The following is a 224,994-nucleotide window of genomic DNA, read 5'->3' on the forward strand; positions in this document are numbered from 1 at the left end:
CGCGGCGGCCCGTGAGGACGTACGCCACGACCGCCTGTACGCCGATCGCCGCCAGAAGGAGCAGCAGCACCCACCACCGCTCGTCGGCGTAGGCGCGTACGTTCTCCGCCCAGCCGATCGGTGACAGCCACGTCAGCACGGACGAGCCGTCCGCGGCCGACGCGTCGCCCGCCGCCTTCAGGACGAACGCCGCGCCGATGACCGCGACCGAAAGGCCGCGCGCCAGCCGCGCGTTCTCGGTGATCTGCGCGACGATCGCCGCCGTGCAGGCGAACAGCATGCCCACGGCGCCGGTCGCGAGCCCCAGCGCGAGTGAACCGGCCGTCTCCTCACCGTTCTTGGCGAGTGCCGCTGTAATCACCAGCGCCAGCCCGACGTTGGCGACCAGCGCGCTGAGCAGCGCGGCCGTGAGCGGTGCCCGCCGCCCCACCATCGCCGACGACAGCAGTTCCTGACGGCCCGTCTCCTCCTCCTCGCGGGTGTGCCGTACGACCACGAGCACGCTCATCACGGCCGCCAGCGCCGTACCGAAGCTGGTGATCCGCCAGGCGGTGAGGCCGCCGATCGAGTCGTCGAACACCGGTCCGTACAGGGCGCGTAGGGAGCTGTTGGTGGCCATCGAGCGCGTGATGTCCGCGCGTTCGGCGGCCGTGTCGTACAGCGCGGTGAACGACTGCGCGACCGACGAGTACGAACCGGCCAGCACCACGATCCAGACCGGGATCATGATCCGGTCGCGGCGCAGCGCGAGCCGCAGGAGCGGTCGCGTACCGGCGAGTTGGCGCGATCCGCCGGTGCGGTGTGCCTGCGGCAGCGCGGCGGTAGGGGCCGTGGTCGCGGTCATCGCGCCATCGCCTCGCGGTCCGCGTAGTGGCGCAGGAACAGCTCCTCCAGCGTCGGCGGCGTGCTCGTCAGCGAGCGGATCCCCGACGCGGACAGCGAGCGGATCACCGCGTCCAACTCCTCCGTGTCGACCTGGAGTTTGACCCGCCGGCCCGCGACGTCCAAGTCATGCACGCCCGGCAGCTCGCCCAGCGCGCCCGGCGCACCCGCCAGTTCCGCGCTCACGCTCGTACGGGTCAGATGGCGCAGCTCGGACAGCGTGCCCGACTCGACGGTGCGGCCGAGCCTGATGATGCTGACCCGGTCGCACAGCGCCTCGACCTCGCTCAGTACATGGCTGGAGAGCAGCACGGTCCTGCCCCGGTCGCGCTCCTCGGCCACGCAGCTCTGGAAGACCTCCTCCATCAACGGGTCGAGCCCTGACGTCGGTTCGTCCAGGATGAGCAGATCGACGTCGGAGGCGAAGGCGGCGACCAGCGCCACCTTCTGCCGGTTGCCCTTGGAGTACGTACGGCCCTTCTTCGTCGGGTCCAGCTCGAACCGCTCGACGAGCCGCGCCCGCCGCGCCTTGTCGAGTCCGCCCCGGAGCCGGCCGTAGAGGTCGATGACCTCGCCGCCGGAGAGGTTGCGCCACAGCGTCACGTCCCCCGGTACGTAGGCCACTCGCCGGTGCAGGTCGACCGCGTCCTTCCAGGGGTCCCCGCCGAGGAGCTGCGCGGCGCCGGAGTCCGCGCGCAGCAGGCCGAGCAGCACCCTGATGGCGGTGGACTTCCCGGCCCCGTTGGGCCCGAGGAACCCATGGACCTCGCCGGTCTCGACGGCCAGGTCGAGGCCGTCCAGCGCGTGTGTCCTGCCGAACGACTTGTGCAGTCCGGCGACCGTGATTGCCTTCGTCATGCTTCGGAACGTACGCTACTTTCACAAACTTGTGAAGTTAAGGAAGTGTAAAAAGAGGTCGGTTAGGATGGCGTGATGAGCAGCAGCGTGGGCAGCAGCAGCGTGAGCAGCGACGGGGTCGCGGCGGAGCGCGACGAGGTGGCCGTGTCGCGCTTCATCGAACGCTTCGCGGCCGAGCTGACGGCGAGCGGGATGCAGCGCACGGCGTCCCGCGTCTTCGCCGCGCTCCTCGCCTCCGACGACGCGAGCCTGACCTCGGCCGAGTTGAGCGACCGCCTGCAGATCAGCCCGGCCGCGGTCTCGGGCGCGATCAGCTATCTCACGCAGGCCGGCATGGTCGGCCGCGAACGCGAACCGGGCTCACGCCGCGACCGCTACCACCTCCACAACGAGCTGTGGTACGCGACGTTCGCCGACCGCGGCTCGGTCCTGGTCCGCTGGCAGCACACCCTCGCCGACGGCGCGGACTCGCTGGGCAGGGACACGGCGGCGGGGGAGCGGATCGCGGAGACGCAGGCGTTCTTCAAGTTCCTGCACGGCGAGTTGGGCGGGCTGATGGAGCGGTGGCGGGAGAACAGGGACGAGCTGATCGCGAAAGAGCGGTAGGCGCCGTCCGGCGGGGTTGCGTTTCTTGGCTGCGCCGCGTCTGCGTGTGCCGGGTCTTGGTTGCGGTGTCGCCGTCCGGCGCGGGTCGGTTGTGCGGTTTGGGTTGCGGTTGTCGTTGCCCGTGCTGGGGTCCGGGGTGCGGGTTTTGGTTGCGGTGCGTTCGGCTGGTTCCGGGGTCCGGGGCCTCCGGAGGGGGGTGTTCGGACTGCGGTGTCGCCGTCCGGCGCGGGTCGGTTGTGCGGTTTGGGTTGCGGTTGTCGTTGCCCGTGCTGGGGTTCGGGGTGCGGGTTTTGGTTGCGGTGCGTTCGGCTGGTTCCGGGGTCCGGGGTCTCCGGAGGGGGGTGTCCGGACTGCGGTGTCGCCGTCCGGCGCGGTTGGGGGTGCGGGTTTTGGTTGCGGTGCGTTCGGCTGGTTCCGGGTTCCGGGGTCTCCGGAGGGGGGTGTCCGGACTGCTCGATCGCTAGCGCTCCCACGCTTTACGTCCGGACACCCCCCTCCTGCGGCCCCGGCCCCCTCCCGCCGGCGGGTCCCGGCGCCGGCCGCGCCGTCCACCTCGTGCGCGTCGCGGGGTCGCTCGCGTCGAGTTCTTCGTACGGCTCCAGCGGCCACACCGCGCGGCCTTCGATCCACGGGACGACCGTGGGCCGGTCGTCCAGCCAGCCGTGCAGCTCCGCCTCGCCTGTCGGGGGCAATGTCAGCCCGGTCCCAGGCCGTCTGTTCGCTTCCGTCCTCGCTACGAGCAGCGCGCCCTCCGGCGGATCCTCGTCGCCGGCGTCCGGTGCGAAGAAGAGGAGCAGCGGCTCGGTCGTGTACGGATCGCTGAGCAGGACGTATCGCTTGGGTACGGGCCGCGGCGCGCGGGCGGCCCTGGTCAGCCGCCGGGCGGTGGCCAGGCCCGAGCGGAGGAATCTGTACAGCGACCACACGCCGATGACGGCGCAGGCCACCCCCATCACCGGGATGTCGTGCACATCGTCCTCGCCCCACATCCAGGCCGGGTACACCAGTGCGATACCGCCGAGCGTCGTCAACGTCCGGTTCAGGAAGGACAGTTCGCGCAGCGACCGCACACGCCACCACGGCACTTCTCTGATGTCCCGCTCAGGGACCCGCTGCGGTGGCCGCCGGTGCGCCACCTCAGGCAAGTACTGGTGCTCCGCCTCGGCGGCCAGCGCGGCGAACGTGAACGGGACGCTCGGCGGCTGGTAGGGCTGCTAGGGCTGGTCGGGCGTGGCGGCCTCGCGCCTCGCGCGTTGTCGGCGTACCACCCGGGTGATCCCGCCGCCCGCGCCGATCACCGTCACCGCCAGGCCGCCGAGCGCCAGGCCGTCGTTCACGTCGTCGGCCACCGACCCGCGCCACCGGGAGTCGTACAGGTCGCCCTTCCACGGTCCGTACGAGACCACCCACCCGGTCTCCCAGTCGGCCAGCAGGGGGTCGCGGTCCGGGTCGCAGTGGTAGGGGCCCCGGTGCTTGGTGCCGGTCCAGGGGTCCTTCCACGTCACGACGCAGGTGCCGTCGGGCGCTTCCTTGACCACCGTGAGGTCGATCTGCGGATCGTCGTTGTACGCCGCCACGGAACCGGCGATGCCCAGGCCCAGCGCGGCCAGCCCGACCAGCAGCACCCAGCGGAAGACCCACCGGCGGCGGATCCGGACCGGGGCCGGGGTCGCGGGCCGTGGCGGGGTCGACTTCGCCAGGCTCACCCGCGGCGGCGCCGACGGCGCGGGTTCCGGCGCCGGCCGGGTCGGCAGGCCGCGTCTCTCCGCGTCCCGTACCGCCCGCCACCGTCGCAGCGGGTCCCGTATCGGCCCCGCCCAGACCAGTTCGCCGCCGCCCGGCGGTGAAATGACCCCACCGGTGCGCGGGTCGCCGCACCACCAGAGCACTCCGTCCGACCCCGGGCCCGACGGGTCGACCAGCGCGTAGCGCCGTACGGTCGCCATCGGGGCCACCGGCATCAGGGCCCCGGTCGCCGGGTCCTTCAGCACGATCGACGCCCCGTACAGCCCGCGCGGCGTCGACACGGCGGCGCAGGCCGTCCAGGGCCGCGAGGCGAGCTGCTGCCGCATCCGGCGGGACAGCCACAGCGCGCCGAGGTTGACGGTGAGCGGTACCAGCCCGGCGAGCGTTCGCCGCGACGCCTGCCCTCGGTAGCGGGACAGTGCCTCCGCCGTGGCTTCCTCATCCAGCGCTGATGTGCCGTGTCCATTCATCGAACGGCCCCCCCGGGCGTACGTAGCGATCTTTGACGTTATCCCTGTCTCCGCCTGCCGTCACCGGACGCGGTCGAATACGCCGCCGGGAGCGTCAGGCCCCATGCCTCCGGGCGTAGCGTCCAGGTCCGCCGGCGTACGGGCCCGGTGACCCGGGCGTCGGCGCGGTAGCGGAAGTCCGCGCCCGACACCGTCACCGACAGGGCGCTCGCCCGCAGCGGCTCGGGCGATCCCGCCGTGCGGATCACGACCTCGGCGCGGCCTCCGTACGAGCGGACCGTCACCGCCTCGACCGGCGCGTCCAGGTCGCTGAGCACGACACCGTCCGCTTCCACGCGGAGCTGATACGTGTGCGCCGCGGCGCTGTGCGGATGCGGGGCCGGCCGCACCAGCGTGCGGACCAGGGAGCGGCAGGCGTGCCAGACCGACGGGCCCTGCGGCCCCGCGCCGTCCCCGTCGGTGCCACCGCCGCGCGCGGGCAGCGCCGGGATGCGCAGGTCGCCGAGCACCACCCCGTCGCTGTCGTCCACCAGCAGATCGAGCCGGCGCACCGCCCCGTACAGCACGGCCCGCGCCGCCGCCACCGCGCCCGCCGGGACGCCGAGCGAGGAGGCGAGCGCGAGATCGACGGCGCTGCCGATCGGGACGAGGGACAGCGCGCCCGTGGCCAGTTCTCGCTCCTTGTGGAGCAGGGCGACCGTACGCAGCAGCGCCCGGTCGTCGCCGATCACCACCGGCCGCCGGTGGCCGCGTCTGGCGAGCGCGCGGGCGAACTCCTCGGGGGTGTCCGGCAGGCAGATCTTGACGGCCGCACCCGCGCTCAGCACGTCTTTCGCGATGCGCACTGATTCGCCGTCGGTGCGGCGCGCTGCCGCGTCGATGACCACCAGAAGGGGCTGCGCGCCGTTTTCGGCGGGCTCCGGAGCCGACACCTCGGTCCTTCCTCGGGTAGCATCTTTGTGCAAGAGCCCCTTGCGCTATTGCGCCAGGGGCTTCGTCTATTCCGGGGCAACCGGGTCGACGGTTAGGGCTGTCTCGTACAACGTTGTGCGACGGCATGTCGTGCCTTACGGCGCACTCGCGCCGAACGTACGGCGTATGTGCGCCCCCCGACCTTGGACATGCCCCGCCCGGAAGGGGTGTACGCCTGTGCCCGCACTTGTGCTGCTCGGTGCTCAGTGGGGTGACGAAGGCAAGGGAAAGGCCACCGACCTGCTCGGTGGGTCCGTGGATTATGTCGTGCGCTATCAGGGCGGCAACAACGCCGGCCATACGGTCGTCGTGGGCGACCAGAAATACGCACTGCATCTCCTCCCTTCCGGAATCCTCTCCCCGAGCTGTGTTCCCGTGATCGCCAACGGGGTGGTGGTCGACCCGGCCGTCCTGCTCTCCGAGCTGAGCGGACTCAACGAGCGCGGTGTCGACACGTCGAAGCTGCTGATCAGCGGTAACGCTCATCTGATCACCTCGTACCACACGACGATGGACAAGGTGACGGAACGCTTCCTCGGCTCGCGGAAGATCGGTACGACGGGGCGCGGCATCGGCCCGTCGTACGCCGACAAGATCAACCGGGTCGGCATCCGGATCCAGGACCTGTACGACGAGTCGATCCTGCTCCAGAAGGTCGAGGCCGCGCTGGACTTCAAGAACCAGGTCCTCGCCAAGCTCTACAACCGGCGCGCGGTCGAGGCTAGCCAGATCGTGGAGGAGCTGCTCGGGTACGCGGATCAGCTCAAGCCGTACGTGACCGACACGGTGCTGGTCCTCAACAAGGCCATCGAGGACGACAAGGTCGTCCTCTTCGAGGGCGGCCAGGGCACGCTCCTCGACGTGGACCACGGCACGTACCCCTTCGTCACCTCCTCCAACCCGACGGCGGGCGGCGCGTGTACGGGTTCGGGCGTGGGCCCGACGAAGATCAGCCGCGTCATCGGCATCCTCAAGGCGTACACGACACGTGTCGGCGCGGGGCCGTTCCCGACGGAGCTGTTCGACGAGGACGGCGAGGCGCTGCGCCGCATCGGCGCCGAGCGCGGGGTCACGACGGGCCGCGACCGGCGGTGCGGCTGGTTCGACGCGGTGATCGCGCGGTACGCGACGCGGGTCAACGGACTGACGGACTTCTTCCTCACGAAGCTGGACGTGCTGACCGGCTGGGAGCAGATCCCGGTGTGCGTGGCGTACGAGATCGACGGCCGGCGGGTGGAGGAACTCCCGTACAGCCAGTCGGACTTCCACCACGCGAAGCCGATCTACGAGTACCTGCCCGGCTGGTCGGAGGACATCACGAAGGCGAAGACGTTCGCGGATCTGCCGAAGAACGCGCAGCGGTACGTGAAGTCGCTGGAGGAGATGTCGGGGGCGCCGATCTCGGCGATCGGGGTGGGGCCTGGGCGTACGGAGACGATCCAGATCAACTCGTTCCTGTAGCGGGGTGGTTGGGCGCGTAGGCGCCTGGGTGTTTCGGGGTCGGACGCGCGGTGGTGCGTCCGGCCCCTTCGTCTTGCGCTGCGGGTGCTTGCGGGGTGTTCGTCGCGGAGCGTACATTCAAAGTGTTCGTTTTGCGTTGAACACTTTGACCGGGGACGACGGGGGAGACAGCTATGCGTGCGATCGAGTTCGCGGAAATCGGTGGACCCGAGGTCCTCAGGGTGGTGGAGGTCCCCGTACCGGAGCCCGGCCCCGGCGAGGTGACCGTCGAGGTGGCCTACGCCGGGGTGAACTTCGCCGACACCAAGGCGCGGGCGACCGGTTACCGGGTGCCGTCGCTCCCTTTCCGGCCGGGACTTGAGGTCGCCGGGCGGATCCGCGCGGTCGGCGCGGGTGTGGCCGGATTCGCGCCGGGCGAGCAGGTCGCGGCCCTCACCCCGCAGGGCGGTTACGCGGAAGTCGTCGCCACCTCGGCGTCCTCCGTCTTCGCGCTGCCCGACGGCGTCCCGCTGCGGGTCGGCGCCACGCTGCTGGCCGTACTGCCCACGGCGCACGCGCTGTTGCACGAGGTGGGGCGGCTGCGGGCGGGCGAGACCGTACTGATCCAGGGCGCGGCCGGCGGAGTCGGCCTGGTCGCCGGGCAGTTGGCCCGACTGGGCGGCGCGGGCGGGGTGTACGGGGTGGTCTCCCGCGAGGAGAAGGCCGCGGAAGCGCTCAAGTACGGCTACGACGAGGTGTTCGTCGGCGACGGATTCGTCGAGGGCGTCCGGGCCGCGACGGGTGGCCGGGGCGTGGACCTGGCGCTCGACCCGGTCGGCGGCGACACGCTGCGCCGCAGCCTGGAGTCGCTGGCGCTCTTCGGCCGCCTGGTCTCGTTCGGCAACGCGAGCGGCGCGGCGGCCTGGCAGGCGGGCCAGCCCGAGCTGTATCCGCGCGGGCTCTCGGTGGCGGGCTTCTCGATCCTGACCCTGGCCCAGACGGAGCCCGAGGCGCTGCGGGCGCTGGCGGAACGGTCGTTCGGGCTGGTGGCGGGGGGACAGGTCGTCCTCCCGATCACGGCGGAATTCCCGCTGGGGGAAGCGCATGAGGCGCACCGGCTGATGGAAACGCGTACGACTACGGGCAAGTTGCTGCTGGGCGTGGGGTGACAATTCACCTCGCCGTGCGGTAGCGGCCGGGGGTCGTGCCGATGATGTGGGTGAACGCGGCGATGAAGCTGCTGGGGTTGGCCCAGCCGCAGGCGTAGCCGGTCTGCGTGGTGTCGTGGCCGTCGGCGAGGAGTACGAGGGCGTGGTAGACGCGTAGTTGGGTGCGCCACTCGTAGAAGGTCATGCCGAGTTCGTCGCGGAACAGCCGGCTGAGGGTGCGGGTGCTGGCTCCGGTGGTCCGGCCGAGTTCGGTCAGCGTGGCGTTGTCCGCCGGATTCTCGTGCAGCAGCCGGGAGATGGCCCGCAGCCGGTCGTCCCGTGGCTCGGGGAGATGCAGCGGCTGCTCGTGCGCTTCGCGGAGTTCGTCGACGAGGACGCGGTGGAGGCGGGAGCGGGCGGGGCGGGTGTAGGGGGGTGCGGTGTCGGCGTAGTTGCGGGGGCCGGTGAGGGCGAGCAGGACCTCGCGGGCGAGGTCGGAGGCCAGGAACACGACGGGACGGTCGGGTACGAGCCGGGCGAGGGACGGCGCGAGGAAGACGATCCGCATGTCGGTGTCGCCGTGGGCGCGGTGCTGGTGCGTGAACCCGGCGGGGGTCCAGGCGACGCGATTGGCGGGCACGATCGATGTGCCGCGCTCGCTGTGCACGGCCAGGACGCCGCGGGCCGCGTACACGAGGTGTCCCCGTGCGTGCGACTGCACGGCGCTCGTTCCACCGGAGGGCCAGAGGTGCCGGCCGCCGGACGGCCAGACGTGGGAGGTCACGCCGGGGGGAGGTTGGCGGGGAACGGGCATCGGTTGGCATTCTACCGGTGGCACGCCAGGGCTGGGTGGGATGAGGCTGGTCTCCGTGCGGCGATGCCGCGGCTTGAGAGAAGGAGGCGACACCATGGCGACGTTCGTACTCGTGCCCGGGGCTTGGAAAGGGTCCTGGGCGTTCGAGACGGTGGTTCCGCTGCTGGAGCGGGCGGGGCACACCGTGCACGCCCTGACCCTGACCGGTCTGGGGCCGGACGACGACAACGCGACGGTCGCGACGGCCAACCTGGACACGCACGCCGACGACGTGGTGCGGGTCCTGGATCGCCACCACATCACAGACGCGACGCTGGTCGGGCACAGCTACGCGGGGATGGTGATCGCGGCGGCGGCCGACCGTGCGGCCGGCCGGGTCTCACGGCTGGTGCATCTCGACGCGTATGTACCGCGCGACGGCGAGTCGTGCTGGTCGGCGACGAACGATCACTTCCGGGGCGTGTTCGCCGCCGGCGCGACGGCCACGGGCTACGCCGTCAGCCCCCCGCCAGGCGGCGACCCCCGCCGCCGCCCCCACCCCCTGGCCGCGTTCCTCCAGACGATCCGGCTCACGGGCGCATTCGCGAAGGTCCCGCGCAGGGAGTTCGTCTACTGCGCGGGCTGGGAAGACCGAACGCCGTTCAAGGACCTCCGCACCCGCCTCAAGGCCGACCCCGCATGGCAGACCCACGACCTCCCCACGGCCCACGACGCGATGCACGAGGCACCGGAGGCGGTGGCGAAGATCCTGCTGGGAGGGTGAGGGTGAGGGTGAGGTCGGGGAGTTGGGGCGCGGCTCCGGTCCGGGCGTCAGGGGGGAGTTGGGCTCGTGGTGGCGGGTGCTTGGCCGGGTGCGGGTGCCGCGCGGCAGTTGCATGGGGGGACTCGGGCGGTCTCGGCGTCCGCCCCGGTGGGTGGCGGGCTGGGGCGCATGCCCCGCTGGTCACTCTCGGATGACGGGTGCGGGTGAGTGCGCATGGGCCGGGTCCTGTGTGGGCCGGAGGGTTTAGCCGCCCGTGGGGCCGCCCCCTGAGGTGTGAGTGTCGCGGTTGCGGTCCGGGCGTCAAGGGCGCTCCTGCGTCGCGTCGCTTCGCGATGACCTGCGGTCACCCTTGACTCCCGGCCCTCCACCGCAAGTACCTCTTTTTTGGGGGGGCGGCCGGGAGGACCACGGGCAGGCTGGGTTCGCGGTGGCGGCTGCTTGGCCGACTGCGGGTGCCACGCACCAGTTGCATGGGGCGACTCGGCCCGTCTCGGCGTCCACCCCCACCGGGTAGTAGCTGAGACTCATGCCCCGCTGGTCACTGGGGGCGGGTGGTGTGACGGGTGAGACGGGGGATGGCTTGTGGGGCGGCCGTCGGGTGCCTTTTGCGTGGGGTGTTGCGTTAGGCGCGCCGCAGGGCGCATCAGGCGGGTGGAGGACCTGGGCGGCGGGGCGGGTGTGACTCTTGGGGCGGGGATGGATCCGTGGGATGCCGGTCTGGGGTCTTATGCGTGGGGAGTTGCATTCCGTGCGCTGCAAAGCCTCCCTTCGTGACGATCAGCACCGGCGGCCCTCGGTTCCGGGGCCGGGGGCGTGGAAGGCCACCACCCGCGCGAACTGGTCGCCGCGCTTCCCGTGCACTCACCCCTGCCCCGCCAGTCACACCCGCCCCATCGCCGGGAGCTTCGCACCGGCCTGATGCGTCCCGCAGCGCATCTAACGCAACCACCCACGCATAAGGCTCCCGACGGCCGCCCCGCCGGAGTCCAGATCCATGGGGGCTGATGGGCATCTGCCGCCTTATGGCGCGTCTAATGCAACCCCCCACGCAAAAGGCGCCCGATCGCCGCCCCAGGAGCCGTCCCCCGTCACCCCAGTCACACCCGCCCCGCCCACCGGCCCGTTGCCCGGCCCAACCGCCCCCGCCAGCAAGCCCTCCCGTCCCGCCCCCACTCAGAGCGACCAGCGGGGCATGAGTCGCAACCACTACCCGGTGGCGGCGGACGCCGAGACGGGCCGAGTCACCCCACGCAACTGCCGCGTGGCACCCGCACCCGGCCAAGCAGCCGCCACCGCGATCCCAGCCTGCCCGTGGTCCCCCCGGCCGCCCCCCCAAAAGAGGTACTTGCGGTGGAGGTTCGGGGGTCAAGGGTGACCGTAGGTCATCGCGGAGCGACGCGACGTAGGAGCGCCCTTGACGCCCGGACCGGAGCCGCGACACTCAAACCTCAGGGGGCGGCCCTACGGGCGGCTAATCCCTCCGGCCCACACAGGACCCGGCCCATGCGCACTGACCCGCACCCGGCCACCCCCGGTGACCAGCGGGGCATGAGTCGCAACCACTACCCGACCGGGGCGGACGCCGAGACGGGCCGAGTCGCCCCATGCAACTGGTGCGTGGCACCCGCACTCGGGCAAGCACCAGCCACCACGAGCCCTGCTCGCCCGTGGAGCCCCCCGGCCGCCCCCCCTCAAAGAAGCACTTGCGGTGGAGGGCCGGGGGTCAAGGGTGGAGCGGAGCACAATCGGCGTAGCCGACGCGACGTAGGAGCGCCCTTGACGCCCGGACCGGAGCCGCGACACTCAAACCTCAGGGGCGGCCCTACAGCAGCCTAATCTCGGCGGTCGCCCAGGTCCCGGCCCATGCGCACTGACCCGCACCCACCAACCCCCGAGTGACCAGCGGGGCATGAGTCGCAACCGCTCCCCGGTGGGGGTGGACGCCGAGACGGCCGAGTCACCCCATGCAACCTCCGCGCGGCACCCGAGCTCGGGGAGTAACCGTCACCACGAGCCCCGGCCGGCCGTCGGCCGCCGTTGGCAGCCGCCCCTCCCCGGTCCGCGTAGCTCCCGGCTCATGTGCCCTCGCCCGGTGACGGCGGGCCGTAGTTCAGCCAGTCAATTCTCGGAAGACACCGCCGGGATCATCCCTGGCCGCGTCCGCGAAATCGCCGAAGTCCAGGTTGGCGATCGTCAGGTTCGCGTTCATCTCGCGGATTCCGGACGGCACCACCCGGAACGCGCCGCCGTACGCCTCGAACTCCTCGTCACTTTCGCACTGTTCGCGGGTTCGCAGAGCCTGAGCGGGCGTGATTCCCGTCCACTGAGGATCGTCCACGACATGGACGTACGGTCCGAAGCCGTCGTCCTCGGCCCCAGGTCGTCGTCAGAGCGGCCCTGACGGCCGAACACGGCTCATCGTCGTGGGGTGCGCGTACGACCCGACGGCGGACGTCGTCAGGCCGAGCGTGGTGTGCGGTCCTCCGGGCGTACTCCTCTTTCTTCCAGGGCCGATCTCAGGCAGCGAAGGGCGTAGTACACCCGGGACTTGACCGTGCCCTGCGGGACGCCCAGGGTGTCGGCCGCCTCTTGGGTGCTGCGGTCTGCGAAGAATGTCTCTCTGAGTACTTCGCGGTGTGCCGGTGTCAGCGCCTGCAAGGCGTCGTGTACCACTATCGATGACAGGATCTGCTCGTTGTCGTCCGCCTTGGTGCCCAGCTCGCTCAGCCAGGTGGCGCCGCTCACCTCCAACGGCCTTGCCATGCGCGTCCGATGCGCGTCGATGACGAGGTTGCGGGCGACCCGGAACATCCAGGGGCGTACCGCCATGCCCTCCGTGTCGACCAGGTTTCGCTTGTTCCAGCAGCGCATCAGCGTCTCCTGGATGACGTCCTCCGTGCGGTGTGTGTCTCCGCCCAGCATCCGCAGCACGTATGAGTAGAGCGCGGGACCGTGTTCCAAGTAGAGGTCGCGCAGGGCTCGTTCCTCGGGGGAGACGGCGCTGGCCGATCCGATGACCGTCACGTTCATGGTGTGCTCCTGCTCCTTGGGAGGGCCGGTCGCAGTCCTGGGGCGACTGGGAGCCTTGGCCTCCTGGGGGAACGGAGTGTTCCGAGGTGCGTTCCACGTTCGTTTGACGTTGGTTGTACGAGGCGGTCGACCGGTGTGTAACGGCCCGGGTTCCGGGGCAGGGAGCGGGCCCCCGCGACGGATCAGACGTACGCCGCGAGCGCGTCGACGTGTCTGCGGACCTGTTCGGCGAGTTCCAGGTCGCCGGGCGAGAGCAAGCCGCGCGCCTCCAACGCCTTCCACATGTGCAGGAGTTCGCGCCCGTGGGCGACGGCGGCCCGGTCGTCGTCAAGCTGCTGCCAAGCAGCCGCCGCGCGTGCCACCTCCACCGGCGCCTGGCTGTCGCCCGCGCCGCACCGGATGCGGGCCACCGCCAGCGCCAGCACAATGGCCTCGCGGTGGTCGCCGCAGAGGTGTGCGAGATACGCCTCGACGGACCGCGCCTCCAGGGCGTGCGGATGGTCAGCGCCGACCGTACTGGTCAGCCGCTCGCGCAGCTCGGTCGCCTCGTCGAGCGCCTCGTCGAGCCGGCCCACGGACGCCAACGCGTTGATGTGGCCGATCTCGGCGGCGTGCTCGGTGGGCACGACGACCGGTGCGGGCGCCGCGACGGGCGCGGCATGGGCGGCATGAGCGACGGGGGCCGGCCCCGAGCGGGCCGCCGCCGTGGCGCGGGCGCGGGCCACCGCGGTGGCGAGTGCGCCGACCCCGGCCCTCGCCCCGGCCCTCGCCACGGCCCCCGCCTTGGCGACCGCCCCGCCACCCGGCCCCGCCCCCGCCACCGCATCGGCGTCCGCCCTCGCATGCGCCGGCTCCGGTTCTGGTGCCAACTCAGCCATCGGCTCGGGTTCCAGCACCAGCACCGGCTCAGGTTCCAGCACCCGCTCCGGTTCCGGCTCCACCTCCGGCGTCTCCTCCGCCCCGAGTACCTGGCTCGACCCGTCCGGCAGCACCCGCAGGAAGAACTCCGCCCCGCCGGGGCTGTCGTGCACCGTCGCGTCCACAGCGACGCCGCGCTCCTGCGCGTACCGGTGCAACTGGTCCAGTACCGCCTCGTGCACGGACTGTTCGGGCGCCGGGACGAGCGGGTCTCCGTCGATCTCGGCGAGCCCGTTGTCGGAGATGTACACGGTGAAGGTGGCCATGGCTGCCGTCCTTATGCGGTGGAGGTGGCGGTGGGAGCGACGGGAGTGTCGGTGGACAGGCGGGGCGGCAGGTCCGTTTCGCTGGGGTCGGGGGTGACGCCGGGAGTGGCGCCCTCCGGCGGGGCCGCGATGCCCTGGTACTTGGCGAACTGGGCGCGGATGGCCAGGACATACCCCTGGGCCTCACTCGTCTGCGGCACCCCTTTCGCATCGCGTACGGCGTCCATCCCGACGTGGTAGCCGGCCAGGGCGAGGTCCATGGCGGTGTTGGAGTTGAAGGTGTCCTCGCCGTCCTCCGGCTGCCGGACCTCGCCGTTGTCGATCATCTGCTGGCCCTGCTTGGCCAGGTCGCACATGTAGCGACCCTGGGCCATGATCGAGTCCTCCGCGTCCAGGGCCGACGTCTTGTCGTTCTCGTCGTCGTCCTTGCCGTACTGCTTGAAGATGTCGGGCGGCAACTGCGAGAGGCCCAGTTCGCCGTTGGGGCCGGTCAGCGCAGCGTTGAAGCCGGACTCCTTCTCGATCTGGGCGGCGATGACGATGGGGCCGATGGCCGGGCACTGCTGGCCGGCCCGCTTGATGGGGTCCACCAGGTCGGCGGGGACGGTGGTCTCGTCGAGCTGGCCCTTGCCGTCGCCCTGAAGGACGTCGATCATCTGGTCCGCCGTGTCCTGGTTCGAGCTGTCGCTCCCGCCGCCTCCGCCGAACAGCAGGATCAGTGCGATGAGCGGCGCGAGCAGCACCCCGAAACCGCCGATGATCAGCACCACCACGAGCGTGCCGACCAGGGCGAGCGGGGACAGCAGGCAGCCGCAGCCGGTACCGGCGATGATGCCGTTCCTGACGACGTTCGAGCCGCCGCTCTCGTCGCCCGCTCCCGTGCCTGCACTCATGCGCGCGTGCCTTCTTCCCTTCGCCTTGAACCGTCATGGCCACACAGCCCGTTGTGCTGTCCGACGGGCTCGACAGATCCAAACGGGCCCCGCGGCAAATAAGTTCAAACCAGTGGAAAACCAGATGATCCGCAGCAGCGGAAGCACGAGCGAAGAGGGGGGCGGGACACATATGGGCACTCCTTCGGCAACGCCGCCGGGCCCACAGTCGTGGGTACGGGGGCCGAAGTCCCCACAGCAGACGCCCCCCGGCGGGGGTACGCCACCACCCGCAGCGGCGCCCGTGCCGCCCCGAGCGACGGCGCCCGCACCGACGGCGCCCGTACCACCACCGCCGCCCGCAGTGACACAACCGGTGACACAACCGGTGGCGCAACCGGTGGCACAAGCACCCGTACGGACCGCGCCACGCCCCGCCGCTCGACAGCCGGCCCCGGTCGCCCAGCGTCCCGCCGCCCCCGTCGCCCCGCGTCAGCAGGCCGTCCCGCAGGCGGCCCCGCGCCCCGCCCCCGCTCGTCGCGCGGCCCCCGCGCCCGCCGCCGAGGCGGGCTGGGGCCAGTCGCGGCGGCCGAAGGCGCCGCGCGGGCGTTCGCGTGACGAGGTCGGCTGGGTCAAGGCGCACGGCGGGGCAGGGGTGACGTCGCTGGTCGAGGTGCTCGGCGGGGTGGACGTAGGAGCCCGCTGGCCGGAGCCCGCGCGCGGTGAGCCGCGCCGGATCGTCCTGGTCGGCCGGACCAGTGCGGGCGGACTCCGGTCCGTCTCGCAGGCGTTGGGCGCGCTCAAGGACGGGAAGGCCCCGCAGGGGCTGGAGTTGCTGGGCGTCGTGCTCGTCGCCGACGCTCCCGGCCGGCTGCCGCTCGTCCTGCTGCGCCGCATCCGGGTGCTGCGTTCGGTCGCCCGGGTGCACCGGGTGCCGTGGATTCCGGCCTGGCGTACGGGCGGCCGTCCGAAGCACGAACCCAGGCAACTCGTCAGCCTCGCCAAGCTGGTGGGCAGCGAGTTCTACGGTGAGGGGGCCGCCTCGTGACCCTCCCGGTGACCGGTGCGCTGTTCCTCGCCGACTACCGGCCGCCCACGGACGCCGACACGATCCTCGGCCTTCTCTCCTGGTGTGCGTCGGCGTGTGGTGTCGGCGGGCTGATCATCGTCGGCATGCAGATGGCGCTCCAGTTGCGCCGCGGTGAGCCGGGTGAGGGCGGCGTGCACTTCCGCGGTGTTTTCTACGTCGTCCTGAGCTGCCTCATCGCCACGACGGCGGGACCGCTCGTCACGGCCCTCGGCAACCTCACGCTGCTTGGCCCCTAGTGCCTGACCCGCACCACCCCGGAACCCGCACCCCGGAACCCGCACCCCGTGAAACCCGCACCACCCCGAACCACCCGTTCAACAGACCGTTACGCACTGACAGTTACCCTCCCGCCCACCGCTCATGCCGGGCGCCGACTCCTCGGAGAGATCCCCATGTCACTGCTCCTCGCAGTCTCCAACATCCTGGCCGACGGCACCGTGCCGAAGCCGGTGAGCAACGCCCCCGACGAACTCACCGGCAAGGTCAACACCGTGCTCGGCATAGCCGCCTGGGCCGGTACCGCCGCCGGTGTCGCCGGTGTGCTGATCACCGGCGCGATGATGGCCGTCTCGGTCAAGCGCGGTGAGAGTTCGGAGCACATGAGCCGGCTGGGCATGGTGCTCGGCGGCTGTGTCCTCGTGGCCACTGCGGGCCCGCTGATCAGCTTCGTCTTCGCGTAGGCCGGGCGGACGGACGTGTTGTTCAGACGCAGGGAGCGGCGGGTCGAGGAATCCGGGCCGTACTACAAGCAGCGGAGCTGGCAGCTTTCGGCGGGATTCATCGGCGTCGTGGTCGTGGTGGGCGTGATCGTCACACTGACGTCAGGCCACAGCGGCACCGCCGACCGTGCGAACGCGGCCGCGTCCGTCGGTCCGCTCTCCGGTACCTCGATCCCGAAGGGCGGCCGGCCGCAGGGCTGCCGTACCGACGACAGCGCGGGCGAAGCGCTGCCCAAGGCCGCCCCGAAGGACATCAGTTGGCAGACGCTCGGGGTTTCGCGCGTGCCCGTCTCGGCGTCGGCCGGACCCACCCGGATCGAGGGCGACCTGTGGTGGTGCTACGCGCACACAGCCACCGGGGCCGTACTGGCCGCCCACATCATCCCGTCCCAGATGAGCGGCTCCGGCTGGCGCACCGTCACCAAGCAGCAGGTCGTGGACGGGATCGGGCGCGACATGTTCGAGTTCCAGCGCGCCACCGTCCAGGACACCGACAGTACGAGCAGTACGCCGGTCGCCTCGTACGTCGGCTTCAGGGTGACCTCGTACCGGAGCACGGGTGCGACGGTGAAGCTGCTCCTCAAGGGCGACCAGGGCTATGCGGCGACCACCATCGTGCTGCGCTGGAGCGGCGGCGACTGGAAGGTCGTGCCTGACGACAACGGTGCGCTGCACTCGCCGGTCGCGGCCGTTCAGAGCACCACCGGCTATACGCTTTGGGGGGTTTGAGGTGAACTGCACGTCCGGGAATCCGGTCATCGACCTGGTGAAGGGGTTCTTCAGCTTTCTCGGCGACCCCATCGGGACCATCATCGACCTGGTCGCCAAGACCATCCTCGCCGGTGCCGTAGCGGTGTTCGGGGCGCTGGCGACCAGCGTCCCGACGCTGGAGCAGAGCCAGACGTCGAAGAACATCAGCGGCGACACCCAGTGGATCGTGGTCTACCTCGCGGTCGGTTCGCTGCTGTTCGCCGCCGCCCGGATGGCCATCGAGCGCAAGGGCGACGCGGGCACGACCGCCCTGAAGGGCATCATGCGGGTGGTGGTGGTCTCGGGCGCCGCCACCACGGTCTGCCTGGCCGCCGCAGCCGTCGCCGACGACTACTCCAGCTACTTGTTCAACGACGCCGTGCAGGAGTCGCTGCAGAACGTCGGCGCCTGCTCGGACGGCGGCGGGATCCAGTCCTTCCTGCTGCTGGTCCTCGCCTTCCTGCTGCTGATCTCCGGGATCATCCACACGGTCCTGATGTACATCAGGCTCGGGGTGATGATGCTGCTGCTCGGCACGCTGCCGATGGCGGCGGCCGCCTCGATGACGGACTGGGGCGCCGGCTGGTGGCGCAAGCACCTCGGCTGGATGATCGCCTGGCTGCTCTACAAACCGGCGGTCGCGCTCGTGCTCAACGCCGGTATGGCGATGATCAATACGGGCAAGAACAGCGGCAGCGGTGACAACAGCACCATCAACACCCGGATCGCCGGTATCGGCGTGATGCTCCTGTCCGCGATCGCCCTGCCCGCCCTGCTGAAGCTCATCGTGCCGGCGACGGCCGCCATGGGCACGGGCAACCCCATGTCCAGCATGGGGCAGGCCGGCAGCAGTCTCGCGAGCGGCGCCGTCATGCTCGGCGGCCGCGGCGGCGGTTCCGGCGGCGGTACGCAGGCGGGTCCGAGCGGTGCTTCGGGCGCGAACGGATCGGGCGGTTCGTCCGGTGCGGGCGGCTCGTCCGGCGCCGGTGGCGAATCGGGTTCGGCCGGCGGACCTGGATCAGGCGGCGCGAACGGCGCCGGCGGGGCCGCGGGAGCGGGCCGGGCCGGTGCGGCGGGTGCGGGAGCAGGTGGCGCCGGTGCGGGTGCCGCGGCTGCGGCCGGACCTGCGGGTGTCGCGGTGCTCGCCGCGGTGGCCGCGGCGCAGGTCGCCAGTTCCAGCGTGTCGGGTGCTGTCGAAGGCGCCGACGGCGAGTTGGGCAACAACAAGTGACCGCCGGGGGAGTGTTGACGGCCGGCCGGTCCCTTCGTACGTCCTGCCGCCACCTCCCCTGACCGACGGCCGCCGAACTCCCCTCCCCCCGGCGGGAGCTCGGCGGCTCTCCGCGGTCCACCCCGCCACCGCCGTACCGCGCCGCTCCAACCGCCGCCGTACTCCGACCACTTCATGAAGGGAAACCGGATCCTATGTCCGCGGAAGCTGTCACCCATCCGACCTACGGAAACTGGCGCAGGCCAAGGCGGCCGGGGCTCGGACCACTCGGACTCGTCGGCACCTTCGGGGCGTTCGGCGGCCTCATCGCCACGCTGCTGGCGTCACTGATCTCGCTGTACGCGGCGCTCGTCGTCCTCGTACCCGTCGTGCTGTTCCTGGTTCCGCTCACCATCCGCACCCAGGACGGCCGCAACATCTACCAGCTCATCACGCTGCGCATCGGCTGGTCGCGCCGGAAGGCGAAGGGCGCGCACCTGTACGTATCGGGGCCGCTGTCCGCCCGCCCCGGCGGCCGGTTCCGCCCGCCGGGCCTGCTGAACAAGGTCACGGCGACCGAGGGCAGGGACGCCTACGACCGGCCCTTCGGCGTCCTGCACCACCCGGTCCGCAACCTGTACACGATCGTCCTCGGCTGCGACCCGGACGGCGGTTCGCTCATCGACCCCGACCAGGTCGACGTGTGGGTGGCGCTGTGGGGCGAGTGGCTGGCCCGGCTGTCGCACGAACCCGGGCTGCGCGGCGCCTCCGTGATCGTGGAGACGGCCCCCGACCCGGGTACCCGGCTCGCCCACGAGGTGCTGCCCCGGATCCGCTCCGACGCCCCTCCGGCCGCGCGCGCGGTGATGGAGGAGGTCGTCGACCGCTATCCCAGCGCCTCCTCCGAGATGCACACCTACATCACGCTGACCTACGGCATCCCGGGCGGCCAGAGCCGCAAGAAGGACGACATCATCACGGATCTCGCGATCCGGATTCCCGGTCTGCTCAGCGGACTTGTCGCTGCGGGCGGCGGCGCCGCCTACCCGCTGTCGGCCGAGCGGATCGCCGAGGTCGTCCGGGTCGCCTACGATCCGGCCGTCGCCGCCGACGTACTCAACGCCCGTGCCACGCACGGCGGTACGGGTCTGGAGTGGGAGGACGCGGGACCTGCCGCGGCCGTCGAGACCGTGAACAGCTACCAGCACGACTCCGGTGTCTCCAGGACCTGGATGCTGACGCTGGCACCGCGCGGCACCATCCGCTCCTCGGTGATGCGGGGCATGCTGGAGGCGGCTCCCGGCACCCGCCGCAAGCGGGTCGCGCTGGTCTACCGGCCCATCGACCCGGCCACTTCGGCGCGGATCGTCGAAGCCGACCGGCGCAGCGCCCAGTTCATGGCGACGTCGGGCAAGGGCATGGTGCAGGCGCGCGCGGCCTCCGAGGTGCGCGCGGCCGAACAGACCGCGAACGAGGAGGCGTCGGGCGCGGGGCTCGTGGAGTTCTCGCTGATGCTCACCGTCACCGTCGACAACGCGGAGGAGCTGGCCGACGCGAGCGTCACCATCCGCAACCTGACGGCGGCCTCCCGGGTGCAGATGCGGCCCGCCGACCGGATGCAGGCGGCGGCGTTCACCTGCACCCTGCCCGCCGGGATCCTGCCGTGGGAGCAGACCCTCGTACCGCACGAACTGCAGGAGGCGTTGTGAGCCGGCGCGAACAGAAGCTGGCCGAGCGGGCGGACCGGCTGGCCGAGGAGCGGGCGAGCGAACTGCCGCCGGGGGTACTGCTCGAACCGGAGTCGCCCTGGGCGGAGAAGCCGGGACGGAAGAAGCCGGCATGGGCGCCGGCCGTCACGGGGCAGAGCCTCGATCAGGGCGGTGCGAAGAACGCAGCACAGGGCGGCAAGAAGGGCGGCAGGCAGAAGACACCGCCGCGCCCCAAGGAGCTGTACGTCCCGCCGCGCGGCTGGTACGGCGCGGGCGGCGGGCGCGTCGGCTACATGGACCCGCCCACGATGTGGCGCGCCACCACCGTGCAGGCCTGCGGCATGTGGCCGTTCGCCGCGGGCTCCGGCTCGCCGATGACCGGAGTGCCGCTGGGGCAGCACCTGTTCACCGGCGCGACCGTCTGCGGCGACCCGCTGAGCTGGTTCACCCGGGCCCGCTACATCTCCAACCCGTCGCTGTTCATGCTCGGCATGCCGGGCCTCGGCAAGTCGACGCTCATCAACCGGATGCTGATCGGGCTCGCGGCAACGGGCGTCGTACCGCTGGTCCTTGGCGACCTCAAGCCGGACTACGCCGACACCGTACGGGCGCTCGGCGGCCAGGTGATCTCCATCGGCCGCGGCCGGGGCGGCATCAACGTCCTCGACCCGGGCGCCATGGGCTCGGCGGCGGCGAAGATCGGCGGCGAGGCCGGCGAGGTGCTGAAGGCCGAGGCACACGGCCGGGTGCTGAACATGGTCGCGGCGCTCATCACCATCGTGCGCGGCCGGCCCATGGACGACCACGAGCAGTCCGTACTCTCCGCCGTTCTGCACCACTTGCGCGAACGCACCCTGCCAGGACACACCGTACTGCTGCCCGACGTGCTGCGGGTCCTCACCGAGGGTCCGCCCCGGGTGCGCGCCGTGACGCTCGACCGGGGGGACGACGCCCGCTACCGGGACGCTGTGGACCCGCTGCACCGCTCGCTGCTCGGCATCCTCGACGGCCCGCTCGGCGACACCTTCGCCTCCGAGACGTCGACCCATATCGACCCCGACGCGCCCGCCGTGTGCATCGACATCTCCGGAATCGGCGAGGCCGACACCCAGTTGACGGCGGCGGCGATGCTCGCCGCCTGGTCCGACGGGCTCGGTACGGTCGCGGCCTGCCACGCGCTGGCCGACGCCGGACTCGCGCCACGGCGCTGGTTCTTCACCGTGCTGGACGAGTTGTGGCGCCCGCTGCGCGCGGCCTCCGGCATCGTCGACCGTATCGACGCGCTCACCCGCCTCAACCGCTCGCTCGGTCTCGGCGACGCGAAGATCACCCACACCCTCAAGGACGCCGAGGCGCTCGGCACGGACGCCGACCGCGCCAAGGCGCGCGGCTTCGTCGAGCGCGCCGGGATGGTGGTGTGCGCGGGGCTGCCGAAGACCGAGATGGAGGATCTCGGCAAGGTCGTCGGGCTGTCCCGGCGCGAGATCGAACTCGTCTCGTCCTGGTCCTCGCCCCCCGGCTGGGGTGTCAACGGCGAGGACGAGGAACCGCCGGGCCGTGGCCGCTTCCTCATCAAGGTCGGTGGCCGCCCCGGCATCCCGATCAAGGTCGCCATCACCGACGCGGAGCGCCGGCTGCACAACACCAACACCCGCTGGACGCCCAACGAGCAGACGCTCGAAGAGGCCGTGGCCAAGGCCACCGGGCAGGTCCAGCGGGCCGCGCAGGAAGGGCCCCCGCCCTTCCCCGGCGGACCCGGCGCCCCCGGCGTCGAAGCGCCCGGGAGGTGGACCGCGTGAGCGGACAGCGCGGCGGCGATCTGCACGACCTGCTGCCCTGGGCCATCGTCGCGGTCGCCGGCACGGGCCTGCTGATGTTCACCGTCGCCTGGTCGGGCGGCACCATCGGGTCCGGGTTCTCCGGACACGGCTGGGACGCACCGCCGTTCGCCATGTCGACCATCTCCAGCCTGGTCTCCGACGGGCCGGCCGCGCTGTGGCCGACCACCCCGACCACCGCCGTCTACGCGGGCATCTTCGGCCTGCTGGCGGTCGTCGCGATCCCGATCGTGCTCGCCGTGATCCTGATCCTGGGCCGCAGCAACCGCCCCAAGGGCCTGGCGAACAGCCGCGATCTCGCGGCGATGTGCCCCAAGGGCATCGAGGCGCGCGCCCGCGAACTGCGGCCGACCCTCAAGGGCAGGCAGCGGCTCCACCCGGACGAGACGGGCAACCTCCTCGGCGAACTCGACCCCAAGGGGCCCGAGCTGCGCAGCAGTTACGAGGACGTGGAGCTGGACCTCATGGCGCCGCGCGCCGGCAAGTCGACCGGCATCGCCGTCCCGCGCGTGCTGCGCGCGCAGGGCGCCGTGCTGCTGACCTCCAACAAGTCCGACGTGTACGCCGTGACGCGCGCGGCGCGTGAAGAGGTGGGCGACGTCTGGACGTTCGACCCGCAGGGCATCGCGCACAGCCCGCGCGCCATGTGGTGGAACATGCTCGCCGAGTGCCACACCACCGAAGGTGCGCGCAGGCTCGCCGGGCACTTCGTGGCCTCCGTCAACGACGACACGGCGAAGAAGGACTTCTGGATCTCGGCCGCCCAGAACACCCTCACCGCGCTCTTTCTCGCGGCTGCGCGCAGCAACACCTCCGTCCAGGAACTCCTCGGCTGGCTCGCCGACCCCGCCGACCGCACCCCGGTCGACCTGCTCCGTGACAACGGACTCGTCGCGATGGCCGAGCAGTTGCAGGGCACGGTGCGGGGCGCCGTGGAGACCAGGGACGGCATTTTCGAGACGGCCCGGCAGACCGTCTCCTGCCTCCTCGACCCGGAGATCCTGGCCTGGGTCACGCCCGACCCCTCGCTGCCCGAGTTCCGCCCCGACCTGCATGTCCTGAGCGCGGACACGCTGTATCTGCTGTCCAAGGACGGCGGTGGCTCGGCGGCCGGTGTCATCGCGGGCCTCGCCGACACGACGATGCGGGCGGGTGTGGTCGCCGCCGAGCGCATGGGCGGCCGGCTCGACCCGCCGCTGACCGCGGTCCTCGACGAGGCGGCGAACGTGTGCCGCATCTCCGACCTGCCGGACCTGTACTCGCACTTCGGCTCGCGCGGCATCAACGTCGTGACGCTGCTGCAGAGTTACCGGCAGGGCGCCCGGGTCTGGGGCGACGTGGGCATGGACGCGCTGTGGAGCGCGGCGACCATCAAGCTGCTCGGCGCGGGCCTGGACGACGCCGACTTCGTACAGAAGATCTCCACGCTCGTGGGCCAGTACGACGTACGCACACCGACCATCTCGCGCAGCAAGGACGGCACGTCGCGCTCGTACTCGTACCGCCAGGAGTCCGTCCTGCCGCCCGACAAGATCCGGGCCCTGCCCAAGGGCACGGCGCTGCTCCTCGCGACCGGCGTCAAGCCGGCCCTGATCCGGCTGCGCCCCTGGTACAAGGAGCCCGGCGCGGGCGCGATCTCGGCGGCGGCGAAGGCGGAGACGGCGGCGATCACGGCGCGCGCGGCGGCGCGGTTGACGGGCGTGAGCCTCGGCAAACAGGCCCCTGGCCGGGTGTGACTCCCGGGCCGGGGGGTCCGTCGCGGGTCACGGTCACGCCGTCATGAGCACCCCGGCGCCGAACGCCAGCGTCGAGGACAGGAACCAGCCGAAGGCGGGCGACAGCAGATACCGCGCCGTCCACAGCCCGGCGGACGTCGGCTGGTTGCGCGCGTAGACGACCGGCACGCTGCGGCCCAGGCGCGGCAGCCCGCACCACGGGCCGCGCCTGCCCGGGTCGAAGACGAGGCTGCGCCCGAGGTGGTCGGCGAACATCACGAGCCCGCCGCGCCGCCGGTCGGCGGTGCCGCGCGCCGTCACGACACCCATCGCGCGCAGGCCCCGCAGCCACAGTCTCAGGGCCGAGATCACCGACCGTACGGCGAGCAGCAGAAAGCCGAGGCCGAACCCCGTGCACAGCGCCAGCAGCAGCAACTCCACTCCCACAACGACCCTTTCGTCCGCCGTACGGCCCTCTCGCGCACAACGGATGCCGTGCGCGCCCGGTTCACGCCGCCTTGAACCGCCCAACCCCACCGCCCGTTGTGCGTACGGGCCCCTCGGGCCCCTACCCCGATCGACGCGGACGAAGGGAGCTTCGGCCCAGATGAGACGGCCCCTGCGCGCGCACAGCTACCGGACGGCGGCTGCCGTCGTCCTGGCCTGCGCCTTGACCGTGACGACCCAGCAGGTCGCCCGTGCCGACCCCGCGACTCTCACCCAGGTACGTGCCCAACTGGACAGCCTTTATCACCAAGCGGAAGTCGCCACGGACAAGTTCAACGCCGCCGATGTGAAGGTGGCCAAGCAGAAGAAGCGGATCGACAAGCTCAACGCCCAGGTCAAGACGACCGAGGCGAAGCTGTCCGTGCTCAACGCGCAGGCGGCGGCGGTGGCCAGGGCCCAGTACCGGGGCGGCGGCCTGCCCGCGGAGATGCAGTTCGTGCTCGACGACGACCCCGCGACGGCCCTGGACAACGCGTCCTTGAACCGCAAGGCGCAGCAGGCCAGGCACAGCGTGCTGACCGCGCTCGGCACCACGCGCGAGGACCTGCGCCACCGCACCGACGACGCCTCCGACGAGCTGAAGGACCTGGAGGCGACCCGCCGCACGCAGAAGAACCAGCAGCACAAGATCGAGCAGCACATCAAGGCGGCGAAGAAGCTGGAGTCGCAGCTCGCGGCGGAGCAACTCCAGCGGCTCGCGGCGCTGGAGCGGCAGGACGAGGCCGACGCCCAGGCGAAGTGGGTGTCCACGGGCGTCCTCAAGAAGGTCGGCAAGAAGGGGACTTCGGCGGGTCGCAAGGCCGTCGCCTACGCCGCCCGGCAGATCGGCAAGCCGTACGTGTGGGGCGCCGAAGGCCCCAGTTCCTTCGACTGCTCGGGGCTCACCTCGCAGGCCTGGCTGGCGGCGGGCCACCCCATCCCCCGCACGTCGGAGGAGCAGTGGCGCCGGCTCAAGCACATCCCGGTCGACGAGATGCGTCCGGGGGACCTCATCATCTACTTCGCGGACGCCAGCCACGTCGCCATCTACGTGGGCGACGGCCAGATCATCCAGGCCCCGCGGCCGGGCCGTTGGGTGTACGAGTCGCCGGCCGCTTCGATGCCGATCCTGGGAGCGGTACGCCCGGACGCGTGACGCACGACGCTGCCGCCTGAGTCCCGTACGCCCGAAGTCGCCACCGACAGGAGGTCCCATGTCCACCCAGCCGCCGGAGCAGCCTCCCGAGCAGCCCGCGGTCCCCGGAGCGGAGGGGGGTGCGACGGCGAAGAAGCCTCTCTCCGCACCGCATTTCATCCTCTACATGGAAGGGCCCGCGTACGCGCATACGCTGCGTCAGCTCACGCTGTGGACCCATCATGTGCTGTTGCCGGTGTACGGCAGGGAGGTCACGTCCTCGGCCAGTTGGTGCTCCCGCTGGTGGGAACACGCCGAAGCCGTGGCCCAGTTGCACGGCCTGTGGCTCGCCTGGGGTCATCTGACCGGTCCTGGCTCCGACATGTCAGGACCTGCCAGTTGGCATCGCGACCATCTGTCACCGGTCATGAACACACTGCGGGACCCGCAAGGCCCCTTCGCCGGATGCAAGCCGGGTGCCCACCGGGCGAAGGAGGTTCCTCCCGTCGACGCGATGGATCCGTTCGCGCCGCCGCCGCCGCCACCACCGCCGCAGGAGCAGAAGCAGCCGAATTGGGAAAGACCGGCGACCGCGCAGCCGTCGAACTGACCTGTCCGCCCAGGGTGGAGGGGCGATGAACCGATGTCCCGGCGTACGCGTTGTGCTCGGTGAGCGGAGCCTTATCCGGTCGGCAGCGCCCGGATACGGCGCCGCCACAGGCTCCGTAGGGAGTAACCATCCAGCCCTAAGGAAGGGTGAAAATGGCAGGCTCAGAACACTCAGACGACAGTGGCAATTCCGCCGCGTCCACCATGTCCGTCATGTCGGTCCATATCGACCGCAACGGGAACATGCGCACCTCGTCCAGGCCCATACCTGACGACGCGCCCGAGCTTCCGGCCGGCACGCAGCAGGGAACGGCCGTGTACGACCAGAGCAGTCGTACGTACTTCGCGGGCGTGGGCGGCAAACTCAAGGCTTTCGCCGCGAACACGAGGGCCTGGGTCAGCAGGCACGACAAGAGGATCAAGAAGGCCGTGATCGACGTCGCTCCCCAGTTGGCGACGACGATCGGCGAGTCCGTCGGCGGGAAAGTGGGCGTCGGCTTCAAGGTGGTGGGAATCGCAGGTCAAGCCTATATGGGTGCCTCGGAACTCAACGCGGAGCGGAAGCGTGTCCAGGGCGGCGGCGTGCGCGACACGGCCCAGGAGGCGTTGAGCACCGGCCGGATCGTCTCCGCGGCAGCGAACGCCGCGGGCGCCATCGGCACCAATACGGCATCCGAATGGGCAGGCAAGGCAGGGAACTGGGTCGGCGGTGGTGTCACTGTCGGCGAGGCGACGCACCACTTCCACACGGAGGAACGGGAGCGGACGGCTGACGACCCCTCGTACGAGTTGCCGGTGTACGAGGGGATGGCTCACAACAACACGAACATCGGATACGGGCCGGGCGAGATGGTACCCGGATCGTTCCCGTCCTCACACGGCTCGACCAGCAACATGGGCTCGCAGGAGGACTGGCAGGAGCAGCCCACTTACGGCGCCGGTGCCGCCGCGCACGACCCGCGCTATGCGCAGCAGTCGCCGTACAGCGGTGGCTTCCAGGCACAGCAGTCGCCGTACGGTGGTGGCTTCCAGGCGCAGCAGTCGCCGTACGCCGGCTACAACTCGTCGCCGAATCCCTCGGTGTCGTCGTACGGGCCGGTCAGCTACTCGCCGGCCGGCGGTAACTCGGCCGCGAACTACCTTCCGCAGGGCAGTTACGCCCAAAGTACGCACAGCAGCGCGAGCATTCCGGCGGAAACCAGCGGACAGGGCGCGCAGCGGGAGAAGGCGAAGGGGAAGAAGGTCGTCCGCCGCTAGTCGGCGGCATCCGGCCGATGCACATCGCACCGGCCGGCTTGACCCCCAACGGCCGCGTCCCCCGGGCGCGGCCGTTGGGCCGGGACCATCGCCGACCGGTCGGGGAGGTACGCACATGTCCGCCATTCGTGCGTGGCGCTTGGCGCCGCACGGTCTGCTGGAGCGGCGCCGGTTCGCGTCGGACGCCGGCGGGTACGAGCCGCGTGCGGCGGCGTCCTGGCCGTACGTGAAGGAGGGGCGTCGTGGCGAACGCTGATTCGGTGGCGCTGGCGCGCAATCTGATCAGGACCGAGTACGGGCTGCGCGGCCGGCGGTTCGGCCGCCGGTCGCCCGCCAAGGAGGAGACCGCCTGGGCGCAGCTCGCAAGCGAGTTGAGCCGTCTGGTGGACCGGCTCAGGGGCCGATCGCGACCGCAGTCGGCGTCGATGTCGACGCCGTCGTCGGCGCAGGGCATGTCGGCCGAGCCGCAGCAGCCGCGGTTCGCCGACGGGCAGCCGGCGCTCGGCGGCAGGGCGGGTTTCGAGGAGGGGATCAGCCGGCTGCCGAAGCCGGAGCGCGAAGCCTTCGAGGACGCGGTCCTCGCGCAGATGAGGTCCGAGAAGCAGTGGCGCACGGCGTACGACAAGCGGCCGGCGAGCATGCCGTCCGTCGCGGAGTACGCCAACAACGCGTTCATGAGGGAGCTGCGGCGCGGCGCCCCCGAGGAGCCGCGGACCGGCCGGACCCGGGACGCCTCGACGCAGGCTTTCCAGAGCCCCGGGCAGGACGAGTTCATCGACGGCCGGAACTTCGTGGCGGCCGAGGACAGCAGCCGCCGGGCGAGAACAGCGCACGCCACCTCGATGCCGCGCAGGGACGAGCTGACCGACGGCCACACCTTCGTCGCGTCCGAGTACCGGCACTTGGACGGGGACCTGCTGGGAAGCGGCGCATCGGAATCCGAGTCCGTCTTCTCTCCGCTGAGTCCCGTATCGCCGCCCACCTCCCCCCAACCGCACACCAGGTCGATCGAGATCCCGCAGTCCCTGCTCGGCGGCGAGGGCCGGGCGATCGTCCGCGACGTGTACAACAGCGGCCCGCCCAGTCCCACGACGCGGCAAACCGACACACCGTCACCGGCCTTCCAGCCCAAGGCCGTTCGCACCAACTCCCAGGGCAGAGTGCGGAAGTGAGCACGACATCCGGCATCGGATGAACCAACCACCCCGCCCATCCGTCGTGCCTGCGCAAGCGAAATCTGATCAACCAACCCGCGTAAGCCCGATGGAGAGGCACGCTCTATGCGCAGACGCACATCATTTCTGCTGGCGCTGCTGCTGGTCATCGTCGGTGTGACAGGCACCGCCGTAGCGATCCAGACGCACCGCTCCGACAGCGGGAGCATCGCAGCGGCCGGTGCCGTCGCCGACCACACCATCACCCTGCAGAACAAGACAGACAGCCGTATCTGGGTCGGCAGCAGGGTCAACGCCGACGGCTCGGCCGAGCTGACCGGACTGCCGACGCTCGACCCCGGCCAGGCCGCCACCATCACCATCCCCGAGCGTGAGGGCGCCGGACACTGGCGCGGCACGTTCTTCGCCCGGCAGGGCTGCTCCGGTGACAACGGCAGCACGTTCCACTGCGCCGTCGGTGACTGCGGACCCTTCGTGGACCACTGCTCGCTCGGTGAACAGCCCGCGAGCCTCGCCGAGTTCAACTTCGACCCGGCCGACTCCCTGGCGCCCTGGTACGACGTCAGCTACGTCAACGCCGTATCGGCGCCCGTCACCATCACGCCCAACGACGTGGCACCACCCGCGAGCGGCGAGTGCGCCGTGGCGGGCTGCGCCGAGGACCTGCTGTCCGCCTGCCCGGCGGACAACCTGCAGAAGGACCCGGCCACGGGCAAGTCGCTGGTGTGCGTCAACCCGAACCGGGACGCCAAGACGCCGTACAGCGACATGATCAACCAGAAGTGCCCCACCGCGTACGCCTGGTCGAAGCAGGACGCCGAGCCGGGCAACAAGGTGATGTACCAGTGCACCAAGTGCAGTGGTCTGACCGTCTCGTTCGGGACCGGCAGCGCCCCGGCGCCCGCGCCCGTCGTCACCAACCCGCCGCCGCCAGGACCCGCCGCGCCCGTTTCGAACCGCAAGGGTGTCAGCCTCAACCCGGTCGACGGTGCCTCCCAGGCACTCGCCGACTCCGGTGCGTCCTGGTACTTCAACTGGGCCTCGTCCAGCGGCGCCGTCGCGAAGCCGAACGGTGTCGAGTTCGTCCCGATGATCTGGGGCCCCGGCTCGGTCACCGACGACGAACTGAACCACGCCCGCCAGGAGGGCACGGAGCTGCTCGGCTTCAACGAGCCCGACTCGGGCACGCAGGCCAACATGAGCCCCGAGCAGGCTCTGGACCTGTGGCCCCGGCTGCAGTCCACCGGTCTGCGCATGGGCGCTCCGGCGGTCGCCACCGGCGCCGATGTACCCGGCGGCTGGCTCGACCGCTTCATGACGGGAGCCGCGCAGCGCAATCTGCGCGTCGACTTCATTCCGGTGCACTGGTACGGGTCCGACTTCGGCCCGGACGCCGCCAACCAACTGCGCGGCTATCTCCAGGCCGTTCACGACCGCTACCACAAGCCGGTCTGGCTGACCGAATACGGTCTGATCGACTGGTCCCAGGGCGCGCCTCGCTATCCCAGCGAGCAGGAGCAGACCGACTTCATCAGGTCATCGACGGCGATGATGAACGGCCTTGACTTCATGGAGCGTTACGCGTGGTTCACGCTCTCCACCGTGACCAGCCCGACGGGTCTCTACAACGGCACCACACCCAACGCCAGCGGCCGCGCCTACCACGACGCGGGCTGACCTGGCCGTTGAACCGTTCCCACCTGCGATCCGTTGTTCGGGTGCAAGCTCGCCGTGGCCCGTTCCGGGGCCACGGCGAGCCGTGATCGGGGGAGATCCATGTCAGGCGGCCGGCTGAGGCGATGCGCCGCGTGCGCACGCTTCGGCGGGCCGGGCCACCGGTTCGGTGACCGGTTCGGCGGGCCCGGTGACCGGTTCGGTGACCGGTTCGGCCGGTCTCTCCGGCGTTCCGGCGTCCAGCCGGCCGAGCCGTTCGCGGACCTGTTCGGCGTCCGGATGGTTGAAGTCGACGAAGATCGCGAGGGCTTGGCGCCAGCTCACCCGGGCCGCCTCGGGCTGGTCGGCCTCCAGATGGACATCGCCGAGATGCCCCAGCGTATGGCCCTCGCCCCACCTGTTGCCGACGTCCCGGTGGGTGGCGAGCGCCTGCTGGTAGAACGCGACGGACTCGTCGTACCGGCCGAGCTTGCGGTGGATCGTGCCGAGGATGTCGAGCGCGACGCCCTCCACCCAGCGGTTGCCGCTGTCGCGCAGGATGGCCAGCGACTGCTCCATGCACTCCAGGGCCTCGTCGAACCTGCCGAGCCCCTGATAGGCGTCGCCCAGGTTGCTCAGCAGGATCCCCTCGCCCCACACGGTGCCCACGGCCCGCTCGACGACCAGTCCGCGACGGGTGTATTCGAGGGCCTTGGCGAGCTGCCCGGTCTGCAGGTAGACATCGCCCAGATTGGCCACGGCAGACCCGCGGCCGTCCGCGTCCCCCAGCTCCCGGTAGGCGATCATCGCCTGCCACAGATGGTCGATGGCCTCGTCGGGCCGGCCCGCGCTGCGCAGCGCCGCCGCCATGTCGGCGAGGGCCTGCGCCTCGCCCCAGCGGTGCTGGGCGGCGCGCGCGGCGGCGAGTCCGACGGCCGCGGTGTCGACCCAGTCGTGCAGATGGCTGCGGAGGTAGAAGAACCCCCACAGGACGGCGGGCAGCCGCCACGCGATGCCCGGATGCCCCGACGTGGCGGCCTGGTTGACCGCGGTGACCAGATTGGCCCGCTCGGTCTCGCACCAGTCCAGCGCCTGCTCGTGCGTGGTGAACTCCAGCGGGCGGCACGAGTCGGGCAGGGGTTCGAGGCGGATCCGGCGGCGGCGCGGTGTGATGTACGTGTACGCCGCGTCGGCGGTGTGCAGATACCAGGAGAGCAGCCGCTCGACGGCCCGCTCCCGCTCCCGCTGCTCCTCCTCCGCACCGACCCGCTCGGTGGCGTAGACCCGGAGCAGGTCGTGGAGTGTGTAGCGGCCGGGGAAGTGTTCCGTGAGCAGATGGGCCCGGGTCAACTCGCCCAGCAGGGCGCGCGTTTCGCGCAGGGTGAGCCCGGCGAGGGCGGCTGCGGCAGGCGAGGAGATGTCGGGTCCGGAGTGCAGGCCCAGCAGCCGGAACAGGCGCGCCGCCGGGTCCGACAGCGCCTTGTACGACCAGGAGAAGACGGCCCGTACGTCGGTGGTGAGGTCGTCGCCGCCCGCGAAGGCGTCGAGACTGCCGTTGCTGTCGCGCAGCTCCTCGGCGATGGCACTGAGCGGGAAGCCGGGGTACGCGGCGGCGTGGGCGGCGACGATGGCGAGCGCCAGCGGCAGCCGGGCGCAGTGCGAGATGATCTCGTCGGCCGCCTGCGGCTCGGCCGCCAGCCGTCCGGTGCCGAGGCGGCGGGCCAGCAGGTCGTGCGCCTCGCCGGGCGTCAGTTGGTCCAGCGTCAGCGGATGCGCGCCCTCACCGGCGATCAGTCCGGTGAGCTGGTTGCGGCTGGTGACGATGACCACGCAGCCGGGGGAGCCCGGCAGCAGCGGGCGTACCTGATCGGTGTCGCGCGCGTTGTCGAGGAGGACCAGCACCCGCCGCTGCGCGAGCATGCTGCGGTACAGCGCCGCCTGGGCCGCGAGACCCGCGGGGATGCGCATCGGGGGCACACCGAGCGCGTCGAGGAACGTACGGATGGCCTCTTCCGGTGTCACGACCGAGCCGGTGGGGTCGAAGCCACGGAGGTTGATGTAGAGCTGTCCGTCGGGGAAGCGGTCGGCGATCTCATGGGCCCAGTGCACGGCCAGGGTGGTTTTGCCGATGCCCGCCATGCCGCCGATCGCACTGATCACCACCGTCGCCGGTGCGTGCCCGTTCCTCGGCAACAGTGCCCGGGTCCTGTCGAGTTCGGTGTGTCTGCCCGCGAAGGTCGGCAGGTCCGCGGGGAGTTGTGCGGGTATGGCCTGCTGCGGGGCCGGCGGGGCGGCCGGCTCGTCCGGCGGGTTCGAGCGCTGCGGCGGACCGGGTACGAGAGAGGCGTCAGCGGCGAGTATGCGGTCGTGCATCTCCCGCAGCGCGGTGCCGGGTTCGATGCCCAGCTCGGCTATCAGGGTGCGCCGGGTGCTGCGGTACACGGCCAGAGCCTCCGCCTGTCTGCCGGACCGGTACAGCGCCAGCATCAGCAGTTGGCACTGCTGCTCCCGCAGGGGGTACTGGCCGGTCAGCGAGATCAGCTCGGCGATCACCTCTTCGTGGCGGCCGAGTTCGACGTCGACGTCCAGCCGGGCCTCCAGAGCGGTCAGCCGCTCCTCGCTCAGCCAGGAGCGCTCCGACTCGGCCATCGGGCCCGGCACTCCGGCGAGCGCGGGGCCCTGCCATCCGGCGAGCGCGGTGTGCAGCAGCTCCCCGGCCTCGGCCAGTTCACCGGCGGCGCGGAGCTTCTTCGCCTCCGTCACCTGCTGCTCGAACACGGCCAGATCCAGGACTTCTTCGGGGAACCTGGCGAGATATCCGTCGCCGACGGAGACGATCAGCCGCGGCGCGTCGGTCGCTTCCCTGCCGGCCTCCAGGACCTTGCGCAGTCGCGACACATACGTGCGCAGAACGGATACGGCCGCCGCCGGGCGCTCCTCGCCCCAGACGGCGTCGAGGAGTTCTTCGAGAGTGGCGGGTCGCCCTCTGCGTAACAGCAGTGCCACCAGCACCGCTCGCTGCTGGGGCGAGCCGAGGTCGAGTTCTCGTTCACCGCGCCACGCCCGGACCGGCCCCAGCACGGCGAAGCGTACGGAATTCGTATAGGCGTTCACATCGTGGACTCTACTGAGCAGGGAGAGCCTGTCGCACGGCCTTGACGGAATGTCTAGTTCCGTCCCTGATCACTGTTACCGGGCTGCCATGCTCCCGACATCTTCGGGTTCAACTGGCCTGGAATTGAACCGTCCTTGCGCGGTGTGCGTTGCGGTACGCAGGGTTCGCCGTGTGCGCACCCACCCGGAACGAGAGGGCCTCGCGGCCCTAGTCCCAAGGAAAGGGGTGCGTATGAGCGAGGGTGAAGAGACGGACGAGCCGAGCACAGGAGGCGACCGCTCCGTACCCGCGGCACCACAGCCGTTGCCCCACTTCGCCGTGGTCATCACCGGCGACGGCTCCGCCGCGATCGACGGCGAACCTGTGGAGGCGGCGGAGGGCGAGGCGGTCGACGCCGCGATCCTCGACACACTGCACCGCAACGCACGCGACCGGAACACGCCCGTGACGGCGGCCATCTCCGATCCCTCCGCGGGGTACGTGGCGTACGTCGAGGTCACCCCCGACGGTTCGAGCAGGCTGCTGGACCAGCAGGAGCCGCCGCAGGAGCCGCAGCAGGAGGAGCAGCCGGCACCCGCGGCGGCACCCGAAGTGGCATCTGCCGTGGCACCGGTACCGGCGCCGTTGCCCGTCGAGGACGACCTCGCGGACGACGATTTCGCCCCTGCCGACGATTTCGACCACGACCACGACCGCGATCACGCGCATGAGCGTGAGCATGAGGAAGAGGAGGACGAGGAGGAGGACGACCGGCACGAACTACCCCTGGCCGCCGGGGCAGGGGCCGCGTCGGCCGCCGGGCCGCCGCCGCAGATCATCCGCAGGAACGACTCCCGCCAGTCGGACGACGAGTACAAGTCGCCCGGCCTGCTCAACCGGCCCTTCTTCGTCGGGCCCGTGGCACTCCTCGTGGCCGCCCTCGTCATCATTCCGCTGGTGATGCTGGGCAGTGGCGGCGGGGACGAGAAGCAGAGCGCCCGGTCCAGCAGCGCGACGAGCGACATCCCCAGCAAGAAGCCGGCACCGACCCACTCCGTCAGCCCGGTCATCGTGTCGCCGCTGCCCAGCACTTCGGCCTCGCCTTCGGCCAAGCCGAAGCCGAAGCCCAAGCCCAAGCACAAGAAGACGGTCACGGAGAACGCGGGCGCCGGCGTCGTCACCATCACGGCGCGGCCCCCGCAGGCCACGGCGACCGTCACGGCGAAGCCGAAGCAGGACACCGCCGCCACGGCCGTGAACCGCCTTGCCAAGAACGACCCTTCGGGCCGGCACATCTGCTACCGCGCCTACGTGTCAGGACAGGGCTGGCAGAAGCCGGTGTGCGACGGCACCATGGCGGGCACCTCCGGCCGGAACCTGGCGATCAAGGCCATCAACATCGCGGTGCACGGCGTCGGTGGCTCGGCCGCCAACGCCTTTGTCCACAACCCCAAGTCGACCGACGGCAACGGCCAGTGGAAGACGCCCTGGGCGCCCGTCAGCGAGGGCAAGGACTTCTACATCGGCAGTTCGAAGCGGGGCGCGCCGAACATGTCGGGCTTCGCCATCAACGTCGGCAGTGGCCAGATCTGCCAGGTGGTTCGCCTCCACAACGCCGATTGGGGCGGCTTCGGTTGCGCCGACCCTCGGCCCAACTACATCTTCGGCGGCACGCTGCGCAACGACACGTACCTGGAAGCTGTGAAGTTCTCGGTCTAGTCCGCGGTGTGAGTGAAGGCCCTGTCCGGCGCGGAAGCCGGACAGGGCCTATGTCGTCCCGTCCGCCAACGCGACGACCTGAGCGCACAGTTCGGTCAGTGCCGGCTCGCGCAGCGCCGCCGCCCTCGCCAGACGGCTGATGTCCGCCGCCCAGTCCCCGGTGGCCCTGTCGTCCTCGCCGATCCGGGCGAAGCCCCGGTCCAGCAGGCCGCGCGCGTCGTCGGGCCTGCGGCGGCCCACCGCCTTGACCGCGCCGAGCGCGTTCGCGAGCGCGCTCGCCGGCCGGGACCACTCGCCCGCACCGGCCCGCGCCGCCGGGTTGTCCGCGTCGTAGTCCGCCTCGTCCGCGATCGACTCGGCCCGTACGGACAGGTCGAGCCGCCAGAACAGCGACACGTCGGCGAAGCGGACGAACAACAGGCGCCTGCGGTCCGAGTGGTGGAACTCCGGGTCGCTGCGTACGGCGGCGACCGGCTGTACGCGCGCCAGTGTCTCCGGCGCCGCGGTCACACTCGCCAGGAAGCGCGCGTCGGGCACGACCCACTCGACGTCGATGTCGCTGAACGCGTCGGCGGTGCCCGCCGCGAGCGAGCCGACCAGGGTCGCGCGCGAGCCGGGGCAGGCCGCCTCCAGCGCGCTCCGCACCGCCGCCGCCAGGGCCGCACGGTCCCTCCACACCACCATATCGATCCTCCCACCAGCCGTTCCCTGGCGCCGTGGCGGGATGTGGCCACGGCGCAAACCCGCCATCGACATCATCCCCGTGCCTCCCGCCGCTCTGGGAGTGTGGCGCCACCGCAGCACCAACAGCGCCCGGCCGTACGGCCTCTGTGCCGTTTTGCCGATTCACTTGGGGAGCAACATCGATGCGCCTGATATCGCGAACGGCCCTGGGGGCGGCGGCTGCCGCTGTTCTGGCCGTCACCGCGGTCGCGCCGTCCGTGGCCACACCACGGGCCGCGGCGAGCGGAGAGACCGGAAAGAGCAGCGGGACCGGAAAGGGCAGAGAGGCCGGCCGGACGGGCGAGAGACCCGTCGTCGGCAGTGCGGCGGCACAGCGCACGAGCGGGCAGACCCACACCGTCACCCTCATCACCGGCGACAAGGTACGGGTCAGCAAGGACAGTTCGGGCCGCGGCAGCGCCACGGTACTGCCGCGCGAGGACGGCACCCAGCCGCTCGTGCAGACCCGGCAGAGCGGTGACGACCTCTACGTCTACCCGGAGGGCGCCGCGGCCGCCATCGCGGCCGGCACGGTGGACGACGAACTCTTCAACGTCACCGGGCTGATCAGCCAGGGCTACGACGACGCGCACGCCACGTCGATCCCGCTGATCGCCACGTACGACACGACCGCCGGGTCCGTCGCACGTGAGCTGCCCGCGACCCCGCGTGGCGCCCGGCGCGGGGTCGTCCTCGACGCGATCGGCGGGGTGGCGCTCAAGGCCGACAAGACCAAGGCGGCCGACTTCTGGGCCGATGTCACCTCGCCCCGCGACCGGGCCGCCTCGCAGCTCAAGAAGGTGTGGCTGGACGGCCACGTCACCTCGCTGATGGATCAGTCGGCCAAGCAGATCAATGCCCCGCAGGCGTGGGCGGCCGGTTACGACGGCAAGGGAACGAAGGTCGCCGTGCTCGACACCGGCGCCGACCTCGAACACCCCGACCTTCAGGGCCGGGTCGCCGCGACCGAGAACTTCACCGACTCGGACACCGTCGAGGACCGGCAGGGCCACGGCACCCACACCGCCTCCACCGTGGGCGGCTCGGGCGCCGCAAGCAAGGGCAAGGAGAAGGGTGTCGCGCCCGGTACCGACCTGCTGATCGGCAAGGTGCTGAACGACAGCGGCTCGGGCCTCGAATCGTGGATCATCGCCGGTATGCAGTGGGCCGTCGACCAGAAGGCCGACGTCGTCTCCATGAGCCTCGGTGACCCCGGACTGCTCGACTGCACCGACCCGATGAGCCAGGCGACCGAGGAACTCGCCCACAGCAAGGACACGTTGTTCGTCATCGCGGCGGGCAACGCGGGCCCTGGCAACAACACCGTCTCCTCACCCGGCTGCGCCCCCAGCGTGCTGACCGTGGGCGCCGTCGACAGCGCCGACGCCACCGCCTCGTTCTCCAGCAGGGGCCCGGTCCTGGGCGCGCACACCCTCAAGCCCGAGATCGCGGCGCCGGGCGTCGACATCCTGGCCGCCAACATGGGCGGGCGCGGGGTGTACGCGTACCAGACCATGTCCGGTACGTCGATGGCCACCCCGCATGTCGCGGGCGCCGCGGCGATCCTCAAGGAGCGGCACCCCGACTGGAGTGCCCAGCAGCTCAAGGCGGCCCTGGTGTCGTCGGCGCGGACCGACATCCCCGGCGACGTACGGCAGACCGGCGGCGGCCGGCTCGACGTCAAGGCGGCGATCGGCCAGAGCGTCGTCGGGGCGCCCGCGATCCAGGGCGGCAGCTTCAACTGGCCGCAGGACAAGAGCGATCGGACCAGCGTCGACGTCCCGTACACCAACTTCACGCGTAAGCCAGTGAAGTTGACGCTCTCCGTCGAGCGGGTCACCGGCAACGACGGCACCACCGTCCGGTCCGCCGTCGCCAAGTTCGGCAAGAGCAGCGTCACCGTCCCGGCAGGCGCCACCGTCAAGGTGCCGCTCGCCGTCGACCCGGTGGCGCGGCTGGCGAACGGGCAGTACGGCGATGTCACCGGCCGGGTTCTGGCCACGGCCCCGGGCGGCGTCAGCGTCTCGACGCCGTTCGCGCTGTACGTGCAGCCGACGACCGTCACGCTGCGGGTCAAGCTCGTCGACCGCACCGGCAAGCCGGCCGCCGCCTCTTCGTCGCTCGACGTGATCGGCACGGACACCGCGACCGGGGAGAGCCGCTTCAACGAGGGCGCCACCGACCAGGTGTTCCACCTGCGCCCCGGCGCCTACTTCCTGTCCTCGTTCGTCGTCTCGCCCGACACCACCGACGCGACCGGGCAGCAGGTCGGCTCGGTCAGCTACCTCGGCCGCCCGCAGTTCGACCTGAAGCGGGACACCACGCTCGTCCTGGACGCCAGGAAGGCGCACCGGATCTCGGTGCGTACGGACCAGCCGAGCGAGGTGCGCACGACCACCCTCAACTTCGCCCGCAGTTGGGACAACCAGTGGCTGCACGCCGGCTCTGTGTCCGGCGGCCGGCTCGTCAAGGACTACTACGCGGACGTCCAGGACCCCACCGAGGACGGCGAGTTCGAGTTCGGCAGCTACTGGCGCGCGTACGCGCCGCAGTTCCAGAAGCTGGCGGCGGTCGGCGGCCCCGAGCTGCACCCGGTGACCGCGAGCGTCGGCTCGGACAACCTCGACGGTACGGGCCAGGCCCAGCTCGTGGACGCGGGCAAGGGCACCCCGGCCGAGCTGACCGCCGCCGGGGTACGGGGCAAGATCGCGCTCGTCGAGGTGCCGGACGACGGCACCGTCGGCGACGTGGGCACGGACGCACTGGCCGCCGGGGCGAAGGCGGTCGTCATGCACCGCCCCTCGGCCGGGCGCTGGCAGCCCGCGTACGGCTTCGCGGGCGGCCCGCTGCCGACCGTCGCCGTCGAGGCGGCGGAAGCGAAGGCGCTCGAAGCGAAGCTGGCCGCAGGCCCGGTGACGCTGCGCTGGAAGGCGACGGCCGTGAGCCCGTACGTCTACAACCTGGGCTTCCCCGAGGACGGCACGATCGGCTCCGACCGTACGTACCACGTACGCGACGGCCAGCTCGGCCGCAACGACTCCACCTACCACTCCATGGGCGTGGCGGCCGACTTCATCGACGGCGTCGGCGCGTACCGTCCGTCCGGCAGCGGACCGATCAGCATCTCGGGCATCGACCTGGTCGCCATGCCGTCGACCCGCGCCGAGTACTACACGGGCTCCGGCACCACCTGGGACCACTTCGTCTCGTCCAGCTTCCCGTTCGGCGAGTACATGATGTCCCCGGCCAGGGCCTACCAGCCCGGCAAGACGGTCAAGGAGAGCTGGTACGACGGCGTGGTCGGTCCGGGCGCGGGTGTCGACGCGACCGGTGCGCCCGCGCTCGCCGCCGAACGCCAGGGAAACCAGCTCGGGTTCGCCCCCGCCATGTGGTCCGACACCGAACACACCGCCCAGCCGGGCGCGTTCGGCGACGTGGGATCGCTGCTGCTGCGCCGCAACGGCGAGGACTTCGACAGCAGCAGTTTCCCGTACGGGGTGTTCACCGTCCCTGCGGACGACGCCTCGTACGAACTCATCAGCAGCAACACCAAGTTCGCCTCGTCGTCGCCCAGTTGGCAGCGGTCGACCGATGTGGTCACCCGCTGGACGTTCCGCTCGCACCTGGACGACAACGCCTTCTCGCAGGGGATCCCGCTGCTCTTCCCGCAGTACGACCTCCCCGCCGACCCGGCGAAGACGCTCCCGGCCAAGGACGGCCTGCGGATCGGCCTCTCGGTCACCGGGCACGCGGGCTACACGCCGGCCGCCGTGGTGTCGGCCGAGCTGTCGTACTCGTACGACGGCGGTACGACCTGGACGGCCGCCGAGGTCGACCGGCGGAAGGGTGCCTGGACGGCGACGGTGAACCACGCCGGAGCCGACAGCAAGGCGAAGGTCACGCTGCGGACCACCCTGGCCGACGCCAACGGCAACAAGGTCAGCCAGACGGTCACCGACGCGTACGGCCTGCGGTAGCCGCGTACGGCCTCCGGTAGGGGCTGTCGCGCCACCTACGCCGCCCCGCTCCCGGGACTCCGCGATGTCTCCGGGACCGGGGCGGTCCCCTGCCCTCGGAACCGTCCGGTGGAAGCGTCCGACGGAACCGCCCGGCCCTCCGGCTCAGTTGCCCTTCGTGTACGTCAGCGCCTCTCCCGTGGCCGTCACGCGCTGGAGGTCGCCGTTGCCGAGGATCGTCAGCGTCGTGGGCGTACCGGGCGTGCACGACGACATCGGCTCGCCCTTGGTGACCGTCGAAGGGCCGATCTGGAGGGGAGCGTCCGAGGCCGGGGCGGCGGAGAGCGGCGCCTGGAAGACGCAGTGGTACGAACCGCCGCCCTCCGTCGGCCCGTCCGCCGTGAGGGTGAGCACGGTGTCGCCCACCTTGCCCTGCTCGATGGTGAGTTGACGGGTGCTGAAGCCGGTCGGGGTGTTGACCCCACCCTTCCAGCTCCCCACGAACTCCGTCGGTACGTCACCGTCCTTGGGAGACGCCGAGTCCGAGGGGGACGGCGAGGACGCCGAAGGGGCGGGGGAGTCCTCCGCCGACTGCTTCGGGTCGGCCGAAGCGGCCACGGTGGTGTCCTTGTCGTCCTTCGCGCTGCCGCTGCCCATGAACGCGTACACGGACCCGCCGGCCCCGAGCGCGACGACGAGGGCAACGGCGATCAGCACGACGGTACTTCGGGTGCTGCGCCGCTCCGGCTCGGGCTCGGGCAGCGGCGCCTGCGTCTGGCCGTACGGCGGCGGTGGCGGGATCGTGCCGTACGCGGGCGGCGGAGGCGTCTGCCCGTAGCCCGACTGCGGGTAGCCGTAGGCGGGGCCAGGACCCGGGCCCGCCTGGGGGTAGCCGTAGCCGTACGGCGGGGGAGGGGCGATCGGCCCGAACTCCGCTGCGGGAGCGGGCTTCTGCGCGGGCGCGGGCGTGGATGCGGATGCGGGCGCGGGTGCCGGCGCCTGTACGGGGATGACCGTCGTGGAGTCGTCCTCCGCCGGTCCCGCCGCCGAAGGCGACGACGCGGCGGCCGAGGGGGAGCCGGGGGACGCGGGAGGCGCGGGAAGCACGGGGACGGGCACCTCGTCCGCCCGGGGACCCGGCGGGGTCGCCGCTGCCTCGATCGCGCCGAGCGCGAGCGCGGGCGCGGGCGCGGACGCCTGCGCCGGCCCGGCCAGGCTCTTCGGCCGGCGCGCGTACGACGTCGGGTCCTCGTACTCCAGCAACTCCACCGCGTGCTGGCCCAGTTGGGCCAGGAGCGCGCCCGGCAGCCACGGTTCGCCGCCGGGCCCCGATCCGGAGTCCTCGGCCTCGCCCACCCGGGCCAGGATGTCCCGCGTGGTCGGCCGCGCCGCCGGGTCCTTCTGGAGGCAGGCCCTGACCACCGCCCCGAGGCCCTCGGGGAGTTGGGACGTCTCCGGCTCCTCCTGGGCGATCCGGAACATCAGCGCGTGCGGGCTGCTGTCGGCGGCGCCGAACGCGAGGCGGCCCGTGGCCGCGTAGGCGAGGACGGAGCCGAGCGAGAACACGTCGCTGGCGGCCGTCAGCCGGTCCCCGCGCACCTGTTCGGGCGACATGAAGCCGGGAGAGCCCACCGTCGCGCCCGTCAGGGTCAGCCCGGTCGTCGTGGTGGACTCCAGGGCCCTGGCTATCCCGAAGTCGATGACGCGCGGCCCGTCGATCGTCACCATCACGTTGGACGGCTTCAGATCGCGGTGGATGAGCCCGGCCGCGTGGATGTCCTGGAGGGCGTGCGCGAGACCTGAGGCGAGTATGCGCACGGACCGCTCGGGCAGCGGCCCGTGGGTGCCGGCCCCGGGGCCCAGCGCACCCGGCCTGCGCGTACCGACGACCGACTGGAGCGAGGGCCCGGCGACGTACCCCGTCGCGAGCCACGGCACCTCGGCCTCCGTGTCGGCGTCCAGCACGGGAGCCGTCCAGGACCCGCCGACCCGCCGCGCCGACGCCACTTCCTGCCGGAACCGGGCGCGGAACGTCTCCTGTTCGGCCAGCTCCCGCCGTACGAGCTTGACGGCGGCCGTCCGGCCCCTGTCGGAGCGCGCCAGGAAGACCTGGCCCATGCCGCCGGCGCCCAGCCGTGCCAGCAGCGTGTAGGCGCCGATGGTCTGTGGATCTTCCGCTGCCAGCTTCTCCATGGCCGAGTGGCCCTCCCGTACCCCGATGTGTCCGACCCGCGAACCCGTAACCGACCCGCGAATCCGTACCGATCCGCGAACCCGCAACCGACCCGCGAACCCGCAACCGACCCGCGGATCCGAACCGGCTTTGTTAGCGAGGAGACTGCCATGTCCCGGGCGCCGGTTCCCCAGGGGCCGTACCGCAAGCCCCGGACCAGCGGTCCTGCGCCCCGCCGCACGCTACCCGGGCCGGGGCGGAGTTCTCGCGCACTCGACGAAATCCGTACGACACCCTGCCCAGGAAAGTGGCGCAGTCCATACAGGTTGGCTGTACCGCCCCCGCCTGCGCGTTCCTACCCTTGGCGGCCATGACCCCTCATGTCGCCCGTGACCCGCAGACCGGCGCTCCCGACCCGCAGACCGGCGCCGCCGTCAAGGCCGCCGACCGCGCGCACGTGTTCCACTCCTGGTCGGCGCAGGAGCTGATCGATCCGCTCGCTGTCGCAGGCGCCGAGGGGTCGTACTTCTGGGACTACGACGGCAACCGCTACCTCGACTTCGCCAGCGGTCTCGTCTTCACCAACATCGGCTACCAGCACCCGAAGGTCGTCGCCGCGATCCAGCGGCAGGCGGCCGAGCTGGTCACCTTCGCGCCCGCCTTCGCCGTCGAGGCGCGCTCCGAGGCGGCCCGGCTCATCGCCGCGCACACCCCCGGCGACCTCGACAAGATCTTCTTCACCAACGGCGGCGCCGAGGCCGTCGAGAACGCCGTCCGGATGGCGCGGGTGCACACAGGACGCCCCAAGGTGCTCTCCGCGTACCGCTCGTACCACGGCTCGACGTCCACCGCGATCAATCTGACCGGCGACCCGCGCCGCTGGGCGTCCGACACCGGCTCGGCGGGCGTGGTGCGCTTCTGGGCGCCGTTCCTCTACCGCTCGCCCTTCTACGCCTCGACGGAGGCGGAGGAGTGCGCACGCGCGCTGGAGCACCTGGAGTCGACCATCGCGTACGAGGGCCCGGCCACCGTCGCGGCGATCGTCCTGGAGACGATCCCCGGCACGGCCGGTGTCATGACCCCGCCGCCCGGCTATCTCGCGGGCGTACGGGAGCTGTGCGACCGGTACGGGATCGTCTTCGTCCTGGACGAGGTGATGGCCGGGTTCGGCCGTACGGGCAAGTGGTTCGCCGCCGACCACTTCGACGTCGTACCGGATCTGCTGACCTTCGCCAAGGGCGTCAACTCCGGCTATGTGCCGCTGGGCGGAGTCGCGATCTCCGCCGAGATCGCCGACACCTTCGCGACCCGCCCGTACCCCGGCGGACTGACGTATTCCGGCCATCCGCTGGCCTGCGCCGCCGCCGTCGCCACGATCCGGGTGATGGAGGACGAGAAGATCGTCGAGAACGCGGCGCACATCGGCGAGACCGTGCTCGGCCCCGGCCTGCGCGAGCTGGCCGAGCGCCATCCCTCGGTGGGCGAGGTGCGCGGTACGGGCGTGTTCTGGGCGCTGGACCTGGTGCGCGACCGGGAGACGCGCGAGCCGCTGGTGCCGTACAACGCGACGGGCGAGGCGAACGCGCCGATGGCCGCCTTCGCCGCCGCGTGCAAGAAGGGCGGTCTGTGGCCCTTCGTGAACATGAACCGTACGCACGCCGTGCCGCCCTGCAACATCACCGAGGCGGAGGTGAAGGAGGGCCTCGCGGTCCTGGACGCGGCGCTGACGGTGGCCGAAGGACACACCGCGTGACGGCCCGAACGCGTCCGGTGCCGGGGGCCGTCCCGCGGCTCGTACCGCCGTGTCCTGGGGAGCCCGGTCATGCGGCTACCAGGTCGTAAGGTGTGCGGAGCCGGGTGCCCGGAGCCGTTACGAGGGGACGCACACACCATGCCCGCCAACGGAGCTGTGACCCGCCATACCCTGCGGCAGCAGATCGCGGACGCGCTGCGTGACGAGGTGCTGGCGGGCCGTCTGCTCCCCGGGCAGGACTTCACGGTCAAGCACATCGCCGAGCAGTACGGCGTGTCGGCGACGCCCGTCAGGGAGGCGCTGGTCGACCTCTCGGCGCAGGGTTTACTCGACTCGGACCAGCATCGCGGCTTCAGCGTGCACCAGTTCTCCGTCGAGGACTTCCGGGGCATGGTCGAGGCGCGCTCGCTGATAGAGGACGGCGTCTTCCGCAAGCTGCGCGGCGACGGCCTCGCGGCCCGCGCGCACGGCGAGCCGCTGGTGGCGGTACGCCGGCGGGGCGAGGAGGCGGCGCGGGCGGCCAGGGCCGGCGATCTGAACGTCCTCATCGGCTACGACCTGCGGTTCTGGCGCGAACTGAGCGCGCTGGTCGCCAACCGGTACGTCTCCGACTTCCTGCACCGGATGCGCGTGCAGGCGTGGGTGTTCTCGGTGCCGTTCCTGCGCACGGACCCGGACGGCGGCAGTTGGCTGTGGGGCGGGCACGGCGAGCTGGTCGAGGCGGTGACGCTGGGGGACGCGGCGGAGGTACGGGTGGTGCTGGGCCGGTACACCGACCACCTGCTGAGCTGGGCGGACCGGCTGGACGGCGGGGCGACGGGGGGCGGGGACGCGGGCCCGGACGCGGACCGAGCGGCTGACGGACCTTGATCGCATCCCCGCCCGTGGGGTGCACGCGGCGGGGGTGAACGCCGCGGGGCCTGGGTACCCGCTGTACGGGGCGGTCCGCGGGGCCGGTGCCCGTGACTCGCCCGATGCGGGCGACCGGGACTCTTCGCTGAACGTGCCCGTCGCATTACGCTGTCCCGACCATCGCGCGCACGCGTACGAACCCGTTGGAGAGCGAGCCTCCCTTGGCCTGTGACCTGTGGTTGGTCCCCCTCGTCGATGTGCTGTGCCACAGCCCCGACAACCCCTTCGCCGAAGAGATCGCCGTCTACGACAAGGCCCTGAGCGACGCCGGGCTGCCGTCCGTCCCTGTTTTCGCCTATATGCCGGGCCTGTCGGGGGACGTTGCCCCCGTGGCCGGATTCGACTACGACGCCCTGCATTTCCTGCGGCGCGCGTACTTGCTGCAGGTCTGCGGCCTCGCCGTGACCCCCGTGGGCGAACTGGGCGGTGACTACGAGCAGTTGCTGGAGATGTTCGAGTCGACGGCCCAGCAGTCGCATCTCGTCTGGCACTACGACCACGCGGGGGCGTACGTCCCCGTGGACTTTCCCGCGCCCCTGTCCAACGACCAACTGCTTGAGGGCGGCGGTCCGCTGGGTTCGACCCAGGGCCTGCTGCGCGAGCTCGAAACCGTGGCCGCGTCGATCGGCATCGACGCGGCGAACCCTCCGACGCCCCCCGCCCCGCCGGAACGCCCCACCTCGCTGGAGGAACCGGCGTCCTCGACCCCGTACGACGACAGTCCGTTCGCCCGTGAACGGCACGTGTGGCTGGGGCTGCACGCGGCTGCCACCAGGAGCCTGGGCCAGGGCTCGATGATCATATTCAGCTAACGGAAAGAGCAGGCTGCGGTGGGCGGGGTCGGACCCCGCCCACGGCCGCCACCGGCCCCCGGGGAGCCCTGCCACCGGGGCTCGGTACTGGACTACCGGGGCTCGGGACCGGGCTACCAGCGCTCGGGACCGGGCTACCGGGGCTCGGGGGGCCGCTGGCGCGGCATGTTGGGCCGGGTGCCGGGCGGCAGCGGGAACCGGCCGCCGGGGAAGGGCGAACCGGCGTCCTGACGGGTCGCCGTGCTCATCGGCATCGACTGGAGCACCAGCGGGGTGGGCCCCGAGCGGAACTCGACCATCCAGTCCGCCGTCTCCGCCCGTACCAGCTCCGTCACGTCCTCCGAGAACCTCCGCAGCACGCTCAGGCAGCGCTCCGTCGCCTCGGCTGCCGTGCCCTCGGTCGGGCCGAGGATCTCCCGTACGCACTCCGACGCCCAGTCGAACTGGAGCGTCTGCAGCCGCCGCTGCACCGCCTGCGCCGTCGCGACATGCCGCATCCAGCCCGCGGTGAAGCCGAAGTACCGGTCGCAGGCCAGGCAGGCGCCGCCGAGCAGCAGCGCGACGTACCCCCAGCCCGCCGCGCCCGCCAGGGTGCCGGTGAGATCCAGCAGGGGCAGGGTCGCGCCGACGATGACCAGGGCGGCCGTCGCGGTCCGCAGGGCGCGGGCGGCGCGCCGTTTGCGGGAGCGGTCGGCGAGATACCAGCCGGCGGTGCGCAGCGCCCCGGCCTCGACCCAGCGGTACAGCTCGTCGAGCCGCTCGGCGGGCTCGGCCCAGTCGCCGAGCGGGAACGGACCGCCGGTGAGATCGCCGCCCGCGCTTGCGCCGTCCCCGTCGGCGGCACCGCCCTCGGCCGCTGCCTCGTCGCCGTGCCCGTGCCCGTGCGCGTACCCGTGTGGCCCGTCGCCGCGCCCGTCCCCGTTGACGGCACCGGACGAGGCGCTTTCCTCCCGGCCGTGGCCGCCGGGCTCCCGGCCGGGGCCTCCGGGCTGCATCTCCGGCTGGCTCACCGGGGCACTCCTCTGCGATCTGCTGTGACTCTGCGTGACGGGCGGTGGGCGCGAATGAACTGCGCGTGAACACTGATACGTACTGATCCGTGCCGGGGCGCATGCACTTCCTACCGCCGAATGGCGGCCTCCGCGCCCGGAAAACCGCGCAATCCCCCCAAACGTGGGCCTTGATCAGGTGGAGGAGCCCGCAGGCCCTCACTCGAAAGAGTTGGTCCCGGTGGGGTGGGGCGAGCCGGTCGGGGAACACGTAGGCTCGCCTTACAGGAAAATCGTCGTCGAATGCCAGGAGTGACCGTGATTCCCGGTGGTGGTCAGCCGAACATGCAGCAGCTACTCCAGCAGGCCCAGCAGATGCAGCAGGATCTCGCCCGCGCACAGGAGGAGTTGGCAGCGACCGAGGTCGAGGGCCAGTCGGGCGGCGGCCTGGTGAAGGCCACCGTCAACGGCTCGGGCGAGCTCCGCGGCCTGGTGATCGACCCGAAAGCCGTCGACCCCGAGGACACCGAGACCCTCGCCGACCTCGTCGTCGCTGCCGTACAGGCCGCGAACGAGAACGCGCAGCAGCTCCAGCAGGAGAAGCTGGGCCCGCTGACGCAGGGCCTGGGCGGTATGCCGGGCATGCCGTTCTGACGTCCTTCTTACGGGACGCCAGCCAGTCTGAAGCTTGTCTTACGCATGCACCCGCACAGCAACTACCGTACGAGCGCATACGAAGACAGCCCCGAAGCCAGACAGCGCAACCGCAGCACTCGCAACCGCAGCACTCGCAACCGCAGCACTGAGGAAGGCATCCGTTGTACGAAGGCGTGGTTCAGGACCTCATCGACGAACTGGGCAGGCTGCCAGGCGTCGGTCCCAAGAGCGCGCAGCGGATCGCCTTCCACATCCTCCAGGCGGAGCCGACCGACGTACGCCGCCTTGCCCAGACGCTCCTCGAGGTCAAGGACAAGGTCCGGTTCTGCGCCGTGTGCGGCAATGTCGCGCAGGAGGAGCGGTGCGGGATCTGCAGGGACGCGCGCCGGGACACCACGGTGATCTGCGTGGTGGAGGAGCCGAAGGATGTCGTCGCCATCGAGCGCACCCGTGAGTTCCGCGGGAAGTACCACGTGCTCGGCGGCGCCATCAGCCCCATCGAGGGCGTCGGCCCCGACGACCTGCGGATCAGGGAGCTGCTGACCCGCCTCGCCGACGGCACGGTCACGGAGCTGATTCTGGCGACCGACCCGAATCTGGAGGGCGAGGCCACAGCGACGTACCTCGCCCGCATGATCAAGCCCATGGGTCTGCGGGTCACCCGCCTGGCCAGTGGTCTCCCCGTGGGGGGCGACCTGGAATATGCCGACGAGGTCACGCTCGGGCGTGCCTTCGAGGGGAGACGACTTCTCGATGTCTGACGCAACGCTGCATGACGCCACGCAAGATCCGGACGACTTCTCGGTCCAGATCGCCGACCAGATCGAGAGCTTCATCGTCGCGGTCACCGAGGTGGCGAAGGGCGACGAGCCGGACAGCGCCGTACCGTTCCTGCTGCTCGAATTCTCCCAGCTCATGCTGGCGGGCGGCAGACTGGGCGCGCACGAGGACATCCTTCCCGACGAGCGGTACGAGCGGGATCTGGGCCCCGAGCCGGACGTGGACGACCTGCGCGAGCGGTTCGCCGTGATACTGGAGCCGATCGACGTCTACTCCGAGGTCTTCGACCCGTACGAGCCCCGCAAGGCGCCCGTCCCGTCCCGTATCTCGGACGACATCGCCGGCGTCGTCGCCGAGCTGCGCCACGGCCTGGAGCACTACCGCGCGGGCCGCGTTACCGAGGCGCTGTGGTGGTGGCAGTTCTCGTACTTCTCAAGCTGGGGCTCCACGGCCTCGGCCACCCTCCGCGCCCTCCAGTCCCTGGTGGCCCACGTCCGCCTGGACCAGCCCCTCCCGGCCCTCGACGGCCTGGACACGGACCAGGACCTGACGGAAGACGCGGAAGACCTCCTGGCGGAGGAGGCGGGCCGCGTCATGGCGGCGGAGATCGCCGGCCCCCTGGGCCTGCGCACGGTACGCCCGGTCCGCTGACGCCGGTCCCGCAGCCCGGCAGCCCCGCGGGCGGAGCGAGTCGTGCTCGATGAGGCTCCCGGCGCAGTCGAGCACGGCCGCGCGCGCCGGCCGGGGCCGCCGGTCCAGGATCCGGGCGGCCTTGTCCGTGCTGTGCCGGTTGCGTCGGCCCAGCGCCGGGGTGATCTCGCGGAGCGACGGGTCCCGGAAGCGGGCGACGAGTCGTACGGCGAAGCCAGGGAGCTGCCGGGCGGAGACCCGCGTTCCGTCGGCGGCGCCGGGTCGGCCGGGTCGGTCCACAGCGTCTCGTCCGTTACGCCGGGGTGATGAGCGCGTCGGGGTTCTTCGGATCGGCGCCGCCGAGCGGGGACGCGCAGCGCCTGAGTCAGGCTCCCGTGGTGGAGCCTGGGCGGACGATCATCAGGACCGTGACCGTCGCCCACAGCAGGTTGAAGACGCCCGTGAGCATGCCCAGGCGGCCGGCGACTCCCGCGACGGGCGCGGGGTTTGGGCCCTGCGCCGTCTCTAGGGCGGTTTCCTGGGTCGGCAGGATCAGTGCGGCAAGGATGACGGCGGCCGCGGCCGTCAGCGCGATGGACGCGATCAGCCAGCCGCTGCCTAGGACGCCGAGGCTGCCCGCCGTGGCCGCGCCGAAGAGCGGGACGGCTATGCCGATGATCGCGTAGACATGGCAGATGCGGTGGAGCAGCCGCAGGTTCGTCAGGGCCCCGTCGTCGCCCGGGGCGCTGTGGGCGCGGCGCAGTGCCGGGGGGAACATGCTCGCCGCTACGGCGACAGGGCCGATGGCCAGGACGGCGGCCAGGACATGCAGGGACAGGAGAAGTTTCGTCACGTTCAGGCTTCCGAGGTGGTGGGACGGCGGAACAGTTCGGTCAGCGGGCGCCCGCCGGACAGGCACCACACCGCGATGACGGGATCGCAGATGGCGCAGCCCGTCGAGGAGTGCGCGGCGAAGGGCAGGATGGGTGTGCCACGGACCGCGTGGACGACGTCCCAGCCGGTGTGCAGCAGCCAACCCACGCCGATCCAGCGGTAGTCGGACAGTCCGCGCCAGGCGCAGTACGTCACCACGGCGGTGAACGCGACCTCCCAGCCCCCGACGCCGCCGCTGCTCAGATACGCGGCGCCGGCGCCCGCGAGCATCAGCGCGTTGAGCTGGCGGCGGTGCGGCTCGCGCAGCGGCGACATCGCCGCCACGTACGCGAGGCCGATCACGATCGGCGCGACGACGAGCATCAGTGCGTTCCTGTCTGCGGGGGAGTCCGGCAAGCGTCGGCCGGTGCCGGGTTCGCTCCCGACGCTATGCGGCTGCCGGTCCGTCTCCCAGTGGCATTAGTGACACCTTCCAACGGGATATCGCCAACTCGAACAATGGGGCTCTGAGCTGGCAAAACCATGGGCCGTAGCGCCATACGCCCGGGACCACCCACCCGCGCAGAGGTATGTTCTCGCCATGCACACCATCGCCGTCCTCGCCCTGGACCAGGTGGTCCCGTTCGACCTGTCCACCCCGATCGAGGTCTTCACCCGCCCCCGTCTCCCGGACGGCCGCCCCGGCTACCAGATGCGGGTGTGCGCCGAGCGGCCGGAGATCGACGCCGGGGCCTTCCAACTGCGCGCGCCCTGGGGGATCGACGGGCTCAAGGGGGCGGACACGATCATCGTGCCCGGCACGAACGACCCGATGGCCCCGCTCGCGCCGGCCGTCCACGACGCACTGCGGGCCGCCGCCGCTGACGGGACGCGTATCGCGTCCATCTGCACCGGTACGTTCCCGCTGGCCGCGACCGGGCTGCTGGACGGGCTGCGGGCGACCACCCACTGGCTCGTGACCGACCTGCTGGCCGCCACGTATCCCCGTATCGACGTCGACCCGGACGTCCTGTACGTCGACAACGGGCAGTTCCTCACCTCGGCGGGCGCCGCCGCCGGGCTGGACCTCTGTCTGCACATGATCCGCGGCGACTACGGCTCGGCCGTCGCCGCCGACGCGGCGCGGCTGTCCGTGATGCCCCTGGAACGCGAGGGCGGCCAGGCGCAGTTCATCGTGCACGACCACGCGCCGACACCGCAGGGCTCCGCCCTGGAATCCCTGCTGAGCTGGTTGCAGGACAACCTGGGCTCCGCGCTCACCCTCGCCGACATCGCCGCCCAGGCGGGCACCAGCACCCGCACCCTGATCCGCCGCTTCCGCGAACAGACCGGCAGCACCCCGCTCCAGTGGCTGCACCGCGCCCGCATCCGCCAGGCCCAGCACCTCCTGGAGACCACGGCCCACTCCGTGGAACGCATCGGCGCCCAGGTCGGCTTCGGCTCCCCGACCGCGTTCCGCGACCGCTTCAAAAAGACGACAGGAGTAACCCCGAACACCTACCGCCGCACCTTCAGCTAGCGCCTTCGGGCAGCGCGGCGCGGCTGGTCGTAACTTCTGTGACATCCCGCCGTAGGTGAACTCTGTGCAGGCCGGGGCGTGTTCCGGGGCCCGCGGCGCGATGCTGAGGGGGCGTCAGGCGTTCACGAAGTATTGACACGCTCTTGTCAGGAGCGGAACACTCCGAGTTGGGAGAGCGCTCTCCCAGCAAGCTGGCCGGCCGCCGCGGCGAGCGCCTGTCGTGGTGGCCGTCCGGTTCCGGGAATCCGCAATGACGCAGTAGGAGGTCTCCATGGCACGGAGGTCCAGAGTCTTCTCCGGACTGCTCTTGTTCACCGCGATGAGCCTGACCACGGTTGGCGTGGGCGGTCTCGCGGTGATGGGGAGCGCATCCGCAGAGACGCCGGCAGCCACGCACGCGGCTGCGCCGGCGAAGAAATCGGACGGGCACTCGGGCATGCAGATGGCCGGGATGAAGATGCCCGCGTCCACGCAGGCTTCGGGCGACGACCCGGACGGCGACGGATACATCATGGCCAACCCGCCGGTCACCGGTGTCACCCCGTCGACGTACGAGCCGCCGCACGCGTACTTCCACGAGTTCCAGGCCAAGTGCGCGCCGAGCCACACCCTGCCCGACGACCCGATCGTCTACCCGGGTCAGCCCGGGAAGTCCCATGACCACACCTTCATGGGCAACAGCCTCACCAACGCCAACACCACGACCTCGTCGATCGAGACCGGCACCACCGCGTGCCTGGCTCCCGGCGACAAGTCCGGGTACTGGATGCCGAGCCTGTTCAACGGGGACCAGAAGGTCCTGCCGGTCGGCGCCCAGACCATCTACTACAAGTCCAGCGTCAACGACTACACCAGCGTCCGCCCGTTCCCCAAGGGACTGCGGTTCGTGGTCGGCAGCCCCATGCAGACCAAGGACGAGTTCAAGAACCTCAAGGGCACGGTCGAAGGCTGGGAGTGCGGGACGTCGTACAAGAACTTCGACTTCCCCGCCAGTTGCCCGACGACCCCGGACACGCAGCTCAACCTGCGTCTCCAGGCGCCGAGTTGCTGGGACGGCATTCACCTCGACACCCCGGACCACAAGGCGCACATGGCCTACCCGGTCGCTTCGGGCAACAACCAGAACGTCTGCCCGGCCGACCACCCCGTGGCGCTGCCGATGATCGAGTTCAAGATGGCCTGGCCGGTCAACGGTGACACGTCGAAGCTCCGGCTGGCCAGCGGTGCCGGGTTCTCGTTCCACTACGACTTCTTCAACGGCTGGGACAACGCGACACTCAGCGCGATGGTCGCCCACTGCATCAACGGCGGCCTGCAGTGTGACGCGCACGGCTACGACGAAGCCCACCCCGAGAAGGGCGCGGTGCTCAACGCCAACTACCAGTTGCCGTAACCCCCGCCGCCCCCTCACGGCGCTCTTCGGCCAAGCACCATCCCCGACCAGTCGATAGAGCGCTCTCCCAACCCGGGCGCGGCGCGCCGGACCCACCCGACCCGCCGCGCCCGACTCCATGTCCCCCCATGAAGGAGCACGGAACCATGCACCGTCCCCCCACCCGGGCCTCCTTGGCCCGCAGCGCCAAACGCGTGGTCGCCCCCGCCGCGACCGCCGCGATGCTCGCCGGAGCCCTCATCGGGCTCCAGGCCCCGGCCGCGCAGGCCGCCGGCAGCGTCGTCAAGGTGACCGGATCGCAGGGCAATTGGCAGCTCACCGTCGACGGAGCGCCGTACCAGATCAAGGGTCTCACCTGGGGCCCCTCGGTCGCCGACGCGGCCAAGTACATGCCGGACGTGGCGTCGATGGGCGTCAACACCATACGTACCTGGGGCACCGACGCCACGAGCGCGCCGCTGCTGGACGCGGCCGCCGCCAACGGCGTCAAGGTCATCGCGGGCTTCTGGCTGCAGCCGGGCGGTGGCCCCGGTGCCGGCGGCTGTGTCAACTACCTGACGGACACCACGTACAAGAACGACATGCTCGCCGAGTTCCCCAAGTGGGTCGACACCTACAAGGACAACCCCGGCGTGCTGATGTGGAACGTCGGCAACGAGTCCGTACTCGGCCTGCAGAACTGCTACAGCGGCGACGAGTTGGAGCGGCAGCGCGACGCGTACACCACCTTCGTCAACGACGTCGCGAAGAAGATCCACTCCGTCGACCCCAACCACCCGGTGACCTCGACCGACGCGTGGACCGGCGCCTGGCCTTACTACAAGAAGAACGCGCCCGACCTCGACCTGTACGCGGTCAACTCCTACAACGCCGTCTGCGACATCAAGAACACCTGGGAGCAGGGCGGTTACACCAAGCCGTACATCGTCACCGAGACGGGCCCGGCCGGTGAGTGGGAGGTGCCGGACGACGCGAACGGCGTGCCCGACGAGCCCACCGACGTGCAGAAGGCCGAGGGGTACACCAAGGCGTGGGGCTGCATCACCGGACACCAGGGCGTCGCGCTGGGCGCGACGATGTTCCACTACGGCACGGAAAACGACTTCGGCGGAGTGTGGTTCAACCTGCTGCCCGACGGTCTGAAGCGGCTGTCGTACTACACCGTGAAGCAGGCGTACGGCGGCAACACGGCCGGTGACAACACCCCGCCGCGCATCACGGACATGGTCGTCAACGGTGCCACCGAGGGGGTGGCGGCGGGATCCGACGTGACGGTCAGCACGAAGACGACCGACCCGGACGGTGACCAGATCACCTACCAACTCCTCTTCAGCAGCAACTACATCGACGGCGACAAGGGACTCGTCCCCGCAGCGACCACCGACCACGGCAACGGCACCCTGACCGCGAAGGTGCCCGAGAAGATCGGTGTCTACAAGGTCTACGTGAAGGCCACCGACGGCAAGGGCAACGTCGGCATCGAGACCAAGTCCCTGAAGGTCGTGGCCCCGAAGCCGGCCGGTACGAACGTCGCGCAGGGCAAGCCCGCCACCGCCTCGACCTTCCAGACCGACCCGACGGGCGGCTGCCCGTGCACGGCGGCCGACGCCGTGGACGGAAACCTCAGCACGCGCTGGTCGAGCGAGTGGGCCGACCCGCAGTGGCTCCAGGTCGACCTGGGCACCTCGACGAGCTTCAACCACGTGCAGCTCGCGTGGGAGTCGGCGTACGCGAAGGGGTACGACATCCAGACGTCCGACGACGGGCAGAACTGGACGACGGTGAAGTCGGTGACGGACGGCAACGGCAACGTGGACGACATCGACGTCAACGGCACGGGACGGTACGTCCGGCTGCTGGGCACGGCGCGCGGTACGGGCTACGGGTACTCGCTGTACGAGTTCGGTGTCTACCACTGACGGGCGGCGAGCGTGCTGCCGACGATCTCAGCGAGCTTTCCGATGAGGGGAGTTGAACTCTCATGAACACACGCCTCGACCAGGCTCAGCCCTACACGCTCAGCCTGTTCCGTATCGTCGTCGCCCTGCTCTTCGTCTGCCATGGTGCGTCGTCGCTCTTCGGGATCCTGGGCAGGGGCTCGCTGCCTGCGGGTGAGTGGCCGGGCTGGTACGCGGCCGTCATCCAACTCGTCGGCGGCACGCTGGTGTTGTTCGGGCTCGGGACCAGGGCCGCGGCCCTGGTGAACTCGGGGTCGATGGCGTTCGCCTACTTCGACGTCCATCAGGCGCGCGGGCTGTTCCCGCTGGAGAACGGCGGCGAGCTGCCGGTGTTCTTCTGCTGGGCGTTCCTGCTCATCGTGTTCACCGGGCCGGGGGCGCTGGCGCTGGACCGGGTGCTCACGGCCCGCCGCAGAGCGGCGCTGACGGCGGCGGCTGCCTGAGCCGTACGCGCGAGTCGGCTGCCTGAGCCGTACGCGCGAGTCGGCCGCCTGAGCCGTACGCGTGAGTGCGCTGTACGCCGTTACGCCGGTGCCCGGGACCACCTCGGTCCCGGGCACCGGCGTATCCGCGTCCGTAGCGTGCCTCAGGCCGACTCCCGCACCACCAGCTCCGGTTCGAAGATGACCGACGTCACCGCCCGGTCCTGGCGCTCGATGTGCTCCTGGAGCAGCCGGGCCATGTCGGCGGCCATGTCCTCGACCGGCTGCCGCACGGTGGTCAGCGCGGGCCGGGCGGCGGCGGCCACCGAGCTGTCGTCGAAGCCGACGACCGCGACGTCCTCGGGGACCCGTCGGCCGTGCTCGCGCAGCACCACGCAAGCGCCCTGCGCCATCAGGTCGTTGGCGGCGAACACGCCGTCCAGGTCGGGCTCCTGCGCGAGCAGCGCGGCCATCGCCTCCTCGCCGCCGCGCAGGGTGAAGTCCGCCTCGGCCACCGGGGTGTACGGGTAGCCGTGCCGGGCCATCGCGTCCTGGAAGCCGGTCAGCCGGTCGTGGCCCGCCGCGACGTCCTGCGGCCCCGCGATCGTCACGAGCCGCCGGCAGCCGCGCGCCAGCAGATGTTCCGTGGCCAGCCGCGCGCCGTCCTGGTGCGCGAGGTCCACGTAACTGATCGGTACGCGCCCGGCGGGGCGGGCGAACAGCACGGCGGGCAGGCCCGCTTCGGCGACCATCGCGGGCAGCGGGTCCTCGGCGTGCGTGGAGACGATCAGCGCGCCGTCGGCGCTGCCCTGCCGCAGGAAGTTGACGACCTGCTCGCGGGCGGCCGAGGTCTCGGCGAACATCAGCACCGGATGCATGGAGCGTGGCCGCAGATAGCCGATGACGCCGCTGGCCACCCGGCCGAAGAAGGGGTCGGCGAACACCCTTGAGGCGAAGGCGTTCTGGCCGGCCTCCGAGGCGTCGCCCGCCCCTGACACCACCAGGGCGATGATCTCGGCGCGCCGGGTCACGAGCGATCTGGCGGCGCGGTTCGGCGCGTAACCGGTGGCGGCGACGGCCTGGCGCACGGTCTGCTGGATCGCGGGGTCGACGTTGCGGATGCCGTTGATGACCCGCGAGACGGTCGCCCGCGACACGCCTGCGGCCCGCGCCACATCCTCCAGCGTGGGCCCGCCGGCCTGCGCGTCCGACTCTCTTTTCATGGCTGCACTTTACAGCGGACGGAGAGCGCTCTCCGGTCCGCCGACGGGTCCGTCGGCGGGTCCGCCGGCCGGTCCGCCGGCCGGTCCGCGGGCCGGTCCACCGGCGGGTCCGCCGGCCGGTCCGCGGGCCGGTCCACCGGCGGGTCCACTGGCCGGTCTCCCAACCGGTCCGACAGTCGACCCACGAGCCGACGCGCCGCCCCGTCCCTCGGCCCTCACGCGAGCCGCTCGTGCCGCAGCAGTACGACTCCGTTGCCGAAGGTCCGCGTCTCGGCCAGCCGCAGCTCGGTCACGGCGGCGTCGGACGGCTGGAACAGCGGGGTGCCGCGGCCGATGAGGACCGGGTGCACATAGATGCGGTACTCGTCGATCAGGTCGTACTGCCGGAACGTCTCCGCCAGCCGCGCCCCGCCGACGGCCAGGTCACCGCCGGGCTGCGCCTTGAGGGCCCGGATCGCGTCCGGATCGACCTCCCGTTCGACGGTGGTGTTCCAGTCGGCATGGTCCAGCGTCGTGGAGTAGACGACCTTCGGCATCTCCCGCCAGATCCGCGCGAACTCGGCCGTCGCCGGGCTGCTGCCTGGGTCGGCGTCGGCGGTGGGCCAGTAGGACGCCATCAGCTCCCACGTGATCCGCCCGTCCAGGAAGCCGCCCATGCTCCGCAACTCGTCGTTGAAATGAGCCGCCAGCTCCTCGTCGACCATGTGCCAGTCGATCTGCCGCTCGGGCCCCTCGAAGAACCCGTCGAGCGACACCGACATCTGCAGGACGATTTTCCGCATCACAATCCTCACCGGCGGGCCGGCCGCCCTTGTCGGGCCCCGGCCGCCCAGGTCCGAGCTGTGGGATCCCGAGGTCTCGTTCCGGACACCTTCCATTGTGCCCGGCCCGGCTGTGACGTGGCTTACGTTTCGTGTGTGTGACGCGTGCCGGGGCATGGATCCCCTCCGAGCGGCCGCATGCGGCGTCGGTGATCACGGAGTGAGCGGGACATCTCATCATGTGGTACACCAGGGGCGTCGTGCGGCCGCTCGTTAAACTGAGACGACCGCATCACATGGATCGAGCGAGGAGCGCACGTGGGCCTTGTCGTGCAGAAGTACGGAGGCTCCTCCGTAGCCGATGCCGAGGGCATCAAGCGGGTCGCCAAGCGGATCGTCGACGCCAAGAAGACCGGCCATCAGGTGGTCGTCGTGGTGTCGGCGATGGGTGACACGACGGACGAGTTGATCGATCTCGCCGAGCAGGTATCGCCGATCCCTGCCGGGCGTGAGTTCGACATGCTGCTGACCGCGGGAGAGCGTATCTCCATGGCGCTGCTGGCCATGGCGATCGCCAATCTGGGCCATGAGGCCCAGTCCTTCACCGGCAGCCAGGCGGGTGTCATCACCGACTCGGTCCACAACAAAGCGCGCATCATCGATGTCACGCCGGGCCGGATCCGTACGGCGCTCGACGAGGGCAACATCGCCATCGTCGCGGGCTTCCAGGGCGTGTCCCAGGACAAGAAGGACATCACCACGCTGGGCCGCGGCGGCTCGGACACCACGGCCGTCGCCCTCGCCGCGGCCCTGGACGCCGAGGTCTGCGAGATCTATACAGATGTGGACGGCGTCTTCACCGCCGACCCCCGGGTCGTCAAGAAGGCCCAGAAGATCGACTGGATCTCCTTCGAGGACATGCTGGAGCTCGCCAGCTCCGGCTCCAAGGTGCTGCTGCACCGGTGCGTGGAGTACGCACGCCGCTACAACATCCCGATCCATGTCCGCTCGTCCTTCTCGGGACTGCAGGGCACGTGGGTCAGCAACGAGCCACAAGGGGACCGCACGGTGGAGCAGGCCATCATCTCCGGTGTCGCCCATGACACCTCCGAGGCGAAGATCACGGTCGTCGGTGTCCCCGACAAGCCGGGCGAGGCCGCGAAGATCTTCCGCGCCATCGCCGACAACCAGATCAACATCGACATGGTCGTGCAGAACGTCTCGGCGGCGTCCACAGGGCTGACCGACATCTCGTTCACGCTCCCCAAGACCGAGGGCCGCAAGGCCGTCGACGCGCTGGAGCGCACGAAGTCGGCCGTCGGCTTCACGTCGCTGCGCTACGACGACCAGATCGCCAAGATCTCGCTCGTCGGGGCCGGTATGAAGACCAACCCGGGCGTCACGGCCGGCTTCTTCGAGGCGCTGTCCGACGCGGGCGTCAACATCGAGCTGATCTCGACGTCCGAGATCCGGATCTCCGTGGTCACGCGTGCCGACGAGGTGAGTGAGGCCGTACGCGCCGTGCACACCGCCTTCGGGCTCGACAGCGACTCCGACGAGGCCGTGGTCTACGGGGGCAGCGGACGATGACCGGCAGGCCGGCACTCGCGGTCGTCGGTGCGACCGGGGCTGTCGGCGCCGTCATGCTCCAGATCCTGTCCCAGCACGCCGACGTCTGGGGCGACATCCGGCTGATCGCCTCACCCCGTACGGACGGCCGAAAACTGTCCGTACGGGGCGAGCAGACCGAGGTGCTCGGGCTCACGGAAGAGGCGCTGGAGGGCGTCGACGTCGCCCTCTTCCTCGTACCGGACGCGGTGGCGGCCCACTGGGCACCGATCGCCGCCGCCAAGGGCGCCGTCGTCGTGGACAACTCGGCGGCCTTCCGGGCGCACCCCGAGGTCCCGCTGGTCGTGCCGGAGCTGAACCCGCACGCCGTCAGGTCCCGGCCGCGCGGCATCATCGCCAGCCCCGGGTGCACGACGCTCGCCATGATCGTGTCCGTGGGCGCGCTGCACGCCGAGTTCGGCCTGCGCGAGCTGGTCGTCTCCTCGTACCAGGCGGTCAGTGCGGCAGGACAGGACGGCGTGGACGCGCTGCGCGGCCAGCTCTCGGTCGTGGCCGGTACGAAGCTGGGCACGAACCCCGGCGACGTGCGGCGCGCCGTCGGCGACACCACGGGCCCCTTCTCCGGGCCGCTCGCGCTCAACGTCGTGCCGTGGTCCGGCACGCTCCAGGACGGCGGCTGGTCGTCCGAGGAGGCGGGCATCCGCCAGGAGACCCGCAAGGTGCTGGACCTGCCCGAGCTGGCGGTGACGGCCACCTGCGTCCAGGTGCCGGTGATCACGACGCACTCGGTCGCCGTGCACGCCCGTTTCGAGCACGAGGTGACGGTGGACAGGGCGCACGAGATCCTGGCGACCTCACCGGGCGTCGTGCTCTTCGACAACCCGGCGGCGGGCGACTTCCCGACCCCGGCCGACGTGGTGGGTACGGACCCGACGTGGGTGGGCCGGGTCCGCCGAAGTCTGGACGACCCGAGGGCACTTGAGCTGTTCGTCTGCGGCGACAACCTCCGCAAGGGCGCCGCGCTGAACATCGCGCAGATCGCCGAGGCGGTGGCGGCGGAACGGGCCACCAGGAGCGCGGGGTAGGGCTACCGGGGCTGCTGGGGCTACCGGGGCTGCTGGGGCTGCTGGGCAGGGCCGGCAGGGCTGCTGGGCAGGGGCATCGGGAGTGCGGCGCAGGGCCACCAGGGCTGCCGGGCAATAGCTTTCGGAACTCTTCGTGGGATCTGTGCACGCCCTGTGAGTAAATCGCCGGTCTGGACCACTTGAACTGGGACGTCGTCGTGTCCGACGATGCAGACCGGCCTTTCTGTGTAAACGCTGCAACCGCCGGGCGGCGGCAACGCGTCTATGCGGTCACCCCGTTCGGTGACGCAAATATGGGGCATTGGGGGAGATCGGGTGCACATGGGGCCAAAGGGTGCAGCGTCAAATGCCGCGACGTGCGCGTACAACCCTGACGGGGGGAAGTGTGTCAAACAGGCGTGGCAGCAGAGGTTCTCGACATCACGGCGATCAGCCCCGTACGCGGCGCGATCGGCCCGGTACGCGGCGCGATCGGCCCCGTGCTCAGCCCGGTGCTCAGTCCGGTGCTCAGTCCGGTGCTCAGCCCCGTACGCGGTGCTGCGGTGCGCCCGCTACGGCGGCCCCGCGCGGCCGGCGGTATGCCGGTGATCGCTCCTGTCCCCGCCGCCCGGCCCACGCACCTACCGTCCCAACGCGACGGTGCTGACGAGACGATGGCCGCCGGCACCACTGTTGATCACCTCACCGAGACCTACCGCGCCCACTACCGGTCGTTGCTGGGTCTCGCCGCGCTGCTGCTCGACGACACGGCCTCCTGCGAGGACGTGGTCCAAGAGGCCTTCATCCGGGTGCACTCCGCGCGCAACCGCGTGCGCGAGCCCGAGAAGACGCTCGCGTATCTGCGCCAGACGGTGGTGAACCTCTCCCGCTCGGCGCTGCGCCGCCGCATCCTCGGACTCAAGCTGCTGTCCAAGCCGATGCCGGACATGGCGAGCGCCGAGGAGGGCGCGTACGACCAGTTGGAGCGGGACGCGCTGATCAAGGCGATGCGCGGGCTGCAGCGCAGGCAGCGAGAGGTGCTGGTGCTGCGGTACTTCGCGGACATGACCGAGGCGCAGGTCGCCAAGACGCTGGGGATATCCCTGGGTTCCGTGAAGGCGTACGGCTCGCGGGGCATAGCGGCGCTCCGCGTCGCCATGGAGGCCACGACATGAGTGGCCACAGCAGGAACGGGCCCGAGGGTCCTGACAGGCCGCTGGATGACGCGAGTAGGAACGGAACAGTGGACAACGGGCCGGAGAAAGAGCCGAGCGGCCTTGACGGGCGTGTGGGCGCGGGAGCCGATGCGGCTGCCGCCGCCGAAGATGCTGCCGCCGAGGGTGACGGTGGCGACGCTGCTGACGCAGACCGCGCGGACGCGACCAACGTCCGGAGCGTGAGCGGCGCCAGCGCGAGTGGCGCCAGCGCGAGTGGCGCCAACGCGAGTGGCGTCAGTGCGATCGGGCTCGGGGGGCTCGGGGGGCTCGGCGGGCTCGGCGGGACGGAAGCCGACGAGTCGGCGCTGCGCCTGCTGTTCCACACCGCCGTACAGGACCTGGAGCCGTCCGAGGACGCGCTGCAACACCTGCGTACGGCCGTACCCAACCGGCGGGCCAGGAAGCGCCAGGCCGTCGTCGGCGCTGTCGCCGCCGTCCTCCTGTGCGGCACCGCGATCCCCGCGTTCATCCATGTCGCCCACTCGGGCGGCACGTCGAGCGGCCGTTCCGTCAACGCGGGACATGACGAGACGCAGAGCGGCGCGGGCCCCGGCACCGACTCCGCAGGAGCCGAGAAGCAGTCCGGGCAGCCGACGGACGACGACCCCACCGGTAGCGGCGGCCCCTCCAGCACCAGCTTCCCGGGCGACGAGGCCGCCTCGGGCGCGGCGAGCGACGGTACGGACGACAGCGCGGGCCCCGCGAACAGCTACACCGCCGACTCCCCGATCTGTGAGCCGAGCCAGCTCGCCGTCACGCTGGCCGAGGCGGGCCCGCCCGACGCGAACGGCACGGTCTACGGCACCTTCCGCGTCTCCAACGTCTCCAGCAGCGACTGCGCGGTCAGCGGCGCGGGTGCGATCGGCTTCAAGGCGGGCGGCGCGGCCGACGCCAGCAAGATCAATGTCGTGGAGCACGCGTCGGGCGACGCGGCGACCCAACTGCCCGCACCCTCCGAGCAGGCCACATCGCTCCTGCTGGCCCCCGCCACGGCGTACGAGGTGCAGTTCGCCTGGGTGCCGTCCGACACCTGTCCCACGCAGAACGAGTCCCCCGACCCCTCCCAGACGTCCGAGGGCCCCGCGGGCGGCGGCGGCGAGAACAGCGGCTCGGTCGGCGGCTCCGACGGCGGCACGGGCCCCGGTCCGATCACCGACCCGGGTGCCGGTACGGGCGGCGGCTCCGGCGGCGGTACGGCGAACACCGCCGCGCTGACGGCCCAGCTCGGCGGCAGGGACGACGGCGGTACGGAGCCGGGCACGGTGATGGTGGAGCACTCGGCGGCGCCGGGCGAGCCGATCGCCGAGGCGAAGATCCCTAACGCGTGTGCGGGGACGATCTACAAGACGGGTGTGCTGGACGCTTCGTGACGGTCGGGGCCGACTGCGTCCGCGTCCGTGTCCGTATCGGTGCCGGCGTCAGGACCAGTCCCCGTACCAGTACCCAGACCCGGACCCGGAGCTGGACCTGGACCCGGACCTGCATCCGGATCCGGCCCGGCGCCGAGGTCCAGACCCAGCGCGTGGTCCTTCGCCGCCTCCGCCTCACGGCGCAGCAGCCGGAACCACATGAAGAGCACGAAGCCCGCGAAGACGAACCACTCGCCGGTGTACCCGAGGTTCTGGAACGCCTTGAGGTCGAGCCCGGTGTTCTGCGGCGCGGTGGCGGGCACGGCACGCAGCCCGTCGGCCGACCGGGTCACGGTGATCCACGCGTCGTAGACGTCGTACGGCACGACGTTGACCAGTGAGGCCGCGCTGATCATGCCGAGCTGCCCGGCGGGCAGCCCGCCGCTCGACCGTACCCCGTCGCTGCCGGTGGTCTCGGACGCCTGGAGCGCGCCCGTCACGGTCACCTCGCCCTGCGGGGGCGCGGGCGGGCGCTTGCCGTCGGGCAGCCAGCCGCGTACGACGGGCAGGGCCTTGCCGCCGTCGGTGCGCAGCATCGTCAGGACGTACGAGCCGTCCTTGCCGTCCAGTTGCCGGCCGGGCACCAGGAACTGCTGCGCGTAGCGGCCCCTTGCCTCGGCGTGCCGCCCAGAGGTGTTCTGGTCGACGGGCAGCAGCGAGGCCAGCGGCGCGGCGGCGCGGCTCGCCGGGTCCGGGCGGTTCTCGGCGGCGTCGTGGCTGGCGACGCGGTCCTCGAACCGGCTGAGCTGCCAGGTCCCCATGAAGATACAGACGGGGATCGCCAGCAGCGTGAAGACATTGATCCCCCACCAACGGGGGGTCAGCAGGAACCGGTACACACCTCCACGGTACGCAGCGCCCGCCCGTGGTCCTGGCCCGGGTCCCTTTCCCGACGCCGCGTCGGCCGCTCGTGTCACATTCTCCGACCGGGATCCGTCATGTGTATGTGGAAGAGGACGAGGACGTGGGTGTGGACGTGGACGAGGATTTCCTGGCGGAGCGCTTCGAGGCGGACCGCGCGCATCTGCGGGCCGTGGCCTACCGGATGCTGGGCTCGCTGAGCGAGGCCGACGACGCCGTGCAGGAGGCGTGGCTACGGCTCAGCCGGAGCGACACCCGGGAGGTCGAGAACCTGACCGGCTGGCTGACGACGGTCGTCGGGCGGGTGTGCCTGGACATGCTCCGTACGCGCAGGTCCCGCCGGGAGGATCCGCTGGACGTGTACGTTCCGGATCCGATCGTCAGCGGTACGGAGGGCGCGGATCCCGAGCACGAGGCGCTGCTGGCGGACTCGGTCGGTCTCGCGCTGCTGGTGGTGCTCGAATCGCTGCCGCCCGCCGAGCGGCTCGCGTTCGTGCTGCACGACATGTTCGGCATGCCGTTCGACGAGATCGCGCCCATCGTGGACCGTACCCCTGCGGCGGCGCGCCAACTCGCGAGCCGGGGCCGCCGCCGGGTGCGGGGCGCGGGGAACGAACCGGCCCCCGCGACGGAGTCGGACCCGGCGCGCGGCCGCGCGGTGGTGGACGCGTTCCTGGCCGCCTCACGCGGCGGCGACTTCGAAGCGCTGCTCGCGCTCCTCGACCCGGAGGTGGTGCTGCGCGTCGACGTCGGCGAGTCGGTTGTGGGTGCCGCGGCGGCAGGCGCATGGGCGTCGAAGGTGGTGCGCGGGGCGCACGCGGTGGTGGACCAGGCACTCACCTTCCGCCCCCTCGCCCAGGTCACCCGACGGGTACTGGTCAACGGCGCCCCGGGCCTGATCGCGCTCGACGCGGACCAGCGCCCACTGTCGTTGGCGGCGTTCGTCATCAGAGACGAAAAGATCACCGAAATCGACATCCTGGCGGACCCGGCACGCCTGGGACGGCTGGACCTGAGGGGGCTGCCGACTGACACGTAACCCGGTAGCCGGTAACGAACAGCGGGCAGTCGGCGGCGGGCGCCGGGTAGCCGATACCGGGCGGCGGGCGGCGGGCGCCCGGTAGCCGGGTAGCCAGCACCAGGCACTCGACACCAGGCCCGAGGTAGCCGATGCCTGGCACCCGATAGCCGGTCCGCCGGTCGCCGATAGCCGGCTCGCGGAGCCGAAGGGGCGGACGGTCGGGGGGCCGCCCGCCCCTTCTCTGTACGTGTCAGGTCTGGCACCCGACACCAGGTAGCCGGCACTCGGCGCCTGGCACCCGGTAGCGAGCAGTCGGCCCGACAGCCGGTAGCCGACCCCGCTGGCCGGCGGTAGCGAGCAGTCGGCAGCCGGTAGTCGGCAGTCAGGGGCCGATCCCCGTCACTCGTTACCGACGCTGGGCAGGGGGCAGCGGCCGGTAGCCGATGCCCGGCACCCGGTCTCGATAGCCGATAGCCGAAAGCCGGTAGTCGGCACCTGGTAACGAGCAGCCGGTAGTCGGCAGTCAGGGGCCGCCCCCCCGGCACTCGGTAGCCGAGACCGGGCGCGGTCAGCGGGCGGCCGGTAGCCGCGACCAGGTCCCCGACGCCAGGTAGCCAGCAGCCGGTACTCGGCACCCGGCACCTGGCACCTAGCAGCCGGCAGCCAGCACCCGGTAGCTGGCAATTGGCAGACGCAGCCGGACACTTGGCACCTGGCCCCAGGTAGCCCCAGGTAGCGCCAGGCGCCAGGCACCCGTTAGCCGGACAGTCAGCGCCCAGCGCCCAGCAGCCGGTACTCGGCGCCTGGCACCCCGGTAGCCAGCAGCCGGTGGTCGGCTCGCGGAGCCGAAGGGGCGGACGGTCGGGGGGCCGCCCGCCCCTTCTTTGCACGCGTCAGGTCTCCGCTGCACCCGGGCAGGCCGGTAGCCGAGACCAGGCACCAGGCACTCGACGGCCGGTAGCCGGCGCCTGGCCTCCAGCAGCCGGGCATTCGGCAGGCGGCTCGCCAAGCCGAAGGGGCGGACGGTCGAGGGCCCGCCCGCGCGCCCCCGACCGTCCGCCCCTCCTCCGCAACCCCCAGGCTGCTTACCGCAGGTGCCGCCCGGCGAAGTCCAGTTCCAGCCGGACCTGCTTGATCCGCTCCTCCACCACCAGCGAGCCGTGCCCCGCGTCGTACCGGTACACCTCGTGCACCGCGCCGCGCGCGGCCAGGCGGTCCACGTAGTTCTCCACCTGCTGGATCGGGCAGCGCGGGTCGTTGAGGCCGGCCGAGATGTAGACCGGGGCGCGTACCGCGTCCACGTACGTCAGCGGCGACGACGCCGCGAACCGCTCCGGGACCTCCTCGGGCGTACCGCCGAGCAGCGTGCGGTCCATCGCCTTCAGGGCCTCCATCTCGTCGTGGTACGCCGTCACGTAGTCGGCGACCGGTACGGCGGCCAGGCCCACCGCCCAGGCGTCCGGCTGGGTGCCGACGCCCAGCAGCGTCAGATAGCCGCCCCACGAGCCGCCGGCCAGGACCAGCTTCGCCGGGTCGGCGAGGCCCGAGGAGACCGCCCATTCCCGTACCGCCGCGATGTCTTCCAGCTCGATCAGGCCGACCCGGTGCTTGAGCGCGTCGGTCCACTCGCGCCCGTAGCCGGTCGAGCCGCGGTAGTTGACCCGGACGACCGCGTATCCGTGGTCGACCCAGGCGGCGGGACCGGCGGCGAACGCGTCGCTGTCGTGCCAGGTGGGACCGCCGTGGATCTCGAAGACCGTCGGGAAGGGCCCCTCGCCGGACGGGCGCTGCACCAGCGCGTGCACCCGGCCGCCGGGCCCCTCGACCCAGGCGTCCTCGACCGGCACGGACGGCGGCGCAGCGAAGCCGGGGGCGTCCAGCACGACACCACCTGCCGTCGAGCGGACCTCGGAGGGGCGGGCTGCCGACGACCACAGGTACTCGACGGTCCCGTCCGGCCTGGCCGTCGCGCCGGACACGGACCCCGCGGGGGTCTCGATCTGTACGAGGGCGCTCTTCGCGAAGTCGTACCGCCACAGCTCGCCCCGCGCCTCGAAGCTGTGCACGATCAGCAGCCCGGAGCCGTCCGGATACCACTCGGCGCTGACATCCCCCGGCAGGTCGATGGCGAGTTCCGTCTCCTCCCCGGTCAGCGGGTTCCAGACGACCGGCTCCCAGCGGCCGCGCCGCTGATGGCCGACGAGCAGCCGGCTGTCGCCCTCGACCGGCGCGAACCCGAGCACCTCAAGACCCAGCTCGCGGGTGCCGCCCGCCGTGTCGTCGAGTTCGGCGACGACGGAGCCGTCCAGCCGCAGCACGCGCAGCGCCGAGTGCATGGCGTCGCCGTGCTCGGTGTGCTCGATCGCGAGCAGCGAGCCGTCGTACGACAGGTCCCCGACACCGGCGGACTCCCGGTGCCGGTAGATCTCCTGGGGCGCCGCGCCGGGCCGTACGACGTGCAGCGTCGACCCGTCCTCGTCGGTGGACCGGCCGACGACCGCCGTACCGTCCCGGCCGAGGGCAAGTCCGGCGGGGTACGACGGGTCGAGGCCGGGGGCGGCCGGTTCGTCGGCGGACTGCTGGCCGCCGAACGGCTGCCGCATCCAGACCCCGAACTCGTCCCCGTCGGTGTCGGAGAACCACCAGATCCACTCACCGTCGAGCGACAGCACCCCGTCCGTCGTCCCGGTCGGCCGGTCGGTCGCCTGTCGCTGCTCCCCGGTGGCACGGTCCCAGGCGTACAGCTCGTACGTCCCGGTCGCGTTCGACACGAACAGCGCCCGGTCGGGTGCGTCCTCGGCCCAGTCGGGCAGCGATACGCGAGGCGCCCTGAAGCGCTTCTCCCAATCCGGCATCGAACCGTTGGTCTCAGTCATGCCCTCCATTCTGCGCCTGCGGGCAGTGGTGGGTGCGGGGGTCCGCACTCTCGGTCCGGGGTGGATACGGAGGGACACACTGCCGCAGACGCCCTAAAGTGTCCGATATCCGGATATGGTGCGCTGGATTGCGGAACCGGTGCGGGATCGTACGGACAGCCGGATCCACTGGACAGCGGGATCCGACGGACAGCCGGGATCCGACAGGCAGCCGGATCCGACAGGCAGCCGGATCCGACCGACAGCGGATCTGACCGACAGCGGATCTGACGGACAGCCGGATCCGACGGACAGCCGGGTCGACGGTCAGCCGGGATCCGGCAGGCAGCCGGGTCGACGGACGGCCGGGATCCGGCGGACAAGGGACAGACGATGGCGGCCACAACAGCGCCCGAGCCCCAGGGCTCACGTATGTACGACGAGCTGATCGCGGTGCACGCGATCATGCGCCGGGGCACCGCCCTGGTGACCGGGGCTCTCGACCGGCTCGCCCGCGAGAAGTCGGTGGACGTCAAGGCCCTGGTGGGGACGGCGCGTTGGCTGATCCGGTTCGTCCGCCATCACCACACGAGCGAGGACGACCTGTTCTGGCCGGTGCTGCGCGAACTGTGCCCGACGGCGGCCGGCGAACTGGCGCCGCTGAGCCGGGAGCATCTGGCGCTCGACATCGAACTACGCAGGCTGAGCAAGGAAGTTGACGCACTCGCCGCGCTGGACGGCAGCAGGGACCGCGCTGACCGCGCCGACCGGGCCGCGGCGGCGCAGGCGGCACTGCCGCCGGCCCGCAGGGTCGACGAACTGCTCATCGGCCACCTGGCGGACGAGGAGCCGGTCCTGCGGAAGCTGCTGCCGTACGTGCCGGACGCGGACGTCGCGCGGCTGCGCAAGGCCGTCGTGCACGGCGGGCCACGCACCGGCCCGCATCTGGTCATCGGCCTGCTGGAAGACCCGGACCCGGTCCAGGGCTGCCCGGACATGCTGGCCCACTTCCCACCGCCGATCCGCTGGGCGCGCCCGCTGCTGCTGAACCGGTACCACGCCACGACGAAGGCGCTGGGCGCGGCGCGTTAGCGAACGGGGTGGGGACGACGGCGCGGACGGCGGTGCGGACGGCGGTGCGGACGCGGCGTAACGCTTGAGCGCTCAGCCCATCCCCGGCTGCATGACCAGCAGGGCGAGGAGGATGGCGCCGACGCCGGCGCAGGTGGAGTTCTTGGCCTTGAGTCCGACGCTGAGCAGGATGAGTGCGACTGCTCCGACGGTTCCGTACTTCCAGCTTATGAACTGCTCTAGTGCGAAGGCGATCACTGGCATGGTGGCCACTCCTTCGTGGGTGACGGTGCTGACTCCGTACAACCCATACAAATCTAACTAGTTGTTAGGGTAGCGGCATGACAACTCCTTGGCAACGGAGTTGACTTGACAGAAGTCAACCTGCCGGCCTGGCTACTGTGGGTGGAAGTTGACTGGTTGTAGGGCGCCGATGGTTGGCTGTCCCTGCATGTCTGCGAGTTGTATGTTTGCTCGGTGACAAGTGACGAGCCGGGCCGGGAAGACGTAAGGCACGCCCATTACCGCCGTGTGGCCGACGAGCTGAGGGCGAAGATCAACAGCGGTGCCTACAGGCCGGGCGACAAGCTGCCTACGCAGATCGAACTGGCCGAAGAGTCGCGGGTGTCCCGGCCCACGGTGGTGGAGGCCATCAACTTGCTCCGCAGGGATGGCCTCATCGTCACGCGACGCGGCCAGGGGATGTTCGTCGCGTCCGACCCTTCGGCTTCCTCGGGTTCTTCGGCTTCCTCGGGTTCTTCGGTTAGGTCTGCCCCTTCAGAGGCGGAAGGCGAGAACTTCGTCTCCGAGCTGGTTCCTAGCGTGCGCCTGCAGCCTTATATCCAGGAGGCGTTCGAGGCATCGGAAGTGACACTGGACGTTTTCTCGATGACGACGGAATCCCTGGCGAAACGCGTCTCGGATCAGAAGGATCTGATCCTTGACAACACCAACAAGCCCCCGCAGAGCATCAAAGCGCGGCTCATGCTTCCTGATACGGATTCGCCGTTCCTCTCCATACCTCGTCCGACCGATGAAGCCGCGGGCGAGGAGGAACGCGTCAAGATCCGTCACCGGCTGGGAGGGATTCTGCGAAGTCATGCCTCCATGTTGCGAGAATCCCTGTTCGAGTTGCAGCGGAGCGGCGCGGTGGCCGAGGTGGAAGTCAAGATCCGACTGGTGCCTTTCTCGCCGCAGATGAAGTTGTACATCATCAACAAGCATCTTGTGCTGCAAGCTCCTTACGTGGTCCAGGAGAACGCGGTCTTCCTCTCGCGCGACGCGGCGAACGTGCCCATTTTCGACTCCTACGGCACCACCGGATCGCCGCTGTATCCGTACCGCTCGTCTGTCGACTCCGCCGAGGCGGGGGCGCCGGAAGCCGACGGCATTGTGCAGCAGTACCAGGCGTTCTTCGACTCGAACTGGAAGAACCTAGCCAAGAAAGCGAATTTCTGATCTTGTTCCAAGTCAACGACAGTGGTCTGCGGCACGCGCCTGCGCCTGCGCCTGCACCTGCGCCCGAGCCCGAGCCCGAGCCCGCGCACCCGCACCCGCACCCGCACGCGGACCCGATCAGCTCCGCGCTCGACGCGGCCGAATGTATCGTGCTCGACTTCGACGGCCCGATCGCCAGTCTCTTCGCCGACGGAACTCCCGAGGGGAGCACGGCGCCTCTTATCGCCGAAAGCCTGCTCGCCATTGCGGGATCCTACGGCCTTGAACTGGACGACATGAAGTCCTGCCAGGACCCGCACCGTATCTACCGGCGATTCGGTGAGGAGGCGAAGGGAAGAGTTGCGGAGACGAGGTGGCAGGACCTCCACCTGGCGATGCGGGACGAACTCGCGATGCGGGAAGCGAAGTCGGTGCACAGTGCCACTTTGACGCCGGGAGTTGCGGAATTCATCAAGGGCTGGCGAGCGACCGGGCGTCATCTGTCCGTAGCTTCGAATAACGACGCCGAATGTGTGAAGCTCTTTCTGGAGCGGGTCGCTCTGCTGGATTACTTCGACGGTCCGATCGTCGGCAGGGACGACGACGTGGCGCTCATGAAGCCGCACCCGCACGCCCTGCGTAAGGCGATGCTGGAGGAAGTGCGCGATGCGGACCGTTATCTTCTGATCGGCGACGCGCCGTCCGATTTTGTCGCGGCGCGCGCGGCGGGAATGGGATTCATCGGATATCACCGCGCCGCCGAAGAACGAAAGCTGCTGGTCGACGCGGGTGCGGATATGGAGCTGGTGGTGGCCACGATGGGGGAGTTGGCCGAACGTTGAGGTCGCCCAACGACGCCGGGGAGGGACATCATGGCGGACCTAGTGGCCCTTCTTGAGTCGGCGACCTGCGTGATGTTCGACTTCGACGGCCCGGTCTGCCGTCTCTTCGCGGGCCACCCGGCAGCGGCGGTGACGAACGACCTCGTCGAACGGGTCCGCCTGCGCGACCGGTCCCACCTGCTGTCCCCGGCCGACGCGGCCAGTCAGGACCCCCACGCGGTGCTGCGAGCGCTCGACCGGCAGGCCGCTCGGGAGGCACAACTCGTCGCCGAACTCGAAGCGCTGCTCACGGACCACGAACTACGGGCAGCGAGAAGCGCGACCCCGACCGAAGGCGCCGAGGAGCTGATCCACGCCCTCTACGCGACCGGCCGCACGCTGGCGATCACGACCAACAACTCGGCTTCTTCGGTGTCCAGTTACCTGAATATCCATGGCCTGCTCGCCTGCTTCGAGCCGCACATCCACGGCCGCGGACAGGACCTGCGGCTCATGAAGCCACATCCCGACTCTCTGGTCCGGGCCCTGAAATCAACAGGAGCGAGCGCCGCCGAGTCGCTGATGATCGGAGACGCCCCGGCGGATCACGCGGCGGCCCGCCAGGCAGGAGTCGCCTTCATCGGCTACGCACGCAACGAGGCGAAGGAACGCAAGCTGCTGGACGCGGGGGCGACCATGATCGTCACGTCCATGAAGCAACTCCTCGTTACGGATTACTAGAATGGATGTCGATCACGGACGGACGTACAGGCGGACCTACGGATGTACGGCACAGGGAACGGAGGTGAGCTGGTGACGTACGAGAACGGCACCCCCGCCCCCGCCCCTGCCTCTGCCTCTGCCTCCGCCCCCGGTCTGCGCGAGCGCAAGAAGCAGCAGCGCTACGAGGCGATCTCGGAGGTGGCTGTCGCGCTCTTCCTGGAGCGCGGCTTCGACGACGTTTCGGTCGCCGAGATCGCCGCCGCCGCCGACATCTCCAAGCCGACCCTCTTCCGGTACTTCCCCGCGAAGGAAGACCTCGTACTGCATCGCGTCGCCGACCATGAGGACGAGGCCGCCAGGGTCGTCGCCGGCCGGCCCGAGGACGTACCGCCGCTCGAAGCGCTGCGGCGCCACTTCCGCGCTGGGCTCGACCGGCGCGATCCGGTGACCGGGCTCAACGACCACGAGCAGGTGCTCGCGTACCACCGGCTGCTGTACGGCACGCCGAGCCTGGTCGCGCGGGCGTACGCGTACCAGCAGCGCTCCGAGGACGCGCTGGCCGCCGCGCTCGGCGGCGGGATCGAGGGGCGGCTCGACGCGGGCCAGATCGTCGCGGTCCAGCGGGTGCTCGCGATGGAGAACTGGCGGCGGATCGCGGCGGGGGAGGCGGCGGGGCAGGTGTATCCGGACGCGGTGGCGGCGACGGAGGTGGCGTTCGAGCGGCTGCGTACGGGACTGGGCACGCGGCTGGGCGAATAGCGTAACCGAGTTAAATCTTTAACTCGGTTACGCGTTATTCTCGGCGGAATGACCGCACCTGACCTTGGCGCTGCCCATACCCATGCCCATACCCATGCCCATGCCCATGCCCCGGACCCGGACCCGGACCCGGACCGAGACCGAGACCCGGACCGAGACCGAGACCCGGACCGAGACCGAGACCCGGACCGAGACCGAGACCGGGACCGGGACCGAGACCCGGACCGGGACCATGCCTCGCCCCCGGATCTCGCCCGCGCTCTCGACCGTGAGCGGACCTACCACGAGACCTGTCGCGCCGCCTATCTCGGCATGGTGAGTGACGCCGACGAGCAGGTCGTCACCGGCGAGAACGCCTTCGCCTCCGGGGCCGACGCCGAAGTCCTGGGCCGCCATCTGCGCAGCTACGCAAAGGAGTTGAACCTCGAACCCGACAGCCCGCTGTTCTTCGGCCGACTCGACTTCGCGCAGACCGCCACGGGGAGCGCTGCGCACACCGCCAACGGGGACAGCGCCCAGGCCATCGCGGAAACCACCACCGGCAACCACCGCGGTCAGAGCTACCACATCGGCCGTCGCCGCATCACCGAACACCCCTCGGCCCCACCGCTGGTGGTGGACTGGCGCGCCCCCGTAGCCCGCGCCTTCTACCGGGCGAGCCCCACCGACCCGCAAGGCGTGGCCGTCCGGCGCAGATTCGGCTGGGCGCCGTGGAGCAAGGGGGAGCCGGAGGATCTGACCAGCCTGGAAGACGAACGGCTGCTCCCGGGCGGCGGGTTGGACATCACGTCGGACGACGGCGGATCCGCAGCCGCCGGCGCCATCCTCACCGGCGAGATCGAGCGGCCCCGCGTCGGCCCGATGCGCGACATCGCGGCCACCATCCAGCCCGAGCAGGACGAACTCGTACGGTCCGAACTGACCGAATCCGTCTGCGTCCAGGGCGCTCCTGGCACCGGTAAGACCGCCGTCGGTCTGCACCGCGCCGCGTACCTCCTCTACACCTACCCGCAGCGGATCCGCCGCAGCGGCCTGCTGATCCTCGGTCCGAACCGCACGTTCCTGTCGTACATCGCCGAGGTGCTGCCCGCCCTCGGCGAGATCGGGATCCGGCAGTCCACCGTCGCCGACGAGATCGCCCGCCACCCCGTCGACACGACGGACACACCGGCCGCCGCCGTCGTCAAACACGACGCCCGCATGGCCGAGGTGCTGCAACGGGCCCTGTACGGGTGGGTGTCCGCGCCCACCGAACCCGTGACCGTCCCCGACGGCTCGTACCGCTGGCGCATCGGCCTGGACGAACTGGCCAGGATCGTGGCCGAGGTGCGTGCGGAGGCACCGCCGTACGCCGTCGGCCGTGACCGCGTGCGCAGCCGCGTCGTACGGGTGATCCAGCTCCAGGCGGAACGGCGGTCGGGGCCGAGACCGGCGAAGTGGACCCAGCGGGTGGGCAGTTCGCGCGCCGTCACCGCGTACCTGGACACCGCGTGGCCGAAGACGACGCCGGAGGAGGTACTGGCCGAGGTGCTCGCCGACCCGGCGCGCTGGTCCGACGGGCTCCTCACGCCCGACGAGCAGCGCGCGATCCACCGGCCGGGGTCGGGGCGCGGCGGCGCCGCGCGTGCCACGCGCACCACCCGCGCCGCCAGGTCGCGCGGTTGGTCCGCAGCCGACCTCGTCCTCTTGGACGAACTCGCCGGTCTCGCCGAACACCCCGAGGGCTACGGCCACATCGTCATCGACGAGGCGCAGGACCTCTCGCCGATGGAGTGCCGCGCCATCGCCCGCCGCGCGCGGTTCGGCTCACTGACCGTGCTGGGCGACCTCGCGCAGGGCACCACCCCGTGGGCCGCCACCTCCTGGCCGCAGCTCCTCGCGCATCTCGGCAAACCGGACGCCGCCGTGGTCCCCCTGACCGTCGGCTTCCGGGTGCCCGCAGCGGTACTCGAACTCGCGAACCGCCTGCTCGGCACGCTGGACGTCGACGTACCGCCGGCACGGTCGTTGCGCCGAGACGGTGAGTTGACGATCCGTCATGTCGCTTCATTGACGGCCGGGGTGACCGACGCCATACGGGACGCCCTCACCCACGAGGGCTCGATCGGCGTCATCGCGGACGCCCCCGAGGCGGACCGACTGCGCGCGGCCCTCGCCGCCGCCGGCATCCGTACAGCCACAGCGGCCGAACTCGGCGCCGACGCCGCGAGGGTGACGGTGCTGCCCGCCGCCGCGGCGAAGGGGCTGGAGTACGACCACGTCGTACTCGCCGAACCGGCGGCCATCGCGGAGGCGGAGACCCGCGGCGCGCACCGGCTCTACGTGGCACTCACCCGCGCGGTGTCCCGCCTGGACGTGGTCCACCGTCGCCCGCTGCCGGCGGCCCTGCGGCCGACGCCAAACGGCTGATCTGGCGGGCCACTTGGGCGGGCGCAACGCCGGTCGTGTCGAGGACGGTGGCCGCCGCCCGCAGCCAGGGCAGGGCCTCCTCGTACGGGGTGAGGTGGTTGCGCCGCCACGGCCCGGCGTTCCGGCTCTCCTCCGCAGTGTCGGTGTCGATCCGGTGGACGAGGGTGTCGCGGTCGGTGTGCAGCACGAAGTGACGCACGGGAATCGACCGCTCCTCCAGGCCGGTTCGGATCTCCGTCCAGTACCGCTCGACGAGCACCGTCTGCGGGACGACGAGGGTGCCGCCGACGTAGTCGAGCAACTGCGCTGCCGTCTCGACGACCAGGCCGCGCCAGGGCGTCCAGTCCTGGAAGTCGTCGTGGGGAACGGTGTCCAGCACGTGCTGGAGCATGTATCCGACGTACTCGGAGTCGAAGATCCGCGACTCGGGGATGAGCGGGACGAGTTCACGGGCGGTGGTGGTCTTTCCGGCGCCGAAGGTGCCGTTCAGCCAGATGATCACGCGCTCTGTACTCCGTCCGCCGTATCCAGCGCCCCGTGCTCCAAGGGCCCGTGCTCCAGCGGGCCATAGACGGCGTGGTCGGCGCCGGTGGCGAGGGCCCAGTAACGGTCGCCGTAGGACCAGTGCCACCACTCGGTGGGGTAGTTGACGAGCCCGGCCGAGTTCAGCGCGGCGCAAAGGATCTCGCGGTTGGCCCGCGCCTCGGGCGTGATGCCGTCCGCCGCGGTGTAACAGGCGCCCGCACTGACCTCGGGGTTGGCGTTCACGGCGGTCCCCATGTCCACCTCCCGCCCGTCGGCGGTGGCGAGGGTGAGATCAACGGCGGCGCCGGCGCTGTGGGGTGCGATCTCCGGCGGCGATACGAACCGACTGGCGGCGTCGCGCACTTGCTGCGCGGACAACTCCGGCCCAGCGGCCCGCAACTGCGCGGCGTATCCGTCGAAATACCGCCGCTGCAACGCGGGAGGCCGGTACCCCTCGATGAACAACAGCCGAAACCCGGCGGGCAGCAGCCCCTGAGCCCGGACAAGCCGGTCGTGAACGCCTTCGCGCAGATACAGAGCATCCACCCCGCCCCCCTCGGTCGCCCGCAAATCGACAAGCAACGCGCCACGCGCCCGCACGTCAACGAGCGGTTCGCGGCACTCGGCGATGGAGATGGCGGCGATCTGTGGATCGGACATGAGGACGATCTGGTTCATGCCCAGATGACGCGGGGGAAGGGGACGCTGGTTGCGAGCGGGGGGGGCGGTAACGGGCGCCGCGCGGCGGTCGCGTGGGGGCACGCGGGGCGGGTGCGGGCGGGTGCGGGTCAGGTCGGCATGGGCCAGGAACTGAACGCACTGGCTGGAGAAGCTCCGGCTTCTTGTCGTAAGAGGCCCGGGAGGGCTGGCCGCTCAACGCGGCGAATGCGCAGAGGAGGAAGGCCCGTTTGAACTGCTGGTTTCTCCGCCGGGACGGATGTTCACCACAAATCGAGGAGCCGGGCTCCGGTCTGACGCAAAGAGGGTGGGCCACCAGCAGTTCCGCGATCCGCCCGGTCAGCGGTAGGTGCTTGGCCTGGAATTTCGCGAACAGTTCGCGGAGCTTGGGTTCGGTGTTGGCCGGTGTGACGGCGGTGGCGTGGTGTTCGCCCTTGCTTGGACATCGAGTTGCCACATCCACATGCCGGAGAGGGAGACTCGGGCCGTCTCGGCGTCCGTCCCCGCCGGGTATGGGCTGAGATTCATGCCCCGCAGGTCCGGGTGAGTGCGCATGGGCCGGGGGTTGGGTGGGCCGGAGGGATTAGCCGCCCGTGGGGCCGCCCCCTGGGGGTTGAGTGTCGCGGTTCCGGTCCGGGCGTCAAGGGCGCTCCTGCGTCGCGTCGGCTACGCCGATTCCGCTGCGCTCCACCCTTGACCCCCGGTCCTCCACCGCAAGTACCTCTTTTTGGGGGGGCGGCCGGGGGGACCACGGGCAGGCTGGGATCGCGGTGACGGGTGCTTGCCCGGGTGCGGGTGCCGCGCACCAGTTGCATGGGGCGACTCGGCCCGTCTCGGCGTCCGCCCCCACCGGGTAGTAGCTGAGTCTCATGCCCCGCTGGTCACTCGGGGTGGGTGGTGGGACGGGTGGGACGAGGGATTGCTTGTGGGGCAGCCGTCGGGCGCCTTTTGCGTGGGCGGTTGCGTTAGACGCGCCACGGGACGCATCAGGGCGGTGCAAGCACCGGGCGGTGAGTCGGATGTGACGGGTGTGATGGAAGATGCCCCGTGGGGCGGCCATGTGGAGCCTTATGCGTGGGTGGTTGCGTTAAGCGCGCGTCGGGGCGCATCAGGCCGGTGGAGTGTCCGAGCGGTGGGGCGGGTGTGACCTGTGTGCCCAGGGAGGCACCCGGCAGGGGCTGCGGGTACCCGCCCGCGCAACAGGCCCCGGCGGCCGCCCACTTCCACCCCGCCATCAGGCCCATCTGGGGGCTGGGTGACCTCGACAGCGCCCCTAACGCAACGCCCGACGCATAAGGCGCCCGACGGTCGCCCCACGGGCCATCCCGCGTCCCTTCCGTCACACCCGCCCCACCGTCGGGGTCGCTCCAACGGCCGGGGGCGCCCGATGGCGCCCCTAACGCAACCACCCACGCAAAAGGCTCCGGGCCACCGCCCCAGGAGCTATCCCTCGTCACCCCAGTCACACCCGTCCCACCCGCCGGTCCGTTGCCCCGGCCCCGCTTCCTCCGCCAGGGCACCCTCCCGTCCCCCACCCACCCCGAGTGACCAGCGGGGCATGAGTCGCAACCGCTACCCGGTGGGGGTGGACGCCGAGACGGCCCGAGTCGCCCCATGCAACGGGTGCGTGGCACCCGCACCCGGGCAAGCAGCCGTCACCGCGAGCACAGCTTGCCCGTGGTCCCCCCGGCCGCCCCCCCAAAAAAAGAGGTACTTGCGGTGGAGGTTCGGGGGGCAAGGGTGGAGCGCAGCGCAATCGGCGAAGCCGACGCGACGCAGGAGCGCCCTTGACGCCCGGGCCGGAGCCGCGACACTGAAACCTCAGGGGCGGCCCTACGGGCGGCTAATCCCTCCGGCCCACACAATCCCCGGCCCATGCGCCGTGACCCGCACCCGCAGTCGGCCAAGCACCCCCCGCCCCCGACCTACAGGCGGCCCTCCGCCAAGCTCAGCCACGATGGCACCTGCTCAGGCGGGAAGTGTCTGATCGCCCAGTCCGTCATCCGGAGGCTCATGTGCGCCCACGACGGGCGTAGGACCTCCGGTGGGAAGGCGTCCAGGAGCGCGTCCAGGCGGGGTGTTACCCCCGTGGCCGGGCGGGTGCCGTGGAGGCCGAAGCGTAGGGTTACCAGGTCGAAGCGGCGGTCGCCGCGGGCCGCGCCGTCCCAGTCGATGATGCCCGTGATCTCGCCGTTCTCGGCCAGGAAGTTGCCCGGGTGGAAGTCGTTGTGCACCGCGTCGGACCCCGTCAGGTGGTCGGGGTACTCGTCTCCCACCTCCACGATGCGGCGCTCCAGCGCCGCGCCGCGCGCGCTGTGCCGGCGTAGTGGTTCGTGCAGGCAGTAACCCGGGCCGTCGGACCGTAGGTACAGGGGCAGTTGGGGGATCTCGGGGTGGTCGGCGAGGCGGTCGGTCAGTGCCGCGTTGAGTGACAGGGCCTGGTCCAGGCCGTCGTGGTCGAGGCGGTCCATCGTCGTACCGGGCAGCAATTCCTGCACCGTCACCACCGCGTGGCCGACCTGCGCGACCAACTCCGTCCCCGGGCAGGGGAATCCGTCCGCCCGCAGGATCTCGCTGACCGCGAGCGGGCCGGACCGTACCTCCGCGACCGTCGTGTGCGGCCGCCACTTCAGTACGGACCGGTGGCCGTCCGGCCGGCGTACGTACGCGGCGCCGACCTGCCCTCCCGGGCAGGGGCCCTCCACGGTGAGGCGTACACCCGTCTCGTCGTACAGGGCCGCGACCAAGGTGTCGGCGTCGAGGCGCTCCGCGCGCCCCCAGCTCGGAGGGGAAGTCATCCGGCCGATTATTCGGCATCGGCGGCCACCTCGTCGGCCACCACGGGGGCCACATGGGCGGCTACGTCCAGCGCTGTTCCGTACAGGCGCGACACGCGGATCCGTATCACCGTCCGACGGTCCGTCACCATCTGCTCAAGGAAGCGCCGATCGTCCGCCGGATCGGCGAAGCCCGCCGTCAGGGACAGCAGTTCCCTGCCGACCTCGTCGCCCGCCACGGCCGACGCCTCCGCCTCGCCCTCCGCCACCGCGAACGACATGACGTCCGGGCCTCGCACATGCAGTGCGGTGTGCGGATCATGCCGCAGTTGGCGGACCTTGAGCCGGTCGGCCGTCGTGGAGATACGGACGACGCGTTCCACCGCGTCCCAGTGGTAGGCGACGGTGGACAGGTGCGGATGACCCGTGCGTCTGACGCTCGCGAGTACGCCGAACTGCTGCCCGCCCAGGAGTGCGCACAACTCGTCGTCCGTGAGAGCACGCGGCCCCGGCCCGGTGCCCGGCCTGCGTCTCCGCGCCAGATCTTCCGTCATCACGCGACGTCCTTGCGTTCCGACGTCCGCAACTCCGATGTCCGCAGCACCGCCGCCGCCACCCCGAACGCCGTCACCAGCAGCCCCGTCCCCACCCCGAACGCCAGATGATAACCGCTGGTCAACGCCTCGCGGCGGCTGTCGCCCGCCGCCAGTAGGCCCTCCGTGCGCGATGCCGCCAGCGTGGAGAGGACGGCGATGCCCACCGCCATACCGACCTGCTGGGTGGTGTTGAACACCCCCGAGACGAGCCCCGCGTCGCTTTCCTTCGCCCCGGACATGCCGAGCGTCGTCAGGGCCGGCAGCGCCAGCCCGAAGCCCGCTGCCAGCAGCATGAGCGGGAGGACGTCGGTGACGTAGTTCGCGTGCACCGGTACGCGGGTGAGCAGTGCGAGGAGCGCGATCAGCAGCAGCAAACCCGTGAGCAGGACGTTCCGTTCGCCGAACCGCGCGTTGAGTCGGGCCGAAACACCCAGCGAGACCGCCCCGATGACAACGGCCGCCGGGAGCATCGCGAGGCCGGTCTCCGCCGCGTCGTAGCCGAGCACGTTCTGGAGATACAGCGCGACCATGATCTGGAACGAGAACAGCGCTGCGAGCATGAGTAGTTGGACGACATTGGCGCCCGTGACATTGCGCGAGCGGAAGATCCGCAGAGGCATGAGCGGGGTGCGTGCCTTGGCCTGGCGTACGACGAACGCGCCCAACAAGCCGATACCCAACGCGCCCAGGCCCACCGTATGGGCGGAGAGCCACCCGTGGTCCTCGACCTTGATGACCGTGTAGATGGTCAACACCAGCCCGGCCGTGGCGAGTAGCGCGCCGGTGACGTCCGCCCCGGCCGCCAGGCCGAGGCCGCGGTCGGTGGGCAGGACGGGGATGGCGATCAGCACTGCGGCGATCCCGATCGGCAGGTTGATCATGAAGATCCAGTGCCAGCTCAGCGTGTCGGTGAGGACGCCGCCGAGCACCTGCCCGATCGAGGCCCCGGCCGAGCCGGTGAAGCTGAAGACCGCTATGGCCTTTGCCCGTTCGCGCGGATCGGTGAACATCGTGATGAGGATGCCGAGCGCCACGGCGGACGCCATCGCGCTGCCCACGCCCTGGAGGAAGCGCGCCGCGATCAGGGCCGCCGGGCTGGTGGCCACGCCCGCCAGCAGTGAGGCGGCGGTGAATACGGCGGTGCCGGCGACGAACATGCGCTTGCGGCCGACGAGATCGCCGAGGCGTCCCGCGAGCAGCAGCAGTGCGCCGAACGAGATCAGGTAGGCGTTGACGACCCAACTCAGGCCGGCCGGGGTGAAGCCCAGGTCGTCCTGGATGGCGGGCATGGCCACGGTGACGATGCTGCCGTCCAAGATGATCATCAGCATCGAGGAAGCGATCACCGCGAGGGCGAGCAGGCGCGAGCGGGTTGGTGGTGGGGCTGGTGACGGGGGTGGCGGTGGTGACAGGGGTGGCGCGGCGGGTGCGCGAGGGGTGGAGGGAGTGGCGGAAGGGTTGCCGGGCGCAGACATGCGAAATCTCCTGTCCGAAATGGCGACAGGAGTGACCGTAGCAGATAGTTCCGTAATGGACGATCCTTATTGGATCGACCTAGGCGCGCTGCCGCGCCCGCCTCACCTGCTGCGGGTTCTCGGCGGGAGTCGCCAGATATCCGCTGGTCAGCCGTTCCAGGACACTCAGGAAGACGGCACGCTCCCGCTCGGGGATCGCGTCGAGCGCCGCCGCGTGCACACCGTCGACGATCGCCTGGCTCCGCTGCGCGACCCGCGCGCCTTCCTCCGTGACGGCGATGATCCGGGCCCGCCGGTCGGTGGTCGACGGGCGGCGCTCGGCGAGACCGGCCTTCTCCAGCGCGTCGACCGTGACGACCATCGTGGTCTTGTCCATGTCACCGATCTCGGCGAGCTGGATCTGGGTGCGTTCGCCCTCCAGGGCGTGCACCAGTACGCAGTGCATGCGTGCGGTGAGCCCGATCTCGGCGAGCGCGGCGGACATCTGGGTGCGCAGGACATGACTCGTGTGGTCCAGCAGGAACGAGAGGTCGGGTTCGGTGCGGGCGGGCGTCATGGCGGTCATGTTCACCAGCGTAACAATTCGATCCGTCGCGGATTATCCCGCAGAGGATGGATGGTTTTGACGTGTGCGGGCTGCTGTCCGCCTGGGCCGAGCTGAGCCGAGCTGGGCCGAGCTGAGCCGAGCCGCCTCGGTGTACGTCGGCTGACGCGCCTCGCCGGGGGTGTACCCAGCCACACCCCCGATTCGGGTTGTACGCCCAATGTGCGCGCCGCTCACTGTCCGTAGCTTCGTGAGTGAGGCGCAGGGAGTGCCCGAAGGGAAGCGATGACAATGTTTCGTCGAACCAGCAGGACCCGGCCCACCAGGAGCTCCGAGGCCCTGCGGCTGGTGGATGTCAGCAAGGTCTACGGGTCCGTCGACAACGCGGTGACCGCGCTGGACCGGGTGTCCCTGAGCCTGCCGGCCGGGACGTTCACCGCGGTCATGGGGCCCTCAGGATCCGGCAAGTCCACGCTCTTGCAGTGTGCCGCCGGACTCGACCGTCCCGACAGCGGGACCGTCGTGGTCGACGGCGAGGAGATGACGGGCGGCAGCGAGGCCGAGTTGACGAAGTTCCGCAGGCGGCGGATCGGATTCGTCTTCCAGCAGTACAACTTGCTGCCTTCGCTGACCGTCATCCAGAACACCACCCTCCCGCTCAAGCTCGCGGGGCGCAGCATCGACACCGGGCGTGCGGCGGAGATCCTGTCCCAAGTCGGCCTCGGGGACCGGCTGTCGCACCGGCCCGACGCGCTCTCCGGCGGTCAGCGGCAGCGCGTCGCCATCGCCCGCGCGCTGGTCACCCAGCCGGCCGTGATCTTCGCCGACGAGCCGACCGGTGCGCTGGACATGCGCAGCGCGCGTGACGTGCTGGGACTGTTGCAGGAGACCGTACGGATTCACGGCGGGACCGTGGTGATGGTGACGCACGACCCGGTCGCCGCGTCCTACGCGGACTCCGTGGTGTTCCTGGCGGACGGCAGGCTGGCCGGGCAGTTGGCGTCGCCCACCGTGGACGCGGTCGCCGAGCGCCTCGCGCATCTGGGCGATGCCGTGGCCGCCCGGCAGGGCTCCCGGCGGCACGACGGGTCTCCGTACGAGGGAGCCAACTCCCCGTACGACGGAGCCAACGCCCCGTACGACGGAGCCAACTCCCCGTACGACGCGGGCGACTCCCCGTACAACACAGGCGGCTCGCGCCATGACCGGTCCCACCACGTCACCCGCCCCACCACCCACCACTCCGACCGTCAGACGGAGGTGTGAATCATGTTCGCACTGGCCATGCGCTCCGTACGGCAGCGCCCCGGGCGCTTCGTCGCCACCCTCATCGCCGCCCTCCTGGGCGCCGTGATCACCATGATGTTCAGCTCTCTGCTCGATACGGGCGGGGCGGCCGGCGTCGACAGCAAGAGCGCCGAGGTGCTCAACACCTCCGGCGGTGTGGTCGGCGGATACAGCAGCCTGTTGGTGTTCTTCGCCGTCGCCTCCACCCTGACCGTGAACGTGCGGCAGCGTGACGAGGAGATGAAGCTGCTGCGCTCGACCGGCGCGACCCCCGCGCAGATCAAGCGGATGGTCGTCGGTGAAGCGGCCGTGATCGCCGTCGTGGCAGTGGTGTTGGCGGTCGGTCCCGCGATGCTGGCCGGCCGGGCGCTGCTGAGGATGTTCCAGGACAGCGGTCAGGTCGTCGACAGCGTCGACTACGTATTCGGACCGATGGCGTTGACGAGCGGTATCGCCATCACCCTCGTCGCGTCGATGGGTGCCGCGTTCCTCGCGGTGCGCCGGGCGACAAAGGCCATGGCAGGCGGCGGCTCCGGTGCAGAAGGCAAGCGGCGGGGCAACCGGCTGCGTCACGTCGGTGGCGCCCTGGCGCTGCTGGTCGGCGCGGGTGCCCTCTCCACCACCTTCGCGATGGACGCGACGGACCCCGCACTGATGGCGGCACCGGCGGCGGGCGCGATCATGCTGTCCGTCGGCTTCGCCTGCTTCGCCCCGGCGCTGCTCCGCGCGCTGCTGGGGGTGTTGGGCGGTGCGATCACGGCGGTGGGCGGCGCGAGCGGCTATCTCACCGTGCACAACATGCGGCAGCGCGCCGAGCAGTTGTCCGGGATGCTGATGCCGCTGATCTCCTTCACCGGCGTCGCGACGGCCACGTTCTACATGCAGTTGGTGGAGAACGACGCGATCAAGGCGTCCGGGCTGACGAAGTCGATCGACGACAAGAATCTGGAGACGCTGAACCTCGTGGTCGTCGGCGTCATCTCGGCGTTCTGCTGCATCATGCTGGTCAACAGCCTTTACGCGGCGACGACTTACCGCAGCAAGGAGTTCGGCGGTCAGCGGCTCGCCGGAGCAACCCCCGGGCAGGTTCTTCGAATGGTCGGCATGGAGGGCGTCGTGCTCACGGTGGCCGGGGTGTTCTTCGGCACGGTGGCCGGGATCGCCGGGATCCTTCCCTTCACGATCGTGCGCACCGACTCGGTCCTGCCGGACCAGGGGTTGGGCGTCTGGCTGGGTGTGGTGGCGGTCGCCGCGGTGGCGACGCTGCTGACCAGCCTGCTGACCGCGGTCCGTACGCTGCGCACCCCGGCGGTCACGGCGGTGGGGCTTGCCGCCTGAGCGCCATTCACCATCGCCGTCTCAAGAAAAGTGAAAGGCAGCCGCTCGAAGGCCGGAGCGGCTGCCTCTGTGCCGTCCTGCTTCTATCTCTCGTACGTCCCGTATGCCCCGTACAGGGAAGCCAGTTCGGCCGCGAGTCCGGCCATCCGGCGCCTCGCCTCCGGTGGCGCCAGCACTTCCACGCGCGCCCCGAGTCCTGCCAACTGCTGGGCCACCACTTCCGGCGAAGGCCCATCGATTTCGATGGCCAGCCACCCGTCGGCCGCCGGCTGCCCGACCCGCAGCCGACCGCCGAACAGCCCTTCCAGGACGGGCTCGGCGCTCGGCTCCGCCCGCGCCCGTACCGTCGCGGCGAGTATCCGGTCCTCCATCCGGCCGGCGAGGGCGCGCCAGGCCGTGGTCAGGTCGAAGTCGTCCGGCCGTACGACGAGTTCGCCGGTCTGCTCGACGGAGGTGACGCGGCTCAGCCGGAACGTACGCAGTCCCTTGGCGGTGTTGGCCAGCAGGTACGGAACGCCGGCCTTCGACGCCAGGCCGAGCGGGTCGACCGTCCGTACGCCGGGCGGGCGGCCGGGGCGGCCGTAGCCGAGTCTGACCTGTACGCCGTCCACCACCGCGGTCCGCAGCGCGTCGAGTTGCGGCGCGGCGGCGAGGGTGGAGCCGGACCAGTCCGTGTCGTCGGTGACGGCTGCCCGCGCCGCCGCCTCCGCGCCCGCGCGTAGCGTCGAGGGCAGGGCCCGCACCAACTTCCGCAGGGCCAAGCGCAGTTCGGGCGTGACGGCCGAGGGCCCCGCGACGAGGAACAGGGCGCGGATCTCGCCGGCCGTCAGCCCTGTGAGGTCCGTACGCGCGCCACCGACCAGCGCCCAGCCGCCGCCGCGCCCGCGCTGCGCGTAGACGGGGACCCCGGCGCTCGCAAGCGCCTCCAGGTCGCGGCGTGCCGTCCGCTCGGACACCTCAAGCTCTGCCGCCACTTCGGCGGCGGTGACGCGTCCGCGCGTCTGCAGGTACAGCAGGGTTGCCACCAGACGATCGGCTTTCATGGCGGCGGTTCCTCCTTCGGAAGGTCCTGCGGAAAGTCCTGCGGAAAGTCCTGCGGAAAGTCCTGCGGAAAGTGTGGGCAGAAAAGTGGCCAGAAGGTGGCCTGTTCACTCTCCAGGATGGTGTTCGCCCATTGAATTCGCAGGATTTCGCACGCTTTCCGAACGGGAGAACATCATGATCGTGGTCACAGGAGCGACCGGTAACGTCGGCCGGCCGCTGCTCCAGGCGCTGGCGGCCGCCGGTGAGCGGGTCACGGCCGTCTCACGCACCGCTGTCCCTGCCGCCCAACTGCCCGACGGGGTAAGGCACCAGGCAGCCGACCTCGCCGACCCGTCGTCCCTCGCTCCCGCCCTGGCGGGGGCCGACGCGCTGTACGTCCTCGTCGCCGCCGACGGTGCGCGGCTGAGCCCGCGCGACATCGTGGACACGGCGAAGGCCGCCGGGGTCGGCCGGATCGTTCTGCAGTCCTCGCAGGGCGCCGAAACGCGCCCGCAGAACGCCTCGCACGACCACCTCCGCGCGTTCGAGGACGCCGTGCGGCAGGGCGGTACGGAGTGGACGATCCTGCGCCCCGGCGGCTTCGCCTCCAACGCGTACCAGTGGGCGGAGCCGGTCCGTACGGGGCGTACGGCGGCGGCGCCGTTCGCCGATGTCGCGCTCCCGGTCGTGGACCCGGCCGACATCGCCGACGTAGCGGCTGCCGCGCTGCGCGACGGAAGCCACGCCGGCCGTACGTACACACTGACCGGGCCTGCGGCGCTGACCCCTCGGGAGCAAGTGCGAGCGATCGGGGCGGCGTTGGGCGAGGCCGTACGGTTCGTAGAGCTGAGCCGGGAGGAGGCGCGGGTCAATCTGCTGCGCTTCATGCCAGAGCCGGTCGTGGACGGCACGCTCGCCATCATCGGCGCGCCTTCGCCGGCCGAGCAGCGGGTGAGCCCGGACGTCGAACTGGTCACCGGACGCGCGGCCCGCACGTTCGCGGGCTGGGCGGTGCGGAACGCGGCGGCGTTCAAGTAACCGTCATGCGGTCCGTCGTTAGCGCCGTACCGCGCGTACCCCGGCCGCTCCACCAGCACGGCGAACGCGGCGGCCACCAGCCGGAACTCCCAACCGGCCTCCCGGGTGGGCCCGGACAGCCCGAATCCGGGGATGTTCGGCAGCACCAGATGGAGCGCGTCGGCCGGATCGTCGGTGACGAGTCCGTACGCCTGGAGCGGGCGTACGGTCACACCGTCGCGCTCGACGTGCACCGCTTCCCGCCCGACCGGGTGGCCGGGTGGCCGGGTGCCGGGTGGCCGGGATGCTCGGTCGCGCTCGGGGGAGTGAGCCGGGGCCCGCCTATGCTGGAAGCATCACATTCATGTGAAGGGGGCCCATGCGGATAGGCGAGCTGTCGGAACGAACCGGCACCCCGCGGCGGTTGCTGCGTTACTACGAGGAGCAGCAACTGATCGTCGCCGACCGCGCCCCGAACGGTTATCGCGATTACGACGAGGCTTTCGTGGACCGGGTCATGCAGATCAGGGGGCTGCTCGACGCCGGGTTGCCGACTCGGATCATCAAGCAGATCCTGCCGTGTCTCGACAAGCCGCGGGTCATCCATTTCCCCGACGCGACACCGGAGATGCTCGCCACGCTGGAGCGTGAGCGCGACCGGATGACCGAGCGGATCCGGTGTCTGGTCCGCAACCGGGACGCCGTCGCCGAATACCTCGAAGTGGTACGGGATCCCGACGCGGCCCGGGACCCCGACGCGGTGTGCGAGCGCGCCCACCCCGCCTCGTAGCCTCCCAGGGCGCTCCCGACGCCGGAAAACCATTGGTGTGCGGGCGGGTGCGGCGCATAGCTTGTCAGCTCGTGACCGACGATCCGCAAGCGCCGGCCGATCCCGACCGTGCGCGGGTACGGTCCGCCGAGGCCGCCGAACAGGGCCTGTTCTCGCGGACGTACGCCTCCACGACCGCCAGTTTCGCCGCCGTGATGTTCCTGACCGGGCTCGCCGCGCTGGCCGTCGTACCCACCTTGCCGACCGCCGCGCGGGACCTGGACGGGGTGGCGCTCTACCCGCTCGTGGCGGGCTGTTTCGTCGCCGCGAGTCTGCTCGGCGGGGTGCTCGGCGGGCACTGGGCCGACCGGTCCGGGGCGCACCGGCCGCTTGCCGCCGGGCTGGTGCTCGCCGTCGTCACGCTGCTCGTCTCCGGCGCCAGCGTGTCCGTATGGCAGTTGGCAGCCGGGCGCTTCCTGGACGGGCTGGCGGGCGGGATGGTCGCGGTGTCGATCAACACCGCCATCGGACAGGCGTACCCCGATCAACTACGTCCGCGCGTGCTCGCGTTGATGAGCGCCTGCTGGATCGTGCCGTCGCTGGTCGGACCACCGCTGGCCGGGCTCGTCGCCGAATGGTGGTCCTGGCGTGCGGTGTTCCTCGCCCTGGCCGCGCTGACGCTGCTGCCTGCGTTGGTGGTGCTGACCATGCTGCGCCGCAGCCCCTGGTCGCCGACGAATGCGCCCCAGGCGACCGCGCCCCAGGCGAATGCGCCCCAGGTGACCGCACCGCCGGTGACCCCGCCCACGGACCACCCACCACGCCGCCCCGCCCTCGCGGTCGCGGCTGCGGTGAGTCTGGGCGCGGCGCTCGGGCAGTACGGCGTCTCCGGCTGGGACGTACGCCATCTGCTCTTCACGGCAGGCGGGTTGGGCCTCCTCGTAGCGTTCGCGCCGCGACTGCTCCCGCCCGGCACCCGCCATGCCGCGCGCGGACTGCCGGCCACGGTGCTGCTGTGCGGGATGGGTTCGGGGGTCTTCTTCACGCTGGAGGCGTTCGTACCGCTGCTGCTCGTGACCGACCGCGACGTACCGCCCGTGGCGATCGGCCTCGTCTTCACGGGCGCCGCCGTCGCCTGGGCGGCATCGTCCTGGGTGCAGAGCCGACTGCTGGACGGCCGGCCCCGGCACCAACTGGTCGTGGCCGGCGCGCTCGTACTGGCGGCGGCTGTCCTGATCGCCGGTATCGGCACGCTGCCCGCGATGCCCGCGGCCACCGCCGCCTCGTCGATGGTCGTCGCGGCCGTCGGCATGGGCCTGCTCGCCCCGTCCCTGACCGTACTGTCGCTACGGCACAGCCCGCCCGGCCGGCAGGGCTACGCCAGCAGCGCCATGCAGACCACCCAGAACCTGGGCCAGACAACGGTACTTGGCGCCGCATCGGCCCTCTTCAACGCATGCCTGGGCGTCGGCTCCTCCCACGCGACGGGCTACGGCGCGGCCTTCGGCCTGCTGCTCGTCCCGTGCGTCGCGGCCACCCTGCTGGCGGGCCGAGCCAGAGCCACCCGTCCGAGCAGGCTGCCGGGATGAACCACGCCCTGCTGGGACTGGCGGCCAATACGGCCCTGCCACCCGACCTGCTTGACCGGCTGATCGCGGTCGCCGACGACGAGACCGCCGATGCCCTCGCGGGCCGGGCGGACCTCAGCCACGCCCAGGCGGTCGAGCTGGCGGGCGCGGGCGCGGGCGCGGGGGCGCGGGCGTGCGTGGAGGCGGGGCTGCGGGTGGAGGCGGGGCCGCGGGTGGAGGCGGGCCTGGCCGGACAGGCGTCGGGCCCGGCGCGCGGCGAGCAGGCCGCCGTGCGGCTCGCGTACCGAGGCCTGCTGACGGCCGCCGACATCGATCCCGCGAGCCAGCCGTACGCGGCTCTCGCGCTGCTCGACGAGGGAGTCGGCCGGCCCGAGTGGGCATGCCTCTTCGCCGCCGATCCGGACACCGGGCGGCGGCAGAGGCTGGCCGCCTGTCCGGCGCTCCCGCCCGACGTGGCGGAGACGCTGGCCGCCGACCCGGACGTACAGGTCGTTGCGGAACTGGCGTTGTGGACTACGGCCGCCGTGGCCGCCCGGCTCGCGCACCATCCGCGCGCCGAGGTCCGCCGCGCGGTGGCCGCCAACGAGGAAACGCCGCCCGACGTGCTGGCGGCGCTGATCACCGGTGACGGGCTGGCTCCAGCACGGGGGTGCCAGGTGGGCGGCGAGCGATGCGAACCGCCGCGCGAGCAGGCGACGTGGCTGGCGGCGGCGGGCAATCCGGCCACACCGCCCGAGGCCGTCGTCGGCTTCGCCAACCACGCCTCGGACCTGTTGCGTTGGGCGCTCGCCGCCCGTCCCGACCTGCCGGCGGAGGTGTACGAACGACTGGCCGCCGATCCTGTTCCCGGTGTCCGGGCCGATCTCGCCCGGAACCCCGCGATCGGCGAGGCGCTGATCCGTAAGCTGGCGGCCGGCCCCGGCCCCGATTCTGACGCCGGGCACGGTCTTGACCCAGGCCACGATGTGCGACGCGCGGTCGCGCACAACCCGCACGTGCCACTCGACGTACTGAGCGACCTGGCGGGTATCACCAAGATCGGTCCCACCCTGCTGCCACGGATCGCCACCGCATCACCTGCCGAGGTGCAGGAGTTGGCGGGTTCGGCCAACCCCGCCGTACGCATGCTGCTGGCCGAACGGCGGGACCTGCCAGCCCGGGTCCGCGACGCGCTGGCCGCTGACCCTGACGCGAAGGTGGTCAAGTCGATCGCCCCGCACCCGGGCCTTTCGGAAGCGCGGCTCCGTACGATGGTCGACCGGCACGGAGCACAGGTCCACGCACGGGTCGCAGCCAATCCCGACGCTTCGCCGCAGTTGTTGCTGGACTTGACGATGCGTCAGCCGTCAGTGCGGAAGGCTCTGCGCGAGATCGCCGCACATCCCAACGCATCCGCGCAGGCACTGCTCGCCTGCCTGGCGGACGGGCGGGCGAGAGCGGTCGCGGCGGGTCATCCCACGCTGCCCGCGCCAGTTGTGGTCGCACTGCTCGCCGACGACGACTGGCAGGTGGTGGAAGCGGCTGCGGCCAACCCGTCGTTGCCGGTGGCCGTGATGGCGGAGCTGGTGGCCGGCCTGCGGCCCGGCGTGGTGCCCGGCGTGGTGCCTGGCGTGGAGCCGTAGGCGTACGTACGAAGCACGCTCAGGAGGAGGTTCGCGTCGCTACGACCGCCACCGTCGTGTACCGCATCGTGAAGCTGCCGCCCGCCGCGTCGATGGCCGCGCCGACCTCCGTCAGCACCTCGGCGAGCTTGTCCTGCGGGAGCCGGGTGAAGGCACCCTGGGTGGGCATCTGGTCCAGCCAGGTATCCCGGGTGTAGGTCCAACTCCACTCGTACTCCCACTGCTCCGGTTCGCTGAACCCGCCCGCCTCACGGATCCCGGCGACGGTCTTGGGCAGCAGCGCCCGATACCCGTCCACCGGCGGTCTCGTCATCGCCCCGAGGTCGAACGGCGAGTCAGGCATGACCCGTTGGCAGACCGCGACGACGGCCTCCGCCACGTCCGGCGGCAGTTGGAAGGCGTTCCAGAACGCGGCCAGCAGGCCGCCGGTGCGTAGCACCGCCGCTGCCTTGGCCGCACCGGCGAGCGGATCTATCCAGTGCCAGGCCTGTCCCGCGACGGCCGCGTCGAACGTCCGGCCGGCCGGGTCCCAGCCCTCGAACCTGGCCACCTCGACCTCGATCCCGCTACCCCGCGCCAGGTCCGCCATCCGCGCGTCGGGTTCGACGCCGAGTACGCGACAGCCCGCCGCCTGGAACTGCCGGGCGGCGATACCCGTCCCGCAGCCGACGTCCAGGACGTCGGACCCTGGACCGGCGGCGGCGATCCTGGCCACCATGGCGTCGGGATAGCGGGGCCGGGTGCGGTCGTAGCGTGCCGGGTCCGAGCCGAAGGACTCCGCCGTCCGGCGGAGGCGATGAGGCATAGTGGGCATGCGCCCACTATGGTGGGCACGTGCCCACTCGTCAACCAGGGCAGCCAAGGACCGACGGTCGGAGGATGGACGGCCGGTGGCCGAAGGTCGAAAGCTCGAAGGAACGAGAGGGATCGCACGGTGCCGACGGGGGTAGCCATTCGTGACGTACGCGAGCAGCTTTTCGACGCCGCGGAGCGCGTCCTGCTGCGCGCCGGGCCCAACGCGCTGACCAGCCGCGCGGTCACCACGGAGGCCGGCTGCGCCAAGGGCGTACTGCACCGGCACTTCGCCGACTTCGACACCTTCCTCGCCGAACTCGTCCTGGACCGCATCGGCCGGCTCAACCAACAGGCAGCGGAACTGGTTGAGTTGACGGGTCAGGGCACCGTCACCGACAACCTCGCCGCCACCCTGACCGACCTCTTCGGGTCGGTCGCCCTGTCGATACTCGGACTCATCACGTCCCGGGACGAGCTACGGGCCCGGCTGCGGCACACCACACCGGTCGGCATCCCCGTACTGACGGAGGCGGGCGCCATGTTCGCCTCGTACCTCACCGCCGAGCGCGCGGCGGGCCGGATCGCGGCCGACGCCGATGTCGACACACTCGCACTCACCCTGATCGGCAGCGGGCATCTGCTGTTCGCGGGACGGGAGGGCGTGCCCCCGGGCGCGGAGGAGGTCCGCAAGGTCGTCGCCTCGGTCGTCAAGGGGGTCGTACGCGAGGCGTAACGCCGCCCGGTGCACGGAGGGCGGGACGGTTGTCACACTCGCCGCGTCGGCGGTGTCTTCATGCTGCACAGGAGGCGTATCCACTCCTCGGCACTCTCAACGTATAGCGCACAGGGGGCCTTGCGGCAAGGCCCCCGTTGTGCCGCAGAATCGTCGGTCCGGGCCGGGTGTCCGCGCCGGGTGTCCGCGCCGGTGGTCGAACAGCCGCCGAAATCGCGAGACCCTGAAACCCTGCACGTCAGGCCGTACGCCTTGCTGCCCGCAACAAACCCGCAAGCGGCCTCAGATCGGAGCTGACCAGTGAACCCCCCGTCCACCAGCGCGTTCGACCTTCCCGAGCGGCTGTCCGCCAAGGCCGCCCCGGCGCAGATCGCCCGCGACGAGCAGCATTTCGCCGCCATCGCGGAGTCGCTCCAGCAGACGATCGACGAGCTGACCGACCAGCTCGACGCCGCGCGCAAGGGACCCGGTGGCATCGGCCGGCAGGCGATGGACCGGGACACGGAGGTCCACCGGCTGACCGCCCGGCTGCGCGCGCTGCGGCGCTTCGGCCTGGACCTGTGCCTGGGGCACATGGTCAGCGCGGCCGAGACCGAAACCGACATCGAGACCGAGACCGACATCGAGACCGACATCGAGACCGAGACCGAGACCGGCACCGACCCGGGCCCCCACCCCGACCCCGTATACGTCGGACGGCTCGGCCTCACGGACCGCGCCGGTCGCCGGCTGCTGCTCGACTGGCGTTCCCCGGCCGTCGAGCCGTTCTTCGGCGCCACCCACGCCAACCCGATGGGCCTGGCGAGCCGTCGCAGGTACCGCTGGACGCGCGGGCGGATCAGCGACTACTGGGACGAGGTGTTCACCGCTGACGAGTTCGCCGCGCACGCCGCCCTCGACGACCAGTCCGCCTTCATCGCCAGCCTCGGCAGCAACCGCTCGTCGCGGATGCGGGACGTGCTCGGTACGATCCAGGCCGACCAGGACGCCATCATCCGCGCCGGATCGCGCGGCGCGCTCGTCGTCGACGGTGGTCCTGGTACGGGGAAGACCGTCGTCGCCCTGCACCGCTCCGCGTACCTCCTCTACTCCGACCCCCGCCTCGGCCACCGCAAGGGCGGCGTGCTGTTCGTCGGTCCGCACCAGCCGTATCTGGGTTACGTCGCCGACGTACTGCCGAGCCTCGGCGAGGAGGGCGTGCAGACCTGCACCCTGCGGGACCTCGTCGCCGAGGGGGCGGCGGCCAAGGACGAGCCCGATCCGGGCGTGGCCCTGCTGAAGTCGTCGGCCAGGCTGGTACGTGCGGTCGAGCCGGCTGTCGCGTTCTACGAGGAGCCGCCCGCCAAGGGCATGAACGTCACGACCCACTGGTCCGACATCCCGCTGAGCGCCGACGACTGGGCCGCCGCCTTCGAGGCGGCGGAGCCCGGCACTCCGCACAACGAGGCGCGCGAACAGGTCTGGGACGAGCTGCTCACGATCCTGGTGGACAAGCACGAAGGCGACGCCTCGGAGGCCCTGCTGCGCAAGTCGCTGCGGCAGAACAGGGAGTTGCTCACCGCCTTCAACCGCGCCTGGCCGCTGCTCGAAGCGGCCGACCTCGTCGGCGACTTGTGGAGCGTACCGGCCTATCTGCGCAGGTGCGCCCCGTGGTTGACCCCCGACGAGGTACGGATGCTGCAGCGCGCGGACGCCCAGGCCTGGACGGTGTCCGACCTGCCGCTCCTGGACGCGGCGCGGCAGCGGCTCGGCGATCCGGAGGCGTCGCGACGTAACCGTCGACACAAAGCCTCTGTCGCGGCCGAGCGGGAGCAGATGGCCAAGGTCGTCGACTCCCTGCTCGCCGCCGAGGACGACGGCGAAGGCGTCATGACGATGCTGAGCGGCGAGGACATCCAGAGCGCCCTGGTCGACGAGACCGCGACGGCGACGATCGAACCGGACCTGCTGGCAGGCCCGTTCGCGCACATCGTCGTGGACGAGGCCCAGGAACTGACCGACGCGCAGTGGCAGATGCTGCTGCTCCGCTGCCCGTCCCGCAGCTTCACCATCGTCGGGGACCGCGCGCAGGCCAGGCACGGGTTCACGGAGTCGTGGCAGGAACGGCTGGAGCGCGTCGGCTTCGACCGGATCAACCTGGCCACGCTGAGCGTCAACTACCGCACCCCGGAAGGGATCATGGCGGAGGCCGAACCGGTCATCCGCGCGGTGCTCCCGGACGCGAACGTACCGACGTCCATCCGTACGAGCGACCTCCCTGTCGTCCACGGACCGGCGTCGGATCTGCCCGCGATCCTCGACGCGTGGCTCGCCGCACACGACGAAGGGATCGCGTGCGTCATCGGCGATCCGGCCTTCCGGCCGACGAGCCGCGTCAGGTCGCTGACTCCTGAGCTGTCGAAGGGGCTGGAGTTCGACCTGGTGGTGCTGGTGGACCCGGAGAAGTTCGGCGAGGGCATCGAGGGGGCGGTCGACCGGTATGTGGCGATGACCAGGGCGACGCAGCAGCTCGTCATCCTCACCACTGGCTGACGGTGGCAGTGGTGTGACGCTCCGCGGTGCTGTGACGCCCCGCAGTGCTGTGACGCCCGCGATCCTGTGACCACTCCCGCAGTGCTGTGACCACTCCCGCAGTGCTGTGCGCCCCCCCCGCAGTGCAGTGAGGCGGGCAGTGCTGTGACGCCCGCGATCCTGTGAGGCGGGCATGAAGTGCGTCACAGTGGCGTACGTGGCCGGGGCCGCAGCCGGGCGGCCCGGCGGCCGGCAACGGGCCGCCCCTGTCCGCCGATCCGAGCGCTGGGCGCCACAGCCCGCCGCCGCCCACCGTCCCCCGCCGCCCCGGGGGTAACTTAGGGCACCCTTCCCCATGCCTGTTGTGCCTGGTAGAGATGGTGTGGACCCACCAGCACGTCGGAAGTCTGCACATGAACCAGGACAACCCCGCCGAGCTCATACCCTTCTCGATCGACCTCACCTTCGACGAGGCCCGGCGACGCACCGAGGTCGTGGCCGCGCTCGGGCCCGACTGGGATCCGGTGGCCGCGCTCCAGGGCGAGGACGAGGCGTACGCCCTGCTCTACTCGGGCCTGGACGCCGAACAGCAGCGCACCTACGACATGCTCGTCGCGGCCGGCGTCCTGCCAGGGCCGGGGCCGGGGCCGGAACCGGGGGAGGGGCCGGGCCGTGCGGCTGCCCATTGACCCGCGGGCGGACTCCTCGCGGCGCGCGTGGCTGGCCTGCCCCGTCTGCGACGACGCCCGCCATTGCGAGGTCTGCGCCGACCGCCGCAACTGCGGCGAGCACTGGCGGTACCTGATCTCCAACAGCGGCCCGGTCGTCCACCTCCAGTGCCCGCGGTGCGCGCACATGTGGTCGGTGAACACCCGCCCCGGCGCGTAACGGCCCGCCGCTCCCCGTTCTCGGCTCCCCGCTCCCGGCTTTCGCTTTATGTGGCGCTGCCGGTGCCGGTGCCGGTGCCGGCGCCATCGGCGTCGTCGCGCTGGTGACCGCGCCGGGCGTCGCGGTCGAAGATGCCGAGGATTTCGCACGGCCCGCCCACCGCCCCCATCGCGTGCGGGAGCATCGTGGGGAACTCGGCGGCCTGGTTGGTCTCCACCCGGAAACGCCGGTTGCCCAGCATCAGATCGGCGGTGCCGGAGAGGACGACGAACCACTCACGGCCTGGGTGGGCGCGCATACTTGACGGGTTGTCAGGAACCGGCCCCGTCATCCGCCTGCGCAGGACGGTCATGCCGGGGTCGGCCCGGACGGACCACCGCATCATCTGGTGAGCGGCGTCGATCACCGGGCTGGAGATGACGTCGTCGGCACCCGTCTCGACCAACTGGTCCAGTGTGGTGTCCAGGGCGCGGGCGAGGGTGACGAGCTGGTCCACGGCGAGGCGGCGCTGACCGTTCTCGATCCGGCTGAGGGTGGACGCGCTGAGCCGGGCGCGGGTGGCCAGCTCGTCCAGTGACCAGCCCTGCGCCACGCGCAGGGCGCGGATCCGTTTGCGTACCAGGCTGTCGAGATCGTCATCGTCTTGCGGCATAGGCAACATCCTATGCCTCTGACGCAAAGCGGTGCTTGTGTGGTCGTACGAGGGCCCGTACAGGCCGCAGCGGGCCCACTCACCGCAAGGGAAGTACGACCATGTCCGAGAAGACCGCGACCGAGACCGCCGGCACCGCCGAGACCGCCGAGACCGCTGGCCCCGCCGAGACCGCTCGCACCGCCGATACCGTTGACGTCGTCGTGATCGGCGGCGGCGCCGCAGGTCTGAACGGCGCGCTGATGCTCGCCCGCTCCCGCCGCTCCGTCGTCGTCATCGACAGCGGTACGCCCCGCAACGCACCGGCGGACGGCGTGCACGGCCTGCTCGGTCTGGAGGGCGTGGCGCCGGGGGAGCTGCTGCGCCGGGGCCGGGACGAGGTGCGCGGGTACGGCGGCAAGGTGGTGACCGGTGAAGTGACCTCCGCCGTCCCGGCCGCACCTGCCCCCGGTGCCTCAGCAGACGGCGACCCGCGTTTCACGGTCACACTGGCGGACGGCACCACCTGGCAGGCGCGCCGCCTACTGGTCGCCACCGGCCTGCGCGACACACTGCCTGACGTTCCGGGCCTGGCCCAGCACTGGGGGCACGGCGTGGTGCACTGCCCGTACTGCCACGGCTGGGAGGTGCGCGACGAACCCGTCGGGGTCCTGGCCGTGGGTCCCGCCTCCGTCCATCACGCCCTGCTGTTCCGGCAGTTGACCGACGACCTGGTGTATTTCACCCAGGCCACCGACCTGGACGACGAGACCCGCGCGCGCTTCGCAGCCCGCGACATCCGCGTGGTCGACACTCCGGTGACGGCGGTCGAATCCGCCGAGGACGGCACGATCGCGGGCGTGCGACTCATGGACGGAGAGATCGTGAACCGCAGTGTGCTCGCGGTGGCGACGACCCTGTGGGCCCGCACGGACGGCCTGGTCGGGCTCGACCTGCCGATGGAGGACCTGCCGGGCGGTATGGGCCGCCACTTCGTGACCGACGCGGGCGGCGGTACGCAGGTACGCGGCGTATGGGTGGCCGGCAACGCCACCGACCCGATGGCCCAGGTCGGCGCCTCGGCCGCCGCTGGTGCCCTGGCCGGCGCACGCATCAACGCCGACCTGGTGACGGCCGACACGGACGCGGCCCTCGCCGCGGCGACGCGACGCGGCGGCGACGCTGTTGTGGCGGCGGCGGCAACGGCCTGACCGGCGCGCGATGTTCAGCCCGTCGGCTGAGCGTCCTCGTTGAACGCGGCGATCAGACTGTGGGGCGTGTCGTCGCCGAAGAGGTACTCGTGCAGTTCGGCGCCGTCCACGGCGGCCTCGGCGCCGCGCGGGAACATCTCCTTCTCGTACGCGGCGAGGGCGGCTTCGACGTCACCGGGGTGCGCGGCGATGGCCTTGCCGAGTTCGGCTCCGTCGTACATGGCCAGGTTGGCGCCTTCGCCGTTCGGGGCCGAGAGGTGTGCGGCGTCGCCGAGCAGAGTCACCCCCGGCACCCGGTCCCAACGATGACCCTCCGGAAGGGTGTTGAGCGTCCGCAGGACCGGCGCGGTCTCGCCGTCGGTGATCAGCGCGGTCAACTCCGGTGCCCAGCCTTCGAACTCCCGCGCGATCCGGGCGGCTGCCTTCGCGCCGTCGCTGAAGTCCACGTCGGCGAACCACTCCTGCGGTTCGGTGAGCGCCACGTACGTGTGCAGATTGCCGTCCTTCTCCCGGTGGGCCTGGATCCCCTTTCCCGGCGCGAGCGCGAACAGCGACCCGCCGCCGACCGCCTTCGCGGCGGCCGGGTGCCGGGTGTCGCTGTCGAAGAGGTACGTCTCGACGAACGACCGGCCGGTGTACGTGGGTACGGCGTCGGAGACCAGCGCCCTGACCCGCGACCACGCGCCGTCCGCACCGACCAGCAGGCTCGTCACGACGCTCGTGCCGTCGGCGAAGGTCACCTCGTGCCGGGAATCGCCGAGGCTGCGGACCCCGCTGACCTTGTGGCCCCACCGCACGGTGCCGGCCGGGAGCGAGTCGAGCAGGATCTGCCGCAGCTCGCCGCGCTGCACCTCGGGACGGCCACCCGTACCGTCGTCCGCCCTCTCGAACAGGACGCTTCCGTCGCGGTCGAGGACCCGTATCGCCTCGCGGCCCTCCAGGATGAGGCTGCGGAACTCCTCGGTCAGCCCCGCAGCCTCCAGGGCCAACTGGCCGTTGTAGTCGTGGATGTCGAGCATGCCGCCCTGGGCGCGGGCGGTCGGTGACGCCTCCGCCTCGTAGACGGTGGCGGGGATGCCGTGGACGTGCAGTACGCGGGCCAGGGTGAGACCGCCGAGGCCGGCGCCGATGATGGTGACGTGGGTGTTCATGATGACTCCTCACAGGGCAGGTTGGAGCACGCGCCGGCGAACGTCGGCACGGCGAGGGGATGTTGGGGGCGTCCTGGTGGTGCGGCCGGGTTACGCGTTACGCGGCCGAGTCGAGCGTTACGCGGCCGGGCAACGCGTGCGAACTACGCGGTCCGGCGACGCACCCACCGCGATGAACGCGTCGCTATGAACGCGTCGGCTGCGGCAGTTCCGCGGTGATCTTCGTGAGCAGAGCGACCAAGGTGGCCCGCTCGGCCTGGTCCAGCGGGGCGAGGATCGTCTCGTCCGCCGCGGCCATCGCGGCCTCGAACCCGGAGATGAGTTCGGCGCCGACCGGTGTCGCGTAGACGCGCTTGCTGCGCTCGTTGCCCGGCTCCGTACGACGCTCGACCAGGCCACGGCGTTCGAGCCCCTGCAGCAGGCTCGATACGCTCGCCGCGCTCGTGCGGGTCATCTGCGCGATGTCCCGCTGGATCGCACCGGGGTTCTTGACCAGATAGCCGAGCGCGAAGCCCTGCTCGTGGCTGAGTTCGCGGGCCCGGATCCACTCCTCGCCCGCCTTGCGCTGGGCCCAGGAGATCCAGCGGATGTGGTCGAGGGTGCCATGTGGTCTGGGTGCTGCTTCCGCGTCCATGATGAGAACTCTAACCGTTAGGTCTCTAACTGTCAACGCTCGAACTGATCGACCGCTGCCGACGGCCCGGTCCGACGCCCCCGTCCTGAGCCCTGGTCCTACGGCCTAGTCCGACGCCCCCGTCCAGTCCGACGCTCCCGTCCTGCCGCACAGTCGCAAGGTGCTATCCAGGCACAGTGCCTCCGCCTCGTCGCTCGTGAGCCGCCCGGCCGCGATCTGCGCCACGGCGGTGTGCTGGAGTCCGAGGATGGCGGCGGTGAGCCAGGCCGCCGAGGGTGACGGGTCGAGGTCGCCCGTCTGCTGGCCGCGTCGGATGAGCCGTTCGAGCCGCGGGGGCACGACGTCGTGCGGGTCGCTGTCGAGGTCGGCCTCGTCGAGCAGGGCGGCGTATTCGGCGGCGGCGACCTCGACCAGGGCGGCGACCAGGGCGTCGCGCGAGGGGAAGTGCGCGTAGACGGTCTGGCGGGTGACGCCGGCCGTCGCGGCGATGTCCTCCGTGCTCGCTTCCGGCCGCTCGCCGAGCATGACCCGGGCCGCGCTGAGGATGGCGTCGATGCTGCGCCGCGCGTCGGCCCTGCGGCGGCGGCGCGGCGGCGCGGCGGGGTTGCGGGTGGCGTCGGAGAGGCGCGCGGTCTGGTCAAGGTCTACGACAAGGCCGACGGGGAGAGCAGGGCGCTGGACGGGATCGACCTCACGATCCCGCGCGGCCAGGTGTTCGGGTTCCTCGGGCCGAACGGGGCGGGCAAGACCACCACGATCCGCATCCTGGCCACGCTGGTACGACCCGACGCCGGCACCGCCCGCGTCCTCGGCCACGACGTACGGACCGAGGCGGCGGCGATCCGGGCCCGGGTGGCGGTGACCGGCCAGTTCGCGTCGCTCGACGAAGACCTGACCGGCTACGAGAACCTGCTGATCCTCGGCCGGCTGCACGGCCTGTCCCGGGCGGCGAGCAAACGGCGCGCGGACGACCTGCTCGCCGCGTTCGACCTGACCGGCTCGGCCGGTCGGCCCGTGGGGGCTACTCGGGCGGCATGCGCCGCCGTCTCGACATCGGCGCCAGTCTGGTCGTCACCCCTGACCTGCTGTTCCTCGACGAGCCGACCACCGGCCTCGATCCGCGCAGCCGTAACCAGGTGTGGGAACTGGTCCGCCGGATCGCCGCCGCCGGCACCACGGTGCTGCTCACCACCCAGTACCTGGAGGACGCCGACCAGCTCGCCGAGCGGATCGCGGTCATCGACAACGGCCGGATCGTGGCCGAGGGCACCAGCGCCCAGCTCAAGTCCCGTGTCGGCGCGGGCACCCTGCACCTGCGGCTCCTCGACGGCGAACAGCGCCGCCGGGCGCTGCGGATCCTGACCGACGCCCCGGACGGAACGCTCCAGCCCGCCGCCGACCCGCTCGCCGTGACCATGCTGCTGGCCACCCGGCCGGAGGCGACGGACGCGGGCCGGCTGGTCGGCCGGGCCATGACCCGACTCGCCGCGCGGGGGTGGGCGTCGCGGATCTGTCCCTGGGCCAACCGAGCCTGGACGAGGCGTTCATGGCGCTGACGGGTCGTCAGGCAGGTACGTCCACACCGGAGGCCGCCCGGCATCCCGCGGCCACCACCGACCCCGAGGACCGGAACCGATGACCACGACCCCCGCCGCCGCTGCTGCCGTTGCTGCCGGTGGCGCCGCCACGCACCCGCCGCTCGCCGCATCCCAGGCCGACCTGATCGACGTACTGCTCGCCGCAGGACGCTCCCGCCGCCACGCCGGGGCTCTCGCCGCCTCGGTGACCTTCGGCAGGCGCGCCGTGCTCAAGCTCAAGCACGACCCGAAGCAGCTCGTGGACTCGGCCGACTGCCCGGCGTGCTCAGCATGAGCATCGCCATCGTCACCATGTACGGCCGTGCCCGCCTCGCCCAGGACATGCGCAGCGGAGCCTTCGACCGCTACCGCGGCCTGCCGGTCTGGCGCGGCGCGTTCGTCCTCGGCGGCCTGCTCAGCGACGCCGCCCGCTACCTGTTCGCCTCGGCAATCGTGGTGAGCCTCGGCCTGACCATGGGCTACCGCCCGGCCGGCGGCGCCCCGGGCGTACTCGCGGCGGTCGCCCTGGTCGTCGCCTTCGGCCTTTCGCTGTCCCTGCTGTGGGCCGCGCTCGCGCCGGCCGTCGGTGACCCGGCGGTGGTCGTCAGCATCGCCAACGCCGTCCTGATGCCGCTCTCGTTCGCCGGGTGCATCTTCGCCGAGCCGGCCACCATGCCCGGCTGGCTCCGGGCCTTCGTGAACGTCAACCCCCTGAGCCACGTGGCGACAGCGGCCCGCGCCCTGATGAACGCCACCCCGGCGACGGCCCCGGTCACCTGGCCCCTCACCGCAACGGCGGCCCTCACCCTCGTATGCGCCCCGATCACACTCCGCCTCTACGGCAAGCAGAGCTGAAAGCTTTCGCAGCGCAAGGCTGCGCGGGCTGCCTGGAGCGAGCACACAACAAACACCAGCCCTCGTCCCGCCACCTGCCCCCCGCCGTGCCGCCTACCACGCCCCCTGCCACCCCACGGCGCACGGCCTCGACCGTGCCCGCCAACTCCTCGGCCCGCGCGGCGAAACAACGTACGACCCAGATGTCCTCCGGACCCCACCAGTCGCGGAGCTGCAAATGGACGGCGGTCTCGCCGTCACACCACCATTTGTCGGCAGGCCCGGTCGCCTCGACGTCGAGAGCCGGCAAGCCGACCCCGGCGACAGCCGGCTCCTCCCCGGGTTGGACGGCGATGCCCAGGGTCACATGAGGCCAGTCCCGGACGTGTGCCAACTGGGCGTGCGACTCCAGACGTTGGCTGATGCTGCTGTTGATGATCCGAGGCTGCTCGGCAAGTGTCATGGCGGTACGCCCGTCGAGGAGAACGTCCACAGGCCACGTCTCGTCACCGTCGAGGATGCCGGAGAACGACCAACCGCCAACGCCGGTACGGACGATGGTCCCGCCGTCCAGGCCGTGTTCCATCCCGTTGGGGCCGAGAAGCGGGTACCGCAGTCCCCCGTAGCGCTCTTCGAAACGCACCATGGCCTCGACAACCTCGCCTGGCACCGGTGGTGCCTTGCCTCTGTCGGCATCCTCGTTACCACCTCCGCTGACGGTCGCCGCGCGCGCCAGCTCACGGGCCTGCTCGGCGGACAGCGCGGGGCTGCGCCTGGCCCGTGTCAGCAGGGCCAGGACGCGTGGCGACAGACGAGTGTCGTCGAGGATATGCACCTCAACACGCTAGGGCCTGTCCGGCGGATCCGGTGACCGACGCGATCCACGGGCCCCCGCCGCACGCGAAGTCCGTCCATTCGACGCTTGTGCGCCCCGGGAATTGTCAGAGGTGCCTGGCACAGTGCGGCCGTGGACATCGATTCCTTCTGGGACCTCATCGAAGACTGCCGACGGCAGGCTCCCAGCCAGGCCGACCGACTCACAGCGCTGCATGACGCGCTGTCAGCAAGCACGCCAAGCGAGGCCGTTCAGTTCCAAGCCCGCCTGGACGAGGTGACGCACGAAGCGTGCACCTGGGACCTGTGGTCGGCCGCCGACCTGATCTGCGGCGGGTGGTGTTCGGACGACGGGTTCTGCTACTTCGGCCTGTGGATGGTGGGGCTTGGCCGGGACGCCTTCACCCGGGCGGTGGCCGATCCCGATGCCCTCGCCGAAACACCTGAGGTGCGGCGCCTGGCCAGCCGCCGGGGCGAGTTGTCGAACGACGACTGGCCCGACTGGGAGTCGCTCGACTACGTCGCCGAGGAGGTGTACGGGATCCTGACCGGCCTCGGCGACGACTGCGCCGAGGCGTTCTACGAAGCCGTCGCCGCCGAGCAGAACGATGTCGTGGGAGGCCCCCGGCCGCTCGGTGAGCGGTGGGACGTGCGGAGCGGGGACGAAGCCTCCCGCCGACTGCCCAAGCTGAGTGCGATGTTCCCCGCGCGGTCACGCGCCTAGAAGGCCGCCCCACGTCCCCGGAGCCCGGAGCCCAGCCCCGGAGCCCAGCCCCGAATCCTGGCCCGGATCCGGGCCCCTGAACTACCCACCCCCTAGAACTGATTGGATTCCCCATGACGGATTGGTCGCGTCTCAGCCACGCGTACGGCCCTGCGGACGACATACCCGCCCTGCTGGGCCAGCTTGAGTCGGATCCGACCTCCGAACGCTGGACCGACCTCTGGTCGGCCCTGTGCCATCAAGGCAGCGTCTATTCCGCCAGCTTCGCGGCACTGCCCTGGCTGGCCCGTATCGCCCGCTCGGACGATCGGGGGCAGGCGGTCAGTGCGCTGACCCTGGCGGGCTCGATCATGGCCGGTGCCGATCAGCCGCAGGAGGCGGCCGATGTCCGCGCGCGGTACGCGGACGAGTTGGCGACCCTGCTGTCGCTGGCGAACGCGCGCCTTCGGACGGCCGACGACCCCGACGAGTACGTCTACCTGCTGGAGGCCGTACTGAGCTTCGAGGGCGTCGACGGCTGGAGCGAAGACCTGGCGTGGGGGATCACGAGCGAGGAGTACCAGATCGCCTGCCCCGGCTGCGAGGTGGACCTGTTCATCGCCATCGGCGAGCGCGGGTACTTCTCGGCCAGCGGTGATTACGCCCTGTCGGACGACGTGGTGACCGTACCCCTGCGTCCCGCCGACCCCACCGACCCCGCCGGCCTGACCGGCATCGGCCGACGGCTCCACGACATCGCGCTCGCCGACGGACAGGCGGAGGTCGCCAAGGCGTTGACGTACGTTTTCGGCGACGCGACCTGCCCCGACTGTGCGGAGGGCTTCTCCGTGGCGGCTCAGATTACCGACGACTGAACGACTCCGACCTCGCGAACGCTTTCTCCGGCGCCTGGACCCCGTCGGGGAAGACGGCCCGTGCGGCAATGCGGTCCGTGCGGCAATGCGGACCGTACGGCACCGCCGGTGGCGCCCTCAGTGCCCCGACGCCTCCACCACCACCTCCCCGGCCCCCGTCCGGACGTACAGCACCGACCGCCCAGCGCGCCGCCGCTCCACCAGGCCCGCGTCCCGCAGGACGCGCAGATGGCGGCCCACCGAACCCAGCCCCTGCCCCGTCACGGCGACGAGTTGCGTCGTGCTCATGGGGGTGCCGAGCAGCGTCAGCAGCCCGGCCCGCGCGGTCCCGACGAGCGCTCCGAGCGCGGTCGGGACGGGCCGTCTGTCGTGGTCCTCGGCGAGCACGCCCAGGCACGGGTAGACCACGGCGTACCGCTCCCGCCCCTCCCACGAAACCCAACTGGTCCTCGGCGTCACCGGCATGAACAGCAGCTCGGCCCCGGCCGCGATCTCGCGTGGCGGATACGCCAACACGTTGACCTGGAAACGGCTTTCGCCGAGCCAGCGTGTCCCCGGGTTCAGCGAGTCCAGTACGGCGGCCCAACCGCCCTGGTTCACGCGGGCGGTGCGCGCGACCATGTCGGCCTCCAGGACGCGCCGTCGGCGCTCCCAGTACGGCCGTACGGTCTCCGCCCAGACGTACGTCAGGAGCGCCGCCGCCTGTTCGGGCAGGTCGTCCCGGTCCAGGGCGGCGGGCAGCGAACCCCCGGCGGAAACGCGGAGGTTGGCCCGCGCCTCCTCGGACCCGGCCGTCCGCACCCGGGCCACGGTCTCCTCGAAGCTCTCCCCGACGCACGAAGTGGGGCAGAAGAAGTCGGAGATCCAGGACGTGCCGATCGCGGTCCGTACGAGCGGCCCGGCCACCGGGTCGGCGGCCAGCCGCGTGCGGTAGCCGGGCAGATGCGCGCGCAGCCACGCCTCCTCGCCCGGGTGGCCGCCGGCCCCCGCGTACAGCAGTTTCAGGCTCGCGAAGGTCTCGGCGAACGGCGAAAGCACGAACCGGCTGTGCGCGAGGGTGTCCGTGTCGATCTGCCACAAGCCCACGCGTACGACCTTTCGTGTGTCAGCCTTTCGTGTGTCGGCGAAACACTACCCACGGCCCCGGGCAGCTCTCAGACTCCGACGCATGCGCAGCTACCGGACCCTGTTCCGCACACCGGAGTTCACCCCGTTCCTGCTGTCCTTCGCCGCTTTCGCCGCGGCCCAGACGATCGGCGGGCTGGCCCTCGGCACGCTGGTGTTCCGGGCCACCGGCTCGCCGCTCCTGTCGGCGATGAGCATGTTCGGGCCCCAACTGGCCCAGTTGCTGGGGGGCGTGTTCCTGCTCTCGGGCTCCGACCGGCTGCCGCCGCGCGCGCTGCTGTCCTGCCTCGCACTCGCGTTCGCGGCCGGTACGGCGGTGCTGGCGCTGCCCGGTCTGCCGGTGTGGGGGGTCTTCGGCGTCCTGCTTCTCCAGGGCCTGGTCGCTTCGCTGGGCGGGGGAGTACGCGGCGGACTGATGAACGACATCCTGACCAAGGACGGCTATGTGCTGGGCCGTTCGGTCTACAACATGCTCTGGGGCCTGACCCAGATGGCCGGGTTCGCGACGGGCGGCGCGCTGCTGGCGCTCCTGTCCGCGCGGACCTGTCTGCTCCTCGCGGCGGCGCTGTACGTACTGTCGGCGATCGTCAACCGCCTTGGCCTTACGGCCCGTCCGCCGCGCGTCTCGGGCCGCCCGTCCGTCGCGGCGACCTGGCGCACCAACGCCCTGCTGTGGTCCTCCCGGAGGCGCCGCCTGACGTACCTCGGCCTGTGGGTGCCCAACGGCCTGATCGTGGGCAGCGATTCGCTGTACGTCTCGTACGCCCCGCAGGCCGCCGGCACGCTGTACGCGTGCGGGGCGCTGGGCATGTTCGTGGGCGACATGGCGGTGGGCCGCCTCGTACCGCCCGCCGTACGCCCCCGTCTCGCGACCCCGCTGCGCCTGCTGCTTGCGGTGCCGTACCTGTTCTTCGTCCTGCGGCCGGGCGTCGTGCTGTCGGCCGTGGCGGTCACGGTCGCCTCCGTGGGCTTCGCCGCGAGCCTGGTCCTGCAGGAGCGGCTGATGGCCCTCACTCCCGACGACCTCGCCGGCCAGTCCCTCGGCCTGCACGGCACCGGCATGACAGCCCTCCAGGGCATCGGCGCCGTCCTCGCGGGCACCCTGGCCCAACTGACCTCCCCGGCAACGGCGATGACGCTGATGGCGACCGCCTCCGTCACCGTGACCCTGACCCTCGCGGCCATGAGCAGAGCCGAGGAACGCCGACCGGCGCCGGCCGACCGCCCCGACGCCGTGGCCGGCGAACCCGGCCACTGACCAGGCCGCGAACCCGGCCGCCGACCCGGCTCCGTGGCCGACGAACCAGGTCGCTGACCAGGCCGTGAACCCGGTCAGTCACCGTTCCGGCCGCCGACCCGGCTCACTCCGTCACAGGCAGGCACTCGTCGAGCAGACCGACGACGTCGTCCCAGGCCCGCCGCGCGTGCAGCGGGTGATGGCCGACGCCGGGCAGGACGGCCTGCTCGACGGCCGGGTGGTGAAAGGCGTGCAGCGCCCCGCCGTAGACCACGAGCCGCCAGTCGACCCCACCCGCCTGCATCTCCGCCGCGAACGCGTCCCGTTGGGCGGCCGGCATGATCGGATCCTCCGACCCGACCCCGGCCCACACCGGACAACGAATACGCGCAGCCTCCCCCGGCTGCCCGGTGGTCAACGCGTTGACCGTCCCGATCACCCGCAAGTCGACCCCGTCCCGCCCGAGTTCGAGCAGGATCGCACCCCCGGTCCCGTAACCGACGCCGCCGATCCGCCCGGGATCGACCCGCGGCTCGCCGCGCAACACGTCAAGCGCCGCATGCCCGATACCCCGCATCCGCCCGGAATCGGCAAGCAGCGGGGTCACATGCGCCAACATCTCCGCGGGATCGGTGAACCACCGGCCGCCGTTGATGTCGAAGGCCAGCGCCACATACCCCAACTCAGCCAGCGCATCGGCCCGCCGCCGCTGAAAGTCGTTCAACCCGGGCCCCTCAGGCCCCACCAGAACCCCGGGCCGGAGCCCGACCCCATCGGGCACCGCAAGATGCCCGACCATCGTGAGCCCGTCGGCGGGATACTCGACCGTACGCGTGGTGATCGTGCGCGAGGTAACTGTCGTCATAAGCGCGACGGTAGCGACCACCGCCCCCCGACCGGCCCGCTTTTAACCGTCGGCAGAACGACACGCACGCGCCTCGGAAATGCCGCCGCGCAGCACGTCGAGAACGTGGGGTCAGGCTGCGCCGGCACGCCGCCGATGCGCGGCGTGCCCGCCCTCGCCGTGCTCTATGCGGCTGCCTTGGGTGCGAGTGGTTTTTGGGCCACGACGAGGAGATGATCGAGCAGGCCGAGTTCCTTTTCGATCAGTTCGACGTCGGCCCAGTCCCGCTCGACAACGGCGGCGGACTCCTCGTTGAGGTCGCGCCGGGCGGCGGCGTCCTTCTTCAGTGTGGACCAGTGCCGGAACCATGCCACCAAGGTGAATTCTCTGACGGATTCCACCGTACTGTTCACATAACCGGCCGCGGCGATCCGACGGGCGTATTCCGCGCGGCTATGCCAATTCTCCGCCGGTACACTGAACCGGTAGAAGTTGAACTTGGGGCTGCGGAACTCTTTGAGCTGGGTGGAATCGTCCAGCGGCGCGGTGTCGATGACTGCGAGTTTCCCGCCCGGCCGCAGGACACGGAACGCCTCCCTGAAGAACACGTCGCGGGTGTGGAAATGAAAGGCGGCGTCCAGGGCGACGACATGGTCGAAGGTCTCGTCCTCGAACGTCATGACGGTGGCCGGGCCCGTATCGAAGGTGAGCCTTCCGGTGAGGGATTCGGCGGCGGCTCGTTCCTTGGCGCGTGCGATCTGGGCGGGGACGATGTCGACTGCGTGAATGTGTCCGACGTTCTTCTCCCGGAGCCAGAGGAAGTCCTGGTCGCCGTACCCGCAGCCGGCGTCGAGGATCCGCTGGCCGGGGGCGAAGCCCGCGGCGTCGGCGAGCTTCAGGGCCATGGCGTCACCGGCCTGGTCGACCGTGGTCTCGTCGGACTCCCAGTAGCCGATATTGATGTACCGGGTATCGCGATCGGCGAATTGCACGGCCGGGTCGGAGAGTTGATAAAGTCGGCTCACCCGCAGATCAGGATCGCGAGTGGCCGCCGCGCGTACGGCCCGGAAGACGGTCTTCAGATTACTGCCCATGGCTGAGTGACCCTCCGCTTCGATTGCGTTTCTTGGATTGCGTGTCCCCGGTAAGGGGTCTCTGGTTTCCACAATCGCAGCGCATTCGAATGATGGGGCGCCGTACCCGGCAGGACTTCACCTTTGGGCAGGAGTGACGGTCGTTCGTGCAGACAGCTTCCGGTGGCGGTTTGCCCATTCACTTGGCGAGTCTGCGAGTCCCACGGGTTCACGCTTCACGGGTCGGCCCGGCTCAGATAATGCCCTCGCGCATTCCGTAGACCACGGCGTGTGTACGGTTACGCAGCCCCAGCCGCTTCACCACATCATGGATCACCGACTTGATGGTGCGTTCCGAGTAACTGAGGCGGCCGGCGATCTCGCCGGTACCCAGTCCGTCCGCGAGAAGCCGCAGCACCTCGATCTCGCGGGCTTCGAGGCCCGTGCGGGAGGTGACGTCGGCCAGGCCCGTCTGCCGGTCGTGGGTCCGCCTGACGAGCTGGCGCACCAGCGCTCCGGGCATCCGGGAGCCGCCGTGCCCGCTCTCGACCAGGGTCTCCACGATGTGCGGGAAACCGGCGCTGTCACGGATGAGGACGCTGACGACCCCGTACTCGATGGCCTGTGTGAGCTGCCGTTCCGCGATCACCTCGGCCACCAGCACCACCGGCAGGACACGGCCGTCGGGACGGGTGGCGGCGCGCCGCAGCAGCGCCAGGGTGCGGTCGGTGACCCGGCCGGCCAGGAAGAGCAGCACGTCCGCGCGCTCGCACTCCTCGAAGGGGAGCCAGCCGATGTCGGCGCAGGTCCGCAGGTAGGCATTGGCGCCGTCCTCCGTCACGCGGTCGGTGGCGCGTACGGCTACGGCTACGGCGACCGGGCGGCTGTCGCGGCGTGGAGAGGTGCCGCCTGGGGCGGTGCTGCGCGGACCGCCGGTGCCGTACGGACCGGTGTCGTACCGAGCGGGGTCGCGTGGTGCGGTGTCGTCCCGAGCGGGGTCGCCTGATGCGGTGCCGTCCCCGGCTGTCCCGTCTCTTCCGGCCGGTGACAGCGCTGTGCCGTCGCTCCGCGGGCGGGCGTGGGGGTGGGGGTGGTGCCGTACGGCCGTACCGGCTTCCGAGGACATCTCACTCACGTCGCCACACTCTCCCGCGCGTCCGGTCGGTGTTCCGGCGTCCGGAGGGGCCGACGCGCGACCTGTGCGCACCCGCCGTACCGGCCCATGACCGGTCCCGGACAGAGCGTCACGCTATCTGGTGGCAGGTGCCCCCAGATAGCGTCGAGGGAGAACCCTAGTAATGTCCCGGTGATCAGCTCGCGGGCGGCGGGCCCAGGGTCGCCCGCAGGGCATGGTCGACCAGTTGGTCACGGGAGATGTCCAGCGAACCCGTCAGCCAGTCGAGCAGCACCCCGTTGACGCCGGCCACCAGTGCCATGGCGAGCTGGTGCCGGCCCATTTTCAACTCCGGCGGCAGGGGCGGAAGTTCGGCCTCGATCAGCGCGGCGTACGCCCGCATGCCCTGCTGTCTGTGCTGTTCGACCAGCGGCCCGGCACCCACGACCTCCACGAGTTTGATCCGCGCGGCGCGCGGGTCGGCGGCGAGCCAGCGGGCGACGGCGTCCACCATGAGGCGCAGCCGCTCCTCCGGGGACTCGCCCGCCTTCATCGCGGCGACGGCCGCCGTATAGCCCTCGGCGTGTACGTGGTCGTGTACGGCCGCGAGCAGCTCCGCAGGACCGGCGAAGCTCTCCGCGAAGTAACGTTCCTGGAGCCCGGCCTCCCGCAGAACGGCCCGCACCGATGTGGCCGCGTACCCCTGTGTGCCGAACAGTTCGAGACCGGCGGCGATCAGGCGTATCCGCCTCGCTTCGCGGCGTTCCTCGGCGGACTGACCGTCGTAGTTTCTCATCGCGCGCAGAGTCTAGGTCGGTGGTTCGGAAGTCGGGTAGGGCCTACCGCCGAAGGCCGTGCCCGGCCGGTGTATCGCGCACGTTGTGTCGCGCGGGTTTGTGTGGCGCGGGTTGTGCGGCGCACGGTCTCGCGGGTCGCCGCGCACCTCCGGCCGCCGAGTGTCACGTCGGCGGCCCGGTGAGTTTGGTGGCCACGGCGTCGAGGACCCAGTCCAGGCCGGTCGCGAAGGATGTCTCGGCGTCCACGTCCGTGCCGTCGTACACGGCCTTGGCCAGGGCAGGGAAGCGGCCCGTGGCCAACATGCTTGTCAGATGCGGGCCTTGGGCGCGCTGCCAGTCGTGCTTGGACAGGCCCGTGGCGCGCTCGGCGCGCAGGTTCGCGATCTCGCGCCTGATCGCGCCGATGAAGTAGGCGCTGACCGTCTCCACGGCGCGCATGACGGTGTCGATGTCGCTGCGGCCGTCGAGGGCGGACAGCGTGGCCTCGGTCACGGCGAGGCCGTTCGGGCCCATGGCCGGTCGGCCGCCGAGCAGGTCGGCCAGCCATTCGTGGCGGAGGGCGGTCTGCCTGGTGCCCTGGGCGAGGGCGCGCAGCGCCTCCCGCCAGTCACCGGGCTGCTCCTGGGGGAGGATCTCGGCCTGGACCTCGTCCACCATGAGGTCGAACAGCTCCTCCTTGGTGGAGATGTATCGGTACAGCCGCATCGGGCCGGCATCCAGCCGGGCCGCGACCTTGCGCAACGACACCGCCTCAAGCCCGCCTTCGTCGGCCAGGGCGATCGCGGCGGCGACGATCCGCTCCCGGTCGAGCGGCACGGGGCGAGTCGGCGGCTCCGGCCGGTCCCAGACAGTCATGGCACTCACCGTACCGTTGCGATGCGCCGTACCGTTGCGATCTGCCGTATATGAACAATACAGTGTATCGATATGAGACACCGCATCGCAGTGGTCGGGAGTGGTCCTGCCGGCCTTACGTTCGCCCGCGTCCTGCACCGCCACGGCCACCGCCACGGCCACGGCCACGCCGTCACCGTCCTCGAACGCGATCCCGCCCCCGACGCCCGCCCGCCGGGCGGCACGCTGGACCTGCACAAAGGGCTGGGCCAGCTCGCGCTGGACAAGGCGGGGCTGCTGGCGGAGTTTCAGGCGCTGTCCCGCCCCGAGGGGCAGGCCATGCGCATCCTGGACCCGGACGGGACCGTCCTGCGCGACTGGCAACCCCGCCCGGACGACCGGGCCAACCCCGAGATCGACCGCGGGCAACTGCGCGATCTGCTGCTCGGCCCTCTCGACGTCCAGTGGGGCCGGGATGTGACGCGGGTGGTGCCGGGGGCCCCGGACGGCGTACTGGTCCATTTCGCGGACGGGCGGCAGGAGACGTTCGACCTCGTGATCGGCGCGGACGGCGCCTGGTCCCGGGTCCGCACGGCCGTCTCGTCGGTGACGCCGCACTACACCGGGGTCACCTTCGTCGAGACCTCCCTGGACGACGTCGACACCCGTCACCCCGACCTCGCCCGGCTGGTCGGCGACGGTTCCGTGGCTGTGTACGGCGTGAACCGCGCACTCGTCGCCCAACGCAACAGCGGCGGCCACGTCAAGGTGTACGCCCAGTTCCGCGCACCACTGGACTGGCACACGGACCTGGACCTGGACCTGACCAACGCCGCGGCCGTGCGATCGAGCCTGCTGGCCCTCTTCGACGGCTGGGCCGCGCCCGTCCTCGACCTCCTCCGCCACGGCACCGCTTTCACCCACCGCCCGCTCTACGCCCTGCCGGTGTCCCACACCTGGACCCACGTCCCCGGAGTGACACTGCTGGGCGACGCCGCCCACCTGATGCCCCCGCTCGGCGCGGGCGCGAACCTCGCGATGCTGGAAGGCGCCGAACTCGCCGAGTCCCTCGCCACCGGCCCCGACGATCTGGACGAGACCGTCCGCGCCTTCGAGGAACGGATGTGGGCACGGGCCGGCAGATGGGCGAAGATCACGACGACCGGCCTGGACCGCCTAGTGAGCCCGGACCCCGCCGAAGCCCTCACCGTCTTCGACCAGGTCCAGCCGTCCTGACCGCACTGCCGAGTGCGGGAAGCAGGCGGCAGAGAGCGACATGGAACACTTTTGCAAGCATGCGCTTGCAAAAGTTAGCGGGGGTGGCGCAGCATGGGGGGCATGGCATCACTCAACGTCGGCAATCTCGGTGAGTATCTGCGCGAGCAGCGGCGCAGTGCGCAGCTTTCGCTGCGGCAGCTCGCCGATGCCGCCGGGGTGTCCAATCCGTATCTGAGCCAGATCGAGCGCGGGCTGCGCAAGCCGAGTGCGGACATCTTGCAGCAGTTGGCCAAGGCGCTGCGGATCTCTGCCGAGACCCTGTATGTGCAGGCCGGGATGCTCGACGAGCGGGAGCGTGAGGAGTTGGAGACGCGTGCCGTCATCCTCGCGGACCCCTCGATATCCGAGCGGCAGAAGCAGGTGCTTCTGCAGATCTACGAGTCGTTCCGCAAGGAGAACGGCCAGGACGCGGAGAACGGCCAGGAGAACGGCCAGGACTCCGAGACCGCGGAGAACGTCGCAGGGGACGCCCCCGCTGCCGACGGCAGTGTTGCCCACCCACCCTCAATCTGATCCGGGAGGCCCAGTCATGGCCATCGCCGATGACCTGCGCAAGACCCTTACCGACCCCACGCCGCTCTACTTCGCCGCCGGTACCGCCGAGCTTGCCGTGCAGCAGGCCAGGCGGGTGCCCGGCCTCATCGATCAGCTCCGGAGCGAGGCGCCCGGCCGGTTCGACGCGGTGCGCAACACCGACCCCAAGACCGTCCAGGACAAGGTCGCCGACCAGGCCAAGGAAGCCCAGGCCAGCGTGCAGGCCAAGGTCACCGAGGTGCTCGGGTCGTTCGACACCGACCTGCGCAAGCTGGGCGAGAGCGCCCAGGACCTGGCGCTGCGGAGCGTCGGCGTCGCCGCCGAGTACGCCGTGAAGGCGCGCGAGGCGTACGAGAAGGTCGCCGAGCGCGGCGAGCAGACCGTACGGACCTGGCGCGGCGAGGCGGCCGACGACCTCACGGAGATCGCCGTCGCCGTCGAGCCGGAGCCCGCTCCCAAGCCGGCCAAGCCCGCCGCCAAGCCCGCCGCCAAGCCGGCTTCCGCCACCGCCCGGCCCGCTTCCGCTTCCGCTGCGGCTTCCGGTACGGCTTCCGCCTCGGCTACGACGTCCGCTTCCGGTACGGCCTCGGCCGACCCCAAGAAGCCCACCGCGCGCAAGACCACCCCGCGCCGCGCGGCGCCGGCCCGCAAGACCAGCTCGCCGACGGCCAAGCAGACCGTCAAGCCCGGCCAGAAGCCCGTTCAGAAGTCGGGTCCCAAGGACGAGAAGTAGGCGCGACCACCAAGGCCGCGTACGGAATTCCGGCGGGCCGGGCACCTCTGGGGTGCCCGGCCCGTTCTCCGGGTACGTTGGCGTCAAAGGCTCAGGCCACCACTCCCTAGGCGGTGCTCAGCATGTTGCTCTCCGGATTCAGCACGGTTCTGTCGATCCTCAGTCTGGCCATGCTCGTTCTCGCCGTGGTCGCGCTGATCTTCGCCGCGTTGGCCCGTAAGGACGCGTACCCCGCCGCCGAGAAGAAGACCAAGACGTTCTGGGTGGCCATCCTGGCCGCCGTCGTCGCGGTCAACCTGCTCATTCCGATGCTGTTCCTGCAGATCGCGGGGCTCGTCGCGACCATCGTCTTCATGGTCGACGTACGGCCCGCCGTCCGCGCGGTGTCCGGTGGCGGCCGCCGGGGCGGGTCAAGCAGCGACGGTCCGTACGGGCCCTACAACGGCGGACGCTGAGCCGGGAACCGCGCCGGACGCTGAGCCGGGGGCTGAGCGGGTAGCTGCGCCGGGAGCTGAGGCAGTCGCGGCAGCGCGCCCGGCCGCCCGCTCGGGGACGAGCCGGACGGCGCCGGGGCCGACTCCGGGCCCCTGCCCAGCAGCAGCACCGCCACATCGTCGTTCAGCTCGCCGCCGTTCAGCTCCCGCGCGCGGGCCACCGCCGCCTCCAGCAGCTCCTCGCCGCGCAGCCCCCGGGCGAGCTGGCTGTTGATCATGCCGACCATGCCGTCCTCGCCCAGCCGCTCACTCGCGCCCGGTCCCACGCGGCCCTCGATCAGCCCGTCCGTGTACATCATCAGACTCCACGACCCGCCGAGCTGGACCTGCGTGCGCGGCCAGCGGGCCCGCGGCAGCAGCCCGAGCGCCGGTCCGTTGTCCCCGTGCGGCAGCAGCCGCGCCGTCTGACCCGGCCGGTTGAACAGCGGCGCCGGATGCCCGGCCAGGCACAGCCCCGCACTCCGGCCGTCGGGCGCGATGTCGACGGTGCAGAGCGTCGCGAAGATCTCGTCGCTCTCCCGCTCATGCTCCAGCACCTGCTGGAGCGTGGAGAGCAGTTGGTCGCCGCAGAACCCGGCCAGCGTCAGCGCCCGCCAGGCTATGCGCAGCTCGACGCCGAGCGCGGCCTCGTCAGGGCCGTGGCCGCAGACGTCGCCGATCATCGCGTGCACCGTGCCGTCCGGGGTGCGGATCGTGTCGTAGAAGTCCCCGCCCAGCAGCGCGCGCGAGCGGCCGGGCCGGTAGCGGGCGGCGAAACGCAGGTCCGAGCCCGCCAGCAGCGGCGTCGGCAGCAGGCCGCGCTCCAGCCGGGCGTTCTCCTGGGCGCGCAGCCCGGACTCGGTGAGCTGGCGCTGCGCGATGTCCGCGCGCTTGCGTTCGACGGCGTAGCGGATGGCGCGGCTCAGCAGCCGGCCGTCCAGCTCGTCGCGGAACAGGTAGTCCTGCGCCCCCGCCCGTACGGCGGCGGCAGCGCGCTCGCCGTCGCCCTCGGCGGCCAGCGCCAGCACGGCGTGGCGCGGCGCGAGCCGCAGGACGCTCTTGAGCGGCGCCAGCTCGTCGCTGTCGGTCATGCCCGGCAGGGCGAGGTCCACGAGGATGCAGTGGATGTCGTCGGTGAGCAGCCGCTCGGCCTCGGTGAGGTTGCGTGCGGTACGGATCCGGACGCGGGTACCTGCCCCCTCGGGCAGCTCCGGTACGGAGAACGAGCCCGCGGGGTCGTCCTCGATCACCAGGAGCATGAGGTCGCCGCCATCGGCGGTCTCCGCGGCCGGGTTCCTCTCTTCTGCTGCTGAACCTGTGCGCTGCCGCGGTACGGGTACGGGCATCGGTCTTGGTTTCCTTCCCTCCCCCCGAGGGCGCGGTGGGACGACGATCGACGCCCCACCAGACGGGGACCTTAGCGGTAGCCGGAGCCGTAATGGAATGCCACACGGGCGATGGGCCGCTGTCATATGCCCTCGCCTGTCGGGCTTCCGCCAGGTGTCCGACAGTAATTCGGCGGGATTCCGGCAGGAATCGGGCGGCGGTGTGCGGTGCGCCGCCCGTCGGCCGCCCGGGTTGCCATGATGAACGTCACGTGACCGGCCGCTGCTCAGCCGGTCAGAACATGCGCTGCGTCACAGCCCCGGAGCACGGCCCGGGACACGGCCTGCGTCACACCCTTCGCACCGCCGTCATCTGTCCGGGCGTACGACCCCCAGGATCTCCATCGACCCCGCGCCCGACACCGACACGTTCCGCCCCGGCCGCGGCGCCTGGATGATCGAGCCGTCCCCTATGTACAGCGCCACATGGCTGGCGTCCTTGAAATAGATGATCAGATCGCCGGGGCGCATGTCCTTGACGGCGACATGCGGCAGTTGCCGCCACTGCTCCTGCGACGTGCGCGGGATGGTCCGCCCGGCCGCGAGCCACGCCTGCGACGTCAGCCCCGAGCAGTCGTACGAGGCCGGCCCCTCGGCGCCCCACACGTACGGCTTGCCGATCTGCTCCGTCGCGAACGCGATGGCCCTCTTGCCCTGCGCGCTCGCGCCGCGGTTGATGTCGGTGATCGCGCCCGAGCTGAGCCAGGCCGTCTGCGCGCGGTACGCCGCGTCCGCCTCCAGCCGGGCCAGCCGGGCCCGGTCGTCCTTCTTCAGGCTCGCTTCGAGCTTCTCCGCTGCGGCGATCTGCTTCGTGATCTCTTTCTTCGCCTTGTCCCGCTTGACCCTGTTGGCTTCGAGCCGCTGCCACTGGGAGCTGGCGTCCGCCGCGTACGTCTCCAAGTCCTTCTGCGTACCGGTCAGTTCGGCCAGCAGGTCATGGGTGGCCTTCTGGCCCTCCTTGAGCCTGCCGACACCGTCGAGGAAGAGCTGCGGGTCGTCGGTCAGGACGAGTTGGGCCTCGGGCGGCAGTCCGGACCCCCGGTACTGGGCGCGCGCCGTGGCGCCCATCCGCTTCTTCAGCCCGTCGATCCTGAGCTGCCCCCGCACGATCTGCTGGGCGATACCGACGACTTCGGACGACTGCTTGGCTGTCTGCTCCTCGGCGAGGTTGTACGCGTCGGTGGCCGAGGCCGCTTTGCGGTAGAGGCCGTCGATCTCGATCCGTACCTGGTCGAGCGTCTTCGTGCCGGTGCCGAGAGCGCCCGGCGGCAGCTCAACGGGCGGCGGGGCGACGGGCGCCGGGGAGTTGGACGGCGGTACGGGAAAGCGGGACGGCGGTACGGGAGAGTCGGACGGCGGTACGAGGGAGTTGGACGGCGGTACGGGGGCGCCGGATGACGCCGGCGTCGACGTCGACGTCGGCGCCGGGCGCGGCGCCGCGTACGCGCGGTTCGTCAACTCCGGTGCTGTCAGCACGGCGAGAGCGCAGACCAGACTGATCGCGGCCGCGGCACAGCGACGTCGGCTCACAAGCTCCCCCTCAGGACCCGCCCCAGTACCCAACTCGCGTCACAGCGGCACCCGCGCTACCGCGTCACTGCGTTACCTCGTCGTGATCGTGCCATGTCCGGCATGAAAACGACAGAGGCAGTCAGATCCTCACAGGTTGCCCCGGCGCATGTTTCGGTGCCGCGAGTATCAGTGCCGCAAGGGTCGGTCCCGCGGGTGTCAGGCTGAAGTCGGAGCCAGGGCCGACCAGTTCACGGTCACTTCACCCTGCCGCCACCGCCGTCTGTCACCGGCGAGCGGCCAGTCCGCCGACAGGTCGCCGACCGCCCTGATCCAGCGTTGCCGCGCGCTCAGCGAGGAGTACGGCGCCGCGGCGGCCCACGCCCGGTCGAAGTCGCGCAGGAACGCGTGCACCGGCTCGCCCGGCACATTGCGGTGGATGAGTGCCTTCGGCAGCCGCTCCGCCAGGTCGGACGGCCGGTCGAGCGACCCGAGCCGGGTCGCGAAGGTCACCGTCCTGGGTCCCTCGGGACCGAGCGCCACCCACACGTGCCGCCGCCCGATCTCGTCGCAGGTCCCCTCGACCAGCAGCCCGCCGGGCGCGAGCCGCCCGCGCAGCCGCTCCCAGACCGCCGCGACCTCGTCCTCCGCGTACTGGCGCAGCACGTTGGCCGCCCGGATCAGCACCGGGCGCCGCCCGACGGCCAGCGGGATCTCGAAGCCGCCGTGTACGAAGCGGAGCCCCGCCGCCTCGTACGGCAGGGCGGCGGCGACCCTGGCCTGGTCGATCTCGACGCCCACGACCTCGGTGCGCGGCTCGGCCGTACGCAACCGCCGCAGCAGCTCGACGGCGGTCCAGGGGGCCGCCCCGTACCCCAGGTCGACCACGACCGGATCAGCGGCGGCGCGCAGCGCGGGCCCGTGGACAGCGGCGATCCAGCGGTCCATCCGGCGCAGCCGGTTCTGGCCCGTGGTCCCGCGGGTCACCGTGCCCACCGGACGCCCCGGACGCCCCGTGCCCACCGGACGCCCAGCGCGCGACGGGGTTGCCGAGGCTGCCGAGGCTGCCGGGGATGCCGGAGTCGGGACGGAGGCCATACGAATGAGCCTAACGACCGCGGGTAATCGGAACGACGGCGTCAGTGGTTGAGCGCCCCTCGGTAATGATTTGGCAAAACGGAAATGCGGAGATCCCGTCCGCTGTTGCCAGTGGCGGAGGGCATTGATGCCCTCTCTTTGTTGTGCACGGAACGCGCGCGCAAGGCGTAGAGCGCGCGTCACGCCCAGAGCGAGAGGACCGTCGTAGTGAGCCAGTACGTGTCCCGCATCGCCGGCACGTTGGTCGCACCTCCCCGGCTCCGCATCCCCGGCCAGCCCCGCAGACCGCGCCGTATCGCCATGCTGAGTGTCCACACCTCCCCGCTGCACCAGCCGGGTACCGGCGACGCGGGCGGCATGAACGTCTACATCGTCGAACTCGCCAAGCGGCTGGCCGCCATCGACATCGAGGTCGAGATCTTCACCCGCGCCACGACCGGCGGACTGCCGCCCGCGGTGGAGCTGGCGCCCGGTGTGCTCGTACGACACGTCGACGCAGGCCCGTACGAGGGCCTGGCCAAGGAGGAGCTGCCCGCGCAGCTCTGCGCCTTCACGCACGGCGTGATGCAGGCGTGGGCGGGCCACCGCCCCGGCTACTACGACCTCGTCCACTCGCACTACTGGCTCTCCGGGCACGTCGGCTGGCTCGCCTCCGAACGCTGGGGCGTCCCGCTCGTGCACGCCATGCACACCATGGCGAAGGTCAAGAACGCCTCGCTCGCCGAAGGCGACACCCCCGAGCCCGCGGCCCGCGTCATCGGCGAGAGCCAGGTCGTACGGGCCGCCGACCGGCTGATCGCCAACACGGCGGAGGAAGCCGCCGACCTCGTCCGCTTCTACGACGCGGAACCGGCGAAGGCCGCCGTCGTGCACCCGGGCGTCAACCTGGACTGCTTCGCCCCCGCCGACGGCCGCGCAGCGGCCCGCGCCCGGCTCGGGCTCCCGCAGGACGCGTTCGTCCCGCTCTTCGCAGGCCGCATCCAGCCGCTCAAGGCCCCCGACATCCTGCTGCGGGCCGTCGCCGTACTGATCGACCGCGACCCGTCGCTGCGCCGGCGGCTCGTGGTGCCGGTGGTCGGCGGCCCCAGCGGGTCGGGGCTCGCCAAGCCCGAAGGGTTGCAGAAGCTCGCGGCGCGGCTCGGCATCGCCGACGTCGTACGGTTCCGGCCGCCGGTCGGGCAGACGCAGCTCGCCGACTGGTTCAGGGCGGCTTCCGTGCTCGTCATGCCCTCGTACAGCGAGTCCTTCGGCCTGGTCGCCATAGAGGCGCAGGCGGCGGGCACCCCGGTCGTGGCGGCGGCGGTGGGCGGACTGCCCGTCGCGGTACGGGACGGCGAGACCGGCTTTCTGGTGTCCGGCCACGAACCGGCCGCCTACGCCGACGCGTTGAGCCGCTTCGTCGACCACCCCGAGCTGGTCGACAGCATGGGCGGCGCGGCCTCCCGGCACGCCCAGTCCTTCGGGTGGGGTACGGCGGCGGCGGCGACGGCGGACGTGTACACGGCGGCGGTCCACGACCGGCGCCGTCGCGTACGCTCGCACCATGGCTGACGAGCGGGAACAGGGGCCGGAACAGGGGCGGGAGCAGGGGCAGCGGCAGAGTCAGGAGCAGAGTCAGAGTCAGGAGCAGGGGCAGAAGCAGGGCGAATCGCGCGGCGCCGAAGAGCGCGCCGCCGAGATCGTCACGCGGGCGCTCCAGGGCGCCGAACTGGAGTGGGAGAGCCCGGAGCCCGGGTCGTACGTCGTCACCCTCCCCGGCACCCGCAAGCTGTCCACGACCTGCTCCCTGCGCGTCGGAAAGCACTCGCTCTCCGTCAACGCCTTCGTCGTCCGGCACCCGGACGAGAACACCGAAGCCGTCCACCGCTGGCTGCTGGAGCGCAACCTCAAGCTGTACGCGGTGAGTTACGCGGTCGACCGGCTCGGCGACATCTATCTGACCGGCAAGCTCCCGCTGGCGGCCGTGTCCGACGACGAGATCGACCGACTGCTCGGCTCGGTCCTCCAAGAGGCGGACGGGTCGTTCAACACCCTGCTGGAGCTGGGGTTCGCGACCGCGATCCGCAAGGAGTACGCGTGGCGGGTCTCGCGCGGCGAGCCGACGCGGAACCTGGACGCCTTCGCACATCTGACGCAGCGGCCGGCCGACTGAGGCAACCGCCTGACGGTTCTTTCACTCGGTCCCTGGCCCTTCCGTAAGCGCTTTCTATCGTGACATGCTCGATGCGGCAGACGGCGATTCAGGGGAGCGATCCGAGGGGGAACCGCGCATGGGTGGTACGTCCGCACTCTGGCGCGAGTTCGCCGGCGCGCCCTACACCCATCCGCAGATCCCCTACGTCGGACAGGCGGGCCGGTGCGGCGGCGCCGAGCGGCTGCCCGCGTATCCGGTCGTGGCCGACGTACGGGAGTACGGCGCCGTGGGCGACGGCGTCACGGACGACGCGCCCGCGATCAACCGCGCCCTCGCCGCCGCGGGGGAGCGCGGCGGCGGCACGGTCACCGTGCCGCCCGGCAGGTATCTGATCAACGATGTGATCAGGATCGGCCACAGCGGTGTCGTACTGCGCGGCGCGGGCAGCGACCGCACCACCCTGTACGCCCCGCGCGACCTCACCGAGCTGATCGGCCGCTACGGTCCGCGCGACGGCGGCCGGAAGTCCTCCTGGTCCTGGGCGGGCGGGCTGCTGTGGCTCTGCCCGCAGGAGCGCTGGACCGCGCTGACCGACGCGATCAGGGCCGGGCGCTCGCCGCACGAGGGCTGGACCGGCAACGACCGCGCCGACTGGCAGCCCCTCACCGCGCTCGCGCCCGCCGCGCGCGGTGACCGTACGGTCCGGGCCGCCGACGTGTCACGGCTGCGGCCGGGGCAGCTCGTACTCCTCCAGCTCGCCGACGACGCGGACCACACACTGCTGGCGCACATGGCGGGGGACGGCCCCGGAGCCGCCACGTACGACTGGGCGGGCAAGACGAAGCTGAGGTCGTACCTGCCGTACGAGTGGCCGGTACGGATCGTGGCGGTGGACGCGGACACGGACCCCGACGTAGACGTACACGCGAAGGCAGCCGCGGCTCCCGGCCGCGTCACCCTGGAGCGCCCCCTGCCCCTCGACGCGCGTCCCGAGTGGTCTCCCCGACTCACCACCCTCGTCACCCCGCTCACCGGCTCGGGCGTCGAGGCGCTGACGCTGGAGGCGGCCGAGACACCGCAGTCGCCGCATCTGCTGGACACCGGTCACAACGGCGTCGTCCTCCAGTGCGCCTACGACTGCTGGGCCGACGACATCGTCGCCCGGCACGTCGACAACGGCTTCGGCCTCGTCGCCGCCTCCGCCTGCACCCTGCGCCGTACCCGCGTCGCCGGGCGCGGCTCGCACCACCCGTACTACTGCCGCGAGGGATCGCACGACAACCTCGTCGAGGACTTCGTGATCGAGCAGCGCACGGTCCCGGCGCCGGAGGGCACCCAGGTGCACGGTGTCAACGTCGAGGGGCTGTCCAGCTACAACGTCTGGTCGCGCGGCCGGATGGAGACGGGCACGTTCGACACCCACCGGGGGCTGCCGTTCGCCGCCGTACGGACCGAGATCACCGTCGCCAACGACGGTCGGCACGGCGGCGACGGTACGGCGGGCCCGCTCTACGGCGCGCGCTTCGTGCACTGGAACATCATCGTCACCAACGAACGCGCCGGGCTGGTCAAGATCGACGAGATCGCGCCGTACAGCGCGACGGTGGGCATCAGCGAGGTGCGTGAGTTCGATCAGATCGATGTGCCGGACTTCGAGGGCGAGTTGCACACGCGCAGCGAGTCCTACGGACGTCCCGAAGAGGTCTCGCCCGCCAATCTGTACGAGGCCCAGCGCACACTGCCCCACTGACGCCCGTGCCGCGTGCTGCGTGCTACGCGCCGCATGCCGCGCGCCGCATGAAAGCTTCCACTCGCCGTCCCGATTCGTTACCACCACCGGTGACGGACCGTCAGGCATTGGCCTGTATTGTCGCCCGAATCTGAGACAACGACGCCCTCAGACACCACGACACACCACGGGGACGGTATGAAACACACTCGTCTGGGCCGCAATCTCCTCGTCATAGCCGCCGGCGCCGCTCTCGGCCTGCTGCCCGCGATGTCGGCCAGCGCCGCCGGCACGCAGGTCTACTCGGGCAAGGGCTGGAAGGCCCTCCCCGACATCCACTCGCTGTCCGGCGACGGCACCGGCTACACCATCCAGTTCGGCAGTGCCGACGCCAAGACGAAGCTGACACCGGCGGCCAAGCAGGCCGCGGCGCAGCTCACTTCGGTGACGGGCATCAAGTTCACCCTGTCGACGACCGTCAAGGCGTCGACGGAAGCCTGCTCGACCACCCCGCGCCATGTGCTGACCCTGGGCGCCAAGTACCGCCCGCTGGACGGCCAGGCGGGCATGTCCGGTGGCTGGAACTGCTACAACACCGCCGACCGCAGCGCGTGGGGCGGCTGGGCGTGGATCGACACCGAGTACTGGACCGTGCCCAACTGGTTCAGCACCGACGCGACGGTCAACGCGTCGAAGATCAAGAACGCGGTCGTCCACGAGATCGGCCACACGATCGGGCTCGACCACCCCAACAAGGACCTCGACGGTGACGGCACGGTCGCCTCGTACGAGTGCGACCTGACGACGGACAAATTCCTGCCGGTGATGTGCTCGCCCAACGGCGGCTACACGGCCGCTGCCGACGGCGGCAAGTTCACCTCGCTGGAGACCCCGGGTCTCAAGCAGCTCGCCGCGAACTGGACGCTGCCGGCGCCGACCGCGAAGAAGGGCCCCGAAGCTGTGGCGCCCGGCGCGGGTACGGACGCGGGTACGGACGCAGGTGCGGACGCGGGTGCGGACGCGGGTGTCGAGATGGGCGCGTTCGGCGGCTCCGCCTCGTAACACGCCGTGCCTGGTGTACCGGGGATAATCAGAATTCCCCGGTACACGGTGGACAATTCCGGCATGAGTCAGCATGCCGGTAACAGTGTCCATACGAGCGACGACGCCGAACACGCACCGAACCAGAAACTGGCCCTCGCGGCGATGCTCTTCGCCGTCTCGATGACCTTCATCGACCAGACCATCGTGGCCATCGCCGCGCCGGACATCATCCACGAACTCGGTCTGTCGGCGTCCGGCATGCAGTGGGTCGTCAACGCCTATCTGCTGGCCCTGGCGGCGTTCTTCGCGCTCGGCGGCAGGCTGGCCGACATCTTCGGGCACCGCAGGGTGATGGTGATCGGCACACTGGTCTTCGTGCTGTCGTCCGTCCTCTGCGGCTGCGTGCCGAACAACGGCTTCGCGCAGAGCTGGCTGATCATCTTCCGCGCCGTCCAGGGCCTCGGCGCCGCGCTGATGTTCCCCGCCGCGCTCGCCGTCGTCATCGCGGTGTTCCCCGTGCAGCGGCGCGGCCGGGCCCTGGCGCTGTTCTTCGGCCTGTCCGGCGCGCTGACCGCCGTCGGCCCGCTGCTCGGCGGCTGGCTCACCGACTGGACCTGGCGGGCGATCTTCTGGGTCAACGTGCCCGTCGCGCTGATCGCCCTCGTCCTGACGGCGCTGGCGAAGATCCCCAACATCGCGCGCCGCGAACCCCTCGACGTACCCGGCGCGATCCTCGTCGCCGGCGGTATGGCGCTGAGCGTGCTCGGCTTCCAGCAGGCGTCGGCCTGGGGCTGGAGCAGCGCCACGACCTGGGCCTGCATCGTCGGCGGCCTGCTGATCCTGGGGCTGTTCGGTGTGTACGAGCTGCGGCAGGCGCATCCGCTGATCAAGCTGCGGGTCTTCCAGGACCGGGCGTTCACCGTCGACACGGTGGTGCTGTTCTTCGCGATGCTCGCCTTCGTCCCCGTCTTCTTCTTCGCCTCGGTCTACGCGCAGGTCTCGCTGAGCGCTTCCCCGAACCAGGCGGCGCTCTACCTCCTCTACTTCTTCATCGGCTTCGGCATCGCGTCCCAGTGGGGCGGCCGGATCCTGGACAGCCGGGGCGCGCGCCCCGCCATGAAGCTCGGCAGCGCACTGGGGGCCATCGGGTTCGCGCTGTGGGCGAGCAAGATGACCGACCTGTCCATGCACGACCAGTGGCCGTACGCCGCGCTGGCCGGCGCCGGGATCGGTTTCCTGCTGGCGCCCGCCTCGACGGACGCGGTCAACCGCGCGATCGGCGCGTCGTACGGCGAGGTCACCGGCATCACCCAGACCGTACGCAACTACGCGGCCAGCATCGGCCTCGCCGTGTTCGGTACGGTCCTCACGCATGTCACCACCAACCGGGTCGTCGACACACTGCGCGCCAAGGGCGTCCCGGACGGCCCGGCGCACAGCGCGGCCCACACCATCGCCGAATCCATCACGGGCAACGCCGACTCCCGCACACCGACCGGCTCCGGCCCGGTCGCCAGTGCGCTGCGGGACTCGATCGGCGCGATCCGGACGGACTTCGCCGAGGCCAACAGGGCGGTGTTCTACGCGATGGCGGGCGCGCTCGCGGTCGCGTTCCTCTGCTCGTACCTGCACCCGGGTACGAAGGTGACGGGGACGAACGCGGTGGCGGCGCCGGGCCGTACGCAGGTCCGGTGAGGAGCCCGGCCGCTCATCGCCAAGCGGCGGGCTGGCGGAAGAAGTTGGGGCGCGCGTCGATCGTCTCGTACGGCCGGTGGAACACCGGGGTGGTGGACGCGGACAGCGGTGGCACGATCCAGTGCTTGTCGGCCGACAGCGGATAGCCCGTGCGCCGCTCGCGGTTCTCGTGCGTCACGAACTGCCGTGTCACGGTGTGGTGGTCGACCAGATGGACACCGGCCTGCTGGAACGAGTGCAGCACGGCGCGGTTCAGCTCGATGAGCGCCCGGTCCTTCCAGAGGGTCGAGTCGTACGAGGTGTCGATGGCCATGTGCGCGGCGATGAGCGGCAGCAGGTCGTAGCGGTCGGTGTCGGCGAGATTGCGGGCGCCGATCTCGTAACCGACGTACCAGCCGTTGAACGGGCAGGCGGGGTAGTCGATCCCGCCGATCTCCAGCCGCATGTCGGAGATCGCGGGGACGGCGTGCCAACGCAGGTCCAGCTCCGCGAACCAGCCGAACTCCGGGTGCGTCAGCGGCACTTCGAGCACGGCGTCCGGCGGCAGCTCGAACCAGCGCGGGTCCTCGCCCGGCATCTGCACGACCAGCGGCAGTACGTCGAACCGGCCGCCGCGCCCCTGCCACCCCAACGACTGTGCCAACGAGGTCAGTTCGGCGTGGAGCGGGTCGCCGGTGACCGAACCGTCCGGGTGCCGGTAGCCGGCGTACCGGATGAGCTGCGGGTTCCAGATCCGGATCGCGGAGCCGTCCGGCGCGCGCTGCGGGAAGACGGTGATGACGGGCTGGAGCCGCCCGTCGGCGGATGCCGTACGCAGATGGCCGACGCACGCGTCGAACACCTCCTCGGCACTGGTGACATCGCGCCGGTCGATGACCCGCAGCGCCTTCCAGTGCAACCGCCCCACACACCGCGCGTGGTTGCGCCAGGCCGCCCTGGCGCCGTGCGCCAACTCCTCGGGGGTGTGCCGGTAGGCCCCGGTGGCACGCAGCTCGGCGCGGACGGCGGCGGTACGGACGGTGCGCTCGCTGTCGGTGAGCCAGTGGGCGCCGAGCAGAAAGGCGGCGGCCTCGGCGTAGGCAGCCGGATCCGTCACCGCATCGGCCGCGGTTAGGTCAGTCATCAAGCTCGATACGGAAGCGGACGACCGGCCCGTCGAGGGTGATCGTGGCCTGCCCCTCGGCTCCCGCGTACGCGCCCGTGCCGCCGACGACGGCCGAGGGACCGGTGTAGGGCCCGGCGCCGAACCGGTCGATCATGGCGCTCAGCGCGATGGTGCCGCGGTCGGTGCGCAGGACGCGCTGGCACTGGGTGATGATGCCGCGGGGGGTGACGGCGACGGCGGAACACCGAGCACTCCCGTCGCCGACGACCTCACCCGGCCTGCCACCGGATGCCTGGCGCACCTGAAGATAGGTAACCCAACTGTCGCCGACGTCGGGATGCCGCGGCTCGGTGTCGACCTGCTTCTCCGCCACCCACGACAGGACGGTGGTGTCGTCGTCGTGATCGGCGGGTGCGGCCGATCGCGGCAGTACGAACCCGGCGACGGCGAGCACGGCGCCGAGGCCGGCGGCGAGACCGACGAGGGCGCGGCGCGGGCGCGGAGCGGACAAGGGATCCTCCAGGAGGCGGGACGGGAGAGGCCGGCAAGACCAAAGGCCCATGCTGCCCACCTCGACCCCGGAGACCGCCCCCGCCAGTACGGCCCTCACCCGTCCGGCGGCGGCGCACAGGAAGCACACCCGGCGCGGCGGGGGCGCCGACGGGGTCTATTAGGCTCTGGCCCATGGCCGACGCACCGTACAAACTGATCCTCCTCCGCCACGGCGAGAGCGAATGGAACGAGAAGAACCTGTTCACCGGCTGGGTGGACGTCAATCTCAACGACAAGGGCGAGAAGGAGGCGGTCCGCGGCGGTGAGCTGCTCAAGGACGCCGGCCTGCTCCCCGACGTACTCCACACCTCCCTCCTGAAGCGCGCCATCCGCACGGCGCAGCTCGGCCTGGAGGCAGCCGACCGCCACTGGATCCCGGTCCGCCGCTCCTGGCGCCTGAACGAGCGCCACTACGGCGCCCTCCAGGGCAAGGACAAGGCCCAGACCCTGGCCGAGTTCGGCGAGGAGCAGTTCATGCTCTGGCGCCGCTCGTACGACACCCCGCCCCCGGTCCTCGAAGCCGAGGGCGAGTACTCCCAGATCAACGACCCCCGCTACGCGACGATCCCCCCGGAGGCCCGCCCCCGGACGGAGTGCCTCAAGGACGTCGTCGTCCGGATGATGCCGTACTGGTACGACAACGTCGTCCCCGACCTCCAGGCAGGCCACACGGTCCTGGTGGTAGCCCACGGCAACAGCCTCCGCGCCCTGGTCAAGCACCTCGACAACATCTCCGACGAGGACATCGCAGCCCTGAACATCCCGACGGGCATCCCGCTGGTCTACGACCTCGACAAGGACTTCCACCCGGTAAAGCCGGGCGGCACCTACCTGGACGCCGACGCGGCAGCGGCCGCGATCGAAGCGGTCAAGAACCAGGGCAAGAAGAAGTAGGTTCGCTGATCATGCCCCCGACCTGCGCATACGGCGCGGGTCGGGGGCGTTTTCACGTCTTGGGCCCACTGTGGGACCTCAGCGTGGCGACTCCTCCGGCGGCCGGAGTGCCTGCCCGAGCGCCTTCCGGGCCCGGTCCCGGCTGCTCGGCATGAGGTGCGCGTACACCTTCAGCGTCAGGCCAGGGTCGGAGTGCCCGAGGTACTCGCTGACGGCCTTGATGCTCTCCCCCGCGTCCAGGAGAACGGACGCGTAGAAGTGCCTCAGCGCGTGCATGCCGTGCTCGCGGGCAGCGGTGTGCTCACGGCTCTTGGCCTTCGGGATGACACCGACGGACGCCAGGGCGGGCTTCCAGTGATCCTCGTTGAGTGAAGTGCGCCAGACGTGCCCGCCGTTGGGCCCGGTGAAGATCAGACGCCTGGTCACCTGCCGGCCGTTCGCGCGCATCCACGGCAGCGTGATCTCCACGGGCGGGAACCGCTTGATGTGCTCCTTGAGTGCTTCGGCTACGGGATCGGGAAGCGGGACGTCGCGGAGCTTGCCGCCCTTCGGCGGTGCGAACACGGGCTTGCTCAGGCTGAGTTTGAGCTGCTGCACCACGTGCAGGATGCCGCTTTCGAGGTCCAGCTCATCCACGGACAGGCCGAGGATCTCGCCCTGTCGCAGGCCGCATCCGGCGCCCATGTCCACCATGGGCCGGAAGCGCTCGACCATGGCACGCCGCATGGCGAAGACGCGGTCCGGCTGCCACGGGACAACACGGCGCTGCCCCATCTCCGGGAGCGTCACCGTGCGCGAGTGGCAGGGGTTGCGGCGGAGGTAGCCATCCTCGACAGCGGCGGAGAGGATCGCGCGGACGTTGGAGAAGATCACACGGGCGTAAGCGCCGGACATGCCGGACGCTTCGAGCTGTGTTACGAACTCCCGCATGTGGCTGGGCTGAAAGGAGCCCAGGGGTCGGGTCCCGATGCGCGGGAAGGCATGCAGCTTGAGCTGAGACTGCATCGATGCCCGGGTGTTCGGGTCCCCGCTCTGGCTGGCAAGCCACCCTTCTGCGAATTCCTGGAAGGACGTCCGGGACGCGTTCGGGTCGATGTAGTCGCCGCGTGCCACGTCCGCCGTGACCTTGCTCAGCCACTGCTCGGCGAGCCGCTTCTGTCCGTCGGGGAAGGACTTCCCCTTGCGTTTTCCGTCGGGCGCGAAGTAGCGAGCCCGATAGCGCATGCCGGTCCCGTAGCGCTCGGTCTTGACGCGGACGGTCTTGCCGTCGGCGTTGGTCTCGGTCTTGAACCAGCGGTCTTGGATGCTGCCTGCCATTGGAGGCCCCTTCTCGACACGGATCAGGGGTGGCCGGTGAACGGCCACCCCTGGCGGTGCGTATGACTGCGTCAGGCCGCTACGCGGTCGACGTTCTTGAGCTGAATGACGTAGGCCTGCACTTCGGCAGGGTCGTAGCGCACGTGCTTACCGATACGGAAGCTGGGAGGCCCGGTGCGCTTCTTGCGCCAGGCGTAGACGGTTTCCTTGGGCACCTTGAAGAGTCCGGCGATGTCGTCGGGCGTGAGATAGCGGTCGGGCAGGCCGGCGCGCAGTGTGGTGCGCGCGTCGGGTGCCGGGGTTTTGGTGGTCACGTTGCTGCCTCCGAGGGCGGAACGGACTGAGGGGCCCTTGCCCCCTCCTGTCAGGGCCGCTACGTCCGCTACCGCCGCTACCGTGCAGGTCAGGGGGCCTGTTTGTGGTAGCGGGAGGGGTAGCGGTAGCGGATGGGTAGCGGCGGGGTAGCGGACCGGATGGCTGGTTGCCGCTACCCCGTTGTTGCTGGTCAGGCCAGGTTTTCGGTGCCCGGTAGCGGAGGTAGCGGACTTTCCGGGGGTGGGGGGCAGTAGCGGGCCCACGCGTCCCAGAGATCGGCGGTGTAGTAGCCCTTGAGCACGCTCCCGGCGGTCTTGATGTTGCGGGAGGCGATGGGCTCGTTGTCGGCCGTCATGTACTCGGCGAGCATCTTGGACAGGCGCCGGTTGTCGAGCGGCTTGCCGTGAAGATCGGCCCATGGGGCGTCGTCCAGGGCGTTGAGCCTGTCGAGGATGGCCACGGTGGGCAGGCGGTCGATGCCGACCATGACGTAGTCGCGCAGGTCGGTCAGCAGCCGGACGCCAAGAGAGCCTTTGTCGTTGGCCCGGGACGCGGTCACGAGCGTCACGCACGCGTCCCGCGCCCGGTCGGGCCAGGTGCCGCCGATGGCGTCGGCGATGGCGAGCAGGGGTTCCCACACGTCGGCCGGGCGGTCGGAGACGCCGTCGGGCATGTCGGGCCACGCGCCCATGACGAACCCCCGGGCGTGTTCGGCCCACTGCGCGAGGCGGTCACGGAGCTTGTGCCCTTCCGCTTCGTGGCTGCGGGCGCGGAAGGGTTCCACGCTTTCGTTGCGGGCCCGGCGGCGCATGCGGATCACGATGGATCGGGTCATGATCGTGTCCGGCAGTGCTCCGAGTCCGGCGACCGCGACTCCGCAATAGGACGGGAAGGCTTGCACGGTCTGGTTGCCGCCGTCGCCGATGCACCGGTAGGTGACCCCGGTACGGCGGTGACCTGCATTCAGGAACCCGCGCAGCTCCTCATTATCTCCTGCCTTGGGACCGAAGATCGTGTCAATCTCATCGAACAGGATCGTCGGCCGGCCGTTGGGGTTGGACACGGACCGGAACAGGGCCGCCGCACTGGCGTTGACGGCCGTCATCGGCTGGGGAACGAGGGTTTCCACGACTTCCAGCGCCCGCGACTTCCCCGACCCCGGTTCCGGGGACAGGAACGCGAGACGGGGGGTGGAGTCGAAGCAGTCGAGCAGGTGCGCGTGCGCGTCCCACAACGCCACAGCCACGTAGGCCGCTTCACTGGGGAAGACGTTGAACCGGCGGTGGAAGGCTTCCACCTCGTTCAGCAGCGCGGCGCCGTCGATGATGTCGCTCATGCGGCGGCCCTCCCTTCCTTGGTCGTGCCGTTGCGGAGCGGGCAGGTGTCTCGGTGCGCGGTGTGGTCCTCGGTGAGGGCGAGGACCCGGCTGAGGCCGATGGCGAACAGGTCACGGCCGCACGCGCACCACGACGTGGCGCTGGGTGTCGCGCCGTAGGGCGCACGGATGGTCAGGCACCCGCTGATGTACCGCCCGTCGCCGTACTGCGGCTCAGGATGAACAGCAGTGGGGACGCCTTCGGCGACGACCCTCGGCCCGCCCACGGCCGGACGTACTACGGCCAGTTCGGCGTCGCGGGGGTTGTCGGACGGTGCGGTGAGGCTCTTAGAGCGCGGGGGGGTGGTCATGCGGCCCTGCCCCGTGGCGGGTTGTGGGTGATGGACCAGTCCAGGGCCCGGCGGATCACGTCGTCGTAGTAGCGCTGCGACTGTGTGGCGTTGGCCCCCGCCGCTCCTCTAAGAGCTTCCTCAACCCGGACGCGGGGGAGGTCGCCGGATGCGATGAACCGTCCCAGGGCGCGTGCGGCCCGTAGCAGGGTGGTGTTGCGGGTGCCGTCGCCGGCGGTGGCGACGTTGCGCACCTCGTTGTCGAGCGCTACATCCGCATACCGGCGGGATTGCCCCGCTACGACCCGTGGGGGCGCCTGTACGGGCTTGGGGGCCGGTTGGAGGATGCTCAGCAGCCAACCGGGCAGGGCGGCCGTCTCAGGGCCGCACAGAGCTTCGTAGGGTCCGGCGGGGGTGGTGCTCCCGGCGGCGACGACGTACCCGCCGGATGCCCGGGTGTCGACCAACGGGGCAATGGTGCCTGCCGTGTTGGTCAGCCGCACCCCGGGAGGGGCGGTGAAGTACAGGTGCTGTCCGCCGCTCGCAGTCCGCACCCGGTAGGTGGTGGGGACGGCGTGGCCGGCGCGCTCGCAGAGCGCCGTGAAGGTCGTCACGCCGGTAGGCGTGTCCGAACTGCCCCTGACGCCCGTGGTCTTGGGCATGTCGAGATCGATCACGACCAAGCCCGAAGGTCCGGCGGCGATACCGATGTTGAACGGGCGTACCGCCCAGGCGCGGCGGATGCGGTCCGGGTCGGTGGTGGCCCGGTCCTCCCACTTGCGGTGACCGCCCGCGCAGTCCCCGGTGCCGGGGCAGGCGCTCTCGCCGTGCAGGGCAGGGCGCTTGCCGCCGGGACGGAGCGGGAACACCGCCCAGCCGCGTTCGGCCGCTTCCAGCGCGGCGGCGAGTAGGGGTCGCTTTGGGTCGGCGGATGGGGTCATGCTGGTGTCTCCAGTTCTCTTCGGGGGACTGGCAGGCGAGGGCGGCCCGTGACTTTGGCGAGACGGGGGCCGCCCTCGGTGCTGCTACTTGACGATCAGGTGGTCGGGGTGGCGTCCGTGCATGTGGCTGACGCAGTCGGCGCAGTCGGTGCGCTGGTCCTGGGCGGCGTGGATGCTGCGGTCGTGGGCGTGTGCCCAGCACTGGCGGCATTCGCCGCGCGGGGGGTTGTGGGGGTTGGCCATTACTCCCATCCTGGTTACTTTGCGTATCGGGGAGGCGGGTGGATGGTGCCTGCGCGGGGGCCGTTTGCGGGGGTGGTTCCGGGGTCGGGAGAGGGTGGCTCCCCAGCCTCCCCACGCTCCCCATCTGGGGTGTTGTCGCAGATCAGTGCGGGTGAGGCGGGTTGGGGAGGCGGTTGGGGAGAACTCCCCAGGATGTGTGCGCCTCCCCAACCGCTTCCCCGTCACTGTGCGTTGATCTCCTCGCCGGTGTCGGTCTCGTCGGCGCGGGTCTCGATCGCGGCGAGGACGCGGGCCCGGGAGATCATCTGGTTGCCGTTGTACTTGCGCGGTTCCGCGCCGAACGGCTTGAGTGCCTGTACCAGGTCTGACGCGGACCATGACCGGTAGACCTCCGGCCACCGTCCTGCCAGGTGCTGGCGGACCTCGTCGGACTTCATGCGTTCCTCGGTGGCCAGGACGGCGGCCACGTCGGCAAGGTGGTCAACCTCCCGCGCCGGGGCTTCCGACCCGGTGGAGGTCTTCACCCCGGCGCGCAGGGCCTTGGCCCGCTCCGCGATGACCTCGGCGTCCTCGGGCCCGATGTAGTGGGTCCGGGCGGTGACCGACGGCTGGCCGGGGGCGAGTTTGACCCCGTCGCCGGCCACCACAAGGGTGCCCTTGTCGAGACCCTGGCGCAGCTTGTGCGGGGCCGCGCCGGCATCGACAACGGAGTCGCCCACGGCCATGCGGGACTGGGACTCGGTGCCCAGGACCAGTGAGGCGCGGATGTGGTTGCCCTCGCGGGAGCGCTTGGGCAGGTTCTCGTTGGTCGGGTCCTGGGTGCCTTCCCAGGTGGTGACGTTCACCGCGCGTCCCTGGTCGTGGATCTTCTTCACGGCCTGGAAGTAGCGGCTGTCCGCCTTCGACCCCCCGAAAGAGGCGCCGTAGCGGACGGTGCCGCTCTCGGTGACGTAGGTCTCCCGGGCGCCGGAGCCGTAGGCCACCTGGGCTTCGTCAATGAGGAAGACCAGGGGGTTGAACCGCAGGTCGGACAGGATCTTGTCCTGACTCCAGCCCTTCGCGGTCAGCTCCCGCATCAACGCGATGCGGTCGGCCATCTCCCGCACGCCCTCTTCGAGCATCTCGGTGGCCTCGATGACGTGGTCATCGGTGGGGCCCTGGATGAGGACGGTGGCGATGCCGTCGAACATCTGCCAGTCACCCACACCCTTGAGGTCGGCGATGCGGAACTCCACCCGGACGTCGAGCGCCAGCCACAGGGCCAGCGCCCGCAGGCTGGCGGTCTTGCCCTGGTTGGACAGGCCGGTGATGAGCATGTGCTTCTGCCACAGCGAGACCAGCACTGCATCCCCGCGCAGGTCGACACCCCACGGGGCACGGGCGTGGTGCATGTCGGCGCTGGCGTCCGGGTCGGTGACCAGCGGCGAGGGGCCGATCGGCTGGTCAAGGGCGCCGGAGTCGGCGATCCACATGCGCACGGTCCGTGCGGCCGGCGGGATCGTCATGTGCAGTTCGTGTTCATGGCGGTTGAGGTTTTCGGCGAGCTTGCGCCGCTTGCCCAGCACTTCCTCGGTGCTCACCCCGGAGGGCAGGGTGACATCGACTTCCACCCCGCAGCCGGCCAGTGTGATCGGCCCGAGCATGCCGGCCGCGCCGTCTGCCATCTCCTTCACGGCCTTGCGCAGCGCGGAAATGCCCAGGTCGGACAGGGCCTTGACGACGACGGACGGGGTGACTGGGACATCGTCCATGGCCCCGGATGCGGGGCGGGCCCACGCGGGTGCGGTCTGCTGCTGCTGGCCGGCCCGCCACAGATGAGACAGCCCGACCAGCAGCGTCAGGGCGAGAGCGGGCCCCCACGCGACGCCGATAAACCAGCACACGGCGCGGATCGCATCGACTGCGGCCAGCGTCGGCGCGATCACGTCATGCACGTCGTGGTCGTGGACAGCCATGCAGGCACCGAGCAGCAACAGCGCGCCCTCAGTTGCGGCGACGCCGATCGCCGCAGACCGGGCCATCTGCGGAACACCCGCGATCAGTTCCATCCGGCGGCGGTGCCGGTCGGTGCGGAAGCGGTCGGCTTTCTCCTGCCACTCCGCAGCCAGCTCATGGTTGCCTGCGGCCACTGCGGCGGCCCGCATCTGGTGGTGCACCGCCACGGTGCGGCCCTGCCACGCCCGCCGGGCAACGATCCCCGCCCCGCCCGTGAGGTAGAGGGAGTGGCGGGCCAGGGCACGGCCGCCGGCGCGGGTGCGCTCGTGTTGGGCGGCGCGTCCTATGGTCCGGCCGGAGCGGACCCACAGGGGCACGGGCGCCGGGGGCGCCGGGTCGGGCACCACGGTGAGGACGGGCGGCCCCGGCTCGTCGGCAGGGGCGTTCTTGTGCAGGCTGATGACGTTGTCGGACATGATGAGACGTGCTCCTGTCTGCCCCTGCGGGGCGGATGAGTGAGGGACCCGCGACGGCCGGCTGTCTTGGCGGATGACGGCCGTCGCGGGGCTGGTCACAAGCCGATGCGCCGCGCAGCACGCTCCGTGCGCCGCAACGTGTCCTCGGCCCGCCTGAGCGCCGTCCGGGCCGCCGGGCGTTCGGTGCGGTCGGCGGTGCGCAGCGCGGTCTTGGCGACCGCGACGGCCTTGCGGGCGACGTCCAACTGCCTGCGCATGGCGTCCTGTTCGCGGGCGTTGCGCTGTGCGGCCCGGTCGGTGATGCGGTCGACACGGCGCGTCAGATCATCGATGTAGACCTTTTCGCCGGCGGTGCCGCGCTTGACCATCCGCGCGACGAGAGCAGCGGCACGGGCCTTCTCACCTGCGGTAAGCCGCAGGTCCTGCTGTGCCATCGTGGGATCTCCCTTCGGGCCGGTCCGTCCGGTCCTCTGCCGTCACCGGACCCGGCAGGGGGCCCGGGGGCGACAGAGGCACGGCGGATCAGCGCCGGCGCAGCGACTTCGCCGCACGCTTGCCGTCCGTACCGCCGACGGAGCGCACCACGGTCACAACGGCCCAAGCGGACACGACGATGACCAGGGCGACGACGGCCAGGGAGATGGCCATCGACGTCATGGCCGCAACGAGCATCGGGCCGAAGTAGACCGACGCGCCGACCGCGCCGGCGCCCATGCCGGAGCCGAGCGCGACGCGCTGCACCGTGCGATCCGGCGGGGCCTGGTGAATGTGCACGACCTGCGGCGACTGCTGCTGCGCGGGCAGGTCGCCCGGGTGGATGTAGGCGTGGCGGCCATCGGGCAGTTGCACGACCGTACGCGGGGCAGGGAGCTGTTCCACGGGTCCTCCAAAGCGGTGTGCGGGGTGGTGCCGAGTGCCCCGGGCCCGATCCGATCGGGCGCCCTCACGGCAGCGTTGCCGGGGCGGGACTGTCGGGGTCAGGCGGGGGTGATGTCGCGGGCGCTGACGATGGCGTCCCGCGTGATGCGGGGGGTGTCCATGGCGATACGGACGTCACCGCCGCTGATGTGCTCAAGAAGGGTGACTCGCTGGCCGGTGGCCTTGAGGCGGTACTGGTCGCTCTGTGCGGTGGGAGTAGTCGTGGCCGTGCGCTTGCTCTTGCCGAACATGCGGGTCTCCTTCGGTGGAACCGACCGGAGGGTCGGAGTGCCCCGGGCCCGATCCGATCGGGCGCCCTCACGGCGTGGATGCCGGGGCGGCGGGGTGCGGTCAGGTGGCGCACCATCCGGAGTCGCAGGAGCCGTCTGCTTCATCGAAGATGGGCAGCAGGTCGACCCCGTCGGGGATGGCCTTGCGCAGGGGCCGGCCGAAGCGGGTCAGGTAGACGTGGTCCTTACCGAGTTCGTCGCGCCGCTTGTTGAGGAGTTCTTCAAGCTGGCAGGACTTTTCAAAGAGTTCCGGCTGTGTGCGGCGCATGTCGTGCCAGGTCTCGGGCCGGTGGAAAGGGCAGAACCAGCACGAGGACTTCGGCGGCACGGGCAGTCCCGCATCCCGGATGATCCGCGCACAGTCGATACGCCGAAGTCCCAGTTCAAGCAGCGGGTAGACGATCTGCTCGTGCGGCTCACAGCGCCGGTTGTTGGCCCGATGGATCTCATCAAGGCTGATCCCAATACCGATCGTGGCCGGGGCCGCTTTCGTGGCTCCCCGCCGCTTCAGCTCACGGGCGATGACCTTGATTTTGAAGTCAGCCGTGCACGAGCGGGTGCCGGGCGCCCCGTTCGACATCCGCACGGGTATCGCCAGTGACCGGCTCCCCTCCTTGGTGAGCTGGCCGTGCAGCGTGCGGACCTCACCCGTGCGGACCATGACACGGTCCAGCAGCACGAGTTCAATCCCATGCTCAGCCGCATACGGCCGGGCGTGCTCTTCCAGGTACCGCAGGGTGCCCGGGTTCTCCGAGTCCTCACCGACGTTGGCCATCAGGAACGTGCGGAAGTCGATACGGCCCTGAGCGGCGAGAACGAGCAGCGCGGTCGACTGCACGCCCCCGCCGTAGCTGATGGACCGGACAGGCCCGGCGGCGGGGACGATCGTGGGGGCGCTCATGCCGCCACCTCGTCCGGTCCGGCGGCGCGTTCGGCACGCAGGGTGTCGCGCAGTCCGCGCGCCTTCTCCGCAGACGTGTGGACACCCTTACGGATGGCCTCAGCCGTCAACTCCCCGTCCGACCAGTCAGCCGTCAACTCCCTCGTCTCGGTGAGGAGTTGGGCGGGGGTGCGGGTGGGTCGGGGGGTGCGGGCGGCGGCGGGTACCCGACCGGTCGCCCGACGCGGACGGGTCGACTCCGCACCGACCGACGCTAGAACCGGCGCCGACTCGGTCGGCTCCGGCAGTGCGGAGGCGTCGGCTGCGGTCGGGGCGGGAAGCTCGGCCACGGGAGGCGCGGCGATGATCGGTGCCGGGGTCGACTCTCCCAGGTCAGACATAGACCGATTCGCGCTGATCTGCGTCGATTTCTGGTTGTCCGTGGTGGTGTCGGGTCGGTGGTGCAGCACCTTCGCGACCAGGTCCGAACCGAAGTAGATCGACCCGACCGGAAGCGACGTGGCGAGCAGGACCAGAGCCCAGTTGGCGGGGTCCCAGTCGGCCAGTCGACCGACGTCGACCGCACCGCCGTGCAGCGCGGGTACGAGTCCGTGCACGTAGTTGAGGACCAGGGACGCGGCGGTGTAGGTGGCCAGCACCCGCAGCGCCGTCCTCTTGTCGTCCCTGTCGGTCAGGACCAGCGTCCCGATCAGGGCCAGGGCCATCAGGCCGTCGACCACGAACGGGTAGAGCAGCGAGGCCGTGGCGTCCGCGCCGATCGCGCGGGCCACATCCCGCAAAGCGTTCCAGGACACGCGGAACGCCATGCCGACCACACCGACCAGGGCCAGCACAAGCAGCGTCTTACCGGTGCGGTTCATGCTCCCACCCCCGGCACGTGCGCCGTGGTGTTGGCCAGGTCCCGGCGGGCCGCCAGCACCTTGCGCCGGGCCCGGCGGATACGCCGCGCGTCCAGCTCGTTGGCCGGCCGGTCCATGGCGGTGATCTGCGCGTCGAGCAGGTCGACGTCCGCGAGGATCGCGGGCATCTCCGTCTCGATCGCGTCCAGTTCCGCGTCGGTCGGCTCAAGCCATGGGGCGAACGCCGTGAGGGCGTCCAGAACAGTAATCTGGTTCATGAGTCGGTCTCTCCCTAGCAGGTGGCACGGCTCGAACAGCGGCCCCGGAGTTGCATCTCCGGGGCCGCGCGCCGTTGCGGGGTGGGGCGTAGTCAGTTCTGTTCGGCGGCCGTGCGGACGAAGTGGTCGGCGGCGGCGATGGCCTCGGTGCGCAGAGCGGCGAGGGTGCCGGCGTCAGTGGCGGACCGCATGGCGTAGGCGGCGCGGGCGGCGGCGTCGGCGGGGACGGCCAGCGCGGGCGCGAGGATCGTGAGCGTGGCGAGCGGGGTGGTGAGAGCGGAGCGGGTGACGTGGCTCTCAGCGCGAACCGCGTCGTAGGCGTCTCCGTAACCCTCACGCAGTCGCAGGTCCTCCCGGACCCACATGGCCCGCCGGTGGTCGGCGAGAGCGGCGGCGACCGCCGTCACGGCGGAGAGCCGGTCACGCGCCGCCATCTCGTCGCGCGCCTCGGCACGATCGGCACGGGCCGAACGCTGCTGCAACACGTAGGCGGTGACGGAACCAAGCAGGGTGCCGAGTACCGCTATCAGGCTGGCAATCATGGGGTGACCCTTTCCGGCGTGTGAGGAGCCGTCAGACGGTGGCGATGATCAGCGCGCCGATCAGCAGCCATACGTGGTGAAAAGACTGGTCAAGCGCGTAGGCGCCGGTACCGAGGTGCCCGGCGGGCTTGCCTGTTGCGGTGACGGGGGCCGCCGGGTGTGTACCGGTGCCGAGCGAGTAGAACTCGCCCTTGCCGGCCACCTTGGCGAGCCAGGCGAGGGTCGAGCGGCGGTCCGCCCACCAGTGGGTGACCGCGTCGCATCCCAGACCGAGGACGATGCCGAGGGCGCTCACGCGCAGGTCCAGCAGCAGGACGACGGCAAGAAGGGCGACAGCCTTCGTCAGGGTCAGGCCAAGGACGTGCCGGGTGTCGGCGAGACGGCCGACCCAGCCGGGACGCCCCTTGTCCGCGCTCTGTACCGAGGTCTGTACCCAGTGATCACCAACCGAGTGACCCACCAAGAGAGCGACGAACACGGCGGCGAAAGTAGCAGCGGGCATGCGGGGGATCTCCTGTCACAGGAAGGTTCGGAGCTGTCCGGCTCCCCTCAGCACCGCTCGTACGAGACGAGCGGTGGAGGCAACCGGCCGAAGCGGAAACCGCTGCGGAGTGTGGTGGTCGAGCGTTCGGAACTCGCATTCGCACGGCGCTGCTCGTTCCGGGGAGTTCCGAGGTCCCGGAAGTCTGAGGTCGCAGTTTCAAGGTGTGCCGTGCGGTTCTTAGAGCCGATGGCGTTCCCGGTTAGGGGTGTGGGCCCCGGTGTGAAGGGGGCCGGTTCTCGGTCGGCTGGTCTCCACTCGCCTCGGCCGGAACGGTCACGGCCGCCGTGCTGCGGTGGATCACGCTGTGGAGTTGTCATGCCAAGCCCGCAGGGCCTGACGGTCGTTCGCGGGTTTGTGGGCAAACCCTCGAACTGGTTATGACCGTAGCGACACCGAGGGCAGCGCGCAAGGGTTTGCCCACAAACCCGCGATCCGGGATGCTGTACGGATGGACCCTCAGCCGACAGCCGTGCAAGCTCCCATCCACCTACGGATCGCGGACGACCTGCGCATGCAGATTGAGCGAGGAGATCTCACGCCTGGAGACTCGCTCCCGACGCTGGCCGACATCTGCGGCATCTACAGATGCTCCATGAACAGCGCGCGCTCAGCAGTCGCCCTCCTGAAGGCGCAGGGGCTCATCACTGCCGGCCGTGGCAAGGCTCCCGTGGTGCGCATTCCGCCGGGAAAGGTTGTCCGCTCCTCCGAGCGGCATCAGGCAGAAAAGGACCTGGCGCGGCGGCCCAAAGAAGAGCGTGGCGCCATAGGGGAAGCAGAAACGAATCTCAACATGTCAATCGTGGATCAAGTGTTCAAATCCACGTATGACAGAATCAAAGCGAACGCTGACCTGGCCGAAGTGTTTGACCTTGAAAGTGGCGCTGAAATACTGCGACGGCGGTATGTGTCACACGATGCCCGCACGGGGCTCCTTCTGTCGTTCAGTACGTCCTATATGCCGGTGGACTTGGTGAAGGCCAATCCAGACCTGTTGGACGAATCCAAGGAACCGTGGCCCGGTGGCACCTTGCACCAACTCTCCACTGTGGGGATCGAAGTCATGTGCATGGTGGACCAGGTCACTGGAAGGATGCCCACCACGGTAGAGGCTCAGCAATGGGGACTCCCTGAAGGCGTTCCCTTGCTACTCTGTCGCCGCATCTCTCTGGACACGGAAAACCGAGCCGTCGAGATCTCTGACGCGGAGTATCCGGCGGACCGCACGGAACTCAGATTCGTTAGCCCGCTGAAAGCATGGCGGAAAAAGTCCGCACCCAAGCCTTCAGGGAACGAGGAATAGAAACCGTGAGCGTCAACTTGAGTGACACAGATTCAGGGTTCCTTGCGCACGCGATCGAGCTGTCACGTCACGCCCTCGAAGACGAAGGGAAGACGCCTTTCGGTGCCATCGTCGTAATCGGCCAGCAAATCGTGAGCGAAGGCACGAGCAGCGTCGTTGAGCTTGCCGACCCGACCGCACACGCAGAGGTGATGGCGCTGCGCAACGCGGGCCGAAAGCTGGGCCAGCACCTCTTCGAAGATGGCGTCATGTACGCCAGTAGCGAGCCCTGCCCTATGTGCCTTGTCGCCTGTTACTGGGCCCGGCTGCCCCGCATCGTGTTCGGCGCTACGAGCCACGATGTCGCCGTGAACGGCTTCGAGGATCTGCAGCTCTACAGGGAGCTAACCCGCCCGGCAGACCTCCGCTCGCTGCGCGAGGACGTAGCCGAAGGCCCCCTTGCTCTAGAGGCCGCCGAGGTGCTGCGTTCTTGGTCTGCCGCACTGCCGGATCCAGTGGTACCGAAGCTCTGACTGCTCTCTGGCGAGCCGCAGAGGGTCGCCCCGCGTAGCTGCTCTTCTTCACGAGGAGCCACAGTGCGGCATCGCTGGGCCCTCGCTGGGCCCTCCGAGGGTGACGAGTAGCGGCCAACAACGACCAAGCACGACGGTTGGATCGCAGGTCAGGCAAGGGGCACACCCTTCTGACCAGGGCCGGAAGTCTGGCCCGCCAGACCCAGGGCAAGAAGAAGTAACCAGCACAGCTCAAGGCCACCTGCGGAATCTCCGCCGGTAGGGGCCTTAATGCTGCGCCGGTGCCGTCTCTGGGGCGTCTCCAGGCCGTCGTACGCGAAAAAACCCGAGCGACGGATCCGGGGCGTCCGGGATATTGGGCGTCATGGATGAGGTCGAGGTCGTCGTCGCCCATTCCGAGCGCGCCACCCTGCGTGTCGGTGATGTGTTCCTGAAGGTGGACGCCGATCAGGCGCGCCTCGACGGGGAGGTCGAGGCGATGGCGCTGGCGCCCGTGCCGACTCCGGAGGTGTTGTGGCGCAAGCCGCCCGCGCTCGCGATCGCCGCGGTTGCGGGGACGGCGCTCGGGCGCCTCGGCGAGCCGTCGACCGCGTCGCCGGCGGCGTGGGCCGCGGCGGGCGCCGCCGTCCGGGCGTTGCATGAGGCGCCGTTGCCGCCCTGGGCCGCCCGGGGGAAGGGCCCCGACGAGCTGGCCGCCGAGCTGGACAGCGAGTGCGAGCTGCTCGTGGCGGGCGGTGTCCTGCCCGCCGACCTGGTCACCCGCAACCGCCAGGTCGCCTCGGCCGCGCTCCGGCCGTGGACTCCGGTGTTCATCCACGGTGACCTGCAGATCGCTCACGTGTTCGTCGACGGCGCCGACGAGATCACGGGCATCATCGACTGGTCCGAGGCGGGCCCGGGTGATGCCCTGTTCGATCTCGCCAACCTGACGCTCGGACACGAGGAGCACCTCGGCGACGTCGTCGCCGGCTACGGCACCGACGTCGACCTCGACGTGATCCGCGCGTGGTGGTCGCTACGGAGCCTGCTGGTGATCCGCTGGCTGTCCCAGCACGGCTTCGACCCGTTCGCGCCGGGCTGCGAGGTCGACGTGCTGAGGTCCCGGATGTGAGGAGACGTGTCGAGGGCCCCTGCTTGCGGCCGGGGCCCTCGAACGTGTGTGCCTGGGGTGTGGCGTCAGCCGCCGCATTGGCAGGGGGCGCCTGACTGGCAGCCGCAGCCGCAGCCTGAGCCGCAGCCGCAGGCGGCCAGCAGGGGGAGGTGGGTGGCCTCGGTGGGGACTGTGGCAGGGGCTGTTTCCGGCTGGGGATCGGTCGCGGGGGAATCGGCCATGGGCCCTCCTCAAAGGCGTGCGTCCTCGAAGGCGTGCGGCAGTGTCGTCCTCATCGCCTGCCACCATTGGATGCCCACACCCGCGGGCGCATCAACGGCGCACGTACGCAGACGCTTCCGTACGCCCCCTCGCACGCCCCAATGCGCCGTACGCTCCCGTGCGCTGCCTACGCACCCTCCACCGGGATGTCCGCCTGCTGGATCTCGTCCGCGTGCTCGCCCGTCACCAGGTAGACGACCCGCTTGGCCACCGACACCGCGTGGTCGGCGAAGCGCTCGTAGTAGCGGCCCAGCAGCGTCACGTCCACGGCGGTCTCGATGCCGTGCTTCCAGCGGTCGTCCATCAGGTGCTGGAACAGCGTGCGGTGCAGCAGGTCCATCTCGTCGTCGTCCTGCTCTAGCTGGAGCGCCAGGTCGACATCCTTCGTGATGATGACCTCGGCGGCCTTCGCCATCAGCCGCTGCGCGAGCTGCCCCATCTCCAGCAGCGTCGTGTGCAGGTCGTGCGGCACCGGCGACTCCGGGTAGCGCAGCCGCGCCTGCTTGGCGACGTGCTGGGCGAGGTCGCCCGCGCGTTCCAGGTCCGCGCTCATCCGCAGCGACGTGACGACGATCCGCAGATCGGTCGCGACCGGCTGCTGGCGGGCCAGCAGTGCGATGGCGCGCGCCTCCAACTGGTGCTGCAAATCGTCGACCTTCTGGTCCGCGGCGATCACGTTCTCCGCGAGCTTCAGGTCGGCGTCGAGCATGGCGGTGGTGGCACGCCCGATGGCGGAACCGACCAGCCGGGCCATCTCGACCAGGTCGTCGCCTATCGAGTCAAGTTCCTCGTGGTACGCGTCCCGCATGGGTGTGTCCCTCTCTTGCTCATGCCGTCTCATGCTCTTGCCATGGTGCCGTGCCGGCCGGTGCGGGTCCGGGACGGATACTGCTCCTGCGACGTGCCCGGCCCCACGGTCCCACGTTCGGTGCGCTACGCGTCCGCAGCCTCCCGCACAAGTGAACCGGTACTTTCCCCTCGGTGAACTCTGGGCGACGAGTGTTCGAGCAGACACCCGGACGGCTGGGAGAGTGTCCGTGTCCGTGCATAACCTGGAGGCATGGACGTGAACGCGGCTGTCGCCGCAGTGGCAGCGATCGCCGGCGTGTGTACCGGCGTGATCGCCATGCTGGCGTTCCGCTGGAGCGAGCGCGACCAGGCAAGACCGACGCGCACCTCGCTCCACACGGATGCCGTACTGCCCCCTGGTGTCGACACCGTGCTCTCCGTGCTCCGCTCCTCGGCCGTCGTCCTCGACGAGAGCGACGCGGTGGTCAAGGCCAGCTCGGCCGCGTACGCGCTCGGCCTGGTCCGCGGCGGCAAGCTCGCCGTCGAACCCATGCTGCACATGGCGCGTGACACCCGCAGGGACGGCGAGATAAGGCAGGTGGAACTCGACCTGCCGCGCCGCGGCACCGGCCGCGGCGAAGCCCTCGCCGTCTCCGCACGGGTCGCGCCGCTCGGCTCCCGGCTGGTCCTGCTGCTGGTGGAGGACCTCACGGAGGCCCGCCGGATCGAAGCCGTACGACGCGACTTCGTCGCCAACGTCAGCCACGAACTCAAAACCCCCGTCGGCGCGCTCTCGCTGCTCTCCGAGGCTGTCATGGACGCTTCGGACGACCCCGAGGCGGTCACCCGCTTCGCCGGCCGTATGCAGATCGAGGCGACCCGGCTCACCAACCTCGTACAGGAACTCATAGACCTCTCCCGGGTGCAGAACGACGACCCGCTGGAGGACGCCGAGCCGGTACGCGTGGACGAACTGGTCGCCGAGGCCATCGACAGGTCCCGGCACGCTGCGTCCACGAAACAGATCACGATGGCCGCAGGCGGTACTGTCGACCTGCGCGTATGGGGAAACCGCGGCCAGCTCGCAGCGGCCCTCGGCAATCTCGTCGAGAACGCCGTCAACTACTCCCCGGCCCGCACCCGCGTCGGGATCGCCGTGAACCGGGTGACCAACGGCGGCGACGCCGTCGAGATAGCCGTGACCGACCAGGGCATCGGCATCTCCGAAAAAGACCGCGAGCGGGTCTTCGAGCGGTTCTACCGCGTCGACCCCGCCCGCTCCCGTGCCACGGGCGGTACGGGACTCGGCCTCGCCATCGTCAAGCACGTGGCCGCCTCGCACGGCGGGGAGGTCACCGTGTGGAGCTCCGAAGGCCAGGGCTCCACCTTCACCCTGAAGCTCCCCGAGGCGGGCGCCGCACGGGACCGTTCGACACCGATGACCGGCCTGGACGAAGACGACCAGGCCTCCTACAACGCTGACACCAGCCTGGTGCTGGATCCCCCGACCGTGATTCCTGCCCCGGAGGTCCTTCCGTGACCCGAGTGCTCGTCGTCGAGGATGAGGAATCCTTCAGCGACGCTCTTTCCTACATGCTCCGCAAGGAAGGCTTCGAGGTCGCGATCGCGACCACCGGGCCCGCGGGGCTCGACGAGTTCGAACGCAACGGCGCCGACCTCGTCCTCCTCGACCTGATGCTGCCAGGGCTGCCGGGCACGGAGGTCTGCCGCCAGTTGCGCGGTAAGTCCAACGTCCCGGTGATCATGGTGACCGCCAAGGACAGCGAGATCGACAAGGTCGTCGGCCTGGAGATAGGGGCCGACGACTACGTGACCAAGCCCTTCTCCTCGCGGGAGCTGGTGGCCCGCATCCGCGCGGTCCTGCGCCGCCGCGGCGAGCCGGAGGAGGTCGCCCCCGCGGCCCTGGAGGCCGGTCCGGTACGGATGGACGTGGACCGCCACGTCGTCACCGTCGCCGGCGGCAAGGTCGACCTCCCGCTCAAGGAGTTCGACCTGCTGGAGATGCTGCTGCGCAACGCGGGCCGGGTGCTGACCCGTATGCAGCTCATCGACCGGGTCTGGGGCGCCGACTACGTCGGTGACACCAAGACGCTCGACGTCCACGTCAAAAGACTGCGCGCGAAGATCGAACCCGACCCGGGCGCGCCGCGCTACCTGGTCACGGTGCGGGGTCTCGGCTACAAGTTCGAGCCGTAAACCGAACGATCAGAGCGAGCCGCCCGCGCAGCACGCGGGCCGTGAACCGGCCCGGGTCGCATTGCTCGGGCGCGGCAAGGCGCCCTGTCCGGATCTGACCCGGACAGGGCGCCTTGCCGTACGTACCGAAGGCTCAGCCGAAGGTGCTCGCGGACGCCGTCGCCGAGCCCGCCGGGTTGCCGGACGCGCTCTCCGACGGTTTGCCCGAGGCGCTCTCCGACGGTTTGCCGGACGGGTTGTCCGAAGCGGACTCCGACGGCGACGCCGAGTCCGAGGCGGACGCCGACGGCAGCGCGCTCGGGCCCACGCCCTTGAAGTAGCTCTGCGACGGGACGACCAAGGCGCGCAGCCCCACGTCACCGGTCTTGCTGAAGGTGAAGACGACCTGCTGCGCGTTGCCGTTCATCGCGGCCTCGCTGCCGTTCTCGATGACGGCGGACGCGTTGCCCGCGCCACCGATCTGCACGGACCCCAGGGGCGGTACGGAGATGGGGCCCGAGCCCTTGGCCGGCGAGAGCGTCACGGTCGCGTTCGTGCCCGGCAGCTTCACCGTGTCGAGGGTCTGCTTGCTGCGGCCGTTGTTGAACACGGTGCCGGTGACGACCGCGGGACCACCCGCGTCGGCCTTGGGCTGCGTGACGAGGTTCACGTTCTGGAGGGTGATGTCACCGATGGAGGTGGCAGCGCTGTCCGGCTTGACTTGGAGCGTCTGCGCGTTGTTGCCCGCACCGCACGCGGCGAGCGTGGCGAGCGAGAACACGGTGGCAGTAGCGGCGAGGGCGCCGCGTCGAAGGCTGCGGCTCACGGCGGCGGCAACTCCTTGGACGTATACGAAGGAACGGAACGGGAACGGTCGGGCGGAACACGGGTCGGGCGGCGGAGCGGGTCGGGCGGAACACGGGTCGGGCGGCGGAGCGGGTCGGGCGGAACACGGGTCGGGCGGCGGAACACAGGTCGGGCGGAACGGCTGGGCGGTGCAGGTCGTACGTCGTACGGCTGGTGGCTAAAGGCGCATCAGCGCGCTTAGGTTACCGAGCCGTTGTGGCCGCCCCGCACCCGACCCGCCCCCAACGGCGACCGGCCCCGGGCGGTGCGCCGTCGGGGAGCCCCGTTCCCGGGCCCGTTCCCGTCCCCGATCCCGGGGTTTCGTACGCCGTTCACATAAGCCCGTTGATCAATTATCCCGGCACCCCCGCATTCACCGCCAATACCGCGTCGCCGGAGTATCGCGGGAGTATCGCGGTGGCGGAGTGATCAAATTCAGAATCCCTTGCCCGGCGATCCGCACGGAGGACCGACATCCGAACGGAGTACGGAAACTTCACCCCTCGGAATCCGGCAAATCGGGACGTTCGCCCTCATCGGAGGGTGTTGTTCGGTGCGTAACGCATGTGTTTCCGTGCGCCCGCGCAACCGCTCCGACCTGCGAATACCGTCCCCGGGAAGCCGCCCGCAGCACGTTCAGGTTGCTGTTGTCAAGCCCCGAGATGCGCCCTGACCTGCGAAAACACCATTCAGAACGGGGCATTCTCGTGTTACCCTGGATAGCCACGGAAGGGGTACCTGTCACATGACGTTCAAGGTTGGCGACACCGTGGTCTATCCCCATCACGGGGCCGCGCTGATCGAGGCCATCGAAACTCGCCAGATCAAAGGCGTGGACAAGACCTACTTGGTGCTCAAGGTCGCCCAAGGCGACTTGACGGTGCGCGTACCCGCGGACAATGCGGAGTTCGTCGGCGTGCGCGATGTGGTCGGTCAGGATGGGCTGGACCGGGTCTTCGAGGTGCTTCGGGCACCGTACGCAGAGGAGCCGACAAACTGGTCCCGACGCTACAAGGCAAATCTGGAGAAGCTCGCCTCCGGGGATGTCATCAAGGTCGCCGAAGTCGTACGCGACCTGTGGCGCCGTGAGCGTGAGCGCGGACTCTCCGCCGGTGAGAAGCGCATGCTCGCCAAGGCGCGGCAGATTCTGGTGAGCGAGCTCGCTCTCGCGGAGAACACGAACGAAGACAAGGCCGAGGCTCTGCTCGACGAGGTCCTCGCGTCCTGAATCACGAATGCCGTGGTGCCCGCTGACCAGCTTGCGGAAGATGCTGAGTCGCCGGGCGCTCCGGCATGTCCGTATGTCCCCACCCCGTCCGACATCCGTCGCTCATTCCCCGTACACATGACCTTAGCTCTTCGGTCGTCCGGCGTGCCGGGCTTATCTGGCGTGCCGGGCCCGGCAGCTAGCGCAGCTCGTCTCGACCATGTGTCACGGAAGGGTCCGGTCAAGGCGTCGCGCCCGGCACGCTCAGGCCATACCCACGTCGGCCGAGGACACAAACCTGCCGGAGTGGAACCGATGTCAGACGAAGCCAGCCCGCACCGAACCGCCGCCGTGATCCCCGCGGCGGGCCGGGGCGTACGGCTCGGCCCCGGCGCCCCCAAGGCGCTGCGCGGCCTGGGCGGCACCCCCATGCTGATCCACGCGGTACGGGCGATGGCGGCGTCCCGCGCCGTGTCGCTCGTCGTCGTGGTCGCGCCGCCCGACGGCGCGGGCGAGGTCAAGAACCTCCTCGACGAGCACGCGCTGCCGCAGCGCACCGACTACCTGGTCGTACCCGGCGGCGAGACGCGCCAGGAATCCGTACGGCTCGGCATTCAGGCGCTGCCCGACGGCATCACCACCGTCCTCGTCCATGACGCGGCCCGCCCGCTGGTGCCGGTCGACACCGTGGACGCCGTCGTGGACGCCGTACGGGACGGCGCGGTCGCCGTCGTCCCCGCGCTGCCCGTCTCCGACACCGTCAAGCAGGTCGAGCCGCGGCCGAAGGGCGAACCCGAGCCGGTCGTCGCCACGCCCGACCGGGCCACGCTGCGCGCCGTACAGACCCCGCAGGGCTTCGACAGGGCCACGCTCCAGCTCGCCCACGAGACGGTGGCCCAGCGGGGCGAAGGCGCCACGGACTGCGCGGGCATGGTCGAGCAGCTCGGCTCGCCCGTCGTGGTCGTACCGGGCCACGAAGAGGCGTTCAAGGTGACCCGGCCGCTGGACCTGGTGCTGGCCGAGGCCGTTCTCGCCCGGAGGAGGGCCAACGATGAGTTCTGACGTGACCGGCACAGACCGGGTGGTCCTTCCGCAGGTCGGGATCGGTACCGACATCCACGCCTTCGAGGAAGGCCGCGAACTCTGGTGCGCCGGCCTGCTCTGGGAGAACGAGGGTCCGGGGCTCGCCGGCCACTCCGACGCCGATGTCGTCGCCCACGCCGCCTGCAACGCGCTCTTCTCGGCGGCAGGGCTGGGCGACCTCGGCGCGCACTTCGGCACCGGCAGGCCCGAGTGGTCCGGCGCCTCCGGTCTTACGCTGCTGACCGAGGCCGCGCGGATCGTGCGCGACGGCGGTTTCGCCATCGGGAACGTCGCCGTGCAGGTCGTGGGGTTGCGGCCGAAGATCGGCAAGCGCCGGGAAGAGGCGCAGAAGATCCTCTCCGAAGCGGTCGGCGCGCCCGTCTCCGTATCGGCCGCCACCTCCGACGGTCTCGGGTTCACCGGCAGGGGCGAGGGGCTGGCCGCGATCGCGACCGCGCTCGTCGTCCGTACGTAGAGACATAAGCGACGCAGAAGACGCAGGAGACGTAAGAGACGCGGGAGGGGCGGCGGGCGTCCCGTACGCCGGTACGGGTGACGCCCGCCGCCCCCCGCTCCGCCCCCGGATCGTCCCCGCTCCGTCCCCCGGACCAGATTTCGGTGTCCCCGTTGCCCAAAGCGTCCCGGGGCACTGCCCCGGGCGCACTACCCTTGTCGCGTGACTATTCGGCTGTACGACACCGGCGCCCGGCAGATCCGTGACTTCGTCCCGCTCACCCCGGGCTGTGTCTCGATCTACCTCTGCGGCGCCACCGTGCAGGCCGCCCCGCACATCGGGCACATCAGGTCGGGGCTGAACTTCGACATCATGCGCCGCTGGTTCACGCACCGGGGCTACGACGTCACATTCATCCGCAACGTCACCGACATCGACGACAAGATCATCTGGAAGTCGGCCGAGCAGGGCCGCCCCTGGTGGGCCATCGGGTACGAGAACGAGCGGGCGTTCAACGCCGGTTACGACGTCCTCGGCTGCCTGCCGCCCAGCTACGAGCCCCGCGCGACCGGCCACATCACCGAGATGATCGAGATGATGCGGGTCCTCATCGAGCGCGGCAACGCGTACGAGTGCGAGGGCAACGTCTACTTCGACGTGCGGTCCTTCCCCGACTACCTCCAGCTCTCCAACCAGGACCTCGACGAGCTGCGGCAGCCATCGGGCGACGGCGAGACCGGCAAGCGCGACCCGCGCGACTTCGCCCTGTGGAAGGCCGTCAAGCCCGGCGAGCCGAGCTGGGAGACGCCTTGGGGCCGTGGCAGGCCCGGCTGGCACCTGGAGTGCTCGGCGATGGCGCACAAGTACCTGGGCGCCGCCTTCGACATCCACGGCGGCGGCCTCGACCTGATCTTCCCGCACCACGAGAACGAGATCGCGCAGGCCAAGGCGTACGGCGACGACTTCGCGCAGTACTGGGTGCACAACGCCTGGGTCACCATGAGCGGCGAGAAGATGTCCAAGTCGCTGGGCAACTCGGTGCTGGTCTCCGAGATGGTCAAGCGCTGGCGGCCCATCGTCCTGCGCTACTACCTCGGCACCCCGCACTACCGCTCGATGATCGAGTACAGCGAGGAGGCGCTGCGCGAGGCCGAGTCGGCGTTCGCGCGGATCGAGGGCTTCATCCAGCGCGTCGTGGAGAAGAACGGCGGCGCGGCCCCCGCGGCCGACGAGGTGCCGCCGGCCTTCGCCGACGCCATGGACGACGACCTCGGTGTCCCGCAGGCCCTCGCGATCGTGCACACCACCGTCCGGCAGGGGAACTCGGCGCTCGCAGCCGACGACAAGGAGGCGGCCGTCGCCCGGCTCGCCGAGGTGCGCGCCATGCTCGGCGTCCTCGGTCTCGACCCGCTGGACGAGCACTGGGCGGGCGAGGCCGACCGGGGCGAGGATCTGCACGGCGTCGTCGACACCCTCGTACGGCTGGTGCTCGACCAGCGCGAGGCGGCGCGCGCCCGCAAGGACTGGGCCAGTGCCGACGCCATCCGCGACCAGCTCCAGCAGTCGGGCCTGTCCGTCGAGGACAGCGCGTCGGGACCCCGCTGGACGCTCGGCCCGCGCTGACCACGGGCGCGGTTACGTACGCTGTCACTGAACCTCGTTACACATATGAACGCCGCGTACGCCGCGTACGCATCACGGAAGCAACGAAACAGGTAGGTCATGGCCGGGAACAGCAGGAACCGCCGCACGTCCGGCAAGAAGGGCATGCAGGTCGGTAGCGGCGGCCAGCGGCGCCGGGGCCTCGAAGGCAAGGGCCCGACTCCGCCTGCCTCCGCGCGCAAGGGCCATGTCAAGAACCGCGTCGCCAACGCGAAGGCCAAGCAGACCCAGCGCCGCCAGGTCGCCCGCCGTGGCGGCAAGGGCACCAGCGAGATGGTCGTGGGCCGCAACCCGGTCTTCGAGGCGCTGCGCGACGGCGTGCCCGCTTCGATGCTCTACGTGCAGCAGTTCATCGACAACGACGAGCGGGTCCGCGAGGCGCTCCAGCTCGCGGCCGACCGCGGCGGCATCCACCTCATGGAGGCCCCCAAGCCGGAGCTGGACCGGCTGACGAACGGCCTCAACCACCAGGGCATGGTGCTCCAGGTCCCGCCGTACGAGTACGCGCATCCGGACGACCTGGCCGCCGCCGCCTTCGACGACGGCGAGGACCCGCTGATCGTCGCGCTGGACGGCGTCACCGACCCGCGCAACCTCGGCGCCGTCGTACGGTCCGTCTCCGCCTTCGGCGGGCACGGCGTCGTCGTCCCCGAGCGGCGCGCGGCCGGTATGACGGCCGGCGCCTGGAAGTCGTCGGCCGGCGCCGCGGCCCGTACGCCGGTCGCCCGCTGTACGAACCTGACGCGGACGCTGGAGGCGTACCGCAAGGCGGGTCTGACGATCGTCGGGCTCGCGGCGGACGGTGAGACCGAGGTCGGCGAGCTGGCGGCGCTGAGCGGGCCCGTCGTGATCGTCGTCGGCAGCGAGGGCAAGGGCCTGTCGCGGCTGGTCGGCGAGACGTGCGACTTCCGCGTCCGGATCCCGATGCCGGGCGGCGCTGAGTCGCTCAACGCGGGTGTGGCGGCGGGGATCGTGCTGTACGAGGCGTCCCGCCACCGCGTCTGACGCCTGGCGTCGGCGCGGTGGCGTGCTGCCGTCTCAGCCCGTTCCGCCCGGCTACGTACGGCGGTTGAGGGCGCCGCGTGCCCGCAGGACGCGGCGTCTGACCCGGAGCAGCAACGGCGGTCGCACCCCGGCCCGCAGGACCGGGGGCGCGCCGTCCTGCGGGATCGTCAGGGACACCGGCAGCTCGGTCTCCTTCTGCCGGCCGCAGTTCACGATGCGCGCCTTCAGCTCCCAACTGCCGCCCTTGCGGCCCGCGTTGATGGTGTCGGGGGCGAGCCGGGCCACCGACTGCTGGACGAGTCTGAACGCCCCGTCCGTGCCTCCGCCGCCACCGCCGCCGCTGCTGTTGGCGCCGGCTCCGTCGACCGGGACGCGCTTCGCCGTACTCGTACCCGGCAGGAAGAACTCCTCGCCGCCGCCGCCCCTGCGGCGCGCCACGACGTCCAGCCGGGCCGACTTGAGCCGGTCCGTGACGTCCAGGGCCTCCGGCGGTATGCCGCTCACGGGCAGTCGTAGCAGGTCTCTCCCGCCGCCTCCACCGCCGTCGCCGCCTTCGTGCGTGTACGTCAACGGGCCGTCGGGGCCGATCAGTTCGGCCTCGACGGTGACCTCGTCGTCCCCCGTCACCCGGGCCGTCGCCTTCGCCCGGATCGCCGCCTCCCAGCTTCCCAGCTCGGCCAGTTCGTCGGCCCTGCCCTGGACGACGAGCGCCACCACGGCGCGCTGCGGCGCCGGGAGTCCTGCGGCCACGCCGGGCGCGAACCGCTCCGTCACCACGGACCGCACCTCGTGGAAGAACTCCGCGCGCCACTCGGCCGGCGCGTCGAGATACCGGGCCGCTGTCAGCCGCGCGACCATCTCCACCCGCAGCCAGCGCCGGTGCAGCCGGTCGCGCAGCGCGCCCGGCTCCGTGTTGGCGTCCACGATGTCCAGCGCCTCGCGTACGTTGCCGAAGTAGCCCGCCGGGTCGAAGCGCCGGAAACCGGCGTTCGACGCGTCGGCGCGCGCCACGTGGAAGTAGCAGACGTAGTCGGAGAGCACCGAGATCCGGTCGGCCGCGAAGTACGCGGCCGTCACGAACACATGGTCCTCCAGGCGCCGCTTGCCCTCGGGGAAGCGCAGCCCGTGCTTCAGCAGGAACGACCTGCGGAACATCTTGTGCGGGGTGAGGCTGTCGATCAGCGGATCGGCGGCGAGCGTCGCGGCCGGCCTGTTGTGCCGGAACAGCTCGCGCGGCACGTTGCGGCCACGGCCCGCCATCTTCCCGATGACGACGTCCGCGTCGTTCTCCTTCGCGTACGTGTAGAGCCGTTGCAGCGCCTCGTCGCCGAGCCAGTCGTCGTTGTCGGCGAACTGCACGTACTCACCGCGCGCCCGGTCGATCCCGATGTTGCGGGGGCGCGACGGCCAGCCGGAGTTGGGGATGTGGACGACGGTGATGTTGTCGTGCTCGGCGGCGAGTGTGTCGAGCCGGGCGCCGGTGCCGTCGGTCGAACCGTCGTCCACGAAGATCGCCTCCCAGTCGGCCTTCGGCATCGACTGGCGCAGCAGTGACGTGATCAACTCGCCGATGTCGGCGCCCGGGTTGTAGACCGGTACGACCACGCTGACCTTGGGCGGCGCACCGCTCGCGCCCTGCTCCCGCGCCTTCTGGGCGGCTGTCTTGGCCAAGTCCCGCTCGGGGTCGGGTAAATCCCGTGCGGAGTGGTCGTTCTTCAGCGAGTTCACCATGGGAACAGGATGCCGCAAAAGCCACACATGGCGCACAGTCAATCGACAGTCCGGGAGTGGCGCCGGATGATCTTGACGGGTCTCGGACATATCGCGCGCGTCAAGGCAGTGTCCTAAACACAAGTCACTCGGTTAGATGAGTGTGGACACCAGAACGCCCCGGCCCGGGTTCGACGATCAGCCCCCGCTGAGCATGCTCAAGGTGGACTGCGATCCCGCGCAGGTCATCGTGAACCACGCCAGCTTCCGGGTGAAACTCGCGACGCCCCAGCGCACGGGCACCGCACGCGCAGGCACCGCACGCGCGGGTGCCGAGACCGCGCGTATCCCCGCCATGAGCGGCACCGCAGGCAAGGCAGGCACCGCGGGCGCCGGTGCCGGCGCCGTACGCCGCCGGGCCCCCGTCGTGTGGAGCGGCAGGTCCGAGCCGGGTGACCCCGGAGCGAGCGGGCTCCTCCAGGCCGTACGGAACTCGTCGGCGGTGCGCGCGGGCGGCGTGGGCGGCGTGGGCGCGGGCAGCGTGGGCGCGGGCAGCGTGGGCGCGGGCAGCGCGGGCGGCGGCTATCCCGGCGCTGCGGAGGGAGGCTACGACACCGGCGCGACGCAGGTCATCCCCCGGATCGACCTCGACGACGACGGCACGACCGCCGTCCCGGCCGTCCCCGGCGGTGGCGGTGGCCGCAGGCCCGGCGGCCCGCTGCTGCCCCCGATGCGGCAGGCCGTCGGCGCGTACGACGCCCCCGAACACGACCCGGACGAGCAGAGTTACGAGCTGTATCCCGAGGCCGGTTCCGACTCCGGTTCCGACACCGGCCGCGACGGGCCGCGCAGCCAGCGGCACGGCGCGGACAACGTCCGGCACGCGTACTACCCGGGCCGCCGGATGAACCTCGGCGTGGTGCTGCTCCCGCTGCGTGTGTTCCTCGGGTTCATCTCCATCTACGCCGGGATGGGCAAGCTCTGCGACCCCGTCTACTTCGACGGCGGCGAGCGCGGCTCCATGGTGAAGTGGCTCAACTCGCTGCACCCGTGGGCCCTCGCCGAGCCGCTGCGCGACTTCGCGCTCTCGCACCCGGTGGGCGCCGGGCTCAGCGTCGCGTTCCTCCAGATCGTCGCCGGTGTGCTCACGGTGCTGGGCCTCTGGCAGCGGGTCGCCGCCTCGCTCGGCACGCTGCTGTCGGCGGCGCTGATCCTCACCGTGAGCTGGCGGACCGTACCGGCGTACGACGCACCGGACATCATCTACCTCGCCGCCTGGTCCCCGCTGATCATCGCGGGCGCCCCGGTCTACTCCGTCGACGGACGCCTCGCGGGCGAGGCCTGGCGCAAGCTCGGGCCGCGCTCCGAGATCTGGGACCTGCGCAGGCACGTACTGCGCCGCGGCACGGTCATCGCGAGCATCGTCATCGGGCTGACCCTGCTCATCGGGTCCGTGCTCGGCGGGGCCGTACGGTCGTCCGACATGGTGACGGTGCCGGGCCCCAACCAGGACCCGGTCAACCAACTCCCGGGCGCCCCGCTGCCGCAGAAGTCGCGGCACAGCAAGGCGTCGCAGTCGCCGACCGGTTCGGCCGGTACGAGCGGCCGTCCGACGGAGCCGTCGGCGAGCAAGTCGCAGAGCCCGGCGGCGCAGCAGTCCACGGCGGGCAGCGCGGCACCGGCACGGCAGAGCGGCCCCTCGGACACGGCGGGCACCGCGCAGCAGCCCAGCAGGACGCAGGGCACGGGCGGCGGCCAGGCGCCCCCGCAGACGGCCCAGCAGGCGCCTCCGGCGACCGGCAGCCAGGGCCCGGCCTCCAGCGGCGGTACGAGCGGTGGCGGCGGCAGCACGGGCGGCGGCGGGAGCAACGACGGCGGCGACAGCGGCGGTACGAGCGGCGGGTCGACGTCGGGCGGCGGCGGGGGCGGGGCGAAGAACCCGATCGGCGGGCTGCTCGGCTGAGACCGGGAGGACATGAGGGAGGGGCGGCCACCGGGGTACGGGGTGGCCGCCCCTTCGTGACGGACGGGTACGTACGTAGCTCGCCGGCGGACCTCAAACCCGGCCGGGAGCCGGGAGCCGGGAGCCGGGAGCCCGCGGCCAAAACCCAAAACGCCGGGCCCAAAACCCCGGGCCCCGGGCCCCGGGCCCCGGGCCCCGGGGTCTCAAATCCCGCCGGTGGCAAGCTCCTTGGCGGCCTCGGTGAGGTCCTTCGCGGTGTCGATGGCCCGCCAGTACGCCCCTTGCGGCAGCGGGAAGCCCGCCAGCCGGCGCTCACGGGCCAGGCGGGGGAAGGTCGTACGTTCGTGGTCGCCGCGGTCGGGCAGCAACTCGACGAAGCCCGGGGCGAACACGTACACGCCCGCGTTGATCAGATAAGGCGACGGCGGCGACTCGATGAAGTCGAGGACGTGCCCGAACTCGTCGGTCTCCACGGCCCCCCAGGGGATCCGGGGCCGGGCGAGCGCCAGCGTCGCCGTGGCGTCGCGCTCCGCGTGGAAGGCCGCCATCTCGCGCAGCGAGAACCGCGTCCAGATGTCGCCGTTCGTCGCGTACCAGGGCTCGGTGGGGTCCTTCAGATGCGCGGCGGCGTACTTGAGCCCGCCGCCGCGCCCGAGGGGTTCGGACTCGACCACCGTGGTGACGTGGAGCGGCAACACGGCGTCGTCCAGCCATTCCTGGAGGACTTCGGCGAGATGGCCGCAGGAGACGACGGCGTCCGTCACCCCCTCGGCGGCCAGCCAGGAAAGCTGATGGCCGATGATCGGGGTCCCCGTTCCGGGGATCTCGACCATCGGCTTGGGACGGTCATCGGTGTACGGGCGCAGCCGCGACCCCTGGCCGCCCGCCAGGACCACGGCCTGCGTCGGATAGGTATGCATGCCGTGCACGATATGCGGGACGGGCAGGGAGCCCTCGGTCAGCTCCCCGCGGTCTGCTGGGAGACCCCGTAGGCGAACGACGTGTCGCACACGGGACGCGAGAACGACTGCGCGCGTGTGGGACCGTAGTGGGCGACGGCCGCGCGGCCCAGGGACCGGGCGATCGACATGCAGTGCTTGGCGAGCGAGGGGCGGGCCTCGACCTCGCGCTGGAGATGGGTCAGGGCGATCCCCGGGTCCTTCTCCTGAAGCTCCACCAGGAGCTTGTCGCGGAGAATATCCTGCGGGGTGCGGGACTTGGCCTTCACGGACGCGGTGTCCGACGAAGCGGTCATGATCTGCGACTCGGAACTGGACGCCCACGGGACACGCGCGACAGCGAGGGTCCCGGAGAGCACCAGAACGACGGGCAGTACGAAGGCGAGAGTTCGGCCGATACGGCGGGCTGTATGGGTCACGCAGGCGAGCGTAGCGGCCAGTGATGATTTGGCGACATTTAGTCACTCTGCCGGGGGATGGTTCGAGGGGTCTTTTCGAATTACGTGTTGACGCCCCTTGGTCGAAGTCGCCTGCGTACCGGGGCATTTGTCGACATACGCCGACGGCCCCGCACCGGAGTGCGGGGCCGTGCGGACGAATTCGCGCCGGTGAACGGGGTGGGCGCGTCAGTCGTTTCAGTCGATCAGTCGGTGAGGCGCTCGCCGGTGGAGGTCGAGAAGACGTGCAGCTCGCCCGGGTGCGGGGTGACGTGGACGGTGGTGCCCTTCTCCGGCACCGAACGGCCGTTGACGCGGACGACCAGTTCCTTGGTCTCGTTGTCGAGCTGGGCCGAGCCGTAGACGTAACCGTCGGCGCCCAGCTCCTCGACGACGTTGACGGCGACGGCGAGGCCGGCCGGGGCGTCGTCGGTCGCCTTCGTGAGCGACTTGGTGGCGGCGCCCTCTTCACCGGCGATGTCGAAGTGCTCGGGGCGGACACCGACCGTGACGGTGGTGTCGCCGCGGTCGGCGGCGGCCGACAGCGCCTCACGCGAGACCGGGACGATGGTGTTGCCGAACTTCACACCGCCGTCGGTGATCGGGACCTCGATCAGGTTCATCGCGGGGGAGCCGATGAAGCCGGCGACGAAGAGGTTCTTCGGGCGGTCGTACATGTTGCGCGGCGAGTCCACCTGCTGGAGGAGCCCGTCCTTGAGGACCGCGACGCGGTCGCCCATGGTCATGGCCTCGACCTGGTCGTGGGTGACGTACACGGTGGTGATGCCGAGGCGGCGCTGCAGCGAGGCGATCTGCGTACGGGTGGAGACACGGAGCTTGGCGTCGAGGTTCGACAGCGGCTCGTCCATGAGGAACACCTGCGGCTCACGCACAATGGCGCGGCCCATCGCGACACGCTGGCGCTGACCACCGGAGAGCGCCTTCGGCTTGCGGTCGAGGTACTCGGTGAGGTCCAGGATCTTCCCGGCCTCCTCGACCTTCTTGCGGATGTCCGCCTTGTTGACGCCGGCGATCTTGAGCGCGAAGCCCATGTTGTCGGCGACGGACATGTGCGGGTACAGCGCGTAGTTCTGGAACACCATCGCGATGTCCCGGTCCTTCGGCGGCAGGTGCGTGACGTCGCGGTCACCGATGCGGATGACTCCGTCGTTGACGTCCTCAAGACCCGCGAGCATGCGCAGGGAGGTCGACTTGCCACAACCGGAAGGACCGACGAGGACGAGGAACTCGCCGTCGGCGACATCGAGCTCAAGCTGGTCGACAGCGGGCTTCGTGGAGCCCGGGTAGACCCGGGTTGCCTTGTCGAACGAGACAGTTGCCATGATCAGTGTGTCCCTTCACCGGCAGGAACGTGCCGGACGATCCGAGTAAAGGAATGGATCTTCCACAGGGAAGCGGAAGATGGGTCTAGTCCACCTGGGTGAACTTGGGGTGACGTTACCCCCGGATTTCCGATCTGTCAGTAGGTTCACCTGCACGAAATTCTGCCGGACCACTGATCGGAGACGGCTACACTTCTCTCGCGCGCCTCCTTAGCTCAGTTGGCCAGAGCAACGCACTTGTAATGCGTAGGTCGTCGGTTCGAATCCGACAGGAGGCTCCAGGATGAACCCCGGGTCAGGCTTCTGACCTGGGGTTTTTCGCTGCTCCCGTACCCGCTCGATTCGCCCGTCGGTCCAGTTGCGCCCGCAGCGGCCAAGGGGAGCGCGAGGGGAGCGCATGTGGACAGGCGACGGACAACGGGCCGTTCCTGGGGGAGCGCGCGGCGTGCCCGGCAGAAGCTGGGCGGGGTCCTGTTGACGCAGTCGACTGGCGACGGCCCCGGACGTTCTCGTCCAGTCGTCAGGCTGAGCCCGGAGCGCGGACGGCCTTCCCGTGGAGCGTTGAGTTGTCTCTGCTGATTTGTGGCATCCCGACAACAGGCAACCCGTAGGCTGATGGGGTGCCGGATATTCAGCAGAGTGTGAATTTCAAGGCGATCGTCGCCCAGACGAGCGCGGTGCTGCTGACCCGTGGCGTTGAGGTCGAGCCGGTGGCGGTACGCGATGTGGTGGCGCTGATGGTCCGCTCGGTCGCCGAGCGGATGAACATGGACGAGGGGGAGGCCCTCCAGATGGTCGTGCCAGAGACGGTGGCGGATGCCATCGTCACTGCTGCGGATCCGGACCGACAGGGCGCGGAGGACGTGCATTCAGTACGGCCGGTCCGGGTGGATGCCAGCTCGGTCGCACTGCCGGTACGCGTTGCGGGCCGCCTGGTGATGGCCTCCGCGCAGGCGGCCAAGTACGCGCGACTGAACGGCAACGGGCGCATCGCGGACCAGGCGCTGGACCTGGCCACTGAGATCGGAGCGGCCCTGGCCTCCCCAGGCAGCGGTGAGGCTGCCGAGACGCCGGTCGGGGCACTGATCGAACTCGCCGAGATCGCCGAGGCTGTCGCCGCGCGCGTCGAGGCCGGGAAATGGAGCATCTGCCCCTGCGGGGAGGGGGGGCAGCACGATCAGTACGAAGTGGACGCGGCTATGCCCGCAACCCTGCGATCCGACGCTGCGCTCGCCCGCCGCTGGAGCCAGCGGTGAAGCAGACCAATACTCGCTGGACTGAATCGCAGCGCTCATCCGGCACAGTCGGTGGTGGACCACTGAGGGCGTGCGCCACCGGCTGAACGAGTGCGTCGCGTGGGCTATCACGGCCTCGGGAAACATCAGTACAGCCGTTGGCGCTGAGATTGATCGTGGGGTCTAGCTGCGGATCTCCGTGTTCGGGTGAGGCTGGGCCTGGAGGCGGTCGCGGAGGCTGATCTCCTCGGGAGTGAGCGGGTCCCCGGGCCGGCGGATGTGGACCGGCTTGGGCCGCACCGGCAGGCCGTTTTCCGCTGCGGCTTCCTCCGCTTCGGCGAACGCCCGGTAGAGCGAGGCGACCGAGGGGTTCTTGCCCGCGTTCTTCCCGGTCTTGATGACCAGCTTCTTGGCGTTCTCCGGGACGGGGACGCCCTTGTCCTTGAGCGCGACGGCGAAGGTGAGCATGTCGTCGTCGATGACCTTCGGCCGTCCCCCGTGGTTGCCCTTCGCCGCCGCGGTGACCTGACCTTCGAGGTTCTTCTCCCGGATGTAGTTGCGCTCCATCTGTCCGGCCACGGCGAGCACGGCGAAGAACATGGCGCCCATGCCGTTGGGGTTGTAGATGTCGGCGAGCGGGCCGATGAGGAGTTCGAGTTGGATGCCGCCGGCCTGGAGATCGGCGGACAGCGTCATCAGTTCGCAGCGGTGCGCGCGAGGCGCTTGAGCTCGTGGACGGTGAAGATGACCGGCGTCTAGGGTGCGGCCTCTTTGAACTGGCAGGCCAGGGCGAGTGCCTTCTCCAGTTCGGACCGCACCTTGATACGGGTGCTGATCTGCTCCTTGAAGACTTTGTGGCACTCGGCGCGGTGGAGGGCTTCGAGCTGACTCGCCAGTTCCTGGCGGGCGGTCGACGTCCTCGCGTACCCGACACGGACCGGCCGTTCGGTGCGGGGCGCGGGGACGACGGCGAGCCCGGGGTCCTGCTTCCACGTGCGGCCGGGGAGCCGGTCGGCGGGGACGGGGATCTCCAGTTCCTCCCGGAGCGCAGCGACGAGGATGAAGCGCGGGGTGTGGTATTTCGCGGCTGTCTTCCCGCCCCGAGTGCGGCAGACGTTGCCGGCAGGCGCGTCATAGTTCAGGCATTCGTGATGTTCTACCACCAATACGGCCTGATGGGGCGTGAGATCTATGCCGGGAGTCTCTCAGAACCCCGTTGCACAACGAGCGGGTTTCGAGGGCCTTTTGCGAGCGGTGGCCTGCGGAAACGTGATCGCTTTCGAGGCTCTTGCGGAACTCTCGCAGATGTTCATTTCTGCGAATGTGATGTGCCGCCCGCCTGTAGCGCCATCTAGAAAGGTAACCCTGTGGGGGTTACCTTGGGGTTATTCCTATGGAGGCGTGCGCGATGCCGAAGATCAACGTTTATCTGCCTGATGATCTGGCCGAGGCGGTCAAGGAGGCCGGTGTGCCAGTGTCGGCCGTATGCCAGCGGGCCCTGGAACTGGCAGTGCGACGGGTGACCGCCATCCGTGAGACGCCCTTGGTCGATCTCGACGACGAACCGACCGGCGCACTGGCACACTTCACCGCCAGGACGCGTAGCGTGCTCAACTTGGCCGTGGAACGGGCACAGGAAGCCGGCGCGCCGAGGATGGGCACCGAGCATCTGCTGGCCGCCGTGGTCGACGAGGGCACCAACCTCGCTCTCCATGTGCTGCGGGCCATGGAGATCGAGCCGGAACAGGTCGGGCGTGATCTGGCCCGCCGGCAGCCCGAAGCGCAGGGGACCGGCCCGTCGGACAGCGATCCCCGCCGCTTTGACCGGCCTGCGGCCAACGCCTTGGAGCTGGCGGTTACCGAGGCAATCTCGCTCGGCCACAACTACATCGGGTGCGAGCACGTGCTGCTCGGCCTGGTCGCGGAGCCCGACGGAGTCGCCGGACAGGTTCTACGGGCCTTGGGTACTGACCCCAAGCTCGCCCGCCGCGCCGTCACCGCCGCGCTGGCAGGCTACGTTCACCTGCGGGCTGAGAGTGGGCAGGGGCAACCGGCGGCCGTCGGCGCGCAGCAGGCCCTCGCCGCGGCCATCCGTCAGGAACTCGAACCACTGACCCAGCGCATCGCACACCTCGAGGAGCATCTCGGTCTGAATCCGGAGGTCTGATCACCGTGTTCAGCCGCGATGGCGGTATGCCGCCCGATCAGAAGCGGCGCTACGGCCCACGTCTCCTTCCGCTGTGGCAGCGGTTGCTCCTGCTGGCCGTCCTGGCTCTCATTGTGTGGGGAAGTCTGTGGTGAAACGTCTGGTGATGCCGGCGACCGGCGACACTCTGGCCTATGTCTGTGATCCGCACCGGCGACGGGTCGCCACGGCAGCGGAGTTGCTGCGGGCCATCCCTGCCGACATGCTCCCGGCACAGGTAACGGTCGAGAACGTGATGACGGAGCCCAGCTGGGACACGTCAGCCGCCACCATGCTCACTCTGGCCCGCCGGGCCCGCTCCTCTCTGTTGGAAGAGGGCTTCGACGGTGTCGTGATCAGCCACGGATCCGATACCGCTGAGGAAACCGCGTTCCTCGTCGACCTGATGGCGGGCCCGGCCGCCTCGCGCGGCGGGATCATCCTCACCACCGCCACGCGTTTCCTGGACGAAACGAACTGTCCGACGGCCCGCGCAACCTCGCATCGTCACTTACAGCCGCGGTCGATCCCGCACTGCTCGGCGCTGGCGCCGTCGTTTGCGTCGACGACTGCCTGCATGCCGCCCGTTGGGTTACCACACCGATGCCACCAGCGTGGCGGGTTTCTTTTCAGCTCCGTACCCACAGCTGGGGCGAGTGCTGCGCGGGCGCGTCGAGCCGATTTCGCCACCGCCCGTCCGGCACCCCCGAGACGGCAGAAGAGCCGGAATCGGACGTTGCCCTGATCAAGACCTACCCGGGCATCGAGCCCGCTCTGCTCGGCAGTCCCGGCCAGAGTCGAGCAAGACCCGGCGTCGCACCGTACGTCGCCGCACTGCTGACGCTGCGGCAGGGCCCGGCCGATGAGCCGGCTCACCGGGTCCGTGATCGGCCCCCCCAGCCGCATCTGGTCCTCCAGGCGCCGGGTGACACGGTCGGCGAGGACCTGCGGCGCAGTGGCAGGTCCGACGAACCCGACCACCTGGGCCAGCTCGCTACGCACGGCGGCCACTACCCGGCGCGCGTTGCCGGTGGATGGGCCGCGATCGAGTCCCTGTTAGCCCATCCGGATGACCCCCAAGGCGCCGAACGGCCCGGCAAGGCGGTAGCCGCCGGCCGAATGGCGGCCAGCATCGCGCGCTCATGGCCGCGCGCCGAACTCACCGTCCTCGCTTACCGTCACAGCCCGAGCCAGCAGGCCGAACTGGCCCGCGCTGTCGCCGTGTGCAAAACCAACCTCCAACGCGCCCGACTGATCGCTGAAGCACTCAACAGCCGTGGTGTCGAAGCGCTGGACTTCACCCGAGCTTCCACCAAATACGGCGACCTACCAGCAGCTCAACGCATGGCCGACTTGATTGACAGCCCACGCATGCTGCTCGGCGACGTTGCCAGAACCTTCCGTATTGCTATGCGACGCCTCTACCGAACGCGCAACATAATCCTGCACGGCGGCGGCACCGAGGGAGTACCACTCGAAGCCTCCTCACGCACAGCCACGCCGTTGATCGGAGCAGGTCTCGATCGCATCGCTTATGCCCCGTACGTCGAAGGCCTCGAACCTCTCGATCTCGCGGCCAGAGCCGAACTCGCACTCACACTCGTGAACGGAGAGACCGGTCTCTCAACCGTCGATCTCCTGGAACCGATCGCCGGTTGATCTGACGCGTGATCGCCACAAGAGCCCTTGGGACACGGCACCAGCCATATGGCCATTTGCGGCTGGAGCGGGAGATCGCCCTCGCGTCCCAGCTGCCTGCCGGCCTCACAGCCCCTCTGCTCAGCAGCGGATTCTCTCCTTCGGAGAGCTTCTTGACTCCCCGGACGGCACACCCCGACGGCGCAGACATCCTGACCAGGCTGTCTCGGGCTTCTAGGACGGAGGCGAGCTGGTCGGCGGCAGGGGCGGGCTGTTCGCCAGAACAACTGGTGCCGCCACATCCAGTCATACCGGCAGTGGCCGACAACGAGGATCGCCTGTTCCACCGGAACCACAGCCAGCAGCAATGTCGGGGCGCCGAAGGTGCCCGTTGATTGGGAGGACCGTGCTCTGGTCTTCCCAATCAACGTCCCTGATCAACTGTTCCTAAGGCAGGTGTCAAGTCCACGGGTACGGCCCTGCACGCTCACCGAGGCCCTCGTGGGCGAAACCCATGCGATCACACAGGCCGGACCGTCTCCGACACCGATCGTGGTGTGGTCGTCAGACACCGAGATCTCGATGCTGGCGGTGCTAGGCAACTTCAGGTCCGATATGAGTTGTTTCTTTAGAGCCTCTTCGTTGCGACGTAGTTGCTTGTCCTTTTTGAGCCGACCAGCCGTCTTGACCATGGCCTGCCGATGTGGCTCAGCCTGCTGTCGTTCGGTGCTGGACAACGGGAACCGGACTGGCGTACTGCGCGAATCGGCAAATTGTGGACCGAAATGGGAAGATGCCTTCCACAGCAGAACACCTGCGGCTGCGATAACCACGAGGAGCGCCACCCAGCACCCGGTCGGCAGAATCTTGGTTGCCGTCCGGGTGCTGGCTGACGTGGGGTGTGAGGTCAAATTGCCCCATATCCTATGTCGTTGAGTTCCTGTTCCATCGCTCTAGCATAGCCGCTGGTTCCGGCGCTGTTCGGATGGAATGCCTCACGGCTCAGGCAGGTGTCGCCCAGTATTCCTAGGAAGCAGAAACTCGGCATGTTGCCCGCCGCATCTGGGAAGTCGCCGTCATGGAAGTCGCCGTTGCCTTTTGGCCCGATGACGATTGCGTTGATCCATGGAGAGTCATCACATGCACCATGTCCGGCAAACGTTGGAATGGGGTTCTTGTAGAACACCTTGATGCCGGAGTTGTCATGCAGATCCTTCACGACTGCGGCTTGTTGGGAATTCACGTAGCCCGCAAGCTGGCCCAAGGCATTCTGTTCGTTGACGTTGAAGAGTCCGCCTGTAATACAGGCTGTGCTGCGGCTCAGGAGTTCGGGGTATCCCATCACCACGATTGCTGCGTTCTTCGCTTTCCCGGTGCTCTTGTTGCCAATGATGTCCAGGAGGCCGCGAAGATTCTGGGCCATCGTGTCGGCTTTAGCTTTGTAGCGCGGCAGAAAGGTTGAGTCAGACGCGCAATCTCCGGGGCCGGCACAATCGGTGATTGCCCCTACGAAAGCTCCTTCGTCGTTCCCGCCGAGCGTGAGCGTGACGAGTGAGGTGTCTACGCTGAGCGCACCTGAACTCACTTGGTCTATTTCGTGGAATTGCCCTTCCGAATGACTGTATTCGTCAGGACTCTCCCAGGAGAGAGGAATTCCTTCGCCGGTAACATTCCAGGTTTGCGCCCCTGAGCAAGCAACGAAGGACAGTTCGTTCTCGGTGCTCCAAGTATCACTCGCCGCACCCAATGCGGTGCTTGTTCCGGGGAGGACCATCTTTCGGGGCCATGCATTGTTGCTGCGTCTGCAGGCATTCCACTTGTCTGTTCCGTGTCCGCGGTCAGATTCCCAGGAGTAGTCACTCCCGCCGGTAACGGTTGATCCGGATCCTTCGCCGGAGGAGTATGAATCTCCGAGGGCCGCCACAATATTTTTTGGTTTTGTCGGGAGAGGCTGAAAGGCGATTGCATCCCAGGCGACATCGGCATCTGCTGTGCCATCAATTGCCTCGTTGTCGAGCGTGACTCTGGGAGTCCCTTTGAAGGGGTAGACCCCCAGGGAGACCCATCTGTTGCTCTGATAGTTTTGGTTTATGTACCGGTCTCGAATGGTCCCATCACCCAAATTAATTCGGTAGTGGGCCTGCTGGGTTTCAGCGCCGCTGTCGGGCAGGTGCACCATCACTCTGGACCACTGATTCAGTGCTTTATTCAGTGTCCAGGTGCCCGTAACTCGCATTGTATCGAGGTGATTTGCATCGTTACGGGTGTGTGCGAACCAGAAATGTGCACCCAGGCCGCCCCCTATTTGGTGGAGGTCTTCCTTTCCCTCATAGGTGACTCCCCCACCTGCGGCCTCGAACTGCCAGGAGAGCGATCCTGAATTCGTCCATGATTTGGAGCAGTCGCTCCTCATCGTTGGCACGCCCGAACTCACGTCGTCCACGATGAGCGCGTTCGACGGCAGTCCCGCCACGCTGCAGGAAGGCGCTCCGGTGCTCCCTCTTCCGAGCTCGGTACGGAGCGTCTTGTAGGTGAGGGTCTCGTTGCCGCATTCGATGGAGCAGGCGGTCTTCCAGCTGGCGTCGCCGTGGTACCACTGTTGCTGGAAGCATGCCTCGGTCGGGCAGTCCGGCGGATTACTAGAGTCGCAGTGGTTGTTGCTGTTGCAGAAGGTATCGAAAGGCGGCTTGATGGCCCGGGTGCGGGCTCCGGCATCATTCCACCATGCGGCCTGGTATCCGTGCGTGTTGCTGTCGTTTTCCTGTCCGGCGTCGCTGTAGGCGTGTCCGGTGTCGATGGGAAAGGCCGCCCACCCCATGACCTTTTCGGGGTAGGACCATTTTTGTGGTTCGGCTGCATCGGAGTAGTGGTTGTTGTCCAGGAAGGCCGCGCGGTCTGCCGGGTAGGTCGGGTTGGCAGGGTTGTTGAGCCAGCCGAGCCCCCACAGGCCGTTCGAGTCGGGCGTGTTGTAGCCGAGGTTGTAGTTCCAGACTGCGGCGAACCAGTTTTCGGTGTACTTCGGGTCGTCGTTGTTGATTTTGATGGTCTGGCCGGCTGTGTGGAGCTCATTCCACTTGGTCGCGAGTGTCTGTGCGGCGACAGCCACGTTGGCCGTGTAGTCGAGGGCGATGGCGCGCTGCTGTTCGGCGGGGAGAGCGCCGGGCTTTCCGGGTTGGTTTCTGGTGGAGACGCTCATGCCGTCGGTTTGCTGGCCCATGCCGTATCCGCAGTCGGCCAGGCTCCAGTCGATGACCCAGATCTTGTCTGGGTCGTAGCCGTCCTGCGCGGGGTAGATCTTGGTGCCGTAGAAGTTCCCCACCAGCGGGTTTCCGGTCTGTCCCGGCAGGGCGTGGTAGGAGGACTGCCACAAGTTCGACTCCTGGGCCAGGACGCCGAGCAGTACCTGGGCGGGGATGCGTGAGCCGGCTGGTGCGCCCTTGAGGACGGGCAGCGGAAACATCGTCGAGGGCGAGACGGACGTGCCCAATCCGGCTTGGCTGCGCCACCCTCCCTGGGTGATGTAGTTGCTAGTGAGGTTGCCGCGGATTGCCAGGTCGGCAGCCCACTCGACCTGATTGGGCGTCGGTTGCAGTGCCTGCTGGTTTGGGTCGTTGCGGGGAACGGCGCAGGTGCGTTCCGGGTCGTAGGTGGTGGTCGAAGAGTCGGCAGCGGCGCGCAGCTGGGTGGTGCCCTTGGCTGCGGTGCCTGTTATGGCGGGTGACGGTTTCCCTGCGTCGGCTGCCTGTGCGCCAGGGACGGTGAAGGCCAGCTTTTTCCCTGTCTGCGGGACGTGGGCCGTGATGGTGTACGGCAGCGGGCCATCTTCGCTGTGTTTCGCGAGCGGGCTGGTCACGTGGGAGCGCAGCGCCGTGGAGATCGCGCGGTCCACGGCCAGTCGGCCCTGGGAGGAGACACTGCTGCCGACGGCGGCTTCAAGGGGGTTGATGCTGGCGGGCAACGCGGCGACGTCGTCGGGCTTGCCGGTCAGGAAGAGCCGTCCTGCGGTACCTGCGGCCAGTCCCACGTTGCCCAGCTTGCCGTGCGCGAGTTCAGTCAGTTTGTTCCCCACGACCCTGGCAATGGTGGCCTGTTGGCCTTTGTGCTCCAGGAACCCCACGCCGCCGTCCGCGTCGGGATGCAGGTGAAACGCGGGTCCCGACGTTGTCGCGATCAGGTCTGTGTCACCGCTGGGTGCAATGCGGCTGAGCCGGGCCCCGATTGCTGCGACGATGCCGTTCTTGACCGGTACAGCCGACGTCACCTGGCCTTGCACAGTGACGGGTTCCGCCAGCTTGCCTGTGCCTGCATCCAGGGATATCAGTCTGGTCTTGCCTACCTGCTCCGCGGACTGGGTCAGGATGGCAGTCTCACCGGTGCCACAGCCGGGGTTGAAGTAGGCGAGGGAGGCTTGCGGACGCAGCTTTGTCACCTTGTGGGTGTTGAGATTCACCACAGCGGTGAAGGCCCCGCGGTCAAGGAGTTCGGGCTTGTTGACGAATGCCCGCGGCGCGTAGGCGACCACTGCCCGTTTGCCGGAACCAGTGACACAGATGTTCCCGATCCAGGCGTCGGCGTCGAACCCGTCCTCGCGCAGTGTGGCGACTTCACTCCACCGGTACGCCTTCGAGCTGTCGGCGACCAGGATGTGCAGTCCCTTCGAGTCGCCGACGGCAGTCACCGCCCGGTCCTGGGAAGCGCGCCAGGCTCGCGGCAGGGCGCTGTCAGGATCCTTCACTTGAGAAGTGCCCGATTCGGCAGGGTCCTCAACGGGTGTCTCCGCGGCCCCCGTTGGTGGGGGCGGAGGTGTGGCTGTGGCGTAGGTGGGAACCAGCAGTGCCCCCGCCAGAGCTAAGGCTGTAGGGATGCCCCATCGTCTTCCGGTGTGTCGCAACACAGTGTTGCCCTTCTGTATCCAGATGCTGCATACGGCTGATGCCGAGGGCAGGAGTAATGAGCATGAGGCGCGCCGAGGCCGCAGCGTCAGACCGCCGGAGACAATTGCTTCGTCTCCGGCGGTTCTGCTGAGCGGGCGGCATCAGGTGGCTGTATCGCTCAGCTGAAGTTCGCGGGCAGTTAACGCATAGCACCATTCGAAGCAGCGACTGCGGAAGCTTTGGCGAAATTCGTCTTGTTCGCTGCTTTCACACTGTCCAGGGCCTTCTGATTCGTTCGGATAGAGGCCTGCTCGATTTTACTTTCGGCGTCAAACCAGACTCGCTCAACGTCGAAGCGGGTTCGACACTCGACGTCCGCCTTGGCAGTCGCGATCTCAAGAGCCGAGATTTTGTACTGATCGTTGAATCTCGGGTCGTCGTTGGCACTCATGGGTTCCTTGTAGTCATACCCCTTGGACTTCATGCATGAGGACCAGTCGGCGAACACCTCGACCACGGCCGGCACCTTTAGGGACGCCCGGTAGGAATCACCGCTGATTTGCTGTACTAGGGCGTCGGATTTCGGCGCAGCGACGGTAGAATCAGCCGATTCGGCGCATTTCCGTATGATCCCGTCGTCGACACCGGACTCATCCACGGCACCAGCAGTCATAGCGGCGTCATATGCCTGTTGCTCGATAGGATCCGGGTGATATCCGTTCTTGGCCGCCAACTGTCCGTCATGGATTCCGTAACGCCAGTCCATAAGCGTCTTCCCGCCCAGGGCGGGAAGGTCGGGTGCAGGCTGCCACTCAGGATGACCCGCATTCGCAACGCACTCGTCCATCAACTCGTCTCTTGTGCTGCTGACCAGCGTCTTCTCCGATGGTGCCAGCATGTACGCCTCCACGGGAAGCTTCCATGTGGCGGGATCATGTGGATCGCCTACGAAGGGCTGCGCAGCGGCATCATTCTTCACCTCAGCAGGGGCGGGAACGGAAGCCGCACTGTTGTTTTCAGGAGAGTGGGTTTCCGGCGTCGCGGAGGCGAACACAACCGCGCCCACAGCAGCCGAAGCAAGAATCGGAATACCAAACTTGACGAGCGTGCCTCTGTTCATCTTCCCGTTCCCCTCTTTCTTTCACGAAGTCCATTCGAACGAAGCATTCTGGTTGTACACATTCACGAATCGATCAATGTGCTGATATGGGCCCATGACATCCTGCACTCCCTTGTACGCACTGTGGAAGTAGACGCGGGCGGTGTATTTGGGGTGCGTATTATCTCCCGAGGCGGCGTTATTTTTGATGTTCTGCCCCGATCCCGGCCAGGGGGCACTCGCCCCAAAAGTGCAGAAGTGAAGGGGGTGAGTGCCGGGGTCGTCACCGCCCGGACGGAGTGCGTTGAAATCGTAAACACTGTATCCAATGTTTCGGTATGCGCCGCCTTCCCCGGAGTTGTAGTAGATGTGGAATTTGAACACTGAATTGGAGTCTGAATCGCAGGCCGACAGACTGTACAGATTCGTGTCGTCGGTGTTGGCGTAAGCGCTAGACGTCATGCCGATAGAGGCCGTGAGTGCAGCACCCAGAACTCCTAGTGTCGTGAATACTCTGCGCATGCGTCTCCGTCCAATCTGTGGGAAATGGAGAAATGGTTTCGAGAGGTCGCGAATGGTGGCCGTCTTGCTGTATCCGTGATCCGCGCTCATACGGAAATGCCTGCCGTTGGGACGGCGGCCTTCTTTGTTGCAGCATGAGTCTTAGTGCGTCAGCGACTGGAACTTCTTACTCGCTGCTCTCGCGTCATCACTCTATGGGCTCGGTCGTGTTCACGACAGACCCACAAATAGTCACGATCATCACCAAAACCGCCCATGTTCTTCACGGGTTTGGATTCAGGAGATGGGCTCAGAGGTCGCATCTACAAGGCCGACGACCTGACAGGCCGAGACCAGTTCGAGCTGGGAGTAGGCGCGGGTGTCGTAGGACCACAGCGCCACGATCGCCGCCTTCCCGAAGACGACGGGGTCGTGCGTGTCCGGTGGCACGGGCAGCGCGTTGTTCACGCCGTGCGGTGGTGGAGTGGTCGCTGTCGTGGAGGAGCCGGGTGTCGGCGAGACCGAAGTCGTCTGCTGGACCGTCGGCTTGGTGGAGGAGCGGCCGTCGCGGGTGAGGTAGGCGGTGAGCCCGGCGAGAGCGACGAGGACCACCAGAACCGCGGTGCCGAGCAGGGCCCTGGCGGCGTACACGGGACGCGGCACCGGGGTTCGAGGACGTGGCAGGCATCAGTGGACCTGCGTTCCGAGCTTGGAGAAGAACGCCACGATCCCGTTGGCGGCGCGGCGCCCAACAGGAGGGCGGTGCCCGCCGAGACCAGCACTCCCTTCTTGCCGTTGACTTCGGCCTGGTGCCCGCCGGAGTTGTGACCCCCGGCCCACACTCCGGCGCTGACCGCCATCGCCTCGACCACGGCGATGATCCCGAAGGGGTTGATCGAGCCCATCACCTGCTTGAGTAAGGAGAGGCCCGGCAAGCCGCGCTCGTTCGGTTTGATCCCGGGATCGAAGGCGAGCCGCATCACCTTGTCGGCGAGAACATAGGGAACTTCCAGTTCGATAAACGGCGCGTCAAAGCCCGCGGGGGGAGGAGAGAAGGGAGGGGAGGGGGAGAAGCGCCGGTCAGACGACGCGGCGGGCCGCGAGAAGGTGCGGCTTCCAAGAGGTGAGGATGTTGATGTCCGCTACGGCGCCGGTGTGCGGGGCGTTGACGATCAGGCCGGAGCCGATCTACATCCCGACGTGCTCCGGAGCGGCGGCAGTGCCCTCGGTGAAGACGAGATCACTGGGAAGGGCATCGACCGAGACGGGCTTGCCCTCTTTGACTTGCGTATACGTCATCCGCGAGAGGATGACCCCAGCGGCCTTGTACGACTGCTGCATCAACGACGAGCAGTCGCACTTGCCCATCGGATCCGGCCCGTGCGAATCGGTACACGACCCGCCCCACTGGTAGTCGATACCGAGCTGGCCGAGCGCCCAGCGGATCGCAGTCTGCGCCTTCGCCGGAGCGTGGGCCGGGATCGTGTATACGGCTAGCACCGAACCCGGCGAAATGACCCCGAAGTCGGTACCGTCCCCGCCCGGCCAACAGTCGCCTCCGACACCCGTGCGCACGGCCGGTGGCAGCGGAGCCCGAAGGGGCCGGAGTCGGCGTTCCAGAGCCGGTCGGTGCCAGCAGAGATTCGAGGGCCTTCTGCAGAGCGGTTGCCAGCGGCTCCCACTTCGCGTAGGCCTCGGGGAAGGCCGGCCTCTACACTGCCTGAGCAGCCTGAGCGACCGACAGCGACTGCCACCCGGAAACCTGCTCCAGCACCTCGTAGGACTTCGTGGAGGCGTAGACAGGATCAAGGATCTCGGTCACAGTACCCCAGCCCTGCGAGGGCCGCTGCTGGAACAAGCCCAGCCAATCGCGGTCGCCATAGGTGAGGTTGCGCAGACCGCTCTCGTGCAGCGCAGTTGCCAGCGCCACGATCTGCCCGCGGGCCGACACTCCCGTGGCCAGGCCCGTGGCCCGGATTGTCTCGGCGTTGGGCACCTGCTCGGCCGGGTTGTCCAGCCCCGCAACCGTGACGGTACCGGGACTGCCGCCGTCCAGAATGGCCTTCACCTGAGCGGCCATCGCTGCGCCACAAGCCGTGTCTTGGCGTTCCCGTCAAGGCGAACCTCGCGTCCCTTGTCGGGCTTGTCCCGGTCACCGTCCTGCAGGACGTGCCCGTTCTGTCCGCGCCGCAGAACCAGCAGTGCACCGAGAACTCGACCCAGGCCAAGGGCGACGAACCGCTGTCGCACATCCTCGATCAGATCCCGGTGCTCTCCGGCAACGGCGCCGCCAACGGCTGACAAGCCTTGCCCTGTGCAGCGGCTTTGTCGGTGACAACCGGCTCCATCCGTGGAGCCGAAGCTGACCTGCCGAGTGGGAGCGCTGCTCACAAACAGAGCCGGACGGTCGACGCACACTACGCAGCCACGGCTCGGGTGGCGGTGCGTATGGCTGGGGTCTGGGGTGATCTTCTGAGCACATCGGTGGGTGTTTGTGCGGGTATATGGGTGCGGCTTCACGCAATGGTGTGGGTTGGTGCCCGAAACAACTGAGCTGGTCTGTGCGCCGGCCTGTGTGGGTGAGTGCTGGATCGCGTTGGAGCCGGACGCCTGTACGGGGCGTGTCCGGCTTCCGCTGCGCCGTCTCCGCGTCGCTCGGTCCGTAGACCGGGTGGATCCGATTGTGGCGTAGGGAGCTTCGGCACCACCAAGGTCCCCCGGTGGGCTGTCGGGGGACTTCTCGCTGACATGGGAGCCACATCGATGATCCGCTACCAGTACGACAACCTCAGTGGCAGGGAGACCCGCAGGCCCGACCGTGGGCTCGGCTACACCCCGGGCATGGCCGTGCTCCACCGTCTGCGCACCGACCTGGACGCGGTCACCAGCGACCCGCGGCTCAAGGTGAAGCTGTGGAAGCTCGACCCGGATGCCCTGCGCCCGGAGGACTACCGCGAGATCGACAAGTTGATCCGCAACTTCATCGAGACGGAGCACCGCATCCTCGCCGTCTTCAAGGACCTGGACCGCCGCGCCGACGCTCTGCGCTGGAACGAGCCGGAGGCGGTGAAGGCGTACCTGGACAGCAACCAGGCGCGGTACCAGCCGGCCGTGGACGAGATGCGGGAACTCTGTCGCGGAGGCCGCTGGGAGGAGGATTTCCAGTACCGGTACGAAGCGTTCATCCACCCCGAGGTCCCCTTCCCTCGGGACGGCGGGACACCGAAAAAACAGATCCCCAGACCATCCTCCAGGGAACCCTCCAGTACACGGTGCGGGACATCCCCCTCGCCGAGCTGCGCCAGGTGGTCAACGGCGCGCTGCTGCTGAGGCGCCAGCTCCTCATCCTCGCCATGGTCACCGAGAACGGCCTCCGCCAGGCGGCCTGGGCCAACCAGGAAGCCTTCTACTACGCCAAGGTCAAAGCGGCCGAGGAAGCGGCCCGCAAGGCCGAGGAGGACTACGGCTGGGGCCTGGCCGGTGACATTCTGGGCATCCTCTCCGCCGTCGAGGGCGTCCTCGCCCTGATCCCGATCCTCACCCCCTTCGCCGGATCGGCCGCCCTGCTGTTCGCCGCCGCCTCACTCGGCGCGCACGCGACGAGCGTCTCGATCAAGGGGGACTGGGACAAGCCCGGCGCCCTGGTCGGGATCGGCGTCGACATGCTGGCCCTGATCCCCGGCATCGGAGCGGTCGCCAAGAGCGCCAAGACGGCGGGCACCACCATGGTGTCGGTCGGAAAGCTCGGCATCGCCGCCAGGTCGGGAGGCCGGGCCTTCGTGAACGCGGTCGCGGGCCCCGCCGCTTCGGAGGCGTCCACCGTGTTCGGCTACCTCGGCAAGCAGGTGGCGGCCCGGGGCCCGAAGGTCCTCACGGCCCAGGGCGTCACCATCGGCAAGGTCCTCCAGGGCGGCATCAACCTCGCCACCCAGGTGCCGCTGGTGATCGAGCTCACCACAGGCACCGACCAGAGCGACGGCAAGGACATCGCCACCAACGCCGCTTTCATCGCCAACTACGGCCAGACCATCGGCAACTGGGGCGTCATCGGCACCGGATTCCAGAAGGCGGGGACCGTCTCCCTGGGCCTCTTCACCAAGATCATCGGTCGTCGCTGACCACCCCCGCCGTTCCGTACTCGAACAGCAAAGGACCCGCGGCATGTCCGACACCACCACCATCGAGATGCCCTTCAGGTTCCAGGTCCCCGAGGAATTCGAGAACATCGACTTCACCCGCGACCCGCAGGACCGGGCCGACGCCACCCTCGCCAAGCTCCAAGCCCTCGACCCGAAGCCGACCGAGGAAGAGATGATGCACGCCGTCGTCGGCCAGCAGACGATGATCGACCTCCTCGCCGACAACGGCGCCGTCTACACCGGCATCCTTGTCGCCAAGGACGACTCCAAGTCCGACGAAACCGTCTCCGACCTGCTCACCGTCACCATCCGCCCCAGCGAACTCAACGACGGCAAAACCATCGACTGGATCACCACCGAGATGACCGCGACCTACCCCGACGCCGAAGTCGGCCTGGTCATCCTCCCCACCGGCCCCGGCCGCACCCCCGCATCCGCCGTCTTGCTCACCGAAGAAGTCCAGGTCGACCACGCCGTCAACCTCCTCGACAACGGCGCCGGCTCCTCCACAGTCCGCCAGCTCCACGTCTTCGTCCCGATCACCGGCCGCACCGCCATGGCCGACTTCAGCGTCTCCACCGAGAGCATCGACAACTGGGACGCCTGCGTCACCATCCTCGCCAGTGTCTGCGACACCATCACCTTCGACTAACCCACCGCTTCCAAGGGCGGCGTGGGGTAGCCGATTGTTTTGGCTGCTGCGGTTACGTCGTCCGGCGAGGCGGTCGGGTTGAGGGCGGCGATCACCGGGTGGGTCAGGGGGTGCAGGTTGTAGAGGTGGCGGACTGCTTCGAGGGTGACGGGGGTTTCGTAGTAGTCCTTGGCGAACGACTGGAACGCCTCGGGGGTCGGGTCGATGAGCAGGCCGAACAGCCACTCCGAGCCGTCGGGGTCAGGGTGGCCGCCCGGGAAGTCGATCCGGCCCGCCTGCCAGCGGTCGTCGGTCGGCCGGCGCCACATGCAGACCGTCACGACGGGGGTGCCGTCCTCGTCCGTGAAGGCCGGTTCGCTGACGTACTTCCGGAACGGAGCGGGGACCGAGTCCAGCACTCCCGGCCACGGCGCCGGCGCGGCGTCGCGGTGGTACGGGCTCAGCGGGGACTCGTGGTCGAAGCCGCGTATGTACGCACCGGCGGGTGAGAAGACGATGTCGAACTCGTCGCCCGATCCGTTTCGCATCGACGCGAGCGCTTCGGTCTCCGACCAGCGGGAGTTGAACGAGTAGTACCGCTCGCCTTCCGGGTTGAGGACCGCCTCCGCCATGGCCATCGACCGGCACAGGTCCCGCAGGGACCGGATGTCGGGCAGCGCCTCGGCGGCGTCGTAAACAGTCATACGGCACATCCAAGCGGACGCCACTGACACCGGGCCCCGTCGCCGGTCGGCGAGGTCGGCGACGGCTACTCCAGCCACGTCCCCTCGCGCATAAGGACCCTGCCGCGCAGTTCGGGCGCGCCGCGCCAGGCGAGCACGGTCTTCGGCGTCACGCGTATGTAGAGGAAGCGGCCTTCCTCCGTACGAGGGTCCCAGCCGAACTTCTCGGCGAACGCGTCTGCGGCGTCCTCCGGAACGCTCTGGTCCGCGAAGCACTCCGCCTGTCCGTGCAGCAGCACCACGTCGAAGGCGTCCGGCAAGGCGAGACGCACACGGGGATCCTCCCGTGCGTTACGCGCGGTCGCGGAGGTCTCGCCGGTGCACAGCCATACGGCCTGGCCGTCCCAGCGGAACCACAGCGGCACTTGATGCGGGCCGTGCTCCGGATGGGCCGTCGACACCCACATGTCCCGCTCTGCGACGAGCCGTTCAAGAGTGTCGCGCCTGCGCTCCGGCACATCACGACGAGCGATTCCTGTGGTCTGCATGAACGCCGACCTTAATCAGCGGTTCAAAAGCGCGCATGAGGCGCTGGTCCTACTCCCACCGACCGACAAGCCTCAAGGCCCGCTGCGTTACGGGTCTGTCCCAGCGGGCCGTTGTCGTGGGGCTGTGCTTAGCCGTGGTGGGCCGTGGTGGGAATCGGCTCTGCGGCTGGGCGGGGGCGGGCTCTGGTGGGGGTGGGGCTTGGGTGGGCGCGTAACAGGCGTGTCCTAGGCGGTGGTTGTACGGAACGCGGTCCCGCAGCGGGTCGGTCCTGATGGTCAGAGACGTACGGAGCGGTCCCCACACTGCCAACTGACATTGAGGTAGAAACGATGCGCGTTCACAAGCTCACCTTCGCAGCCCTGGCCGTTGTCGCGGGTCTCTCGTTGACCGCCTGCCAGAGCGACGACGACGGCGCGGGACAGAGCGCCCCGTCGTCGGCCGCCTCCAACACGGCTTCCTCAGGGGGTGGTTCGGGCTCGGGCGGCTCGGATCAGGGTGGCGGGGGCGACTCGGGTGGCAGTGGGTCCGGCGGCAACGACTCCGCGGCGGACGGTTCCAACGCGAGCAGCAAGGTCGGCAAGTGCCGTACCGACGACCTTGAGATCACCGCGACGGACAGCACCATCGACGGCGACACCGACGCCACCGTCGCGGTGGAGATGAAGAACAGCAGCGGCCGGGACTGCGTGATTTCCGGGTACGCGGGCGTCGACCTGAAGACCAACGCCGGGTCGCTGTCCGCGAAGCGGACCGGGCAGGAGACGACCTCGGCCGTGCTCAAGAGCGGTAAGTCGACCGCCTTCCCCATCAACTACCCGTTCAACAAGTCCGGCGGCTCCGGCATCCGCATCACGGGCCTGGTCGTGACCCCGCCGGACGAGACGAAGTCCGTCACCCTTGACTGGCCGGGCGCCAGCACCCTGCCCGCCACGGAGGGCCCCGGGACCCGGGTGCGGGTCGGCCCGGTCGGCAGCGCCGGTCAGGGTGGCTGACGCGGACTTCTGCGGGCGCGTTCCACTAGGCGGTCGCCCGACAGGAGCGTGCCTGCCTGCTTGACGTGCCGCAGGACCGGGGAGACCTCTATGGTCTGGAGGCCGGGCATGGATCCGATGCGGTCCGAGGTGAACTCGAACAGTTCGTCCAGGTCACGGCAGTGCGCGACGGCGTGGAGGTTGTACGGGCCGGAGACGGCCGCCGCGAAGGCGATCTCGGGCTCCTGCGCCAGGGCGCGCCCGAAGGTCTTCACCGCCGACGGATGGACGCGCAGCCAGAGGTTGGCCCGGGTGTGATAGCCGAGTGCCGCCGCGGCGATTTCCACGTCGATCTGGACGACGCGGCTCAGGAGCAAGGCGTGCAGACGGCGCGACACGCGGCCCGGGGTGGAGTCCGCCGCCGCGGCGAGGTCGGTGAGGCCGGCGCGACCGTCCACGGCAAGAGCGTCGAGGATCTTCTCGTCGTCGGCGGTGAGCGGTACGGGGTCGCGCGCGACGACCGGAGATTCCGTGAACGGTGAACCGTCGCTCCCGAGCAGGGCCTCCTCCGCCGGGGTCAGCACGCCGCGCAGGGCGGCCCAGTAGTGACCTCGGCCTCCCATGAACTGGCGCAGCATGGCGAAGGCGTTGATGTCGAGCACGGCTGCGGTGCGCGGAAGCCGTTGGCCGAGCAGGTCTTCGCGCTGTTCGCGCGTACGTGACTGGGTCGCGCAGGTGATCTCGCAGCCCGCCGCGCTCACGGCCACCCAGTTGACGTCGTCGCGCTTGGCGAGCGCGTCGGCGATGGCCGTGACGCTGCCGGGGCGGCAGCGGAGCCGTACCAGCCACCGGCTCTGCCCCAGCGCCCCCGGGTTGACCACCCCGGCCACTCGGACGACGCCTTCGGCGCGCAGCCGCCGGTAGCGGCGGTTGACGGCGCTTTCGGTGAGGCCGAGCGCGGTCGCCATCGCGGTGAAGGAAGCCCGGGGAGCGATCTGCAGTGCGCGAATGATCCGCACATCATCGGGCTGTACGGCGACGGAATCAGACACCGATGGCTCTGGCATGGGGAAATCCTACAGATCGGCCCCGTCGTACCGCCGCGGCGGCGGCACGGCGGACAGACTTGGAAGGCATCCAACAGGTACCCCGCAGGCCCCCACCACGTAACGAACGGAGATGACGCCGGATGTCATCGACTGCCCCAGAACCGACTCCCACCGACCAGCAGCCGCCGACCGCCCTCATCGTCGGGGCCTCGCGCGGCCTCGGCCACGCGCTGGCGGCCGAGTTCCTCGACAGGGGCTGGCGCGTCATCGGCACGGTACGCGACACCGCCGCGCGAACGCCGCTGCACGACCTCGCGGACGCCGCCGACGGGCGCGTCACCATCGAGCGTCTCGACATCAACGAGCCCGGCCATCTGCCGCCGCTGTACGAGCGTCTCGCCCATCGCCGCCTCGACGTGCTCTTCGTCAACGCGGGCATCACGAGCAACGAACAGACCCCGATCGGCGCGGTTCCGACAGCCGACTTCGTCGAGGTGATGGTCACCAACGCGCTCAGCCCGATGCGCGTCGTCGAAGCGCTCGAAGACCTCGTGTCCCCGACCGGTCTCATCGGGGCGATGACGTCCGGGCAGGGCAGCATCACGAACAACACCAACGGGGGCCGCGAGGTCTACCGGGGGAGCAAAGCGGCCTTGAACATGTTCATGCGCAGCTTCGCGGCCCGCCAGGCCGAGAAGCGCCGCGCCCTCGTCCTGCTGGCGCCGGGCTGGATCCGCACCGAACTCGGCGGCCCCGACGCACCGTTCACGATGGAGGAGACCGTCCCGCTCCTGGTGGACGTCCTGCTGTCCAGGCTGGGCACGCCCGGACTGGCGTATCTGGACCGCAACGGCGAGACCGTGCCGTGGTAGGTACCGTGCCGTGGTGAGCACCGTGCCCTGGTAAGTGCCCAGGGATATAGAGGCCGGCGGAGGGGGTGGCTCCGCAACTGGGCCGGTGTGCAAGGCCATATGCGGGGGAGACCCGGGCATCCGAAGGATCAGGCAGGTGCTTAGGCTGGCATTGCCGAGGGGCGGCCCGTTGCCGATGGGCGGCCCGCGGGGGAGGAGTGGTTCGGATGGGTGCGGTACGGCAAGGCAGTTTCCGGTCGGGGACCGTGGTCCTGGGGAGCATAGGGTTGTTGGCGGCGACGCTCGTGTCCTGCTCCTCCGACCCGGACAAGCGCTGCGTGGACCCGTCGACGTACAAGAAGATCGACGACAAGCAGTGCCGTGACGGCGGGACCGGGCGCTACTACTACGGCGGCAAGGTCCGTGGCGGCAGGCTGACCGGTGGCAGTTTCGACAAGTCGGCGGTCAGCCGGGGCGGCTTCGGCGGCCATGGCGATTCGCACGGCGGCTGAGGCTTCGGCCGATGCGACGCCACACCATCACACCGCGTCCTGACTGGCAGCGGATCGTCGAGGAGCAGGGTGTTGTCTATCCCCTGACCCGCTATCCCGACGACTCGCTCCGCCCGTACTGGGACGAGAGCGCGTACTACTCCTTCTCGCTGCCCGAGGTGGAGGCGCTGGAAGAGGTGGTCGAGGAGCTGCACGAACTCTGCCTCGACGCAGCCGAGTTCATCGTGGCCGAGGACCGCTTCGCCTCTCTGGGGATCACCGACCGGCGGCTGGTCGGCCTCATCACCGAGTCGTGGCAGCGACGGGCCGAACAGCCGTCCCTGTACGGGCGGTTCGACCTGCGGTACGGCGGTACGGACGGTGCGCCGGCCAAGCTGCTGGAGTACAACGCCGACACCCCGACGTCGCTGGTCGAGACGGCGAGCGCGCAGTGGTTCTGGATGGAGGAGCGGTTTCCCCGCGCCGACCAGTGGAACTCGCTGCACGAACGGCTGGTCGACGGCTGGCGGAAGCAGGCGCATCTGCTGCCGCCGGGGCCGCTGCACTTCGCCCATTCCGAGTCCGACGAGCTGGGCGAGGACCTGATGACGGTCGCGTACCTGCGCGAGACGGCTGAGCAGGCGGGCATAGCCACGTCGGCGCTCTCCGTCGAGGCGATCGGCTGGGACGAACTGTCGGGGCGGTTCGTGGACGAGCAACTGGGCTTCATACGAAGCTGCTTCAAGCTCTACCCGTGGGAATGGCTGGTGACCGACCGCTTCGGCGAGCACGTCATGGACACCCTGGACAACGGCGGCGGCACGGGCACCACCTGCTGGATCGAGCCCGCGTGGAAGATGCTGCTGTCCAACAAGGCGCTGCTGGCGATTCTTTGGGAGCGCAACCCCGGCCACCCCAATCTGCTCCCTGCCTATCTGGACGGGCCGCGCGAGCTGGCGGCCACCGGCGGTTACGTCGCGAAGCCGCTGCTCGGCCGCGAGGGCGCCGGCGTCAGTGTGCACGAGGCGGGGGCCGCCCCCGTCGTACGGGCCGACGAGCCCTGCTGCTACCAGGAGTTGGCGCCGCTGCCCGACTTCGACGGGAACCGGGTGGTGCTGGGCGCGTGGGTGGTGGGCGACGAGTCGGCGGGGCTCGGCATCCGCGAGTCCGCGGGGCTGATCACCGACGAGTACGCGCGTTTCCTGCCGCACATCATTACGTGACCTTCGCCGGGCGCCCGCCGGCCCTACCGGGCGCCCGCCGGCCCTACCGGGCGCCCGCCGGGCCCCACCGGGCCCCACCGGGCCCCGCCGGGCGTCCGCCGACGAGGGTGGTGCACCGGGTCGGGTGGTGCACCGGCGCTTCGGCGAACCGCCCGCCTCCAATACCCCGGAGGCGGGCGGTTCGCCGTGCGGCGCGGTGTCGGTCAGCGTGCTTCGGTCACCAGCTCCGGGGTTGCCGCCGGGGCCGGCGCGGGGGCCGACTCGCTGAGGCCGAAGCGGTTGTGGAACCTGCGCAGCGGGCCCGGGGCGTACCAGGCCGTACGGCCCAGCAGGCGCATCGCCGCCGGTACGAGGATGCCGCGTACGGCCACCGCGTCGATGAGGACGGCCAGGCCGCTGCCCAGGCCGAACATCTGCATGAAGCTGAGCTTGGCCGTGCCGAAGGCGAAGAAGCTCACCGCCAGCAGGCAGGCCGCCGCTGTGACGATACGGCCCGTGTGGCCGAGGCCGTTGGTGACGGAGGACTCGTTGTCCTCGCCCAGCTCGTGGAGTTCCTTGATGCGGCTGGTGACGAACACCTCGTAGTCCATCGACAGGCCGAAGGCGATGCAGAACATCAGCACGGTCATCGACACGTCCATGGGCTGCGCCGTGAAGCCGAGCAGCGAGGAGAGATGGCCGTCCTGGAAGATCCAGGTCATCACACCGAGGGTCGCGCCCAGGCTGATCATGTTGAGGAGCAGCGCGCGCAGCGGCTGCATGATGCTGCCGGTGAACAGGAAGAGCAGGAAGAAGGTGGTCAGCGCGACCAGGGCGACGGCGAGCGGGAGGCGGCTGCCGATGGAGTCCTTGGAGTCGACCAGTTCGGCGTCGGCCCCGCCCACCAGGGTGTGTGTTCCGGCGGGTGCGGGAACCGCCCGCACCGTGCCGACCAGGGTCTGCGCCTCGTCCGACTTCGGTGTCACGGTGCTGACGACGTTGAGCTGTTGGGCGTCCGGGCGGCCCAGCGCCGGATTGCCGTTGCCGGACCCGCCGACGCCGTCGCCGTAGGTGCCCGCGCTGGTCTCGACGCGTACGACGCCCTGGAGACCGGCCAGTTCGGCCGCGTACGACTCAAGTGGCGCCTTGCCCACGGGCTTGTCGATGACGACGTGGAGCGCGGCGTCGTCGTTGCCGTTGAACTTCTCCTGCAGGACGGACGACACCTGGCGGCTCTCGGCGTCCGAGCGCAGCACCCGCTCGTCCGGTGTGCCGAAGGTGATGCCGAGGAGCGGGCCGGCCGCGACGAGCAGGACCGCGAGGACGGGCAGCGCGGTCAGCGCGGGGCGCCGCATGACGGTGCCGGCCAGCCGACCCCAGAAGGGCGTACGGGAGTTGGGGCGCGCGGGCTTCACCCACGGGAGCCGCCCGCTGTTGACGCGGTGGCCAAGGGCGACGAGCAGCGCGGGCATGATGAACAGCGTGCTGAGGGCGGCGATGACGACGACACCGATGCCGGCGTAGCCGAACGAGCGCAGGAAGTACTGCGGGAACACCAGCAGCGCGGCGAGCGCCGCCGCGACGGTCGCGGCGGAGAACGCGATCGTACGGCCCGCCGTATTCACCGTCCGCCGGACCGCGTCGTCCACGCTCGCCCCGGTGGCGAGCTGCTCCCGGAAGCGGCTGACCATCAACAGGGCGTAGTCGATGCCCAGTCCGAGCCCGAGGGCCGTGGTCAGGTTGATCGCGAAGACGGAGACGTCGGTGACACTGCCGAGGATGTACAGCTCGGCGAAGGTGCCCGCGATGGCGACGACGCCGATCACCAGCGGCAGCAGGGCCGCCACGAGGCTGCCGAAGACAAGGAGCAGCAGGACAAGGGTGATCGGTACGGCGATGGTCTCGGCGAGGGCGAGGTCGTCGGCCGACTGCGTGCCCATCTCGCTGGTCACGGCGGCGCCGCCGCCGGCCTGCACGGTGAGGCCGCCCTTGTACGGTCCGGCGTACGCGTCGACGAGGGCCTTGGTGTTCTCGTCCCGCTCGGTGTCGTTGCCCGTCACATGGGCGAGCACCATGGCCTCGCGACCGTCCTTGGAGCGCAGGTCGGGGCTGGCCGTCTCCCAGTAGGAGACCACGTTCTCCAGGGCCTTCTCCTTCTTGAGTTCGGCCACCAGGGACTCGCCGCCCTGCCGGGCCGCCGGGGCGTCGACGCGCCCCTCGGAGGTGCGGACCAGCAGGATCAGGTTCGTCTCCCCGCCGAACTTCTCCTCGATGACCTTGCCGGCGCGGGCTGACTGCGAGGCCGGGTCGTCGTACCCGCCGCCCAGCAGCTTGCCGAACGCACCGAAGCCCAAGGCGCCCATGAGAGCCACAGCCACGACGGCGACGACGAGTACCGGCCGGGATCTGCGGATCGCCAGTTCGGCTATGCGTTCAAACACGCGCCTTCTCCTTTGGATTTCCTACGTGGTTCCGGGTTTCCGGAGGGTGAAAGTGACGCGGAACAGCCGGAGTTGTCGCGCTCTTCGTCGCCGTGAGTGACGTTAGTGAGGCGGCCGGGAATTTGGCAGTGTTAGATTTTCCTCACACCGTAAACATGGAGGAGGACGCCATGGCCCAGCCCACCCTGCGTGAGCGGCGCAGGGCCGCAGCCACGCAGGAGATCGTGGACGCGGCCGAGCGCCATCTCGCCGAACACGGGCCCGCCGCGCTGTCGCTGCGGGCGGTCGCCCGCAGCCTCGGGATGACCGTGCAGGCGCTCTACCACTACTTCCCGAGCCGGGACGCGCTCGTCACCGCGCTCGTCACGAAGGCGTACGTCGACCTGGCCGACGCCGTACAGGCCGCCGTCGACGACGCGACGGACGCGGCGGACCACGCGGCCGACTTCGCCGCCGACCTCGCCGCCGAAACCCCCGACCTGCCGCGCCTGCTGGTCGCGGCCGAGGGCTACCGGCAATGGGCCATTGCCCATCCGGAGCACTTCCAACTCCTCTACGGGACACCGCTACGGGGCTACGCGGCCCCCGTCGACGGTCCGACCACCCAGGCGACGCGCCGGATGAGCGCGATCTTCGAGCGCGAGTTGTTCGGCGGCTTCACCCCGGAGCAACTGGCGGCGGCCGACGCCTCCGCACTCTCACCCGCACTCCACGCCTACCTGGCACAACTGCCGCACTACGGCCTGGGAAACCTGCCCCCGCCCGCGACGGCGCTGCTGCTCAGCGCCTGGGGCCACCTGCACGGACTCGTCGCCCTGGAGGTGTTCGGGCACAGCGTCTTCCTCGGCGAGCACCAGGCCGAGATCTTCCGCATGGCCATGCGGAACCTGCTCGACGACATCTACCGCCGCATCCCGTCGGAAGAGTCATGAGGGAAGACCTGAGTGTCATCGGGCCGAGGAGCGCCGCGAGCGGGTCGGCGGCGCGCGTCTGGTACGTCTCGTACGGCTCCAACATGCACCTGGACCGGCTGACGTACTACCTCGCCGGGGGCCGGCCGCCCGGCACGGCGGCGGTGTACCCGGGCTGTCGGGACGGCCGGCCGCCGCTGGCGTCCGTGCCGGTCGAGCTGCGCGGCTGCCTGTACTTCGCCACCGAGTCGCTGGTGTGGACGGGCGGCCGGGCCTTCTACGATCCGGCCGGCGGCCGGCGCGTGCCGGCCCGCGCGCATCTGGTCACCGCCGGGCAGTTCTCCGACATCGCGGCCCAGGAGATGTACCGGGCCCCGGGCACCGATCTGGATCTGACCGAGGTGCTGGAGACCGGCCGGTCGGTACTCGGTCCCGGGCGCTACGAGACGCTGTTGTGTCCGGGGAGTGTGGACGGCTTCCCCGCGCTCACCTTCACCGCTCCGTGGAGTGTGGACGACGTCGCGTGGCACAAGCCGTCCGCCGCGTACCTCAGGCACCTGGCCGCCGGGCTCGTGGAGGCGGGCGCCTGGGACCTGCGCGACATCGCCGGCCATCTGGCGAGTTGCCCCGGCGCCGCGGGCGAGTGGAGTCCTCAGGACATCGTGGACCTGATCGCCGATGTGACAGAGGACTGACCCCAACAGGGTCTCTGTGGAAGGCCGTTCAGGCGGTACGGTGCTTCAGGGCCCAGAAGGCGGCGGCGATCGCGAGCGCGGTCAGCGCGAGAAGGACGCCCGTCTCGGTGAGCTGGCGGGGCCAGAAGTCGGCGGACGGCACGTAATGGCGCGTGAAGCCGACGATGTCGTGGTGGGCGAGGCAGCGCAGGTTGTCGTAGCACTCCGGGTCGGCGATCCGCGCGCCGGACGAGGTGATCGCCCGGCTGTGGACGGAGAGTTCGGGCACCCCGTAGGTGCGCTGGAAGGGCCAGGAGCCGCTGCGGACCGCCGTGATCGCGTACTGCACCACGCCCGCGGCGGCCATGGCCGGCAGTGTGCGGCGCAGCAGCAGGCCGCAGAGCGCGCCGACGGCCAGGGAGAGCAGCGGCACGGCGACGGTGGCGAGGCCGAGGGAGAAGTACAGCCGGCGGGGCGGGAAGCCGGCGAGCAGCAGGTTGCTGTGGGCGGACCAGACGAGCCGGTACAGCCCGACCAGTACGGCCGTGGTCAGGGCGAGGACGACGGCGGGGACGGCGAGTTTGGCGGCCAGCCAGCGCGCCGGGGATATGGACTGCGACCAGGCGAGTCTGTGGGTGCCGCTCTCCAGCTCGCGGGCGATCAGCGGGCCTGCCGCGAACAGCGCGACGGCGAACGACGCGAGCCCCATCAAGGTGGCCGGGTCGTAGAAGAGGTCGTTGTACGTGCCGGAGAGGACGCTGCTGAACGCCCCGCCGCTCCAGGCGTCTTCCTGCACCCCGGCGTAGCCGAACCGGTCGAAGGCCTGCTGCGTGGCGTGCGCGCCCGGCCCGTACAGCCAGAGCAGCAGTCCCGCGGTGACGACCACGTATCCGGCCCAGATCCACAACGCGCCGCGGTGCAGGCGCAGTTCCGCCCTGAGCAGCGCGCGTGCTGACGGGCGGCCCGCGGAGCGCTCTTCCTGCGGGGTGGGGACGACGGTGGCGGCGGGCGCGGTCATGTGAGGAGTCCTTGTGAGGGGCGGTTGTCGGTGGTCCCGGCTGCGGCGGCTGCGTTCTCGTCGGCGTGCCCGCTCGGATCCGGCCCGCTCATGTCCGGGGTGAGGAAGGCCGGTGCCTCCGGGGTGCGGAGGTGGGCCACGAGCAGCTCGTCCAGGGTCGGTCGCGCGGCGTCCCAGGGGCCGGCGAGCGGTCCGCGCGGGCGGATCAGGGCGGTGCGACCACGGCCGGTGGTGCGTGACTCGACCACCGTGTGCGGCGACAGGTCGGCGTCCCGGCCCGTGACCACGGCGTGTGCGGCCAGCAGCGCTTCGACCGAACCGCCCAGGTGGGCGCGGCCGTTGCCGAGGAGCAGCAAGTGGTCGCAGGAGTCGTCCAGTTCGGCGACTATGTGGGAGGAGAGCAGGATGCTGGTGCCGTGTTCAGCGGCGTCGGACAGCAGCAGCCCCATCAACTCCCGCCGGGCGAGCGGGTCGAGGTCGGCCATCGGCTCGTCGAGCAGCAGCAGTTCGGGCCGCTTGCCGAGGGCGAGCGCGAGAGCCACCCGGGTGCGTTCGCCGCCGGACAGGTCGCGGACTCGGCGCCTGGGGTCGAGGCCGCCCTGTGCGACGATCCCGGCCGCGTACGCCGCGTCCCAGCGGGCGGCGTTGAGGTCGGCGCCCATCGCGAGGGTGTCGGCGACGGAGAGATACGCGTAGAGCGGCTGGTGCTGGTCCAGATAGCCGACCCGCGCGCGGTGCGTGCCCGGGGCCGCGCCGAGGACCCTGACGCTGCCGCCGGTGGGCCGGGTAAGCCCGGCGGCGATCCGCAGGAGGGTGGACTTGCCCGCCCCGTTGAGGCCGACCAGCGCGCAGACGCTGCCTGCGGGGACGCGGAAGGAGCAGCCCTCCAGAGCGCGGGTGGCGCTGCGGCCACGGCCGTAGCTGACGCTGAGACCGTCCGCCTCGATCACGGCCGGAGCGCCGCTGCTGATACTCACTGCTCCCCCTTCGGGAGGTGTTCGGCCGGGAAGTGCTGGTCCAGTACTGCCGTCAGCAGCGTGGCCGCGCCCGCGCGGTCGACGCCTGCCGCCAGGGCCCGGCGGGCCCAGTCGTCCAGGGCCGCCCGTAAGGCCGACTCGGCGCCGGTGTCGCCGAGCGTGGCGAGTATGAAGGTGCCCACGCCCCGCCGCGCCTCGACCAGGCCCGCGCGTTCCAGCTCGCGGTACGCCTTCAGCACGGTGTTCGGGTTGATGGCCGTGGCCTCCACGACCTCGCGCGCCGTGGGGAGTTTGTCCCCGGGTTCGAGAAGTCCCAGCCGCAGTGCCTGCTCGGTCTGCTGGACGATCTGGAGGTACGCCGGGACGCCGCTGCGCCGGTCGATGCGGTACGCAAGTCGTTGCTCGGCCACCGGCGAGGGCCCCTTTCACTAATTGACTAGTGAAAGTTCGCACAGCGGGAACGGCGCCGTCAAGCCGGGGGGCGCGGGCTCGTCGCGGAGGACCGGTGCCGGTGCGTTCCGGGGGATCATCGGTGTCCGGGACAATTGCCTTTCGGGTGTGGGCGGGTGGGGAGAGGTGTGGCCATATGAGTCGTCGTTCCAGCGGCCTGGTGGGGGTCTGGGCCGAGGCGCAGCGACAGCAGCAGCGGCAGCAGGAGGCGCGGATACGGTCCGCCACCCAGCAGCAGCGGGAGTACGAGCGGCAGCAGCGGGCGTACGCGCGGGACGCGGCGCGGGCCAACCGGGAGCAGCAGGCGGAGTACCGGCGGCAGCGCGAGGCCGAGGCGCAGCGCCGTACGGCCGAACTGGACGCGCGCGTCGCCGCGTTGGAGGGCCTGCTGGTCGCGGGCTGCCGGGCGCCCGCCTTCCGTACGTCGGCGCTGTCGCGCGCGGCGGACGTCGAGCCTTTCGCGCCGGGTCAGTTGGCGTTCCCCGTACCCATGCCGGACCCGGCGCGCTACCAGCCGCAGGGCGGCGGCTGGTCGGCGGGCCGCCGGGCGGCGGCGCAGCGCGAGGCGCAGGCGCGGTACGAGCACGATCTGCGGGCGGCCCAGCACGCCGAGGGGCAGCGGCAGCAGCACCTCGCGGCGTACCGGCAGCAGTACGACGCCTGGGCGGGCGGGCAGTTGGCTGAGGTACGCGCGCACAACGCGGGCGTCGCCACGATGGCGTCGGCCCTGCGGGACGGAGAGCCCGACGCGGTCGTGGACTACTTCTCGGCCGCGCTGTACGCGTCGACCGCCTGGCCCGAGGGGTTTCCCCGCCAGGTGTCGGCCGCCTTCGACCGGGCGGCGGGCCAGTTGGTGCTGGACTGGGAGCTGCCCGGCTTCGACGTGGTGCCGGAGGTCAAGTCGGTGCGGTTCGTGCCGAGTCAGGACCAGGAGAAGGAGACAGCGCGGCCGGTCACACAGCGACGCGCCCTGTACCGGGGGGTGTTGGCGCAGTGTGTGCTGCTGGTGGTGCGTGACCTCTTCGTGGCGGACGAGTTCCGTACGGTGCGCTCGGTCGTCGTGAACGGCTTCGTCGACGACTTCGACCCCGCGACGGGCCAGGAGGCGCGGGTGTACTTGGCCTCGGTCTCGGCCGAGCGCACCGACTTCGACGCGTTGAACCTGGAGCTGGTCAGCGCGGTGGACTGTGTGACGGAGGCGCTGCGCGGCCAGTTGTCGGCGCGCCCCGACCAGCGGGCCGCCGTGCGGCCCCCGCGCTTCCCCGACCAGGTGGGTTCGGGGGTGGTGTCGCACGGCGGTGGCGAGGAGCCGGATCTGCTGGCGATGGACCCGGTGGAGTTCGAGCGGCTGGTGGCCGAGCTGTTCCGGGCGCGCGGCATGCAGGCGCTGATGACGCAGCGGTCGAACGACGGCGGGGTGGATGTGGACGCCCTCGACCCGGACCCGATCAGCGGCGGGAAGATCATTGTGCAGGTGAAGCGGTACCGCAACACCGTGCCGCCGACGGCGGTGCGCGACCTGTACGGCACGGTGCAGGGCGCGGGCGCCAACAAGGGCGTACTGGTGACGACTTCGGGTTTCGGCCCCGGCTCGTACACCTTCGCCAACGGGAAGCCGCTGACCCTGGTGTCGGGCGCCGAGCTGGTGGAGCTGCTGCATCAGCACGGGCTGCGGGGGCGGTTGGGCGACGGGGCGGGGCCGGGGTCCAACGGTGCGCCGGGTCCGGACCCCGGCGCCGACGAGGGGGCTCCCGACGCCGGCGAGGGGGCTCCCGGCGCCGGCGGTGACTTCAACACCCTCGGTATGACCTGGGCCGGGCCGGTGCGGCTCGACGTGTGCGCGCTCGTGTGCCGGGGGAACCGCGTGCTGAGCGACGACCACTTCGTGTTCTTCAACAACGCCCGCACACCGGACGGTTCGGTCCGGATGGTCCCGGCGACGGCAGGCGACCGGGCCGCGATCCGGGTCGGCTTCGACGGTCTGCCGGGCGGCGCCGACCGGCTCGTACTCGTGGCGGCGGTCGATCCGGTGGTGAATCCGGAAGCCGACCTGTCGGGTTTCACGGACGCCGGTATCCGGCTGCGGGACACCTCGGGCGCCGAGTTGGACCGGCTGGACGTCTCGGACGGCCGCCCCGGCGAGACGGCGCTGGTACTGGGGTCGTTCCGCCGCAGATCCAACGGCGACTGGAACTTCGTACCGGGCGGGCAGGGCTACCGGGGCGGACTTGGGGAACTGGTCACGGACTTCGGTATAGAGGTGGAGTGACGACCTTGCCGGTGGATACCGGCGGCCGGCCTCACGTCAGCGCCCCGAGATCCGGTCCGCCGCCCGTGCGATGCCGTGTGTCGTCGTCGTCGTCGTACGGGCGGTGGACTCGCGCCGGTCGGCGGTGCGGTACGCCGCGTACATGCCGTGGACGCCGAGCCAACGGAACGGCTCCGGTTCCCACTTGCGCACCTTGTGGTTGACCCAGGGCAGTGTGGTCAGCTCGGTGGGTCCCGACTGGCCGCTGTCCTGTTGGATCAGATCGCGCAGCGTACGGGCCGCGAGGTTGGTGGTCGCGACGCCCGAGCCGACGTAACCGCCCGCCCAGCCGAGCCCGGTGGCGCGGTCGAGCGTGACGGTCGCGCACCAGTCGCGCGGCACCCCGAGCACCCCCGACCAGGCGTGGTCGATCCGGACGCCCGCCGTGGTGGGGAAGAAGCGGACCAGGATCTCGCGCAGCGCCTCGATCGTCGCGGCCTGCGTACGACCGTCGTTGTCGGTCTTCGAGCCGAAGCGGTACGGGACACCCCGACCGCCGAGCGCGATGCGGTCGTCGGCGGTGCGCTGCGCGTACATGTACGCGTGTGCCATGTCGCCGAGGGTCTCGCGGCCGTCCCAGCCGATGGTGTCCCACAGCGCGGCGGGCAGCGGCTCGGTCGCGATCATCGAGGAGTTCATCGGGAGCCAGGTGCGGCGCGCGCCCTTGATCCCGGCGGTGAAGCCCTCGGTGCAGCGCAGGATGTAGGGGGCGCGTACGGTGCCGTACGGGGTGGTCGCGTGCTTGGGTTTGATCTCCGTGACGGGGGTCGACTCGTGGATGGTGACGCCCAGCGCCTCGACGGCCGCCGCCAGCCCCTTCACGAGCTTGACGGGGTGCAGCCGCGCGCCGTGCGGGGTCCACGTCGAGCCGACGGCTCCGGTGACCCTGACCCGCTCAGCGGTCTCGCGCGCGCCGCGCAGCACCCGGTCGGTCTCGCCGAAGGCGATCTCGACGGAGTGGTAGTCCTTGAGCCGGCTGAGCTGGGCCGGGGTGTACGCGACCTCCAGCACACCGCCCTGGTGGATGTCGGCGTCGATCTTCTCCTCGGCCGCGACGCGCACGACCTCGTCGACCGTGTCGTTCATGGCCCGCTGGAGACGTACGGCGGCCTCGTGGCCGTGCAGCTTGGCGTACCGGTCGCGGCCCGCGATCCCGTTGTAGAGCCAGCCGCCGTTGCGCCCCGAAGCGCCGTACCCGCAGAACTTCGCTTCGAGGACGGTGATGTTGAGGAAGGGCACGGCCTTCTTCAGGTAGTACGCCGTCCAGAGACCGGTGTAGCCGCCGCCGACGATGCAGACGTCGGCCGTCGCGTCACCGGGGAGTGGTTCCCGTGGGGCGGGGATGCCGTCCTGCGCGTACCAGAAGGAAATGCCGCCGTTGATCGTGCTGCTCATGTGGGTGTTCGTACACCTGTGCAGGTGGCTGTGTCCAGGATTGCCGGTTGGCTGCTCGTCCGTAGGATCGGCGCCGTGCTGGACATTCCTGCGGAGCTGGTCGCGACCCAGACGAGATACCAGGGCGCTGCCGGCCGCGCGTTCATCGCCGAACTGCCGGACCGGGCGGCCGAGTTCCTCGACCGGTGGGGGCTGCGGGTCACGGGCCCCTCGATGTACGGCATGTGCGCGCTGGTGCTGCCGGTGACGCGCGTGGACGGTGCGGGGGCGGCCGGTGCGGGGGCGGCCGGTACGGGGGCCGACGGTGCGGGGGCGGCCGGTGTGCCCGCCGTGCTGAAGCTGCAGATCCGGGACGACGAGACGGCAGGCGAGCCGGTCGCGCTGCGCGCCTGGGGCGGCGACGGCGCCGTACGGCTGCTGGCGTACGACGACGCGACGGGCACGCTGCTGCTGGAGGCCCTGGACCCCGCCCGCGACCTGTCGCGCGTCGAGATCCGGGAGGCGGTACGGATCATCGCCGAGACGCTGGCCCGGCTGACGACGGTCCCGGCCCCCGCAGGGCTCCGGACGCTCGGCGACATCGTGGCCCGGATGCTGGAGCGCGTACCCGCCGTCCTGCGGACGGTCGACGACCCCGGCGAGCGGCGGCTGCTCGCCGACTGCGCCGCAGCCGTACGCGAAGTGGCGGCGGAGCCGGGCGACCGGCTGCTCCACTGGGACCTGCACTTCGAGAACGTACTGGCGGCCGGGCGCGCGCCCTGGCTTGCGATCGACCCGAAACCCCTCGCTGGCGACCCCGGCTTCGAGCTGCTGCCCGCGCTCCACAACCGGTTCGAGGCGGCCGACGTGCGATGGCGGTTCGACCTGATGACAGAGGTCCTGGGGCTCGACCGGCAGCGGGCGGGGGCCTGGACGCTGGCGCGGGTGCTGCAGATCGCGCTGTGGAAGCGGACAAGCGGGGAGGGACGGCTGGGGCCCGACCAGGAGTACGTGGCACGGACGCTGCTCGCGCCGCGCCGTCGGTCAGGTGCTCCTACCGGTCGTGAGGTGGCGCGCCCGGCGGTCGATCGGGCAGGCTGCGGGCATGATTCGTGACGCCACACCCGCCGATGTCCCGGCGATCCACGCCATGGTCCGTGAACTCGCCGAGTACGAGAAGGCACTGGACGAGGCGCGCGCCACGGAGGCGCAACTGCACGAGGCGCTGTTCGGCGAGCGGCCCGCCGCCTTCGCGCACATCGCCCAGTCGCCCGAAGGGGAGCCGGTCGGCTTCGCGCTCTGGTTCCTGAACTTCTCGACCTGGCGCGGGGTGCACGGGATCTATCTGGAGGACCTGTACGTACGGCCGGGCTCGCGCGGCCACGGCTACGGCAAGGCGCTGCTGCGCGAGCTGGCCCGGATCTGCGCCGAGCGCGGGTACGAGCGCCTGGAATGGTCGGTACTGGACTGGAACGAGCCGTCCATCGCCTTCTACCGGTCGCTGGGGGCGCTGCCGCAGGACGAGTGGACGGTGTTCCGGCTGACGGACGATGCGCTGAGCGCGCTGGGCGCGCCTCCCGTCGTCGGGGGCTGACGCGGTCAGCCCGACACTGCCGCCGCCTGGCTCGCCTCGCGCTTGCTGGGCGACTTCGCGTTGACCATCAGCGCGCAGATGACCGCCGCGCCCAGCAGGATGACCGACGCCCAGGTGATGGCCACGGTGAAGCCGTGGACCGTACCGGTGTTGACGATCTGGTGCTTCGCCGACGGGGTGAGTCCGCCCTTGCGGGCAGCGGCGGCGAGATGGCTCGTCAGGTACGTGGCGGTGGTGGTCGTCGCGATCGTGTTGAGCAGCGCCGTCCCGATGGAGCCGCCGACCTGCTGGGCGGTGTTGATCGTCGCCGACGTGACCCCAGCGTCCTGCGGCGAGACGCCCGCCGTGCCGGTGGAGATGGCCGGCATGAAGACGAGACCGAGGCCGAGCCCCAGCAGCAGCGTCCCGGGCAGGATGTGCGACGGATAGCTGGAGTGGGTGTCGATGAACCGCAGCGAGAACAGCCCGCCCGAGGCCAGCAGCAGGCCGGGGACCATCAGGACGCGCGGCGGCACGTGGGGCAGCAGCCGGGCGGAGATCTGCGTCGAACCGATGATGATCGCCGCTGACATCGGCAGGAACGCGAGACCGGTCCGCAGCGGCGAGTAGCCGAGGATGTTCTGCAGGAAGAACGTCATGAACAGGAACGCGCCGAACAGACCGATGGTCGTCAGGCCCATGAGGATGACGGAGCCACCGCGGTTGCGGTCCCGCACGATGTGCAGCGGCAGCAGCGGTCCGGGGGAGCGGGTCTGCCACCACGTGAACGCGCACAGCGCCACGACGCCGATGGCGAACATCGTCAGCACCAGCGAGGACGTCCAGCCGTCGGACTCCGCCTCGCTGAGCCCGTACACGATGGCCACCAGACCGCCGCAGCCGAGGATGACGCCCGGGATGTCGAGATGGGCGCCCTTGGTGCCCTGCCGGTCGCTGAGGAGCGTCAGCGCGCCGACGACGGCGAGCGCGGCGATGGGCACGTTCACGTACAGGCACCAGCGCCAGTCGAGGTACTCGGTGAGGATGCCGCCGAGCAGCAGCCCGATCGCCGAGCCGCCACCCGCGATGGCGGCGAAGATCCCGAAGGCCTTGGCGCGCTCGGGGCCGCTGGTGAAGGTCGTGGTCAGCAGGGACAGCGCGGACGGTGCGAGCAGCGCGGCGAAGATGCCCTGGAGGGCACGGGCGGCGAACAGCATCTCGGGGCCCTGCGCCGCACCGCCGATCGCGGAGGCGGCGGCGAAGCCGATCAGGCCGATGATGAAGGTGCGCTTACGGCCGACGAGGTCGGCGACCCGGCCGCCGAGCAGCAGCAGGCCGCCGAAGGCGAGGGTGTACGCGGTGATGACCCACTGCCGGTTGCCGTTGGTCAGGCCGAGGTCGCGCTGGGCGGAGGGGAGCGCGATGTTCACGATGGTCGCGTCGAGCACCACCATGAGCTGCGCCGTCGCGATGACGGCCAGCGCCCACCAGCGGTGGGCGTCCGGCTGGTCTCCGGAGCCCTGCTGCGGCGCGCCGGGGCGGGCACCGGGCTGGGAGCCGGACGGGGTGCCGGAGGGTGCGTTGGGGGAGATGTCGGCCGGGGTGCCGGGCTGGGAACCGGGGCGGGGGCCGGGCTGTGCGCCGGAGGTCGCCGGATCGGTCATCGGGTTATTCCTCCACTGTGGACAGCGGCCTCTGCCGCGGCAGGGGCTGGGCTTCTACGCAGAGCACCTTTTGCCCAGAACACCATGGATTGCCGGTGTTCGCCCGCGCGGCGTGCGGCAGGACCGCGTCCGGCCGCGGTCCTGCTAGAGCCCGGCCACGGTCCGGTTGGAGCCCGGCCAGGGCCCGGCCACGGTCCGGTTAGAGCCCGGCCAGGGCCTGGTCAGGGCCTGGTCAGGACCCGGCCAGGGCCCGCCTACGGCTCCAGGACGACCTTGCCCGTCGTCGCCCGCGTCTCCAGCGACCGGTGCGCCAGAGCGGCTTCCGCCAGTGGGAAGCGCTGTACGGCGGGGCGCACCCGGCCCGCTGCCGCGTCGGCGAGCGCGCGTGTTTCGAGTACGCGCAGGTCGCCGCCTGCCTTCTGGACCATCGGGGGGCCGAGGACGGTACGGGAGGTGATGCCGCGCGCGGCGAGTTCGTCGTCGGTGAAGGTCAGCGGTTCCCCGTCGCGGATGCCCTGGCCCGACCAGCCGAAGACGACGTGCAGGCCGCCCCTGGCGAGGAGGTCGACGGCGGCGAGCGCGGTCGGGCCGCCGACGGAGTCGTACACGATCGTGGCACCCTTGCCGGCGGTTTCGCCGTCTGTCAGGGATGCTCTGTCTCTCGGGAAGGCTCCATCTCTCGGGAAGGCTCCATCTCTGGGGAAGGCTCCATCTCTCGGGAAAGCTCCATCTCTCAGGAACGCTCCGACCTGCGCCGCCCAGTCGGGGGCCGTGTAGTCGACGGCCAGGTCGGCGCCGTTGGCGGTGACCCTGGCGACCTTGGCGGGGCCGCCGGCCAGGCCGATGACGGTCGCGCCCGCGTTCTTGGCGTACTGGACCAGGAGGGTGCCGATACCGCCGGCCGCCGCCGTGACGACGACGGTGCTGTCGGGGCCGAGGTCGGTGAACTGGAGGATGCCCAGCGTCGTACGGCCCGTGCCGATCATGGCGACGGCCTCGGCCTCGTCCAGCCCGTCGGGCACGGGGTGCAGCCGGGTCACGTCGCAGACGGCGAGTTCGGCGTAGCCGCCGGGCACCATGCCCAGATGGACGACGACGCGCTTGCCGAGCCAGCTCGCCTCGACGCCTTCGCCGAGCGACTCGACCGTGCCCGCGACCTCACGGCCGGGGATGGTCGGCAGCTCGGCGGGGGCCGGGTAGGGGCCGGTCATGCCCTCGCGCAGGGCGGTGTCGAGGAGGTGTACGCCGGCGGCTGCGACGGCGATTCTCACCTGGCCGGGGGCGGGTACGGGGTCGTCGGTGCGTTCGTGGCGAAGATTCTCGGCGGGGCCGAAGGCGTGCAGGACGATGGCGTGCATGGCGGGCGGGCTCCTTGGGGTTCGGCGGGTTCGCGGCTGGCTTCGCGGCCGACTTCGCAGACGGGTTCGCGGCCGGGCTTGCGGCCGGGCTTCCGGATCAGCCACCACCCTCCGACCTCAAGTGCAGTTGAAGTCAAGCGCGCTTGAGGTCGAGCTGCGCGAGCTGCGCGAGATGCGTCCGGCGTGCGAGGTTCCGGAGCGCCAGTGAGGCGGCGGTGATGCCGCTGTTGAACGACACCTCCGAGAGCACCCCCGGCGCCGCCACCTGGTCGCCCGCCAGATAGAGACCCTGCCCCCGGTCGATGGCGGGCCGGTCGCGCCAGCTCGTGCCCGGGTGGTCGACGGCGCCGGTACGGCCGGTCGCGAGGGCGTCGCGCCGCCATACGGTGCGTTCGCGCCAGCCGGGGAACCCCAGGTCGAGCAGGGCCTCGGCACGTGCGGTACCGACCGCTTTCGACTCGCCCGGACCGATCGGGAACTGCCCCTGGAGCAGGTGCTCACCGGCGGGTGCGACGGACGGATCCTGCGCGGTGAACCGTTCGAGCCAGCCCGGCGCTTCCAGGTCCGAGATCACGAACGGCTCGCCTCTGCGTGAGCCCTTGCGGGAGCCTTGGCGGGAGCGCAGCGAGAGGTCGAGCAGTACGGTACGGCCGCTCGTCCAGTGCAGGGTGTCGTCCCCGATGAGCCGGCGGGCCGCGTCCATCGAGGTCGCGACGATCACCGGCGTGTCCGCGGGGACGGCGTCGATCCGTACGGTCGTCTCCATCCGGACGCCCAGGTTCCAGGCGCGCGCCGCCATCCGGTCGACGAGCTGGCCCCAGCCGCCGACGGGGTAATGGGCCTCGGGCGGCAGAGCGGCGGCGCGGCGCAGCCGCTCCTGTACGAAGCGGGCGGACAGTGCGCCGGGGTCGTGGTGGAAGAGGGCGACGGCGGCGTAGTAGGCGGCGGCACGCGCGGCGCCGGGACCGGCGACGGCCGAGGCCCACTTGGTGAAGGAGACGTCGACGGGGGCCTCTTCGACGGGGCGCCGGGCGAGTCTCAGCAGGCTGACGGGCGGGGTCCTGCGCAGGGCGCCGCCGCGGTGGAAGCGGAAGCGGGAGCCTTCGCGCAGGGGTACGGCGGCGATCGGCCCGAGCAGGTCGCGCTGCCGGAGCCAGGACCAGTGCGGGCCGCGGTCGTAGAGGGCGTGCGGCCCCTCGTTGGTGAGGTAGGGGCCTTCGGCGGTACGGGCCCGGCCGCCGAGGGTGTGATGGGCCTCGTACAGGGTTACTTGGGCGCCGCCCTCGGCGGCGGTGATGGCGGCGGTGAGGCCGGCGAGGCCGCCGCCGATGACGCTGATGCGATTCATGACGCGTCGCTCCTACCTGGTCCGGTTGCTCGGTGCGGGGACGGTGCTGGAGATAGGACGGCAGGGAGGGCGGGGATGTGACATCGCGCGGGTACGGGTATCTGGCGTTGTCAGTGGCGTGCGCGACGATGGGGCCATGGCAGGGAACACGAACGGCGGACCGGCGAAGGCACGGCAGGCGAAGGCGCGGCGGGTGGAAGTGCGGCGGGCCGAGGTGCGGCTGCCGCCGCTGTCCCCGTACGGCGGCGGGCTGGAGCCGGACGGCGACTATGACGGGCTGGAGTTCAGAGACCTGGATCTGACGGGCCAGGAGGGCGCGGGCGCCCGGTTCATCGACTGCGCGCTGCGCGAGTGCGCCCTGGACGAGACGTCGCTCGTCCGCGCGCGGTTCATCGACTCCGTCCTCAGCGGGGTGCGCGGGGTGGGCACGGACCTCGCGGGGGCCTCGCTGCGCGATGTGGAGGTGGTGGACGCGCGGCTGGGCGGGGTGCAGTTGCACGGCGCGGTGCTGGAGCGGGTGTTGATCAAGGGCGGCAAGATCGACTATCTGAATCTGCGCAAGGCGAAGCTGAAGGACGTGGTGTTCGAGGGCTGCGTCCTGGCCGAGCCGGACTTCGGCGGGGCGGAGCTGGAGCGCGTCGAGTTCCGGGACTGCGTCCTGAGGCGCGTCGATCTGACGGCTGTTCGTATGAAGGACGTCGATCTGCGGACGGTCGCGGAGCTGGACATCGCGCGCGGCCTGGACCGGCTGTCGGGAGCGGTGATCAGCTCGGCGCAACTGCTCTATCTGGCGCCTGCGTTCGCGGCGCAGATGGGGGTGCGGGTGGAGGACGGGGTGTGAGGTCCCGCAGATCGCGTCGCTCGGCCGAGGTCCGTCCGGCCCGGGGATTTTCGAAGGCCCCGACCTGGGGGGATGGGTCGGGGCCTTCGCGGTGCTCCGCAGGCAGGCCGTTTGTGGGGGGAGGAAGCGGTTCACGCTTCCCGGCAGTACCTGGGCAGTCATCGTCTGCCCGAGAGGGCCTGATGTATGTCCTATGAACGCTGAATCGCTGAGGGGAGTCTGTGACCACTTTGTGAAGGACTTGAAAGTGGGTGCGTTGTGCCTGTTCAGGGGTGTGCGGTGGGGTGGTTGAGACTGATTCGGATTCGTGGATTCCGATGATTTCGGCTGTGTGAGACGCGCGGAGATGCGTTTGGATATGCGTTTGGAGGCGCGTGGGAGACGCGTAGGAGACGCGTGGAGACTGCGTTCAGGCGGCGTTCAGACGCGCGGGAAGCGGGACTGCAGGTTCCAGACGATCGGGTTGTCGGCGAGGCCCTCGTGCATGTCGGAGAGATCGGCGACCAGATCGTGCAGGAAGTCGCGCGCCTCGCGGCGCAGCAGCCGATGACTGAACGTCAGCGGCGGCTCGTCGCCCGGCATCCAGTCCGCCTCCACGTCCACGAGCCCGAACCGCCGCATGAACAGCATGCGGTCGGCCGACTCGGTGAAGTCCAGCTCGGCGTGTTGCGGCTTGGCGGCCCGGCTGCCGCGCGGATCGCGGTCGAGCTGCTCGACGATGTCGCACAGCGCCCAGGCGAAGTCCAGCACCGGCACCCATCCCCAGGCGGTGGACAACTCCCGGTCGGCGCCGGTGTCGGCGAGATACACGTCCCCGCAGAAGAGGTCGTGCCGCAGCGCCCGGACGTCGGCGATGCGGTAGTCGGTCTGCGGGGGGTCGGGGAAGCGACGGGAGAGGGAGTAGCCGATGTCGAGCACGGCCCGATGGTGTCACGCCCCTGCTGTGCCCTCGGCGCCCAGGCCCCCACCTGCGGAAACGCTAGGGTGACGAGGTCGTTCCGCGTCGTTTCGTGAGAAGGAGGTTCGCCGTCCGCCATGACAATGCGTGTTCCGGGACGCGCCGCCGCGCTGCGCTTTTCGTGGCGCTGACGGCGCTGCTGGCCGGGTCCGTCTCCTGTACGGGTGCGTCGTCCACGGGCGGCTCGTCCACCGGAGCCTCGTCCACCGGCGCCTCTTCGCGCGCCGATGCGCGCGGCAGGCCCGGTGCGGCCGGGGTGGGGGATCCGTACTTCCCGGGGCTCGGCAACGGCGGTTACGACGTCCGGCACTACGGCCTGACCCTCGACTGGAACCCGGACAGCGGCCGGCTCACCGGTACGGCGGAGATCACCGCCCGCGCCACCCAGGACCTGAGCGCCTTCAACCTCGACCTCGCGGGGATGACGGTCACGTCCACGACGGTCGACGGCGAGCGCGCCGCGAGCAGCCGGGCGGGCAGCGAGCTGACGCTGCGGCCGGCGCGCGGGCTGGAGCGGGGGAGTTCGTTCGTGACGGTTGTGCGGTACTCCGGCGTACCGAAGCGGATCACCGACCCGGACGGCTCGGCCGAGGGCTGGCTCAGGACCGGCGGGCGGGTGGCGGCGCTGGGGGAGCCGACGGGGTCGATGGCGTGGTTCCCGGGCAACAACCACCCGAGCGACAAGGCCACTTACGACGTGCGGGTCACCGTCCCTGACGGACTGACGGCGGTCTCCAACGGCGAGCTGACGCGCACCGCTCGTATCGACGGGGGACGTACGGCCTTCACCTGGCACTCGTCCGAGCCGATGGCGAGCTACCTGGCGACGGTCGCCATCGGCCCGTACGAGACGCACCGGACGGGAGGGACGGCTCGCCCGTTCTCGACGTTCACCGCGGTCGATCCGGGAGTGGCGAAGAAGAGCGCGGGGCTGCTGGCGGCGCTGCCGGGGATCGTGGAGTGGGAGGAGCGGCTGTTCGGTCCGTACCCCTTCTCCTCGACGGGCGTCATCATCGGCCGCGAGCAGGACGCGCAGTACGCCCTGGAGACGCAGACGAGACCCTTCCTGCCGGGCCCGACGGATGTCAGCACGCTGGTGCACGAACTGTCCCACCAGTGGTTCGGCGACTCGGTGACGCCGAAGTCATGGCGGGACATGTGGCTGAACGAGGGCTTCGCCACGTACGCGGAATGGCTCTGGAAGGAAAAGACCGACCACAAACCGGTCGCCGAAAGCTTCGACGAGGCGTACGCCGACGACACGAACTGGACGTTCCCCCCGGCCCACCCCCGCTCGGCGTCCGACATCTCCCAACCCCCGGTCTACGGCCGAGGCGCGATGGTGCTCCAACGGGTACGACTGGCGGTGGGCGACGCGACGTTCTTCCGCATCCTCCACAACTGGCCGCAGAAGCACCGCCACGGCAACGCGTCGACGGCGGACTTCACGTCGTACGCGGAGAAGGAGTCGGGCCGGAACCTGGACGGGGTATGGAAGGCGTGGCTGTACGGCAAGACGAAGCCGGACAGATAGGGGCGGCGGGGAGCTGGGTTCGTGGTGGCGGGTGCGTGGCCGACTGCGGGTGCCACGCGTCAGTTGCATGGGGCGACTCGGCCCGTCTCGGCGTCCACCCCCACCGGGTAGTAGCTGAGTCTCATGCCCCGCTGGTCACCGGGGGCGGCCGGGTGCGGGTCAGTGCGCATGGGCCCGAAGCTGTGTGGACCGGAGGGATTAGCCGCCCGTGGGGCCGCCCCCTGAGGTTTGAGTGTCGCGGTTGCGGTCCGGGCGTCAAGGGCGCTCCTTCGTCGCGTCGGCTGCGCCGATGACCTGCGGTCACCCTTGACCCCCGAACCTCCACCGCAAGTACCTCTTTTTTTGGGGGGGCGGCCGGGGGGACCACGGGCAGGCTGGGTTCGCGGTGGCGGCTGCTTGGCCGGGTGCGGGTGCCACGCACGAGTTGCATGGGGCGACTCGGGCTGGCTAAGCGTCCACCCCCACCGGGTAGTAGCTGAGACTCATGCCCCGCTGGTCACTGGGTGTGGGTGGGGGACGGGAGGGTGCCCTGGTGACGGGTGGTTGGGCCGGGGCAACGGGCCGGTGGGTGGGGTGCGTGTGACTGGAGTGACGGGGGATGGTTCCTGGGGTGGTGGTCTGGTGCCTTTTGCGTGGGGTGTTGCGTTAGGTGCGTCGCGGAGTGCATCTGGCAGGTGCGGCCCCCCGGCGCTGTGGCGTGTGTGGCTGGGGGTGTGGGAGGGGTCCGATGAGGTGTCCCGATGCCGGGTTGTGCGGGGGTGATTGCGTTGCCGCGCGTCACAGGACACATCAGGCCGGTGCGAGCCCCAGGCGGTGGGGCGGGTGTGACTTGTGGGGCGGGAATGGGCCTGGGGGATGCCGGTCCGGGGGCTTGTGCGTGGGGAGTTGCATTCGGCGCGCTGCGGAGGCCCCGTTGTGGCGGCTGGTGCCTCCGGGTGGGAGGCGGTCTTCGGCCCAGGGAGGAAGTGGGCCGCGGGAGGCGCCGGTTGGGGTGTCTGGAGCGCCACCACCCGCGCGGGTCTGGTTGCGTTCAGCGCGCCTCAGGGCGCACCGGGCCGGTGGAGCGACTTCGGCGGTGGAGCGACTTCGGCGGTGGGGCGGGTGTGACGGGAGGGACGCGGGGTGGTCCGTGGGGCGACCGTCCCGTGCCTTATGCGTGGGGCGTTGCGTTAGGGGCGCTGTCGAGGGCACCCAGGCCACGGATGGGCGCCGGATGGCGGGGTGGAAGTGGACGGTCGGCCGGGCCTGTTGCGCGGGCGGGCACTCGCAGCCCCCGTCGAGTGCCCCCCTGGGCACACAGGTCACACCGACCCCACCGCTCGGACACTCCACCGGCCGATGCGCCCTGATGCGCCCTGTGGCGCGCTGAACGCAACCACCCACGCAAAAGGCGCCCGACCGCCGTCCCAGGAGCTATCCCCCTGTCACCCCAGTCACACCCGCCCCACCCACCGGCCCGTCGCCCTGACCCAACTACCCCCGCCAGGGCGCCCTCCCGCCCCACCCCCCAACCCGAGTGACCAGCGGGGCATGTGTCTCAGCTACTACCCGGTGGGGGTGGACGCCGAGACGGGCCGAGTCGCCCCATGCAACTGCCGCGTGGCGCCCGCAGTCGGCCAAGCACCCGCCACGACGAACCCAGCCTGCCCGTGGTCCCCCCGGCCGCCCCCCCAAAAAAGAGGTACTTGCGGTGGAGGTTCGGGGGTCAAGGGTGGGCGCAGCCCATCGCGGAGCGACGCGACGCAGGAGCGCCCTTGACGCCCGGACCGCAACCGCGACACTGAAACCTCAGGGGGCGGCCCTACGGGCGGCTAATCCTTCTGGTCCGCACAGTTTCGGGTCCATGCGCATTGACCCGCACCCACCAACCCCGAGTGATCAGCGGGGCATGCATCCCAGCCGATCACCCACCGGGGTGGACGCTTAGCCAGCCCGAGTCGCCCCATGCAACTGGTGCGTGGCACCCGCAGTCGGGCAAGCAGCCGCCACCGCGAGCACAGCTTGCCCGTGGTCCCCCCGGCCGCCCCCCCAAAAAAGAGGTACTTGCGGTGGAGGGCCGGGGGTCAGGGGTGGAGCGGAGCGGAATCGGCGTAGCCGACGCGACGTAGGAGCGCCCTTGACGCCCGGACCGGAGCCGCGACACTCAAGCCTCAGGGGGCGGCCCTACGGGCGGCTAATCCCTCCGGCCCGCCCACCCCCCGGCCCATGCGCACTCACCCGCACCCGTCGTCCGAGAGTGACCAGCGGGGCATGCATCCCAGCCCACCACCCACCGGGGTGGACGCTTAGCCAGCCCGAGTCGCCCCATGCAACTGCCGCGTGGCACCCGTCCGTCGGCCACGCACCCGCCCTGCGGGCGGCTCACTTCTCGGCCCGCACGGGTTCCGGTTCAGGCGTCCCGGGGCGCGTCCTTCGTCAGACCCTTGTGCAGGATTCGGCACGGGTCGCCCGACTTCGGGTCTTGGTGTTCGGCGATCTGGGTGTAGCCCAGGGTTGTCCAGAAGGCCAGGGCCTGGTGGTTGGTCTCCGGGACCGCGAGTTTGACCCCCGTGTGTCCCGTCCTGCGGAAGCGGTCCTCCACTACCGTCGCCAGCTCTCGGCCGTACCCCGCCCGCTGCTCGTCCGCGTGGACCATCAACAGGCCGATCCACGGGTCCGGGTCCGGGGCCGGGGCTGGGTCCGGGGCCATTCCGGCCGGGGCTTGGGTCAAGGTCACCGCGATCGCGACCAGGCGGCCCCTCGCGCGGGCGATGAGGATCTCGGCGTCCGGGTGGGCCAGTTCGTCGGCCAGGGACGTCGCGACCTGTTCGGGGCTGATGTTGTCCGGGTCAGGGAAGTCGCCGCTGAGTTGCTGGAACTCCCTGTTGGACGCGTACAGCGCGGCGAGTTCGGTGAGCAGCTCCCCGGGGAGCGCGCCGTCCACGGGGGTCAGCGGTTCGACGATCATCGTCGCAGCGTACCCACACGCGAGGGGCCCCCGGCCGTATGCCGGGGGCCCCTCGTGGCGTGCTGTCCTGGACCGGACCGGACCGGACCGGGTGTCGGATCGTCAGAGGTTGACGCCGAAGTCCGTCGCGATGCCCACCAGGCCCGACGCGTAGCCCTGGCCGACCGCGCGGAACTTCCACTCCGCGCCGTTGCGGTACAGCTCACCGAAGACCATCGCGGTCTCGGTGGCGGCGTCCTCGCTCAGGTCGTAGCGGGCGATCTCGCCGCCGCCGGCCTGGTTGACGATGCGGATGTACGCGTTCCGCACCTGGCCGAAGTTCTGGCTGCGGGTCTCCGCGTCGTAGATGGAGACCGGGAAGACGATCTTGTCGATGTCGGCGGGCAGACCCGCCAGGTTCACGTTGATCGCCTCGTCGTCGCCGGCGCCTTCACCCGTGCGGTTGTCACCGGTGTGGACGATGGTCTGGTCCGGCGTCGACTTGTTGTTGAAGAAGACGAAGTGGCCGTCGGAGAAGACCTTCCCCGTGGCGTTGACCGCGATCGCCGACGCGTCGAGGTCGAAGTCGGTGCCGGTGGTGCTGCGGACGTCCCAGCCGAGGCCGACCGTGACGGCTGTGAGGCCCGGCGCTTCCTTGGTGAGCGAGACGTTGCCGCCCTTGGACAGGCTTACAGCCATGGGATTTGTCCCTTTCCTTGTCGTGTGTGCGGGCTTCGTGCGGTCCCGAAGCTACCGTCATCCCGTATAACGCGGGCAGAGGACTGAGAGGTTCCAGCCCCTTTACTTTCTTTACGTAGTTCGAAGGCGTCTGTGCCCCAGACGCGGATCCTTTGCGGATCCTTGCGGCCCGGCGAAAAACGGGTGACGTCGTGGCACAGACACGCGACCATGGACGTATGTCCGGGCCTCCGTATGTCATCCGCGGTTCGGTCTCCCTGCCGGAGGCCGAGCTCATGTGGCGTTTCTCGCGTTCCTCGGGGCCCGGCGGTCAGCATGTGAACACCACCGACTCCCAGGTGGAGCTGCGCTTCGACCTCGCCAAGACCGACGCCCTTCCGCCCGTGTGGAAGGAGCGCGCGCTGGAGCGGCTCGAAGGCCGGCTCACCGGCGGCGTCGTGTCCGTACGGTCCTCGGAGCACCGCTCGCAGTGGCGCAACCGCGAGACGGCAGCCGTGCGGCTCGCCTCGCTGCTCGCCGAGGCGACGGCTCCGCCGCCCCGCCAGCGCCGCAAGTCGAAGATCCCGCGCGGTATCAACGAGCGCAGGCTGCGTGAGAAGAAGCAGCGCTCCGACACCAAGCGCGGGCGTTCCGGGCGCGGCTGGGGATAGCGCCCACGCCCGTCCGTGTCGTGGCCCCTGCCCTACGAGATCTGGTGGTAGCGGCCCTTGAAGTACGTCAAAGGGCCGCCCTCCCCGCTCGGCAGCTCCGCCGTCAGCACCCGCCCGATCACCAGCGTGTGGTCGCCCGCCTCGACCCGCTGCTCCGTACGGCACTCCAGCACCGCGAGCGCCCCGCCGACCAGTGGCGCCCCACTCGCCTCGCCCCGCCGGTAGGGGATGTCCTCGAACAGCAGCCGGTCGCTGATCCGGCCCTTCATCGCGAACCGGCCCGCGATGTGCCGCTGGCTCTCGGAGAGTAGTGACGCCGCCCACAGCGGCTGTTCGGCCAGCAGGTCGTCCATGCGTGAGCCGTTGCGGACGCTGACCAGGACCAGCGGCGGGTCCAGGGAGACGGACAGGAACGCGGTCGCCGTCATGCCCGCGTCCTCGCCGCGCGGGCCGTGGGCGCTCAGGGCTTCTTCGTGCGCCGTCACCAGCACCACTCCCGCCGCCAGCCGGGACATCGCGGCGCGGAACTCGTCGTTGCTCACCCCCTCAGCATGGGGGATCGGCCCGTCGACGGGCGGCATCGCCCCGTCGGCGTGCGGCATCGCCCCGTCGGTGCGGGGCGTGGTCCCGGCAGCCGGGCGGTCGTGGGCCTCGATCGGGCGGTCGGGGGCCGCTATCGCGCGGTCGTGGGCCTCGAAGGAGGAAGCAGGGCTCGTCTGGGGCACACCTCAGACGCTAGTCTCGGCTCTCCGGCGTCCGCATCGGGCCAGAGGACCAGTCAAGTCCTAGGACCTGGCTGACGCACCTGAGACCCCGCCGCAAGGTGGTCAACCTTGAATTGTGTTCAGGAAACCTCGTGGAGCGCTCCCACAAAGCGCCCATTACTCCTCATCATTTGATGTGACTTGAGTCACAGAGTCGACTATTTGTTGACCCTGTGTACCGAGCGCACAGCTCGCTGTGATTCAGTGGCGGTGACGGTGCAACACGAGAGCCGATGAGAATCCTGGAGTTGCTGTCGAGGTCTCGGGGAGAGCGAGCAATGGAGACCGAGTCGGAGCCCTACGTCCGTCTTGCGACCCTGCGGCAACTGCATCAGGCAGTCGCCGACCTCAACACGGCCCGGAGCCTGGCTGACACGCTCCAGACGGTCGCCGACGGCATCGTCTCCGGGCTCGGCTACGAACTCGCCTGCGTCAACGTCGTCCAGGCCGACGGCGATCTGGTCGTCGCCGCCTTCGCCGGGAACGCCGCCGCAGAGGCCCTGATCACCGGCCGGGTCGGCTCCCGCAACTCCTGGGAGCGCCGGCTGTCGATGGGCGTGAGCTGGGGCTCGCTGCGCTTCATACCGCACACCGAGGGCTGGGTGCTGCTGGAGGACGACGTCCCGCAGTGGTACACCGAAGGCCCCGACCCCCGCTTCGCCGACGAGTGGCACCCGCAGGACCGGCTGTACGCGCCGATGTACGCGTCCGGCGGCGGCAACGAACTGCTCGGCGTCATATCCGTCGACCGGCCGCGCGGCGGCCGGCACCCCGGCGCCTGGGGCCAGGAGGCCCTGCAGATGTACGCCTCGCAGGCGGCCATCGCGATCAGCAACGCGCGCCTGCGCGCCAACATGCAGCGCGCCCTCGTCCGCCTGGAGCGCGAGCAGCAGGCACTGCGCGCCAGCGAGGAGTCCTTCCGGCAGGCGTTCGAGTACGCCCCCAGCGGCATGGCCATCGCCGAGATGGGCGGCGACCAGCACGGCCGGCTGCTGCGCACCAACGACGCGCTGTGCCGGCTGCTCGGCCGCCCCGCCTCCGCCATGCGCCGCCACTCGTTCGCCGACCTCGTCCACCCCGAGGACATCGGCACCCTGCTCCGTACGTCCGCCGAGGGCGGTCGCGCCGAGCTGCGGCTCGCCCGCCGTGACGGGAGCTGGGTCTGGGTCTCGCTGCGCAACTCGGTGGTCGCCGACACCAGCGACGGGCCCCGGCTGCTGCTCACGCACGTCGAGGACATCGAGGAGCGCAAGAGCCGCGAACTCGCGCTCGCCCACCGCGCCTCGCACGACTCACTCACCGGCCTGCCCAACAGCGCCGAGCTGCGCTCGCGGCTCAGCGCCCGGCTCTGCGCCCGCCCGCACGCCCTGCGCGAGACGGCGGTCGAGCAGTTGGACGCGGCGTACGGCGGCTACGAGGGCACGGTGCTGTACGAGCCCGCCTACGACGCGTACGACGGCTACGACGGCCATGACAGCTACGAGGAGCGCACCGGCGAGCGCGGCGGCCGGTACGGCGCCCTCGGCACCCCGGGCGGCGGCCGCTCCGACAGCCACGAACACATGGTGGCGCCGAGCGAGGACGACGAAGGGGCGAAGGGGCTCGCCGTCCTCTTCTGCGACCTCGACGGTTTCAAGTCGATCAACGACAGGTTCGGGCACAACACCGGTGACGCGGTGCTGATCGAGGTGGCGCGCCGGCTGACCACCGGCGTCAGGGACGGCGACACGGTCGCCCGGCTGGGAGGTGACGAATTCGTCGTTCTCGCCGATGGGCTCGGCGCGGCGGACGCCGCCGATCTCGCCGTACGGCTGCGGAACGCGATCATTCCGCCCATCAGGGTGGACGGCAGGGCGGTGCGCGTCGGCGCCAGCTTCGGCATCGGCTGGGCGAGCTGCGGGATGTCGGTCGAGGACGTGCTGAAATCCGCCGACCAGCGGATGTACATCGAGAAGCGGGCCCGGAACAAGGTCCACCGGAGGGCCGGATAGGGCGCCCGCACAACGACGGCCGGGGGGCGGCGAGGCAGCGAAGCGGGTGCGGGGGTGCGACCGAAGCGGGTGCCGAGGGTGGCCGAAGCGGGTGCTGGGGCGCGACCGAAGCGAGTGCGGGGACGCGACCGAAGCGGGTGCCGAGGGCGACCGAAGCGGGTGCCGGGCGCGACCGCGGCGGTTGTTCACCCGTGGGCCCGGCAGCCGTCTCCCGCCGTCCATGTGACCGTCGTGACAGTGATCCAATACGGCTGGAAGACCGGCCCCGCATAGCCAAGAGCCGTCCGGCGGCCCGCTCATCCGAGGTAGGCTCGGCCGGTCGGCGATGCTGGCGAGATGGTAAGGAGTGACCCAGGGATGACGGCCGGGAACGACGGCGCGAGCAAGCCCGAGGACGACGACCCGTTCGGCTATCTGTACGAGGACGGACAGGCGGCGGCCGCGGCGCAGGGACGGCAGGGCGGCTACGGCTACCCCGGCCCGGCCGCGCAGCCCGGCGTGCCCAGAACGTCGTACAACCAGGTCAGGACCGTCGGCGAGCGCCAGTACGGGCAGCAGGCCGTGCCCCCGCAGGCGCGGCAGGGCGGCTACGGCTACCCGGGCCCGGCGGCGCAGCAGCAGCCCGGTTACGGGCAGTCAGGCGGCCAGCAGGGTTACGGCCAGCAGGGCGGTCAGCCCGGCTACGGGCAGTCCGGTTACGGCCACGGCCAGCAGGCGCAGTACCAGCAGCAGGGCGCGTACGGGGCCCCGGCGGCCCACCCCGACGGCGGTTCGCCCACCCGTCAGGTGCCGGCCCAGCGCGGCGGCGGGCGCGGCCGAGGCCCGAACACGAAGGTGCTGCTGATCGGGGCCGTCGCGGTGGTCGCGGCCGTCGTGATCGGAATCACGATCGCGCTGTCGTCGGGCGGCGGTGACAAGAACGACGACGCCGCGCCGACCGGCCAGCCGAGCGCAGCGCAGTCGCAGCAGCCGAGCGGTCAGCCGTCCGACAAGGGCGAGGCACCGGTCGCGAAGCTGCCGAAGCAGGACGCGGCGACGCTGGAGCTGGGCGGCGGGGCCGCGCTGGCGAAGGACGTCACGGGCGCCGAGGGCGCCGACGGTGCGTATGTGACGGGGTTCAACGCCGTCGGATCCTCCGTCACGTGGACGGCGGACATGGACAAGGCGGGTCCGTACGCACTGTCCGTGCGGTACGCGGTCCCGGCGAAGGACATGAACGCGACGCTCACGGTCAACGGCAAGGCCAACAGCTCCCCGATCAACCTGTCGAACTTCATCAAGTCCAGCGACCCGGACCCGTCGAAGAACTGGCAGACGACCTGGGCGCCGGTCTCGCTCCAGCAGGGCAAGAACACGATCAAGATCTCCTGCGAGAACGGCAACCAGTGCGACGTGCTGCTCGACTGGCTTGAGGTCACGCCGCCGAAGAAGCAGGACTGACCGAGACTGACCAAGCAGGTCACCGCATCTGACCAAGCAGGTCACCGCATCAGCCCGCAGGTCAGCCTGCGGGCTGTTCCGTCACCGCCACCTGCGGAAGCAGCTTTTCGTACGTGACGGCGTCGAACTCGCCCGCCACCGGCGCCAGGACCGTCGCCGTGGACAGGGCGACGGCCCGCGCCAGCCGGTCCGGCCAGGGGAGCCGTTCGACGAGGCCCGACAGCAGCCCCGCGACGGCCGAGTCGCCGGCGCCCGTCGGGTTGCCCCGCACCTGGGCCGGTGGCGCCGCGCGCCAGAGCCCTTCGGGGGTGGCGGCGAAGAGCCCTTCCGGGCCGAACGAGGCGACGACGGAGTGGGCGCCGCGCCTGCGGGCGTCGCGGGTCGCGCGCAGCGGTTCGCGTGAGCCGGTGAGCCGGGCGAGTTCGTCGGCGTTCGGCTTGACCAGGTCGGGGCGGGCGGCGACACCCCGGCGCAGGGGTTCGCCGCTGGTGTCGAGGAGTACGGGCACCCCGGCGCCCCTGGCAAGGCGTACCAGCTCGGCGTAGGCGCCGACATGGATGCCGGGCGGCAGGCTGCCGCAGAGCGCGACGGCGTCGGCGCCGTCGATGAGCCGGCCGTACGTGTCGAGGAACGCGGCCCATTCGGCGGCCGAGACGACCGGGCCCGGTTCGTTGAGCTGAGTGGTGTCGCCGGTCGCCGCGTCCACGACGGCGACCGTACGGCGGGTGGCGCCGGCGACCGGTACGAGCGCGTCGGTCGTGCCTGCCTGTGACGTGTCTGCCTGTGACGTGTCTGCCTGTGACGTGTCTGCCTGTGACGTGTCTGCCTGTGACGTACCTGCCCGTGACGTGCCCGCCCGTGACGTGTGCGCCAGCAGTTCGCGCAGTACGTCGCCCGTCCGGCCGCCCGCGAAGCCGGTGACCACGGTCTCGTGACCGAGCGCCGCGAGCACCCGGGCCACGTTGATGCCCTTGCCGCCGGGCCGCTCGGTGACGTCGCTGACGCGGTGGGTGGTGTGCGGGACCAGCGCCGGGGTGCGGTACGTGATGTCCAGCGCAGCGTTGAGCGTGACCGTAACGATCACTTGTCACACCCCCGAGAACGCGCCTGTCGTCAACTGCCCTGTCGCCAACTGTCCGGGCGCCAACTGTCCGGGCATCGGCTGCCCTGTCGTTGATTGCATACTGCAGGAACGATCATGCCAAAAAGAGAGCGGTTGGCCCAGACCTCGGACCAACCGCTTCCCCTCACCGGCATCTGCGCCGGCGTCAGCCCCGCTCGGGCTCGATCAGCCCAGTTCGGGCTCGATGACCCATTCGCCCTTGTGCAGCACGCCCTTGACCGCGAAGTCCGCGTCCAGCACCACCAGGTCCGCGTCCTTGCCCGGCTCAAGGGAGCCGACCTTGTCGTACAGGCCGAGCAGCTTCGCCGGGTTGGCGGAGATCGCGTTCACGATGTCCCCGACCGGCAGCCGGTCGACGGTCGCTGCCCTGCGGAACGCGGTGTCCAGCGTCAGGGTCGAGCCCGCGATCGAGCCGCCCTCCACCAGCCGCGCCACGCCGTCCTTGACCTCGACGGCCAGCGGGCCGAGCTGGTAGAGCCCGTCGCCGAAGCCCGCCGCGTCCATCGCGTCCGTGATGAAGGCGACCCGGCCCGCGCCCGCGCGGTGGAACGCCAACTCCAGCGCCGCGGGGTGCAGATGGGTGCCGTCGTTGATCAGCTCGACGGTGACCCGCTCGTCCTCAAGCAGCGCCGCGATCGGGCCCGGGGCCCGGTGGCCGAGCGTCGGCATGGCGTTGAAGAGGTGCGTCGCGACGGTCGCGCCCGCCTCGATGGCCTCGACGGTCTGCTCGTACGTCGCGTCCGTGTGCCCGATCGCGGCGATCACGCCGTGCTCGGCGAGCAGCCGTACGGACTCGATGCCGCCGGGGAGTTCGGTGGCGAGGGTGACCATCTTCGCCGTACCGCGCGCGGCGTCGAGCAGCTTGCGCACCTCGGCCGGGTCGGGGTCGCGCAGCAGCGCCTCGCTGTGGGCGCCCTTGCGGCAGGGGGAGATGAAGGGGCCCTCGAAGTGGATCCCGGCCAGATCGCCCTGCTCGACCAGTTCGGACAGGAACCCGGCGCGCTGCGCGAGGAAGTCCATCTCGCCGGTGACGGTGGAGGCGACGACGGTGGTCGTGCCGTGCTCGCGGTGGGTGGCGATGCCCTGGAGCACCTCGTCCGCCGAGCCGGAGGTGAAGGAGGCCCCGCCACCGCCGTGGTTGTGCATGTCGACGAAGCCGGGGACCACCCAGTGGCCCGTGAGGTCCAGGGTGGCGGCGTCGCCGGCGGGAGCGGCTTCCGCGATCTTGCCGTCCTCGACGACCACCCGGCCGCCGTCGACGGTCCCGCCGGGCAGCACCACCCGGGCGCCGGCGAGGACAGTGCGTGCGGTGCGTACGGCGCTTGCGGCCATCAGGTGGTTACCTCCGTGGAGAGCAGATCCCAGGCGAGCAGCCCTGCGCCCAGGCGTCCGGCGGTGTCCCCGAGGGCGGCGGGGACGATGGTGGGCAGTTTCTGGAACGTCACCTTCTCCTCGACCGCGGCGCGCAGCGGGGTGAACAAGGTTTCCCCCGCTTCGGCGAGTCCGCCGCCGATGATCATTGTGCTGGGGTCGAGCAGCGTGAGTGCGGTGACGAGCCCGGCGGCGAGCGCGTCGATCGTGTCGCGCCACACCTCGACGGCCGCGGGGTCGCCCGACTCCACGGCCTTGGCGCAGTCGGCGGCGTCCGCCAGCGGGTCGCCGCTGGCCTCGGCCCAGGCCCGGGTCACGGCGGCGGCCGAGGCGAGCGTCTCCAGGCAGCCGCGCTGTCCGCAGCCGCACACGGGCCCGTCGGGGCGGACCACGACATGGCCGATCTCGCCCGCGTAGCCGTGCGCGCCGGCCTCGATGGTGCCGTTGATGCCGATGGCCCCGGCGATGCCGGTGCCCAACGGCACGAACAGGAACCGGTCGGCGCCCCGGCCTGCGCCGAGCCGGCCTTCGGCGAGTCCGCCGGTGCGTACGTCGTGCCCCAGCGCGACGGGGATGCCGCCGAGGCGGGCGCCGAGCAGGTCGCGCAGCGGTACGTCCTGCCAGCCGAGGTTGGCGGAGTACACGGCGATGCCGCGCTCGGCGTCGACGATGCCGGGGACGGCCACGCCGGCGGCGAGAGCGCTCTCTCCGAACTGCTGAAGACCGTAGGCGCGCAGTTCGGCGGCGAAGCCGAGGATCGTCTCGACGACGGCGCCCGCGCCGCGCTCCCTGCCGGTGGGCCGGCGGGCCTCGTGCAGCAACGTGCCGTCGGCGCCCATCAGGGCGGCTTTCATACCGGTGCCGCCCACATCGAGGGCGATGACGTGTTCCACGGGGGACAGTCTCCCGCGAAGACCTATGAAAGGTCTAGTCCACTGCCCGGGATTGTTCTGCACCCATACAAAACTTCGATTCCGAAGAATGTCGGTGGCGCCGGGTAGCGTGGGAGGGCCATGGAAGAAGACCAAGCGGCTGAGAGCGAACGCGAGTCGGGTGAGCCCGAGTCGGGTGAGCCCGAACTGTCCGGCCGCGAGTTGTCCGGCCGCGAGTTGTCGGACCGCGAGCTGTCCGGCCGCGCACTGTCGGATCGTGACCGTGCCGTGCTCGGCGTGGAGCGGGTCGGCTGGCCGGGGCCCGGTGCCAAGGAGCGGGCGATACGGGAGCGGCTCGGCCTCTCGCCGACCCGCTACTACCAACTGCTCGGCGCGCTGCTCGACGACCCGCTGGCGCTCGCGCACGATCCGGTGACGGTGAACAGGCTGCGCAGGATCAGGGAGGCCCACCGCGCGCAGCGCTGATGCTCGATAAGGTCGTGGGCATGGGCAGCAACCCGCACTCCCTGCCGCAGCCGACCACCGCCGCAGGCGCCGAAGGACTGGCCGCGCTCCTGGCCAGACCCGGCAAGGCCGTCGTGGCGCTCGACTTCGACGGCACCCTCGCCGACATCGTCCCCGACCCCGAACAGGCCCGCGCCCACCCGAGCGCCGTGCCCGCACTCGCGGCCCTCGCGCCGCGCGTCGCGTCCGTCGCCGTGGTCACCGGCCGTCCCGCCGGGGTCGCCGTACGGTACGGCGGCTTCGCCGGCGTACCGGGCCTGGACCATCTCGTGGTCCTCGGCCATTACGGCGCCGAGCGCTGGGACGCGGTCACCGGCACCGTACGCACCCCGGCGCCGCATCCCGGCGTCGCGGCGGCCCGCGCCGAACTGCCGGGATTCCTCGACACGTTCGGTGCCTGGCAAGGCACCTGGATAGAGGAGAAGGGCCAGGCGGTCGCCGTCCACACCCGCCGCGCGGCCGACCCGCAGGCCGCCTTCGACGCGCTGCGCGAACCGCTCGCCGAGCTGGCGGACCGGCACGGCCTGATGCTGGAACCGGGCCGCATGGTCCTGGAACTGCGCCCGCCCGGCATGGACAAGGGCGTCGCCCTGGCCGAGTACGTACGCGAGGTCGGCGCGGAAACCGTCCTGTACGCGGGCGACGACCTGGGCGACCTCCCGGCGTTCGCGGCCGTGGGCCGACTGCGCGAGGAAGGCCACCCGGGCCTGCTGGTGTGCAGCGGAGGGACGGAGGTCCCGGAAATGACGGCAGCCGCCGACCTCGTACTCCCGGGCCCGGGAGCGGTGGCGGACTTCCTGGCGGCCCTGGCGGATGCGGTGGCGGACTAGGCCGGTCCGGCGGTGGCCGGGTGCGGGTGAGTGCGCATGGGCCGGGTCCTGGGTGGGCCGGGGGGATTAGCCGCCCGTGGGGCCGCTCCCTGGGGTTTGAGTGACGCGGCTCCGATCCGGGCGTCAAGGGCGGCCTGGGTTCGTGGTGGCGGGTGCTTGGCCGGGTGCGGGTGCCGCGCGGCGGTTGCGTGGGGGGACTCGGGTGGGCTTGGCGTCCGCCCCGGTGGGTGGTCGGCTGGGACGCATGCCCCGCTGGTCACCGGGGGTGGTCGGGTGCGGGTCAGTGCGCATGGGCCCGAACCTGTGCGGACCGGAGGGATTAGCCGCCCGTGGGGCCGCCCCCTGGGGTTTCAGTGTCGCGGCTCCGGTCCGGGCGTCAAGGGCGCTCCTGCGTCGCGTCGCTCCGCGATGGGCTGCGCCCACCCTTGACCCCCGAACCTCCACCGCAAGTACCTCTTTTTGGGGGGGCGGCCGGGGGGACCACGGGCAAGCTGGGATCTCGGTGACGGCTGCTTGCCCGGGTGCGGGTGCCACGCACCAGTTGCATGGGGCGGCTCGGGCTGGCTAAGCGTCCACCCCCACCGGGCAGCGGCTGAGACTCATGCCCCGCTGGTCACTGGGGGTGGGTGGGGGACGGGAGGGTGCCCTGGTGACGGGTGGTTGGGCTGGGGCGATGGGCCGGTGGGTGGGACGGGTGTGACTGGGGTGACGGGCCGGTGGGTGGGGCGGGTGTGACTGGGGTGACGGGGGATAGCTCCTGGGGCAGCCCTTGGGCGCCTTTTGCGTGGGGAGTTGCGTTAGGCGCGCTGTAGGGCGCACCCGGCCGGTGGAGCGACCCCGGTGGGTGGGACGGGTGTGACTGGGGTGACGAGGGATGGCTCCTGGGGCAGCCATCTGGGGCCTTGTGCGTGGGTGGTTGCGTTGAGCGCGCGTCGGGGCGCATCAGGCCGGTGGAGTGTCCGGGCGGTGGGGCGGGTGTGACCTGTGTGCCCAGGGGGGCACCCGGCAGGGGCTGCGGGTACCCGCCCGCGCAACAGGCCCGGCGGCCGTCCACTTCCATCCCACCGTCAGGCCCATCTGGGGGCTGGGTGCCCTCTACGGCGCACCTAACGCAACGCCCGACGCATAAGGCGCCGGATGGTCGCCCCACGGACCATCCCGCGTCCCTTCCGTCACACCCGCCCCACCGCCGAAGTCGCTCCACCGGCCGGGTGCGCCCTACCGCGCGCCTAACGCAACCACCCACACAAAAGGCTCCACAGGGCCGCCGCAGGAGCTATCCCTCGTCACCCCAGTCACACCCGTCCCACCCACCGGCCCGTCGCCCCGGCCCAACTACCCTCACCAGGGCACCCTCCCGTCCCCCACCCACACCCAGTGATCAGCGGGGCATGTGTCTCAGCTACTACCCGGTGGGGGTGGACGCCGAGACGGGCCGAGTCGCCCCATGCAACTGACGCGTGGCACCCGCAGTCGGCCAAGCAGCCGTCACCGCGATCCCAGCTTGCCCGTGGTCCCCCCGGCCGCCCCCCCCAAAAAAAGAGGTACTTGCGGTGGAGGTTCGGGGGTCAAGGGTGGGCGCAGCCCATCGCGGAGCGACGCGACCTAGGAGCGCCCTTGACGCCCGGACCGGAGCCGCGACACTCAAACCTCAGGGGGCGGCCCCACGGGCGGCTAATCCCTCCGGCCCACACAACCCCCGGCCCATGCGCACTCACCCGCACCCACCCACCCCCCAATGACCAGCGGGGCATGCATCCCAGCCCACCACCCGCCGGGGCGGACGCCAAGCCAGCCCGAGTCACCCCACGCAACCGCCGCGCGGCACCCGTAGTCGGCCAAGCACCCGCCACGACGATCCCAGCCTGCCCGTGGTCCCCATGGGCGGCTAATCCCCCCGGCCCACACAGCCCCCGGCCCGCGCCCTGACAGTGACCGGCGCGCCCGGCGTCCCCTTGTGCCTCGCCTCGCTCGGGTCACGGTGTTCGCGCCGACCAACGAGTGCTGCCGCAGTGGGCACCCAGCCGGCCGATGGGCCTGATGGTGTGCCCGGGTGAGGTTGGTACGCCGGTACGCTCGGGCCGTGTCGCCTCCGTCCCTGCATCGTGTCGCCGTTCTTGTGCTCGAAGGCGCCAAGCCGCTCGATGTCGGTATTCCCGCGCAGGTGTTCACGACCCGCGCGAGCATGCCGTACGAGGTGCGGATGTGTGGCGCCGCGCCCGGTCTTGTGGCCGGGGGCGACGGGTTGGCGTACTCCGTTTCGTACGGGCTCGAAGCGCTCGCCTGGGCCGACATCGTCTTCGTACCCGGCTACCGGCACCCGGACCGGGACGATCCGCCGCAGGCCGTGGTCGAGGCGTTGGTCGCCGCGCACGGTCGGGGTGCGCGGCTTGCCGCCATTTCTACCGGGGCCTTCGCGCTCGCTGCCACCGGGCTGCTCGACGGCAAGCGCGCCACGACGCACTGGCACTACACGCAGGCGCTCGCGGCGAAGCGGCCGCTGGTCCGGGTCGACGAGAACGTGCTGTTCGTGGACGAGGGCAGTGTGCTGACCTCGGCCGGCGCCGCCTCGGGCATCGATCTGTGTCTGCACATCCTGCGCGGCGACCTGGGCGTCGCCGCTTCCAACCACGCGGCGCGCCGCCTCGTCGCCGCCCCCTACCGCAGCGGCGGTCAGGCGCAGTACGTGCCGCGCAGTGTGCCCGAGCCGCTGGGCGAGCGCTTCGCCGCCACCCGGGAATGGGCGCTGCACCGGCTGGGCGAACCGCTCACCCTTGACGTGCTCGCCGGGCACGCGCGCGTGTCGCCGCGTACGTTCTCCCGGCGGTTCGTCGAGGACACGGGGTACACCCCGATGCAGTGGGTCATGCGTGCCCGTATCGACGTGGCCCGTGAGCTGCTGGAACGTTCGCAGCGGAGCGTCGAGCAGATCGCCGTGGACGTCGGGCTCGGCACCGGTGCGAATCTGCGGCTGCATTTTCATCGCATTCTCGACACCACGCCCAGTGAGTACCGCCGCACCTTCGCCCAAGGTGATCAGGGGGAGTAGGCCGCCGCTCGACCCGTGGCGCGATCCTTGCGGACCCTGGCAATCATGCCGCTGCCACCGCCCGGCGCCGCGCGAGACGCTGATGGTGAGAGAGAAGGGACACCACACATGACTCGCATCGCCATCAACGGATTCGGCCGCATCGGGCGCAATGTGCTGCGCGCACTGCTCGAACGCGACACCGGCCTCGACGTCGTCGCCGTCAACGACCTCACCGAACCCGCCGCCCTCGCCCGGCTGCTCGCCTTCGACACGACCGCGGGCCGGCTCGGCCGCCCCGTGAGCGTCGACGGGCAGACCCTTGTCGTCGACGGCCGGCGCATCAAGGTGCTCGCCGAGCGCGAGCCGGCGCAGTTGCCGTGGGCCGAGCTGGGCGTCGACATCGTCCTCGAATCGACCGGCCGCTTCACCTCGGCCAAGGCAGCCCGCGCGCACATCGAGGCGGGTGCCAAGCGGGTGCTGGTCAGCGCGCCCGCGGACGGCGCCGATGTCACGCTCGCTTTCGGCGTCAACACCGACGCGTACGACCCGGCCGCGCACACGGTCGTCTCGAACGCCTCCTGCACGACGAACGCGCTCGCGCCGCTGGCCGCCGTCCTCGACGACCTCGCCGGCATCGAGCACGGCTTCATGACGACGGTGCACGCCTACACGCAGGAGCAGAACCTGCAGGACGGCCCGCACCGCGACGCCCGCCGCGCCCGCGCCGCCGCAGTGAACATCGTGCCGACCACGACCGGCGCCGCGAAGGCGATCGGGCACGTGCTGCCCCAGCTCGACGGCAAGCTCTCCGGCGACTCGATCCGGGTGCCCGTACCGGTGGGCTCGATCGTCGAACTCAACACGACCGTCGCGCGCGACGTCACACGCGACGACGTGCTGGCGGCGTACCGCAAGGCGGCCGAGGGGCCGCTCGCCGGGGTGCTCGAATACTCCGACGACGCGCTCGTGTCGTCCGACATCACCGGCAACCCGGCCTCGGCGATCTTCGATTCGGCCCTCACCCGTGTCGACGGCAGGCACATCAAGGTCGTGGCCTGGTACGACAACGAGTGGGGCTTCTCGAACCGCGTGATCGACACGCTCGAACTCCTCGCGGCCGGCTGACGCGACGGTCGGCTGACGCGACGGTGGGTTGACGCAACGGCCGGCTGACGCGACAGCCGGCGCTCACTCCAGCGCGCGCAGCGCCTCCAACTGGTCCAGGAACCAGCGCTGCGGCGGCAGGGCCGTAGCCGCCGCCGCGAGGCGCTTCGTGCGCTGCGCGCGTTCGTCGTCCGGCATCGTCAGCGCCGTGTGCAGCGCGGCGGCCGTCGCCGAGATGTCGTACGGGTTCACCACCACGGCGTCCTCGCCCAGTTCCTCGTACGCGCCCGCCTCCCGCGACAGCACCAGCGCGCAGCCGTCGTCGGAGACCACCGGGATCTCCTTCGCGACCAGGTTCATCCCGTCCCTGATCGGGTTGACCAGCGCCACGTCCGCCAGCCGGTACGAGGCGAGCGAGCGGGCGAAGTCGTCCTCGACGTGCAGGACCACCGGCAGCCAGCCCTCCTGCCCGAACTCCGCGTTGATCTCCTCGGCGACCCGCTGCACCTCCGCCGTGTACGAGCGGTAGACCGCGAGGTCCTGCCGGGACGGATAGGCGAAGGCCACATGCACCACGCGCCCGCGCCACTCCGGACGGTCGGTCAGCAACTGCCGGTAGGCGAGCAGGCCGCGCACGATGTTCTTGGACAGTTCCGTGCGGTCGACCCGGACGATCGCCTTGCGCGGCGCGCCGTCGGACGCGCCGATCTGCTCCCGCAGCGACACGAGCCGGTCGTCCACGTCCGCGCGGTGCGCACGCTCCCGCAGGAAGTCCGCGTCGGCGCCCAGGCCGTGCACGCCGATCTGCGTGTTGCCGGTGCCGCCGAGCAGTTCCGTACAGCAGGCGGTGAACGCGTCGGCCCACCGGTGGGTCAGGAAGGCGGCGCGGTCAGCGCCGAGGATGCCGCGCAGCAACTGGCGCGCGATGTCGTCGGGCAGCAGCCGGAAGTAGTCCACCGGCGCCCACGGCGTGTGCGAGAAGTGGCCGATCCGCAGATCGGGCCGCAGCGCCCGCAGCATCCCCGGCACCAGCGCCAGGTGGTAGTCCTGCACCAGCACGGCGGCGCCGTCGCCCGCCTCGTCGGCCAGGGCCTCGGCGAAGGCGCGGTTGTACGCCTCGTAGCCCGCCCACTGGGCGCGGAACTCCGGGCCGAAGGCCGGTTCGAGCGGGGTCTGGTAGAGCATGTGGTGGACGAACCAGAGCGTGGAGTTCGCGACGGCGTTGTACGCGTCGGCGTACACCTCGGGCGCGATGCCCAGCATCCGCACCCGCTGGTCGCCCGTGTCGGCCTGGTCGAGCCGGCCGCCGGTGCGGCGCACCGCCTCGCGGTCGCCGTCGCCGAGCGCGGCGCAGACCCACACGGCGTCCGTGTCGGGACCTATGGCGGACAGGCCGGAGACCAGCCCGCCGCCGCCGCGCCTGGCCTCCAGCTCTCCGTCGTCACGGAGGGTGTACGAGACGGGGCCGCGATTGGACGCGACGAGTACCTGGGCGGCTTGCTCGGAGACCATGTGCCGAAATCTAGCCCGTCCAGGAAACGCTCAAACGTACGGGCGGGTCACTCGTCGCGCCTGCCCCGACCGAACCCGCGGCCCACGCCGCGCGCGGCGGCCAGCGCGACCACCCCTGCCGCGAGCAGCGCGAGCGCCACCCCGCCCAGCAGCCAGAGCTGTTCGGCGGCGCCGCCCGCCTCGGCCATGCGGCCGCTCGACACGGCGGCGGCGTGCCGGGCGTCAAGAACGTCACTCAGACCCAGAACGTCACTCAGACCCATGCCGGTCAATCTAGGTAAAAAGAATGATTATGGATGGTTACGCCGCGCGACGAGACGCGTACTCGGCGATCTCCCGCATCGGCGGCCGCTCCTCCGTGTCCACCGCGTACGTGCGCGGTACGAACCCGTCAGCGCCCCGCTCGAACTGCGTCAGCTCCGGGCGCACCAGATGCGCCCGGGACAGCCGGAGCTGCGCCGTCCGGTAGATCGCCGCCGCCATCCGACCGAGCGCCCGGTCGTCCTGGTGGCGGTGGACGCGCACCCCCACGTCGACCTGGCCCAGCGCGTCGAGCCCCACCGTGTGCAGCGCGTCCACCAGCAGCCCCAGCTCCACGCCGTACCCGACGGGGAACGCGAGCTGTTCGAGCAGCGAGCGGCGTACCGCGTACTCGCCGCCCAGCGGCTGGACGAAGCCCGCCAGCAGCGGCCAGTGCAGATTCAGCAGCGGGCGCGCCACCAGCTCCGTGACCCTGCCGCCCTGGCCGACCCCGCCGCCTTGGCCGACCCCGCCGCCCTGGCCGACCTGGCCGACCCTGCCGCCCTGGCCGCCGCCCCGCAGCCGCGCCGCCGCGTCGTCCAGCGGCCGGTCGTACATGGCCTTCACGAACTGCATGTCCTGGTCGGTCAGCAGCGGGCCCACGATGCCCGAGACGAAGTCGGCGGAGAACCGCTTCAGATCGGCGTCCACGAAGCACACGATGTCGCCGCTCGTCACCAGCAGCGAGCGCCACAGCACCTCGCCCTTGCCGGGCAGCGCGGGCAGCCGGGGCAGGATCTCGTCGCGGTGCACCACCCGCGCGCCCGCCTTCGCCGCCACCTCGCCCGTACGGTCCGCCGAACCGGAGTCGATCACCACCAGCTCGTCGACGAGAGGCACCTTTTCCATCAGCTCGCGCCGGATCACGGACACGATCTCGCCGACCGTCTCCTCCTCGTCGAGTGCCGGGAGCACGACGCTCACGGTGGTGCCACGTGTGGCCTTGGCCACCAGCAGCCGGTCGGGGCTGCGGTCCGAGGCGGACCAGGAACGGCTGGTCAGCCAGCGTTCCACCTCTTCCAGCACGATCGGCTCTCCCTGCGCGTGATCCATCTCGCGTCGCGGACGGCTCTCTCAACTGTCCGTTCCTTCGGTTACAGTCTTGAACAACGCAGATGTCCTTCGCATGCCGGGGTCATCACGCGTGACAAACGCACCGGACCCCGGGTCCGGCGCCATACCGCTCATCCAGAGGGGCAGAGGGAACGGCCCGTTGAAGCCCCGGCAACCCTCCCGCCGACCGCGAGGTCACGGTGGGGAAGGTGCCAATTCCGTCTTGCGGCGAAACGCGCCGCGAGGAAGATGAGGAGAAAGGGCCTCGCCTCATGGCTGTGCAGACCGTCCAGAACACTGTCGACCTCGGACCCGCCGTCGCACTCTCGTGCCGCGAATGCGGAGAGCGTTTCGACCTCGGCCCCATCTTCGCCTGCCAGAGCTGTTTCGGGCCGCTCGAAGTGGCGTACGACCTGCCGAGCGGCACCCCCGAAGAGCTGAAGAAGCGCATCGCGGCAGGCCCCAACAACATCTGGCGCTACGCCCCGCTGCTGCCGGTTCCGGCCGATGTGGCCGACCACCCGAACATCAACCCCGGCTTCACGAAGCTCGTCAAGGCCGACAACCTCGCGCGTGAGCTGGGCATCATCGGCGCCCTGCACGTGAAGGACGACTCCGGCAACCCGACGCACTCCTTCAAGGACCGGGTCGTCGCCATCGCCGTCGAGGCCGCCCGCGCCTTCGGCTTCACCACCCTCTCCTGCTCCTCCACCGGCAACCTCGCGGGCGCCGTCGGCGCGGCGGCGGCGCGGGCCGGTTTCCGCTCCTGCGTCTTCATCCCGCACGACCTGGAGCAGGGCAAGGTCGTCATGGCCGCCGTGTACGGCGGTGAACTCGTCGGCATCGAGGGCAACTACGACGACGTGAACCGCTTCTGCTCCGAGCTGATCGGCGACCCGCTGGGCGAGGGCTGGGGCTTCGTCAACGTCAACCTCCGTCCTTACTACGGCGAAGGCTCCAAGACGCTCGCCTACGAGATCTGCGAGCAGCTCGGCTGGGAGCTGCCCGACCAGCTCGTCATCCCGATCGCCTCCGGCTCGCAGCTCACGAAGATCGACAAGGGGCTCAAGGAGCTGATCAAGCTCGGTCTCGTCGCGGACAAGCCGTACAAGATCTTCGGCGCCCAGGCCGAGGGCTGCTCGCCGGTCTCCGCCGCCTTCAAGGCCGGCCACGACGTCGTACGGCCGCAGAAGCCGAACACCATCGCCAAGTCGCTGGCGATCGGCAACCCCGCCGACGGCCCGTACGTGCTGGACATCGCCCGGCGCACCGGCGGCGCCGTCGAGGACGTCAACGACGAGCAGATCGTCGACGCGATCAAGCTGCTGGCGCGCACCGAGGGGATCTTCGCCGAGACCGCGGGCGGGGTGACCGTGGGCGTGACGAAGAAGCTCATCGACGCGGGTCTGCTGGACCCGACGCTCACCACCGTCGTCCTGAACACGGGCGACGGACTGAAGACCCTCGACGCGGTGGCTCCCACGACCGGGCCGACCGCGACCATCAAGCCCAGCCTCGACGCGTTCCGCAGCGCCGGCCTGGCCGGCTGAACCCGCCGCCCACTACCTCAGGAAGGCACGCCACCATGAGCGTCAAGGTCCGTATCCCCACCATCCTCCGCACGTACACCGGCGGCCAGGCCGAGGTCCCGGCGGAGGGCGCCACCCTCTCCGAGGTCATCCAGTCGCTGGAGGCGAACCACCCGGGCATCGCGGCCCGCGTCCTGGACGACGAGGGCAAGCTGCGCCGGTTCGTCAACGTGTACGTGAACGACGACGACGTGCGCTTCGAGGGCGGCCTGGAGACGGTCACCCCCGAGGGCGCCGGAATCTCCATCATCCCGGCGGTCGCGGGCGGTTGCTGACCATTTGTCGGCTGCGCTGAGTGACGCCCGGTGCCCCCTCCGCGAGAGAAGCGGAGGGGGCACTTCCATGTGGTTGAGCGCGCTACTATTCGGGAAGCGCCGCCCCCGCCCCGCCTCCGCGCGTGCCGGGCGCATATGAGAACGCGACAACATGGCGCCAAAGTCCGGATGCCCTTTGCCACTGTTACGTGCGCTTTGCCTGGCCCGACTTGCCCCGGAACGCTGTGAATTCACCGCTTCGCGTGATCGGCCATGCCCAGAATTCTCGTCTAATTGACCTGTTGCAGAGGGCAGTTGGGCAGATACATTCAGCCGCGGTCGACGCGTTCCGGCGCGAAGTGCGGTCCCGCGCAGGGGCCAGTAATAGGGGAGTTAGGCATGGCTCAGGGCACCGTCAAGTGGTTCAACGCGGAGAAGGGGTACGGCTTCATCGCGGTCGACGGTGGTGCGGATGTATTCGTCCACTACAGCGCGATCCAGATGGACGGTTACCGCACCCTTGAAGAAGGTCAGCGAGTGGAGTTCGAGATCTCGCAGGGCCAGAAGGGTCCGCAGGCGGACATGGTCAAGCTCGCCGTCTGATCCCGGCGCGATCGGCCACCGACGCATCACCGGCACTCACGCCGAGAGGCCCGCACCCTGACACCGGGGTCCGGGCCTCTCGTGCGTCCGGGCGTCCCCTCTCGTGCGTCCTGGTGTCCCCTCTCGTGCGTGTGGACCAGGGGGGCGGAGCTTGCACTCTCGGGGGTCGAGTGCTAATCATTGGCGTTAGCACTCTGCACGTGAGAGTGACAACTTATGGACCTCGTCAGCGAGGCCCGAGAGCCGGTGGGGCAAGGAACCGCAGGGCTCTCAGGCCGTCCGTCGCGGGCGCGGACGCGGTCCGGAGAATCCACCCCAGTCCGGGAGGACCACTTCACATGGCCAAGATCATCGCGTTCGACGAGGAGGCACGGCGCGGTCTCGAGCGCGGGATGAACCAGCTCGCCGACGCCGTCAAGGTCACCCTTGGCCCCAAGGGCCGGAACGTCGTCCTAGAGAAGAAGTGGGGCGCCCCCACGATCACCAACGATGGTGTTTCCATCGCCAAGGAGATCGAGCTCGAAGACCCGTACGAGAAGATCGGCGCCGAGCTGGTCAAGGAAGTCGCCAAGAAGACGGACGACGTCGCCGGTGACGGTACGACCACCGCGACCGTGCTCGCCCAGGCGCTCGTCCGCGAGGGCCTGCGCAACGTGGCGGCCGGCGCCAACCCGATGGCCCTCAAGCGCGGCATCGAGAAGGCCGTCGAGGCCGTCTCGGGCGCCCTGCTGGAGCAGGCCAAGGACGTGGAGACCAAGGAGCAGATCGCTTCGACCGCCTCCATCTCCGCCGCCGACACCCAGATCGGCGCGCTCATCGCCGAGGCGATGGACAAGGTCGGCAAGGAAGGCGTCATCACCGTCGAGGAGTCGCAGACCTTCGGTCTCGAGCTTGAGCTCACCGAGGGCATGCGCTTCGACAAGGGCTACATCTCGGCGTACTTCGCCACGGACATGGAGCGCATGGAGTCGTCGCTCGACGACCCGTACCTCCTGATCGTCAACTCCAAGATCGGCAACGTGAAGGACCTCCTTCCGCTGCTGGAGAAGGTCATGCAGTCGGGCAAGCCCCTGCTGATCATCGCGGAGGACGTCGAGGGCGAGGCGCTGTCGACCCTGGTCGTCAACAAGATCCGTGGCACCTTCAAGTCCGTCGCCGTCAAGGCCCCGGGCTTCGGTGACCGCCGCAAGGCCATGCTCAACGACATCGCCATCCTCACCGGCGGCACGGTCATCTCCGAGGAGGTCGGTCTCAAGCTCGAGAACGCCGGCCTGGACCTGCTGGGCCGTGCCCGCAAGGTCGTCATCACCAAGGACGAGACCACGATCGTCGACGGTGCGGGCGAGAGCGACCAGGTCGCCGGGCGCGTCAACCAGATCCGTGCCGAGATCGAGAACAGCGACTCGGACTACGACCGCGAGAAGCTCCAGGAGCGCCTCGCGAAGCTGGCTGGCGGCGTGGCCGTCATCAAGGCCGGCGCCGCGACCGAGGTCGAGCTCAAGGAGCGCAAGCACCGCATCGAGGACGCGGTGCGCAACGCCAAGGCCGCCGTCGAGGAGGGCATCGTCGCCGGTGGTGGCGTGGCTCTGCTCCAGGCTTCCTCGGTCTTCGAGAAGCTGGAGCTGGACGGCGACGAGGCCACGGGCGCGAACATCGTGAAGCTCGCGCTGGAGGCCCCGCTCAAGCAGATCGCCGTCAACGGTGGTCTTGAGGGCGGCGTCATCGTCGAGAAGGTCCGCAACCTGCCGATCGGTCACGGCCTCAACGCCGCGACCGGCGAGTACGTGGACATGATCGCCGAGGGCATCATCGACCCCGCGAAGGTCACGCGCTCCGCGCTGCAGAACGCCGCCTCCATCGCGGCGCTGTTCCTCACCACCGAGGCTGTTATCGCCGACAAGCCGGAGAAGGCCGGCGCGGCCCCGGCCGGCGGCGGTATGCCGGGCGGTGACATGGACTTCTGATCCTCCGCGGCTCCGGCCGCCGGTCGATCGGCTGTTCTTACCGAGGGCGGCACCCCTTCTCCCAGGGGGTGCCGCCCTCGGGCGTTCCCGCTTCCGGTGGGTTCCACCGTCCTGTGGGGTTCCGCGTCCGGAGGGGTCCCGCGTCCTGTGGGTTCCGGCGTCCGGTAGGTCCCGGCGTCCTGTGCCGTTCGCCCAACCGTTCCCCAACTGTCGGCCGCAGGAGGGTGGCAGGAGGCGTACGCCGGGGCACACTGACGGCGAGAGCTCCCCCTCCCCCCGGAACGTGTGTACGCGCACGACGTGTGTACGCGCACGACGAGCAGGGACGACCGAGAACGATGGACACAGTCCTGCGGCGGGTGCCGCTGCGTCAGATCCGGCAGATCGCCTGCGTCATCCCGATCCTCGTGATCGGCTTCTTCGTCTTCCAGCACTGGCCGGTCATCGCCGACGGCGGACATCAGCTCCTGGGGGCGAACCCGTACTGGCTGCTGGTGGCCGTCACGGTCACCGGTCTCGGCTGGGTCGCGGTGTCGTTCACCCGGCAGGGCACGGTCCTGGAGTCACTGCCAGCCGGGCGGCTGCTCGCCACCCAGTTCGCCGCGGGCGCCGCCAACCATCTGCTGCCCTCCGGGCTCGGCGCGGGCGCGGTCAATCTGCGCTTCCTCAAACGGTGCGGGGTGCCGCTGGGCCGCTCGTCCGCCGCGCTCGCGCTGTATCTGCTCGCCGAGTCCGTCGGCCGGATCTTCCTGCTGGCCGTCCTGCTGCTGGCGTTCCCCGGCGCGCTGCGGCTGGACGGCCTGATACCCGCAGGGGCGGTCCTGCCCCTGCTGGCCACCGCTGGGGGCGTGGCGTGCGCCGCCGTGCTCGTCGTGGCCGCCGTACGGCCGCTGCGCCGGATCATCCGTACGTTCCTGGCGACGGCGCTGACCGACGTCCGCTCCCTGCACACCAGGCCGGCCCGCGCGTTCGCGCTGTGGGGCGGCTCGCTGGCGTTCCCCGCGCTCCAGGCGGCGGCGCTGGTGACGGTCGCGCTGGCGCTGGAGATGCCGGTGCCCGTGGTGCATGTGGCCATCGCGTACCTCGCCGCCAGCGTCGCCGCCGCCGTCATCCCGACGCCGGGCGGGCTCGGTTCGGTGGACGCCGCCCTGGTGGTCACCCTCGTCACGACAGGCGCCTCGGTCACCCTGGCCACCTCCGCCGTACTGGGCTTCCGGATCATCACGGTGTGGCTGCCGCTGGTGCCGGGGGCGTTGGTGCTGGGCGCGCTGGTGCGGTGGAAGGTGGTCTGAGCGCGCCGGGCCCCAACTAGGCCTGCGTCGCGTAGAAGTCGGCCAGCGCGCCGAACGCGGCCTTGGGCTCCCACGGCACCCCGGGGTACGCCGTGCCGAGGCGGTCCTCCAGGACCCGGACGATGCCGTAGCTGGCGAGGTCCAGATCGTCGCGCGGATCGCCGTCGGGGCGGTGCGGGTAGTCGTACAGCGCGAAGGTGAAGACGAACGCGCTGTCGACGCCGCCGGCGTCGAACGCCGTCAGCAGTTCGCGCAGATACCGGGCCTGGCCGGCTTCGTCGCGGGCGTACGTCCCGTTCAGCCGGACGGGGGCGCGGGTCGTCTCGTCCTCCTCGACGATCTCCAGCCCGCGGGCGCCCGCGTCACCGGCGCCCCGGTAGCTCGCCGAGCCGAATTCGGTGATGGCCAAGGGGAGTTGGAGTGACGCGACGAGAGCGGGGACGCTTTCGGCGAAGCTGTCCGCGGTCCCGGCCGACCGGTAGATGTCCATGGACGCGATGTCGAAAGGCGTCCAGTCGACGCGCTCCAGCGGTACGGAGGCGTAGGTGACCCTGCCGCCGAACCGCTCCCGTACGATTCGCACCGCCTCGCCGAGGAACTCGTTGACGCGCGCGCCGACTTCACCGATGTGCCGGCGCAGCAGATCCGGCTGACCCAGCAGCGCCACCCGGTCCTCCGTGCTGTCGCCGGGCAGGAAACCCTTGTTCATCAGGGACAGTTCGGCGCCGGTGACGAACACGACCTCGGCGCCGCGCTGTCGGAGCCGCTCGGCGCGCTCGGCGCAGTCGGCGAACAGCGACAGCATCTCGGCGGCGGTGAGTTCGAGCGGGTACGGCGAGAACCAGACCTCAAGGCCGAGGTCGGCCGCGTATCCGGCGGCCAGCTCCAGCCGGTCGGGGTCGCCGCCCATGACGCGTACCGCGTCGCAGTGCAGCTCGTCGCGGATGACGCGCAGCTCCCGCTCGACCAGCTCGGGGGTGAAGTTCTTACGGCCGATTGATCCGTTGTGGACGAAGCCGGTGTCGTAGCTGATTCCTCGGGCGCGCATGCGTCGGCCCCTCTTCTCCATGTCGACGATTTTAGGGTACTGCTCGTACCTTAATTGGCTGCGGGTACAGGTGGCAATCAGAATGGGAAGGTACGAGCGGTACCGCCGTGGAGAAGGGCAGGGGCGTATGACGGAGCACCCGGAGCGGCAGCAGGCCGCCGCGGGCGGGACGCGGCGGCGCGGTGCTGTGCTGGAGGAGGCGATCCTGCGCGCTGCCGTGGACGAGCTGACCGAGGCCGGCTACGCCGGGCTGACCATGGACAAGGTCGCCGCACGCGCGGGCACCAACAAGAACGCCCTGTACCGCCGTTGGCCGAACCGCCTCGCGCTCGGCATCGCCGCGTACCGGCAACTGGTCACCACCGTCCAGCCGCCCGACACGGGCGAGTTGCGGGCCGACGTCCTCGAATGGCTGCGCCGGGCGAACCGGCACTGGAGCTCCCCGCTCGGCGCGATCCTGCGCGAGCTGCTCGCCGCCGCCGGTGGCGCTTCGGAACTCCTCGGGCAGTTGCAGGACCAGTCGGGCGAAGCGGCTGCCGCGCCCTGGCTGACGATCCTCGGGCGCGCGGTCGCCCGCGGGGAGGCGTCCCCGGAGGCGCTGCACCCGCGGGTCGCGACCGTGGCCGTCGTCCTGCTGCGCAACGAGTTCGTTGTACGGGGGGTGCCTGCCGCGCCCGACGACGTGCTCGTGGAGATCGTCGACGAGGTGTATCTGCCGCTGGTGCGGCGGCGCGGGCCGGACAGGCGCTGACGCCGCAGGACCGGCTACTCGGCCGGCGGGTCGTCCGCGCCCGGGGGGATGTCCAGCTCCGCCCAGGCGATCTTGCCGCCCGGGGCGAACCGGGTGCCCCAGCGCCGGGACAGCTCGGAGACCAGATGCAGACCACGGCCGTGCTCGTCGGTCAGCCGCGCGTGCCGCATCCGGGGGGAGCTGGTCTCGGAGTCGGAGATCTGGCATTCCAGCG

General features: G+C 70.5%; 202 protein-coding genes, 1 tRNA gene, 8 pseudogenes and 1 riboswitch (2 of these 212 cut by a window edge). Of the genes and pseudogenes, 113 read left to right on the top strand and 98 right to left on the bottom strand.

Going from position 1 to position 224,994, the window contains the following annotated elements; all coding sequences use genetic code 11:
- A protein-coding gene (locus ACZ63I_RS01990) for an ABC transporter permease (protein WP_469334430.1) crosses the window boundary here: on the bottom strand, window positions 1-844 show its 5' portion. It extends 788 nt beyond the left edge of the window; only the first 844 of its 1,632 coding nucleotides appear in the window; its start codon is at window positions 842-844; its stop codon lies beyond the left edge, outside the window.
- Window positions 841-1,740, bottom strand: coding sequence for an ABC transporter ATP-binding protein (locus tag ACZ63I_RS01995; RefSeq protein ID WP_469334432.1), 900 nt, complete (start codon window positions 1,738-1,740; stop codon window positions 841-843). The genes ACZ63I_RS01990 and ACZ63I_RS01995 overlap by 4 nt, the downstream gene beginning before the upstream one ends.
- A gap of 75 nt (window positions 1,741-1,815) precedes the next feature.
- Here ACZ63I_RS01995 and ACZ63I_RS02000 point away from each other — a divergent pair, with 75 nt between their 5' ends.
- Window positions 1,816-2,346, top strand: coding sequence for a GbsR/MarR family transcriptional regulator (locus ACZ63I_RS02000; protein WP_469334433.1), 531 nt, complete (start codon window positions 1,816-1,818; stop codon window positions 2,344-2,346).
- Between the two features lie 476 nt (window positions 2,347-2,822).
- Here ACZ63I_RS02000 and ACZ63I_RS02005 read toward each other — a convergent pair whose 3' ends face one another.
- The 3 genes from ACZ63I_RS02005 to ACZ63I_RS02015 form a co-directional block, all read right to left on the bottom strand.
- A complete protein-coding gene (locus tag ACZ63I_RS02005) occupies window positions 2,823-3,491 on the bottom strand; it encodes a hypothetical protein (RefSeq protein ID WP_469334435.1) in 669 nt (222 codons plus the stop codon).
- A 69-nt stretch (window positions 3,492-3,560) separates the two neighbouring features.
- Window positions 3,561-4,562, bottom strand: a complete 1,002-nt coding sequence (locus tag ACZ63I_RS02010; protein ID WP_469334437.1) for a hypothetical protein — start codon at window positions 4,560-4,562, stop codon at window positions 3,561-3,563.
- A 38-nt stretch (window positions 4,563-4,600) separates the two neighbouring features.
- On the bottom strand, window positions 4,601-5,494 hold the full coding sequence (locus ACZ63I_RS02015; protein ID WP_469334439.1) for a diacylglycerol kinase: 894 nt from the start codon (window positions 5,492-5,494) through the stop codon (window positions 4,601-4,603).
- A gap of 217 nt (window positions 5,495-5,711) precedes the next feature.
- On the opposite strand from ACZ63I_RS02015, the gene ACZ63I_RS02020 reads away from it, so the two are divergent.
- Both ACZ63I_RS02020 and ACZ63I_RS02025 read left to right on the top strand, forming a co-directional pair.
- Window positions 5,712-6,995, top strand: coding sequence for an adenylosuccinate synthase (locus ACZ63I_RS02020; RefSeq protein WP_469334441.1), 1,284 nt, complete (start codon window positions 5,712-5,714; stop codon window positions 6,993-6,995).
- A 173-nt stretch (window positions 6,996-7,168) separates the two neighbouring features.
- Window positions 7,169-8,143, top strand: coding sequence for a quinone oxidoreductase family protein (locus ACZ63I_RS02025; RefSeq protein ID WP_469334442.1), 975 nt, complete (start codon window positions 7,169-7,171; stop codon window positions 8,141-8,143).
- A 4-nt stretch (window positions 8,144-8,147) separates the two neighbouring features.
- On the opposite strand, the gene ACZ63I_RS02030 is transcribed toward ACZ63I_RS02025, so the two are convergent.
- A complete protein-coding gene (locus ACZ63I_RS02030; RefSeq protein WP_469334445.1) occupies window positions 8,148-8,843 on the bottom strand; it encodes an AraC family transcriptional regulator in 696 nt (231 codons plus the stop codon).
- Window positions 8,844-9,030: 187 nt separating this feature from the next.
- On the opposite strand from ACZ63I_RS02030, the gene ACZ63I_RS02035 reads away from it, so the two are divergent.
- The gene (locus tag ACZ63I_RS02035; RefSeq protein WP_469334447.1) at window positions 9,031-9,699 is read left to right on the top strand and encodes an alpha/beta fold hydrolase; all 669 of its coding nucleotides are present in this window, start codon (window positions 9,031-9,033) and stop codon (window positions 9,697-9,699) included.
- 2,110 nt (window positions 9,700-11,809) lie between these two features.
- On the opposite strand, the gene ACZ63I_RS02040 is transcribed toward ACZ63I_RS02035, so the two are convergent.
- From ACZ63I_RS02040 to ACZ63I_RS02055, 4 genes are all read right to left on the bottom strand, one after another.
- Window positions 11,810-12,037, bottom strand: a complete 228-nt coding sequence (locus tag ACZ63I_RS02040) for a DUF6924 domain-containing protein (RefSeq protein WP_469334449.1) — start codon at window positions 12,035-12,037, stop codon at window positions 11,810-11,812.
- Window positions 12,038-12,156: 119 nt separating this feature from the next.
- Complete coding sequence (locus ACZ63I_RS02045) at window positions 12,157-12,729, bottom strand: sigma-70 family RNA polymerase sigma factor (RefSeq protein WP_469334451.1); 573 nt, start codon at window positions 12,727-12,729, stop codon at window positions 12,157-12,159.
- A 182-nt stretch (window positions 12,730-12,911) separates the two neighbouring features.
- Window positions 12,912-13,913, bottom strand: a complete 1,002-nt coding sequence (locus tag ACZ63I_RS02050) for a hypothetical protein (RefSeq protein WP_469334453.1) — start codon at window positions 13,911-13,913, stop codon at window positions 12,912-12,914.
- 11 nt (window positions 13,914-13,924) lie between these two features.
- Window positions 13,925-14,806, bottom strand: a complete 882-nt coding sequence (locus ACZ63I_RS02055) for a lytic transglycosylase domain-containing protein (RefSeq protein WP_469334455.1) — start codon at window positions 14,804-14,806, stop codon at window positions 13,925-13,927.
- A gap of 379 nt (window positions 14,807-15,185) precedes the next feature.
- Here ACZ63I_RS02055 and ACZ63I_RS02060 point away from each other — a divergent pair, with 379 nt between their 5' ends.
- From ACZ63I_RS02060 to ACZ63I_RS02095, 8 genes are all read left to right on the top strand, one after another.
- Entirely contained in the window at window positions 15,186-15,833 is a 648-nt protein-coding gene (locus ACZ63I_RS02060; RefSeq protein ID WP_469334457.1) for a hypothetical protein, read from the top strand.
- A complete protein-coding gene (locus tag ACZ63I_RS02065; protein WP_469334458.1) occupies window positions 15,830-16,111 on the top strand; it encodes a hypothetical protein in 282 nt (93 codons plus the stop codon). Before ACZ63I_RS02060 ends, ACZ63I_RS02065 begins: the two co-directional genes overlap by 4 nt.
- A gap of 156 nt (window positions 16,112-16,267) precedes the next feature.
- Window positions 16,268-16,555, top strand: a complete 288-nt coding sequence (locus tag ACZ63I_RS02070) for a hypothetical protein (protein ID WP_041987878.1) — start codon at window positions 16,268-16,270, stop codon at window positions 16,553-16,555.
- A gap of 15 nt (window positions 16,556-16,570) precedes the next feature.
- Complete coding sequence (locus ACZ63I_RS02075; protein ID WP_469334460.1) at window positions 16,571-17,323, top strand: DUF8175 domain-containg protein; 753 nt, start codon at window positions 16,571-16,573, stop codon at window positions 17,321-17,323.
- A 1-nt stretch (window position 17,324) separates the two neighbouring features.
- Window positions 17,325-18,575 carry a hypothetical protein gene (locus tag ACZ63I_RS02080; protein WP_469334462.1) on the top strand — a complete coding sequence of 417 codons (1,251 nt, stop codon included), beginning with the start codon at window positions 17,325-17,327 and terminating at the stop codon, window positions 18,573-18,575.
- 194 nt (window positions 18,576-18,769) lie between these two features.
- The gene (locus ACZ63I_RS02085; RefSeq protein ID WP_469334464.1) at window positions 18,770-20,263 is read left to right on the top strand and encodes an SCO6880 family protein; all 1,494 of its coding nucleotides are present in this window, start codon (window positions 18,770-18,772) and stop codon (window positions 20,261-20,263) included.
- Window positions 20,260-22,062, top strand: a complete 1,803-nt coding sequence (locus tag ACZ63I_RS02090; protein ID WP_469334466.1) for an ATP/GTP-binding protein — start codon at window positions 20,260-20,262, stop codon at window positions 22,060-22,062. The genes ACZ63I_RS02085 and ACZ63I_RS02090 overlap by 4 nt, the downstream gene beginning before the upstream one ends.
- On the top strand, window positions 22,050-23,837 hold the full coding sequence (locus ACZ63I_RS02095; RefSeq protein WP_469334468.1) for a type IV secretory system conjugative DNA transfer family protein: 1,788 nt from the start codon (window positions 22,050-22,052) through the stop codon (window positions 23,835-23,837). The genes ACZ63I_RS02090 and ACZ63I_RS02095 overlap by 13 nt, the downstream gene beginning before the upstream one ends.
- Window positions 23,838-23,870: 33 nt before the next feature.
- Here the strand turns inward: ACZ63I_RS02095 and ACZ63I_RS02100 are convergent, their stop codons facing one another.
- Complete coding sequence (locus tag ACZ63I_RS02100) at window positions 23,871-24,263, bottom strand: hypothetical protein (RefSeq protein ID WP_469334470.1); 393 nt, start codon at window positions 24,261-24,263, stop codon at window positions 23,871-23,873.
- Between the two features lie 160 nt (window positions 24,264-24,423).
- Here ACZ63I_RS02100 and ACZ63I_RS02105 point away from each other — a divergent pair, with 160 nt between their 5' ends.
- From ACZ63I_RS02105 to ACZ63I_RS02130, 6 genes are all read left to right on the top strand, one after another.
- Entirely contained in the window at window positions 24,424-25,458 is a 1,035-nt protein-coding gene (locus ACZ63I_RS02105) for a C40 family peptidase (protein WP_469334471.1), read from the top strand.
- A gap of 58 nt (window positions 25,459-25,516) precedes the next feature.
- Complete coding sequence (locus tag ACZ63I_RS02110) at window positions 25,517-26,047, top strand: DUF4913 domain-containing protein (protein ID WP_469334473.1); 531 nt, start codon at window positions 25,517-25,519, stop codon at window positions 26,045-26,047.
- Window positions 26,048-26,259: 212 nt separating this feature from the next.
- Window positions 26,260-27,303 carry a hypothetical protein gene (locus ACZ63I_RS02115; RefSeq protein WP_469334475.1) on the top strand — a complete coding sequence of 348 codons (1,044 nt, stop codon included), beginning with the start codon at window positions 26,260-26,262 and terminating at the stop codon, window positions 27,301-27,303.
- Between the two features lie 115 nt (window positions 27,304-27,418).
- Entirely contained in the window at window positions 27,419-27,559 is a 141-nt protein-coding gene (locus tag ACZ63I_RS02120; RefSeq protein ID WP_469334477.1) for a hypothetical protein, read from the top strand.
- Window positions 27,546-28,475 carry a hypothetical protein gene (locus tag ACZ63I_RS02125; RefSeq protein ID WP_469334479.1) on the top strand — a complete coding sequence of 310 codons (930 nt, stop codon included), beginning with the start codon at window positions 27,546-27,548 and terminating at the stop codon, window positions 28,473-28,475. Before ACZ63I_RS02120 ends, ACZ63I_RS02125 begins: the two co-directional genes overlap by 14 nt.
- A 108-nt stretch (window positions 28,476-28,583) precedes the next feature.
- On the top strand, window positions 28,584-30,155 hold the full coding sequence (locus tag ACZ63I_RS02130; protein ID WP_469334481.1) for a glycosyl hydrolase: 1,572 nt from the start codon (window positions 28,584-28,586) through the stop codon (window positions 30,153-30,155).
- Window positions 30,156-30,257: 102 nt separating this feature from the next.
- Here ACZ63I_RS02130 and ACZ63I_RS02135 read toward each other — a convergent pair whose 3' ends face one another.
- Window positions 30,258-33,245, bottom strand: coding sequence for an AfsR/SARP family transcriptional regulator (locus tag ACZ63I_RS02135; protein ID WP_469334483.1), 2,988 nt, complete (start codon window positions 33,243-33,245; stop codon window positions 30,258-30,260).
- 232 nt (window positions 33,246-33,477) lie between these two features.
- On the opposite strand from ACZ63I_RS02135, the gene ACZ63I_RS02140 reads away from it, so the two are divergent.
- Window positions 33,478-34,944, top strand: a complete 1,467-nt coding sequence (locus ACZ63I_RS02140) for a hypothetical protein (RefSeq protein WP_469334485.1) — start codon at window positions 33,478-33,480, stop codon at window positions 34,942-34,944.
- Window positions 34,945-34,992: 48 nt separating this feature from the next.
- On the opposite strand, the gene ACZ63I_RS02145 is transcribed toward ACZ63I_RS02140, so the two are convergent.
- Window positions 34,993-35,628: a hypothetical protein gene (locus ACZ63I_RS02145; protein ID WP_469334487.1), complete on the bottom strand. Its 636-nt coding sequence runs from the start codon at window positions 35,626-35,628 to the stop codon at window positions 34,993-34,995.
- Between the two features lie 182 nt (window positions 35,629-35,810).
- On the opposite strand from ACZ63I_RS02145, the gene ACZ63I_RS02150 reads away from it, so the two are divergent.
- Window positions 35,811-39,644 (top strand): S8 family peptidase, encoded by a 3,834-nt coding sequence (locus ACZ63I_RS02150; RefSeq protein ID WP_469334489.1) that lies wholly within the window; start codon window positions 35,811-35,813, stop codon window positions 39,642-39,644.
- 144 nt (window positions 39,645-39,788) lie between these two features.
- Here the strand turns inward: ACZ63I_RS02150 and ACZ63I_RS02155 are convergent, their stop codons facing one another.
- On the bottom strand, window positions 39,789-41,816 hold the full coding sequence (locus ACZ63I_RS02155; RefSeq protein ID WP_469334491.1) for a serine/threonine-protein kinase: 2,028 nt from the start codon (window positions 41,814-41,816) through the stop codon (window positions 39,789-39,791).
- 350 nt (window positions 41,817-42,166) lie between these two features.
- On the opposite strand from ACZ63I_RS02155, the gene ACZ63I_RS02160 reads away from it, so the two are divergent.
- The 3 genes from ACZ63I_RS02160 (at window position 42,167) to ACZ63I_RS02170 (ending at window position 45,273) form a co-directional block, all read left to right on the top strand.
- Window positions 42,167-43,549, top strand: a complete 1,383-nt coding sequence (locus tag ACZ63I_RS02160; RefSeq protein ID WP_469334493.1) for an aminotransferase class III-fold pyridoxal phosphate-dependent enzyme — start codon at window positions 42,167-42,169, stop codon at window positions 43,547-43,549.
- Window positions 43,550-43,687: 138 nt separating this feature from the next.
- Window positions 43,688-44,419 carry a GntR family transcriptional regulator gene (locus ACZ63I_RS02165; RefSeq protein ID WP_469334494.1) on the top strand — a complete coding sequence of 244 codons (732 nt, stop codon included), beginning with the start codon at window positions 43,688-43,690 and terminating at the stop codon, window positions 44,417-44,419.
- A gap of 203 nt (window positions 44,420-44,622) precedes the next feature.
- Window positions 44,623-45,273: a hypothetical protein gene (locus ACZ63I_RS02170; RefSeq protein WP_469334496.1), complete on the top strand. Its 651-nt coding sequence runs from the start codon at window positions 44,623-44,625 to the stop codon at window positions 45,271-45,273.
- A gap of 134 nt (window positions 45,274-45,407) precedes the next feature.
- On the opposite strand, the gene ACZ63I_RS02175 is transcribed toward ACZ63I_RS02170, so the two are convergent.
- The gene (locus ACZ63I_RS02175) at window positions 45,408-46,283 is read right to left on the bottom strand and encodes an SLATT domain-containing protein (RefSeq protein ID WP_469334497.1); all 876 of its coding nucleotides are present in this window, start codon (window positions 46,281-46,283) and stop codon (window positions 45,408-45,410) included.
- Between the two features lie 297 nt (window positions 46,284-46,580).
- Between ACZ63I_RS02175 and ACZ63I_RS02180 the strand changes: the two genes are divergently transcribed.
- The 3 genes from ACZ63I_RS02180 (at window position 46,581) to ACZ63I_RS02190 (ending at window position 48,350) form a co-directional block, all read left to right on the top strand.
- On the top strand, window positions 46,581-46,916 hold the full coding sequence (locus tag ACZ63I_RS02180) for a YbaB/EbfC family nucleoid-associated protein (protein WP_078863919.1): 336 nt from the start codon (window positions 46,581-46,583) through the stop codon (window positions 46,914-46,916).
- Between the two features lie 164 nt (window positions 46,917-47,080).
- Window positions 47,081-47,680 (top strand): recombination mediator RecR, encoded by a 600-nt coding sequence (gene recR, locus ACZ63I_RS02185; protein WP_469334499.1) that lies wholly within the window; start codon window positions 47,081-47,083, stop codon window positions 47,678-47,680.
- Entirely contained in the window at window positions 47,673-48,350 is a 678-nt protein-coding gene (locus tag ACZ63I_RS02190) for a DUF5063 domain-containing protein (RefSeq protein ID WP_469334501.1), read from the top strand. The genes recR and ACZ63I_RS02190 overlap by 8 nt, the downstream gene beginning before the upstream one ends.
- 364 nt (window positions 48,351-48,714) lie before the next feature.
- On the opposite strand, the gene ACZ63I_RS02195 is transcribed toward ACZ63I_RS02190, so the two are convergent.
- Together ACZ63I_RS02195 and ACZ63I_RS02200 are read right to left on the bottom strand one after the other, a co-directional pair.
- Window positions 48,715-49,182, bottom strand: coding sequence for a hypothetical protein (locus tag ACZ63I_RS02195; protein WP_469334503.1), 468 nt, complete (start codon window positions 49,180-49,182; stop codon window positions 48,715-48,717).
- 2 nt (window positions 49,183-49,184) lie between these two features.
- Window positions 49,185-49,586: a DUF6010 family protein gene (locus ACZ63I_RS02200; RefSeq protein ID WP_469334505.1), complete on the bottom strand. Its 402-nt coding sequence runs from the start codon at window positions 49,584-49,586 to the stop codon at window positions 49,185-49,187.
- A gap of 217 nt (window positions 49,587-49,803) precedes the next feature.
- Between ACZ63I_RS02200 and ACZ63I_RS02205 the strand changes: the two genes are divergently transcribed.
- From ACZ63I_RS02205 to ACZ63I_RS02220, 4 genes are all read left to right on the top strand, one after another.
- Window positions 49,804-50,742, top strand: coding sequence for a GlxA family transcriptional regulator (locus ACZ63I_RS02205; protein WP_469334507.1), 939 nt, complete (start codon window positions 49,804-49,806; stop codon window positions 50,740-50,742).
- 271 nt (window positions 50,743-51,013) lie between these two features.
- A complete protein-coding gene (locus ACZ63I_RS02210; protein ID WP_469334509.1) occupies window positions 51,014-52,135 on the top strand; it encodes a DUF1996 domain-containing protein in 1,122 nt (373 codons plus the stop codon).
- A 146-nt stretch (window positions 52,136-52,281) separates the two neighbouring features.
- Complete coding sequence (locus ACZ63I_RS02215) at window positions 52,282-54,054, top strand: discoidin domain-containing protein (RefSeq protein WP_469334511.1); 1,773 nt, start codon at window positions 52,282-52,284, stop codon at window positions 54,052-54,054.
- A gap of 62 nt (window positions 54,055-54,116) precedes the next feature.
- On the top strand, window positions 54,117-54,536 hold the full coding sequence (locus ACZ63I_RS02220; RefSeq protein ID WP_469334513.1) for a DoxX family protein: 420 nt from the start codon (window positions 54,117-54,119) through the stop codon (window positions 54,534-54,536).
- Between the two features lie 143 nt (window positions 54,537-54,679).
- On the opposite strand, the gene ACZ63I_RS02225 is transcribed toward ACZ63I_RS02220, so the two are convergent.
- Window positions 54,680-55,738 (bottom strand): LacI family DNA-binding transcriptional regulator, encoded by a 1,059-nt coding sequence (locus ACZ63I_RS02225; RefSeq protein ID WP_469334514.1) that lies wholly within the window; start codon window positions 55,736-55,738, stop codon window positions 54,680-54,682.
- A gap of 215 nt (window positions 55,739-55,953) precedes the next feature.
- The gene (locus tag ACZ63I_RS02230; protein ID WP_469334517.1) at window positions 55,954-56,520 is read right to left on the bottom strand and encodes a dihydrofolate reductase family protein; all 567 of its coding nucleotides are present in this window, start codon (window positions 56,518-56,520) and stop codon (window positions 55,954-55,956) included.
- Window positions 56,521-56,817: 297 nt separating this feature from the next.
- Here ACZ63I_RS02230 and ACZ63I_RS02235 point away from each other — a divergent pair, with 297 nt between their 5' ends.
- From ACZ63I_RS02235 to ACZ63I_RS02250, 4 genes are all read left to right on the top strand, one after another.
- Window positions 56,818-58,089, top strand: a complete 1,272-nt coding sequence (locus ACZ63I_RS02235; RefSeq protein WP_469334519.1) for an aspartate kinase — start codon at window positions 56,818-56,820, stop codon at window positions 58,087-58,089.
- The gene (locus tag ACZ63I_RS02240) at window positions 58,086-59,153 is read left to right on the top strand and encodes an aspartate-semialdehyde dehydrogenase (protein ID WP_469334521.1); all 1,068 of its coding nucleotides are present in this window, start codon (window positions 58,086-58,088) and stop codon (window positions 59,151-59,153) included. Before ACZ63I_RS02235 ends, ACZ63I_RS02240 begins: the two co-directional genes overlap by 4 nt.
- A gap of 578 nt (window positions 59,154-59,731) precedes the next feature.
- Entirely contained in the window at window positions 59,732-60,307 is a 576-nt protein-coding gene (locus tag ACZ63I_RS02245) for a SigE family RNA polymerase sigma factor (RefSeq protein ID WP_469335519.1), read from the top strand.
- Between the two features lie 221 nt (window positions 60,308-60,528).
- Window positions 60,529-61,719, top strand: coding sequence for a hypothetical protein (locus ACZ63I_RS02250; RefSeq protein ID WP_469334523.1), 1,191 nt, complete (start codon window positions 60,529-60,531; stop codon window positions 61,717-61,719).
- Here the strand turns inward: ACZ63I_RS02250 and ACZ63I_RS02255 are convergent.
- Window positions 61,689-62,597: an SURF1 family protein gene (locus tag ACZ63I_RS02255; protein WP_469334525.1), complete on the bottom strand. Its 909-nt coding sequence runs from the start codon at window positions 62,595-62,597 to the stop codon at window positions 61,689-61,691. The genes ACZ63I_RS02250 and ACZ63I_RS02255 overlap by 31 nt on opposite strands.
- Before the next feature lie 107 nt (window positions 62,598-62,704).
- Here ACZ63I_RS02255 and ACZ63I_RS02260 point away from each other — a divergent pair, with 107 nt between their 5' ends.
- The gene (locus tag ACZ63I_RS02260; RefSeq protein ID WP_469334527.1) at window positions 62,705-63,658 is read left to right on the top strand and encodes a sigma-70 family RNA polymerase sigma factor; all 954 of its coding nucleotides are present in this window, start codon (window positions 62,705-62,707) and stop codon (window positions 63,656-63,658) included.
- Between the two features lie 1,067 nt (window positions 63,659-64,725).
- On the opposite strand, the gene ACZ63I_RS02265 is transcribed toward ACZ63I_RS02260, so the two are convergent.
- Window positions 64,726-66,525, bottom strand: a complete 1,800-nt coding sequence (locus ACZ63I_RS02265; protein WP_469334529.1) for a S9 family peptidase — start codon at window positions 66,523-66,525, stop codon at window positions 64,726-64,728.
- A gap of 363 nt (window positions 66,526-66,888) precedes the next feature.
- On the opposite strand from ACZ63I_RS02265, the gene ACZ63I_RS02270 reads away from it, so the two are divergent.
- Complete coding sequence (locus tag ACZ63I_RS02270; protein ID WP_469334531.1) at window positions 66,889-67,587, top strand: hemerythrin domain-containing protein; 699 nt, start codon at window positions 66,889-66,891, stop codon at window positions 67,585-67,587.
- A gap of 72 nt (window positions 67,588-67,659) precedes the next feature.
- On the opposite strand, the gene ACZ63I_RS02275 is transcribed toward ACZ63I_RS02270, so the two are convergent.
- On the bottom strand, window positions 67,660-67,830 hold the full coding sequence (locus tag ACZ63I_RS02275) for a hypothetical protein (RefSeq protein WP_469334533.1): 171 nt from the start codon (window positions 67,828-67,830) through the stop codon (window positions 67,660-67,662).
- A gap of 267 nt (window positions 67,831-68,097) precedes the next feature.
- Between ACZ63I_RS02275 and ACZ63I_RS02280 the strand changes: the two genes are divergently transcribed.
- The 5 genes from ACZ63I_RS02280 (at window position 68,098) to ACZ63I_RS02300 (ending at window position 73,715) form a co-directional block, all read left to right on the top strand.
- Complete coding sequence (locus ACZ63I_RS02280; RefSeq protein ID WP_469334534.1) at window positions 68,098-69,024, top strand: winged helix-turn-helix domain-containing protein; 927 nt, start codon at window positions 68,098-68,100, stop codon at window positions 69,022-69,024.
- A 2-nt stretch (window positions 69,025-69,026) separates the two neighbouring features.
- Window positions 69,027-69,845: an HAD family hydrolase gene (locus ACZ63I_RS02285; protein WP_469334536.1), complete on the top strand. Its 819-nt coding sequence runs from the start codon at window positions 69,027-69,029 to the stop codon at window positions 69,843-69,845.
- Between the two features lie 30 nt (window positions 69,846-69,875).
- Entirely contained in the window at window positions 69,876-70,565 is a 690-nt protein-coding gene (locus ACZ63I_RS02290) for an HAD family hydrolase (protein ID WP_469334538.1), read from the top strand.
- A gap of 42 nt (window positions 70,566-70,607) precedes the next feature.
- Entirely contained in the window at window positions 70,608-71,306 is a 699-nt protein-coding gene (locus ACZ63I_RS02295) for a TetR/AcrR family transcriptional regulator (protein ID WP_469334540.1), read from the top strand.
- Window positions 71,307-71,618: 312 nt separating this feature from the next.
- The gene (locus tag ACZ63I_RS02300; RefSeq protein ID WP_469334542.1) at window positions 71,619-73,715 is read left to right on the top strand and encodes a HelD family protein; all 2,097 of its coding nucleotides are present in this window, start codon (window positions 71,619-71,621) and stop codon (window positions 73,713-73,715) included.
- Here ACZ63I_RS02300 and ACZ63I_RS02305 read toward each other — a convergent pair.
- From ACZ63I_RS02305 to ACZ63I_RS02330, 6 genes are all read right to left on the bottom strand, one after another.
- Entirely contained in the window at window positions 73,636-74,217 is a 582-nt protein-coding gene (locus ACZ63I_RS02305; RefSeq protein WP_469334544.1) for an AAA family ATPase, read from the bottom strand. The genes ACZ63I_RS02300 and ACZ63I_RS02305 overlap by 80 nt on opposite strands.
- Window positions 74,214-74,918, bottom strand: a complete 705-nt coding sequence (locus ACZ63I_RS02310; RefSeq protein WP_469334546.1) for a M15 family metallopeptidase — start codon at window positions 74,916-74,918, stop codon at window positions 74,214-74,216. Before ACZ63I_RS02310 ends, ACZ63I_RS02305 begins: the two co-directional genes overlap by 4 nt.
- 1,925 nt (window positions 74,919-76,843) lie before the next feature.
- Window positions 76,844-77,716 carry a phosphotransferase gene (locus ACZ63I_RS02315; RefSeq protein WP_469334548.1) on the bottom strand — a complete coding sequence of 291 codons (873 nt, stop codon included), beginning with the start codon at window positions 77,714-77,716 and terminating at the stop codon, window positions 76,844-76,846.
- Window positions 77,717-77,724: 8 nt separating this feature from the next.
- Complete coding sequence (locus ACZ63I_RS02320; RefSeq protein ID WP_469334550.1) at window positions 77,725-78,249, bottom strand: TIGR03618 family F420-dependent PPOX class oxidoreductase; 525 nt, start codon at window positions 78,247-78,249, stop codon at window positions 77,725-77,727.
- Window positions 78,249-79,766 carry an MFS transporter gene (locus tag ACZ63I_RS02325; RefSeq protein WP_469334552.1) on the bottom strand — a complete coding sequence of 506 codons (1,518 nt, stop codon included), beginning with the start codon at window positions 79,764-79,766 and terminating at the stop codon, window positions 78,249-78,251. Before ACZ63I_RS02325 ends, ACZ63I_RS02320 begins: the two co-directional genes overlap by 1 nt.
- Before the next feature lie 79 nt (window positions 79,767-79,845).
- A complete protein-coding gene (locus tag ACZ63I_RS02330; protein WP_469334554.1) occupies window positions 79,846-80,331 on the bottom strand; it encodes a MarR family winged helix-turn-helix transcriptional regulator in 486 nt (161 codons plus the stop codon).
- Window positions 80,332-80,601: 270 nt separating this feature from the next.
- On the opposite strand from ACZ63I_RS02330, the pseudogene ACZ63I_RS02335 reads away from it, so the two are divergent.
- Window positions 80,602-81,372, top strand: a pseudogene (locus ACZ63I_RS02335) (ABC transporter ATP-binding protein); the annotation flags it as partial.
- 207 nt (window positions 81,373-81,579) lie between these two features.
- The gene (locus tag ACZ63I_RS02340; protein WP_469334556.1) at window positions 81,580-82,935 is read left to right on the top strand and encodes an FtsX-like permease family protein; all 1,356 of its coding nucleotides are present in this window, start codon (window positions 81,580-81,582) and stop codon (window positions 82,933-82,935) included.
- 83 nt (window positions 82,936-83,018) lie between these two features.
- Here the strand turns inward: ACZ63I_RS02340 and ACZ63I_RS02345 are convergent, their stop codons facing one another.
- Complete coding sequence (locus ACZ63I_RS02345; RefSeq protein WP_469334558.1) at window positions 83,019-83,978, bottom strand: helix-turn-helix transcriptional regulator; 960 nt, start codon at window positions 83,976-83,978, stop codon at window positions 83,019-83,021.
- 175 nt (window positions 83,979-84,153) lie between these two features.
- Here ACZ63I_RS02345 and ACZ63I_RS02350 point away from each other — a divergent pair, with 175 nt between their 5' ends.
- The 4 genes from ACZ63I_RS02350 to ACZ63I_RS02365 all read left to right on the top strand — a co-directional run bounded on the left by ACZ63I_RS02350 (window position 84,154) and on the right by ACZ63I_RS02365 (window position 88,955).
- Window positions 84,154-84,996 (top strand): SDR family oxidoreductase, encoded by an 843-nt coding sequence (locus ACZ63I_RS02350; protein WP_469334560.1) that lies wholly within the window; start codon window positions 84,154-84,156, stop codon window positions 84,994-84,996.
- 358 nt (window positions 84,997-85,354) lie between these two features.
- Window positions 85,355-85,765 (top strand): MerR family transcriptional regulator, encoded by a 411-nt coding sequence (locus tag ACZ63I_RS02355; RefSeq protein ID WP_469334562.1) that lies wholly within the window; start codon window positions 85,355-85,357, stop codon window positions 85,763-85,765.
- A gap of 194 nt (window positions 85,766-85,959) precedes the next feature.
- Window positions 85,960-87,333, top strand: a complete 1,374-nt coding sequence (locus ACZ63I_RS02360; protein ID WP_469335521.1) for an MFS transporter — start codon at window positions 85,960-85,962, stop codon at window positions 87,331-87,333.
- Window positions 87,330-88,955 carry a hypothetical protein gene (locus tag ACZ63I_RS02365; RefSeq protein WP_469334564.1) on the top strand — a complete coding sequence of 542 codons (1,626 nt, stop codon included), beginning with the start codon at window positions 87,330-87,332 and terminating at the stop codon, window positions 88,953-88,955. Before ACZ63I_RS02360 ends, ACZ63I_RS02365 begins: the two co-directional genes overlap by 4 nt.
- 19 nt (window positions 88,956-88,974) lie before the next feature.
- Here the strand turns inward: ACZ63I_RS02365 and ACZ63I_RS02370 are convergent, their stop codons facing one another.
- Window positions 88,975-89,769 (bottom strand): class I SAM-dependent methyltransferase, encoded by a 795-nt coding sequence (locus ACZ63I_RS02370; RefSeq protein WP_469334566.1) that lies wholly within the window; start codon window positions 89,767-89,769, stop codon window positions 88,975-88,977.
- A 120-nt stretch (window positions 89,770-89,889) separates the two neighbouring features.
- Between ACZ63I_RS02370 and ACZ63I_RS02375 the strand changes: the two genes are divergently transcribed.
- The 4 genes from ACZ63I_RS02375 to ACZ63I_RS02390 all read left to right on the top strand — a co-directional run bounded on the left by ACZ63I_RS02375 (window position 89,890) and on the right by ACZ63I_RS02390 (window position 93,882).
- Window positions 89,890-90,483, top strand: a complete 594-nt coding sequence (locus ACZ63I_RS02375; protein ID WP_469334568.1) for a TetR/AcrR family transcriptional regulator — start codon at window positions 89,890-89,892, stop codon at window positions 90,481-90,483.
- Between the two features lie 300 nt (window positions 90,484-90,783).
- Entirely contained in the window at window positions 90,784-93,015 is a 2,232-nt protein-coding gene (gene helR / locus ACZ63I_RS02380; protein WP_469334570.1) for an RNA polymerase recycling motor ATPase HelR, read from the top strand.
- A gap of 392 nt (window positions 93,016-93,407) precedes the next feature.
- Window positions 93,408-93,683: a DUF6400 family protein gene (locus ACZ63I_RS02385; RefSeq protein WP_469334571.1), complete on the top strand. Its 276-nt coding sequence runs from the start codon at window positions 93,408-93,410 to the stop codon at window positions 93,681-93,683.
- Window positions 93,667-93,882 (top strand): hypothetical protein, encoded by a 216-nt coding sequence (locus ACZ63I_RS02390; protein WP_469334573.1) that lies wholly within the window; start codon window positions 93,667-93,669, stop codon window positions 93,880-93,882. The genes ACZ63I_RS02385 and ACZ63I_RS02390 overlap by 17 nt, the downstream gene beginning before the upstream one ends.
- Window positions 93,883-93,928: 46 nt before the next feature.
- On the opposite strand, the gene ACZ63I_RS02395 is transcribed toward ACZ63I_RS02390, so the two are convergent.
- Entirely contained in the window at window positions 93,929-94,534 is a 606-nt protein-coding gene (locus ACZ63I_RS02395; protein WP_469334575.1) for a helix-turn-helix domain-containing protein, read from the bottom strand.
- Between the two features lie 101 nt (window positions 94,535-94,635).
- On the opposite strand from ACZ63I_RS02395, the gene ACZ63I_RS02400 reads away from it, so the two are divergent.
- The gene (locus tag ACZ63I_RS02400) at window positions 94,636-95,724 is read left to right on the top strand and encodes an NAD(P)/FAD-dependent oxidoreductase (protein ID WP_469334577.1); all 1,089 of its coding nucleotides are present in this window, start codon (window positions 94,636-94,638) and stop codon (window positions 95,722-95,724) included.
- Between the two features lie 14 nt (window positions 95,725-95,738).
- On the opposite strand, the gene ACZ63I_RS02405 is transcribed toward ACZ63I_RS02400, so the two are convergent.
- The 3 genes from ACZ63I_RS02405 to ACZ63I_RS02415 all read right to left on the bottom strand — a co-directional run bounded on the left by ACZ63I_RS02405 (window position 95,739) and on the right by ACZ63I_RS02415 (window position 98,325).
- The gene (locus ACZ63I_RS02405) at window positions 95,739-96,875 is read right to left on the bottom strand and encodes an FAD-dependent oxidoreductase (RefSeq protein ID WP_469334579.1); all 1,137 of its coding nucleotides are present in this window, start codon (window positions 96,873-96,875) and stop codon (window positions 95,739-95,741) included.
- Between the two features lie 184 nt (window positions 96,876-97,059).
- A complete protein-coding gene (locus tag ACZ63I_RS02410; RefSeq protein WP_469334581.1) occupies window positions 97,060-97,509 on the bottom strand; it encodes a MarR family winged helix-turn-helix transcriptional regulator in 450 nt (149 codons plus the stop codon).
- A gap of 105 nt (window positions 97,510-97,614) precedes the next feature.
- Entirely contained in the window at window positions 97,615-98,325 is a 711-nt protein-coding gene (locus ACZ63I_RS02415; protein ID WP_469334583.1) for a TetR/AcrR family transcriptional regulator, read from the bottom strand.
- Here ACZ63I_RS02415 and ACZ63I_RS02420 point away from each other — a divergent pair.
- From ACZ63I_RS02420 to ACZ63I_RS02430, 3 genes and pseudogenes are all read left to right on the top strand, one after another.
- Window positions 98,221-99,065: pseudogene (locus tag ACZ63I_RS02420) on the top strand (ATP-binding cassette domain-containing protein). The gene ACZ63I_RS02415 and the pseudogene ACZ63I_RS02420 sit on opposite strands and share 105 nt — an antisense overlap.
- 79 nt (window positions 99,066-99,144) lie before the next feature.
- The gene (locus tag ACZ63I_RS02425) at window positions 99,145-99,381 is read left to right on the top strand and encodes a hypothetical protein (RefSeq protein WP_469334584.1); all 237 of its coding nucleotides are present in this window, start codon (window positions 99,145-99,147) and stop codon (window positions 99,379-99,381) included.
- Window positions 99,378-99,941, top strand: coding sequence for an ABC transporter permease (locus ACZ63I_RS02430; RefSeq protein WP_469334586.1), 564 nt, complete (start codon window positions 99,378-99,380; stop codon window positions 99,939-99,941). Before ACZ63I_RS02425 ends, ACZ63I_RS02430 begins: the two co-directional genes overlap by 4 nt.
- On the opposite strand, the gene ACZ63I_RS02435 is transcribed toward ACZ63I_RS02430, so the two are convergent.
- Window positions 99,910-100,755, bottom strand: coding sequence for a hypothetical protein (locus tag ACZ63I_RS02435; RefSeq protein ID WP_469334588.1), 846 nt, complete (start codon window positions 100,753-100,755; stop codon window positions 99,910-99,912). The genes ACZ63I_RS02430 and ACZ63I_RS02435 overlap by 32 nt on opposite strands.
- A 132-nt stretch (window positions 100,756-100,887) precedes the next feature.
- Between ACZ63I_RS02435 and ACZ63I_RS02440 the strand changes: the two genes are divergently transcribed.
- Both ACZ63I_RS02440 and ACZ63I_RS02445 read left to right on the top strand, forming a co-directional pair.
- A complete protein-coding gene (locus ACZ63I_RS02440; RefSeq protein ID WP_469334590.1) occupies window positions 100,888-101,478 on the top strand; it encodes a DUF4240 domain-containing protein in 591 nt (196 codons plus the stop codon).
- A 113-nt stretch (window positions 101,479-101,591) separates the two neighbouring features.
- A complete protein-coding gene (locus tag ACZ63I_RS02445) occupies window positions 101,592-102,332 on the top strand; it encodes a hypothetical protein (protein ID WP_469334592.1) in 741 nt (246 codons plus the stop codon).
- A gap of 117 nt (window positions 102,333-102,449) precedes the next feature.
- Here ACZ63I_RS02445 and ACZ63I_RS02450 read toward each other — a convergent pair whose 3' ends face one another.
- On the bottom strand, window positions 102,450-103,418 hold the full coding sequence (locus ACZ63I_RS02450) for an ArsR/SmtB family transcription factor (protein WP_469334593.1): 969 nt from the start codon (window positions 103,416-103,418) through the stop codon (window positions 102,450-102,452).
- An 82-nt stretch (window positions 103,419-103,500) separates the two neighbouring features.
- On the opposite strand from ACZ63I_RS02450, the gene ACZ63I_RS02455 reads away from it, so the two are divergent.
- Complete coding sequence (locus tag ACZ63I_RS02455) at window positions 103,501-104,715, top strand: MFS transporter (protein WP_469334595.1); 1,215 nt, start codon at window positions 103,501-103,503, stop codon at window positions 104,713-104,715.
- A gap of 103 nt (window positions 104,716-104,818) precedes the next feature.
- Here the strand turns inward: ACZ63I_RS02455 and ACZ63I_RS02460 are convergent, their stop codons facing one another.
- The 5 genes from ACZ63I_RS02460 to ACZ63I_RS02480 form a co-directional block, all read right to left on the bottom strand.
- On the bottom strand, window positions 104,819-105,559 hold the full coding sequence (locus tag ACZ63I_RS02460) for a dienelactone hydrolase family protein (RefSeq protein WP_469334597.1): 741 nt from the start codon (window positions 105,557-105,559) through the stop codon (window positions 104,819-104,821).
- Window positions 105,560-105,723: 164 nt separating this feature from the next.
- Window positions 105,724-106,704, bottom strand: a complete 981-nt coding sequence (locus ACZ63I_RS02465) for a methyltransferase domain-containing protein (RefSeq protein ID WP_469334598.1) — start codon at window positions 106,702-106,704, stop codon at window positions 105,724-105,726.
- A gap of 160 nt (window positions 106,705-106,864) precedes the next feature.
- Window positions 106,865-107,737, bottom strand: coding sequence for a helix-turn-helix transcriptional regulator (locus ACZ63I_RS02470; RefSeq protein WP_469335523.1), 873 nt, complete (start codon window positions 107,735-107,737; stop codon window positions 106,865-106,867).
- A 184-nt stretch (window positions 107,738-107,921) separates the two neighbouring features.
- Window positions 107,922-108,521, bottom strand: a complete 600-nt coding sequence (locus ACZ63I_RS02475) for a TetR/AcrR family transcriptional regulator (RefSeq protein WP_469334599.1) — start codon at window positions 108,519-108,521, stop codon at window positions 107,922-107,924.
- 163 nt (window positions 108,522-108,684) lie between these two features.
- Window positions 108,685-109,377, bottom strand: coding sequence for a TetR/AcrR family transcriptional regulator (locus ACZ63I_RS02480; protein WP_469334600.1), 693 nt, complete (start codon window positions 109,375-109,377; stop codon window positions 108,685-108,687).
- Between the two features lie 72 nt (window positions 109,378-109,449).
- On the opposite strand from ACZ63I_RS02480, the gene ACZ63I_RS02485 reads away from it, so the two are divergent.
- From ACZ63I_RS02485 to ACZ63I_RS02500, 4 genes are all read left to right on the top strand, one after another.
- Entirely contained in the window at window positions 109,450-110,592 is a 1,143-nt protein-coding gene (locus tag ACZ63I_RS02485; protein ID WP_469334602.1) for an FAD-dependent oxidoreductase, read from the top strand.
- 102 nt (window positions 110,593-110,694) lie between these two features.
- Window positions 110,695-111,147, top strand: coding sequence for a helix-turn-helix domain-containing protein (locus ACZ63I_RS02490; protein ID WP_469334603.1), 453 nt, complete (start codon window positions 110,695-110,697; stop codon window positions 111,145-111,147).
- 16 nt (window positions 111,148-111,163) lie between these two features.
- Window positions 111,164-111,901 (top strand): hypothetical protein, encoded by a 738-nt coding sequence (locus tag ACZ63I_RS02495; protein ID WP_469334604.1) that lies wholly within the window; start codon window positions 111,164-111,166, stop codon window positions 111,899-111,901.
- A gap of 122 nt (window positions 111,902-112,023) precedes the next feature.
- Window positions 112,024-112,356, top strand: coding sequence for a DUF2516 family protein (locus ACZ63I_RS02500; RefSeq protein ID WP_469334605.1), 333 nt, complete (start codon window positions 112,024-112,026; stop codon window positions 112,354-112,356).
- Here ACZ63I_RS02500 and ACZ63I_RS02505 read toward each other — a convergent pair.
- The 3 genes from ACZ63I_RS02505 to ACZ63I_RS02515 all read right to left on the bottom strand — a co-directional run bounded on the left by ACZ63I_RS02505 (window position 112,338) and on the right by ACZ63I_RS02515 (window position 116,216).
- Window positions 112,338-113,720 (bottom strand): PP2C family protein-serine/threonine phosphatase, encoded by a 1,383-nt coding sequence (locus ACZ63I_RS02505; RefSeq protein WP_469334606.1) that lies wholly within the window; start codon window positions 113,718-113,720, stop codon window positions 112,338-112,340. The two genes, ACZ63I_RS02500 and ACZ63I_RS02505, sit on opposite strands and share 19 nt — an antisense overlap.
- A 348-nt stretch (window positions 113,721-114,068) precedes the next feature.
- Entirely contained in the window at window positions 114,069-115,289 is a 1,221-nt protein-coding gene (locus ACZ63I_RS02510; RefSeq protein WP_469334607.1) for a C40 family peptidase, read from the bottom strand.
- A 198-nt stretch (window positions 115,290-115,487) separates the two neighbouring features.
- Window positions 115,488-116,216, bottom strand: a complete 729-nt coding sequence (locus ACZ63I_RS02515; protein WP_469335525.1) for a class I SAM-dependent methyltransferase — start codon at window positions 116,214-116,216, stop codon at window positions 115,488-115,490.
- Window positions 116,217-116,573: 357 nt separating this feature from the next.
- Between ACZ63I_RS02515 and mshA the strand changes: the two genes are divergently transcribed.
- From mshA to ACZ63I_RS02540, 5 genes are all read left to right on the top strand, one after another.
- On the top strand, window positions 116,574-117,917 hold the full coding sequence (mshA, locus tag ACZ63I_RS02520; RefSeq protein ID WP_469334608.1) for a D-inositol-3-phosphate glycosyltransferase: 1,344 nt from the start codon (window positions 116,574-116,576) through the stop codon (window positions 117,915-117,917).
- Window positions 117,910-118,518, top strand: coding sequence for a type III secretion system chaperone family protein (locus ACZ63I_RS02525; protein WP_469334609.1), 609 nt, complete (start codon window positions 117,910-117,912; stop codon window positions 118,516-118,518). Before mshA ends, ACZ63I_RS02525 begins: the two co-directional genes overlap by 8 nt.
- A gap of 64 nt (window positions 118,519-118,582) precedes the next feature.
- A complete protein-coding gene (locus ACZ63I_RS02530; RefSeq protein ID WP_469334610.1) occupies window positions 118,583-120,250 on the top strand; it encodes a glycosyl hydrolase family 28-related protein in 1,668 nt (555 codons plus the stop codon).
- Window positions 120,251-120,427: 177 nt separating this feature from the next.
- On the top strand, window positions 120,428-121,291 hold the full coding sequence (locus ACZ63I_RS02535) for a M12 family metallo-peptidase (RefSeq protein ID WP_469334611.1): 864 nt from the start codon (window positions 120,428-120,430) through the stop codon (window positions 121,289-121,291).
- A gap of 63 nt (window positions 121,292-121,354) precedes the next feature.
- A complete protein-coding gene (locus tag ACZ63I_RS02540; protein ID WP_469334612.1) occupies window positions 121,355-122,968 on the top strand; it encodes an MFS transporter in 1,614 nt (537 codons plus the stop codon).
- A 13-nt stretch (window positions 122,969-122,981) separates the two neighbouring features.
- Here the strand turns inward: ACZ63I_RS02540 and ACZ63I_RS02545 are convergent, their stop codons facing one another.
- Window positions 122,982-124,091 carry a nitric oxide synthase oxygenase gene (locus tag ACZ63I_RS02545; protein ID WP_469334613.1) on the bottom strand — a complete coding sequence of 370 codons (1,110 nt, stop codon included), beginning with the start codon at window positions 124,089-124,091 and terminating at the stop codon, window positions 122,982-122,984.
- The gene (locus ACZ63I_RS02550; RefSeq protein ID WP_469334614.1) at window positions 124,084-124,584 is read right to left on the bottom strand and encodes a hypothetical protein; all 501 of its coding nucleotides are present in this window, start codon (window positions 124,582-124,584) and stop codon (window positions 124,084-124,086) included. The genes ACZ63I_RS02545 and ACZ63I_RS02550 overlap by 8 nt, the downstream gene beginning before the upstream one ends.
- A 173-nt stretch (window positions 124,585-124,757) precedes the next feature.
- Between ACZ63I_RS02550 and ACZ63I_RS02555 the strand changes: the two genes are divergently transcribed.
- A complete protein-coding gene (locus ACZ63I_RS02555; RefSeq protein WP_469334615.1) occupies window positions 124,758-125,519 on the top strand; it encodes a phosphoglyceromutase in 762 nt (253 codons plus the stop codon).
- A gap of 78 nt (window positions 125,520-125,597) precedes the next feature.
- Here the strand turns inward: ACZ63I_RS02555 and ACZ63I_RS02560 are convergent, their stop codons facing one another.
- The 15 genes from ACZ63I_RS02560 to ACZ63I_RS02630 all read right to left on the bottom strand — a co-directional run bounded on the left by ACZ63I_RS02560 (window position 125,598) and on the right by ACZ63I_RS02630 (window position 136,681).
- Window positions 125,598-126,836, bottom strand: coding sequence for a tyrosine-type recombinase/integrase (locus ACZ63I_RS02560; protein ID WP_469334616.1), 1,239 nt, complete (start codon window positions 126,834-126,836; stop codon window positions 125,598-125,600).
- Between the two features lie 71 nt (window positions 126,837-126,907).
- Entirely contained in the window at window positions 126,908-127,150 is a 243-nt protein-coding gene (locus ACZ63I_RS02565) for a helix-turn-helix transcriptional regulator (RefSeq protein ID WP_469334617.1), read from the bottom strand.
- 191 nt (window positions 127,151-127,341) lie between these two features.
- Complete coding sequence (locus ACZ63I_RS02570) at window positions 127,342-128,487, bottom strand: DUF3631 domain-containing protein (protein ID WP_469334618.1); 1,146 nt, start codon at window positions 128,485-128,487, stop codon at window positions 127,342-127,344.
- Window positions 128,484-128,837 carry a hypothetical protein gene (locus ACZ63I_RS02575; RefSeq protein WP_469334619.1) on the bottom strand — a complete coding sequence of 118 codons (354 nt, stop codon included), beginning with the start codon at window positions 128,835-128,837 and terminating at the stop codon, window positions 128,484-128,486. The genes ACZ63I_RS02570 and ACZ63I_RS02575 overlap by 4 nt, the downstream gene beginning before the upstream one ends.
- Window positions 128,834-129,757, bottom strand: a complete 924-nt coding sequence (locus ACZ63I_RS02580; protein ID WP_469334620.1) for a bifunctional DNA primase/polymerase — start codon at window positions 129,755-129,757, stop codon at window positions 128,834-128,836. Before ACZ63I_RS02580 ends, ACZ63I_RS02575 begins: the two co-directional genes overlap by 4 nt.
- 84 nt (window positions 129,758-129,841) lie before the next feature.
- A complete protein-coding gene (locus tag ACZ63I_RS02585; RefSeq protein WP_469334622.1) occupies window positions 129,842-130,000 on the bottom strand; it encodes a pRL2-8 in 159 nt (52 codons plus the stop codon).
- A 221-nt stretch (window positions 130,001-130,221) separates the two neighbouring features.
- Complete coding sequence (locus ACZ63I_RS02590; RefSeq protein WP_469334624.1) at window positions 130,222-132,411, bottom strand: FtsK/SpoIIIE domain-containing protein; 2,190 nt, start codon at window positions 132,409-132,411, stop codon at window positions 130,222-130,224.
- 95 nt (window positions 132,412-132,506) lie between these two features.
- Window positions 132,507-132,845: a DUF6257 family protein gene (locus ACZ63I_RS02595; protein ID WP_469334626.1), complete on the bottom strand. Its 339-nt coding sequence runs from the start codon at window positions 132,843-132,845 to the stop codon at window positions 132,507-132,509.
- An 88-nt stretch (window positions 132,846-132,933) separates the two neighbouring features.
- A complete protein-coding gene (locus ACZ63I_RS02600) occupies window positions 132,934-133,290 on the bottom strand; it encodes a DUF6251 family protein (RefSeq protein ID WP_469334628.1) in 357 nt (118 codons plus the stop codon).
- A gap of 98 nt (window positions 133,291-133,388) precedes the next feature.
- On the bottom strand, window positions 133,389-133,580 hold the full coding sequence (locus ACZ63I_RS02605; RefSeq protein ID WP_469334629.1) for a hypothetical protein: 192 nt from the start codon (window positions 133,578-133,580) through the stop codon (window positions 133,389-133,391).
- Window positions 133,581-133,680: 100 nt separating this feature from the next.
- Window positions 133,681-134,520 (bottom strand): phosphoadenosine phosphosulfate reductase, encoded by an 840-nt coding sequence (locus ACZ63I_RS02610; RefSeq protein ID WP_469334631.1) that lies wholly within the window; start codon window positions 134,518-134,520, stop codon window positions 133,681-133,683.
- Window positions 134,517-135,380, bottom strand: coding sequence for a DUF2637 domain-containing protein (locus ACZ63I_RS02615; protein ID WP_469334633.1), 864 nt, complete (start codon window positions 135,378-135,380; stop codon window positions 134,517-134,519). The genes ACZ63I_RS02610 and ACZ63I_RS02615 overlap by 4 nt, the downstream gene beginning before the upstream one ends.
- Window positions 135,377-135,637 (bottom strand): DUF6284 family protein, encoded by a 261-nt coding sequence (locus tag ACZ63I_RS02620; protein WP_469334635.1) that lies wholly within the window; start codon window positions 135,635-135,637, stop codon window positions 135,377-135,379. The genes ACZ63I_RS02615 and ACZ63I_RS02620 overlap by 4 nt, the downstream gene beginning before the upstream one ends.
- 92 nt (window positions 135,638-135,729) lie before the next feature.
- Window positions 135,730-136,179: a protein kilB gene (locus ACZ63I_RS02625; protein ID WP_469334637.1), complete on the bottom strand. Its 450-nt coding sequence runs from the start codon at window positions 136,177-136,179 to the stop codon at window positions 135,730-135,732.
- Between the two features lie 31 nt (window positions 136,180-136,210).
- The gene (locus ACZ63I_RS02630; protein WP_469334638.1) at window positions 136,211-136,681 is read right to left on the bottom strand and encodes a transcriptional regulator; all 471 of its coding nucleotides are present in this window, start codon (window positions 136,679-136,681) and stop codon (window positions 136,211-136,213) included.
- A 490-nt stretch (window positions 136,682-137,171) separates the two neighbouring features.
- Between ACZ63I_RS02630 and ACZ63I_RS02635 the strand changes: the two genes are divergently transcribed.
- The 3 genes from ACZ63I_RS02635 to ACZ63I_RS02645 all read left to right on the top strand — a co-directional run bounded on the left by ACZ63I_RS02635 (window position 137,172) and on the right by ACZ63I_RS02645 (window position 139,646).
- On the top strand, window positions 137,172-138,023 hold the full coding sequence (locus ACZ63I_RS02635) for a GntR family transcriptional regulator (protein WP_469334640.1): 852 nt from the start codon (window positions 137,172-137,174) through the stop codon (window positions 138,021-138,023).
- A gap of 5 nt (window positions 138,024-138,028) precedes the next feature.
- Window positions 138,029-138,535 carry a nucleoside deaminase gene (locus ACZ63I_RS02640; RefSeq protein ID WP_469334641.1) on the top strand — a complete coding sequence of 169 codons (507 nt, stop codon included), beginning with the start codon at window positions 138,029-138,031 and terminating at the stop codon, window positions 138,533-138,535.
- A gap of 364 nt (window positions 138,536-138,899) precedes the next feature.
- On the top strand, window positions 138,900-139,646 hold the full coding sequence (locus ACZ63I_RS02645) for a phosphotransferase family protein (protein WP_469334643.1): 747 nt from the start codon (window positions 138,900-138,902) through the stop codon (window positions 139,644-139,646).
- 388 nt (window positions 139,647-140,034) lie between these two features.
- On the opposite strand, the gene phoU is transcribed toward ACZ63I_RS02645, so the two are convergent.
- Window positions 140,035-140,715, bottom strand: a complete 681-nt coding sequence (gene phoU / locus ACZ63I_RS02650; protein ID WP_469334644.1) for a phosphate signaling complex protein PhoU — start codon at window positions 140,713-140,715, stop codon at window positions 140,035-140,037.
- A gap of 252 nt (window positions 140,716-140,967) precedes the next feature.
- Here phoU and phoR point away from each other — a divergent pair, with 252 nt between their 5' ends.
- On the top strand, window positions 140,968-142,236 hold the full coding sequence (gene phoR, locus ACZ63I_RS02655; RefSeq protein WP_469334646.1) for a two-component system sensor histidine kinase PhoR: 1,269 nt from the start codon (window positions 140,968-140,970) through the stop codon (window positions 142,234-142,236).
- Window positions 142,233-142,913, top strand: coding sequence for a two-component system response regulator PhoP (gene phoP, locus ACZ63I_RS02660; RefSeq protein ID WP_041988055.1), 681 nt, complete (start codon window positions 142,233-142,235; stop codon window positions 142,911-142,913). Before phoR ends, phoP begins: the two co-directional genes overlap by 4 nt.
- Before the next feature lie 133 nt (window positions 142,914-143,046).
- Here the strand turns inward: phoP and ACZ63I_RS02665 are convergent, their stop codons facing one another.
- On the bottom strand, window positions 143,047-143,718 hold the full coding sequence (locus ACZ63I_RS02665) for a DUF461 domain-containing protein (protein ID WP_469334648.1): 672 nt from the start codon (window positions 143,716-143,718) through the stop codon (window positions 143,047-143,049).
- A 765-nt stretch (window positions 143,719-144,483) separates the two neighbouring features.
- Here ACZ63I_RS02665 and ACZ63I_RS02670 point away from each other — a divergent pair.
- From ACZ63I_RS02670 to rlmB, 5 genes are all read left to right on the top strand, one after another.
- Window positions 144,484-144,966, top strand: a complete 483-nt coding sequence (locus ACZ63I_RS02670) for a CarD family transcriptional regulator (protein ID WP_003953493.1) — start codon at window positions 144,484-144,486, stop codon at window positions 144,964-144,966.
- Window positions 144,967-145,260: 294 nt separating this feature from the next.
- Window positions 145,261-146,007 (top strand): 2-C-methyl-D-erythritol 4-phosphate cytidylyltransferase, encoded by a 747-nt coding sequence (gene ispD, locus ACZ63I_RS02675; RefSeq protein WP_469334650.1) that lies wholly within the window; start codon window positions 145,261-145,263, stop codon window positions 146,005-146,007.
- The gene (gene ispF / locus ACZ63I_RS02680; RefSeq protein ID WP_469334651.1) at window positions 145,997-146,503 is read left to right on the top strand and encodes a 2-C-methyl-D-erythritol 2,4-cyclodiphosphate synthase; all 507 of its coding nucleotides are present in this window, start codon (window positions 145,997-145,999) and stop codon (window positions 146,501-146,503) included. Before ispD ends, ispF begins: the two co-directional genes overlap by 11 nt.
- Before the next feature lie 201 nt (window positions 146,504-146,704).
- Window positions 146,705-148,105, top strand: coding sequence for a cysteine--tRNA ligase (gene cysS, locus ACZ63I_RS02685; protein WP_469334652.1), 1,401 nt, complete (start codon window positions 146,705-146,707; stop codon window positions 148,103-148,105).
- A 99-nt stretch (window positions 148,106-148,204) separates the two neighbouring features.
- A complete protein-coding gene (rlmB, locus tag ACZ63I_RS02690; protein WP_469334654.1) occupies window positions 148,205-149,149 on the top strand; it encodes a 23S rRNA (guanosine(2251)-2'-O)-methyltransferase RlmB in 945 nt (314 codons plus the stop codon).
- Window positions 149,150-149,200: 51 nt separating this feature from the next.
- On the opposite strand, the gene ACZ63I_RS02695 is transcribed toward rlmB, so the two are convergent.
- Complete coding sequence (locus tag ACZ63I_RS02695; protein WP_469334656.1) at window positions 149,201-150,880, bottom strand: glycosyltransferase family 2 protein; 1,680 nt, start codon at window positions 150,878-150,880, stop codon at window positions 149,201-149,203.
- A gap of 136 nt (window positions 150,881-151,016) precedes the next feature.
- Between ACZ63I_RS02695 and ACZ63I_RS02700 the strand changes: the two genes are divergently transcribed.
- The gene (locus ACZ63I_RS02700; RefSeq protein WP_469334658.1) at window positions 151,017-152,822 is read left to right on the top strand and encodes a DoxX family protein; all 1,806 of its coding nucleotides are present in this window, start codon (window positions 151,017-151,019) and stop codon (window positions 152,820-152,822) included.
- 203 nt (window positions 152,823-153,025) lie between these two features.
- On the opposite strand, the gene ACZ63I_RS02705 is transcribed toward ACZ63I_RS02700, so the two are convergent.
- The 3 genes from ACZ63I_RS02705 to ACZ63I_RS02715 all read right to left on the bottom strand — a co-directional run bounded on the left by ACZ63I_RS02705 (window position 153,026) and on the right by ACZ63I_RS02715 (window position 155,561).
- Window positions 153,026-153,742 carry a nucleotidyltransferase family protein gene (locus tag ACZ63I_RS02705; protein ID WP_469334659.1) on the bottom strand — a complete coding sequence of 239 codons (717 nt, stop codon included), beginning with the start codon at window positions 153,740-153,742 and terminating at the stop codon, window positions 153,026-153,028.
- Window positions 153,743-153,780: 38 nt separating this feature from the next.
- Window positions 153,781-154,200 (bottom strand): hypothetical protein, encoded by a 420-nt coding sequence (locus tag ACZ63I_RS02710; protein WP_041988093.1) that lies wholly within the window; start codon window positions 154,198-154,200, stop codon window positions 153,781-153,783.
- A gap of 224 nt (window positions 154,201-154,424) precedes the next feature.
- On the bottom strand, window positions 154,425-155,561 hold the full coding sequence (locus ACZ63I_RS02715) for an ABC transporter ATP-binding protein (RefSeq protein ID WP_469334661.1): 1,137 nt from the start codon (window positions 155,559-155,561) through the stop codon (window positions 154,425-154,427).
- A 204-nt stretch (window positions 155,562-155,765) separates the two neighbouring features.
- On the opposite strand from ACZ63I_RS02715, the gene ACZ63I_RS02720 reads away from it, so the two are divergent.
- Both ACZ63I_RS02720 and ACZ63I_RS02725 read left to right on the top strand, forming a co-directional pair.
- Window positions 155,766-155,842 (top strand) — tRNA-Thr (locus tag ACZ63I_RS02720).
- A 339-nt stretch (window positions 155,843-156,181) separates the two neighbouring features.
- Window positions 156,182-156,817, top strand: a complete 636-nt coding sequence (locus ACZ63I_RS02725) for a hypothetical protein (protein ID WP_469334663.1) — start codon at window positions 156,182-156,184, stop codon at window positions 156,815-156,817.
- A gap of 162 nt (window positions 156,818-156,979) precedes the next feature.
- Here the strand turns inward: ACZ63I_RS02725 and ACZ63I_RS02730 are convergent, their stop codons facing one another.
- Together ACZ63I_RS02730 and ACZ63I_RS02735 are read right to left on the bottom strand one after the other, a co-directional pair.
- On the bottom strand, window positions 156,980-157,492 hold the full coding sequence (locus tag ACZ63I_RS02730) for a hypothetical protein (protein ID WP_469334665.1): 513 nt from the start codon (window positions 157,490-157,492) through the stop codon (window positions 156,980-156,982).
- 59 nt (window positions 157,493-157,551) lie between these two features.
- Complete coding sequence (locus tag ACZ63I_RS02735) at window positions 157,552-157,959, bottom strand: recombinase family protein (protein ID WP_469334667.1); 408 nt, start codon at window positions 157,957-157,959, stop codon at window positions 157,552-157,554.
- Between the two features lie 245 nt (window positions 157,960-158,204).
- Here ACZ63I_RS02735 and ACZ63I_RS02740 point away from each other — a divergent pair, with 245 nt between their 5' ends.
- From ACZ63I_RS02740 to ACZ63I_RS02755, 4 genes and pseudogenes are all read left to right on the top strand, one after another.
- The gene (locus ACZ63I_RS02740; RefSeq protein WP_469334668.1) at window positions 158,205-158,963 is read left to right on the top strand and encodes a Clp protease N-terminal domain-containing protein; all 759 of its coding nucleotides are present in this window, start codon (window positions 158,205-158,207) and stop codon (window positions 158,961-158,963) included.
- Window positions 158,964-159,108: 145 nt separating this feature from the next.
- Window positions 159,109-159,441: pseudogene (locus tag ACZ63I_RS02745) on the top strand (asparaginase domain-containing protein); the annotation flags it as partial.
- 17 nt (window positions 159,442-159,458) lie between these two features.
- Window positions 159,459-159,521, top strand: a pseudogene (locus tag ACZ63I_RS02750) (hypothetical protein); the annotation flags it as partial.
- Window positions 159,522-160,100: 579 nt separating this feature from the next.
- Window positions 160,101-160,640 carry a hypothetical protein gene (locus tag ACZ63I_RS02755; protein ID WP_469334669.1) on the top strand — a complete coding sequence of 180 codons (540 nt, stop codon included), beginning with the start codon at window positions 160,101-160,103 and terminating at the stop codon, window positions 160,638-160,640.
- Window positions 160,641-161,526: 886 nt separating this feature from the next.
- Here ACZ63I_RS02755 and ACZ63I_RS02760 read toward each other — a convergent pair.
- The 6 genes and pseudogenes from ACZ63I_RS02760 to ACZ63I_RS02785 form a co-directional block, all read right to left on the bottom strand.
- Window positions 161,527-165,297, bottom strand: a complete 3,771-nt coding sequence (locus tag ACZ63I_RS02760; protein ID WP_469334670.1) for a golvesin C-terminal-like domain-containing protein — start codon at window positions 165,295-165,297, stop codon at window positions 161,527-161,529.
- 395 nt (window positions 165,298-165,692) lie between these two features.
- On the bottom strand, window positions 165,693-166,613 hold the full coding sequence (locus tag ACZ63I_RS02765) for a hypothetical protein (protein ID WP_469334672.1): 921 nt from the start codon (window positions 166,611-166,613) through the stop codon (window positions 165,693-165,695).
- A 21-nt stretch (window positions 166,614-166,634) separates the two neighbouring features.
- Entirely contained in the window at window positions 166,635-167,204 is a 570-nt protein-coding gene (locus tag ACZ63I_RS02770; protein WP_469334674.1) for a hypothetical protein, read from the bottom strand.
- Between the two features lie 186 nt (window positions 167,205-167,390).
- Window positions 167,391-167,744, bottom strand: a complete 354-nt coding sequence (locus tag ACZ63I_RS02775) for a hypothetical protein (protein ID WP_469334676.1) — start codon at window positions 167,742-167,744, stop codon at window positions 167,391-167,393.
- A 36-nt stretch (window positions 167,745-167,780) separates the two neighbouring features.
- Window positions 167,781-168,073 (bottom strand): annotated as a pseudogene (locus ACZ63I_RS02780) (DUF6112 family protein).
- Between the two features lie 100 nt (window positions 168,074-168,173).
- Window positions 168,174-169,179 (bottom strand): annotated as a pseudogene (locus ACZ63I_RS02785) (C40 family peptidase); the annotation flags it as partial.
- A 2-nt stretch (window positions 169,180-169,181) separates the two neighbouring features.
- On the opposite strand from ACZ63I_RS02785, the pseudogene ACZ63I_RS02790 reads away from it, so the two are divergent.
- From ACZ63I_RS02790 to ACZ63I_RS02805, 4 genes and pseudogenes are all read left to right on the top strand, one after another.
- Window positions 169,182-169,394: pseudogene (locus ACZ63I_RS02790) on the top strand (rodlin); the annotation flags it as partial.
- Window positions 169,395-169,841: 447 nt separating this feature from the next.
- On the top strand, window positions 169,842-170,423 hold the full coding sequence (locus ACZ63I_RS02795) for a hypothetical protein (protein ID WP_469334678.1): 582 nt from the start codon (window positions 169,842-169,844) through the stop codon (window positions 170,421-170,423).
- Entirely contained in the window at window positions 170,366-171,211 is an 846-nt protein-coding gene (locus ACZ63I_RS02800; RefSeq protein WP_469334680.1) for a hypothetical protein, read from the top strand. The genes ACZ63I_RS02795 and ACZ63I_RS02800 overlap by 58 nt, the downstream gene beginning before the upstream one ends.
- A gap of 43 nt (window positions 171,212-171,254) precedes the next feature.
- Complete coding sequence (locus tag ACZ63I_RS02805) at window positions 171,255-171,884, top strand: hypothetical protein (protein WP_469334681.1); 630 nt, start codon at window positions 171,255-171,257, stop codon at window positions 171,882-171,884.
- Here the strand turns inward: ACZ63I_RS02805 and ACZ63I_RS02810 are convergent.
- Entirely contained in the window at window positions 171,881-172,567 is a 687-nt protein-coding gene (locus ACZ63I_RS02810) for a hypothetical protein (RefSeq protein WP_469334683.1), read from the bottom strand. The genes ACZ63I_RS02805 and ACZ63I_RS02810 overlap by 4 nt on opposite strands.
- A gap of 65 nt (window positions 172,568-172,632) precedes the next feature.
- The gene (locus tag ACZ63I_RS02815; protein WP_469334685.1) at window positions 172,633-173,094 is read right to left on the bottom strand and encodes a pyridoxamine 5'-phosphate oxidase family protein; all 462 of its coding nucleotides are present in this window, start codon (window positions 173,092-173,094) and stop codon (window positions 172,633-172,635) included.
- Window positions 173,095-173,424: 330 nt separating this feature from the next.
- Here ACZ63I_RS02815 and ACZ63I_RS02820 point away from each other — a divergent pair, with 330 nt between their 5' ends.
- Window positions 173,425-174,087: a DUF4232 domain-containing protein gene (locus ACZ63I_RS02820; protein ID WP_469334686.1), complete on the top strand. Its 663-nt coding sequence runs from the start codon at window positions 173,425-173,427 to the stop codon at window positions 174,085-174,087.
- Here ACZ63I_RS02820 and ACZ63I_RS02825 read toward each other — a convergent pair.
- Window positions 174,075-175,133, bottom strand: coding sequence for an Lrp/AsnC family transcriptional regulator (locus tag ACZ63I_RS02825; protein WP_469334688.1), 1,059 nt, complete (start codon window positions 175,131-175,133; stop codon window positions 174,075-174,077). The two genes, ACZ63I_RS02820 and ACZ63I_RS02825, sit on opposite strands and share 13 nt — an antisense overlap.
- Before the next feature lie 122 nt (window positions 175,134-175,255).
- Between ACZ63I_RS02825 and ACZ63I_RS02830 the strand changes: the two genes are divergently transcribed.
- From ACZ63I_RS02830 to ACZ63I_RS02840, 3 genes are all read left to right on the top strand, one after another.
- Window positions 175,256-175,987 carry an SDR family NAD(P)-dependent oxidoreductase gene (locus tag ACZ63I_RS02830; protein WP_469334689.1) on the top strand — a complete coding sequence of 244 codons (732 nt, stop codon included), beginning with the start codon at window positions 175,256-175,258 and terminating at the stop codon, window positions 175,985-175,987.
- Between the two features lie 269 nt (window positions 175,988-176,256).
- On the top strand, window positions 176,257-176,478 hold the full coding sequence (locus ACZ63I_RS02835; RefSeq protein ID WP_469334691.1) for a hypothetical protein: 222 nt from the start codon (window positions 176,257-176,259) through the stop codon (window positions 176,476-176,478).
- Between the two features lie 11 nt (window positions 176,479-176,489).
- Window positions 176,490-177,680 carry a glutathionylspermidine synthase family protein gene (locus tag ACZ63I_RS02840; protein ID WP_469334692.1) on the top strand — a complete coding sequence of 397 codons (1,191 nt, stop codon included), beginning with the start codon at window positions 176,490-176,492 and terminating at the stop codon, window positions 177,678-177,680.
- Between the two features lie 203 nt (window positions 177,681-177,883).
- On the opposite strand, the gene ACZ63I_RS02845 is transcribed toward ACZ63I_RS02840, so the two are convergent.
- Window positions 177,884-180,100: an MMPL family transporter gene (locus ACZ63I_RS02845; protein WP_469334694.1), complete on the bottom strand. Its 2,217-nt coding sequence runs from the start codon at window positions 180,098-180,100 to the stop codon at window positions 177,884-177,886.
- A gap of 170 nt (window positions 180,101-180,270) precedes the next feature.
- Here ACZ63I_RS02845 and ACZ63I_RS02850 point away from each other — a divergent pair, with 170 nt between their 5' ends.
- Together ACZ63I_RS02850 and ACZ63I_RS02855 are read left to right on the top strand one after the other, a co-directional pair.
- The gene (locus tag ACZ63I_RS02850) at window positions 180,271-181,032 is read left to right on the top strand and encodes a TetR/AcrR family transcriptional regulator (protein ID WP_469334696.1); all 762 of its coding nucleotides are present in this window, start codon (window positions 180,271-180,273) and stop codon (window positions 181,030-181,032) included.
- Window positions 181,029-181,706: a histone deacetylase gene (locus tag ACZ63I_RS02855; RefSeq protein ID WP_469334697.1), complete on the top strand. Its 678-nt coding sequence runs from the start codon at window positions 181,029-181,031 to the stop codon at window positions 181,704-181,706. The genes ACZ63I_RS02850 and ACZ63I_RS02855 overlap by 4 nt, the downstream gene beginning before the upstream one ends.
- Before the next feature lie 28 nt (window positions 181,707-181,734).
- On the opposite strand, the gene ACZ63I_RS02860 is transcribed toward ACZ63I_RS02855, so the two are convergent.
- Genes ACZ63I_RS02860 through ACZ63I_RS02870 form a run of 3 tightly spaced genes read right to left on the bottom strand, consistent with a single transcriptional unit; the run spans window position 181,735 to window position 184,090 of the window.
- Window positions 181,735-182,703, bottom strand: a complete 969-nt coding sequence (locus ACZ63I_RS02860; protein WP_469334699.1) for a hypothetical protein — start codon at window positions 182,701-182,703, stop codon at window positions 181,735-181,737.
- Window positions 182,700-183,680: an ABC transporter ATP-binding protein gene (locus tag ACZ63I_RS02865; protein ID WP_469334701.1), complete on the bottom strand. Its 981-nt coding sequence runs from the start codon at window positions 183,678-183,680 to the stop codon at window positions 182,700-182,702. Before ACZ63I_RS02865 ends, ACZ63I_RS02860 begins: the two co-directional genes overlap by 4 nt.
- The gene (locus ACZ63I_RS02870) at window positions 183,677-184,090 is read right to left on the bottom strand and encodes a GntR family transcriptional regulator (RefSeq protein WP_469334703.1); all 414 of its coding nucleotides are present in this window, start codon (window positions 184,088-184,090) and stop codon (window positions 183,677-183,679) included. The genes ACZ63I_RS02865 and ACZ63I_RS02870 overlap by 4 nt, the downstream gene beginning before the upstream one ends.
- A 1,418-nt stretch (window positions 184,091-185,508) precedes the next feature.
- On the opposite strand from ACZ63I_RS02870, the gene ACZ63I_RS02875 reads away from it, so the two are divergent.
- On the top strand, window positions 185,509-186,399 hold the full coding sequence (locus ACZ63I_RS02875) for a TerD family protein (RefSeq protein ID WP_469335527.1): 891 nt from the start codon (window positions 185,509-185,511) through the stop codon (window positions 186,397-186,399).
- A 36-nt stretch (window positions 186,400-186,435) separates the two neighbouring features.
- On the opposite strand, the gene ACZ63I_RS02880 is transcribed toward ACZ63I_RS02875, so the two are convergent.
- A complete protein-coding gene (locus ACZ63I_RS02880; RefSeq protein WP_469334705.1) occupies window positions 186,436-187,833 on the bottom strand; it encodes an NAD(P)/FAD-dependent oxidoreductase in 1,398 nt (465 codons plus the stop codon).
- A gap of 66 nt (window positions 187,834-187,899) precedes the next feature.
- Between ACZ63I_RS02880 and ACZ63I_RS02885 the strand changes: the two are divergent.
- Together ACZ63I_RS02885 and ACZ63I_RS02890 are read left to right on the top strand one after the other, a co-directional pair.
- Window positions 187,900-188,838, top strand: a pseudogene (locus ACZ63I_RS02885) (aminoglycoside phosphotransferase family protein); the annotation flags it as partial.
- 79 nt (window positions 188,839-188,917) lie between these two features.
- Window positions 188,918-189,406, top strand: coding sequence for a GNAT family N-acetyltransferase (locus tag ACZ63I_RS02890; RefSeq protein WP_469334707.1), 489 nt, complete (start codon window positions 188,918-188,920; stop codon window positions 189,404-189,406).
- Window positions 189,407-189,411: 5 nt separating this feature from the next.
- On the opposite strand, the gene ACZ63I_RS02895 is transcribed toward ACZ63I_RS02890, so the two are convergent.
- The 3 genes from ACZ63I_RS02895 to ACZ63I_RS02905 all read right to left on the bottom strand — a co-directional run bounded on the left by ACZ63I_RS02895 (window position 189,412) and on the right by ACZ63I_RS02905 (window position 193,755).
- Complete coding sequence (locus tag ACZ63I_RS02895) at window positions 189,412-191,049, bottom strand: MFS transporter (protein WP_469334709.1); 1,638 nt, start codon at window positions 191,047-191,049, stop codon at window positions 189,412-189,414.
- Between the two features lie 254 nt (window positions 191,050-191,303).
- On the bottom strand, window positions 191,304-192,407 hold the full coding sequence (locus ACZ63I_RS02900) for a zinc-binding dehydrogenase (protein ID WP_469334711.1): 1,104 nt from the start codon (window positions 192,405-192,407) through the stop codon (window positions 191,304-191,306).
- Window positions 192,408-192,540: 133 nt separating this feature from the next.
- Entirely contained in the window at window positions 192,541-193,755 is a 1,215-nt protein-coding gene (locus ACZ63I_RS02905; protein ID WP_469334713.1) for a phytoene desaturase family protein, read from the bottom strand.
- Between the two features lie 136 nt (window positions 193,756-193,891).
- Here ACZ63I_RS02905 and ACZ63I_RS02910 point away from each other — a divergent pair, with 136 nt between their 5' ends.
- Window positions 193,892-194,596 carry a pentapeptide repeat-containing protein gene (locus ACZ63I_RS02910; protein WP_469334715.1) on the top strand — a complete coding sequence of 235 codons (705 nt, stop codon included), beginning with the start codon at window positions 193,892-193,894 and terminating at the stop codon, window positions 194,594-194,596.
- 420 nt (window positions 194,597-195,016) lie between these two features.
- Here the strand turns inward: ACZ63I_RS02910 and ACZ63I_RS02915 are convergent, their stop codons facing one another.
- On the bottom strand, window positions 195,017-195,514 hold the full coding sequence (locus tag ACZ63I_RS02915) for a hypothetical protein (RefSeq protein ID WP_469334717.1): 498 nt from the start codon (window positions 195,512-195,514) through the stop codon (window positions 195,017-195,019).
- Window positions 195,515-195,675: 161 nt separating this feature from the next.
- Between ACZ63I_RS02915 and ACZ63I_RS02920 the strand changes: the two genes are divergently transcribed.
- Window positions 195,676-197,088: a M1 family metallopeptidase gene (locus tag ACZ63I_RS02920; protein WP_469334718.1), complete on the top strand. Its 1,413-nt coding sequence runs from the start codon at window positions 195,676-195,678 to the stop codon at window positions 197,086-197,088.
- A 2,389-nt stretch (window positions 197,089-199,477) separates the two neighbouring features.
- Here ACZ63I_RS02920 and ACZ63I_RS02925 read toward each other — a convergent pair.
- Together ACZ63I_RS02925 and ACZ63I_RS02930 are read right to left on the bottom strand one after the other, a co-directional pair.
- The gene (locus ACZ63I_RS02925; protein WP_469334720.1) at window positions 199,478-200,035 is read right to left on the bottom strand and encodes a GNAT family N-acetyltransferase; all 558 of its coding nucleotides are present in this window, start codon (window positions 200,033-200,035) and stop codon (window positions 199,478-199,480) included.
- Window positions 200,036-200,137: 102 nt separating this feature from the next.
- A complete protein-coding gene (locus tag ACZ63I_RS02930; RefSeq protein ID WP_041988340.1) occupies window positions 200,138-200,713 on the bottom strand; it encodes a TerD family protein in 576 nt (191 codons plus the stop codon).
- Window positions 200,714-200,931: 218 nt separating this feature from the next.
- On the opposite strand from ACZ63I_RS02930, the gene arfB reads away from it, so the two are divergent.
- Window positions 200,932-201,363, top strand: coding sequence for an alternative ribosome rescue aminoacyl-tRNA hydrolase ArfB (gene arfB, locus ACZ63I_RS02935; protein WP_328582495.1), 432 nt, complete (start codon window positions 200,932-200,934; stop codon window positions 201,361-201,363).
- 32 nt (window positions 201,364-201,395) lie between these two features.
- On the opposite strand, the gene ACZ63I_RS02940 is transcribed toward arfB, so the two are convergent.
- Window positions 201,396-201,965, bottom strand: a complete 570-nt coding sequence (locus ACZ63I_RS02940) for a flavin reductase family protein (RefSeq protein ID WP_469335529.1) — start codon at window positions 201,963-201,965, stop codon at window positions 201,396-201,398.
- A 440-nt stretch (window positions 201,966-202,405) separates the two neighbouring features.
- Between ACZ63I_RS02940 and cdgB the strand changes: the two genes are divergently transcribed.
- Together cdgB and ACZ63I_RS02950 are read left to right on the top strand one after the other, a co-directional pair.
- Window positions 202,406-204,118, top strand: a complete 1,713-nt coding sequence (gene cdgB, locus ACZ63I_RS02945; RefSeq protein WP_469334723.1) for a diguanylate cyclase CdgB — start codon at window positions 202,406-202,408, stop codon at window positions 204,116-204,118.
- Between the two features lie 357 nt (window positions 204,119-204,475).
- Window positions 204,476-205,558, top strand: coding sequence for a CBM35 domain-containing protein (locus ACZ63I_RS02950; RefSeq protein WP_469334725.1), 1,083 nt, complete (start codon window positions 204,476-204,478; stop codon window positions 205,556-205,558).
- Window positions 205,559-205,619: 61 nt separating this feature from the next.
- Here ACZ63I_RS02950 and ACZ63I_RS02955 read toward each other — a convergent pair whose 3' ends face one another.
- The 3 genes from ACZ63I_RS02955 to ACZ63I_RS02965 all read right to left on the bottom strand — a co-directional run bounded on the left by ACZ63I_RS02955 (window position 205,620) and on the right by ACZ63I_RS02965 (window position 208,945).
- Window positions 205,620-206,642, bottom strand: coding sequence for a 1-phosphofructokinase family hexose kinase (locus tag ACZ63I_RS02955; protein ID WP_469334726.1), 1,023 nt, complete (start codon window positions 206,640-206,642; stop codon window positions 205,620-205,622).
- Between the two features lie 204 nt (window positions 206,643-206,846).
- Window positions 206,847-208,013 (bottom strand): N-acetylglucosamine-6-phosphate deacetylase, encoded by a 1,167-nt coding sequence (nagA, locus tag ACZ63I_RS02960; RefSeq protein WP_469334727.1) that lies wholly within the window; start codon window positions 208,011-208,013, stop codon window positions 206,847-206,849.
- Window positions 208,013-208,945 carry an ROK family protein gene (locus ACZ63I_RS02965; protein ID WP_469334729.1) on the bottom strand — a complete coding sequence of 311 codons (933 nt, stop codon included), beginning with the start codon at window positions 208,943-208,945 and terminating at the stop codon, window positions 208,013-208,015. Before ACZ63I_RS02965 ends, nagA begins: the two co-directional genes overlap by 1 nt.
- A gap of 120 nt (window positions 208,946-209,065) precedes the next feature.
- On the opposite strand from ACZ63I_RS02965, the gene ACZ63I_RS02970 reads away from it, so the two are divergent.
- The 4 genes from ACZ63I_RS02970 (at window position 209,066) to gap (ending at window position 214,435) form a co-directional block, all read left to right on the top strand.
- Window positions 209,066-209,410 carry a DUF3263 domain-containing protein gene (locus tag ACZ63I_RS02970; protein WP_469334731.1) on the top strand — a complete coding sequence of 115 codons (345 nt, stop codon included), beginning with the start codon at window positions 209,066-209,068 and terminating at the stop codon, window positions 209,408-209,410.
- A gap of 20 nt (window positions 209,411-209,430) precedes the next feature.
- Complete coding sequence (gene otsB, locus ACZ63I_RS02975) at window positions 209,431-210,279, top strand: trehalose-phosphatase (protein WP_469334733.1); 849 nt, start codon at window positions 209,431-209,433, stop codon at window positions 210,277-210,279.
- A 2,083-nt stretch (window positions 210,280-212,362) separates the two neighbouring features.
- Window positions 212,363-213,328, top strand: coding sequence for a GlxA family transcriptional regulator (locus tag ACZ63I_RS02980; RefSeq protein WP_469334735.1), 966 nt, complete (start codon window positions 212,363-212,365; stop codon window positions 213,326-213,328).
- 108 nt (window positions 213,329-213,436) lie between these two features.
- Complete coding sequence (gap, locus tag ACZ63I_RS02985; RefSeq protein WP_469334737.1) at window positions 213,437-214,435, top strand: type I glyceraldehyde-3-phosphate dehydrogenase; 999 nt, start codon at window positions 213,437-213,439, stop codon at window positions 214,433-214,435.
- Between the two features lie 63 nt (window positions 214,436-214,498).
- Here gap and ACZ63I_RS02990 read toward each other — a convergent pair whose 3' ends face one another.
- From ACZ63I_RS02990 to ACZ63I_RS03000, 3 genes are read right to left on the bottom strand one after another with little or no spacing between them, the layout of a single operon-like run.
- Complete coding sequence (locus ACZ63I_RS02990) at window positions 214,499-215,926, bottom strand: alpha,alpha-trehalose-phosphate synthase (UDP-forming) (protein ID WP_469334739.1); 1,428 nt, start codon at window positions 215,924-215,926, stop codon at window positions 214,499-214,501.
- Window positions 215,927-215,973: 47 nt separating this feature from the next.
- A complete protein-coding gene (locus ACZ63I_RS02995; protein ID WP_469334740.1) occupies window positions 215,974-216,189 on the bottom strand; it encodes a hypothetical protein in 216 nt (71 codons plus the stop codon).
- 37 nt (window positions 216,190-216,226) lie between these two features.
- Window positions 216,227-217,252: a glucosyl-3-phosphoglycerate synthase gene (locus tag ACZ63I_RS03000; protein ID WP_469334742.1), complete on the bottom strand. Its 1,026-nt coding sequence runs from the start codon at window positions 217,250-217,252 to the stop codon at window positions 216,227-216,229.
- A 155-nt stretch (window positions 217,253-217,407) separates the two neighbouring features.
- A riboswitch (SAM riboswitch) is annotated at window positions 217,408-217,535 on the top strand.
- Window positions 217,536-217,551: 16 nt separating this feature from the next.
- Between ACZ63I_RS03000 and thrC the strand changes: the two genes are divergently transcribed.
- The 5 genes from thrC (at window position 217,552) to ACZ63I_RS03025 (ending at window position 222,981) form a co-directional block, all read left to right on the top strand.
- The gene (gene thrC / locus ACZ63I_RS03005) at window positions 217,552-218,829 is read left to right on the top strand and encodes a threonine synthase (RefSeq protein ID WP_469334743.1); all 1,278 of its coding nucleotides are present in this window, start codon (window positions 217,552-217,554) and stop codon (window positions 218,827-218,829) included.
- A 35-nt stretch (window positions 218,830-218,864) separates the two neighbouring features.
- Window positions 218,865-219,143, top strand: a complete 279-nt coding sequence (locus ACZ63I_RS03010; RefSeq protein WP_469334745.1) for a MoaD/ThiS family protein — start codon at window positions 218,865-218,867, stop codon at window positions 219,141-219,143.
- 378 nt (window positions 219,144-219,521) lie between these two features.
- Complete coding sequence (locus ACZ63I_RS03015) at window positions 219,522-219,725, top strand: cold-shock protein (RefSeq protein WP_005315736.1); 204 nt, start codon at window positions 219,522-219,524, stop codon at window positions 219,723-219,725.
- Between the two features lie 338 nt (window positions 219,726-220,063).
- Window positions 220,064-221,689, top strand: coding sequence for a chaperonin GroEL (groL, locus tag ACZ63I_RS03020; RefSeq protein ID WP_469334747.1), 1,626 nt, complete (start codon window positions 220,064-220,066; stop codon window positions 221,687-221,689).
- Between the two features lie 338 nt (window positions 221,690-222,027).
- The gene (locus ACZ63I_RS03025; protein WP_469334749.1) at window positions 222,028-222,981 is read left to right on the top strand and encodes a lysylphosphatidylglycerol synthase transmembrane domain-containing protein; all 954 of its coding nucleotides are present in this window, start codon (window positions 222,028-222,030) and stop codon (window positions 222,979-222,981) included.
- Between the two features lie 16 nt (window positions 222,982-222,997).
- Here ACZ63I_RS03025 and ACZ63I_RS03030 read toward each other — a convergent pair whose 3' ends face one another.
- On the bottom strand, window positions 222,998-224,029 hold the full coding sequence (locus ACZ63I_RS03030; RefSeq protein WP_469334750.1) for a hypothetical protein: 1,032 nt from the start codon (window positions 224,027-224,029) through the stop codon (window positions 222,998-223,000).
- Between the two features lie 127 nt (window positions 224,030-224,156).
- Here ACZ63I_RS03030 and ACZ63I_RS03035 point away from each other — a divergent pair, with 127 nt between their 5' ends.
- Window positions 224,157-224,780 carry a TetR/AcrR family transcriptional regulator gene (locus ACZ63I_RS03035; RefSeq protein ID WP_469334752.1) on the top strand — a complete coding sequence of 208 codons (624 nt, stop codon included), beginning with the start codon at window positions 224,157-224,159 and terminating at the stop codon, window positions 224,778-224,780.
- A gap of 14 nt (window positions 224,781-224,794) precedes the next feature.
- Here ACZ63I_RS03035 and ACZ63I_RS03040 read toward each other — a convergent pair whose 3' ends face one another.
- Window positions 224,795-224,994, bottom strand: the final stretch of a protein-coding gene (locus ACZ63I_RS03040) for a SpoIIE family protein phosphatase (RefSeq protein WP_469334754.1). Its footprint extends 2,263 nt past the window's final position; 200 of the gene's 2,463 nt are visible here — the last part of the coding sequence; its start codon lies beyond the right edge, outside the window; its stop codon occupies window positions 224,795-224,797.

The sequence above is a fragment of the Streptomyces sp. NPDC087906 genome (genome assembly GCF_055584925.1).

What these genes read in the sequence shown, in the direction of transcription:
- groL (WP_469334747.1), top strand. Translation starts at nt 220,064, where the DNA reads ATGGCCAAGATCATCGCGTTCGACGAGGAGGCACGGCGCGGTCTCGAG.
- ACZ63I_RS02880 (WP_469334705.1), bottom strand. Translation starts at nt 187,833, where the DNA reads ATGAGCAGCACGATCAACGGCGGCATTTCCTTCTGGTACGCGCAGGAC.
- ACZ63I_RS02575 (WP_469334619.1), bottom strand. Translation starts at nt 128,837, where the DNA reads ATGACCACCCCCCCGCGCTCTAAGAGCCTCACCGCACCGTCCGACAAC.
- ACZ63I_RS03035 (WP_469334752.1), top strand. Translation starts at nt 224,157, where the DNA reads ATGACGGAGCACCCGGAGCGGCAGCAGGCCGCCGCGGGCGGGACGCGG.
- ACZ63I_RS02970 (WP_469334731.1), top strand. Translation starts at nt 209,066, where the DNA reads ATGGAAGAAGACCAAGCGGCTGAGAGCGAACGCGAGTCGGGTGAGCCC.
- ACZ63I_RS02430 (WP_469334586.1), top strand. Translation starts at nt 99,378, where the DNA reads ATGAGCATCGCCATCGTCACCATGTACGGCCGTGCCCGCCTCGCCCAG.
- ACZ63I_RS02150 (WP_469334489.1), top strand. Translation starts at nt 35,811, where the DNA reads ATGCGCCTGATATCGCGAACGGCCCTGGGGGCGGCGGCTGCCGCTGTT.
- ACZ63I_RS02480 (WP_469334600.1), bottom strand. Translation starts at nt 109,377, where the DNA reads ATGACTGTCTGGGACCGGCCGGAGCCGCCGACTCGCCCCGTGCCGCTC.
- ACZ63I_RS02035 (WP_469334447.1), top strand. Translation starts at nt 9,031, where the DNA reads ATGGCGACGTTCGTACTCGTGCCCGGGGCTTGGAAAGGGTCCTGGGCG.
- ACZ63I_RS02705 (WP_469334659.1), bottom strand. Translation starts at nt 153,742, where the DNA reads ATGCATACCTATCCGACGCAGGCCGTGGTCCTGGCGGGCGGCCAGGGG.
- ACZ63I_RS02395 (WP_469334575.1), bottom strand. Translation starts at nt 94,534, where the DNA reads ATGCCGCAAGACGATGACGATCTCGACAGCCTGGTACGCAAACGGATC.
- ACZ63I_RS02460 (WP_469334597.1), bottom strand. Translation starts at nt 105,559, where the DNA reads ATGACGACAGTTACCTCGCGCACGATCACCACGCGTACGGTCGAGTAT.
- ACZ63I_RS02045 (WP_469334451.1), bottom strand. Translation starts at nt 12,729, where the DNA reads ATGAACGTGACGGTCATCGGATCGGCCAGCGCCGTCTCCCCCGAGGAA.
- ACZ63I_RS02160 (WP_469334493.1), top strand. Translation starts at nt 42,167, where the DNA reads ATGACCCCTCATGTCGCCCGTGACCCGCAGACCGGCGCTCCCGACCCG.
- ACZ63I_RS02120 (WP_469334477.1), top strand. Translation starts at nt 27,419, where the DNA reads ATGTCCGCCATTCGTGCGTGGCGCTTGGCGCCGCACGGTCTGCTGGAG.
- ACZ63I_RS02990 (WP_469334739.1), bottom strand. Translation starts at nt 215,926, where the DNA reads ATGGTCTCCGAGCAAGCCGCCCAGGTACTCGTCGCGTCCAATCGCGGC.
- ACZ63I_RS02000 (WP_469334433.1), top strand. Translation starts at nt 1,816, where the DNA reads ATGAGCAGCAGCGTGGGCAGCAGCAGCGTGAGCAGCGACGGGGTCGCG.
- ACZ63I_RS02365 (WP_469334564.1), top strand. Translation starts at nt 87,330, where the DNA reads ATGAACCACGCCCTGCTGGGACTGGCGGCCAATACGGCCCTGCCACCC.
- ACZ63I_RS02240 (WP_469334521.1), top strand. Translation starts at nt 58,086, where the DNA reads ATGACCGGCAGGCCGGCACTCGCGGTCGTCGGTGCGACCGGGGCTGTC.
- ACZ63I_RS02405 (WP_469334579.1), bottom strand. Translation starts at nt 96,875, where the DNA reads ATGAACACCCACGTCACCATCATCGGCGCCGGCCTCGGCGGTCTCACC.
- ACZ63I_RS02425 (WP_469334584.1), top strand. Translation starts at nt 99,145, where the DNA reads ATGACCACGACCCCCGCCGCCGCTGCTGCCGTTGCTGCCGGTGGCGCC.
- rlmB (WP_469334654.1), top strand. Translation starts at nt 148,205, where the DNA reads ATGGCCGGGAACAGCAGGAACCGCCGCACGTCCGGCAAGAAGGGCATG.
- ACZ63I_RS02700 (WP_469334658.1), top strand. Translation starts at nt 151,017, where the DNA reads ATGAGTGTGGACACCAGAACGCCCCGGCCCGGGTTCGACGATCAGCCC.
- ACZ63I_RS02340 (WP_469334556.1), top strand. Translation starts at nt 81,580, where the DNA reads ATGTTCGCACTGGCCATGCGCTCCGTACGGCAGCGCCCCGGGCGCTTC.
- ACZ63I_RS02910 (WP_469334715.1), top strand. Translation starts at nt 193,892, where the DNA reads ATGGCAGGGAACACGAACGGCGGACCGGCGAAGGCACGGCAGGCGAAG.
- nagA (WP_469334727.1), bottom strand. Translation starts at nt 208,013, where the DNA reads ATGGCCGCAAGCGCCGTACGCACCGCACGCACTGTCCTCGCCGGCGCC.
- ACZ63I_RS02410 (WP_469334581.1), bottom strand. Translation starts at nt 97,509, where the DNA reads ATGGACGCGGAAGCAGCACCCAGACCACATGGCACCCTCGACCACATC.
- ACZ63I_RS02205 (WP_469334507.1), top strand. Translation starts at nt 49,804, where the DNA reads ATGCACACCATCGCCGTCCTCGCCCTGGACCAGGTGGTCCCGTTCGAC.
- ACZ63I_RS02615 (WP_469334633.1), bottom strand. Translation starts at nt 135,380, where the DNA reads ATGAACCGCACCGGTAAGACGCTGCTTGTGCTGGCCCTGGTCGGTGTG.
- ACZ63I_RS02275 (WP_469334533.1), bottom strand. Translation starts at nt 67,830, where the DNA reads ATGCCAGTGATCGCCTTCGCACTAGAGCAGTTCATAAGCTGGAAGTAC.
- ACZ63I_RS02755 (WP_469334669.1), top strand. Translation starts at nt 160,101, where the DNA reads ATGGCGGCCAGCATCGCGCGCTCATGGCCGCGCGCCGAACTCACCGTC.
- phoU (WP_469334644.1), bottom strand. Translation starts at nt 140,715, where the DNA reads ATGCGGGACGCGTACCACGAGGAACTTGACTCGATAGGCGACGACCTG.
- ACZ63I_RS02940 (WP_469335529.1), bottom strand. Translation starts at nt 201,965, where the DNA reads ATGCCGCACGCCGACGGGGCGATGCCGCCCGTCGACGGGCCGATCCCC.
- thrC (WP_469334743.1), top strand. Translation starts at nt 217,552, where the DNA reads ATGGCTGTGCAGACCGTCCAGAACACTGTCGACCTCGGACCCGCCGTC.
- ACZ63I_RS02995 (WP_469334740.1), bottom strand. Translation starts at nt 216,189, where the DNA reads ATGGGTCTGAGTGACGTTCTGGGTCTGAGTGACGTTCTTGACGCCCGG.
- ACZ63I_RS02495 (WP_469334604.1), top strand. Translation starts at nt 111,164, where the DNA reads ATGGCCATCGCCGATGACCTGCGCAAGACCCTTACCGACCCCACGCCG.
- ACZ63I_RS02925 (WP_469334720.1), bottom strand. Translation starts at nt 200,035, where the DNA reads ATGATCGTCGAACCGCTGACCCCCGTGGACGGCGCGCTCCCCGGGGAG.
- ACZ63I_RS01995 (WP_469334432.1), bottom strand. Translation starts at nt 1,740, where the DNA reads ATGACGAAGGCAATCACGGTCGCCGGACTGCACAAGTCGTTCGGCAGG.
- ACZ63I_RS02765 (WP_469334672.1), bottom strand. Translation starts at nt 166,613, where the DNA reads ATGAACAGAGGCACGCTCGTCAAGTTTGGTATTCCGATTCTTGCTTCG.
- ACZ63I_RS02635 (WP_469334640.1), top strand. Translation starts at nt 137,172, where the DNA reads ATGGACCCTCAGCCGACAGCCGTGCAAGCTCCCATCCACCTACGGATC.
- ACZ63I_RS02315 (WP_469334548.1), bottom strand. Translation starts at nt 77,716, where the DNA reads ATGACTTCCCCTCCGAGCTGGGGGCGCGCGGAGCGCCTCGACGCCGAC.
- ACZ63I_RS02730 (WP_469334665.1), bottom strand. Translation starts at nt 157,492, where the DNA reads ATGACGCTGTCCGCCGATCTCCAGGCCGGCGGCATCCAACTCGAACTC.
- ACZ63I_RS02190 (WP_469334501.1), top strand. Translation starts at nt 47,673, where the DNA reads ATGTCTGACGCAACGCTGCATGACGCCACGCAAGATCCGGACGACTTC.
- ACZ63I_RS02625 (WP_469334637.1), bottom strand. Translation starts at nt 136,179, where the DNA reads ATGATTGCCAGCCTGATAGCGGTACTCGGCACCCTGCTTGGTTCCGTC.
- ACZ63I_RS02560 (WP_469334616.1), bottom strand. Translation starts at nt 126,836, where the DNA reads ATGGCAGGCAGCATCCAAGACCGCTGGTTCAAGACCGAGACCAACGCC.
- ACZ63I_RS02825 (WP_469334688.1), bottom strand. Translation starts at nt 175,133, where the DNA reads ATGCCAGAGCCATCGGTGTCTGATTCCGTCGCCGTACAGCCCGATGAT.
- cdgB (WP_469334723.1), top strand. Translation starts at nt 202,406, where the DNA reads ATGGAGACCGAGTCGGAGCCCTACGTCCGTCTTGCGACCCTGCGGCAA.
- ACZ63I_RS02830 (WP_469334689.1), top strand. Translation starts at nt 175,256, where the DNA reads ATGTCATCGACTGCCCCAGAACCGACTCCCACCGACCAGCAGCCGCCG.
- ACZ63I_RS02140 (WP_469334485.1), top strand. Translation starts at nt 33,478, where the DNA reads ATGAGCGAGGGTGAAGAGACGGACGAGCCGAGCACAGGAGGCGACCGC.
- ACZ63I_RS02900 (WP_469334711.1), bottom strand. Translation starts at nt 192,407, where the DNA reads ATGCACGCCATCGTCCTGCACGCCTTCGGCCCCGCCGAGAATCTTCGC.
- ACZ63I_RS02230 (WP_469334517.1), bottom strand. Translation starts at nt 56,520, where the DNA reads ATGCGGAAAATCGTCCTGCAGATGTCGGTGTCGCTCGACGGGTTCTTC.
- ACZ63I_RS02555 (WP_469334615.1), top strand. Translation starts at nt 124,758, where the DNA reads ATGGCCGACGCACCGTACAAACTGATCCTCCTCCGCCACGGCGAGAGC.
- phoR (WP_469334646.1), top strand. Translation starts at nt 140,968, where the DNA reads ATGGACGTGAACGCGGCTGTCGCCGCAGTGGCAGCGATCGCCGGCGTG.
- ACZ63I_RS02875 (WP_469335527.1), top strand. Translation starts at nt 185,509, where the DNA reads ATGCAGGCGCTGATGACGCAGCGGTCGAACGACGGCGGGGTGGATGTG.
- ACZ63I_RS02840 (WP_469334692.1), top strand. Translation starts at nt 176,490, where the DNA reads ATGCGACGCCACACCATCACACCGCGTCCTGACTGGCAGCGGATCGTC.
- ispD (WP_469334650.1), top strand. Translation starts at nt 145,261, where the DNA reads ATGTCAGACGAAGCCAGCCCGCACCGAACCGCCGCCGTGATCCCCGCG.
- ACZ63I_RS02500 (WP_469334605.1), top strand. Translation starts at nt 112,024, where the DNA reads ATGTTGCTCTCCGGATTCAGCACGGTTCTGTCGATCCTCAGTCTGGCC.
- ACZ63I_RS02905 (WP_469334713.1), bottom strand. Translation starts at nt 193,755, where the DNA reads ATGAATCGCATCAGCGTCATCGGCGGCGGCCTCGCCGGCCTCACCGCC.
- ACZ63I_RS02210 (WP_469334509.1), top strand. Translation starts at nt 51,014, where the DNA reads ATGGCACGGAGGTCCAGAGTCTTCTCCGGACTGCTCTTGTTCACCGCG.
- ACZ63I_RS02200 (WP_469334505.1), bottom strand. Translation starts at nt 49,586, where the DNA reads ATGCTCGTCGTCGCGCCGATCGTGATCGGCCTCGCGTACGTGGCGGCG.
- ACZ63I_RS02515 (WP_469335525.1), bottom strand. Translation starts at nt 116,216, where the DNA reads ATGGACCGCTGGATCGCCGCTGTCCACGGGCCCGCGCTGCGCGCCGCC.
- ACZ63I_RS02165 (WP_469334494.1), top strand. Translation starts at nt 43,688, where the DNA reads ATGCCCGCCAACGGAGCTGTGACCCGCCATACCCTGCGGCAGCAGATC.
- ACZ63I_RS02300 (WP_469334542.1), top strand. Translation starts at nt 71,619, where the DNA reads ATGGTGAGTGACGCCGACGAGCAGGTCGTCACCGGCGAGAACGCCTTC.
- ACZ63I_RS02370 (WP_469334566.1), bottom strand. Translation starts at nt 89,769, where the DNA reads ATGCCCACTATGCCTCATCGCCTCCGCCGGACGGCGGAGTCCTTCGGC.
- ACZ63I_RS02585 (WP_469334622.1), bottom strand. Translation starts at nt 130,000, where the DNA reads ATGGCCAACCCCCACAACCCCCCGCGCGGCGAATGCCGCCAGTGCTGG.
- ACZ63I_RS02530 (WP_469334610.1), top strand. Translation starts at nt 118,583, where the DNA reads ATGCTCGATGCGGCAGACGGCGATTCAGGGGAGCGATCCGAGGGGGAA.
- ACZ63I_RS02110 (WP_469334473.1), top strand. Translation starts at nt 25,517, where the DNA reads ATGTCCACCCAGCCGCCGGAGCAGCCTCCCGAGCAGCCCGCGGTCCCC.
- ACZ63I_RS02360 (WP_469335521.1), top strand. Translation starts at nt 85,960, where the DNA reads ATGTTCCTGACCGGGCTCGCCGCGCTGGCCGTCGTACCCACCTTGCCG.
- ACZ63I_RS02630 (WP_469334638.1), bottom strand. Translation starts at nt 136,681, where the DNA reads ATGCCCGCTGCTACTTTCGCCGCCGTGTTCGTCGCTCTCTTGGTGGGT.
- ACZ63I_RS02220 (WP_469334513.1), top strand. Translation starts at nt 54,117, where the DNA reads ATGAACACACGCCTCGACCAGGCTCAGCCCTACACGCTCAGCCTGTTC.
- ACZ63I_RS02505 (WP_469334606.1), bottom strand. Translation starts at nt 113,720, where the DNA reads ATGCCCGTACCCGTACCGCGGCAGCGCACAGGTTCAGCAGCAGAAGAG.
- ACZ63I_RS02590 (WP_469334624.1), bottom strand. Translation starts at nt 132,411, where the DNA reads ATGTCCGACAACGTCATCAGCCTGCACAAGAACGCCCCTGCCGACGAG.
- ACZ63I_RS02265 (WP_469334529.1), bottom strand. Translation starts at nt 66,525, where the DNA reads ATGGAGGGCATGACTGAGACCAACGGTTCGATGCCGGATTGGGAGAAG.
- ACZ63I_RS02855 (WP_469334697.1), top strand. Translation starts at nt 181,029, where the DNA reads ATGAGGGAAGACCTGAGTGTCATCGGGCCGAGGAGCGCCGCGAGCGGG.
- ACZ63I_RS03015 (WP_005315736.1), top strand. Translation starts at nt 219,522, where the DNA reads ATGGCTCAGGGCACCGTCAAGTGGTTCAACGCGGAGAAGGGGTACGGC.
- ACZ63I_RS02820 (WP_469334686.1), top strand. Translation starts at nt 173,425, where the DNA reads ATGCGCGTTCACAAGCTCACCTTCGCAGCCCTGGCCGTTGTCGCGGGT.
- gap (WP_469334737.1), top strand. Translation starts at nt 213,437, where the DNA reads ATGACTCGCATCGCCATCAACGGATTCGGCCGCATCGGGCGCAATGTG.
- ACZ63I_RS03010 (WP_469334745.1), top strand. Translation starts at nt 218,865, where the DNA reads ATGAGCGTCAAGGTCCGTATCCCCACCATCCTCCGCACGTACACCGGC.
- ACZ63I_RS02535 (WP_469334611.1), top strand. Translation starts at nt 120,428, where the DNA reads ATGAAACACACTCGTCTGGGCCGCAATCTCCTCGTCATAGCCGCCGGC.
- ACZ63I_RS02025 (WP_469334442.1), top strand. Translation starts at nt 7,169, where the DNA reads ATGCGTGCGATCGAGTTCGCGGAAATCGGTGGACCCGAGGTCCTCAGG.
- ACZ63I_RS02890 (WP_469334707.1), top strand. Translation starts at nt 188,918, where the DNA reads ATGATTCGTGACGCCACACCCGCCGATGTCCCGGCGATCCACGCCATG.
- ACZ63I_RS02155 (WP_469334491.1), bottom strand. Translation starts at nt 41,816, where the DNA reads ATGGAGAAGCTGGCAGCGGAAGATCCACAGACCATCGGCGCCTACACG.
- ACZ63I_RS02085 (WP_469334464.1), top strand. Translation starts at nt 18,770, where the DNA reads ATGTCCGCGGAAGCTGTCACCCATCCGACCTACGGAAACTGGCGCAGG.
- arfB (WP_328582495.1), top strand. Translation starts at nt 200,932, where the DNA reads ATGTCCGGGCCTCCGTATGTCATCCGCGGTTCGGTCTCCCTGCCGGAG.
- ACZ63I_RS02770 (WP_469334674.1), bottom strand. Translation starts at nt 167,204, where the DNA reads ATGAGCGCGGATCACGGATACAGCAAGACGGCCACCATTCGCGACCTC.
- ACZ63I_RS02805 (WP_469334681.1), top strand. Translation starts at nt 171,255, where the DNA reads ATGTCCGACACCACCACCATCGAGATGCCCTTCAGGTTCCAGGTCCCC.
- ACZ63I_RS02145 (WP_469334487.1), bottom strand. Translation starts at nt 35,628, where the DNA reads ATGGTGGTGTGGAGGGACCGTGCGGCCCTGGCGGCGGCGGTGCGGAGC.
- ACZ63I_RS02130 (WP_469334481.1), top strand. Translation starts at nt 28,584, where the DNA reads ATGCGCAGACGCACATCATTTCTGCTGGCGCTGCTGCTGGTCATCGTC.
- ACZ63I_RS02345 (WP_469334558.1), bottom strand. Translation starts at nt 83,978, where the DNA reads ATGAAAGCCGATCGTCTGGTGGCAACCCTGCTGTACCTGCAGACGCGC.
- ACZ63I_RS02445 (WP_469334592.1), top strand. Translation starts at nt 101,592, where the DNA reads ATGACGGATTGGTCGCGTCTCAGCCACGCGTACGGCCCTGCGGACGAC.
- ACZ63I_RS02330 (WP_469334554.1), bottom strand. Translation starts at nt 80,331, where the DNA reads ATGACCGCCATGACGCCCGCCCGCACCGAACCCGACCTCTCGTTCCTG.
- ACZ63I_RS02850 (WP_469334696.1), top strand. Translation starts at nt 180,271, where the DNA reads ATGGCCCAGCCCACCCTGCGTGAGCGGCGCAGGGCCGCAGCCACGCAG.
- otsB (WP_469334733.1), top strand. Translation starts at nt 209,431, where the DNA reads ATGGGCAGCAACCCGCACTCCCTGCCGCAGCCGACCACCGCCGCAGGC.
- ACZ63I_RS02670 (WP_003953493.1), top strand. Translation starts at nt 144,484, where the DNA reads ATGACGTTCAAGGTTGGCGACACCGTGGTCTATCCCCATCACGGGGCC.
- ACZ63I_RS02320 (WP_469334550.1), bottom strand. Translation starts at nt 78,249, where the DNA reads ATGACGGAAGATCTGGCGCGGAGACGCAGGCCGGGCACCGGGCCGGGG.
- ACZ63I_RS02105 (WP_469334471.1), top strand. Translation starts at nt 24,424, where the DNA reads ATGAGACGGCCCCTGCGCGCGCACAGCTACCGGACGGCGGCTGCCGTC.
- ispF (WP_469334651.1), top strand. Translation starts at nt 145,997, where the DNA reads ATGAGTTCTGACGTGACCGGCACAGACCGGGTGGTCCTTCCGCAGGTC.
- ACZ63I_RS02525 (WP_469334609.1), top strand. Translation starts at nt 117,910, where the DNA reads ATGGCTGACGAGCGGGAACAGGGGCCGGAACAGGGGCGGGAGCAGGGG.
- ACZ63I_RS02695 (WP_469334656.1), bottom strand. Translation starts at nt 150,880, where the DNA reads ATGGTGAACTCGCTGAAGAACGACCACTCCGCACGGGATTTACCCGAC.
- ACZ63I_RS02545 (WP_469334613.1), bottom strand. Translation starts at nt 124,091, where the DNA reads ATGACTGACCTAACCGCGGCCGATGCGGTGACGGATCCGGCTGCCTAC.
- ACZ63I_RS02355 (WP_469334562.1), top strand. Translation starts at nt 85,355, where the DNA reads ATGCGGATAGGCGAGCTGTCGGAACGAACCGGCACCCCGCGGCGGTTG.
- ACZ63I_RS02810 (WP_469334683.1), bottom strand. Translation starts at nt 172,567, where the DNA reads ATGACTGTTTACGACGCCGCCGAGGCGCTGCCCGACATCCGGTCCCTG.
- ACZ63I_RS02385 (WP_469334571.1), top strand. Translation starts at nt 93,408, where the DNA reads ATGAACCAGGACAACCCCGCCGAGCTCATACCCTTCTCGATCGACCTC.
- ACZ63I_RS02740 (WP_469334668.1), top strand. Translation starts at nt 158,205, where the DNA reads ATGCCGAAGATCAACGTTTATCTGCCTGATGATCTGGCCGAGGCGGTC.
- ACZ63I_RS02470 (WP_469335523.1), bottom strand. Translation starts at nt 107,737, where the DNA reads ATGTCCTCGGAAGCCGGTACGGCCGTACGGCACCACCCCCACCCCCAC.
- ACZ63I_RS02860 (WP_469334699.1), bottom strand. Translation starts at nt 182,703, where the DNA reads ATGACCGCGCCCGCCGCCACCGTCGTCCCCACCCCGCAGGAAGAGCGC.
- ACZ63I_RS02605 (WP_469334629.1), bottom strand. Translation starts at nt 133,580, where the DNA reads ATGTTCGGCAAGAGCAAGCGCACGGCCACGACTACTCCCACCGCACAG.
- ACZ63I_RS02050 (WP_469334453.1), bottom strand. Translation starts at nt 13,913, where the DNA reads ATGGCCACCTTCACCGTGTACATCTCCGACAACGGGCTCGCCGAGATC.
- ACZ63I_RS02290 (WP_469334538.1), top strand. Translation starts at nt 69,876, where the DNA reads ATGGCGGACCTAGTGGCCCTTCTTGAGTCGGCGACCTGCGTGATGTTC.
- ACZ63I_RS02795 (WP_469334678.1), top strand. Translation starts at nt 169,842, where the DNA reads ATGGGAGCCACATCGATGATCCGCTACCAGTACGACAACCTCAGTGGC.
- ACZ63I_RS02930 (WP_041988340.1), bottom strand. Translation starts at nt 200,713, where the DNA reads ATGGCTGTAAGCCTGTCCAAGGGCGGCAACGTCTCGCTCACCAAGGAA.
- ACZ63I_RS02310 (WP_469334546.1), bottom strand. Translation starts at nt 74,918, where the DNA reads ATGAACCAGATCGTCCTCATGTCCGATCCACAGATCGCCGCCATCTCC.
- ACZ63I_RS03025 (WP_469334749.1), top strand. Translation starts at nt 222,028, where the DNA reads ATGGACACAGTCCTGCGGCGGGTGCCGCTGCGTCAGATCCGGCAGATC.
- ACZ63I_RS02245 (WP_469335519.1), top strand. Translation starts at nt 59,732, where the DNA reads ATGCCGGTGATCGCTCCTGTCCCCGCCGCCCGGCCCACGCACCTACCG.
- ACZ63I_RS02270 (WP_469334531.1), top strand. Translation starts at nt 66,889, where the DNA reads ATGGCGGCCACAACAGCGCCCGAGCCCCAGGGCTCACGTATGTACGAC.
- ACZ63I_RS02475 (WP_469334599.1), bottom strand. Translation starts at nt 108,521, where the DNA reads ATGAGAAACTACGACGGTCAGTCCGCCGAGGAACGCCGCGAAGCGAGG.
- ACZ63I_RS02455 (WP_469334595.1), top strand. Translation starts at nt 103,501, where the DNA reads ATGCGCAGCTACCGGACCCTGTTCCGCACACCGGAGTTCACCCCGTTC.
- ACZ63I_RS02325 (WP_469334552.1), bottom strand. Translation starts at nt 79,766, where the DNA reads ATGTCTGCGCCCGGCAACCCTTCCGCCACTCCCTCCACCCCTCGCGCA.
- ACZ63I_RS02950 (WP_469334725.1), top strand. Translation starts at nt 204,476, where the DNA reads ATGACGGCCGGGAACGACGGCGCGAGCAAGCCCGAGGACGACGACCCG.
- ACZ63I_RS02570 (WP_469334618.1), bottom strand. Translation starts at nt 128,487, where the DNA reads ATGAGCGACATCATCGACGGCGCCGCGCTGCTGAACGAGGTGGAAGCC.
- ACZ63I_RS02115 (WP_469334475.1), top strand. Translation starts at nt 26,260, where the DNA reads ATGTCGGTCCATATCGACCGCAACGGGAACATGCGCACCTCGTCCAGG.
- ACZ63I_RS02215 (WP_469334511.1), top strand. Translation starts at nt 52,282, where the DNA reads ATGCACCGTCCCCCCACCCGGGCCTCCTTGGCCCGCAGCGCCAAACGC.
- ACZ63I_RS02070 (WP_041987878.1), top strand. Translation starts at nt 16,268, where the DNA reads ATGTCACTGCTCCTCGCAGTCTCCAACATCCTGGCCGACGGCACCGTG.
- ACZ63I_RS02485 (WP_469334602.1), top strand. Translation starts at nt 109,450, where the DNA reads ATGAGACACCGCATCGCAGTGGTCGGGAGTGGTCCTGCCGGCCTTACG.
- ACZ63I_RS02055 (WP_469334455.1), bottom strand. Translation starts at nt 14,806, where the DNA reads ATGAGTGCAGGCACGGGAGCGGGCGACGAGAGCGGCGGCTCGAACGTC.
- ACZ63I_RS02350 (WP_469334560.1), top strand. Translation starts at nt 84,154, where the DNA reads ATGATCGTGGTCACAGGAGCGACCGGTAACGTCGGCCGGCCGCTGCTC.
- ACZ63I_RS02540 (WP_469334612.1), top strand. Translation starts at nt 121,355, where the DNA reads ATGAGTCAGCATGCCGGTAACAGTGTCCATACGAGCGACGACGCCGAA.
- ACZ63I_RS02595 (WP_469334626.1), bottom strand. Translation starts at nt 132,845, where the DNA reads ATGGCACAGCAGGACCTGCGGCTTACCGCAGGTGAGAAGGCCCGTGCC.
- ACZ63I_RS03030 (WP_469334750.1), bottom strand. Translation starts at nt 224,029, where the DNA reads ATGCGCGCCCGAGGAATCAGCTACGACACCGGCTTCGTCCACAACGGA.
- ACZ63I_RS02715 (WP_469334661.1), bottom strand. Translation starts at nt 155,561, where the DNA reads ATGGCAACTGTCTCGTTCGACAAGGCAACCCGGGTCTACCCGGGCTCC.
- ACZ63I_RS02225 (WP_469334514.1), bottom strand. Translation starts at nt 55,738, where the DNA reads ATGAAAAGAGAGTCGGACGCGCAGGCCGGCGGGCCCACGCTGGAGGAT.
- ACZ63I_RS02645 (WP_469334643.1), top strand. Translation starts at nt 138,900, where the DNA reads ATGGATGAGGTCGAGGTCGTCGTCGCCCATTCCGAGCGCGCCACCCTG.
- ACZ63I_RS02610 (WP_469334631.1), bottom strand. Translation starts at nt 134,520, where the DNA reads ATGAGCGCCCCCACGATCGTCCCCGCCGCCGGGCCTGTCCGGTCCATC.
- ACZ63I_RS02010 (WP_469334437.1), bottom strand. Translation starts at nt 4,562, where the DNA reads ATGAATGGACACGGCACATCAGCGCTGGATGAGGAAGCCACGGCGGAG.
- ACZ63I_RS02815 (WP_469334685.1), bottom strand. Translation starts at nt 173,094, where the DNA reads ATGCAGACCACAGGAATCGCTCGTCGTGATGTGCCGGAGCGCAGGCGC.
- ACZ63I_RS02580 (WP_469334620.1), bottom strand. Translation starts at nt 129,757, where the DNA reads ATGACCCCATCCGCCGACCCAAAGCGACCCCTACTCGCCGCCGCGCTG.
- ACZ63I_RS02400 (WP_469334577.1), top strand. Translation starts at nt 94,636, where the DNA reads ATGTCCGAGAAGACCGCGACCGAGACCGCCGGCACCGCCGAGACCGCC.
- ACZ63I_RS02490 (WP_469334603.1), top strand. Translation starts at nt 110,695, where the DNA reads ATGGCATCACTCAACGTCGGCAATCTCGGTGAGTATCTGCGCGAGCAG.
- ACZ63I_RS02620 (WP_469334635.1), bottom strand. Translation starts at nt 135,637, where the DNA reads ATGAACCAGATTACTGTTCTGGACGCCCTCACGGCGTTCGCCCCATGG.
- ACZ63I_RS02295 (WP_469334540.1), top strand. Translation starts at nt 70,608, where the DNA reads ATGTACGGCACAGGGAACGGAGGTGAGCTGGTGACGTACGAGAACGGC.
- ACZ63I_RS02895 (WP_469334709.1), bottom strand. Translation starts at nt 191,049, where the DNA reads ATGACCGATCCGGCGACCTCCGGCGCACAGCCCGGCCCCCGCCCCGGT.